The organism is Mesorhizobium sp. M2E.F.Ca.ET.219.01.1.1 (genome assembly GCF_004016445.2).
GTDB lineage: Bacteria > Pseudomonadota > Alphaproteobacteria > Rhizobiales > Rhizobiaceae > Mesorhizobium.
In genome coordinates this window covers 249,579-476,480 of the sequence record NZ_SADT02000003.1, presented here as the reverse complement: position 1 = coordinate 476,480, position 226,902 = coordinate 249,579, and the positions used below count along the sequence as shown (strand labels likewise).

The window sequence follows — 226,902 nt, the reverse complement described above, 5'->3', positions numbered from 1 at the left end:
AGCACGGTCTTGTTCGGATTGAGCAGTTTTGCCGTCTCGGCCATGAAATGAACGCCGGCAACCACGATGATGTCGGCGTCGACCGTCACCGCCTTGTGGGCCAACGCCAGGCTGTCGCCGACGATGTCTGCCACGCAATGAAAAATTTCGGGCGTCTGGTAATTGTGCGCCAGCACCACCGCATTGCGCTCACGCTTCAGCGCTAAGATGGCTTCAATATCGCCGGCGAACGCGAGCCATTCAACGGGTGGGATCACCCGCCGGACACGCTCATACAGGGACGCAGCCATAGGTAACGCCCCAGTCATTGGCGCCTCGATTATATTCGGTTTGACAATAAGGGAATATATCTACCTTGACTATAAGTATGTCAAGCCCGCGCCAGCGGTAATTTTGTCCCGGCGATAGCCCTGTCGTCGAGGACGGCATGCCGGAAGCGATAAAGCTTCGCCGGTCGGCCGCCCGTGTCGAGGGAGGTCTCCCCGGTCTCCTCAACAAGTTCCTGCTGCTCGACCAATCTCCGGAAGTTCGGCTTGTTGATCAGCCTGCCAGCCAAAGCTTCCACGGTTCGCTGCAGTTGCAGCAGCGTGAAGGAAGGCCGCATAAGCTCGAACACGACCGGCCGGTATTTGATCTTCGAACGCAGCCGCGCGATCCCGGTTGCCAGAATACGACGGTGGTCAGCGACCATTGGTTTGCCAGCCGCGGCCGCAATCGCGTCCCTGCCGCCACCGGCCTCCTCAATCAGACCAGCTTCATAGAGCAACTCGTAGCGTTGGAGCGTGAGTTCCTCGTTCCAATGGCGGTCGTCGAAGCCGAAGGCTATCGCAGCGCGCTGCCGGCGCTCGCGTTGAGTGGTCGGCTCGCTGGCGCCGCCGGCCCACTCAATCAGGCGGGGCCGCAATCTATCGAGCAGCACAGGCGGCGTGCCGAAGCGGTGGTCCTCCCAGGGAAAATATTCGTACCAACTTTGCCAGCCGCACGCGGCCGAGTTCGTTGCCTGTTCCTTCCTGGTCAATGCGAGATAGCTGATTGAGATGACGCGCTGGTGGCGCTCAGTGCCGATGCGATCGCGATCGGCGAAGGTGTAGAGTTGCTCGATGTATCCAAGTGCATGGCCGGTCTGCTGCTCCACCCACCCCCTCAAACCCGACTGCAGTGATCGATGCTCAAGGGCAAAAGGTCCAGAAGGGAGGGTGTCCGCATGACCGACTGTGAGGACACAGGGCTCACTGTCGTTTACGGCGACCACGACGGCAGTCAGGTCCACTTTGGCTTCGTCAGCTTTGACGGCGGCTTTGCCTTTCTTGGTTCTTCTTGTCTGAGGATCCATGTTTGCGAAAGCGGGTTGGCCCAACGGAGCGCCTTAATCGATTGAATGTAACCTTGGAAGCCAGCACGTCAACACCAGAGTACTCAAGCGCTGTTTTTAGCTCTTCGCAGTCGCACAAAAATATGCCAAACGCGACACCCGCTGTTGGTAACGTAAGGGAAGGGGCCTCGGTTGAGCGCGGCTGGTGAGATAAAAGGGATGACTCCTCCAGATATTCGATCGCGAAAAGGCCAGACGCCACTTGTATGCTTGACGGCCTACACCACGCCGGTCGCGAGGCTGCTCGATCGCCACTGCGACATCGTTCTTGTCGGCGACAGCGTCGGCATGGTGCTGCACGGCCTGTCGTCGACGCTGGGGGTCACGCTCGACATGATGATCATGCACGGACAGGCCGTTCGCCGCGGCCTTGAACACGCGCTGATGGTCGTCGACCTGCCCTTCGGTTCCTACGAGGAAAGCCCAGAGCACGCTTTCGGCAACGCTGCGCGCGTGATGGGTGAGACCGGTTGTTCAGCGGTAAAGATCGAGGGCGGCGAGACCATCTCGGAAACCATCCGCTTCCTTACCGCGCGCGGCGTACCTGTCATGGCCCATGTGGGCCTGACGCCGCAGGCGGTAAACACGTTTGGAGGCTATCGTGTGCAGGGCCGGGGAGCCGATGCAGAGCGGATCAGGCGCGACGCCAGGGCGGTAACCGAAGCGGGCGCCTTCTCCTTGGTGCTGGAAAAGATACCGGAGCAGCTTGCACGGCAGATAACCGCCGATATCGACATACCCACAATCGGCATCGGTGCCTCGCCAGCTTGCGACGGCCAGATTCTGGTGAGCCACGATATGCTCGGGCTCTTCACCTCATTTCGGCCGAAGTTCGTCAAACGCTATGCCGAGCTCGGTGAGCAGGCTGAGGCGGCAATCGCCGCTTACGCCACCGATGTGCGGAACCGGCACTTTCCGGCGGTCGAACATCTCTATGTCAACGCCTTGAAGGCCGGTGACTTCACATGAGCGTGCCGATCGCTCGAACCGTGAGCGAGCTGCGCGGCGTCGTTGCGCAATGGCGTCGCTCGGGTGCCACGATCGGTATTGTGCCGACCATGGGAGCCTTGCACGACGGGCATCTGAGCCTCGTGCGGAAGGCGCTCGAAAGGGCCGAGCGGGTGATCGTGACGCTGTTCGTAAACCCCAAGCAGTTCAACAGCCCCGCCGACCTGATTGCCTACCCTCGGACGGAAAGCGACGATGCTGCCAAGCTCGCTCTGCTGGGCACGCATCTGCTCTATGTGCCGGACACAGAGGAAATGTACCAGGTGGGCTTCGCCACGGCCGTTTCAGTGTCCGGCATCAGCGAATGCCTTTGCGGCGCATTCCGGCCCGGCCATTTCAATGGCGTGGCGACGGTCGTGGCCAAGCTCTTCCTGCAGGCCGGCGCTGACTTCGCCTTTTTTGGCGAAAAGGATTTTCAGCAACTTCAGCTTGTCAGGCGCTTGGTCCGGGATCTCGACATTCCGATCACTATTGTGCCCTGTCCGACAGTCCGCGAAGCCGATGGTCTTGCGCTATCGTCGCGTAACGTGCGGCTCTCCCCAGCCCAACGCGCCATTGCCCCAAAACTAGCATCGGTCCTGCTCGATACGGCCGAGCGGCTTGCACGCGGCTCCCCCATCCTGCCTACGCTTGATGAAGCGCGTGCAGCAATTCTGGCTGCCGGCTATCGCGAGCTCGAATACCTGGAGCTGCGCGGAGAAACAGACCTGCAATCGTTAGCAAGCCTTGACCGACCGGCACGCTTGCTTGCTGCGGCTTGGCTTGGCGACACGCGGCTCATCGATAACGTCGCAATATCACCCATCGGTAGTTGGTCAGGTGGGCGGAGCTCTCTCCAATCGGAAGCAGCACAGCAATTGCGGTGATGACGGCGGCGCGTCGTATGCCCTGCAGGGACAGGCCATCATTTAGAACCACGTCTCCGTCGGCTTCCAGCAACCTCCGCGAGGTACGCTAAGCGCAGATGCATCGCGTATTTGAAACCTTGGTCGAGCAACTCTCTGCAAGCGTCGATGCCGTCGATCTCCATGAGGCAATGGCGTCCGCCGCAGCCGGGTTCGACTTTCCGCTCTTCGCTTATTTCACCTACCCATCCGCTTCCGGCGACAGGCCGCGATTGATCTCGAATTATCCATCATCATGGACATCACATTACCTGCAACAGCGCTACCACAGCGTGGATCCCGTGATCCTGCGGGGACTGCGGGGCTGGGATACCTTCGACTGGGGTGTGGACCGCGATCACCGTTATTTGCCGACCTCTCAGCAGGAAGTCCTGGAAAAAGCAGCTGAGTTCGGCATTCGCGGCGGACTGACCATGTCGATGCATGATCATCGCGGCCGGTTCGCCGCACTGACCTTCGCCTCCAACGAGGCGCATCCGCCATTTCTGAGGTCGCTGACGCGCTACGAAAAAGCAATGCAACTGGTTGCGATCAACGTTCATATCCATGCCCGGCGCAGGCTCGCCGAAGATTGCGTGGTAGATGGCATAACGCTCACCCGGCGGGAGTTCGAGTGCCTGAAATGGGCGGCGTGCGGCAAGTCGGCCTGGGATATCAGCCAGATTCTCGGTGTCTCGAAACGCACCGTGACCTTCCATCAGGAAAACGCCAAGGCGAAGCTTGGCGTGCGAACCATCAACCAGGCCGTAGTGCGGATGGCTGCTCGGGCGAGATCCTGATCCTCTCCAAGTCTAGCTGTAAAGGTCTACAGGCTGCATTCATGACGGCTTTGCCCTTCGATTGCGTGGACACATCCCGCACGGAGACGACAATGATGCAGCTGATAACACCCGACTGCTACGCCGAGTTTGCGAGCGAACTCAAGGAAATGCACGGACTTAGGTATCGGGTTTTCAAGAAGCGGCTCGATTGGGAAGTGCAGACCGAAGGCGAAATGGAAACGGACCCGTTTGACAGCCTGAACCCCGTCTACCTGCTTCTCAAGGGGTCCGATTGGCGAACTTGCGGCTGCGTCCGCCTTTTGCCGACCACCGGACCGACAATGTTGCGCGATACGTTTCCGACGCTGCTGGATGAGATGGTGGTCCCTGCGAGTGCCGATATCTGGGAGAGTAGTCGTTTCGCGCTCGATCTCCCTGCGACAGCGCCGAAGGCAGCTGGCGGCCTGGCCCAAGCAACCTACGAGCTCTTCGCGGGGATCATCGAATTCGGCTTGGCCAACAATCTCTCCGGGATCGTAACGGTGACAGATACGCGCATCGAAAGGATCCTTCGTCTCGCCACCTGGCCGTTGTCACGTATCGGACAGCCCAAGCAGGTCGGCAACACCGAGGCAGTCGCCGGCTTCCTCGATATTTCCTACGCCAGTCTCTTGCGCATCCGCTGGAGGGGACGCCTCAACGGGCCGGTGTTGTGGCAACCAGTTCTCATCCAATCGGCATAGCGCCTGCGGATGCTCAGCCGTGACTTGAGTTAAGTCTGCTCACGGCCGCCACCGCCGCCGTGAGGGTGAGCGGACCCGCCCCCACGAGCTTTCGACTGTTCCGGTCGATTGGCTCGCGCGGCCGGACTTTGGATTTCCGTAGGCGCAACCCGCAGTCCAGCGTGAGCACGCCAAAATGGCGCCCCTCCGCTTCGTCCAAAGAAGCCAACGTGGCTTCTGAGGTCGTCTTAGAATATTGGACCGGCCGCCGTGAGCGATCGCAACCTCAAACCTTTGCCGGTATGCCGGTTTGGCCGGACCGTCGGCCAGTCGGAGCAGTCCCCTGATAAGGACCCGAGCTGACGCGCGGTCCAACAGCGCCCGAGCCTATGCTTTGTGCATTACCGTTCGGTTGGCCATGTCGTCCAAGACCGCATGAAGAAGGCTTCCAACCTCCTGCGCAGCGAGCTCTGGCGCAATTCCTACATCGGACAATTGAATGAGCATTTTCTTGGCAGCACAGCGCCAGAACGCACTCGCCGCCTCGCCGTTCTTGGTCTCGAGGGCCTGGGCGATACTTTCGACCAATATACGTCGCCGATGCAGCGGAAATACGCAAATGTTTGATTCATGCATCAATCACCTCACAGATTCAGTTCCACAAAGAAAAACACCGGCGTCTTCAAAAGAGCCCCGCTAGCGCGGTGACGGTTCGCGGCGACATGACGAGTTCCACTTCCCCATCGACAAGCTATTGGGAGATGAGCCGCCGGACCGCATATCCGGGACCGCACATAAGGTGAACCACCATTGCTCATCCGGCTGCATTTTCCTGGGCCGTTCGACGAGGCGTTCCAGCCGAATTGACGTCCAATGACTTGATCTCTGAAAGGGCAGGGCGGTACGAATCACCCGATTGTTCCGCTGCTTACATTCCTGCGAGCTTGTGTATGAACGATTAAAGCGTGCCCGAGCCGTTCTTGGTGGCCGCCGCAGAAGGGAATCATGTCATCCGCTGCCTATCGTAGGCGGCGCGACTTCTAGCATGACTGCACTGCCCCGACAGGGCTTTGCAATCGCGCGTTTCGAAGCCTATGCTTTGGCATCGGCCGGCATTTACTTCGGTGCAGCCGACAGTAAGACGTACGCGCTCTTGCCCCGTTGGAAGAGAGCCTTGCCCGATCCCTCTTTCGCGACCAGGTGCTGAAGCCCTCACCCCGCAGGACTTCGCGCTTTTGCGACCATCGCTGCATCACGTCGAACCGGGCATCAAGGACCAGTTGGAGGTCGCGCATCAGCCGATCAAGAACGTATATTTTCCCGAGAGGGGCATCGCGTCGGTGGTCGCCACCATGACCGGCGGGCGGCAAGGTGAAGTCGGCATTGTCGGCTATGACGGGATGAAAGGAATTGCCGTCATTCTCGGAAAGGAAAGCACTACCTGGCGCCTGCCGGTTGAAAACCTTCGCCCTGCGATTAGCCCGTCGCTTCGCACCTCAGTGCTGGATTATGCCCACGCGTTCCTCGTCCAATCATGCCGGACGGCACTGGTCAATGGCCACTCCAAGATCGAAGAACGGCTGGCCCGCTGGCAGCTGATGGTCCACGACCGTGCGGAAGGAGATAAGATCCTCCCGACGCATGAATTTCTGGCGACCATGCTCGCGCCCACCGCCCGGGGTCACCACGGCCCTGCAAATGCTTGAGTATCGAGGACTGGTGCACGCCAAGCGCGGCGAGATCACGATCATCGACCGTGCCGGATTGATAAAGCTCACACATGGCGCTTATGACAAGGAGGAGCAGCGTTATTTCGGCCTGGCCGCTGCCTGAAGCATGTCGGTTGAAACGGGTTCAGCCGACGTCTCCTTGCCCCTCACCAGGTCGCCCAAAAGCATCAGCGGTTTTGAACGAATCGCAGCTATTGTCCGCAATCGGACATAGGCTTGAAGGCGGTCGAATTCGTGCCATAAGTCGGGTTGGTCAGGGTTCAGGGAGGAATTCGTCATGACCAATTCGTTTCACACCGTCACCGTCGAAAAAGCCGCAGAAGCCTATGTCCTTTCCAGGGGAAGGGTCCGCTTTCTCTCCATGGCGCAGGCGATCCGCGCCATCCGAACACTAATGCCGGCATGCAAGGCCACCGACCGCGAGTTGGAGGAACTGTTGGCGGCCGCTTCCTTCGTTCATGGCGTGCCCGTCGCCTTCGACACAAAAACAGCCGATGGTGTAGAACCACGGCTGCATTCCTAAGAGGGCATGCCGCGCCATGCAGACTGTCAGAGGGCATTCGTCAGATGGTAGTCCGCTAACTTAACTGCAGAGTCTAAAGGACGTGTTCCAGCATTGCGAACTCACCGATCGCTTTGTTGCCAAAGCTGCCAGCAAGCGATCGCCTCATCCAGCCGTTTGCACCATCTCATCACAGACATCATCGCGATGCTACCTGTCCAGCATATGTCCAGCATTTCGCAAGGCGGCCAGAAGGAGCCTCGCATAGCCTGTGACATCGATCTGGGCCTGCATCGAAAGGGGCATGCTGGTCCAGTTCTCCAACGGTGCAATGAAAGGTGAGAAGGTGCCATTGACTAGGCAACAACAGCTAACAAGGCCCTCTCGGTCCAATGCCACCACACCGATCTTGTCGCCTGGATATCCAATGGCTGCGACTCGCTGGACCTCCAGGTCACCGTCCACCCGCACGTCAAAAAGAAGGCTACCACGGCTCCTCGTGGCTATCTCAGCCGCCTTCTCATCAAAGCTTGAAGAGAGCAAGCGGACGCTTTCCACCGCCATCTGGAAAATCACCAAATCCAGTTCATTCACGGCCATATGGGCATTTCCGCGCAACGGGTGGTGATTGCAATGACACATACTGCTTGTTCACAGATGTCGGTCACGAACGATCATTCGTCGGGTTCCGGTTCCGACCAACGGTGTCGCCACCTGATCGTGCTGCGGTTCGAACCTTCCGAACGCGAGCCGAGCGCGCTATGAGGTTGGAGTCTAGGTCTCGGACCCTGCCTCGCGGCCTTCTCATCTTTGGCAGACCCGTTGCAACGCCGCCGCGATGGCGCAAACGCCAGATGACGCTGATCCATCGCTTGATCGTGAACTGAGCTTCTGAACACCATTGGGACAGCAGGGTGGAAGGGCTTGACCAACGCTGCCCCCGTTTTCCAAGAGGACCCGTCCTCGATTGAATCTTTCGAGCCCCGTGCGGCGCGCAGCCAAATGATGACGATCTGGACTCAGCTCGCAGACCGCAAGGCAAAGAGGGAACCTTCCAGGCAGCCAAGCTGCTCGACGCAAAGAGCGGCCTTTGGAGTTCCCAAGAATCGACCCTTCCATAGTTGCGACAGGCAACCACTGCACGAGTGTGGGAGAGCGAATCGCAAGCATTGCGTGAGGTCCTGCGCGTTTTCCCCTCTTTGCTATTTGGCACATCGTTTGCGCCGAAGTGGGCGCAGCGTTCGACCGGAGCACTGCATGGGAGAGGGAGGAGCCCCACCCCGATCCGGTCAAGGAGAGAGACGGTGTTGGTTCCAAGAGTTCCCCGCGCGATCGCAGCGCCCCGCAAGCGCCATTTTGCCCGGACCTACGTGCAGGTACTTGCCGCCATAATCCTGGGTGCCGCAATCGGCTATTTCCATTTGGAGACCGGCCACAGCCTGAAGCCGCTCGGCGATGCCTTCGTCGATGTCGTCAAGATAATCACCGTACCTGTCATCTTCCTGACAATGGCGACCGGCATTGCCGGCATGAGCGATCTGCAGAAGGTCGGCCGAGTTGCCGCCAAGGCGATGGTCTATTTTCTCACCTTTTCGACGCTCGCTTTTGTTGTCGGGCTGATTGTCGCGAATATCGTTCAGCCTGGCGCCGGCCTCAACATCGATCCGGCCTCGCTCGATGTCCAAGCCGTTAAGGGCTATGTGGCCACGGCTCACGAGCAGTCCGTGACCAGCTTCCTGATGAACATCATCCCGTCAACGATTGCCAATGCCTTCGCGGAAGGCGACATCCTGCAAGTCTTGTTCCTCTCGGTCCTGTTCGGCGCGGTCTGCCGCTACAACGGCCGCTCGCTCTTCTCTCTCGTCCGATACATCAAGGACGAGCTGCTGCTCGCAATGTCCTCCTCAGAGGCCGCGCTGGCCTCGCTCATGGAGAAGATGGAAAGGGCCGGCGCCACGCATTCGGTCGTGGGTCTCATTCCATTCAATCTGGACGGCACGAATATGATGCTCGCCGCCCTTTTCATCGCCCAAGCGACGAAAACTGATCTCCCGATCGGCTGCCGGATCCTCATGCTGTTTGTCGCATTGTTCCCTTCGAACGGAACAACCCGCATTACCGGTGCAGGCCTCGTCACAATGGCTGCAACGCTCTTTCTTGTTCCGGCCGCACCGGTCACCTCCGTGGGGCTTATTCTTGGCGTCGATCAGCTTATGTCCGAATGCCACGCGCTGACGGTTTTTCTCCGCAGCGTAGCGGCAACGCTGGCTGTCACCCGGTCCGGGGCGAGCGGGATAAACGACGATTCGGGGAGCGCCTCACTAGCGGACCGTTCAGCGCTCCGGCGGTGGACGGTCAAGTCGCCCGGCGTGGTGAACACAATTCCCCGTGCGAACGACGCTCAGCTATTGGGGTGGACCCGATGGCGCAAAGCCGTATTTGAGAAACCGCCAGATCGCACCGGCACCTGTGCGCCTGTAGCAACTGCGGGGCACGATCAAAACTGACCCATTTTACACCAAAAAGGCGGCCGTTGCTGCCACGCCGTCCATGGATTGGAGACTCATGTCTAAGCCGACTGCCATCACTGTCGCAGCTCTTCTTTTACTCCTCGCCTTGCTGGCGAGCCAATATAGCGCGAACCTGCACCGGCAGGCGTGGTCGACCGACAGGCAAAAGTGGAGCGGCGCATTCGACAACGATCTCCTTCGCCAATCGCCGGCAACCCGCAAGGCGATGCCGTTCTGGTCATATTCAATGACTACCACAACTGTCCGCATTGCAGACTGGCTGATATCAACTACCAAAAAGCCTTCAAGCATGAACCCAATCTGAAGCTTGTGATCAAACAGTTCCCGGTCCTGGGACCGGATTCCCAATTCCCAGCCTTCGCCGCACTCGCCTCGAGAAAACAGGGAAAGTTCGACGAATTCCACCGCGCCCTTATGATTTCCCCCAGTTGAAGGGTCACTCTCAAGATCGCAGCGCGTGTAGGCCTTGACGTTGAGCAGCTCAAGCGGGAATGCAAGATCCGGCCATCGCAGATGAAATGCGCGGTCCGCGCACTCGCGAAAGGTCTGCACTTAGACGGTACGCCCGCGTTGGTGGTCGGCGATATAGTGGTCGCCGACCTTGTGGACATGGCCAGCTTGCAACGCTTGCATCGCCGATGCGCGCTCAAAGCGTGCTGGCTCTCGTGCGGGGCAGCATCTGTAGACCGGCCACGCTGTTGTTGCCGGAGCGTGCCGTTTGTGGCAGCTGGCTTTGCTGTCGCTCCTCGTAATCTTGTTGCGGTCATCCAGCTGCCGTGGGCGCCAACAACAATCCTGAGCGCCCGCGCCTGAAGTCGCTGGCCGGGTGCTCGTGAACCGAGCCCGCTTTTCTTCGGCAAGCTCAGGCGGTCTTGGCCCTGCGGCATCGCCCCCTGGCGCGGGGCAGCCTTCGGCTGCTGACGGTCGCCGGCCTGTCGGCCGGCGTCTTTCTATTGTGGCCTTCCCCCTGGCGCAGGGTGGGCAGCACTCCCTTCTAGGCCCGCCGCGGCGTCCCGCAACCCTTCGCTTGTCGCTTTCGGGTCCTCCACTCCGTTCCGGTCCTGCTGATGCAGTCCGCCTCCGACGGCGGGCCTTTCCGGTCGCTTTTGCCGCCCACCCCGCTTCCGGGGAGGGCGCGCGATTGTAGAGCGGAGGACATCACGATGCGTGCAAACAACAAACGTTGCGGCAGCCGACAGGCTGGCGCAGACAGTGGCGGGCGCACCGGCGCCAGCCTTTATCAGGAAATCACCGACCGCATCATTGCCGAACTGGAGCGCGGCACCGTGCCATGGGTCAAGCCGTGGGGCAGGGCAAGGACAGGCCTCGGCCTGCCGCGGAATGCGGCCACCCAGCGCCGATATTCCGGCATCAATATCCTGATCCTGTGGGGCGCGGTCATCGAGCGCGGTTTCCCCAGCCAGAACTGGCTCACCTTCCGGCAGGCGCTTTCGCTTGGCGGCAATGTCAGGAAGGGCGAGCACGGCACCACCATCGTTCACGCTGACCGCTTTGTTCCCAAGAACGAAAAGCAACGCGCCGACACCGATGGCGACGAACCGCAGGCGGTGCCCTTCCTGAAGCGCTTCACCGTCTTCGATGTCGCGCAGTGCGATAATCTGCCCGAACATCTTTACGCCGCCGGCGAGCCTCTGCCTGAGCGCGAGATGGTCCCGCAGGCCGAGGCGCTCATTCATGCAACCGGCGCTGATTTTCGCATCGGCGGCGAGCGCGCCTTCTACATGCCCGGCAGCGACACCATACAGGTGCCGCCGCAGCCGGCTTTCTTCCACCAGATCGACTATTACCGGACCTGCTTTCACGAGCTTGGACACTGGACCGGCCACCCGAGGCGACTCGCGCGCGACCTGTCCGGCTCCTTCGGGTCCAACACCTATGCGCGCGAGGAACTGGTCGCCGAAATCGCATCAGCCTTCATCTGCAGCAGTCTCGGCATCGAGCCGAGCGTGCGCCATGCCGACTACATCGGCTCATGGCTGACGGTTTTGCGCGAGGACAACCGCGCCATCTTCCGCGCCGCAAGCCATGCCTCGAAAGCCGCCGATTTCCTGCTTGGCCGCAATGTCGATGTCGAAGGCGAGGCACATGCCGAAACCGCCTATGGGAGCGCGCAATCCTCACACGCGACCGCCTTGCGCCTCTGATGACGCAAAGCCGCGCGCAACCAACTCGACAGTTCTTTTGAGGTTGCCCTAACGCCGATGGCCGGCGTTGGCGTCGATCGTTCATCGGACCGAGGTTCGCAAAAAAAGAGGGCGGCATTGATGCCGCCCTCTCGTTGCGAAAGCTGCCAGAGCTGGATTAGAAATCCATGCCGCCCATGCCGCCCATGCCGCCGCCGCCCATGCCGCCAGGCATGCCGCCGCCAGCCGACTCCTTCTTCGGAGCCTCCGCGATCATGGCTTCGGTGGTGACCAGCAGGCCGGCGACCGAGGCCGCGTCCTGAAGAGCCGTACGGACAACCTTGACCGGATCGACGATACCCATGGCGATCATGTCGCCATACTCGCCGGTCTGGGCGTTGTAGCCGAAGGTCGCGCCCTTGTTCTCAAGGATCTTGCCGGCAACGATCGATGCTTCCGCACCGGCGTTGGCCGCGATCTGGCGGGCCGGAGCCTGAAGCGCACGACGCACGATGTTGATGCCGGCGGCCTGGTCGGCATTGACGCCGGTGGCCTTGATGTTGGCCGAAGCGCGCAGCAGCGCGACGCCACCACCAGCAACGATGCCTTCTTCGACGGCCGCGCGGGTCGCGTTGAGGGCGTCATCGACGCGGTCCTTCTTTTCCTTGACTTCGACTTCCGTCGCACCGCCGACGCGGATCACCGCAACGCCGCCGGCGAGCTTCGCCAGACGTTCCTGCAGCTTCTCCTTGTCGTAGTCCGAAGTGGTCTCTTCGATCTGCTGCTTGATCTGGGCAACGCGGCCCTGGATCTCGGCCTTCTTGCCGGCGCCGTCGACGATGGTGGTGTTCTCCTTGGAGATCGACACCTTCTTGGCGCGGCCGAGCATGTTGAGGCCGACGTTCTCGAGCTTGATGCCGAGGTCTTCCGAGATGACCTGGCCACCGGTGAGGATGGCGATGTCTTCCAGCATGGCCTTGCGGCGATCACCGAAGCCCGGCGCCTTGACGGCGGCGATCTTCAGGCCGCCACGCAGCTTGTTGACGACCAGCGTGGCCAGAGCCTCGCCTTCGACGTCTTCCGAGATGATGAGCAGCGGCTTCGAGGTCTGCACGACGGCTTCGAGAACCGGCAGCATGGCCTGGAGGTTGGACAGCTTCTTCTCGTGCAGGAGGATGTAGACGTCCTCGAGCTCGGCAACCATCTTGTCGGCGTTGGTGACGAAGTAGGGCGAGAGGTAGCCGCGGTCGAACTGCATGCCTTCGACGACTTCGAGTTCGGTCTCGGCGGTCTTGGCTTCCTCAACCGTGATGACGCCTTCGTTGCCGACCTTCTGCATCGCTTCGGCGATCATCTTGCCGACCGAAGCATCGCCGTTGCCGGCGATGGTGCCGACCTGGGCAACCTCTTCGGAGGTCTTGATCTTCTTGGCGTTCTTGATCAGGGTCGCAACGACGTCGGTTACCGCGAGGTCGATGCCGCGCTTCAGGTCCATCGGGTTCATGCCGGCGGCAACGGCCTTGTGGCCTTCCTGGACGATCGACTGCGCCAGAACGGTCGCGGTCGTGGTGCCGTCGCCAGCGATGTCGTTGGTCTTCGAAGCAACTTCGCGGACCATCTGCGCGCCCATGTTTTCGAACTTGTCCTCAAGCTCGATTTCCTTGGCGACGGTGACGCCGTCCTTGGTGATGCGCGGGGCGCCGAACGACTTGTCGATGACCACGTTGCGGCCCTTGGGGCCGAGCGTGACCTTCACCGCGTCAGCGAGGATGTTGACACCGCGCAGCATGCGCTCGCGGGCATCGCGGGAGAATTTTACGTCTTTGGCAGCCATTTTTAGCTCCTGGCAGGGGCTTCAATCGAGCCCGGGAATTCAGTTGACGAAAGGGCCTGATATGAGCCGATGATGCCCATGATGTCGGATTCCTTCATGATCAGAAGGTCTTCGCCATTGAGCTTGACTTCCGTGCCCGACCACTTGCTGAACAGGATGCGGTCGCCGGCCTTGACGTCCAGCGGGACCAGCTTGCCAGCTTCGTCACGAGCGCCGAAGCCGACAGCGATGATCTCGCCTTCCTGCGGCTTTTCCTTTGCCGTGTCGGGGATGATGATCCCGCCAGCGGTCTTGGATTCGGATTCGACCCGGCGAACGACCACGCGGTCATGCAGCGGGCGGAACTTCGACTTTGCCATTTTCGGATTTTTCCCTGGTGCGCTGTTGAGGGGTTTTTGTTAGCACTCGCGATGGACGAGTGCTAACGCGATAGTGAGGTAGGCTGTAAGCGGGCACTCGTCAAGACGGACGAGGGCAGGCGAGGAGCTCTGGCCCCCTCCCCGGTGGAACCCAACGCATACGCGGCATCCGCGTTGATGGCTGCGAGCCCCACATTTCCATTGAATTCGGCGTCATGACGCCAACTTGCTCGCGCCGCTTCCAAGTCGTCAGTCGTGCTGCCGTCAGCACGAACATAGGGCTGCGCTTCACTTCCCGTCGAAGCCGCGGCAAGCAGCGTCGCCGTCAGCACGCTCCTTTGCAGATGCTTGCCAAAGGTGGACAGTGAGCGCACCTGCGCCGGGCTGTTGGTGCGAACGTAAGACGTCATTGACAACTCCTTTTTGCAAGTCGAGCCCCTTCTCCACCTTCGGCCGCCGTCGACGCGAAGAAGTCCGCATCGCGTTGAAGACGAGCTGCGAAAAAGAGAAAGATGTGTTTGATGGCTGCGGCCCCAACGGTGCCTTCAGATTTGAGATCACTTCCGCCGCGAGCGGCTGAAGCTCCTCGCAACGTCAAATCGAATCTGCTGCCAAGCCTCCAGGAAAGGAGAGCATTGCTCATCTCGCGCTTGTGCATGCAGTCAACCTTCGATCCGTGTTGCCACATCAAGAGCAAATGCCGTGCCAAAGCTCACTGGGAAGTGAACGCATGGCTCTCCCTGAAAACCTCACAAATCCAGCATGGTCAATTGTGCGGAACCCGACATGCGTCTTCTGCCACTGTCAGCTTTCGGACAGGCATGACGCGTTTCGCGCCGACCACCGGTCGATCGGTTTTGGGGCCGGTCTGTTCGCCTCATAAGAGCGCGTTACATTGCGTAGCGGTTTCCCGAGCGCCGCCACATGACACTGGACCTGCAGGTAGCACCGGCTTCTCATCCAGCCTTACTTTGGCCCCCTCGCGTATCAAATTCCCGCTGGCGAGCCCTGCTTTCATAGATCGCACCATGCCGGATGTCTGCTCTGGCGCCCGACCCGCTGGCACGATCTCGATCCGGCATAAGGGCGCAGCATCTTTGCAGGCCGTTTCATCCCGGCGTCCTGCTTGGCTGACAGACCGCACTTGGCGAGCGGTCTCCATGCTCTCTCCAAGGACCATCCCTGCGGCTGGCTTGTCGACCTATGGGCGGGTCCGGCCGCCCGAAACCCTCGCGCCATCAGCTTTTTTCCCCGCCGCCTGCGGCGGCTTCCTCGCGCCGCTTCGCTCACAAAAAAGCTGCCCGCTCGGGTCCTTCACTGTCGCTGCGGCCCTGTCGGATTCAGGCGGTCCTGACGCGCCCATTACGGTGCGCCATCGCAGGGGATGGTCCCCGGCGAAACCACAAAAGGAGACTTCGAAATGACCGCGATCGGTTACGTCAACAAGCAGGAAAACGGCGCCTACAAGGGCCAGTTCAAGACGCTCAGCGTCCGCGCCGACATCGATATCGTCCCCAACCAGGCCAAGAGCGCCGATAACCATCCCGACTTCCGGGTGCTTACGCAAGGGGTCGAAGTCGGCGCTGGCTGGATCCGCACCGGCGAGACTTCCGGCAAGGATTATGTGAGCCTGTCGATTGCAGCGCCGGAGTTCGGACCGCGCAAGCTCTACGCCAATCTCGGCCGAGCCGCCGGCCAGGACGATCACGACACCTACGCCATCATCTGGAACCCGGCCGACTGACCGGCCGAGATAAGAGCCTCGCGCCGCAGCCCCGGCGCGGGGCTCATTCCCAGGAGTTCCACCCAAACCCCGTCCGCCCTAAAGGGCGGCGAAAACTCTCCCCCGACTCTTCGCCCGTCCCCGAGACGATCTCCCTCGCCCATCCTCGCCCTCGCTTGTCCGAAGCGAAACGAGGATCATCATGGACGACGAAAACGAACGCGCGGCCCGCGCGAAAAAGGGCAGCCCGTTTCTCAGCACAGCCCAAGCCGCCTTCTATATCGGGCTCTCCCAGCGCACGCTCGAAAAGATGCGGCTCAAGGGCGGCGGCCCGAAATTCCGCAAGCACGGCCGCTATGTCCGCTATCACATCGACGAACTCGACCATTGGTCGAAAGGACACCCGCAGCACTCCATCGCCGGCGATGGCAAGGCCGGTTCCGGCCAGGGCGGCACGGGAGGCCGTTCATGAGGCGGCGCCCTTCCATCCATCTGATCGGCAGCCGCCTGAGGCGTGTTCGAGCCCGTAAGACGGTCGCCTTGGCCGCGGCCGGTCTCGGTCTTTTGGGCTTCACGGCGCTGGGAAAGCCCGCCCCTTGGCTGGTCTGGAACGCCTCGGCCAGCGCGCCGATCGGCCTTTACCGCATCGCTGCGGGAGCGCTGGCGCGTGGCGATCTCGTGCTCGTGCGCCCGCCTGAATACGCGGCGTATCTCGCCGCCGAGCGCAGCTATCTGCCTCGCAATGTGCCGCTGGCAAAACGTCTTGCAGCGCTGCCGGACGATAATGTCTGCGCCTTCAATGACGCCATCATCATCGGCGGCGACATCGTCGCGCGCCGGCTCAAAATCGACGCCGAAGGCCGACCTTTGCCATGGTGGAACGGCTGCCGAGCGCTCGGGGATAACGAGGTTTTCCTGCTCGGCAGCGACAAAAACCGCTCCTTCGACAGCCGCTATTTCGGGCCTGTTCCCACTCAAAATGTCATCGGGAGGCTCGTACCACTATGGACCGAGTGACCCTCCTCTTGTTGGGCATGATCGCCATTGCGCCATGCGCCTGTTCCGCCTCGACCGGCGCTGAGCCGGTCGCCATCTCCCAAAGTCCGCAGCTGCGAAAGTGGCAGACGTTGGTATCGGAAGCAAGCCGGCGCTTCCATATTCCCCAAGCCTGGATCTATGCCGTCATGGCTGCCGAAAGCGGCGGCAAGACAATGCGCGGCGGCCGCCCCATCACCTCCCCCGCTGGCGCCATGGGCCTCATGCAGGTGATGCCCGGCACCTATGAAGAGATGCGGGTCGAACACGGCCTTGGGCCTAACCCCCACGATCCGCGCGACAATATCCTGGCCGGCACGGCCTATCTCAGTGCCATGTATGACCGCTTCGGATTTCCTGGCCTGTTTGGCGCCTACAATGCCGGTCCCGAGCGCTACGACGAGCATTTGAAGCGTGGCAAACCGCTGCCAGAAGAGACCGTCGAGTACCTCGACCAACTCAAGGCGGCCGGAGTTTCGGCGGCCGACATCGAGGCGTTCGAAAGCCAATCTGTCGCTCCAAAGGCGCAAATCGCTCCTCTCGGACGGTCGCTGTTCTTCATTCATGACGGTGTTCACTCAGGCGTGCGAAACGGCGATCTCTTCGTGCCGCTCGGCAAGGACGGCGCGCAGCCGAAGGAGCCGGTGCGTTAGCCATGGCGGACGGGGGCGCGTCTGGCGGGGCTGGGCGCGGAAGGCAAGATAAAGGTACCGCCTCCAGGAGGCGGTTAAATCTTTGTCTGCACATCGTTTTTCCGGGAGGCTGCCGCCGGTGCCAAGAGGGTTTGACGTGTAAGTGTCTGATTTTGCTTGATATGTCTGGGAGGCTCGCATTAAGGATGACGAGTTCAGGCCGAAGCTCGGCAAAATCGGGTCGCGCGGCTCGAAGGCCGGCAAACGCTATGCCGGCCAGGTTCGTGCGGCGATCAACCGGGCTGGCGGCCGGCCGCAACGCGGTGGTCGCTTCACAGGAAGCCGGACAGGGCGCGGCGGGGCGGCCGCCGCACTGCTGAAATCGCGCGACCGGTATGCCGCCTTCCGCCAGCGCCGGGTGATCGTCAAGGCGCGGGTCGTCAAGCTCGCCGGCAAGGGCGCGGACGGGGCGCGTGCCCATCTACGCTATCTTCAGCGCGACGGGGTCACCCGCGAAGGTGAACCTGGCGAGCTCTACGGCGCCGACAGCGGCCGCGTCGACGGCAAGGCGTTCATCGATCGCGCGGACGGCGACCGCCATCAGTTCCGCTTCATCGTCGCTGCCGAAGACGGCATCGAGTACGACGACCTCAAGGCGCTGACGCGGCGGCTCATGGCGCAGATGCAGGAAGACCTCGGCACGAAGCTCGACTGGGTCGCGGTCGATCATTTCAACACCGGCCACCCGCACAGCCACATCATCGTCCGTGGCAGGGACGACCGTGGCGAGAACCTGGTCATCGCGCGCGAATATATCTCATCTGGCATCCGCGAGCGGGCGGCCGAGCTGGTCAGCCTCGATCTCGGTCCGCGAACCGACCGCGAGATTGAGCTTCGCCTGCGCCGGGAAATGGAGCAGGAACGCTTCACCAGCATCGACCGTCGGCTGCTCAGCATGCGTGATGATGACGGCCTGGTCTCGCCGGGCGGTCCCGACGCCATTCGCCAGACGCTGCACCAGGGACGGCTGCGCAAGCTCGAGCGGATGGGTCTGGCCGCGGAGGTCGGCGCTGGCTCCTGGCGCCTCGACGATGAGCTCGAAGCCACGCTGCGCCGCACCGGCGAACGCGGCGACATCATCAAGACCATGCACCGCGAACTGACCGGCAAGGGGCTTGCCCGCAGGGCCGCCGACTGGGTGATCCACGATCGATCCGGCGAGCCCGTCCAGTCTCTCGTCGGTCGCGTTGTCGCGCGTGGACTGGCCGACGAGATCAATGACCGCCATTACATGATCGTCGACGCCGTCGACGGTAAGAGCCATTGGATCAACATCGGTAGAGGCGAGGCGATGGAAACGATGCCTAATGGCTGCATCGTGCGTGTCGCGCCAAGGAACACCGAGCCGAGGCAGGTCGATCGTACCATCGCCGAAATCGCCGCCGCGCATGGCGGCCGTTACGACGTCGATATGCACCTGAAGCATGACCCATCCGCCACCGAGAGCTTTGCGCGAACGCATGTGCGGCGGCTGGAGGCGATCCGCCGCGCGACCGGCGGCGTCGAGCGAGAGCCGAACGGCACCTGGCTCATCGCGCCGGACCATCTCGATCGCGTCGCGAATTATGAGGGCCAGCGGGCCAGGGCCGAGCCTGTCGTTGCCGACAAGCTCTCCTCAATGGCGCTGGAGCGACAGGTCAGCTTCAACGGCGCCACCTGGCTCGACCGGGAGCTGGTTGCCGATAGACCCGAGCCTTTGCACGGATCCGGCTTCGGCCGCGACGTGAGAGAGGCGCAAGCTCGCCGGCGGCAGTGGCTGATCGCGCAAGGCCTCGCGCATAAAGAACAGGATGGGATCGTCTATCGAGCCAACATGCTTTCGATCCTGCGCCAGCGAGAACTGAACCGTGTTGCTGGCCAACTGTCGGAGGAACTTGGCCTGCCCTATGCCGAAGCGCGATCCGGAGGACGAGTAGAGGGTACGCTCCGCCGCTCCGTCGAGCTTGCCAGCGGAAAATATGCCGTCGTTGAAAAGTCGCGCGAGTTCACGCTGGTGCCATGGCGGCCGGTGCTTGAGCGCCATGTGGGCAAGGAGGTCTCCGGTGTCGTAAGTGGGGAGGGGATTTCATGGACCGTCGGCCGGCAAAGGAGCGGACCTGGTGTTTCGTGAGATGGTGTACAGCTTTTTAGCCAGCGGCGCGGGCAGCCATGCGAGCCCGCGTAGACCTTATGGCCGCACGCCCGCAATCGGTCGCATGGACCTGCCAGGCGGGGCGGCTTTGGAGCGTTCGGACCCGACACGCTGCGTGAGTGGCCAGACTTCGAGCGCTCGAAGATGCGGACTGTTGTCTGCTGGCCGGCGTTATTCCGGCTGGCCTATGACCGCGGCGCAACAGTTCACCGCTGAAGTTGCCACGGGCGAACATCGACAAGAGAAAAAACACCATTGCGCGATACAAATCGCCGTTGAAAGCGTTTAGGTTGCATGCGCTTCGCCAAGTAAACGGATACCCCAGAAGAGAGCCATGACCACGGCCCGCCATATCGTGACGCTGCTTAAAAGCCACATTGCCGGCGACGAGGATCGTTTCCTCTCTATCGCGATGCAGCTTGCTGCGCATGAGGCACGTCAAGGCCATGGTAAGCTTGCTCAGGAGCTCAAGGATCTGGTCGACGCAGCCAAGAGCAGGGACGCCCGGATTGTCAAGAGCAGTCGGCCGGTTCCCCTTTTTCAGCCAAAGGGCGAGCTCGCAGGGCTCCTGCATGTGCGCTATCCGGACCTGCGACTGACCGACATGATTTTGCCGGACAGTCTGCGCTCGCGCCTGCACCGCGTGCTGGGAGAGCAGCGCCAACAAGCAAGCTTGCGCGAGCACGGGCTTGTTCCCCGTCGCAAACTGCTTCTGGTCGGCCCGCCAGGATCAGGCAAGACGATGACCGCATCGGCATTGGCCGGGGAGCTTCATCTGCCCCTTTTCACGATCGTCCTCGATGGTTTGATCACCAAGTTCATGGGAGAGACTGCCGGAAAGCTGCGGCTTGTTTTTGATGCAATGCAGGCGACGCGGGGCGTCTACTTCTTTGACGAATTCGATGCCATCGGCGCGCGTCGAGGCGAACGCCAGGATGTTGGCGAGATTCGGCGCGTGCTGAATTCGTTTCTGCAGTTTCTCGAGCAAGACGACAGCCACAGCCTGATTATTGCGGCAACAAATCATCCCGAGCTGCTCGACAGAGCTTTGTTCCGCCGTTTCGACGATGTCATCGAATACGCCGTGCCCGATCGGCCGATTATAGAGGCGCTGCTTCGGGCTCGACTCGACCGCTTCGACACCAGAGGGCTTGCCTGGAACGAGGCGATCTCTCAGGCAGAGAGACTGTCGCAGGCCGAGATCACGCGCGCGGCCGACGACGCTGCAAAAACCATCATATTGCGGGGGGGGAAGCGGATCACCTCGGAAGCGCTCATCGACGCTCTGAAGGAACGCCGGCAGGCGTCGCTGTTTGAGTAGCGACAGCACAGATCATAATGGCAGACGATTTTCCGCGCGACCGCGCCCATATCCACCTTCGCAACAACGGCATTCGGGAAGCCTATCGGCGGCCCAACCAACTTATACATGCACCGCCGCTGCCGGCGCGTGATCGGGCGTCGCATGCTGCGGCCTTGACGCAATCCATCGAACAAGCGGTCGAAAGTGCACGCCAGCAGATTGCGGCGCGTGACCCCCAGCTGTCGGTCGGCACGCCTGGCTTTTACCTCGCGATCGATCTGCCCATGTCCGGACGGGCGGCCCTCGACCAGTTGGCCGATCGTCGCCAGCACATGGAGCTGGTCGCCGTCCATGAGCCAACTCAACCCGGTGCTCCCATCACAGCGTCGGTGTTCCTGCCGCAAAGCGCGCAAGCCTATTATTTGCGGAAAGTCGAGGCGTATCGAGACGTTGATACTGACCGCGGCAGACCGCGCAACGAGCCGCTCGTCTCCCGCATGGAGACAGTCAGGCTGGCGACTGCACGATCGTTGTTTACCGACCACGACGACCTCTTCCCCCAGGCCGCTGACGAGCAGGTGTGGTGGGAAGTCTGGCTGCGCGACGGTCGCCGCGAGAACTTCGAGCACATTGCCGAAGCCCTGAACATCACTTTGCGCACGCATGCGGTTAGGTTTCCGGAGCGGGTGGTCATGCTGGCCCTCGCCAGCACGGCAATGCTCGACCGCATGATTGCGCACAGCGATGTCGTCGCCGAGCTGCGGCGCGCGAAGGATACGCCGTCCTTCTTCCTGGGCCTTGGCGGCGCGGAGCAAAGGGACTGGAGCGACGAGCTTCTCGGGCGCGTCAGACCGCCTCAATCCGATATTGCGGTCTGCATTCTCGACAGCGGCGTGCGTCGCACCCACCCGTTGATCGAACCCGCACTTGCCGTTTAAGACTGGCACACCGTCAAACCGGCATGGGGCAGCGACGACACACCTGCGTGGAGCGGCCACGGGACGCGAATGGCAGGTGTCGGCCTGTACGGTGATCTGGTCCCGCTCCTGGTCGGAGGCGATCCAGTTCCATTGCCCTTTCGGCTGGAGAGTGTTCGTATCCTTCCGCCAGAAGACGAGGCAAACGATCCAGAACTCTATGGCGCGATCACCGCGGAAGCGATCGCCCGCGCCGAGGTGCAGGCGCCGGAGCGCCGCCGCGCGATCGCAATGGCTGTGACAAGCGCCAGTCCGGCGCGTGGAAGGCCCACATCGTGGTCTGCCGCTATCGACCAACTCTGTTTCGAAGAGGAACAGCGACGCTTGATCGTTCTCTCTGCCGGCAACATCGGCGATGACCTCATGCCGGCCGAGCATTTGACGCGCAACGATCTGGAAGCAGTCGATGATCCTTCTCAGGCCTGGAATGCGCTGACGGTCGGCGCTTTCACAGAAAAGGTCGATATCATTGACACCGACTTTTCGGGCTACGCTCCGATCGCGCCGGTCGGCGAGCTCTCGCCGCGCAGTCGCACTTCGGTCGTTTGGGACAGGCAGTGGCCGGTGAAGCCCGAGGTCGTCTTCGAAGGCGGCAATCTCGCCCATGACGGTGTGTTGCCCGGCGAGCCGATCGACGATCTGCAGATATTGACCACTTTCTGTCGACCCGAACTGCGCCACTTCACCACCCTCGGAGATACGAGCGCGGCAACGGCCCATGCCGCACGGATGGCGGGACTAATTCTATCAGCGCGCCCCGAGCTGTGGCCTGAATCGGTTCGCGCCCTGATCGTCCACTCGGCCGAATGGACTCCGGCGATGCGCGCACGCATCGATGCGTGCAACGGAGCGAAGGGCGAGATCCAGGCGCTCGTGCGGCGCTATGGTTACGGCGTGCCAGATCTTGGGCGCGCGCTTCTGTCAACGGTGAACGACCTCACGCTTATCGTTGAAGATGAGCTTCAGCCTTTCCAGCGCGAGGGCGGCGCGGCTGCCAAAACGCGTGACATGAAGCTGCATCGCCTGCCTTGGCCGAAGGAGCAGCTCGCGGCGCTCGGCGCTGCCCAGGTCGAGCTCCGCGTCACGCTGTCCTATTTCATCGAACCCAACCCCGGTGAACGCGGATGGACCCGCCGGCATCGTTACGCGTCCCATGGTCTTCGGTTCAGAGTAAAGTCAGCGACCGAGACAGTCGACGAATTCCGAGCCCGCATCAATCAGGCCGCTCGGGACGAGGAGGAAGGGGCGCCTGCTGGAGGCGGAGAAGAGTGGCTGCTCGGCACCTTCCGCGATCGCGGCTCGTTGCACGCCGATTTCTGGTCGGGCAGCGCCGCCGATCTCGCCGAGCGTGACGCGATCGGCGTGTTCCCGGTCGGGGGCTGGTGGAAGGAGAAGCCTTACCTGGAACGCGTCGACGCTCTGGCTCGGTACGCCCTGATTGTGACGATTCGGGCGCCTGGGGTCGATGTTGACATCTTCACACCCGTCGAAGCAGCCCTGACTGTCGAGACGTCGGTCGAGACCTGATGCAGCACTGTCCAAACCGGCCAACAACGGAGGTTTGACCAGCCTCTGGTGCCATGGCGGCTGGTGCTGGATCATCACGTCGGCACGGGATCATGCGCGGAGGACGATAGGCCGGCAAAGGAGCGGGCCAAGCGTGTCATAATGGCGCCCATGGTCACGCCCACAAGCCGCGCCCCCTGCGTCTACGGAGAGGTGCGCGTCTGCTTAGGCGGCCGAGACATCGCTTACCTGATCAACGCGCTCCGTATTTGCGCCTGTAAGCGGCAATGAAATCGTCGTCGCTACAGATGCAGCGGCCGCTGGAGTCCTTGGCCTTCGGATCGTGCAAGTGAGAGCCAAGGGGGCGCAGAAGATTCACCCGAGTGCTCGTCGTCGGGCTCATGGGAAACCCCGCACTATGCTTGACCAAATCCGCGGCAAGCATAATCCCGGCAAGCACCGACTGAAAGGCCATCGGAACCACAGTTCGAACGCGGCGACTTCCTTCGCTAAGCTGGAACACCAGACCGCCGCAGATAGCCTGCTGATAAAAGGAGCGCAGGGGCTGGCCGACAAACGGGGCTAGCGGTTCAAACGGCACAGCCATCGCTGTAGCCACGCGAACTACAAAGTCGTTGGGAACTCCGGCATTTGTCTGCAGGAGCGTTTTCACCTGCTCGTGTGCTTCCGGTATTCCGAGTTCCTCGGCAATCAGCTGGTGCTCGTCCTTGGATTTTCCGGATGGCAGGTACATGCAACAAAGGCAAGCCTGGCCGTCATCGAAACCATGCCGGGAGATACCGAGATCGTGCTCCTGCATCCAAGCGTTTGCGATCCATCGCGGCAGTGCACCTTGGACAGCCAGACGGTCGGCGGCGGTGTCAAGCGCCACACCCACTTGGTCTAAGACCCAATTGCCCCGGCGCGCAACATATTCTGCCCACGTCAGAGGGTGCGCCTCGACCTCAAGGCCAGTCGATCTAAGGGCGGTGGCTGCAAGAACCGCCTTGGACATACCAATCTCCGCCTGGCCGGCCAATGCGTAGCGCTGCAGGTTTGAGAGTTCGATCGCTTCGTGATCGATTACATGCAGACGACCCTTGAGATCGGGTTGTCTCGCTAGCGCCCAAAGCGAGCCATGGCCTATCGCACCGAGCCCAACGAGGTGGGTTTCGCCAAGGTCGACTGGGAAGTCGATCGGGCCAGCCTCCCCGGCTTTGGTCTTGTCGTAGCTGCATAGCGAGAGGTCGATGGTTTCGTCCAACTCGGCGCCGGTCAACTGGGCGGCGAAGATAGTTCGAAAGACGTTGGCGGCGCCGAAGCAACTGGCGGCGCCAGCTCCAAAAGGCAGCAGACTTGGGCCAGAGCCCACCGGGTCCGTACGCGACAGCTTTGCCGCCCAACCGTCCGATCCCACGAAAAAGATCGGGCACCGGAGTGATGGGCGCGTTACCCCTGCAACGACGCAGACGGTGGCAGACTTGCCGGAACGCCGGATGCCGACTTTTGGATTGATCGACTTTGCCAAGCGCTCCAGCGCTTGGGCTTGAGAGCTCGCCGCGCTGTCCAGCGGGAGTATCGCCAGAACCGGGTAGAGCCTAGCGAGCAATCTCACCGCAAGATCTAGTGTCGCCTGGCCTTCGGCGCAGGAAGCGGCCTGATGGTCGAAGGCGACTGCCACGACCTGCTTTTCAAGAGCTGCTTTGAAGTCTCCCAGATGAAAATCGGCCAGGACCTGAGATGCCGCCGTGGCGGCACGATCGATGAAGTTAGCGAATGCCATTGTTCAACTCGATATCATGATCATTCGCGACAGTGCCGCGGGAGGGAGCGCATTCCATTTGGCCTTTTCGTCAAGCCGATAGGCGGCGACCCGAGCAAAATCGAAAGGCTCGCGGGCGAAATTCGGCACTACCAGCGACAGACACCCAACCGTGGTAGCAACCGCATAAGCGTCGTCCGTCGTCGAATGGTAGGCGCGGCCCGGATGGCTGTGAATCTGGGCCAAGAGTTTCAGGCCGCTTTTGTAGAGCCAGACATTGAGCCGGTGCAGTTCTTCGGCCGCAACGATCACGCAAACGCCATCGTTTGTCCGAATGTGACGCTGCGCCGGGATAACCGTCTCTGTTACGGCAAAGTGCCGGTCTTGCTGAACGCCGACCCAGAGCGCCATCCCCTCATTGCCTTCGCGACCAACTGAGCGCAGATGCCCATGCGTGGTCGAGATGCAGCCGCGCGGGAGAGTCACGATCGTTACATCTCTCAAACCAGTCATTCTTGTATCGCCTGAGGGGATACCACCATTCCTACGATTGCCGGTGGGAGTTGAATCTGCAACTGCTCTATAGGAATGATTCCGTACTTGATGATCTTGTCCAGGATGAAGGCCAAACAGCCTTCGCCAGAACCCCGATGAAGTAGCCATGGATCACCTGAATGGGCTGGATTGTCGTGGTATTCCCGGACGCCCGCCATGCACAGGAATGGTTCGTCCTCGGGACTGTTGGCCTGGATGAAGTCCGTCAGCGGCACGGCGTTCTGCTGGATGAGAGCTCCTATCATCTCCGGCGGCGTTCCGGGCAGCGGCGGACGTCTAAGCATTTTCAGGTATAGATCTTTCCGGGCAATCGGATGACGCGTAAACGGATCGACGAAGACCACGGACGGTGGTCTTAAGTCGTAGTCGGTGAAGTCGACCTCGCTCGCTGCGCTGATCACCCGTGGTTTTAACTTGAGGCTTGCGAAAATGAAGAAAGCGCGCGGAAAGGTCGCCTCGATCAAGAAGCAGCCCTGAGCCCGATAGACATCAGCATATGGCCGGAACCGGCCGATCTCCCGATCAAACTTCGCTCGGGAGACCTCCGGATCCACACTTTGGGGTTTAGGCACCTGCGACGCCCGCCTTCAGGCTGAGGAACAGGGTCACAGTATTCGGGAAACCGAAATCGCCAAGCTTCTTGTCGACGTCGAGCAAGTTGCCGGCCTCATCCTTCAATTCCCAATTCTCGGCTGGTTGGGCGACATTCTGCGTGTTCTCAAGGGCTTTGGTACGAATGACGTGAAGCGGCTGGTTGGGATTGGCTTCGACCTGCGTGGGCTGGCCGTTCACCACCATCGTGATCTCGATCTTGCCCGGCCCGCCGCCGTGATTATCGCCCTTACCCGAATCCTTCGACATTGTCCTACTCCTGTGGCTTGCCAACCGTCCCACGCCCTGGCGCCCACCTGCGAGTGAGACCGGCGGTCTTCAATCGTTCACCCGGCGCCACGGCCGCGAGTACGCGAAAGACAGGGGATAAGCTACCGAATCGGTGCTTGCCTTCTTTTATGGGTGACTTGAGCCGCAAGTAAATGGTCTCAAATTGCTCCTCACAACTATAATCGATTATAGCAATGCGAAAATATTGGCGACACGCCTATTCATCTGCTCTCTCACTCGCCTGCTCCGTGCTTGGCAAGGGGAGCTTTGACTGCGTCACGCGTCCCCCAATCCTGCAACGCATTCACCCGAGCCTGCGCGACACCAGCGCCCGCACCGGCCGTGATCCGCAGAACGAAACGCTGATCGTGGCGTTCTATCGCGAACTGGCGCTGCTGTTCTGGCTAGACGATTGCAACGACGTTGGCCTGATCGCGCCGGAGCAGCTCGCCGCCGTGGAGCAGGCGCTGGGGCACGGCGTACCGTGCGTTCTCTCCGGATTCGAGGGCTGCGCTCAGCTGCGCGCTTCGCTGGTGCTGGATCGGCGAACGGCGCCGGCCACGGTGGCCGCTGGCTGGGAGTACATCCATTTCGAACACTGCGCACTGCCCGAGTTGGACCTGACGCAGATCGACCTGCGCGCCTCGCTGCTGGGCAAGGCTATGCGCGCGCCGCTGCTGATCAGCTCTATGGCCGGCGGCATGCCACGGGCCGAGGCCATCAACCGGCATTTGAGCGAGGCAGCGCAAGCCTTGCGGATCGCCATGTGCGGTTCGCAGCGTGTGAGCCTGCAATCCCGTAACTCCCAGGGGCTAACGCGCGCGCTGCGCCGCCTGGCGCCAGACATTCCCTTGCTGGCCAATATCGGCGCCGCGCAACTGCGGGAGGCCGACGGCCTGGACCTGGCGCGTCGCGCGGTGGACGCGCTGGAGGCCGATGGGCTCATCGTCCATCTCAATCCGCTGCAGGAAGCGGTACAGCCGGGAGGGCGACCGCGACTGGCGCGGCGTCCTGGCGCTGATCGCTGGCGCCGCGCGCATCGTGGGCGTGCCGATCGTGGCCAAGGAAGTGGGGGCGGCCTGTCCGCCTCGGTGGCCTGTGCGCTCGTCGAGGCGGGCGTGGCGGTAATCGATGTCGCCGGCGCCGGCGGCACCAGTTGGGCCGCAGTGGAGGGCGAGCGCGCCCGCAATGCCGCCGACCGTGCAGTGGCGATGTCATTCGCCAATTGGGGGATTCCCACCCTGACCAGCGTGCAGGCGGTGCGTCGGGCGCTGCCAACGGTGAAGCTGATCGCGTCGGGCGGGATCCGCGATGGCGTCGACGTGGCCAAGGCCATCCGCCTGGGCGCGGACATCGCCGGGCAGGCGGCCAGCGTGCTGGGCGCGGCGACAGTGTCCACCGAGGCCGTTGTCGCGCATTTCGAGATCGTCATCCGCCAGTTGTTGGGTCACCATCAAACCAATTTGACGCCCCGGGACAATATCGTCCGGCATTGTCCGGTGTGCGACGATGTTGGGGATGCGACATAGGCGGATTGCCGTGTATTAAACCGCTTTTCCTTTGGCACGCATATTGCGCCCTATCGGTAAACCTCGTCATGGGCCGGCGGCAATCGCTCGGAGATTGTCGAAATAGCACAATCTGCCGGGGTGACATCCGGCCCGACTAGAGCAGGACCTTTCAGATGATGCAGAAAAGCAAGCGGCCATACTCGCGGGGAAATAGTCGCGTCAGGGCTGCATGGACGCTCTTTCCTGGTTGTTTCGGCGACGGACGCCAACTCTTCAATCGGCACCCGAACCAGTGCCTGGATGTCCAAGGAGCGCCCCTGTTGCGCGTGCCTGGCTGCACCCGCGTGCTGGCTCTCCTCCAAGGCGACGCTCGGCGCTGCTGCAGACCGGCGACGAGAACCCAACTTCAAAATTAGCATTCCGAAAACCGAAAGAAGTGAACAGGTATGTCCAGGATCGGCGCTTTGACGCGCGCGGCATGGCGATCGGCAACTCAGACGCTGGCCAAGGGTTCGAAAAGTTTACACCCGACGCTAGCGCCGGCCGATTTCAAGCGCGCACTTACGATCAACGATCGATATGGCGGGCTCACTGTCAATGTCCCCAAAATGCCTTTCTGGCTGACCGGGGGTGAAGCCTTCGTCTACCGCCGGACTAGCCACGGCGAGCAGCAGTTCATGCAGGTCGATGCTGCCACGGGTTTCAAGCGGCCCGCTTTCGATCAGGCGCGTCTGGCGGCAGCGCTAAACAAGGTGAGCCATGAGAGCTATCAAGCCGGCAATCTTCCGTTCGACCGTTTCGAACTGAGTGAGGATGGTCGCAGGCTCGACTTCCAGATTGAAGACACCCGGTGGAGCTGCGACCTTGCAAGCTATGACTGTACCAGCACCACATTCGATGCAAGGAAAGGGGACCGTAGGGAGCTCAGCCACCGCTACACGCCGCCAGCGGAGAACAACCCCGACAAGAGCAACGCGTCGCCCGACGGCAAATGGATCGCCTATATCAAGAACTGCAACGTTTTCCTGCGCAGCGAGGACGGATTGCAGGATGTTCCTCTGAGCCGGGACGGAGCCGAAGGCAATTGCTACGTCTTTTCGACGCTGAGCTGGTCGCCGGACTCGCGCCACCTCGCCGCTTACCTTGTTCGCCCCGGCTATAGGCGAGAGGTCCGCTACCTCAATTCATCGACGGACCAGTTGGAGCGGGAATATTCAACAATATTCTATCCCAGGCCGGGCGATGTCCTTCCGCTGCCCCAACCAGTCCTGTTCGACATTGCCGGCCGGCGCCAGATCGTGATTGACGGTGCCCTCTTCTCGAACGTCTTCGAACTTTCCCCTCTCCGGTGGTGGGCGGACAGCCGCGGCTTCACTTTCGAATATAACCAGCGCGGGCATCAGCTCTATCGCTTGGTCGAGGTAGACGCCGCCTCGGGCCGCGGGCGCTCCCTGATCGATGAGACCAGCGAGACATTCGTGGATTATTTGCCGCTGGGGCATGGCCAGGAGGATGCCGGAAAAATCTTCCGTTACGATGTCGATGACGGGAAGGAGATCATCTGGGCATCAGAGCGCGACGGGTATGAGCATTTGTATCTTTTCAACGGCCGGACAGGCGCGCTCGAAAACCAGATCACCCGAGGTGAGTGGGTCGTCCGGAGGGTCAACCATGTCGATCCGGTGAAGCGTCAGATCTGGTTCGAGGCGAGCGGGATGAACTCGCAGGAGGACCCCTATTGGGTCCATGCTTACCGCATCGGCTTTGACGGCAAGGGACTGACTGCACTGACGCCCGAACCGGCCAACCACCATATCGAGTTCTCGCCTGACAGGCGCTATTATGTCGATCTCTGGTCACGCATCGATCTGCCCCCGCGCATGGCACTCTACCGCGCCAGCGACAATGCCAAGCTCCAGCAGATCGAGACGGCCGACATTTCCGAGCTCGTCGCCGCAGGCTGGCAGCCGCCGCTCAGTTTCCATTCCAAGGGGCGCGACGGCAAAACTGACATCTGGGGTGTGCTCCACCTGCCAGCCAACTTCGACCCGACGAAGAAATACCCGGTTGTGGAGAATATCTATGCTGGACCCCACGGCTCCTTCGTCCCAAAATCCTTCTCGCGGTGGACAGAGCCGCTCACGCAGCTGGGCTTCGTCGTTGCTCAGATCGACGGCATGGGCACCAACAACCGCTCCCGCGCCTTCCATGATGTTGCTTGGAAGAATCTGAAGGACGCAGGATTTCCCGATCGCATTCTGTGGCACAAGGCGGCGGCCGCGCAATATCCATGGTACGACATATCCAACGTCGGCATTTTTGGCGCATCCGCCGGCGGCCAGAGTGCAGTCAGCGCGCTGCTCTTTCACCCCGATTTCTACAAGGTCGCCGTCGCCAAAAACGGCTGCTTCGACAACAGGATAGACAAGACCTGGTGGAATGAACTGTGGATGGGGTGGCCGGTCGGCATTGAATATTCGCAATCCTCCGCCGTTGACAATGCTCACAGGCTGCAGGGCAAGCTGATGATCGCGGTCGGCGAAATGGATGATAATGTCGATCCGTTTTGCTCGTTCCAGCTTGCCGATCGACTCATCAAGGCAGGAAAAGATTTTGACATTGTCTACGTTCCTGGTGCCAATCACCATACTCTAGGCACCTACACCGAGCGCAAACTCCTAGACTTCTTCGTTCGCAACATTCTCGGTCAGACCCCGCCCGACTGGAACAGCAAACCGATCGAGCTGGAGTAGCTTGTGGCTCTTGCAATTGTTAGCTCGCCTTATCGGCTGTAATCAGGGCGAGGCGCGAGCAAATCTGCACCGAAGGACGATCGTGGAGTCTAGGACTTGCGCTGCGTATTGAGGATAGGCTCGCCGCGACGTTGGTCTGAGCAAACTGCTTGATAGGCACGCCTGCAGACCGCGTGTGTGCGATTGCAAGATCCCCTATCAGCCTGGTGTGAAGCGTTCAGGGGAAAAGCCGCACCCAACGCCGCTTCCGCTCGCCGTAACGCTACGGCGGTGCGACCCACCCGATCCGCTCGACGAGCATAGGAACACATAGGTCCCCGAACGGACGATTACCTTGGCAATAGAAGACCCTCGTCGGTCATCGCCGCTGTGGGTGGCAGCCCGTCGGTCTGGAGCTGCCACGATTCTCATCCTCGCGTCACATATGAGCTGAAGCTTTCCGGATCGGGTATCCAATCGGCATCCAGTTGCTCGGCGATATGGTTGAATTCTACCTCAGGACAAGAGTGAGTAGAGCAGCCCCGCTACGAAAATCCTATCCTGGTTCGTTTGACGCATCGACTATTCAGATTGATTGGCGTGATACCCGGCGCGGCCGCAACACGCTAGGCCGTCAACCGCTGAGCAGAAAACCAGCCTTCGCCTTCCGCGGCGGCGGACCTCGTCAGCCTTTCGAAAGCTTGCCTGAGTAGGTTGCTCATGTGATCTGTGGAAGTGAGGCTAGCGTGCACCCGTACAAACTGGACATTCATCGTAGCAGCTTGGCTGCAGGTGCAGCACGCCGTACCGCACGAGCAAGCGGACAAGCCGGCCAAGCCGGTTTTGAGCAGCACTTGGGCGAATTGCAGGCGGCGGATGAGTTGATGAGTGCACCAGGCGAGGATGTCCTCGTCAATGGCTCGCATGGCAAAGGTGAGTTGAGACCAACGAAGAGGCAGAGGATCCAAAGCAATCTGCAGCATGCTGTCACTGAGCGGCAACCAGGTCAGGTTGGTGACTCAGGCGCTCGCGCGATGATGCAACTCCCTGCCCATCAGGTGGGTACATCGGAACGGGAGGCGCAGCTCGCGATGCAGGGGGATGAGCACGAATACACCCCAGCGCCGCATCTCGATGGGTCGATGCCCTCGACAGTGCAGCCGGATCGTCCAATTGTGGCCCCCGACGGTGCCGACAAGCGTCCTGTTTATTCCAACGATGCCACCGCCATCGAAGGGCTGAAGTCTGCACTCCTTGCGGGTAAAGCCAGGCCGGACACGGTCACTCGCAGCGCAAATTCTCTTTTCGGCTTTAGTCGTTGGCTCTTTCAAAACAAAAAGCCAGGGTTTGCTGCTCGGCTTTACCATCCGTCGCTGAGCCAGGATCTCGAGGAGTACGAGAGTAGGGGTGGTTCCTCCACAGTGGCTGGCGCACTGCGTCAACTGATGAAGCCGATAGGCGGAGCCGCCCCGATTGTGGGTCGCGCTGTCCTGAACCCCCATCCTGACGACGCCGCGCTCACTAGACATTTCAGATCCGCGAGCGGCTACGCAACTGCTCTTAACCATTTCAGTCATTACCTACGTCAAAATGACAAGCTCGGGATTGCGGGCCGGATTTACGATGAATCGCTGGATAAAGATGTTGAGAGCTACAAGGCCGCCTCCTCTACTCGTGGAGCTCCGATCGAATCTGCACTGGTTTATATCCGCAAGCACCCGCCGCGCGTTATACTCGGGAGTCATCTGGAAAACGCGGTCAGCATGGAGGCTCGTCCCCGTGGCGACGCTGCTCAGCATACCGCACCACAGCAGGGATTCGATTGGCCAGAGGAGCTCCTGCCGGTAGGTTATAAGGAGGGCACCGATCTACCATTGTCTCTCGCCCCAACCGCGCACCAACACCAAGCACCCGACTTTGGAGAGGCCGTCCCTCACTTGAACTGGCGCCACGGCGACCAGGGCGCCCCGGAGGGGCTGGTAGCTGCACGGGACAGGAGCAGCCCGCTGCCAAGCGAGGCGGTGCCACATAAATCTGGACGGGGACTCGCTACGCAGCCCAGATTGTGGGCGGAGAAATCCGCCTCGCCAGAGCTCTTTCGACGGCGGGCGGAGCAGGCTCTGCCGGCGTCCGCCAGAGGTGTGGAGACATCCTCCGCGGTTGATGAAGCCGCCGCTCGCCAAGCTTTGGCTTGGTTGCAGCAGGAGATGGAGGGGATCGAACCGATGCAGGATCCTCATAAGGTGGCTACACCGGAATCTGAGGCGCAGCTCGTCAGGCAGAGGGATGAACACGAATCCACCCCAGCACCGCATCCCGGAGGTGGTGGTTCGATGTCCTCGACAGTGCAGCCGGATCGTCCAATTGTAGTCCCCAACGGTTCCGACAAGCGTCCTGTCTATTCCAACGATGCGACCGCTATCGAAGGGCTGAGGGCAGCATTCCACGCGGGTAAGGCCAGCGCGAACACGGTCACTTTCAATGTAAATTCTCTTTTCGGCTTTAGTCGGTGGCTCCTTCAAAACAACAAGCCAGGGTTTGCTGCTCGGCTTTACCATTCGTCGCTGGATCAGGATCTCAAGGAGTACGAGAGTACGGGTGGTTCCTCCACCGTGGCTGGCGCACTGCGTTACCTCAAGAAGTCGACAAGCGGAGCCCCGATTATGGGTCGCCCTCTCGTGATCCCCTATCCTGACGATGCCGAGCTCATTAGAGATTACAGAGCCGCTTCGACCAAGGAGTACCTGGCAGCGCCTGCGACCGGACGGAATCCAGATACCGTGGGCGGCTATACAAATTTTCTTAGACATTTTAGCCAGTATCTGCGTCAAAATAACAAGCCTGGGATTGCCGCTCGGATTCACGACAAATCGCTGGATAAAGATGTTGAGAGCTTCAAGGCTGTCTCCTATGGTAATAGACTAAGTATCGGTTCTGCATTGGCTCACCTCCGGGATATCCTGCCGCGCATTGTGCTCGGGCGCGAAACTGTCCTTGCTGCTCATCCGGCAGACGCAGTCACCAGGCGCGTTGGGGCCGCTGCTGAAGCTGGGCCAGCGGCACCGGCAAGAGCTCCCCAACCCGCCTCGCCAGCAACCGCTAAGCTGCCAGGCACCTACCGCGGCCTTCCACTGGTTGATGTGACCACACTGACGACCAGTTCCTCTGGGGCTCAGATCGGGGCGCTCGATCCGACAGCCCCGTCCAACGTTGCAACGGGGCGGGTGCTCGGCGCCGCCGAATGGCTGAGCGACGCCCATGTCCAGAGAGATTACAATTTGCTGGAGCGGCAACTGCAGGGGATCAATCCGGCGCTCGCTGCCCGGACTCGGCTGGTGGATCCTTCCGTATCCCATCTACTGCGACACACGTCGCCGCAAGACGCTCGAGGCATATTGCAGTCCATCTATAATCAAAACAACGCCACAGCCGACTTCCTGTTCTTGCCAGTGAATAATGGCACGGCTACTAGCCCCGGCACCCATTGGTCGCTGCTGCTCGTTGATCGCCGCGACCCCGAAAGGCGGTTCGCCTATCACTACGACTCCCTCCAGCGAGAGGGATATAACGACGTGCCTGCAAAACAGCTCGCAGGACTGCTGAATGCTACCTTGGCGCCAGCCCCCATGGCCAGACAGACGAACCATTATGATTGCGGCGTATTTGTCCTGGAGGGCACGTGGGCGCTGGTTGAACGATTGGTGAAAGGGCAGCGGCCAGACCACGAGCCGCTGCCCCTCGACAACCTCGTTGCCGATCGGCAGGCGCTGCAAGACCGGCTAAGGAGGCGCTTGCCGCACGAGGAAGAGCCGCGGCAGCTGCTGGAGGATGAACCCGCCTCCCCACCGATGATGGCATTCGAGCCAGGGGAACTGCGGCAACTGTTGGAAGACGAGCCTGACTCCCCACCAATGATGGCGTTCGAGTCAGGGGAACTGCGGCAACTGTTGGAAGACGAGCCTGCCTCCCCACCAATGATGGCGTTCGAGTCAGGGGAACTGCGGCAACTGTTGGAGGACGAGCCTGCCTCCCCACCAATGATGGCGTTCGAGCCAGGGGAACTGCGGCAGCTGTTGGAGGATGAACCCGCTTCCCCACCGATGATGGCGTTCGAGCCAGGGGAACTGCGGCAGCTGTTGGAGGATGAACCCGCTTCCCCACCGATGATGGCGTTCGAGCCAGGGGAACTGCGGCAACTGTTGGAAGACGAGCCTGCCTCCCCACCAATGATGGCGTTCGAGCCAGGGGAACTGCGGCAACTGTTGAATGATGAGCCTGCCTCCACTTGGGCACAAATCAATTCGACCCCACATGCGCGAGCGGACGGTGTTCATCAGCCAGCCCAGGCGCCCTGGCTCCCTGAACGCAGAAGATAACTTTGCGGAGGAGCGGTCACGCAACTGTCGGCGGCGCCGGGCCTCAGGGTGAATGGAGAGGATGGTGTCGCGTGAAGGCGCAACACGCGTGCTGACCGACCTGCATAGTAGGAAGTCGTTCATTGCTCCCAAATCGTATGTGAGGAACATTCCTGTCCCGGCTGCACCGCGCGATGCTAGGTCGCGTTGTTCAGCGGGCCAAGCCGATGACACCTACGAAGCTACTGATCGGGCAGATCGCCGTTGTGTGCGCAATTGTCATTATCGGCGTATGGACGGCAACCCAATGGTGCGCTCAAATGCTGACCTACCAGACGCCTCTCGGCGCACCATGGTTTCTCTTCGCCGGCTGGCCAATCTACAAGCCGTGGAAGCTGTTTGAATGGTGGTTCCACTTCGATGCTTATGCGCCGGAGGTCTTCGACAAAGCCGGTACGCTTGCAGGCGCCAGCGGATTCCTGGGCTGTGCCGCCGCAATCGCAGGCTCGCTTTTGCGCGCGCGACAGCGCGGGTCGGTTACGACCTATGGGTCTTCACGGTGGGCCACGACTCATGAGGTCGAGACGGCAGGGTTGTTACGGCCGGCGGGCGTTTTCCTCGGTAGGCTGAACGATCGCTATCTGCGCCATGACGGCCCGGAGCACGTCATGGCATTTGCGCCGACGCGTTCGGGCAAGGGCGTGGGGCTGGTTGTTCCAACGCTACTTTCCTGGACCGGGTCTGCCATCATTCATGATATAAAAGGCGAAAATTGGCAGTTGACCTCCGGCTGGCGGTCGAAATTCTCGTACTGCCTTCTGTTCAATCCGACCGACCCGAGATCGGCACGCTACAACCCGCTGCTGGAGGTGCGCAAAGGCCCAGATGAGATCCGGGACGTTCAAAACATCGCCGACATCCTCGTCGATCCCGAGGGCGCGCTGGAGCGACGGAATCACTGGGAGAAGACCAGCCATTCACTCCTAGTTGGCGCCATTTTGCACGTGCTCTACGCTGAAGAGGACAAGACGCTAGCCCGCGTCGCCACCTTCCTGTCGGACCCGCAACGCTCGTTTGCCGCAACGCTACGGCGGATGATGACGACAAACCATCTCGGGACGGGGCATAACCCTCAGGTCCATCCCGTAGTGGCCTCGGCGGCTCGCGAACTCCTGAACAAGTCGGAAAACGAGCGCTCAGGCGTCCTCTCGACCGCCATGTCCTTTCTTGGGCTTTATCGTGATCCAACGGTCGCGGCGGCCACTTCGTCCTGCGACTGGCGCATCGCTGACCTAGTGGATGGAGAGCGACCGCTGTCGCTCTATCTGGTCGTGCCGCCTTCGGATATCTCGCGCACCAAGCCTTTGGTGCGACTGATCTTGAACCAGATCGGCAGGCGGTTGACGGAGCGTCTGGAGGGGGACCCGAAGAAGAGCCGTAAGCATCAGCTGCTCATGATGCTGGACGAGTTTCCGGCGCTCGGTCGCCTCGACTTCTTCGAAACGGCGCTCGCCTTCATGGCAGGTTATGGCATTCGCTCCTATCTGATCGCACAATCTTTGAACCAGGTTTCAAAGGCCTATGGCGAGAACAATGCTATTCTCGACAATTGCCACGTGCGAATTGCCTTTTCCTCCAATGACGAACGCACGGCCAAGCGCATCTCGGATGCCCTCGGCACCGCAACCGAACTTAGGTCGATGCGCAACTATGCGGGCCATCGGCTTGCGCCCTGGCTTTCACATGTCATGGTGAGCCGCCAGGAAACCGCGCGCCCGCTCCTGACGCCAGGCGAGGTGATGCAATTGCCGCCGTCAGACGAATTGGTCCTGGTTTCTGGGTTGCCGCCGATCCGCGCCAAGAAGCTGCGCTATTATCAGGATCAGAATTTCACAGATCGGGTGCTGCCTGCGCCGGTGCTGCACGACGGACCCTATGCGGACTGCCCTGCATCACGCCCGGACGGCTGGACTGGACAAGTGTGCAGCGTCGATAGCCGACTTGCTGCGGACGAGGAAAGCGCCGACGCGCCAGTTGAAGACGAGGGAGGCGTTCAGCAGCAACGCCATCCAAGCCTGCCCGAAGAAGACGTTGTTGTCTCTCAAGAGCCCGATCAGGCCGATCTGTACAAGCCCGCAGACGATGACAGCGAAGCGCTCGCGGACAAGCGTGTCATGGATCGGATTTCCACTGCGGCCCGCGCCTACGGTATCAACGAGGGCAGGGGCGACGATGTCATTCCCGGCTTCTGAAGTCCGCTGAGTTGCAGAGCGCACCTCAGCGTAGATAACGGCCATAAGCAATTTTGAGCGTCTGGCCGATGCTTCTCCCGTCGCCGGCGCAACGCCGGGCCGTCGGAACGAGCCGCATGAAGCCGCACCGCATTCGCCATCAGTTTCTGCTTGAGCCGGAGCTCAGCGAGAAACTGGACAACCTCAGTCGCGATCCGTCAACGACCAAATCAGCGATCGTGGCGAAGGCGATCGAGGCGTTCATCGAGCGGCGTGGCGAGAGCGAGTTCGATCGGCGCTACGGCGTAAGGCTTGACCGGCTCTCCCGCGATCTTGCCCACGTCAGGCGCGATTCCGAGGTGATCCTGGAGAGCCTGGCGCTCTTCATCCGCTTTTCGATCACCCTTCACGCCCACACGCCGGTCCCGGATCGGGCAACGCAGGCTATTGCCCAAGAGCGTTTCGAGAAATTCGTTGAGAAGGTCGGCCGCCAGATCGCTTCCGGCAAAAAGTCGCTTAGCAAAGACAATGGTGGGGGAGGGGAAGGATGAGCTCTCATCCCGAGGCCGACCACCGGCGGCGTGTCATGCTGCGCACCGCCATGGGTCCGGCAATCACCGAAGCCCTGGCCGATCCGTCCGTCATCGAGGTGATGGTCAATCCCGACGGCGCGCTGCGACTCGACCGGTTAGGCGAAGGTCGGGTCGATACCGACGTTCACATGCACCCGTCCGAGGCAGAACGTATCATCCGCCTGGTTGCTTCGCACATGCGCGCCGAGGCGCACGCCGACAACCCGATCGTCAGTGCCGAATTGCCGTCTGGCGAACGCTTCGAAGGCCTGCTGCCACCTGTGGTGTTGGCGCCATGTTTTGCCATCCGCAAGCCCGCCGCGAAAGTCTACACCCTGGCCGACTATGTTGCCGAACGCATCATGCTGCCGCTGCAGGCCGATGCGCTGAAAAAGGCCGTCCGCGAGCGGCGCAACATGCTGATCGCCGGCGGCACTTCCTCGGGGAAGACAACACTCGCCAACGCTCTGCTGGCTGAAGTCGCCGAATGCGACGATCGGGTGATCCTGATCGAGGACACACGCGAACTGCAGTGCGCGGCCAGGGACTGCGTTGCCCTGAGAACAAGGCGGGGCTCGGTCACCCTTGCCGATCTCGTGCGCTCGACGCTGAGGCTCAGGCCGGACCGCATCATCGTGGGCGAGGTGAGGGGCGCGGAAGCGCTCGACATGCTGAAGGCATGGAACACCGGGCACCCAGGCGGCATCGCTACCGTACACGCCAATTCCGCGCGCTCGGCTCTCTATCGCATTGAGCAACTCGCCCAGGAAGCGGTGGTCACCGTTCCCCGCCGGCTCATCGCTGAGGCGATAGATCTGATCGTCTTCATAGCGGGACGCGGCTCGTCGCGCCACATCGACGCAATCGCCGAGGTCACCGGTCTCGACGGCAGCGGCGATTACGCCGTTGCCCCGCTCACGCTTTCGCAACTCCAGCAGCTTTGAAAGGCCTTCCTCATGCGCAAGAAGCTTCGCTTTCTTTCGTCCACAGCGCTCGCGTTTCTTAACACGGCCCCGGTTTATGCCGCCGGCTCCGGCATGCCGTGGGAGCAGCCGCTGCAGCAGATCCTGGAGTCCGTGCAGGGACCGGTCGCCAAGATCGTTGCGGTGATCATCATTATCACCACCGGCCTGACGCTTGCCTTCGGCGACACCGCCGGTGGTTTTCGGCGCCTGATTCAGATCGTCTTCGGTCTGTCAATCGCCTTCGCGGCATCGAGCTTCTTCCTCTCCTTCTTCTCCTTCGGTGGTGGGGCGCTCGTCTGATGGCCGCCGGGGAGCAGCATATCGAGGGCTTCGCAGTACCGGTCCACCGGGCGCTGACCGAGCCGATCCTGCTCGGCGGGGCTCCGCGCGCGGTGGCGATCCTCAACGGTACAGTGGCCGCGGCCATTGGCTTCGGCTTGCAGCAATGGATTGCTGGTCTGGTGCTTTGGATCGCAGGCCACTCGTTAGCGGTGTTTGCCGCAAGACGCGATCCGGACTTCGCCAGCGTGCTTGTGCGCCACCTACGTCTGAAGGGGTGGCTTGCATGCTGAACCTTTCGGAATATCGAAGCAAAGCCGACCGGCTTGCCGACCATCTACCCTGGGCTGCCTTGGTGGCGCCCGGCATCGTGCTCAACAAGGACGGCAGCTTTCAGCGGACGTTGCGGTTCCGCGGCCCGGATCTCGAAAGTGCGACGGAGGCTGAACTCGTCGGCATTTGCGCCCGGGCGAACAATGCTCTCAGACGCCTTGGCTCTGGCTGGGCATTGTTCTTTGAGGCCGAGCGCACAGAAGCGCTGGGCTATCCGAACTCGCATTTTCCTGACGCCGCGTCGTGGCTGGTCGACGAAGAACGCCGCGCTGCTTTCGAGGGGAAGGTAGCGCACTACGAGAGCCGCTATCATCTGACCTTGGTGTTTATGCCACCGCCGGACGCCCAGGCGCGCGCAGAAAGCGCGCTCGTCGACTCTCATTATTCCCGAGGAGAAAGAGACTGGCGCCAGGATCTGGCGAGGTTCCGTGACGAGACCAACCGCGTGCTCGATCTCTTCTCGGGTTTCATGTCCGAAGTACGCGTCCTCGATGATGCTCAGACGTTGACCTACCTCCACGGCACGATTTCGCCTCGTCGCCATCCTATCATGGCCCCGGAAACGCCGATATATCTGGATGCAATCCTGGTCGATGCGCCGCTTACCGGTGGCCTGGAGCCGATGCTGGGTGAGCAGCATCTTCGCACACTGACCATCCTCGGCTTTCCGAACCTCACCCGGCCCGGAATCCTCGATACCCTCAATCATCAGGATTTCGCCTATCGCTGGATGACGCGCTTCATTCCGCTCGAGAAAACGGAAGCCACGAAGACGCTGACGCGATTGCGCCGGCAGTGGTTTGCCAAGCGCAAATCGATCGTGGCAATCCTACGCGAGGTCATTACCAACGAGCCGGTCCCGCTTGTCGATAACGATGCCGACAACAAGGCGCTCGATGCCGACGAAGCCCTTCAGGCATTGGGCGGTGATCATGTGAGTTTCGGCTATCTCACCACCACCGTGACGGTGTGGGGCGAGGATCGCCAAGCCGCTGCAGAGAAGCTTCGCGCGGTCGAGCGCATCATCAATGGGCTCGGCTTCACCACGATCCGAGAAGGCGTCAATGCGGTCGAGGCTTGGCTCGGCTCATTGCCTGGCCATGTCTACGCTAACGTTCGCCAACCGCTCGTTCATACATTGAACCTTGCCCATCTCATGCCGCTGTCGTCGGTTTGGGCCGGTCCTGCGACAAACGAGCATCTCGCGAAAGTCACCCAAACCGAAGCGCCACCGCTTTTCGTTGCCGAGACCAGTGGGTCGACACCGTTTCGGCTTTCCACCCACGTCGAAGATGTCGGCCACATGCTGGTTGTTGGTCCGACCGGCGCCGGCAAGTCGGTTCTGCTTGCTCTGATTGCTCTGCAGTTCAGGCGCTATGCCGGCGCCCAGGTTTATGTCTTCGACAAAGGCAATTCGGCCCGTGCTGCAACACTTGCCATGGGTGGAGAACACCACGCGCTAGGAGCGGACGGTTCCCTTGCCTTTCAGCCACTGCGCAGCATCAACGACCAGGCTAGCCGAAGCTGGGCGGCCGAATGGATCGCCAGCCTTGTTGCCCACGAGAACGTCACCGTCACGCCGGAGGTGAAGGAGGCTATTTGGTCAGCGCTGGCCAGCCTTGCCACCGCGCCGGCGCAGGAACGCACACTGACCGGTCTTTCGGTCCTGCTTCAATCCAATGCGCTGAAGACCGCATTGATGCCCTACACGCTCGACGGTCCCTTCGGCCGCCTGCTCGATGCCGATCATGATGGGCTGGCCTTGTCGGATGTGCAGTGTTTCGAGACCGAGGAGTTAATGCACAGCCAAGGCGCTTTGCTGCCGGTGCTTACCTATCTGTTCCAGCGACTTGAGGAACGGTTCGACGGACGGCCCACGCTGATCATGCTCGACGAGGCGTGGGTCTATCTCGACAATCCGCTGTTCGCCGCCCGCATCCGCGAATGGCTGAAGGTGCTGCGAAAGAAGAACGTGTCGGTTGTCTTCGCTACGCAGTCGCTGGCTGATATCGCGGGCTCTGGCATAGCGCCGGCAATCATCGAAAGCTGCCCGCAGCGCATTTTCCTTCCCAATGATCGTGCCGTGGAACCCCAGGCGCGCACAGCCTACGAGCGCTTCGGTTTAAGCGAGCGGCAGATCGAATTGATCGCCCGCGCCACGCCGAAGCGTCAGTATTATCTGCAATCGCGCCGCGGCAACCGTCTGTTCGAGCTCGAGCTTGGCCCCATCGCTCTTGCGCTTTGCGGTGCTTCCGATCCGGCCACGCAGACTCTGATCGACAGGATCATGTCCGAAGACGGGCAAGGCAGCTTTGCCTCGCAGTTCCTGATCGCGCGCGGCCTCGATTGGGCCGGCGAACTTCTCAAGCAATTCCCTCAACCAGACAAGGAGCAATTCTCATGATGCGGCGACGCCTTCTCTCCGGCCTGATCACCGTTTCCCTGATCGCCAAGCCTATGGCCGACTATGTGCAGCCCGCGTACGCCCTTATCGTGTTCGATCCGTCCAATTATGCGCAGAACGTGCTGACGGCCGCGCGCGCATTGGAGCAGATCAACAACCAAATCCAGTCGCTGCAGAATCAGGCGACCATGCTGCAGAACATGGCGCGCAATCTTCAGCGTCTGGATTTCTCTTCCGTTGGCCAACTCACCGGTTCGCTCCATCGCATCGACGGCTTGATGGACCAGGCGAGTGGCCTCAGCTTTGATCTGGGCAAGCTTCAAGACCAGTGGCGCAGCCAATATCCGGAAAGCTACGACGCCACGATCAAAGTCAGCGATGTGGCGAGTGCTGCGCGGGAGCGTTGGCAAACCGCCATGCAGGCGTTCCGCCAGACCATGGGTGTCCAGTCGCAAATCGTCGAGAACGTCCGCGCCGACGGCGATCTGCTCGCCGATCTCGTCAACCGCAGCCAAGGGGCGGCCGGTGCGCTTCAGGCAAGCCAGGCCACCAACCAGCTGATGGCGCTTTCGACAAAACAGCAGATGCAGATCCAGACGCTGCTCGCAACGCAGTTTCGAGCTGAGGCCGAGGATGCCGCCCGCAAGGCCCAGTCAGACGAAGCCGCCCGCGAGATGACGAAGCGGTTCTTGGGTACCGGCTCGGCTTATCCCGGCAATTAATCACGAGTTCATCACGACGAGAAAGGCAGCGGCATGAACGACCTTGGCGTCATCGATCGCTTCATGGAGACCTTCATCCGCTACATCGACAGCGGGTTCGGTCTGCTATCGGGCGACCTCGCCTTCCTCACTACCATTCTGATCGGCATTGACATCACACTTGCCGGCCTGGCGTGGGCGCTCGGCGACGAAACCAGCGTTCTCGGCCGGCTTGTCCGCAAGGTGCTCTATGTTGGCGTCTTCGCCTTCATTCTGAACAATTTCAAGAACCTCGCCGATATCGTTTATCGTTCTTTTGCCGGTCTCGGGATTAAGGCGTCGGCCGGCAATCTGTCGGCAGACAATCTCTTGCGCCCGGGCCGCATTGCCGCGACCGGTTTCGAAGGTGCTTGGCCAATGCTTGACCAAGCCAGTCAGCTCCTGGGCTTCCCGGAAATCTTCGGCAACGCACTGACCATCTTCGTGCTGCTGATGGCCTGGTTCCTGGTTATCATCGCCTTCTTCATCCTTTCCATCCAGCTTTTCATCACCATCCTAGAGTTCAAGCTCACCACGCTGGCAGGTTTTGTTTTGGTTCCATTCGCACTTTGGAACCGTTCAGCGTTCCTGGCCGAACGCGTGCTCGGCCATGTTATCTCGTCAGGCATCAAGGTGATGGTGCTCGCCGTCATTGTCGGTATCGGCTCCACGCTCTTCGGGGAGTTCGCTTCCGCATTGCAAGGCAAGGAGCCGGATCTTGCCGGTGCCATGTCCCAGGTACTGGGCGCACTGGCACTGCTTGGCCTTGGCATTTTTGGGCCGGGGATCGCGTCGGGTCTTGTCTCAGGCGCACCGCAGCTTGGGGCGGGCGCCGCCCTCGGCACGACCGCGGCGGCAGCGGGTGTATCACTCGTTGCTGGAGGCACAGCATTTGCTGGCGCGCGTATGGCAACCAGCGGCGGTCTCGCCGCCATCCGAGCCGGCACAACAATGGGATCGGCTGCTTCCACGTCATGGCAGATCGGGCGCGCAACCTCGCCCGACGCTGGCCTCTCCGGTGTGGCTGCTGGAATGCATGGTGTAACCAGTGCAGCTGGCGGCGCCGCTATACGCATAGCGCGATCCGCCACTGCAAGTGTTGGGCGCAACGCCGATGCCGGGCGCGATGCCGCGTGGACCGCGACCGGCGGCGCGCCGACAGCGTCAATGACCGAACGCTCTGCCGGTTCGGCCACTGTTTCGGCGCCGACGTGGGCAAGGCGCCTACGTTCTGAACAGACCGCCCGGGCAAATCGCCACGCTGCCATGCAAGCTGTCCGAGACGGAGACCGGCCGGGAGGCAGCGCCAACCCCTCTCTCAACGACAAGGATGACTAGATGCTCTTCAAGCGACCCGTGCACCGTTACGGCAAAACACCCGAACCGGTCACGCCGTATCAAAAAGCCGCCCAACTGTGGGACGAGCGCATCGGCTCATCTCGACTGCAGGCCAGGAACTGGCGGATCATGGCCCTTGGCTGCCTGGCCTTGGCGACCGGGCTTTCCGGCGGACTCGTATGGCAGTCGATGCAAAGCCGTGTCGTGCCTTATGTCGTCGAGGTCGATGGCTTCGGCGAGACGCGCGCCGTCGCGCCGGCGGTCCGGAATTATGAGCCCTCGGATGCTCAGATCGCCTGGCATCTCGGCCGCTTCATCCAGAATGTCCGTTCCGTTTCCACCGATCCGGTTTTGGTTCGGCAGAACTGGTTGGCAGCGTACGACTTTGCTAGCGATCGCGCAGCGCTCTTCCTCAACGAATACGCCAAGGCGAACGACCCCTTCGGTCAGATCGGAACGCGCAGTGTTTCGGTACAGGTCACCAGCGTGGTCAGAGCCTCCGAAAGTTCATTCCAGGTCAAATGGACCGAGCAGGTGTTTGAGCGCGGAAGCCTTGCCAGCACGATGCGCTGGACTGCGATCCTCACGATCGTGATCCGCTCGCCAAGCAATACGGATCAGCTGCGCAAGAATCCGCTCGGCGTCTTCATCAATGCCATTGACTGGTCACGCGAGCTCGACAGCGCCGTCCCAGCCCCCCTTTCTCCGACGGAGTCCACCAATGAAAGGTAAAATGTCACCGATTCGTGCCGTGCTGATCCTATCGGTGTCGGCAGCGGTCGTTTCCGCTTGTGCATCGAAGAAGGTGCCGCCGCCTGAGATTTCCTATGACGCTGCCGACTTCAAACCGGCCGCGATCGAAAAAGCGCCGGAGAGGCCGATTAGAATTGTCGAGGTGCCAAAACCACTGCCGCTGCCTGGCCAAATGCAGCCCGAGCCCGGCAAGGCCGAGGACAAGCGCCCTCCTGAAGAACGCGTCGCTGATGCCAACAAAGCCGCGACCCAGCAACCCACCAAGTACGGGTATGTTAATGCAGTGCAAGTCTACCCCTTCACCGATGGCGCGCTTTATCAACTCTATGCCGCGCCGGAGCGCGTGACCGACATCGCTCTGCAGCCGGGCGAGAAACTAACCGCCGTGTCGGCTGGCGACACCGTGCGCTGGGTCATTGGCGATACCGCAAGCGGCACCGGTGACAATCAGCGCACCCATGTTCTGGTAAAACCCTTCGCGCCGGGTCTTGCCACCAATGTCGTCATTACGACGGACCGGCGGACCTATCATTTGCAGCTTCAAAGCACCGAGAAGACCGCAATGGCGGCAATCTCCTGGACCTACAGCCAAGACCAGATCATCGCGCTTCGCCAGCGCAATGCTCAAGCCGAGGCAGTTACACCGGTCGCGTCGAACATCGCGCTCGAAAACCTTCGCTTTCGCTACTCAATCAGTGGCGACACACCGCCCTGGAGACCGACGCGAGCCTTCGACGACGGCAGCAAGGTCTATATTGAGTTCCCTCGTCGCATAGATCAGGGCGAGGCGCCACCACTCTTCATCGTCGGCGCAGATGGGAGCAGCGAGCTCGTCAACTATCGCGTGCGCGGCAACTATTACATCGTCGATCGGCTCTTCGCCGCGGCCGAACTTCGCCTCGGCACCAAGCGGCAGCAGGTGATCCGCATCAGCAGGATTGACGGCAGGCAACCGCAACGGCGGATCTCGCTCTTTCGCGGCAGCCGGCGAGGTGAGGGCTCATGATCGAAAATTCCCGCTCTGGCATCCCGCCGAAACTGGATCCCGAGGAACTGCAGCTTCGGGCCTCTCCCCGCCGCGTGGTGCGGTTCAGGCGCGGTGTGATCATCGCTATCGCAGCGCTCGGATCCGGCGCTGTCTTCGGCGTTACCATGATCGCCCTCCAGGGGCCGGCCCTTCGCATCAGGGATCAGGCGGAAGATCTCTACAACACTGAGCGCAAACCAACCGCCGAGGGACTCGATACGCTTCCCCATGACTATTCCGGCATGAAGCCAAAGCCTCCCGTCCTTGGGCTACCTTTGCCGGGCGACCTCGGCCGCCCCATCCTCGAGCGGCAGCGCCAGCTCGGCATCGTGCCGGGCCAAGACATCTCGGCCGAGGAGCAGCGTCTAGCGCAGCAGGCGATCGAAGCGCGTGAATCGCGGGTGCTTTTCCGCGTCGAAAATCGAGCTCAACAGACAGATGTCGGAGAGAGCGTGCAAACTGCTCAGCATCCATTTGAGGCGCTTCCCCAATCCGAAGCAGGACGCGCGTCAGCCTCGGTGGCGGCGGCGGAAGGCGACCAGAACAATCAGCAGCGAAAGCTTGATTTTCTCAGCCAGCGGAGCACTGGCGGGATCTACAATCCGCATGCGCTTCAGACGCCGATCTCGCCATATCAACTGATGGCTGGCAGCGTGATTGCCGCCAGCCTGATCACCGGCATCAATTCCGATTTGCCGGGCCTTGTCGTCGCGCAAGTCACCGAAAATGTGCACGACACGGTCACGGGCAACATATTGCTGATTCCGCAGGGCTCACGTCTTATCGGCGTCTACGACAGCGTCGTCGCGTTCGGGCAAAAGCGAGCGCTGCTGGTCTGGCAGCGCATTCTGCTGCCCGACGGCTCGTCGGCCGAAATCGACAATCTGCCCGCGAGCGACACCGCCGGCTACGCAGGGCTGGAAGACAAAGTCGATTTCCACACTTGGCAGATGATCAAGGGAGTGGCGCTTGCCACATTGCTCGGTGTCGGCACAGAATTCAGCCTCGGCGAAAACGAGAGCGATCTGGTCAAGGCGATCCGGGAATCAGCCCAGCAGAACGCCAGTCGAGCCGGCCAGCGCATCACCGAAAAAAACCTCAATATCCAGCCCACCATCGTCGTCCGCCCAGGTTGGCCACTGCGCGTCATCGTGCACAAGGACATCGTGCTGCGGCCATACGCCAGTTGAGCAGGAGTTATCATGGCTGACCTGAAACTTGGAAAACTTCCGGACCGAACAGCTTCGAAGATCACCATTACCGTCAGCGCGGAGCTGAGCCAAACACTCAAGGAGTATGCTGCACTTTACCGTCAGACCTATGGTCAGTCTGAAACCGTGGCAGAACTCATCCCTTTCATGCTGGCGGCGTTTCTGGAAGGCGACCGAGCCTTTGCCAGGGCCAGAAAAGAACGTCTGCCGACGGAGCTTGCCGGAAAATCGTGACTCCTCCGCTAGGGCAGCTGGAACATTGCCTAGCTGTCGCGACCTACCTGCTCCTCGCGAAGCATAGGATCAAACCCCTTGGAATGTAGGTATGCGCAAGAGAGGATGTGGAAGGAGATACCGCGCAACAGCCTAAGTTTGCATTTTCGATTTGATGCGGTAGTCGCCTATGAGCGGTCAAAACGAACGCAGCTGGTTCGCCGATCGACCAAACGGCGAGCGCACTGTGCTTTGCTCAGACCGCCACCGAGTGCCTCGCCGTTCCCCCTTTGAAATATGTATCGAACTTGGCCGCGATGGTTCGAATGAAGGGGCGACTTTCAGTCCGTACGAGGAAACTGTCACCATCGAATTCAAGCGCTCGGGCAGGATCGTGGAGTGCGATGGACCTCGAGCGATGAAGGAGCTGCTCGCCGGCTTTGCCGAACCGCTCCACCAGATCGACTGCCGAGAAGGCAAAATCACACATCAGCCGCTCGATGATCCAGCCACGGACGCGATCGTCGTCGGAAAGGGCAACGCCGCGGACGGCAGCCAACCCGCCATCCGCAACCATGCGCCCGTACCCGGCAGTCGAAGCCATGTTTTGCACGTAGCCTTGGCGAAAACGACCGATGGACGAAGGGCCAAGTCCGATCAGTGTCGGGCAGCGATCCTCAGTGTAGCCCTGAAAATTGCGATGCAAAACCCCTGCGCGGGCCGCTATGGCCAGCGCATCGTCGGGCTTCGCGAAATGATCGAGTCCTATTGCCTCATATCCCTTGGCGACAATTGCCCGCGCCGCGAGTTGAGATTGGGCGAAACGCTCAGTGGGACTCGGCAGCCATGCCTCGTCGATCATCGTCTGATGCTTCTTGAACCAGGGCACATGTGCGTAGCCGAACAGGGCCATCCGGTCTGGCTCCAAGGTCAGTGCCTGCGCCACCGTGGAACAGATCGTCTCGCGTGTCTGATTCGGGAGCCCGTAGAGCAGGTCCAGATTGACCGATTCGACGCCCCGCGAACGAACCCCGTCGACGACTGCCTTGGTCTGCAAAAAACTCTGCTCACGATTAATTGCTTTTTGCACTTGCGGATCGAAATCCTGCACGCCGAGGCTCGCCCGGGTTACGCCGATTTGAGCAAGTGCATCAAGGCGCGCCTTGTCCATGTCGTTGGTTTCGATTTCGATGCTGACCGTAGCATCCGGGAGAAAGTCGAAGCTGTCCCGCAAGGCCGCTCCAAGAGCAACCATATCATCGGGCCTCAGAATAGTTGGCGAACCGCCACCGAAGTGGATTGCACGGACATGTGCCTTGCCGCTCAGCAGACCGGCAATCGTGACGATTTCGGCATTCAGCGAGCGCAGATAAGCGGCCACCGGCTCATATTGGTGCGTCTGCTTGGTGTGGCAGGCGCAGAACCAGCAGAGCTTGTCGCAGTAAGGAATGTGCAGGTACAGCGAGATTTCGTCGCCGCTTTCCAGCGTCTCCAACCAGCCACGGTAAATGGCAGCATCGATCCCCGAATGGAAATGCGGCGCCGTCGGATAGCTGGTGTAGCGTGGGACGTTCTCGCTGAGTTTGACAGCTATTTCCGATTGCATCTCGCGTTCACCGTGTTGCCCGCCGGAACACTGCACGCATCGCTGAAGCAGACCCTGATCTCGATCAGCCGCGCTCATGGACAAACCGCCGCAGGATTTCTCTACCCTGGATGGGTATCCTGCCGGCAGTTAGGATCGGGTAAGGCGAACGCATGACCTTTCGGCAAGACATTCATAGTTCCGGCATTCCTGTTCTTTGCTTCCCTTGCGAGGCACGGCGTCGCGGTGTCTGCGGTGCGCTCGATCCAGACAATTTGGTTGGGCTCGCCAAGACTTGCTCGCGTCGCCGGATCGAGTCAGGAATGGAGTTGACCGGCGAGGCACAGAACGTCGACAGCTACTCCAACGTGCTTTCAGGCGTTGTAAAGCTATCAAAGAGCCTGTCGGATGGGCGCCAGCAGATCGTCGGTCTCCAGTTTGCACCGGATTTTCTGGGACGTCCTTTCAAGGTGGAAAGCTCGATCAATGCGGAAGCGGCAACAGCAGTCACGCTGTGTTCGTTTCCGCGAGCGGCCGTCGAACGGATGATGAAGGCGTCACGGGAATTCGAGCATCGCCTGCTCAAACAGACGCTGAATGAACTCGATGAGGCGCGCGAGTGGATGGTGACGCTGGGGCGCAAGACAGCTCCGGAAAAGGTAGCGACTTTTCTCCTCATGATGGCCCGGAATATCGATTCCAGTCTCGATGCGGCTTCCGGGTCGGCGTCCTTCGATCTGCCGCTGACGCGTGTCGAAATGTCTGATTTCCTTGGAATCACCAACGAGACCGTGAGCCGCCAACTGACGCGATTGCGGGCTGACGGGGTGATTCGGATTGAGAACGCACGCCATGTGACGGTGGACAGCATAAGCCGTCTGGAGAAGCGCTGTGGCGGCGGACGCGAGCGGCCCTAAGCGGCGAGGCCATGTCGCATGACTCCGGGGCGGGCCGTGTTTGCCTTTTAATGCGATGTTGCCGCGCCTTCGACGAAGCGGCGTCACGGTCGAGACAAACAGCTTTCGGGCTTTGATAGGAACGTGACCAATCGCCAGGTGTGTTTCGGCACATACCGGCGAAGCATGGTCCTTAATCTGCCACGGCTCGGCGGAACGATCGCGTTCGTTTCCAATGGGATCCGAACAACGTTTGGCAGGGCATCGGCAATAGCATCCAACGCGCGCAGGGCCTCAGCTTTCGCCTCAGCGATCGCGTCTGCGCCCGCCCAACCCAGGGAACGCCTTCCATGAGGGGGGTGAGCCCGCGCTGCGTTCCTCGTTCATTCGCCACCTGCTGATTGCGCCGCCGACACAAAATCTTGCGGCCTGACATAGATCAGGGCGAGGGGGCGGCGGCTGCGCGATTAGTGCGCTGCGGATTTGGCATCCACCAGATTCGAGATCGGGATCTGCAATGAAATTCGGCACAGAGATCGTCCTTCTAAGCGTGTTCGCTTTTGCGGCCCTGGTGGCCGCCGGCTTCGGCGTGGATGAACCTTTCCGCCGACACATGTGGGTGTTGTTCTTCGCAGTGGCTGGTTTCACTGCGATCCTGTTGCGCAACACGGAGTTCAAGCCAGCAGCTCCGATTGACCCATCCGCTTACATGGATGGTCCGATCCGCTACGGCGCGATCGCCACCGTGTTCTGGGGTGTCGTCGGCATGCTGGTCGGCGTGGTGATCGCGCTGCAGCTCGCCTACCCCGATCTCAACATCCAGCCCTGGTTCAATTTCGGTCGTTTGCGGCCGTTGCACACATCCGGTGTCGTCTTCGCCTTCGGCGGCAACGCGCTGCTTTGCACGTCTCTGTATGTCGTGCAGCGCACCTGCCGCGCCCGCCTCTTCGGCCGTGATCTGGCCTGGTTCGTCTTCTGGGGCTACCAGCTGTTCATCGTCATGGCCGCGACCGGCTACCTGCTCGGCATCACCGAGGGCCGCGAGTACGCCGAACCCGAATGGTATGTGGATGTCTGGCTGACCATCGTCTGGGTCGCCTACCTCATTCTGTTCCTTGGCACGATCCTGAAGCGCAAGGAACCGCATATCTACGTGGCCAACTGGTTCTACCTGTCGTTCATCGTCACCATCGCGATGCTGCATGTGGTCAACAACCTGTCCATACCAGTCTCGTTCCTGGGCTCCAAGAGCTACTCCGCCTTTTCAGGGGTCCAGGACGCCTTGACGCAATGGTGGTACGGCCACAACGCGGTCGGCTTCTTTCTCACCGCCGGCTTCCTCGGCATGATGTATTATTTCGTGCCCAAGCAGGCGAACCGGCCAGTCTATTCGTACCGGCTGTCGATCGTCCATTTCTGGGCGATCATCTTTCTCTACATCTGGGCCGGGCCGCATCACCTGCACTACACCGCCTTGCCCGATTGGGCGCAGACGCTCGGCATGGTGTTCTCGATCATGCTGTGGATGCCGTCCTGGGGCGGCATGATCAACGGCCTGATGACGCTGTCCGGCGCCTGGGACAAGCTGCGCACCGATCCGATCATACGCATGATGGTGATGGCCGTCGCCTTCTATGGCATGTCGACCTTCGAAGGCCCCATCATGGCGATCCGGGCGGTCAATTCGCTGTCGCATTATACCGACTGGACGATCGGCCACGTCCATTCGGGCGCGCTCGGCTGGGTTGGCATGATCTCGTTCGGCGCAATCTACTACATGGTGCCGAAGCTCTGGAACCGGCAACGGCTCTACTCGTTGCGGCTGGTCACCTGGCATTTCTGGCTGGCGACACTTGGTATCGTTGTCTACGCCGCGGTGATGTGGGTATCCGGCGTCATGCAGGGCCTGATGTGGCGCGAATACGACGAGCAGGGCTTCCTGGTCTACTCCTTCGCCGAGACCGTCGCCGCCATGCACCCCTACTATGTCATGCGCGCCATCGGTGGGGCCATGTACCTCTCCGGCGCGCTGATCATGGCCTGGAACATCACCAGGACCATCCTCGGCCACCAGCGCGAGGAGGAGCCGATGCCGAGCCCCGTCGCCATCCGACCTGCGCGATCAGGAGCCAGGTAATGGGCTTGATGGACAAACACGCAATCATCGAGAAGAACGCCACGCTTCTTCTCGTTGGCTCGCTGCTCGTGGTGACGGTCGGCGGCATCGTCGAGATCGCGCCTCTCTTCTATCTCGACAATACGATCGAGAAGGTGGAAGGCATGCGCCCCTATTCGCCGCTCGAACTTGTCGGGCGCAACATCTATATGCGCGAGGGCTGCTACCTCTGTCATAGCCAGATGATCAGGCCGTTCCGCGACGAAGTTGAGCGCTATGGCCACTACAGCCTAGCTGCCGAGTCCATGTACGATCACCCCTTCCAGTGGGGATCGAAGCGCACCGGGCCGGATCTCGCCAGAGTTGGCGACCGCTACTCGAATGCATGGCATGTCGCGCATCTTACCGACCCGCGCTCGGTGGTGCCGGAATCGATCATGCCGAGCTATGGGTTCCTGAAAGACACGCCGATCGACGTGAAGGATTTCTCAACGCATCTGGTCGCCAACAGGCTTGTAGCCGTCCCTTACACCGATGACATGATCGTCCACGCCAATGCGGATCTGGCGGCGCAGGCCGATCCCAATGCCGACACATCAGGCCTTGAGGCGCGTTACCCAAAAGCCAAGATCGGCGACTTCGACGGCAACCCGCAACAGGTCACCGAAATGGATGCCCTGCTCGCCTACCTGCAGATGCTTGGCACACTGGTCGACTTCAAAAATTACGACGAAGCCGCCGGCTACCGCTGAGGAGAACGCTGATGACCTACAATTTGATGCGGGCGTTTGCCGACAGCTGGGGCCTGGTTGCGATGGCGCTGTTCTTCGTGGGGTGCATCGCCTTTGCCCTACGCCCCGGCAGCCGAAGGCTGGCCGACGAAGCGGCCCGCATTCCGCTCGAGGACGAGTGATCATGAGCGACGAGCATATCGATGAAATCTCTGGCGTCTCGACCACCGGCCACGAATGGGATGGCATCCGGGAGCTGAACAACCCGCTTCCCAGATGGTGGGTTATCACCTTTTACGTCACCATTGTCTGGGCGATAGGCTACACCATCGCCTATCCAGCATGGCCTCTGTTGCACTCGGCGACGAAGGGTGTGCTCGGCTATTCCAGCCGCAACGAGGTCAGGAACGAGCTGACTGCGGCTGAGGCCGCCAAGGGCAAATATATCTCGGCGGTGGAGTCCAAGAGCGTCTCGGAGATCTCCGCGGACGACGGCCTGCGCGAATTCGCAATCGCCGCCGGTGGCGCCGCTTTCAAGGTCAATTGCGTACAATGTCACGGCTCCGGCGCCCAAGGTTCCAAGGGCTTTCCCAATCTCAACGACGACGACTGGCTATGGGGCGGCAAGGCCGAGCAGATCCAGCAGACGATTACGCACGGCATCCGCTTCGCATCCGATCCGGACACGCGCCTGTCGGAAATGCCGGCCTTCGGCGACATCATTACCGCCGACCAGATCGCACAAGTCAGCGCCTACGTGGCCAGCCTTTCCGGCAAGGTCCGCGATGCAAGTCTGATCCAACCCGGCGCCAAGGTCTTTGCCGAGAACTGCGTCGCCTGTCACGGCGACAATGCAAAAGGCAACAGGGAATTCGGCGCCCCCGACCTGACCGATGCGATCTGGCTCTATGGATCCGGTGAGACAGCCATCGCCGCACAGGTCCGTGCGCCAAAACAGGGCGTCATGCCGGCCTGGGTTGGCCGTCTCGGCGAGATCAAGGTCAAGGAACTTGCAGTTTATGTCCATTCGCTTGGCGGCGGAGAATAGGAATGGAAGTCCTATTCTTCGGTCCCCCCTGCCAAGCGGACGAGGCCCGGCGTGAGCCGGGCCTCGACACCATCCCTAATGCGATCTGCACAACCCGGCAAGGCTATCCTACCGCGAGGCTTTACGACAGGTGCCCCTGACATTGGCTGGGAAAGTGGAGTTGCACATGCGTGATAAGACGCAGTTGACACGGCTCGAAACAGAAACTGTCAATTCCGCCAAAACCCGCAAGCCGCTTTATGCCGCGCGTCAAAAGATCTTTCCGAAGCGCGCCTCGGGCAACTTTCGTCGCTTCAAATGGCTGGTGATGACGATCACACTTGGCATCTACTACCTGGCTGCGTGGCTGCCTTGGGCTCGCGGTCCATTTGCCCCGGACCAGGCAGTCCTGCTCGATCTCGCGAACCGGCGCTTCTACTTCTTCTTCATCGAGATATGGCCCCAGGAATTCTTCTATGTGGCCGGCCTCCTGGTCATGGCGGGCGTCGGTCTTTTCCTGATCACCTCGACTGTCGGCCGTGCCTGGTGCGGCTATGCATGCCCTCAGACGGTGTGGGTCGATCTGTTCCTCGTCGTCGAACGTGCGATCGAGGGGGACCGCAACGCCCGCATGAAACTTGACGCAGGTCCCTGGACCGCGCGCAAGCTCATGCTGCGTGTGTCCAAGCACACCATCTGGCTGGTCATAGGGGCGGCGACTGGCGGCGCCTGGATCTTCTACTTTGCCGATGCACCGACGCTGCTCGGCGAGCTCTTCACCGGCACTGCGGCGCCCGTCGCCTACATCACTGTCGCCGTCCTGACGGCTACCACCTACACGTTCGGCGGTCTGATGCGCGAACAGGTCTGCACCTATATGTGCCCGTGGCCCCGCATCCAGGCGGCCATGCTCGATGAAAATTCCCTCACTGTCACCTACAATGACTGGCGCGGCGAACCGCGTTCGCGCCACGCCAAGAAGGTGCTGGCCGCAGGCCAGCCCGTGGGCGACTGCGTCGACTGCAATGCCTGTGTCGCGGTCTGCCCGATGGGGATAGACATTCGCGACGGCCAGCAGCTCGAATGCATCACTTGCGCGCTCTGCATCGACGCCTGTGACGGCGTCATGGACAAGCTCGGCAAGGAGCGTGGGCTGATCGCCTATGCGACGCTCTCCGACTACAACGCCAACATGATGCTGGCGACTGCAGGCGGGTCCAGCTCAGTCAATCCATCGCTGATCAGGACCGCTGATGGCCTGTTCTCCGACAAGGTGGCGCATTTTCACATCCGCAAGATCTTTCGGCCGCGCACCTACGTCTACATGGGCTTGTGGTCGCTGATCGGCCTCGGCCTGCTCTATTCGCTGCTGACGCGCGATCGGCTCGAACTGAACGTATTGCATGATCGCAATCCCCAGTTCGTCACGCTGACCGACGGATCCATCCGCAATGGCTATACCGTCAAGCTGCTCAACATGATCCCCGAGCCGAGGACGATCGTCGTAACCATGCAGGGCCTTGAAGGCGCTGACATGGTCGTCGTCGGCGACGACATCCCCGCAGGCCGTTCCTTCGCCATTCCGGTCGAACCCGACCGCCTGAAAATGCTGAGGGTCTTCGTTCGCCAGCCGGCGGACCAGATCCGCGCTCCGGCACAGACCTTCAAGTTCCGCGTCGAGGACAGAGCCAGCTTTGAGTCGAACGAGTACACCGCCACCTTCAACGCGCCGGAGCCCCTCAGATGACTGCCAATGTACAAAAGCCTCGTGAATTCACCGGCAGGCACATGCTGGTCATCATCCTGGCCTTTTTCGGCGTGGTCATCGCAGTCAATCTGACCATGGCAACGCTCGCCAGCACAAGCTGGACTGGCCTCGTCGTCGAAAACACCTATGTGGCGAGCCAGCAATTCAACAAGAAGGCCGAGGAAGGACGGGCGCAGGCAGCACTTGGCTGGACCGGCAAGCTGACCATCGCATGGGGCGAAGTTCGCTATGGCCTCGCCGACGTCGCCGGCAAGCCGGTTCCCTTGCACGGCGTCAAGGTGCTGTTTCGCCATCCCGCGTACGAGAAGGAGGACAAGTCGGTCACCCTCGCACCCGCCTCGGGCCAGGAATTCGCAGCCCAGCACATGCCGAAGGACGGCGTCTGGATTGTCGAAGTCGACGCCGACGCCGGTCTGGACAAACCGTATCGCGACGTCCGCCGGATCATGATTTCCAATGGAGCGCTGCAATGAGTTGTTGTGCACCGGGCGCCGAAATGGCGCTTGATCTGGTCAACACCGGATCGGTCCTGCCGTCCAGCCAGGAGATCAGGCTGGCGAGCCGATCGCTTGGCGATGATCTTCACCAGACCGATCTTTCAGTACCGACGGTTCATTGCGCAGGCTGCATCCAGACGATCGAGACGGCGCTGGGAAAGCTCGATCGCGTCGAGAGCGCCCGCGTCAACCTGTCGACGAAACGGGTCTCTGTCCGGTGGCGTGGTGACGAGGTCCCACCGTTCGTCGTCGCGCTTGGGCGGCTAGGCTACCAGGCGCATCTCTTCCCTTCCGAGGTCGGCGACAAGGACAGGACGTTATCGGATTTGATCCGCGCGGTCGCGGTTGCCGGCTTTGCGGCGGGCAACATCATGCTGCTTTCGGTCTCGGTCTGGTCCGGCGCCGAAGGTGCTACCCGCGACCTGTTTCACTGGGTCTCGGCGCTGATCGCCATTCCTGCCCTCGCCTTCGCCGGCGGCATCTTCTTCCGTTCGGCCTGGAATGCTTTGCGCCATGGCCGCATGAATATGGACGTGCCGATCGCGGTCGGTGTTTCGCTCGCCTACGCCATGAGCCTCTACGAGACGATCAACCATGGCGATCACGCCTATTTTGACGCGTCGGTATCGCTGCTGTTCTTCCTGTTGATCGGCCGCACGTTGGATCACGTGATGCGCGAACGTGCCCGGACCGCTGTGAAAGGCCTGTCCCAGTTGGCCGCACATGGCGCCATGGTGCTGCGCAGCGACGGCGCGCGCGACTATTTGCCGGTCGGCGAGATCGAACCAGGCATGCGGTTGTTGATCGCAGCCGGTGAGAGGATCCCCGTCGACGGCAAGATCATCCAGGGAACGTCGGATCTCGACTGCTCGCTGGCCTCAGGCGAAAGCACGCCGAAAAACGTGGCGCCGGGCGAAGCAGTTCAGGCCGGCGTGCTCAATCTTACCGGCCCGCTGACGATTGAGGCGACAGCCGCCGCGAAGGATTCGTTTCTGGCGGAAATGGTTCGTCTTATGGAAGCCGCAGAGGGCGGCCGCGCGCATTATCGCCGGATCGCCGATCGCGTTTCAGCGCTCTATGCCCCGGTGGTTCATCTCACAGCCTTCGCGACGTTCCTTGGCTGGATGGCGGTGACCGGCGACTGGCACCGGGCGATAACCATCGCCATTGCCGTTCTGATCATCACCTGCCCGTGCGCGCTCGGCCTCGCCGTACCGATCGTTCAGGTGGTCGCCGCGCGGCGCCTGTTTGAGAACGGCATCATGGTAAAGGACGGTTCTGCCATGGAGCGCCTGGCGACGATTGATACAGCGGTGTTCGACAAGACCGGAACGCTCACGCTCGGCCAGCCCCGGCTGGTCAATGCATCGTCGATCGATCCGGCCATGCTGGCAGTCGCGGGAGACATGGCTACGCATTCCCGCCATCCTTTTTCAAAGGCCATAGCCGGTTTTGCCCATCCCGGCGGGCAGTACAAATTTGATGCCGTCACCGAGCATCCAGGGTTTGGAATCGAAGCCACTGGAGCCGGAAGCACCTGGCGGCTAGGCCGACGCGGATGGGCTGGATGGAGAGCCCGGACCGGTGGTGAAGGCAAACATGGCGGAACCGTGCTGACAAAAGACGGGTTCATTGTCGCGACCTTCGATTTTGAGGACGCGCTGCGCGCAGACGCCAAGGCGGCGATCGGGCAATTGAGCCATGCCGGGGTGTCAGTGGAAATGCTGTCGGGCGATACTGCGGGTGCCTGCGGTGAAGTCGCAGAAATGCTGGGTGTCAAGGACTTCGTTCCGTGCCTGCTGCCATCCGGCAAGGTCGAGCGCATCGAGACCCTGGCGAAAGACGGACACAAGGTTCTGATGGTTGGCGACGGCCTCAACGACACGCCGGCGCTCAGCGCGGCGCATGTCTCGATCGCTCCAGCTACCGCCGCCGACATTGGCCGCAATGCCGCCGACTTCGTATTCCTGCGCGAAAGCCTTCTGGCAGTGCCTCTCGCGCTGGACGTCTCGCGCAAGGCGGGACACCTGATCCGCCAGAACATCGCGATTGCGATCGTCTACAATGCGGTGGCAGTACCAATCGCCATCCTCGGGCACGCCACGCCTTTGTTAGCGGCGATTGCCATGTCTGCCTCATCGGTGCTTGTTATTGGAAACGCATTGCGCTTGCACGGCTTCGGGGCGAATGCGACGCTGCAAGTTATTCAAAAAGTCGGACGCTCCGCAGTCAGCTATTCGGCATAATCCTCGTGACGACGTTGCTCTATCTCATACCAGTGGCCCTTTTTCTGGGTGCACTGGGTGTGTCCGGCTTCGTCTGGGCATTGCGAAGCGGTCAATACGAAGATCTCGACGGAGCCGCCGAGCGGATACTAATTGATCGGGACGACAAACCGGAACGCTGATTTCAATCCGCTGTGCATAAGATGCGCGGATCGCGCTCGTCAGTCGAGCCGGCTCGGTCGGGAACAAGCTGTCCATGCTCCATGCTCCATGCTCCATGACCATCTTGACCTAAGCTGCACACTACATTTGTGAAAAGCCTCTGTCGTGCGAAGGACTGCCTCCCATTGCACCCAGTATGAGGCGGCTGATGCCACGAGAGTACCTCGCGTGGCCGGACGAGAGCTTGGCCATGTGCGCACGGGTTCCAAAGTGGAACGTCACGGTCGATCACCTGACCGTGAACCGCCAGTGCCGATTGGTCATGTCTGGCTGATCCAGATCAGGGTCATACTCATCGGTGTGTTCTATTGACCAGTCTTCGACGGAGAAATGCATGACTTACGGAAAGATTGGTCGTCATTATCAGCACCTTCACGGTTCTGGGTTTTCTGTCGTGTGGTCGGCCATGCCTTGTGCTTACGGCGCAGCCATTAGCTGACCGGCGTCGTGTGTATCTCGCTTGCTGGCTGACCATCCGCGTGGCTGCGCGGACACGGGGGCCGATCAACAGCTTTCGCCTTTGATGGGTTGTGTGCGTCGAAAGTGGCCTTCTTTGGGCTGACTTCGTAGAAATGTTCCAGGGCTCGCATCCAGCGCCGAAGATCCTCGTGATGTCAACGTGCTGCGGAGCATCATCGGGGTTGGGACGTGCGTTTTCGAGATCGATCAACCGTCCGAAGTTGATCATTGGTTCGAGTGACGCGCGCTATTTCGACGACTATGTCGCCGCGTGGGCTTTGCTCTATCGGCGACTGAATTGCAAGGACATCGACATCGAAGCCATGCAGCAGGTTCTTGATGAGATATGCGCGGTCGTGGATAAAAGTTTCCGCTACCTTGGCTGGGATGACGAGAGAGAGCGCTACGTTCGATACCCTCGCAAGAGAGCCCGCTTCGACGTCGTGGAGCGTGAGTAGTATGCGCAAGGGTTCCAGGTGGAATGTGGCGATCGATGCGGCGCGGCCGTGGCTGACCAGCGTCGCGAGTGTCTCGCTTGCTGGCGGCGATCTGCGCGGCTGCGCGGCCAAAGGGCGGGATCGGTTAGCCGCATCCACCTCTGAGCGCTTTGAGTGCTTCGTTGCCGATCGATGCGAATCTCCCGGCCCAGCGCCTTTAGGCAATGCGGCGGCCACGGAGCTCATGTCACTCGGCTCAGTTCCACCGTTACACGAGGATAGGCGACCGGATGGCGGCACGCTGATGGGCTCTGACGATAATTTTGACATCGTTGTCGTTGGAGCCGGCCCGGTCGGCCTTTCGTTCGCTGCGTCGCTTGCCCAAAGCGAACTCAAGGTGGCAGTTGTTGAACAGAACACATTCGATAGTCTGGCGAATCCGGCTTTCGATGGTCGCGAAATCGCGCTGACCAACGCTTCGATCAGAACCCTTCGCGAGCTCGGCGCCTGGGATGTCATCCCGGCTTCGGACAAATCAGCACTTCAAGGCGCGCGCGTGCTCAACGGCTCGAGCGCATTCGCTCTTCGTTTCGATCCTCCCAGCAACTCTGGAGAACCGCTGGGGGTTTTGGTTCCAAATTGCCGGATCCGCGAGGCGCTGTTCAAAATCGTCCGCTTGCAGGATCGCGCCCGGCTGTTGTGCGGCCACTCGGTCGTCGATGCAACAAACAGCCAAGAAGGAGCAGTCGTAACGCTCTCTAATGGCGCGCGTTTAACTGCTCGGCTGGTTGTTGCCGCGGATTCGCGTTTGTCCGCCACGCGTGATCTGCTAGGCATCGGCGCCGATATCAACCGGCTTGGCCACTCGATGCTGATTTGCCGAGTGAGGCACGAGCGCGCCCACCACCAGATCGCCATCGAATGGTTCGATCACCATCAGACGATAGCGATGTTGCCCCTCGCGGAGGGCATGTCGTCGCTGCTGCTCACATTGCGCTCAAACGAGGCCTATAGACTGCTTGCCTTCGATGATGATTTGTTCCTGTCGGAGTTGACGAAACGGTGTCGAGGGCGCCTTGGAAAAATGACCTTGGCAAGCAAGCGCCACACCTATCCGCTGGTCACGACCTGGGCGCACAAATTCCGGGCGCCGAGCGCCGCACTCATCGGCGACGCTGCCATCGGCATGCACCCGGTGACCGCTCACGGATTCAACATCGGTCTCAGCAGCCAGAAGCAACTCGCCCGTGGAATCATGACTGCGTGCCGCGACGGCCGCAATGTTGGCGACCCCGACATGCTGCATATATACGAAAGGCGGCTGCGCCTGTCGGCGGCGCCGCTCTACCATGCAACGAACATATTGATTGGACTCTACTCCAGAGACCACCTGGCGGCACGGCTTGCAAGGCATCTGGGGCTTCGCTTTGCCCAACATGTTCCCCTTGTCCGGCATGGGATATCGGCGGAGCTCCAGCGGTGATACTGCACCAGCAGTCGCATTTTTGCGCGTGCTGGGCGAGCGATGGGAGAGAGTGCATGATGCACCGGAGTAATCCTGCTCCCCGACGCTGATCTCCGATTGAAGAATTAACCCGTCCTTCAGGGGGGCTGCATAGGCTGCGGACAAGCAGGAGTAAGCAAGCTGACCCGTCCAGCCTTGGAAAAGAAGATCCGCTGGAGGCGAGAATCCTTCAGGACCAGCTCGCTGATCTGAGGGCAGGCCTTTTCGTCTCAATGCCGATAAGCATTGTGCTGTCCGGGCTGATTTTGACCGTGCAGGCCCTTTCCGGGAACGGTCTTGCTGGCGCGGCCTGGTTTTCGGTCGTTAATGCGATAAATGCCGCCCGCCTTGCACTCGCCCGTCATCAGCTGAAGGAACCCGGAGTCCAGGATGATCTGACACGGGTTTGGCTGCGGCTTCGCTGGTTTGGCAGGCTTGCTCTTCTGGCGGGATTCACCTGGTCATTCCTTGCCATCCTAACGGCTGGATACACGACGTCTCAAGCATCGCTGCATCTAATAATTCTGGCGGGCATTTCAGCTGGCGCGGTCACGTACGGCAGCTCATATGCTGCGGCAGCGATATGCTTCATCACACCGCCACTCCTCATTGCCGCCGCATGTTTGCTGACGAAGGGAGCCCCGGAAAACTACATTCTGGCTTTTGCCGTCCTGCTTTTCGAGGGCGGCCTGGTTCGATCCTCGTTCGTTGGACAAGCGCGCTTCCGTGACGCGAGCCGCCTGAGACATCAAGCCGAGCGGCTTGCCGCGGAAATGGAGCGCAATTCCAGGGAGGACCATCTTACCGCGCTCCTCAACAGGCGGGGCCTCGAACATGCAATCGATCAGTTTGAGAACACCGATGGACCCTTTGTGGCCATGCTGATTGATCTGGACGGGTTCAAATCTGTCAACGGTACCTACGGTCACAGAACGGGTGACGAGCTGCTTGCCAGGATCGCCCGCCGAATAGAGGAAGAAGCACCGGAGGGCTCAACGCTCGCCCGCATCGGTGGGGATGAATTCGTGCTGGTTTTTTCTTCGCGAAAGAATTCTCCTTCTCCCACCAATCTCGCGTCCAATCTCATAGCCAAGCTTGCTCGCCCCTATCCTGGGATCGCATCCGTCCGCATTGGAGCGTCTATAGGAATCTACTTGGCTGAAAACCCCGGACTGACGGAAATGTTGTTGCGGGCCGACATCGCCCTTTACACAGCTAAGCGCCGCGGCAGGAATGAATTTTGTCTGTTCGGTGCCGAGCTAGCCCGGGAACTGCAACGCCGCCAGTCAATCGAACGCGATCTTCATTCGGCGATAACGATGAGAAGCTTGGTCGCTTGGTTTCAGCCAATCGTAAGACTCGAAACTGAAGCGTCGTCGGTTTTGAAGCCTTGCTAAGATGGTCTCACCCGCTTCACGGTCCCATTTCTCCGCCCGAGATCATGACAGCGGCACGCGAAACTGGAATGCTTCAGCTGCTAACTCAAACGGTATTCGCCGACTGTTGCGCTCTTATCGAGGGCTTGGTCAAAGCTGACCGTCGTGATGTTCGTGTGGCGATGAATGTTTCACCGCGCGAGTTGGAAGCTGGCGATATTGACGAGATGATTCTTAATGGTCTGGCGGCAAAAGACCTCCCTGCAACGATGTTCGACATCGAGATTACCGAAGAAGCCCCAGTGGATCCGGACAGAGTGGATGAAAAGCTCGGCCAGCTTTCACATGCTGGCATTTCTATCGCGCTCGAGGACTTCGGCACCGGTTTTTCGACGTTGGCATCGCTCAAGGACAGTCGGATCAGGAAAGTGAAAATAGATCAGGGCTTCATTCGCGGCTTAGCCAAGTCCCGGGAGAATCGGCTGCTTGTCAAAGCGGTGATTGACCTTGGTAGGACGCTCGGGATCGAGGTCATGGCCGAGGGCGTTGAAACAGAGGCAGATCGGCAAACTCTGTACAAGCTTGGCTGCAGAACCGCGCAGGGCTTCCTGTTCTCTAAGGCAGTGCCTCTCCATTTGGCACTTGATTCGGTAGTAAAAGAGCACGCGAAGGAGTTGTGACCGGCCTCTCCGTCCGTGCTGCTCGCGGAACTTTCATGTGGGGTGGACCTGACGCGCGAAAGCCGTTTCGGACGGTAGAGTTATTACGGGGGCGAAACTGAGCACGTGGTTTGGATAGCAGCAATCCGGTCCACCGGCGCACATGCAGCGGCTTCATACAAGCGTTCAAGTTGCGAGATGAGCTTGAGTGAACGACGTCGGAGAATTGCGTCCCTTGGACGCTGGTTTCGCGGTTCCCGTAGGATTCGATTACGGGAAGCGTTCTTGGCTGCTTCTCGGCTCAGCGCTCATCTGGATGAACAACGTACCCGCGGTCAAGGTTTTCGCGACCTCAACCCAGTCACCATCCCGCAACAGCAGCGGTCGGGTCCTGATCAAGCGCTCAGCCTCAGCACAGGTGCTGGAGCAACGGTAGAGCGCGGAAAACGTGTATCGGAATGCGCTGGCTCACCATAGGAAGCTGCCACGGCATGTCGAATGTCCCCAGGGGGCGGGACCGTTCCCTTGCATTTGTCTCGATGACGGGCTCTCAAAGCTAAAGCCAAGAGAGCTTTATAAAAATCGCACCCGATCGGCTGCGCAACGACGACCAGCTGAGGCCCGATCGGGTGCTAAGGTCGTGCCAAAAAAGGCGCGTCACTGTCGCATTTCTAGCCGGCTTGCGATCGGACGTCATCTCTTGGCGATCGTTGCCCCTTCTCTCAAATGCGCTTAGCGGCGCCGACGGCGAATAGCGCAAGCTTTTCCACCCGTTTCTACTCCACTACCGAGACTCGTCACCAACCTCCTTTTATTCGCTTCCATATGGCCCATCCTGTCTCCAATCGAGGAGGAGCGCGAACATGGGCCAAGCCGTAGAACGTCTCAGTCTCGGGAATTCTTCTGCTCGCCAAACTGCCGTTGTCACCGGCACCATATTTGGCAGGGTGACAGTGAACGACAAGATATCAGGCGTTCTTGTCTGGGCTGAACTATGCTTGCAAGCCATAACCCAAAAATCGCCGATCCCTTTGAATTCGAGCCGGATGAATGGGTGTTTCAAAATTTTTGGCGGTTTTAGGCAGAACCCTCCGATGGCCCGCGTACCGGTCAAGCTTCGTGAGCACTTTAGGTTCGTCGATCAGGCATAGGTTTGTATCCCATGCCACATGCTGGCCGTTTGCCTAGTTCGGAAGCCCTCGAGAGGCGTTGCTCGTCTTGGTATGGCGTCGCCCCTTTTTCCGATCCATCGGCCACGGAGCTAGAATGCTGTCTAGCTGTTGCCGCCTACTTGGTCATCCGGCATGGAGATGCCTATATACCGACCTTCGAAAGGCTGGAATACGAGGTCGAACAAATGCGGCGGAAGCTCGGAAATCGCGAGCGAGCGCAGCGCGTGCTGGCCACGCTCAACCTAAATGGCTCGGACAGCTGGAGCCGTGAGGTTGGTTCTCAAGGCCTGGATGGCGCCGCAATCACATTCGCCCGGGCGGGGTAAAAGCGATTTTTTGAAGCCACTCGCGCTTTTGCGCTAACGAAGGTCCCGCGCCGTATTTGGGCCGGATCCATTTGTGGCCCATCAGAGAAGCAATTACCTTCTCCGGCGCCTCAACTGCCGTCAGCCGGTCCTCGAAAGTGTGTCGCAGGCTATAAAGACTATGCTCGGAAGTCGGCAGAAGTTCCTTGCTGGCGAGCACCTTGTTGACGAGCGCTGAAAGTGACGCGGCCTTGTCGCGATAACGAGGAAAGCCGTCCGGATGGAGCTTGATGGCTGCAAGTGCGCCGCCAACCAAGGGAATGTCACGGGCTGAATGACCGGTCTTCAAGCGACGGCCATTGGGGCGCACCCGCACATGCGGGATTTCTTGATCGAGGTGGATTGTTTCGGTGGTGAGGTTTGCCGCTTCAGAAAGCCTGAGTCCGGTATCGGCAATCACATAGATTAGATGGCGGGCTTCGTCATTGAGTCCGTCGAGCGCGCCTTCAGCGAGTATCTTCTCCTGAATGAACTCCGCTGTGAACGCAGCGCGTTGCCCGGGGACGGCGCCGGAAAGACGCAGGTTTCGAAAAACCGGCTCCAGCTTGAGCTGGTGAGTCAGATCGACGACGCGCAGCATTTTCGAAACATGGCCGATGTCCTTGTTGGCCGTACCGATATCAAGTCCATCCTCAACGATCCGCTTTTGCCACCACTCGCGGAACGCGATTGCGTCGTCCCGAGTGAGGCTTGCGATCTCCTTGTCGCCAATGACTCCAACCAGATTGGCAACTGCGCGCTTTTTGGGGTTACGCCATTTCTTGATTTGGTTAGGCGACATGGTCAGCAAGTTCTGTTGCTCGATCGTCTCGAATTCCTTGATAAGACCGCTCAGGCGGACCGCTGGCCGCTTCTCCCCACCCATGACGGCCGAGACGTCCTGCGCGTCCTCGATCGATTTTTTGTCGAGGAGCAGCTTGATACGGGCCATGAGTTCGTCGAGCGGCCCCGCTGCTAGTTCCTCGTTAGAGCGATAGGCCAATCCAAATGACCGCGCGCGCTTCCTCGCGGCTTCGAAACGCAGCCCCGCCTCGGCGGATTGGCCTTCCCGCAGTCTACGCCAATACGCCTCCAGCCCCGCGCCGAGGCTTTGCACTGCATCTCGCGCCCGTACACCGCGGGGATCGTCAGCCACGGCGACGCCCGTGGAAATGCGTACTAGGCAGCGGCGATCAAACGCCGCGAATTCCTTCGGCACCCTGCGGACGAGATACCAGATGCCTTCACGTTTATGCGGCTTTGGCGCTGCGGAACGTCGCATTATCTTTCTCTAATGTTACACAGTTTGTTACACAGTCTAAGATAAGTTTCGCTTCGCGCTGGTCAAGCGCAACAAGGAAGCTTTTGAAAGGAAACGATTATTATGGAAGCTAAATGGCGGAGAGGGAGGGATTCGAACCCCCGATACCCTTGCGAGTATGCCGCATTTCGAGTGCGGTGCATTCGACCACTCTGCCACCTCTCCGCGAGGTCATGGTCGGCCGTTGCCGGCGCGGCGCACTAGATAACGGGTGGCTGCCGGAGATACAAGGCCCTATTCGAGCGAATTCCAGCTTCCTCGAATAGCGGCGGCGACGGGCCGGACCGATATTTGCCGGCAAGGCTGCTCGGGTCTCTTCAGAGACAGGGCCGTTTGCCTTGACTCCAGCGCAACCTTCGGTTAGGGACAGCCCGCATTCGGCGTGGAGGCTCTTCCGCGCCGCTTGTTTTTTGAACCCGCAGACTGACAAAAAGACGGCCGAACCGCCCGAGGCGGTTCATCGAGGCCGACCGAACAGCGAAAGGCAAAAAATGTTCGCAGTCATCAAAACGGGCGGCAAGCAGTATCGCGTCGCCGCCAACGATCTCCTGAAGATCGAGAAGCTCGAAGCCAAGGTCGGCGATATCGTCGAGATCGGCAATGTGCTCGCGCATGGCGAGGGCGAGAATGTCACCTTCGGCGCGCCGTTCGTCGATGGCGCTCTGGTCACGGCGGAGGTCGTCGAGCAGGGCAAGAACCGCACCGTCATCGCTTTCAAGAAGCGCCGCCGCCAGAATTCGCGCCGCAAGATCGGCCACCGCCAGCTTCTGACCACCGTCCGGATCGCCGAGATCCTGCTGGGTGGCGCCAAGCCGTCGAAGAAGGCCGCCGCGAAGTCGGAAGCCAAGGCAGAGGCCAAGGCTGAAGTCGCCGCCGAGGCGAAGGCCGAGTCCGCTCCGAAGGAGCCGAAGGCCAAGAAGGAAGCCAAGGCTGAGGCCGCTGCCGGCGAAGAGGCGAAGGCCGCGCCGCTGTTCAAGGCGCCGAAGGGCGAGCCGGACGACCTGACCGTGATCAAGGGCATCGGCCCGGTCGCGGCGAAGGACCTCGCCGAGCAGGGCATCGTCACCTTCGCGCAGCTCGCCAAGCTCAGCGACAAGGATGTCGCCAAGATCGACGAGCACATGCCGTTCAGCGCCGACCAGATCAAGGACTGGCGCGAGCAGGCCAAGGAACTGGCGAAGAAGTAATTTTTCCGGCGACGATCGTCGCCGGTACGGGACTTGAAACGGAACGCGAACGCGTTCATAAGACCATTCAAGCGCCTCAGGGCGCATCGGAGTTAATCAAATGGCACACAAGAAAGCTGGCGGTTCGTCGCGCAATGGTCGCGATTCGCACTCCAAGCGTCTGGGCGTGAAGAAGTTCGGCGGCGAAGCCGTCGTCGCCGGCAACATCATCATTCGTCAGCGCGGCACGCAATGGCATCCGGGCACCAATGTTGGCATGGGCACGGACCACACCCTTTTTGCGCTCGAAGCCGGCGCAGTCACCTTCAACAAGAAAGCCAACGGCCGAACCTACGTATCGGTGAACCCGATTACCAAAGCAGCGGAGTAGCCGGTTCCGCACCATAACACCGGCGCCCATCTCGGGAACCGGTGTCTGGCCAGGCCAGGAAAAGGATCAGGAGAGATGGGCTCGCCCTCTCTCCTTTTTCATTTTTTCTTGCCCTGGAGGACTAAAATGGTTGCCGAAGCGGAAGATACCGAAGACGAAAGTTACGCGATCGATTGCCCGGCGCTGGCCACCGAGCGGCTGGTCATGCGCGCCCCGCGCGAGAGCGATCTCGAGCAACTCGTCACGCTTGCCGACAACCGACATGTCGCCGAAATGCTGGCCCGCATGCCGCACCCCTACGGCGAGACCGAGGGCCGCACCTTCCTTGCCATGGCGGCGTCGCGGCGCGCCGGCATCGTCTATGCCCTGACGCTCAAGGACAGCGGCACCTTCGTCGGCTGCGCCGGGCTCAACACGACCGATCGCGGGCTGGAGCTCGGCTACTGGATCGGCGAGCCTTTCTGGAAGCGCGGCTACGCGACGGAGGCCGCGCATGCGCTGGTCGACCTCGCCTTCCAGCGGACCTCGATCCAGGTGCTGCATGCCTCGACCCGGGTGATCAATCCGGCCTCGCGGCGGGTCATCCACAAATGCGGCTTCCAGTATGCCGGCCAGGGCATGTTGAACTCGATCGTCGCCGGCCAGGTGCCTGTCGAGCGTTACCGCTTGGATCGCAAGACGTGGAACAGTCTTCGCAACTGGATCCACTATTGATCGGTGCTTCGGAAGGTTGAGCGGCGCGCCCTCACCCGGATTGCCAGCCGAATTGCGAAGAGCAATTCGGGGCAATCCGACCTCTCCCCAAGGGGAGAGGAGCAGGTAAGCGCCGGCGGCAACCTCTTCTCCCCTCGGGGAGAAGGTGGCCGCGAAGCGGCCGGGTGAGGGGGAGTCCGGAGCTCAACTCAGCTCGGCCCAGAGCGGCAGATGATCCGACCCGACCGCTTGGCGGTCGGACCACAGGCGCTTCAGCGATCTGGCGAGCGAGGCGCTGGTGAAAATGTAGTCGATGCATTTGTGGCGGCTCTTGTCGGCCGGGCGGTCGGGGTCGACCCAGGTGATGAGGTCGGCAACCGCCAGACGCTGGGCGACGTCGACGGCGAGATCGGCGGTCAGCGGCATGCCGAACTCATGATCCGGACGGCCGGCAAGCTCGACATATTCGGGCGAGCCCGGCAGCATGTTGAAGTCGCCCATGACGATGAAGGCTTCCGGGTAGGGCAGGTCCGGCAGACCGATCTCGGGGATGCCCGACAGGCCGCCGCCTTCCAGCGCATAGTTCAGGAGGCGCTGGCGCAGGAAACGGATCTGGCCCTGGCGCTCGACCGGGCTGCGGTGGTCGAGATGGGTGGAATAGAAGCGGATGAAGCCGAGCGGCGTCTCGATCAGCGCCTCCAGCGCGCCGCGCTGGAAGTTCATGGTCTCGAGGCTGCGGCTGCGCGGCAGAAGGAGATTGCGCGACAGATGGATGGGCGTCTTCGACAGCACCATGTTGCCGAGCTGGAAGGAGGTCGAGACGGCGCGGCCGTTCTCCAGCCGCGAGCCGATATTGACCTCGAAATTGCTGCCATAGGCGGCAAAATAGTCGGGCAGCGCCTCGCCGATCTCGGCCACCATGTCACGACCGCCGTTGCGCGGATTGTTGCGGGTCACTTCCTGCAGCGCGACGACATCGGCGCCGCGTACCGCGTCGGCGATACGGCCGACATCGTATTTGCCGTCGAGGCCGATGCCGTATTGGATGTTGTAGGTGACGATCTTCATTTCCGCGCCCCTCCAATCACGTCCCCGCAACAGTGCTACCGCGTCCCCGGCTAAAGGGCATCCGGCGCTTTAGTCGCAAATCGGCCTCGCGCTGTGCCGCACCTTGGTTTAGAGCAATCCCGCAAGCGCAATAGCAGAAACTCGAAACGATGAAATTCCTCGACCAGGCCAAAGTTTATATCCGCTCCGGCGACGGCGGCGCCGGATCGGTGTCGTTCCGGCGTGAGAAATTCATCGAGTTCGGCGGCCCGGACGGCGGCGACGGCGGCCGCGGCGGCGATGTCTGGGCGGAAGCGGTCGACGGACTGAACACGCTGATCGACTATCGCTACCAGCAGCATTTCAAGGCCAAGACCGGCATGCATGGCATGGGCCGCAACATGACCGGAGCTAAAGGCGCCGACATTACGCTGAAAGTGCCCGCCGGCACGCAGATCTTCGCCGAGGACAATGAGACGCTGATCTGCGACCTGACCGTGGTCGGCCAGCGCTTCCTGCTTGCCAAGGGCGGCAATGGCGGCTTCGGCAACCAGCATTTCAAGACCTCGACCAACCAGGCGCCACGCCGCGCCAATCCCGGCCTGCCTGGCGAGGAGCTCAGCATCTGGCTGAGATTGAAGCTGATCGCGGATGCCGGCCTGGTCGGCATGCCCAATGCTGGCAAATCGACCTTCCTTGCCGCAGTCACCGCCGCCAAGCCGAAGATCGCCGATTATCCGTTCACGACGCTCTATCCCGGCCTTGGCGTCGCCCGCATCGACGGCCGTGAATTCGTGCTCGCCGACATTCCCGGCCTGATCGAGGGCGCGCATGAGGGCGTTGGCATCGGCGACCGCTTCCTCGGCCATGTCGAGCGCACGCGCGTGCTGCTGCATCTGGTCTCGGCGCAGGAGGAAAACCCGGGCAAGGCCTACAAGACGGTGCGCGCCGAGCTCGAAGCCTACGGCCATGGTCTGGCGGAGAAAGCCGAGATCGTCGCGCTCAGCCAGGTCGACATCCTCGACCCGGACGCCCGCAAGAAGAAGACGGCCTCGCTGAAGCGTGCCGCCGGTCGCGCGCCGATGCTTGTCTCGGCCGTCACCGGCGAAGGCGTCGAGGCGGTGCTGCGGGCTCTGATGGCGGTGGTCTCAGAGGCGCGCGACGCCGTGCCCGCTCCTGTCGAGACGCGCTGGCAGCAATGACCATGAAGTCGCTCAAATCCTACAAGCGCATCACGGTGAAGATCGGCTCGGCGCTGCTCGTCGACCGGACGACGGGCTTGAAGCGCGATTGGCTGGCCGCGCTTGCCGACGACATCGCGGTGCTGGCCAGTGCCGGCGCGGAAGTGCTGGTCGTGTCGTCCGGCGCCATCGCGCTCGGCCGCACCATTCTCGGTCTCGGCAAGCGCGCGCTGAAGCTCGAGGAGAGCCAGGCGGCGGCAGCCGTCGGCCAGATCGCGCTTGCCGGCGCCTGGTCGGACGCGCTCGGCAAGGACGGGCTGAAGTCCGGCCAGATCCTTTTGACCCTCGGCGACACCGAGGAACGTCGCCGCTACCTCAACGCGCGCGCGACGATCTCGACGCTGCTCAAGATGAAGGCGGTGCCGGTCATCAACGAGAACGACACGGTGGCGACCTCGGAAATCCGCTATGGCGACAATGACCGGCTGGCGGCGCGGGTGGCGACGATGATGGGCGCTGATCTGCTGGTGCTGCTTTCCGACATTGACGGGCTCTACACCGCGCCGCCGGCGAAGGACCCGCAGGCAAAGTTCATTCCGGTGGTCGATCGCATCACGCCCGACATCGAGGCGATGGCGGGCGCCGCCGCATCCGAGCTGTCGCGCGGCGGCATGCGGACAAAGCTCGACGCCGGCAAGATCGCCAATGCCGCCGGCACGGCGATGATCATCACCTCGGGCACCAGGCTCTCTCCGCTGATGGCGATCGAGCGCAGCGAGCGCGCGACCTTCTTCAAGCCGAGCGCCAATCCGGTGAAGGGCTACAAGACCTGGATCGCCGGGCAGCTCGAGCCGGCCGGCCGGCTCACGGTCGATGCCGGCGCCATAGGCGCGCTGAAATCGGGCAAGTCGCTGCTGCCGGCCGGCGTGAAGCTGGTCAGCGGGAATTTCTCGCGCGGCGACACGGTGGCGATCCTGTCGCCCGAAGGCCGCGAGATCGCGCGCGGGCTGGTTGCGTATGACGCCGCCGATGCCGTAAGGATCGCGGGTCTGAAGACGGCCGAGATCGAAAATGTGCTCGGCTACGAGGCGCGTTCGGCGATGATCCATCGCGACGACCTTGTGGTAAGCGTCGCCGGCGACCACGTATTGGCCGACGACTAAGGCTTGACCGACGACGAGGCGGAGGATGACCATGCTGAAGCTGCATGAAAAATCCAGCGAAGACACGGTGGCGCTGATGGCCGATATCGGCCGCCGCGCACGCGCCTCCGCCCGACAGTTGGCTATCGCCTCCACCAAGGCCAAGAATGCCGCGCTTGTCGCCATGGCCGACGCGATCCTGCGCAACGAGCAGGCGATTCTCGACGCCAATGCCATCGACATGTCGAATGGCGAGGAGGCCGGCCTGTCCGGTTCCTTCATGGACCGGCTGAAGCTTAACGCCTTGCGCATCAAGGCGATGGCCGACGGCATTCGCGAGATTGCCGCGCTCAAGGATCCGGTCGGCGACGTCATCGCCCAATGGGACCGGCCGAACGGGCTGCATATCGAGCGCGTGCGCACGCCGCTCGGTGTCATCGGCGTCATCTATGAGAGTCGCCCGAATGTGACGGCGGATGCCGGCGCGCTCTGTCTCAAGGCCGGCAATCCGGTGATCCTGCGCGGCGGCTCGGATTCGCTCAATTCTTCCTCGGCGATCCATGCCTGCATGGTCGAAGGGCTGAAGGCTGCCGGCCTGCCGCAGGATGCCATTCAATTGGTGCCGACCACCGATCGCGCCGCCGTCGGGGAGATGCTCAAAGGCTTAAGCGGCAATCTCGATGTCATCATCCCGCGCGGCGGCAAAAGCCTGGTCGGGCGCGTGCAGACCGAGGCGCGGGTGCCGGTCTTCGCGCATCTCGAAGGCATCTGCCATCTCTATATCGACCGTTCGGCCGATCTCGACATGGCGGTGAAGATCGCGGTCAACGCCAAGATGCGGCGCACCGGCGTTTGCGGCGCCGCCGAGACGCTGCTGGTCGACCGCGCTGTGGCCGCCACGCATCTGGTGCCGATCCTGGAAGCGCTGCGCGCCGCCGGCTGCGAGATCCATGCCGACCAAGAGGTGCTTAAGGCTTTCTCCGAAGCCAGCCCGGCGACCGACGCCGACTGGGTGACGGAATATCTCGATGCCATCATCGCGGTGAAACTGGTCGACGGCGTCGCCGGCGCAATCGAGCATATCGAGACCTTCTCGTCGCACCACACTGAGGCGATCATCGCCGAGGACGCCCAAGCGGTCGAAAAATTCTTCAACGAGATCGACTCGGCGATCCTGCTGCACAACGCCTCGACACAGTTCGCCGATGGTGGCGAGTTCGGCATGGGCGCCGAGATCGGCATCGCCACCGGCAAGATGCATGCGCGCGGGCCGGTCGGCGTCGAGCAGCTCACTTCGTTCAAATACCGCGTGCGCGGCTCGGGGCAGGTGAGGCCTTGATGTCGCTTGCCTTAAGGGGCTGAAGCTTGCGCCCAGGCCCCCCTCTCTGGCCTGCCGGCCATCTCTCCCTCAAGGGGAGAGATTGGATGTCGCCTTGGCTTTCGCCAATCGCTGACGTTGAAGATTGGGCGCCGTCGGCGCAACTGCTGATCTCCCCCCTTGAGGGGGAGATGCCCGGCAGGGCAGAGAGGGGGGGCTAGCACCATGCTTTCCCTTTCTGAACCACCGGTTCCTTCGCGCTATCTCCGCATGCCCCACGCCGCGAGGGGCCTGACCGTCGGGCTCTTCGGAGGCTCATTCAATCCGCCGCATGCCGGACATGCGTTGGTCGCCGAGATCGCGCTGAGGCGTCTGGCGCTCGACCAGCTGTGGTGGATGGTGACGCCGGGCAATCCGCTGAAAAGCGCGCGCGAACTCGCGCCGCTTGCCGAGCGCATTGAGCTGTCCGAAAAGATCGCCAGGAATCCCAGGATCAAGGTCACGGCCTTCGAAGCGGCGCAGCATGTGCGCTATACCGCCGACACCCTGGCCCTGGTCAAGGCGCGCAACCCGGGCGTCGATTTCGTCTGGATCATGGGCGCGGACTCCTTGCGCGACTTCCACCGCTGGCAGCGCTGGCGCGAGATCGTGCTGACCTTCCCGATCGCGGTCATCGATCGTCCGGGCGCGACGCTCTCCTTCCTGTCGTCGGTGGTCGCCAAGACCTTCGACTATGCCCGCATCGACGAGGGCGACGCGCCGCTGCTTGCCCGCATGCAGGCGCCGGCCTGGACCTTCATCCACGGGCCGCGTTCGTCGCTGTCGTCCACGGCGATCCGCAAGGCCGCGAAGGGCTGAGCGCCCTCCTTCCCCACAAGGGGGAAGGGAAGGCCTGTGATGTCGCTTTTGCGGCGGCCTTTTGCTCTCCGGTAAGCGATGTTGACAAGCGATGCTGGAGAAAAACCCCACCACGACCGATGCCGTCCGCGCCGAACAACCGGCGCCGCTGATCGCCATTGCCAGCGTTATCGTGTCGATGGCGCTGATCGCGATCGGCAATGGGCTGATGTTCGCCTATATCCCGGTGCGGCTCGGCGCCGACGGGTTCGACCCGACCTGGGCGGGTCTGATCGTCACCGGGCTTTCGGCCGGCGGACTGGCCGGCTGCATCCTGACCGGGCCGCTGGTCCGGCGCGTCGGCCACGCCCGCGCCTTCATGGTGCTCTCGGCGCTGATCGCGCTTTCCAACGCGGCGATTGGCGCCGGGCCGATCCCGCTTCTGTGGATCGCCGCGCGGGCGCTTTACGGCTTTGCCATCTGCGGGCTGTTCATCGTCGCGCAGAGCTGGCTGAACGATGCCTTGCCCAATTCGATCCGCGGCCGGGTGATGGCGGTGTTCTACGTCGCCTATATCGCTGGGCTGGGCGTGGGTTACGCGACGCTCGCGGCCGTCGACATCCACACGGCCGCAGCGTCGCTGATCGGCATCACCTTCACCGCGCTCTCCATCCTGCCGGTCGGCATGACCAGGCTTGCGCAGCCGCCGGCGCCGCAGGCCGCGTCGGTCGCGCTGCGCCGCGCCTGGCGAATCTCGCCGGTCGGCGTCGCCGGCATGCTCGCCGTTGGCGGCCTGTCGATGATCGTTTCCGGCTTCGCGCCGATCCACGCCACCGCCAAGGGCTACAGCCAGGCCGACGTGGCGCTGCTGTTGTCGGCGATGCCGGTCGGCACGCTGATCCTGCAGATTCCGCTCGGCTGGATTTCCGACCGCACCGACCGGCGCTACGTGCTGGCGGGCGCGGCGGCGCTGGCGGTCGTCGCCAGCACCTTGGCCATCGTCTTCGACGGCGGCGCGCTGATGGCGCTGGTGGTGATCTATCTGATCTGGGACGGAGCGTCGGAATCGATTTACGCGCTCTCCAGCGCGCATGCCGCCGACCGCGCCGCCAAGGACGAGCTTCTGGCGCTGTCGAGCTCGATGCTCTTTGCCTGGTCGCTGGCCGGCTTCATCGTGCCCGGCATCGTCACGGCGCTTTCCGCCGTCTTCGGCACCGCCACCTTCATCTATGTCGGGATCGCGATCGCATCGGCCTTCTGCCTGTTCGTGCTGTGGCGCGTGACGGCGGGCCGGCCGACACCCGCGGCCACAAGCGGCAGTTTCGCGCCGATGTCGGCGCAGACGCCGCTGCCGGTTGAGCTTGCCTTCGCCCCGGACGAGAAGCCCCGGCAGGATTGAGGGGGCTACTGCTTGCGCGCTTCCGGCGCCGGCACTTCCGGCGGCGGCAGCGGGATCGAGATGCCTTCGCTGTCGAAGGCCTGCTTGGCGCGCTTGGTCATGTCGATCTGGGTCGAGAAATAGTCGGCGGCCGATGTCCAGTAGCGCAAGGTGAGCGAAACGGTCGCGTCGCCGAGACTAGCGATGAAGGCGATCGGAGGCGGTTCGCGCCGGATGCGCCTTTCGGCGCCGGCGATGGCAAGCAGCGTCTTCTGCCCGCGGTCGATATCGTTCCAGGAGCCGATGCTCAAGGTCACGTCGGTGCGGCGCACGCCGTTGCGGGTGAAATTGCGCACCGGCTGGTTCCACAGCGTCGAGTTGGGCGCCAATATGTAGACGCCTTCGGCGGTGCGCAGCTTGGTGGCGAAGAGGCCGATCTCCTCGATCGTGCCCGCGATCGCGCCGACCTCGACATTCTCACCGATGCGGAAGGGCCTCAGCGCCAGAAGCATGATGCCGGCGGCGATGTTCTGCAGCGTGCCCTGCAATGCCAGCCCGATGGCGAGGCCGGCAGCGCCGATCGCGGCGATGATGGAGGCCGTCTGCACGCCGAACTGGCCAAGCACCATGATGGTGACGAGGATCAGGATGGCGTAGCGCACGACCTGCGAGAAGAAATGCCGCAAGGTCTCGTCGAAGCCGTGGATGTGGCCGAGGCCGGCATAGATCGAGCGTTCGGCAAGCCCGGCGACCAGATAGCCGACAACCAAAAGGATCACGGCGCCGATGGCCGAGAAGGAATAGGAAACGATCAAGGTGCTGAGCTGGGCGAGCCCGGCCTGGATGGTGATGAGGGCGCTTTGCGGATCGGTGGGCATGGCGGGGATCCCGTTGGTCGGTGCGCCGATAACCCATGCGTCCGGGATCAGTTCCCCCTTTTCAGACACTCCTAAAACAGCGATCCGGACCGAGGCGCGGCCCAGGCGAAAGAGGCCGTCGTCTTGAAACTGCAACGGAACTCTGCCTATCTAAGTGGTGTCACCTGATTTGCAGGGTGATTTGGTTGTTCTTGTTGGGAAAGGAAACACACTGAGAACAGCACTGCGGAAGAAGGCTGATATCATGCCTTCGCCGGCCGGGATCAGCGGCAACGCCGCCGCGACCCTCGCCTTCGACACAGTCCTTGCCAGTCTGGAAGACTCCAAGGCCGAAAACATCGTCTCAATCGACATCCAGGGAAAATCGAGCCTCGGCGACTATATGGTCATCGCCTCGGGCCGATCGCACCGTCATGTCTCGGCTGTCGCCGATCATCTCCTCAAGGCGCTGAAAGATGCCGGTCTCGGCAATGCGCGCGTCGAGGGGCTGGCCAGCGCCGACTGGGTCCTGATCGATTCGGGCGACATCATCGTCCATGTCTTCCGCCCCGAAGTCCGCGAATTCTACAATCTCGAAAAGATGTGGCAGGCGCCGGACCTCGAGGAAGAGACCTTGCACTGAGCCTTGATCCGCGTGCCGTGAACCATCACGGTATGCGCTGAAACAAGCTCGCCGGGGCGAGGATGAAGATCACCGTTCATGCCGTGGGCCGGATGAAGACCGGCCCCGAGAGAGAACTCGCCGACCGCTATTTCGAGCGCTTTTCGAAGAGCGGGCCCGCGGTCGGGCTGGAATTTGCCGGCATCGTCGAGGTCCCCGAAAGCCGCGGACAGAGCGCCGACGAGCGCCGCCGCGAGGAAGCCCAGAAGCTGCAGGCCCAGTTGCAGGCCGGAACCGTTCTCATCCTGCTCGACGAACGCGGCAAGTCTGTCTCCTCGGAGGATCTGGCCGCGCGTATCGGCCAGTTGCGTGATGGCGGTCGCAAGGCGCTGGTCGTCGCCATCGGCGGCGCCGACGGCCATGACAAGGCCTTGCGCGATCAGGCCGACCTGGTGCTGTCCTTCGGCGCGCTGACCTGGCCGCACCAGCTGGTGCGGGTGATGCTGGGCGAGCAGCTTTATCGGGTCGCGACCATCCTGGCGGGTCATCCCTATCATCGCTCGTGAATGGCGCTTGCCATCTCCAAAAGCTGGGGATTGCTTATCCCGGCTCGGATTTTCGCCTCAAAGGCTGAACATCACTGCTGGAGTAGGGCGTTTCTAACATGGTTGATGGTTCGTTAACGAAGCGGCGGATAGGTTAGAGGCCTGATGTCTGAAGGCTGGTACCCGATCATGCGCACATGGCGCAGCCGCTGTGGCTTGACCCTTGTCGCCGCCGCGATCGCGCTCGGTCCGGTCCGGGCGGCCGAGAACACGCTCGACATGGCGCCCGATCCTGATCAGAGCCGGGCCGAGTACGAGCAGGTTTCCAAGGAAATCACGCTCTCGTCGGAAAGGCTGGCCAAGCTTGCCGCCGATATCGCCTCGGTGCGCAAGGATTATGCCTCGATCACCGCCGCGCTCATCCAGTCGGCGATGACCGAGCAGAAGCTCGGCCAGGACATCGAGGACATCGGCGCCAAGCTCGAAGGGCTGAAGGACGAGGAACAGAAGCTGCGCGCCTCGCTCATGGCGCGGCGCGACGTGCTGGCCGAGGTGCTCGGCGCGCTGCAGCGCATGGGGCTCAATCCGCCGCCGGCGATCCTGGTCAAGCCCGAGGACGCGCTGTCGTCGGTCCGCAGTGCCATCCTGCTCGGCGCCGTGGTGCCGGAACTGCGCCAGCAGACCGACCGGCTGATGGCCGATCTCAAGGAGCAGACAAGGGTGACGGCCTCGATCGAGGCCGAACGGGCCCGACTCACCACCGCCGTCACTGACCAGACGGCGGAGAAGAAGCGGCTCACAATGCTGCTCGAGGCCAAGAAAAAGCTGCAGGCCGACACCCAGACAGCGATCGCGGCCGAGCAGCGGCACTCGCAGGAATTGGCGGCGAAGGCGAGCAGCCTCAAGGACCTGATCGCCTCGCTCGAAGCCGACAAGGCGCGCAAGGCGCAGGACCAGGTCAAGGCAGGCGAGCGGAAGGCGACCGACAGCGACACGACGGCCTCGACGACCGAGCTTGCCGCGTTGCCGGTGCCGGAGGCCAACCGCCTCACGGGGTCGGCGCCGTTTTCGGCATTGCAAGGCCAGATCGCGCTGCCGGTCATCGGCAAGATCAAGCGGCGTTTCGGCACCGACGACGGCAATGGCGCGGCGATGCAGGGCGACATGGTTGCGACACAATCGGGGGCCATCGTCACCGCGCCGGTGGATGGAAACGTGCTTTATGCGGGGCCGTTTCGCTCCTATGGTCAACTCTTGATCCTCAATGCGGGCGATGGGTATCATGTCGTCCTGGCGGGGATGAGCAGAATCAGCGTCGCGACGGGACAGTCGGTGCTCGCGGGAGAGCCGATCGGCGCGATGGGAGAGGCCCGGGTGGCAAGCACCTCGGCCTCGCGGAATGAAAATTCGACGTCGGAACTCTATGTCGAGTTCCGCAAGGATGGAAAACCCGTCGATCCTGCCCCATGGTGGGCGGACCGATTCTCTGGAAGGACGTGAAATGATGCGGAAACTGTCGCTTCTGTTTGCCGGCGCGCTGATGGGCGCATCGGCAATGAGCCTGGTCTATGGCACACCGGGCTCGGCGGCGAACGCTGCGGGTTCGGAAACCTACAAGCAGCTGGCGATCTTCGGCGACATCTTCGAGCGCGTGCGCGCGAACTATGTGACGCCGCCGGACGACAAGTCACTGGTCGAGAACGCCATCAACGGCATGCTGGCCTCGCTTGACCCGCATTCCTCCTACATGAATGCCGAGCAGGCGCAGGACATGCGCGTGCAGACCAAGGGCGAGTTCGGCGGCCTCGGCATCGAGGTCACCATGGAAAACGACCTCGTCAAGGTGATCACGCCGATCGACGACACGCCGGCCGCCAAGGCGGGCGTGCTCGCCGGCGACTACATCGCCAAGATCGACGGCGAGGAGGTTCGCGGCCTCACCCTCAACGACGCGGTCGAGAAGATGCGCGGCCCGGTCAACACGCCGATCAAGCTCACCATCCTGCGCCAGGGTGCCGACAAGCCGATCGAACTGACGGTGGTGCGCGATATCATCAAGGTCAAGGCGGTGAAGTACCGGGTCGAGAACGACATCGGCTACATGAAGATCACCTCCTTCACCGAAAAGACCTATGACGATCTCGAGAACGCCATCGAGAACATCGAGAAGCAGGTGCCGAACGACAAGCTGAAGGGCTATGTGCTCGATCTGCGCCTCAATCCGGGCGGCCTGCTCGACCAGGCGGTGAGCGTCTCGGATGCCTTCCTCAAGCGCGGCGAGATCGTCTCGACGCGCGGCCGCGATCCGAAGGACGTCACTCGCTTCGACGCCAAGCCGAAGCAGGTCGACGACATCAACGGCAAGCCGATGATCGTGCTGGTCAATGGCGGTTCGGCGAGCGCCTCGGAAATCGTCGCCGGCGCGCTGCAGGATCTGCGCCGCGTCACGGTGGTCGGCACGCAGTCCTTCGGCAAGGGCTCGGTGCAGACCATCATCCCGCTCGGCGAGAATGGCGCGCTCAGGCTAACGACGGCGCTCTATTACACGCCGTCGGGCAAATCGATCCAGGGCAAGGGCATCACGCCCGACATCAAGGTCGACCAGCCGCTGCCGCCGGATCTGCAGGGCCGCGATCTGACCCGCGGCGAATCCGACCTCAAGGGCCACATCAAGGGCGCCGACGAGAGCTCCACCGGCTCGGGTTCGGCCGCCTATGTCCCGCCGGATCCGAAGGACGATTTACAGCTGATCTATGCCGAGCAGCTGCTGCGCGGCCAGAAGACCGACCCGGCCTTCCCGCCGAACCCGGACAAGGCCGTGCTGAACCAGTAAGGCCGTCGCGGCCGGAGGCAAGGCTCTGGCCGGCTGAGCGAAGCAATGCAATGCTGCCGGGACCGCGAGGTTCCGGCAGTTTGATTCGGGGACTGCGGTTGGGGCGCCACGCGTCTGGGGTATCGCGCCTGCGATTGTGAAGTTTACGCGAAATGTCACGAGAACGTGACATTCACCCAGGTGGGCGTGCTTCCGGGGAACTTAACTTGGCAGACATCGGCAAGGACATCGAACGCCCGCTCGGACAGACGCTTCGGCCTCAGCGCAAAGCCTCGCGCGGCATTAGCGGCGGTGCACTTGCCGCGATAGCCGCCGTGCTCGGTGTGATCGGCGTTTCCGGCGCGATCGCGCTGCGCGAGAAGCCGTTCCGTAAACCGCAAGAGGTGGCGGTTTCGACGCCGAAGGTCGTCGCTGCTCCCGCCACACCCGCGCCGGCGCCAGCACCTGCCCCGGTTGCGGCCGCGACGCCGCAGGCCAGCACGCCGATGAAGAGCGGCGGGCCGCAGATCATCCATGTCCAGACCGAGGAGGGCAACGGCCCGCCGAAGGCAGCGATCGTCATCCGCGATCCGTCGACGCTCGGCCAGAACCTCAAGGTCGCGCACATCCCGGACAGGGCGCTGATCGAGGGCAGCGAGACCGGCCCGCTGCCGATGCGCTCGGCCGATGGCAGGCGGCCCTTCGACGTCTATGCGCGGCCGTGGTCGGGCGCGCGCGGCGCGCGGGTGGCGATCGTCATCGGCGGCCTCGCGGTCTCGCAGACCGGCACGCAGGCCGCCATCGCCAAGCTGCCGGCCGAAGTGACGCTGGCCTTCGCGCCGCAAGGCAACAGCATCGGCCGCTGGATGCAGGCGGCGAGGCAGAGCGGGCATGAGATCGTCATGCAGGTGCCGCTCGAGCCGTTCGATTATCCGAACGTCAATCCCGGCCGCAACACGCTGACGGTCTCGGCCAGCCCGGACGAGAACCTGAAGAGCCTGCACTGGGCGCTGTCCAGGACCACGAACTATACCGGAGTCATGAACTATATGGGCGCGCGCTTCTCGGCCGACGCCTCGGCGATGGAACCGTTCATGGCCGAGCTCGGCAAGCGCGGCCTTGCCTATGTCGATGACGGCTCATCCTCGCGCAGCGTGGCGCCCGACCTGGCGCTGAAGGACGGCGTGCCGTTCGTCGCCGGCGACACAGCGATCGACGCGGTGCAGGACCGCGGCGAGATCCTGAAGAAGCTGGACAGCCTGGAAGCGACGGCGCGGGCCAAGGGCTCAGCGGTCGGCATCGGTTCGGCCTTCGACATCACCGTCGACACAGTGACATCCTGGATCGCCGAGGCGAAGAAGCGCGGCATCGAGATCGTGCCGATCTCGGCGGTGGCCATCGATCCGCAAAAGGGCTAACGCTGCTCTTCTCGCCGCAGTCAATCCTCGAGACCGCTGGAACGCTGACCCATGGCCAAGACGATCGATCCCGAAACGCTGCCTTACCGTCCCTGCGTCGGGCTGATGATCCTCAACAGGGCCGGCCTGGTCTGGGTCGGGCACCGCATCGCCGAGCCGGACAGCGAGTTTGCCGGCACCACGCAGCTTTGGCAGATGCCGCAGGGCGGCATCGACAAGGGCGAGGAGCCGGTCGAGGCCGCGGGCCGCGAGCTCTACGAGGAAACCGGCATGCGCAGCGTGTCGCTGCTTGCCGAGGCGCCGCATTGGATCAACTACGATCTGCCGCCGCATCTGGTCGGCGTCGCCTTCAAGGGCCGCTATCGCGGCCAGACGCAGAAATGGTTCGCCTACCGTTTCGAGGGCGACGAAAGCGAGATCGCGATCAATCCGCCGCCCGGCGGCCACACGGCCGAATTCGACGAATGGGCCTGGCGGCCGATGCGGGAGCTGCCCGAGCTGATCGTGCCGTTCAAGCGCAAGGTCTATGAGCAGGTGGTTGCAGCATTCCAGCACCTAGCGAGATGAGTCTGCCGATATTCAGGTGAGTCCGGCCTGTAAATGGCGGCTTGCTGCGCTTCCGGTGCTCACGTACGAAAAGTACGCTCCGCTCCGGTTCTCGGAACCCGTCATTTTCGACTCGGCCTGACCTGAATCTCGACAGACTCAGGGCAGTTGCTGCATCGACGACAGAATTCTATTGATTGTTGATGTAATGATGGGGGTCGCCATGGACGACACCAGCCGCGCTTTGATCGGATCCGCCGCCGGCAACCAGCCGGTGAGCGAGGCGGCCGCCGGCGCGATCCTGACCATCGATCTCGGTGCCATCCGGGAAAACTATCGCCGGCTGAAGGCGCGGCTGGGCGGCGTGCGCTGCGCCGGCGTGCTCAAGGCCGACGGCTATGGGCTTGGCGCCGTCCAAGTGGCCTCGGCGCTGGCGAAAGAGGACTGCGACATCTTCTTCATCGCGCTGCTCGGCGAGGGCATCGCGCTGCGCAAGGCGATCGGGCCCGGACCTGACATCTTCGTGCTGAACGGACTGCCGCCGGGTTCGGAGCCGGAAGCTCTGGCGGCCGGACTTTGCCCGGTCATCAACAGCGTCATGCAGCTGAAGGCCTGGCGCCAGGCCGCGCAGGGCGCAGGCCGGAGCCTGCCTGCCGCCATCCAGGTCGACAGCGGCATGGCCCGGCTCGGCATGGCGCCCGCGGACGTCGAGGCGGTAGCGGGCGAGGCCGGCGCCTTCGATGGCATCGACATCCGGTTCGTGATGAGCCATCTCGCCCGCGCCGACGAGCCGCTTCAGCCGGCAAACGAGAAGCAGCGGCGCGAATTCGAACGGCTGCGCAAGATGCTGCCCGCGGCACCCGCCTCCTTGGCCAATTCGTCCGGCATCTTTCTCGGGCCGGCCTACCACTACGATCTCGCCCGTCCCGGAGCCGCGCTTTATGGCATCAACCCGACGCCCCGCGAACCCAATCCGATGCTGCCGGTCGTAGCGCTGCAGGCCAAGGTGGCGCAGACTCGGCGGGTCGGCGCCGGCACAGGCATCGGCTATGGCCACACCCACCAAGCGGACGGGACGCTCGATCTCGCGACCATCTCGCTGGGCTATGCCGACGGCTGGCACCGGCGCGCCGCTTCGGCCGCCTGGTTCGAGGGCGTGCGTTTGCCCTTTGTTGGGCGCGTTTCGATGGATTCGATCATCATCGACATTTCGGCGCTTCCGGCAGGGCGGCTCGGTGAAGGCGATCTCGTCGAACTGATCGGTCCCTCGCAAAGCGTCGACGACGCGGCCGGCCACGCCGGCACCATCGGCTACGAGATATTGACCAGCCTCGGCGCGCGCTTTCACCGCCGCTACGTCGGCGCCTGACCACGCCTCTTGGCGCGCGCCGCAAAATCCGGCACACAGATGAAACAGCCAAAGCGCCTCGGCGTGCCCGGCCTTTGAGGGAGATAGAATGAAAGTCATCGTGCTGGGCGGCGGCGTGATCGGGGTCACCACCGCCTACTTCCTCACCGAGGCTGGTCATGAGGTGACCGTTTACGACCGCCAGCCGGGGCCGGCGCTCGAAACCAGCTTTGCCAATGCCGGCGAAGTGTCGCCGGGCTATGCCTCGCCCTGGGCCGGGCCAGGCGTTCCGATCAAAGCCGTCAAATGGCTGTTGATGAGATACGGCCCGCTGGTGGTGCGGCCGGCTTTCGACCTGAATATGTGGACCTGGCTCCTCAAGATGCTGCGCAACTGCACGGCCGAGCGCTATGCGCTCAACAAGTCGCGCATGGTGCCGCTGGCCGAATACAGCCGCGACACGCTGAAGGCGCTGCGCGAAGCGACCGGCATCACCTATGACGAACGGACCAAAGGCACGCTGCAGCTCTTCCGCAAGCAGAAGCAGCTCGACGGTACCGGCGGCGACGTCGAGGTGTTGAAGAAATACGGCGTGCCCTATGAGATCCTCGACCGGGACGGCTGTATCGCGGCCGAGCCGGCGCTGGCGGCGGTGCGTGAAAAGTTCGTCGGCGGCCTCAGGCTTCCGGGCGACGAGACCGGCGACTGCAAGATGTTCACCGACAGGCTCGCCGAGCTCTGCGTGGGGCGCGGCGTCACCTTCGAATACGGCTCGACCGTTCGGCGCGTCGTGAGGAACCGCAATCGCCTCACCAATATCCTCACCGATAGCGGATGGAAATCCGCGGACGCCTTCGTGATGGCGATGGGCAGCTATTCGGCGCAATTCATGCGCGAGCTGGGACGGCCGATTCCGGTCTATCCGGTGAAAGGCTATTCGATCACCGTGCCGATCAGCGACGCCGGGGCCGCGCCGATGTCGACCGTCATGGACGAGACCTACAAGGTGGCGATCACCAGGCTTGGCGACCGCATCCGCGTCGGCGGCACGGCGGAGATTTCAGGCTATGATCTTCGCCTGCATGAATCGCGCCGCCGCACGCTCGAACACTCGGTCGGCGATCTTTTCCCGGGAAGCGGCGATCTCAAGGCGGCGAGCTTTTGGTGCGGCCTGCGGCCGATGACGCCGGACGGACCGCCCCTGATCGGGCAAAGCGAGGTCGCCAATCTCTACCTCAACACCGGCCATGGCACGCTCGGCTGGACCATGGCCTGCGGCTCGGCGAAGGTGCTGGCCGACATCATGTCCAACCGGGTGCCCGACGTGAATGCGCGCGACCTCAGCCCGGAGCGCTATCTGAAGCCGATCTAAGTGCGCTGATATTCAGGTGAGGCCGAGCTGCGAATGGCGATCCTGCTCAAGTCGAGCGGTGGCGTTCAAAACGCCTGCCGGACCCAGCTGTCGCTGAACAGCAGCCGGTAGGCCCAGCCGATCGTGACATTGGTGGCGACCGGGCGCGAATGGGCGAGGTAATCGTCATAGACCGGCTTCATGCGGCGGTAGAAAGCCGGATCGAGCACCACCATGCCGTTTTCCGAGTCATGGAAGAAGCTGCGGTTGTTGAGGTTGACCGATGAGATGGCGACCAGCCTCTCGTCGATCATCATGATCTTGGAATGCAGCACGACGTCCGGCGCCTTGAACTCGCGGATGTTGATGCGGTCGCCATATTTCTCGACGAACAGCTTGTTGAGCGCGGTGAGGAACCGGCCGCCGATGTCGCCCTTGAGGTCGATACGGCCGACCACGTCGATCTTCACGCCCCTGGCCAGCGCCCGGTCGAAGGCGCGGGCGATAGCGGGCGTCAGGTTGAGATAGGGATTGACGATCTCGATGCGATGCTCGGCGGTGTCGATCAGTTCAACGAAATAGGCTTCGAGCGCGTGCCCGTCCTCATAGGGTACGGAAATGAAATGCTGCGCCACGCCGTGCGGGGCAGCTACGGAACGAACCGGAATGGAAAACGGCCGCGACAGATTGGTGTCGGCGTCGCGCAGCCAGATGGTCGACAGATGCGCGGCCAGCGTCTCGACGGTCGCCTGGTCGGCAATCTCGATGTCGAAGTCGCTCCAGTTGGAATAGTAGTTCAGCGAGAAGCCGTCGGTCTTGCCGTATTGCTCGAGGTCCGGATAGCGGGTCAGGTCGACCGGTCGGTGGAACAGAAAGCCGTCATGGATGTTGCGGCCGCCGATGATGACGCGCGAGCGTCCAGGCTCTTCGGCCAGTGTCGCCAGCATCTTGACGTGATGGGTCTTGTGCAGCTGCGATATCTGCTCGTCGAACGGCGCACCGTGATCGGCCTGCCAGCGATATTCCTGCAATTCGACATTGGGGAATTCCGAGGCCAGCCGGTGCAGCATGGCGTCGTCCTTCTCGCGCTCCAGCACGTCGGTCACCAGGATGCGCACCTTGGTGCCAAGTGCGGCGTGATGGCGGATCAGCCGCTCCATCACGCGGCCGGAGAAATCCGCCTTGAATTCCAGCGACGACAGGTAGATCAGCCTGAGTTTCGGGGCGTTGGAGAAATCGAGCGGCAGCTCGGGGTCGGCTTTGTCGAGGGCGCTGTCCGGCAGCCTCCTGCCGAGCAGGGCCTCGACCTTGGCGTTGAAGCCGTCGCGCGACTTGCGCAGCAGGGTCGCGCTCCTGAGCGGCAGCGCGCAGGTCTGCGACAGCCAGCGGCTCGCATAAAAGACGCGGTCGAGTTCCTCCATCCCCGCTGGATCGGGCACCGGGCAGCGATCGTAGCGGCTGTCCAGCGCCGTAATCCAGGGATCGGCGGTCTCCTCGCGCAGCAAGGTCAACGGCGCGCCGGCCGGCGCCAGGGTGGAGCCGACGCGCAGATCGCAGCGGGTCAGCGCCTGGTCCGGAAACAGGCTGACGGAGGTTTCGGCGACCGGCAAGCTCAAATGGAATGGCGAGGCCGCGGCGACGGTGATGGATCGACCCGACGCGCGGATCGCGAGCGGGCCGTTGCAGGTGCCGGCGATGTCGACAGGCTGTTGGCCAGCCTGGCGCAGCACGATTTCGACCGAGCGTGCCTGCAGGCCGGAGAAGCTGAAGGTCTTGGGCGCCGAGGGCCGCGCGGCGGCATCGAGATAAAGCGTCTGCCGCGACATGCGCCAGCGGCCGGTGAACCGGCCTTCGCCTGGCTTGCCCGGCGTCGGCGCAAGTTCTGTGTCGTCGAGCGGTCGGGCCAACCGTTGCAGCGCTGGATAGGTCGCATGGAAGGCGCTGTTCTGGACATCGCGCCAGTCGCGGCCGAAGCGGCCGGTGCCGTTGGCGCGGTCGAGCGAATCGAGGCGGCTCTGGGCGAGCAGCGCTTGGAATTCTCTCTCGTAGGCGCTGTTGCCGTCGCTGGCGAAGTAATGCGCCATGGCGATCCCGGCGCCGGTGCTGTCCGCCGAGACCGGCGGGCGGCCGCAGGCGTCGTCGCGCGGAAAGAAGGCGCAGGCCGAATGCCCAGGCATGCCGGCGCAGCCGGCCAGCGCCGTCAGCGCCAGTCCAAGCAATGCCTTGGCGACGGCAGGCTTGACGCTCATCCCGTTGCCCCGTTCATGGCTTTGAGCTGAGCGGGGTCGCGCGGCGGCAGGAAGCCTTGCGGAAAGATCCTGCAGACGGGAAACGCGAAGGTGGCGATCAGCAATTCCGCCTCGTTGCGCATCTTGCGCGGCGCCGTCCTGTCGTCGCGGATCTTCCTGGCGGAGGCCACGAGCGCGCCGTCGCAGTCGCAATGATTGTGCCTAGCAATGTAGCAGGCATCATGGACCCGGCAGGCGGCGTCGAGGCGGTCGACCGGCTTTGCCGACAGATCGCCGGTGCGCGTGCCCGGGCCGCAATAATTGCCGATGACGAAAGGCGAGGGCCGCGACATGGCGTAGAGTACCGGCTTCGGCAGCTCCGCCTCTGGAACCTTCGCCCAGGGATTGGCGCAGTCCGACAGAAAAAGCAGCGGCAGAATGGCAAGAACGGCTCGCATTTTCCCGCCGGCGTTCCGAAGATTGTCCCTCAGAGCGTTTCACCGTTTCACGGCGAACCGCTCTATCTCTTTGTTCTGACGCAATTCCTAGATTGCTCTGGCGCCCCATCATGACATGGCTAGGCGCGCTGGTGCCACAGTGGCTGAATTTGTGGCGGAGGCAAGGCGGCAAGGACCAACTGCCTGTGATAAGGTCGGCGGCAGCGAGGGGACTTTGGAATGCGTCTTTTTCTTTTGGCGGCGGCCGCGTATCTCACCTGCGCCTCGGCTGCACTTGCCGCGGACAAGACCGTTCACGATAGGGAGCACGGCTTTTCGCTGACCTATCCCGAGGAGTGGGCGAGCGAAACCGCCTTTGACAATACCATCCGGCTCAAGGTCAAATCCGGCGAAAAAGGCCTGACCTGCAGGGTGTCGCAAAATGCCTACGATCCGACCGCTCCGGACAATCCGCCTGATGTCAGGGCGTTCATGGAGAAAGACTGGCAGATGAGCAACTGGCAGACCACGGTCGGCGTCGCTTATCGATCGGCCAGCTTCAGCCAGGACAGGCTGGCGCATTTCCCGGACGGCTATCCGGTGCGGATCGCCGACATGGATTTCCACTATGCCGATGAGAACGTCAGTTTCTACGGCCATTCCCGCATCGCGCTGACGCTGCGCAGCTCGCATTACGGCTTTATCGATTGCGGGGTCTCGGCCGACAGCGCCGACGAGGCGGCGCGCAAATGGGCGCCGTTTGCGGATCAGGCCGACAAGATCGTGAGCTCGTTCGTGCTCGACGCGGATTAGGCAAGATTTTCACCGTCCATTTCCATGAAATCAGCGCAGACGCTGGCGATTGGCGGAGGCCTCTCCAACCTCGTCATTCCAGGGCGGAGCAGCCGCGAAGCGGCGTCGCGGAGACCCTGGAATCCATTCCGTGACCGTGACCGTGGAATGCAGCGGAGCAGAATTCTGCACCGCAGCAGCGCTCGAAAGTCGCGGAATGGATCCTCGGGTCTGCGCGCGTCGCTACGCTCCTTGCTCCGCCCGTGGATGACGAGGCCAGACCGTTTCGGCCAATCTCCTAGGCATGCCGCCCGCCAGCACGAACAGAGTCGATCGGCGAAAATCCTTGTGCTGGAAACTGGGTAGGTTCGCTTAAGCGGCCATTAGATCGTGTTCTAGACGAACAAGCCCTTCTCCCGCTCCACCGCCTTGGTGATGAAATTGGCGACGAGCTGGACTCGGCGCAGCGGCCGCACCGATTCATGATAGACCAGCCAGTAGGCGCGGCGGATCGGCGCGACGATGTCGACGGGCACCAGCTCCGGCATCGAACGGGCGACGAAAGTGTGCAGGATGCCGATGCCGGCGCCGGAACGCACCGCTTCGGCCTGGCCGAGCGCCGAGGAGATGGCGAAGCTGGTGCGCCATTCGGGGCTGAACTCGGCGGCATAGTCGAGCGAGGGGCTGACGATGAGGTCCGGCACATAGCCGATCAGCGTGTGCCGGGCGAGTTCCGCTGGCGTTTGGGGCAGGCCGTTGGCCTCGGCATAGGCGCGCGACGCGAACAGCCCCAGCGTGTAGTCGACCAGCTTGCCCGCCACCAGCCGACCTTCGGTCGGCCGCTCGACGGTGATCGCGATATCGGCCTCGCGGCGCGACAGCGAGAAGGAGCGCGGCACCGGCACCAGCTGTATGGTGAGCTCGCGGTGCAAAGCGGTCAGTTCGCCCAGCCGCTTTGCCAGGAAAGCGACGCCGAAGCCGTCGGGCGCGCCGATGCGCACCGTGCCGGACACGTCGTCGCCTTCGCCGGCAATGGTCGAACGCGCGGCGATCATGTCGCCTTCCATGCGCTCGGCTATGTCGAGGAAGCGCTCGCCAGCCGGCGTCAGCTCGCTGCCGGTGGTCAGGCGGCGGAAGAGCTTTGTGCGCAACGCCTCCTCGAGCGCGGCGATGCGGCGCGAAACGGTAGCGTGGTTGAGCTCCAGACGTTTGGCGGCACCCAGGATCTGGCCGGCGCGCGCCACGGCGAGAAAGATGCGGACGTCATCCCAGTTCATGGGGGTGGTCCTTGTGATAACGATCAAGGCCGCGTTCTGTCGCGCCCCCCTCTGTCCTGCCGGACATCTCCCCCACAGGGGGGGAGATCAGATGTCGCGCCGGCTTTCGCCAATCACCAGCGTTGCAGGAGGTGGTGCCGGCGGCAAAGCTGCTAATCTCCCCCCAAGTGGGGGAGATGTCCGGCAGGACAGAGGGGGGCGCGAAGGAACTCAATCTGTGGTCTTTGGGCGGATATCTTTGCGGTGCTGCCATTTGCGACAATTAATGCACACTCCGCCGTCGCTGTCTATTTTCCGCACAACGGTTGCGATCTTCCTCGCGTTGCCATCGCCGCCGCAAAGGCGGACAATGCGCCATCACCAAACAAGGGAGAGAAACGATGATCGAATACGGTCATTTCATCGGCGGCAAGCGTGTCGCCGGCACCAGCGGCCGCAAGCAGGATGTGATGCAGCCGATGGACGGCTCCGTGCGCGGCACCGTGGCGCTGGCCTCGCAGGCGGAATTGCGCGCCGCGGTCGAGAACGCCAAGGCGGCGCAGCCGAAATGGGCCGCCACCAACCCGCAGCGCCGCGTGCGCGTGCTGATGAAGTTTCTCGAACTGGCCCAGCGCGACTATGACGAACTGGCCGACATCCTGGCGCGCGAGCATGGCAAGACCATCGCCGATGCCAAGGGCGACATCCAGCGCGGCCTCGAAGTGGTCGAGGTCTGTATCGGCGCGCCGCATATGATGAAGGGCGAGTTCACCGACGGCGCCGGCCCCGGCATCGACGTCTATTCGATGCGCCAGCCGCTCGGCGTCGTCGCCGGCATCACCCCGTTCAACTTCCCGGCCATGATCCCGCTGTGGAAGATCGCGCCGGCCATCGCCTGCGGCAACGCCTTCATCCTGAAGCCGTCCGAACGCGACCCAGGCGTGCCGCTGCGTATCGCCGAGCTCTTCATCGAGGCCGGCCTGCCCGAGGGCATCCTCAACGTCGTCAACGGCGACAAGGAAGTGGTCGACGCCATCCTCGACGATCCGGACATCAAGGCGATCGGCTTCGTCGGCTCGACGCCGATCGCCCACTACATCTATTCGCGCGGCACCGCCTCGGGCAAGCGCGTGCAGTGCTTCGGCGGCGCCAAGAACCACATGATCATCATGCCCGACGCCGACATGGACCAGACGGTCGATGCGCTGATCGGCGCCGGCTACGGCTCGGCCGGCGAGCGCTGCATGGCGATCTCGGTGGCGGTCCCGGTCGGCAACGACACCGCCAACCGGCTGATGGAAAAGCTGGTGCCGCGCGTGGAAAGCCTGAAGGTCGGCCCGTCGACGGATTCTTCCGCCGACTTCGGTCCGCTGGTGACGGCACAGGCGCTGGAGCGCGTGAAGGGTTACGTCGATATCGGCGTCAAGGAAGGCGCCAAGCTCGTCGTCGACGGCCGCGGCTTCAAGATGCAGGGCTATGAGAACGGCTACTATATGGGCGGCTGCCTGTTCGACAACGTCACCGCCGACATGCGCATCTACAAGGAAGAAATCTTCGGGCCGGTGCTCTCGGTGGTGCGTGCGCCGCGCTACGAGGATGCCATCAAGCTCGCCAATGACCACGAGATGGGCAACGGCGTCGCCATCTTCACTCGCGACGGCGACGCAGCCCGTGACTTCGCCTCGCGCGTTCAGGTCGGCATGGTCGGCGTCAACGTGCCGATCCCGGTTCCGATCGCCTACTACACCTTCGGCGGCTGGAAGGCGTCGTCCTTCGGCGACCTCAACCAGCACGGCCCGGACGCGTTCCGCTTCTACACCAAGACCAAGACGGTTACCTCGCGCTGGCCGTCCGGCATCAAGGACGGCGCCGAGTTCGTCATCCCGACGATGAACTAGCCGGACGGTTTTCTTGTTTGCGCGTCCTCGCCTTCGGCTGCGGGCGCGCGGGCGGGCGTCAAGGACGGCGCGGAATTCGTCATCCCGACGATGAACTAGCCGGACGGTTTTCTAAGAGACTTAGAGGAAGCGCGGTGCAAACCGCGCTTCTTTTTTGTGCAGCTTCGACCTCTCGCTTTTTCGGCCCCGTGTCCAACCCAGGTGCCTGATTCCAAGAACGGGACGTCGAGAGCGTATCCGCACCTCCTAAAATTCCATCGCCGTGTGATGGAACCAACAGACCGGTATCCGTCTTAGCCTGTATTCCTGCCATGCGTGCAGGCAATCAAACAGCGCCGGTGGCAGCCGGGGTACTCGTCTGGCGCGAGGAGGTGTCAGGTGACACGATTTGTTGTGGCGGCAATGTTAGCGACGGCGGCGATCACCCTTGGAGCCGCCCCGGCAAGCGCGGCGGCGCAATGCGCGGCGCGCGCCGACATCATCAAGGCGCTGGGCGACAAATTCCACGAAACCGAGGCCGGGCGCGGGCTGATCAATCCGAACGTCGTGCTTGAGATCTTCGTCTCGGATCAGGGCAGCTGGACAGTGCTGGCCTCGGATACCAAGGGCCAGAGCTGCGTGCTCTCCGTCGGCGAGGGATGGGACAGCCCGACGATCACCGCGTCGCTGCCGGGGACCTAGCGAAGGCTCCCCCGCAGCGAGGTCTGATGGCAAGACGCCGTTCAGACCGTCGGGATCGTGCCGCCGTCGATGACGTATTCGGCGCCATGGATTGCCGATGCGCGATCCGAAACCAGAAAGGCGACCAACTCGGCGATCTCTTGCGGCCATGCCGGCCGGCCGATGGGGATGCCGCCAAGCGCATCCATGATGCTCTGACGCGCGGCTTCCTCGTCCGACCCAGCATGAGCGGCCAAACGCTTGACCATGGCTTCCGATGCCGTGGTGTGAATCCAGCCTGGCGCTACGGCGTTGACGCGGATGCCTTTGGGGCCGAGTTCCTTGGATAGTGCCTTGCTGTAGGTCGAGAGCGCAGCCTTTGCCGCCGCATAGGCGATGGTGGATTCGTGCAAGGGCAGGCGGCGCTGGATCGACGAAATGTGAACGATCGCGCCCGATCCCCGCTTGATCATCTCGGGAACAAGCAATCGGTCGAGCCTTACCGCCGCAAGCAGATTGAGGTTGAGTTCATCCTGCCAGATCCGGTCGGACAGCGCCGCAAATCCGCCGCCCGGGCTTTTCGAACCGCCGACGCTGTGAATGACGATGTCGATGCCGCCAAGTCCGTCGATAGTGGCGGCGGCGACCTTTGCCGCGCCGTCGAGAGTGGCGACGTCAGCTTGCACGAAGAGTTCCGCCGGTGATCCGGCGTCGGGCGAACGGGCGGTCGTCGCGACCCTTGCACCTGCCGCGGCAAGCCGGCGAACGATAGCTTCGCCTGCGCCCTTGGTGCCGCCGGTCACCAGCACGCGCTTGCCCCGGAGGTCATCGGTGGCGAGTGTCTGCCGGATGGTCATAGGCCAATCTCCAGTTTCGCGATCCGGTCGCCGCCCAGCGTGAAATTGTAGTGGAGCGTTATCGGACTGCCGGGGAAATCTCCGGAGACGATACCGGCGATCCGCCATGCGTTGGCTGTGACACTGGCCTCCTTCACCTCGACTTTCGCGTGATATTTGTCGGTCGTGCTTTGCATCCAAAGACGGATCGCTTCGGTTCCGCGATGGGTCTCGCCTTCGTCCTTGACGATGGCGTCCAGCGTGAAAGGCGCGAGCATCGCGCCGATGTCGTGGCGGTTGCTAGCGACGAAGTAATCTGCCAGCGGCGGAGGAAGGGTCACAGTCACGGTTTGTCTCCGATTGGATGCGGCCCGTCCGTGGGAGGGGGGCGGCTGTTGTCGGCCGCTAAGATGAGGTATGCTGTGGAAATGACAAGAACCGACGAAAAAGTAAGGTACTTACCCGAAAGTAAGCCTGAGGCTCTGACGCCTTCATCCGCGGCGATCGGCGTCGAGAACGTGCTGCGCATTCTTGAAGGTCGGTGGAAGCTGGTGATCCTGTTTCATCTGTTCGGCGGCAAGGTGCTGCGCTTCTCCGACCTCGAGCGGGCCATTCCCGCGATCTCGCAAAAGATGCTGATCCAGCAACTCAGGCAGATGGAAGCCGACGGCATCGTCCGCCGCATCGTCCATCACCAGGTGCCGCCGAAGGTCGAATACTGTCTGACCGACTGGGGTCAGGCACTGTGCCCGGCTCTCGATGCCCTGTTGAAGTGGGCGGCTCGGAAGGAGGCTGCCGAAGGCTGACCGATCGCCTCACCGCGACTTGGCCGCGGTGACACTAAGGGGTTGTCGGCGGCGATGGCCAGCGGTTCGTGGAGCGCTTGTTTACGGTGCGACGCTTCACCATATCGAATCCAGGGAGTGATGATCTCCCCAGGACAGACCGGAAACCAGAAGGAGTGACGTGATGAAGACGTCGAATCCGGCCTGGAGCCTTCCGGCACACTGAGGCGGCCGTATGTGCCTCCCTTGCCGGAATGCGAAGGCGAAGGAGGTGCCCCATGGCACGCGAATTTTCGTTTCGATGGGTCAAGCTTGCAACCGTTGGCGCCCTGATGGCGCTGCCGGCTGTTCCGGCGTGGGCGCAAGTCATCTGCGGCCACCATGACTATCTGGTCGCGAGGCTGGCGGAAGCATTCGAGGAGAAGCGGCTGGGCTATGGCGTGGCCGGCCAAGCCGCCATCTTCGAGGTGTTCGTCTCGGCAAGCGGAACCTGGACCATCCTGATGACCGACGTCAAAGGCCAGAGCTGCATCCTGGCCGCCGGCGAGGGGTGGGAGGATACGCTGGCGACCGCGGTCGGGCAGCCGGGCGGCTGACCTCGAGCAGGTACTGCCCTGCTCAACGCGTGGCGGCCACCTCGGCGTGGGAGCGCAGCAGCGCCATCAGTTTCTTGGCGTCCTTGGCGGCGCCTTCCTCGTCGCCGTCGAGGACCGAGCGGATCAGCGCGACATGGTGCTCGGCCGATTCGGCGAGGCCGGTGTCGGCCTTGTAGCGGAACCAGAAGCGGCGGCTGTGGCTCTGCAAGGGGGCGGCCACACGCGCCGCGAAGGGGTTGTCGGCGGCGATGGCCAGCGCTTCGTCGAGCGCCTTGTCGGCCTGGATGAAGGCAAGCACGTTGCCCGAGATCACCGCCTTCTGCATCGCCAGAGCCGCCTCGTGAAACAGGTCTGCGGCCTCGCGTGTGACGAAGCGGGCGGCCGAGCGGGCGAGCACGACCTCGATGCCGCGCCGCGCATCCAGCACCCGCAGCCAGTCGCCGGCGTGAAGCGGCGCGACCGCGATGCCGGCGCGGGGCCTGATGTCGAGAAGCCCTTCCCAGGCCAGCCGCTGGATTGCCTCGCGCACCGGGGTGCGTCCGAGACCCAGGCGATCGATCAGCGCGCCTTCCGTGACGAAGCTCGACGGCGCCAGCTCGAGCGTGACGATCATGTGCTCCAGCGCGCGGTAGGCCTTGGTTGCGGCCGGCTCGAAAGGGGCGTTCGCCTCAGCGGATATCAGCGGGGAGATCAACGGCAGGCTCCTGATATATTTTTCATATATCATAACGGATTCAGCGTTGACACGCCAATTCTTAATAGATATACGACTGATATATCAGCGGAGAAACAGATCATGTGGATCGGAGTTTTCCCAGCCGTCACGACCAAATTCACCGCCGACGACGGCCTCGACCATGCCGAGATGGAGCGCTGCTACGGGCTGCAGATGGACGCCGGCTGCGACGGCATCATCGTCTGCGGTTCGCTGGGCGAAGGCCCCATGTTGTCGCCTGACGAGAAGATAGAGGTGCTGAAGACGGCGCGGAAAGTGGCTGGCAAGAAGCCGGTGCTTTTGTCCGTCAATGAGCCCGGCACCCGCGAGGCGGCGAGCATCGCGCGCCGCGCCGCCAAGGAAGGCGCCGACGGCCTGATGGTGGTGCCGAGCCCGATCTACCACACCGACCGGCAAGAGACGGTCGCCGCCCTTCGCGCGGTGGCCGAGGCGGGCGACCTGCCGGTGATGATCTACTCCAACCGGCTCGCCTATCGCGTCGACGTCACCGTCGACCTGATGGAGGAGCTGGCGTCGGACAAGCGCTTCGTCGCCATCAAGGAATCCTCCGACGACATCCGCCGCTCGACCGAGATCATCAACCGGCTCGGCGACCGCTATGACCTCTTCACCGGCGTCGACAATCTCGCCTTCGAGGCGCTGTCGGTGGGCGCCATCGGCTGGGTCGCCGGCCTGGTCACCGCTTTCCCGCGCGAGACCGTCGCGATCTACCAGCTGATGAGAGAGGGCCGTCGCGAAGAAGCGCTGGCGATCTACCGCTGGTTCCGGCCCTTGCTCGACCTCGATGTCTCGACCTATCTGGTCCAAAACATCAAGCTTGCCGAAGTGCTGGCGATTGGTACCAATGACCGCGTGCGCATGCCGCGCCAACCGCTGTCGGGCGAACGCCGCAAGGCGGTCGAGAAGGTTGTGCGGGATGCGCTGGCGGTGCGGCCGACGCTGCCGTCGCTCCAGACGTCTCCTCGATCGACGGACAGGCTGGTGGCGGCCGAATAAGGGACAGCCTTCACGTGCAGGAAAATTCGGAGGACGGGCGCCGCCCCTCATCCGCCCTTCGGGCACCTTCTCGCCGTGAACGGGGAGAAGGAGAAGACATCGCCATTGTCGGTGGCGGCATCATCGGCATCTGCGCCGCGGCCCTCCTGTCCGAGGCGGGGCGCAGCGTCACCGTCTTCGACCGTACCGGCATCTGTGAGGAGACGAGCTCCGGCAATGCCGCCGCCTTCGCCTTCTCCGACGTGCTGCCGCTGGCGCATAAGGGGATGATCCGGCAATTGCCGAAATGGCTCGCCGATCCGCTCGGGCCGTTGGCCATTCCGCCGGCCTATCTGCCGAAGCTCCTGCCCTGGCTGATCCGCTTCTGGCGGGCGGGCGCGGCGAAGCATTACGAAGCGAGCCTGGCGGCGCAGGTGGGCATAATGAGGCTCGCCGAAGCCGAATGGATGGGGTTGCTCGACCGCTCCGGCACGCGGCCGATGCTGCGCGAGGACGGCTCGCTGGAATTCTATGAGAGCGAGGCGGAGTTCCGCGCCTCGCTGCCCGGCTGGGCCGAGCGCCAGCGTTTCGGCATCGGCTTCCGCCATGTCGAAGGCGAGGAGATGGCCGCGCTCCAGCCAGGTCTTTCGCCGCGCTTCGTCAAGGGCACCTTCGTGCCGGGCTGGAAGACGGTCGCCGATCCGAAGCTGCTCGGCAAGGCGGTCTGGGCCTATGCGGAAAAGCTTGGCGCCCGTTTCGAGCATGCGCGGGTCGAACGCGTAGAGGCAGGTGCGAACGGCGCCACGATCGTGCTGGCCAATGGCACCAGGCGAAAGGCAGGGAAGCTTGTGATTGCCGGCGGCGCCTGGTCGCATCTCCTGGCAAAGAATCTCGGCGACCGCATCCCGCTCGAAACCGAGCGCGGCTACAACACGACGCTGCCGGCGTCGGCCTTCGATGTGAAGCGGCAGCTGATCTTTTCCGGACACGGCTTCGTCATCACGCCGCTGCAAACAGGCCTGCGCGTCGGCGGCGCCGTCGAGCTCGGCGGCATCGAGCGGCCGCCCAATTTCGCCCGTTCCAAAGCGATGCTGGAGAAAGCAAAACGTTTCCTCCCCGGGCTCGATCCGTCGGGCGGCCGCGAGTGGATGGGTTACCGCCCGTCGCTGCCGGACTCGCTGCCGGTGATCGGCGCGGCGCGCGCGCCGAACGTCTACTATGCTTTCGGCCACGGCCATCTCGGCCTGACCCAGTCGGCGGCGACCGGCAGCTTGATCCGCGATCTCGTTCTCGGGCAGACTCCGCCGCTCGATCTCACCCCTTTCCGCCCAGGGCGTTTCTGAAAAGAGAGTATGATGGCCAAAAAAACCTTCACCTGCATCGACGGCCACACCTGCGGCAATCCGGTGCGTCTTGTCGCCGGCGGCGGGCCCTTGCTCGAGGGCTCGACGATGATGGAGCGGCGGGCGCATTTTTTGGCCGAATATGACTGGATCCGCACCGGGCTGATGTTCGAGCCGCGCGGCCATGACGTGATGTCGGGCTCGATCCTCTATCCGCCGACGCGCGAGGACTGCGACATCGCCATCCTGTTCATCGAGACGTCGGGCTGCCTGCCGATGTGCGGCCACGGCACGATCGGCACGGTCACTTTTGCCATCGAGCATGGGCTGGTGAAGCCGAAGACGCCGGGCGTGCTCAGGCTCGACACGCCGGCCGGCCTGGTCATCGCCGAATACAAACAGGTCGGTGAATATGTCGAGGAGGTGCGCATCACCAACGTGCCCTCCTTCCTCTATGCCGCAGGCCTGACCGTCGAATGCCCGGTGCTCGGCGAGATCAGCGTCGACGTCGCCTATGGCGGCAATTTCTACGCCATCGTCGAGCCGCAGAAGAACTATCAGGACATGGCCGATTACACGGCCGGCGACCTCATCGCCTGGAGTCCAGTCGTGCGGCAGCGCCTCAACGAGAAATATTCCTTCGTGCATCCGGAGAATCCCGGCATCAACCGGCTCTCGCACATGCTGTGGACGGGCAAGCCGAGGAACGCGGAGGCCGATGCGCGCAACGCCGTGTTCTACGGCGACAAGGCGATCGATCGCTCGCCCTGCGGCACCGGCACCTCGGCGCGGATGGCGCAGCTCCACGCCAAGGGCAAGCTCAAGGTGGGCGACAGCTTCGTGCATGAATCGATCATCGGCTCGCTGTTCAAGGGCAGGGTCGAAAAAGAGGTTTCCGTTGCCGGCAAGCCGGCGATCATTCCCTCGATCGGCGGCTGGGCACGGATGACAGGGTTGAACACCATCTTCATCGACGACCGCGATCCGTTCGCGCACGGCTTCATCGTGACGTGATCGTCAGCGGGAATATCCTGCCGCCTCGCGGTCAGGCCTCGGTTTTGATCGAAACCTGATCGCGGAACCATTCGGCGAACTTGGACTCGGCAGACGAGGGTTGCGCCGACATCGTCAGGAAATAACCCTTGTCGTCGTCGGTCGAAATATCGGAGAGGACGACGAGGTCGCCGCGCCTGAGCTCCTCGCGAAACACCTCGACCGGGCACAATGCCACGCCGTGGCCGGCAATGACCGCCGTCGCCAGTATGTTGAAATCGGCAAAAACCGGGCCGCTGCCGACATCGCGCCCTTCGATCCTGGCCTTGGAAAACCATTCCTGCCAGCCCTGGCGTGTCTCGTCATGCAACAGGTCGGCTGCCCCGATGGCCGCCACCGTTTCCAGCCGCCCCTTGCGCGCGAGGTAGTGCGGGCTGCAGGCAGGCCGGCTTATGCGGGAAAACAGCTTGAGGCTCGTGACATGCGGCGAGGGATCGGCGCCGAGCGTGATCAGGATGTCGTTGTCGTCTTCGAGCCGGTCTTCGGCCTTGGCGTAGGCTACACGGATCGCGATCTCGGGATGGCGCGCGGTGAAATCCGACAGGCGCGGCACCAGCCAGCGGCTGGCGATGGAGGGAATGCAACCCACCGACAGCGATGCCTGGGCGGCGTTTCTGCGAATGCGGCGGCAGGTCGCGCTCAGCTCCGTCAGCGCCGCGCTGGCGGACGCCTGCAGGATCAGCCCGGCCTCGGTCAGGCGCACCTTTCGGGCGTCGCGATGAAACAATGCGACGCCAAGCCATTCCTCCAAGCGCCTGATCTGGTGGCTGATGGCAGGGTGGGTGACATGCAGTTCCTCGCCGGCCGCGGAGAAACTGAGATGGCGAGCGGTCGCCTCAAAGGCCCGGATCGCATTCAGTGGCAGATAGTCCATCTGTAAAATTCTCTAACAGAAAAAGCCAAAATCCGTCATTTGAAGCACGATTCGACTTGAGTCATTGATCTTAGCCAGCGGCACAAAATCTAACTGGGCGAGACCAAAAAGTCGATGCCTGCCGCCGAATTCGACGCGCGCTGCCGCTTCTCAAACCTCATCTCATGGAAAGACAACGATGTTCACCAGACAATTGGCCGATGTAGAAAAAACTGACTTCTTCGTCGATTGGGGCAATGGCACCAGCCATCGGCTGCTGACGAGCCAAGACGGCATGGGCTTCACCATATGTCACACGGTGGTGCGCGCCGGCAGCGAATCGCGACTGCAGTACCGGCGGCACCTGGAGGCCTGCTACTGCATCTCCGGCAGCGGCGAGGTCGAGGACATGAGCGGCACCGTTCATCGCGTCGAGCCGGGCACGGTCTACGTGCTCGATGCCCATGACGACCATTTCCTGCGCGCCGACAGCGCCGGCGACATGGTGCTGGTGAGCGTCTTCAATCCGCCGCTCAAAGGCACCGAAAAGCACAGTCTCAATGGAGAAGGAGGCTCTGCTTACTGAGACCTCGCTTCAAGGTTTTCCGATGTGGCGTGGCGCCCTCGGCCAAAGGGCGCCGCACCGTCACATGCTCGTCACAGATGACGGAATCCTGACCTAACGGAAGGCGCGGTGGCAGGAAACCGGGCGCTTCGGTTGGCGCAAGGATTCTTCTCATCAACTTATTTTGACGCCGATTTCTTCGACGGGAGGCCCATCATGAGGTTGAATCGTCAAAGACATTGCGTTGTGCCAATGCTAGGGTCCGCGATAGTCCAGGGGTCGGGTGTGAAAAAACGGGCAATCGGACGGCGTGCTTCCAAACCACGCAGAGCGATTGAAAAATCACGTTGCAATCCGGGCTCGAAACTTTACGACTAGGGGAAATACGAAAAGGAGTGCGATCCGGAAACGGGCGACATTCCAGGGGAGCCGCATAAATATGCAGTACTTCGTCCAGCAGCTTATCAATGGGCTGACGCTGGGATCTATCTATGGGCTGATCGCGATCGGCTACACGATGGTCTACGGCATCATCGGCATGATCAATTTCGCCCATGGCGACATTTTCATGGTCGGCGCCTTCACCGCCCTCATCGTCTTTCTGATCCTCGGCGCGCTGTTCTATTCGGTGCCGATCGTGGTGGCGCTTCTGATCATGATGATCGTGGCGATGCTTCTGACCAGCCTCTACAACTGGACGATCGAGAAGGTGGCCTACCGGCCGCTGCGCGGTTCGTTCCGGCTGGCGCCGCTGATCACCGCCATCGGCATGTCGATCGCGCTGTCCAACTTCGTGCAGGTCACCCAGGGTCCGCGCAACAAGCCGATCCCGCCGCTGGTCAGCCAGGTTTACACGATCGACGGCATCAGCATCTCGCTGAAGCAGATCATCATCGTGATCGTCACCATCATACTGCTGGCAGTCTTCTGGTACCTCGTCAATCGAACGGCGCTCGGCCGCGCCCAGCGCGCCTGCGAGCAGGATCGCAAGATGGCGGCGCTGCTCGGCATCGATGTCGACCGCACCATCTCCATCACCTTCATCATGGGCGCGGCCCTTGCCGCCGTCGCGGGCACGCTATTCCTGATGTATTACGGCGTCGTGGTGTTCTCGGACGGCTTCGTGCCGGGCGTGAAAGCCTTTACGGCGGCCGTGCTCGGCGGCATCGGCTCGCTTCCCGGCGCGGTGCTCGGCGGGCTGTTGATCGGCTTCATCGAGAGCATGTGGTCGGCCTATTTCTCGATCGACTACAAGGACGTCGCCGCCTTCTCGATCCTGGCGATCGTGCTCATCTTCCTGCCCTCCGGCATCCTGGGCCGGCCTGAAGTCGAAAAGGTCTGATCCTCATGGCCGCTACTGTGTCCCCGGAGCGCGACGTCGTCGCCCCTCCCATCCAGCGCGCTTTTCGCGAAGGGCTCTATGCTGGCGCCATCGCGCTTGGCCTGTTCGTTCTGTTTATCGGCCTCAGGACCGACCAGAACATCAGCAACGAACTGATCCTGGTGCAGCGCTGGCTGCTGCTTGCCCTGGTGGTTATCGCAACCGCCGTCGGCCGCTTCCTCTACGTCGGCTACGCGCAGCCGGCGATGGAGCGGGCCAAGGCCGAAAAGGCCAAGGCGCCAGCGGTCGTGGCGGAACCTGGTTTCGTGCGCCGGAACTTCAACAAGATCGGCATCGTCGTGTTGCTGCTTTATCCGATCGCGATGGTGCTCGCTTTCGGCTTCCAGGGTTCGCTTAAATGGGTCGACAATTTCGGCATCCAGATCTTGATCTATGTGATGCTGGCCTGGGGCTTGAACATCGTTGTCGGCCTCGCCGGCCTGCTCGATCTCGGCTACGTCGCCTTCTATGCCGTCGGCGCCTATGCCTATGCGCTGCTCGGCACGCATTTCGGGCTGTCATTCTGGATCCTGCTGCCAGCCGCCGGCTGCATGGCCGCCTTCTGGGGCGTCATGCTCGGTTTCCCGGTGCTCAGGTTGCGCGGCGACTATCTGGCGATCGTGACGTTGGCGTTCGGGGAGATCATAAGGCTGGTGATCATCAACTGGCGCGAAGTAACCAACGGCTCGGCCGGCATTTCCGGCATTCCGAAAGTCTCATTCTTCGGGCTGATGTCGTTCAACGTGTCTGACCCGAATTACATCGCCAAGGTGCTGCACATCGCCCAGTCGGGCGCCTACTACAAGATCTTCCTCTATTATCTGATCCTGGCGCTTTGCTTCCTCACCGCCTTCGTCACCATCAGGCTTCGCCGCCTGCCGGTGGGCCGCGCTTGGGAGGCGCTGCGCGAGGATGAAATCGCCTGCCGCTCGCTCGGCATCAACACCACCACCACAAAGCTGACGGCCTTTGCCACCGGCGCCATGTTCGGCGGCTTTGCCGGCTCGTTCTTTGCCGCCCGGCAAGGCTTCGTCAGTCCTGAATCCTTCGTCTTCCTGGAATCGGCGATCATCCTCGCCATCGTCGTGCTCGGCGGTATGGGTTCGCTGGGCGGCATCGCGGTAGCGGCACTGGTGATGATCGGCGGCACCGAGATCCTGCGCGAGCTCGGCTTCCTCAAGGTCGTGTTCGGCCCCGACTTCACGCCGGAGCTTTACCGCATGCTTTTGTTCGGCATGGCCATGGTCATCGTCATGCTGTGGAAGCCGCGCGGCTTCGTCGGCAGTCGAGAACCGACAGCCTTCCTCAAGGAGCGAAGAGCGGTCTCAGGGTCCTTCACCAAGGAGGGCCACGGCTGATGAACACGACTCCTTCTTCGAGCGACTTCATCCTGCAGGTCGAGCATCTGTCGATGAAGTTCGGCGGCCTGGTCGCCATCGGCGACCTGTCGTTCCAGGCCAGGCGCGGCGAGATCACCGCGCTGATCGGCCCGAACGGCGCCGGCAAGACAACGGTGTTCAACTGCATCACCGGCTTCTACAAGCCTACCGAGGGCATGATCACGCTCAACAAACGTGACGGCTCGACCTACCTCTTGGAGCGCCTGCCCAATCACGAGATCCCGGCACGCGCCAACGTCGCTCGCACCTTCCAGAACATCCGCCTGTTCTCGGGCATGACGCTGCTCGAAAACCTGCTGGTGGCCCAGCACAACAAGCTGATGAAGGCCTCGGGCTACACCTTCCTTGGCCTGTTCGGCTTTCCGAGCTATCGCCAGGCCTCGGCCGAATCGATCGAGCTGGCCAGGCATTGGCTGGAAAAGGCCGATCTCGTCGACCGCGCCGACGACCCGGCGGGCGACCTGCCCTATGGCGCGCAGCGACGTCTGGAGATCGCGCGCGCCATGTGCACCGGTCCCGAGCTTCTGTGCCTCGACGAGCCGGCCGCCGGTCTCAATCCGAGAGAGTCGGCGGCGCTCAACGAACTCTTGATGGACATCAAAAACAGCACGTCGATCCTGCTGATCGAGCACGACATGTCGGTGGTCATGCAGATCTCCGACCATGTCGTCGTGCTCGAATACGGCCGCAAGATCTCCGACGGCAGTCCGCAGACGGTCCGCACCGACCCGCGCGTCATCGCCGCCTATCTCGGCGTCGACGACGAGGAAGTGCAGGAAGTGCTCGTCGAAGTCGGCGACGAGGATGTCATCGAGCAGCTCGATACGGGCCCTGACTCAGCGCATGGCCCTGGCAATTCCGCTTCGATGATGGCGGGACCGGTTTCCGATACGTTCGAACACGCTGACGAGGGCGAACGGGTCACGGTGTCGAAGGGCGCTTCGAAAGCGGCGCAGGTCGATGCGCGCGCCGCGTCAATCGCCAGAAAGCCCCAACCGGCAGCCAAACCGGCCGCGAAATCCAGCACTGCGAAAGCGGCGCCGAAGAAGCCGGCCGCCAAGGAAACAGCGGCCAAGCCCACAGCGGGCAAGCCTGGAGGGCGCAAATAATGGCCGGCACAACGCTGCTCGATATCAAGGGCGTCGAGACCTATTACGGCAACATCCGGGCGCTCAATGGCGTCAACGTGCAGGTCAACCAGGGTGAGATCGTGGCGCTGATTGGCGCCAACGGCGCCGGCAAGTCGACATTGATGATGACCATTTTTGGAGCTCCGCGCGCTCGCGCGGGCACCATCACCTTCGCCGGCACCGATATCACCCAGATGCCGACACATGAGATCGCCCGCCTGCGCGTTGCCCAGTCGCCGGAAGGACGCCGCATTTTTCCGCGCATGACGGTGATGGAAAACCTGCAGATGGGCGCCAGCCTCGATAACCTCAAGCATTACGACGAGGACGTCGAGAAGGTGTTCGCACTGTTCCCGCGACTGAAGGAACGCATCGGCCAACGCGGCGGCACGCTATCGGGCGGCGAACAGCAGATGCTGTCGATCGGCCGCGCGCTGATGGCGCGGCCGAAGCTTCTATTGCTCGACGAGCCGTCGCTGGGTCTCGCACCGTTGATCGTCAAGCAGATCTTCGACGCCATCCGCGAATTGAATAAGTCGCAAGGGTTGACCGTGTTCCTGGTCGAGCAGAACGCCTTTGGCGCGCTCAAGCTCGCCACGCGCGGCTATGTCATGGTCAACGGCAATGTGACGATGAGCGGCACCGGCAAGGAACTGCTCGCCAATCCGGAAGTGCGCGCCGCCTATCTCGAAGGCGGACATCACTAAGAGGAGTCTTCACCATGGGCATTATCTACGAAGAAGCCTCGATCTGGCAGTTCCTGTTCGTCACCTGCCTGCTTGGCGGCTGGGCGGCGTGGATGACCGGCAAGGCCGCCGCTCAGACCTGGAGCAGCCACGTTCAGCTGTTCTTCTATATGCTCGGTCTCGGCATAGGCATCCGGTTCATCCATCACGCGCTGTTCGACGGCACGATGTTCTCACTGCATTACTATCTCGTCGACACCATCGTGCTGATGATCCTTGGCTTCCTGGGCTATCAATACACGCGCACCAACCAAATGGTCACACAGTATAACTGGCTCTACGAAAGAGCTTCCTTGTTAAGCTGGAAGCCGAAAGGTTGACGTTCACCATTACGCCGCTTCAGGGACGAATCGGCGTGACAAGTGCCTGAAAATCGGCATTCTATGCTTTCTGCGATAAGGGTGGGCATCGCATGAAAGTATCATCCACGCCCACTCCGTAAATGGGAGCGTTTCAATGAAAAAATCACTCTTGTCCGCCGTTGCGCTGACCGCGTTCATCGCGTTCAGCGGCAGCGCGTGGGCCGCTGACATCCTGCTCGGCGTCGCCGGTCCGATCACCGGCCCGAACGCCGCCTTCGGCGCACAGCTGCAGAAGGGCGCCGAGCAGGCGGTCGCCGACATCAACGCGGCGGGTGGCGTCAATGGCCAGCAGCTCAAGATCGAGATCGGTGACGACGTCTCCGATCCCAAGCAGGGCATCTCGGTCGCCAACAAGTTCGTCGCCGACGGCGTCAAGTTCGTCGACGGCCACTTCAATTCGGGCGTGACCATTCCGGCTTCGGAAGTCTATGCCGAAAACGGCATCCTCGTCATGACTCCGTCGGCAACCAATCCGAAGCTTACCGAGCGCGGCCTGTGGAACACGTTCCGCACCTGCGGTCGCGACGACCAGCAGGGCAAGGTGGCCGGCGACTACATCGCCAAGAACTTCAAGGACGCCAAGATCGCCATCGTCCACGACAAGACGCCTTATGGGCAGGGTCTTGCCGACGAGACCAAGAAGAACCTCAATGCCAACGGCATCAAGGAAGTGATGTATGAAGGCATCAATGTCGGCGACAAGGACTTCTCGGCCCTCATCGCCAAGATGAAGGAAAACAATGTCAACCTGATCTACTGGGGTGGCCTGCACACCGAAGCCGGCCTGATCATCCGTCAGACGGCCGACCAGGGCTTGAAGGCGCCGATGTTCTCGGGCGATGGCATCGTTTCCAACGAACTGGCCTCGATCGCGGGCGACGCGGTTGCCGGCACGCTCAACACCTTCGCTCCGGATCCGCGCAAGAATCCGGACGCCAAGGAAGTCGTGGAGAAGTTCCGCGCCGCCGGCTTCGAGCCGGAAGCCTACACGCTCTACTCCTATGCCGCCGTGCAGATCATCGCCCAGGCCATCGCCAAGGTCGGTTCGGCCGACGATGCGCAGAAGGTTGCCGAAGTGATCAAGTCCGGCGGTCCGTGGAAGACGGTTATTGGCGAGATCGGCTACGACGCCAAGGGCGACATCACCCGTCCCGACTACGTCATCTACGAATGGAAGAAGGGTGACGACGGCAAGTACAGCTACTTCGAGAAATAAGCCGGCAAATAGAAGCCGACTTGCAATGGATGCCCGGCCCTTGCGCCGGGCATCTTCGTTTGCGCGGCCGCGGCCGGCCGGAAACTCCACCCGGCGGCTCGGAACGCGCTCTGGCCGCCCACGGCGGACCGGCGGAGGGGCGGTAACGACGCGTCTGCCGCAAACAAGCGAGTTAAATCGTTTTAGCTGTCGCGCAAATTTGTTTGCGCTGCAGCATTTTCACGCTAATCATTCGCCATTCACCTCCTTTACGCTGCTGGAGCCCTGTCCTTGGCAATCACGAAGATCCTCGTCGCCAACCGGTCCGAAATCGCCATCCGCGTGTTCCGCGCGGCCAATGAGCTCGGTCTCAAAACCGTGGCGATCTGGGCGGAGGAGGACAAATATTCGCTGCACCGCTTCAAGGCCGACGAGAGCTACCAGGTCGGGCGCGGGCCGCATCTTGCCAAGGACATGGGCCCGATCGAGAGCTACCTGTCGATCGAGGAGGTGATCCGGGTCGCCAGGCTGTCGGGCGCCGACGCCATCCATCCTGGCTACGGCCTGCTGTCGGAAAGCCCGGAATTCGCCGAGGCCTGTGCGGCGGCCGGCATCACCTTCATCGGGCCGAAGCCGGAAACGATGCGCCGGCTGGGCAACAAGGTCGCCGCGCGCAACCTCGCGATCGAGGTCGGCGTGCCGGTCGTGCCGGCAACCGATCCGCTGCCGGACGACATGGACGAGGTCAAGAAGCTCGCCGCTCAGATCGGCTATCCGGTGATGCTGAAGGCCTCATGGGGCGGCGGCGGCCGCGGCATGCGCGCCATCCGCGCCGAGGCCGATCTCGCGCGCGAGGTGATGGAAGGCAAGCGCGAGGCCAAGGCCGCCTTCGGCAAGGACGAGGTCTATCTCGAAAAGCTGATCGAGCGGGCTCGCCATGTCGAGGTCCAGGTGCTGGGCGACACCCACGGCAATGCGGTGCATCTGTTCGAGCGCGACTGCTCGATCCAGCGCCGCAACCAGAAGGTCGTGGAACGCGCGCCGGCGCCTTATTTGAGCGAAGAGCTGCGCCAAGAGCTCTGCGGCTATGCGCTCAAGATCGCGCGCGAGACCAGCTATATCGGCGCCGGCACGGTCGAATTCCTGCAGGATGCCGACACCGGCAAGTTCTACTTCATCGAGGTCAATCCCCGCATCCAGGTCGAGCACACCGTCACCGAGCAGGTGACCGGCATCGACATCGTCAAGGCGCAGATCCACATCCTCGACGACTTTGCCATCGGCACCAAGCAATCCGGCGTGCCGGCGCAGAAGGATATTCGGCTCAACGGCCACGCGCTGCAGTGCCGCATCACCACCGAGGATCCGGAGCACAATTTCATCCCGGATTACGGCCGCATCACCGCCTATCGCGAGGCGGCCGGCTTCGGCATCCGGCTCGACGGCGGCACCGCCTATTCGGGCGCGGTCATCACCCGCTTCTACGATCCGCTGCTGGAAAAGGTGACGGCCTGGGCGCCGACGCCGGGCGAAGCGATCTCGCGCATGAACCGGGCGCTGCGCGAGTTCCGCATCCGGGGTGTGGCCACCAACCTCACCTTCCTTGAAGCGATTATCAACCACCCGCGCTTCGCCGACAATTCCTACACGACCAAGTTCATCGACACGACGCCGGAACTGTTCGAGCAGGTGAAGCGGCAGGACCGTGCCACCAAGCTGCTCACCTATCTGGCCGATGTCAGCGTCAACGGCCATCCCGAAACGCGCGGCCGGCCGGTGCCGAAGGCCAATGCGGCCGCGCCGGTGGTGCCCTATCTCAACGGCCATATCCCGGACGGCAGCAAGCAGAGGCTCGATGCGCTCGGCCCGGAGAAATTCGCGGCCTGGATGCGGGAGCAGCGCCAGGTGCTGGTCACCGACACGACGATGCGCGACGGCCACCAGTCGCTGCTCGCCACGCGCATGCGCACCTATGACATCGTCGGCATCGCCGGGACCTACGCGCGCGCCCTGCCGCAGCTCTTGTCGCTGGAATGCTGGGGCGGCGCGACCTTCGACGTCGCCATGCGCTTCCTTACCGAGGATCCGTGGGAGAGGCTGAGCAAGGTGCGCGAGGCGGCGCCAAACCTTCTGCTGCAGATGCTTTTGCGCGGGGCCAACGGCGTCGGCTACACCAACTATCCCGACAATGTCGTGCAGCATTTCGTCAAGCAGGCAGCGAGCGGCGGCGTCGACCTGTTCCGCGTCTTCGACTGCCTGAACTGGGTCGAGAACATGCGCGTCGCCATGGACGCGGTCGGGGCCGAAGGCAAGCTGGTCGAAGCGGCGATATGCTACACCGGCGACATCCTCGATCCGGCGCGCGCCAAATACGACCTCAAATATTATGTCGGGCTGGCCAAGGAGTTGGAAGCGGCCGGCGCGCATATCATCGCCGTCAAGGACATGGCCGGGCTGCTGAAGCCCGCCGCGGCCCGCGTCCTGTTCAAGGCGCTGCGCGAAGCGACCGACCTGCCGATCCATTTCCACACGCATGACACGTCGGGCCTCTCGGCGGCGACGGTGCTGGCGGCGGTGGAGAGCGGCGCGGACGCCATCGACGCGGCAATGGATTCCTTCTCCGGCAACACCTCGCAGCCCTGCCTCGGCTCCATCGTCGAGGCGCTGAAGGGCACTGAGCGCGATCCCGGCCTCGACCCGCAGTGGATCCGCCACATCTCCTTCTACTGGGAGGCGGTGCGCAACCAGTACGCCGCCTTCGAGAGCGATCTGAAGGGACCGGCCTCGGAAGTCTATCTGCACGAGATGCCGGGCGGCCAGTTCACCAACCTCAAGGAACAGGCCCGCTCGCTTGGCCTCGAGACGCGCTGGCACGAGGTCGCGCAGGCCTATCACGACGTCAACCTGATGTTCGGCGACATCGTCAAGGTGACGCCGTCGTCCAAGGTGGTCGGCGACATGGCGCTGATGATGGTGAGCCAGGACCTCACCGTCGCGGATGTCGAGAACCCGGCCAAGGACATCGCCTTCCCGGATTCGGTCGTGTCGATGCTGCGCGGCGATCTGGGCCAGTCGCCAGGCGGCTGGCCGGCGGCGCTGCAGAAGAAGGCGCTGAAGGGCGAGAAGCCGATCACAGTTAGGCCCGGCTCGCTGTTGAAGCCCGCCGACCTCAAGGCAAGCCGCAAGGACATCGAGACGAAACTCGAGCGCAAGCTCTCGGAGTATGAGTTCGCTTCCTGGCTGATGTATCCGAAGGTGTTCACCGATTTCGCCGCCGCGCAGGAGACCTACGGACCGGTGAGCGTGCTGCCGACTCCGACCTATTTCTACGGCATGAAGTCGGAAGACGAGATCTTCCTCGACATCGAGAAGGGCAAGACCCTGGTCGTTCGCTGCCAGGCTTTCGGCGACGTCGACGACAAGGGCATGGTCACCGTGTTCTTCGAGCTCAACGGCCAGCCGCGCCGCATCAAGGTGCCGGACCGGGCGCATGGCGCTTCCGCCGCCAAGGCGCGCCGCAAGGCCGAGCCCGGCAATGAGGGGCATGTGGGCGCGCCGATGCCGGGCGTGGTGTCGGCGCTTGCCGTCGCGCCTGGACAGGCGGTCAAGGCGGGCGATGTGCTCTTGTCGATCGAAGCGATGAAGATGGAAACCGCGCTGCACGCCGAACGCGACGGCGAGATCGCCGAGGTGCTGGTCAAGGCCGGCGACCAGATCGACGCGAAGGATCTCTTGATCGCATTTAAATGACGATCGGCTCGCGATCCCTGATGGGTGGCTGACAGCAGCCGTCCACAGGCACTCGACAAGTGTCTTGACCCGCAGCGTCCGCTCGGGCATCGAACCCGCTCCAATTTGCCGCCAGAGTCGCGGCACTTAAGACGCGGAGAGAAAAATGGCCGACGAAATCACCGAGACCAGCCAGACTGTAGCCGCCGGCCAGCTGCGCACCATCATCGAGCGCATCGAGCGGCTCGAGGAAGAGAAGAAGACGATCTCCGACGACATCAAGGATGTCTATGCCGAAGCCAAGGGCACCGGCTTCGACACCAAGGCGATCCGCACCATCGTGCGGCTGCGCAAGAAGGACCAGGCGGAGCGCCAGGAAGAGGAGTCCATCCTCGATCTCTACAAGGCCGCTCTCGGCATGGTCTGAGCCGCGTGGCCGGAGGCCGGCCATGAACGAGTTCGACTTCGGCGGCCGCCGCGCCTCGGAGTTCCGCCATCGCGGTTTCTGGGCGCTGTTCGCCGAACGGCATCCGGAAGAAAGGCCAAGGATGGCGCGGCGCGGACCGTGGTTCTGGCAGCGCGGGTTGCCGGATTTCGCCTTGGTCCTTTCGATGTATGTCGCGCCGGCGCAGAACCATGTCGGCGTGTTCTTCGGCCGCAATGAAAAGTTCGGCGCAACGGACTCATGGTCTCGCCTGAAGCCGTTCCAGCCGGCGATCGAGGCGAGGCTGAAGCTCAAGCCGGAGCAGAGCGCGCAAGGTCTCGGCATCAATTCACTTTGGCATGTGAACTGCTATGCCGAGGACAACTGGCCGGCCATGACCGACTGGCTGGTGAGGGAATGCTCACGCTTCGAAGAAGCGGTGACCGAAGTGCTGGGGCGGAGATAGGTCGCCGGGGATGACGGACTTTTTCCGTGCCCGCTGGAGAGGCGAAGCGCCGCTCGACCGGCTGTTCTGGCGCGACATGCTGCTGGTCGGCACGGCAATCAACATCGCCTCGTCGGCGCTAGCGCTCGTGCTGCTCGGGCTGAAGCTGCCGCTCTGGCTGGTGCTGACGGTGCATTTCCTCCCCGTTCCCTTCAACATCTTCCTGACGGTCGCCGTCTGGCGGACGGCGGAGAAGGCCGGCGGCTTCAAGGCGCAGCTGATGATGCTGGGTTCCGCGCTCTGGTTGATCGCGACGGCTGTCGGTTGAGAGGCTTTTCTATTGAGCAATTCCCGACGGAAAACCGCCTCACACTTTTCTTGGAATTGCTCGACATGAAAAAGGGCGGCCGAAGCCGCCCTTTGCGAAGTCATGATCCGAGACAGGTCAGGCCGACGGCTCGAAGCGCAACGCCACGCCGTTGATGCAATAGCGCAGGCCGGTCGGGGGCGGGCCGTCCTCGAAGACATGGCCAAGATGGCTGCCGCAGCGCGAGCAATGGCATTCGGTGCGGACCATGCCGTAGCTGCGGTCGACGGTGGTCTCGATCGAGCCCGGCACCGGATCGTTGAAGCTCGGCCAGCCGGTGCCGCTCTCGAACTTGAGCTTGGATTCGAACAGCGGCTGGTCGCAGCCGACGCAATGGAAGGTGCCGGCGCGCTTCTCATAGAGCAGGGCGCAGCTGCCGGGGCGCTCGGTGCCGTGGTTGCGCATGACGGCATATTGCTCCGGCGTCAGCCGGGCGCGCCACTCGGCATCGGTGCGGGTGACGGGATAGGCGTGGGTGTCCATGAAATCTCCTCGGCCTTGGCGGCTCGTTGTTGCTTGCAACGGGTATTCGCCGAAACATAGGCCTTTGTTACAAGCGCTGCCAGCGAAAGCGAGCTAATGCTTGCGCGACAACTGCCTTGTCGCTGCCTCCAGCCCGGCCAATGTCAGCGGGAACATGCGACCACCGAAGATCTCGCCGATCATGGCGATCGAATGCGTGTAGCGCCAGTTCTTCTCGGCTTCCGGATTGAGCCAAATCGCATTCGGCCATTGCTGCAAGAGCCGCGTGAGCCACACGCTGCCGGCCTCCGGATTCCAATGCTCGACCGAGCCACCCGGATGCGCAATCTCGTAAGGGCTCATCGAGGCGTCGCCGACGACGATCACCTTATAGTCCGGCCCGTATTTGTGGATGAGGTCGAAGGTCGGGATCGTCTCGGCCAGTCGGCGGCGATTGTCCTTCCAGACGCGCTCGTAGAGGCAGTTGTGGAAGTAGAAATATTCGAGCTGGCGGAACTCGGCGCGCGCGGCGGAAAACAATTCCTCGACGCCGCGGATGTGGTCGTCCATCGAGCCGCCGACATCGAAAAACATCAGGAGCTTCACGGCGTTGCGCCGCTCGGGCCTGGTCTTGACGTCGAGATAGCCGTGCTCGGCGGTGGCGTGGATGGTGCCGGGCAGGTCGAACTCCTCCTCGGCGCCCTCGCGCACCCAGCGGCGCAACCGCTTCAGCGCCACCTTGATGTTGCGGGTGCCGAGCTCGACGGTATCGTCGAAATTCCTGAATTCGCGCTTGTCCCAAACCTTCACCGCGCGGCGATGCCGGCTCTCGTGCTGGCCGATGCGCACGCCTTCGGGGTTGTAACCATAGGCGCCGAAGGGCGAGGTGCCGCCGGTGCCGATCCATTTCGAGCCGCCCTGGTGGCGGCCTTTCTGTTCATCGAGCCGCTGCTTCAAGGTTTCCATCAGCTTGTCGAAGCCGCCCAAAGCCTCGACCAGTTTTTTCTCCTCGTCGGTCAGGTGCTTTTCGGCCAAACGGCGCAGCCATTCCTCCGGGATGTTGGCGACATCGACGGCGTCGGGACCGCCAAGCGCCTCGACGCCCTTGAAGACATGCGCAAACACCTGGTCGAAACGGTCGATATGGCGCTCGTCCTTCACCAGGGCCGAGCGGGCCAGATAGTAGAAAGCCTCGACGTCATAGTCGACGAGCCCGGCTTCCAGCCCCTCCAGCAGCGACAGATATTCCCTGAGCGAAACGGGAACCCGCGCGGCCTTCAGTTCGAGGAAGAAGGGGATGAACATCAGTCCCTTATAGCAAATCGTACTCGATGAAGCCTGTCCGCCGCGCCACATGGTCGTAAAGCCGGCGCGCGGTGGCGTTGGTCTCGTGCGTCATCCAGTAGACGTTCTTGACGCCGATCTTGCCGGCCTCGTCCTGCACAGCCTTGATCAGCGCCGCGCCAACGCCTTTGCCGCGCACGTCCGGGTCGGCGAACAGGTCCTGCAAATAGCAGTTGTTGACCAGCGACCAGCCGGAGCGGTGGTAGAGGTAGTGGGTGAGGCCGACCGCCTTGCCGTCGAGCGTTGCGATGAAACCCTTCGGCTCGAACTCGCCATCCGTGAACAGGCGCTTCCAGGTGATCGCGTAGACCTCTTCCGGGAGCTTCGTCTCGTAGAAGGTCAGATAGTCGGTCCATAGCCGCCGCCAGTCGGGGTGGTCGGACTGCACCAGCGGACGGATTTTGATTTCGGACATTTTCTCCTCCAACATTTTGGGCCGAAGCTCCGGCAGCAGCTGTTCCCCGGCAACGGTCCACAGAAGGGGAAAGCGCTATTGCTGGCGGCTTATTGCCGCCTGGCCATGAAGGCCAGCCGCTCGAACAGGTGCACGTCCTGCTCGTTCTTCAACAGCGCGCCGTGCAGCTTCGGCAGCATGTTCTTAGGGTCGGCGCGCAGGTCTTCGGGCGCGATATCGTCGGCGACCAGCAGGCGGATCCAGTCGAGAGCCTCGGAGGTCGAGGGCTTCTTTTTCAGCCCCGGCACCTCGCGGATCTCGTAGAACTGGGTGAGCGCCGCCCGCACCAGATTCTGCTTGATGCCGGGGTAATGCACCTCGACGATGCGGTGCAGCGTGTCGATGTCGGGGAAGCGGATATAGTGGAAGAAGCAGCGGCGCAGGAAGGCGTCCGGCAGTTCCTTCTCGTTGTTCGAGGTGATGATGACGATCGGCCGGAATTCAGCGCGGATCGTTTCGCCGGTCTCGTAGACGAAGAACTCCATCCGGTCGAGCTCCTGCAGGAGGTCGTTGGGGAACTCGATGTCGGCCTTGTCGATCTCGTCGATCAAAAGCACGACCTTCTTTTGCGCCGCGAAGGCGTCCCACAGCTTGCCGCGCTTGATGTAGTTGGCGATGTCGTTGAAGCGCTCGTCGCCGAGCTGGCTGTCGCGCAGCCGCGAGACGGCGTCATATTCGTAGAGGCCCTGCTGCGCCTTGGTGGTCGACTTGACGTTCCACTCGATGAAGTCCAGCCCGAGCGCCGACGCCACCTGGCGGGCGAGCTCGGTCTTGCCGGTGCCGGGCTCGCCCTTGACCAGCAAGGGCCGCTCCAGCGCGATCGCGGCGTTGACCGCGACCATCAGATCCTTGTCGGCGACATAAGCCGCTGTGCCTTCGAAACGCATTTCTTCTCCTGGCTATTTTGCGGCGACCGTAAGGAGCCATGCGCATGCGCGCAAGCTTCGAAGCCAAAGTGGTCCGCCTTGGCGATAGCCGACCAAGCAAATAACGCTCAAACGCCCATCCGTTTCTCTGGCGCTCGGCCACCCACCGGCCTATATTCGCCCTCGGCGGTCTGCGCTTCCCGGCAGGAGAAACTTATCCCCGGGGCCTTATCGATCCTTAGGGAGCTGTCCCTGGGAAGACCCGTGGGTTTTCTCACACGGCGCCCACCTACTTTGTAGGCACCCGGGATCGACCTCTCCACCGGTTGTGTGGATCGTCGCTCTCCCGATTTTGGGAGACATGCGCTAGAAAACGTCGTTCCTGTAACGCCGTCCAATCCCGGCCTTTTCTAGCGTCCGCACATGTCACCTTCCAAAGACCTGAAAAAACAGCTTCGCAAGGAAGCGCTGGCGCGCCGCGATGCGCTGGACGAATTCTGGCGCGTCGAAATCGCTCTCGAAATGGCCGAGACGGCGAAGGAGAAAATCGACTTCAAGCCCGGCCGGATCGTCTCCGGCTTCTGGCCGATGCGCTCGGAGGTCGATGTGCGGCCGCTGATGTTCGCGCTGCGCGAGAAGGGCGCCAGGCTTTGCCTGCCGGCGATCCTCGACAAGACCACGATCGTCTTCCGCGAGCTGGTGCGCGGCGCGCCGATGGTCGAGATGGGCTTCGGCACGGTAGGCCCGCATGAAGAGGCGGAAGTGCTCGACCCGACGCTGATGCTGGTGCCGCTCGCCGCCTTCGACGGCCGCGGCCACCGCATCGGCTACGGCGCCGGCTATTATGACCGGGCGATCGCCAGGTTGGCCGAAAAGGGCATCGCGCCAAGGTTGATCGGCATCGCCTTCGATTGCCAGGAAGTCGAGCGGGTGCCGGAAGAGAACCATGACGTCATCATTCCGGAAATACTGACCGAAAGCGGGTTGCGCCGCTTCGATATCGCTTAAAATATCGCCATCCGCTTAACGCGTTTCAAAGAACCGTCGGGTGATATTCCTGCAATCTAGTCCGAGCCGACGGGGGTCGCGGTGTTTATCTTCGCACGTTACTTGCTGATGCCTTTCGCCCTGATCGCCGCGGTGCTGTTTGCGATGGGAGCCCACATCATCGGCACGAGCTTGCATCACCAAGCTGTTTGGCTACGCACCGTCGCCACCGTGACGGATGTCAGCCCCTACAGCGAAACGCGGGCGAACGGTCTCACCACGGACGGCATCAATGTCGCCGTGAGCTATGTCGCCAACGACGCGCCGATGACATGGTCCGGCAAGGGCAAGGACATCGGTCTCTACAAGGCGGCCAAGGGCGACAGGATAGAATTTTACTACGACCCCGCCGATCCATCGAGCCTCGACACCGCCGCCATGAAAGGCTGGCGCGGCGGGCTGCTCCTGCTTGCCGTCACCGGCGGGTTCGCCCTGTTCTATGTCTGGTTCTTCTGGTTGCGAGGACGCAAAACGCCGCCCATGGCGCCATCGACCGTTCGCGTTGGCGGCGCTGGCGCGGGGCCAGCCGATCAGCAACGCAGCCCTTTCGGCCGGCGTTAAGGACCTCGGTGCCGCTTGCCTAGCGTCCACAGCTCTGGATAGAAGTGGCTATGAGACTCCTCTTCCTAGGCGACATGGTTGGCAAAACAGGGCGCACGGCGGTCTGGGAACAGCTGCCGGGGCTGATTTCCGACTTCAGGCTCGATTTCGTCATCGTCAATGGCGAGAACGCCGCCGGCGGCTTCGGCATCACCGAAGAAATCTTTCGCGAGACGCTCGCGGCGGGCGCGGATGTCGTCACTACGGGCAACCATGTCTGGGACCAGCGCGACGCGCTGATCTTCGCGCCGCGCGAGGAGCGCTTCCTGCGGCCCTCCAATTTTCCCAAGGGCACGCCGGGGCGCGGCTCTGGCGTCTATATCGCCCGCAATGGCGCGAGGGTGCTGGTCGCCAACATCATGGGGCGCGTCTTCATGCACCCCGAGCTCGACGACCCGTTCCAGGCCGGCGAGCGCGAACTCGCCGCCTGTCCGCTCGGCGAGCAGGCCGATGCGGCGATCGTCGATTTCCATGCCGAGGCGACGTCGGAGAAGATGTGCTTCGCGCATTTCGTCGACGGCCGCGCCAGCCTGGTGGTCGGCACGCATACGCATCAGCCGACCGCCGACCATCAGATCCTCAATGGCGGCACCGCCTATATCTCGGATGCCGGCATGTGCGGCGACTATGATTCGTCGCTCGGCATGGACAAGGAAGAGCCGCTTAACCGGTTTCTTTCCAAGGTGCCGAAAGGCCGCTTCGAGGCGGCGACTGGACCGGCGACATTGTGCGGCGTCGGCGTCGATATTTCCGACCGCACCGGACTTACCGAAAAAATCGCGCCGTTTCGTCGCGGGCCGCGGCTCGAAGAAACGGCGCCGTCTTTCTGGTCCTGACATTGATATAGGCGAGGTCAGTGCCTAACTGGCGACGAAACTGCTCTAGATCGTAGAGGGGACGACCTCCATGCAGCTTGTCGAATTCCTGGCGCCGCACTTTGCTTTTGTTTCGGACCCTACCGCCTGGGTTGCGCTTTTGACACTTGTGGTGCTCGAGATCGTGCTCGGCATCGACAATCTGATCTTCATCTCGATCCTGACCAACAAGCTGCCGGAAGCGCAGCGCGCCCGCGCGCGCCGGCTGGGCATCTCGGCGGCGCTGGTCATGCGCCTCATCCTGCTCGCCACGATCTCGATCATCGTGCAATTGACGACGCCGGTGTTCGCCGCCTTCGGCCACGGCTTTTCCTGGCGCGACCTGATCCTGATCGCCGGCGGCCTGTTCCTAGTCTGGAAGGCGACCAAGGAAATCCATCACACGGTCGACCCGGAGGATCATCAGGACACGATGGTGGGTACGCTTCAGCTGAGCCTTGCCGGCGCCATCTTCCAGATCCTGCTGCTCGACCTCGTCTTCTCGATCGATTCCATTATCACCGCCGTCGGCATGACCGATGAGATCGCCATCATGTATGTCGCCGTGATCGTGGCGGTGAGCGTGATGATGCTGGCGGCGACGCCGCTCGCCAATTTCATCGCCAGGAATCCCTCCATCGTCATGCTGGCGCTGGGCTTCCTGCTGATGATCGGCATGACGCTGATCGCCGACGGCATGGGCTATCACGTGCCCAAGGGCTACATCTACGCGGCCATGGGCTTTTCGGCGTTGGTCGAAGGCCTCAACATGCTGGCACGCAATCGCAAGAAGCAGGGGTCGGGCGGCGGGCACTAAGGCCGCAGAGCGGCGGCCTCTATCCGGCCGAAATGCCCTTCGGGTGACGGTCGCCGACCAGGCCTAGCGTCAGGCCCTGTTCCAGCCACGCCTTGGCGCCGGCCAGCACCAGCGAGAAGCCGCCGGTCGAATCGACCGCCTGCTTGACCTGCTCGTCGCCCGAGCCGACGAAGCCGAAGTTGCGGACTTCGAGGAAGGTCGCATCGCCAGTCATATCAGTGAAGGTCCAGACGACGGTGGTCGGCGGGTCGTTCCACCGCATGACGATCTTTTCGCGGGGGACGATCTCGCTGACCTCGACCCTGGTCGAGACGCCATACACGCGCCACTCCCACTCGACCGGCTTGCCTTCATCCAGTCGGCCGCTGGAGTGCGTGAACCAGAATTTCGTGGTGACCGCCGGATCGACGATCGCCTCGAAGACTTCGGCCACCGGCCGGCGGATCAGCATGGCGGTTTCGGCAGTTGGAGCTTGCTTGAGTTCCACGGTTCTCCTCCACGGATTGTTTCACGGCAGATTAATCTGCCAGGAGACACCGAAGCGGTCGTTGAACCAGGCGAAGCGGCGGCTGAAGCCGTAATTGCCGGTCGGCATCAGGAAGCCGCCGTCTTTGGACAGAACGCCGACGATGCGCTCCAGTTCCTGCTCTGACGAACAGTCGACGAAGAAGGAGAAGGACGGGGTGAAGGTGAAGGCGTGGTGCACTGGGCTGTTGTAGATCCTGACCTCGACGCCGCCGATCAGAGCGCGTGCCAGCTTGAGCGATCCTTCCGCTCCGTCCTCGCCCGAGCCGTAGCGCGTGATGTCGAGAACCTCGCTATCGGGAATGGTCCCGCAATAGAGGGCCATGGCCTCCTCGGCCTTTCCCTCGAACATCAGGAATGGCGTTGCTTTCGTCGTCGGGCGACCTCCTCCTGCCGAATATCGGGACTCGAATGTCGGGCTCAGATGTTGGTTTCGTTGGCCGGCTCGCCGCGCAGCTCGCTGCGATAGTAGCCGTCGCGCAAATTGATGCCGTATTCGAGATAGGCCTTCATGCAGGCCAGCATCTGCGACCAGCCTTCGCAATTGAGGTAGGATTTCTTCAGGCCGACCTCGCCCTCGTGCCAGCCCTGCTCGGCGATGGTGACGAAGGTGCCGCCGTCCTCCAGCGGCTCGAAATTCATCTCGATGCGGGTCTTGTAGGCCGGCTTGCCCTCGGCGTCGGTCGCGTCCCAGCGCAGCACGATACGCTTGTCCTTCGTCACTTCGTCGACCTCGACCGGCACTGCCTTCCACCAGGTGACGGTGGTGCCCGCCACAAGCGGAGCCGAAGCGCCGCCGATGGTGGTGAAGTAGCCACTGAGCTTCGTCGGATTGACCACCGCGTCGAAGACTTCGGCGACCGGCTTGCCGATGCGCCCAGAAATCCTGAATCCAAGGGACATATCCACAGCTCCTTCCTTGCCGCTCTAAACGATATGTTATAGAAATATAACATGTCAAGTCAAACCACGGACGATCATGTTTTCAAGGCCTTGGCGCATCCGCGCCGGCGCGAATTGCTGGATCGCCTGAAGGATCAGCCGCAGACCACGGGCGCGCTCTGCGAGGCTTTCCCGGACATGGACCGCTGTACGGTGATGATGCATCTGAAGGTGCTCGAGGAGGCGGGCCTGGTGGTGGCCAAGCGCGAGGGACGCGAGCGCTGGAACCACCTCAACGCGCTGCCGATCAGGCAGATCCACGACCGCTGGATCAACCAGTATGCCGGCCACGCGATCAGCATTCTCGACAAGCTGAGGTCCGACCTCGAGGGGTGAGTTGTGCCGCGAGGCCGGCGCCCCGAGCCAGCCATAACGCCGCGTCTGGACGAATTGAGCCGATTTATCTATAAGCCGGCCATTCCGACAGAGAGCGCCGTGTGCCTTCGCAGGCATGCCTGGAGCGTTCTGAAAATTTGAATTCGAGCATTTGCGGATGGCGAGGTGATCTCATTTCGCTCCGCAATGCTCTAGCCGAACACGACAGGGGTGCCATGGCTGGCCATTCGCAATTTAAGAACATCATGCACCGCAAGGGCCGCCAGGACGCGGTGCGGTCGAAAATGTTTTCCAAGCTGGCGCGCGAAATCACCGTCGCCGCCAAGACCGGCACGCCCGACCCGGCGATGAATCCGCGCCTGCGCCTTGCGGTGCAGAACGCCAAGGCCGTGTCGATGCCGAAGGACAACATCCAGCGCGCCATCAACAAGGCTTCCGCCGGCGACGGCGAGAACTACGAGGCTGTGCGTTACGAGGGCTATGGCCCGGGCGGCGTGGCGCTGATCGTCGAGGCGCTGACCGACAACCGCAACCGCTCGGCCTCCAATGTGCGCGCCGCCTTCACCAAGGCCGGCGGGGCGCTCGGCGAAACCGGCTCGGTGTCCTTCATGTGGAACCGCGTCGGCGAAATCTACTACCCGGCTTCCGTCGGTGACGCCGACAAGGTGATGGAAGCCGCGATCGAGGCCGGCGCCGACGATGTCGAGTCCGATGAGGAAGGCCACACCATCTATTGCAGCTTCGAAAATCTAGGCGAAGTGTCGAAGTCCCTCGAAGCTGCGCTTGGCGAGGCTGAATCTGTCAAGCCGATCTGGCAGCCGCAGAACAATGTCCCGGTCGACGAAGAGCGGGCGCAGTCGCTGATGAAGCTGGTCGCGACCCTCGAGGACGATGACGACGTGCAGAGCGTCTACGCCAATTTCGAGGTCGACGACGAAACGATGGCCAAGCTCAGCGCGGCCTGACCCGCCTCGCGGTCCGATATGAGCGAGAAGCCGCTGCCCATCATCCGCATCACCTACTGCACGCAGTGCCAGTGGCTGCTGCGTGCCGGCTGGATGGCGCAGGAGCTGCTTTCGACCTTTGGCACCGAGCTCGGTGAAGTCACGCTGGTGCCGGGCACCGGCGGCATTTTTACGATCTCCTGCAACGAGGTGCTTGTGTGGGATCGTAAACGTGACGGCGGCTTCCCGGATGCGGCGAAGCTGAAGCAGCTGGTCCGCGACGTCATCGATCCGGAGCGAGATCTGGGGCACTCCGACCGCAAAGGTCATAAATCGAAAGACCCCGCCTAAGCTGCACCGATATTCAGGTGAGGCCGGCCTGCAAATGGAGGCTTCTGCGCTTCCGTCTCGGCCTGACCTGAATCTCGGCACAGCTTGCCAAGCGTGCTTCAGATCAGTGCCATGATTAAGCAGGCCATTGCCACGATGGCGGTAATGGTGCGGACGTGGTTCCACATCACCCATTGGCTCAGATGGTTCGCCCACACCGCGGCGCCGTTGGCGCTCTGCGGATCGACGGCGGCTAAAGCGTCGTTAAGCGGAACGTTGAAAACCATGGTCACGAGCGGATTGCCGACGAAATAGATCACGGCGCCGGCAAGCAGCCAGTACGAGCCGGACTGGCTCCAGCCGAAGAAAACGGCGGCAATCAACACCAGGCAGATGAGGCCGGTGCCGAACAGCGCCGTCATGAAGGTCGGCGTGATCACCGTGACGTTGATCGAATTCATCGCCGCGATGCCGCTTGGGACAGGCAGCCGGGCAAGTGCTGCCATGACGAAATTGGAAAAAGCGAAAAACACGCCCCCGACCACGCCGGAGCCGATCGCGGCGATGAAGGTGAGGGTGGGAAGAAGTTTCATCATCTCAGTTGCTCCAGATGCCGGGTTTCGTCAAAACATGAGTAATCCTCACATTTGCAAAACGTGATAAACCCTCGTATTTTGCGAGTCAAGCCGGTTTTCGAAAATGCGTCCGGAGAGAGCCATGGATGAAAAAGTCACCGCCAAGCCGGGCCAGGCCGCTATCGCTTTGCCGCGCCGGTCGCCGAGCCAGCAGCGCAGTCGCGAACGGGTCGAGCGGATGCTTGCCGCCGCCTCGGCGCTGATTGCCGAGCAGGGCAGCGATGCCATGCGCATGGGTGAGGTGGCGGAGCGCGCTGGGGTTTCGATCGGCTCGCTCTACCAGTTCTTTCCGGACAAGCGGGCGATCGTCTGGGCGCTGGCCGAGCGCTACACGGCGGAAAGCCAGGCCTGTATTTCGGCGGCGCTGAAGGACGTCGGTGATGCCGAAGGCTTCAAAAGCGCGTTTTCAGAGCTGGTCGACATCTATTACCAGCTGTTCCTGGCCGAGCCGGTGATACGCGACGTCTGGTCGGGCACGCAGGCGGACAAGGCGCTGCGCGAGCTGGAGCTCGGCGACAGCCGCGCCAATGCGGAATTTTTGGTCGCGGTGCTGAAGCGGCTGAGGCCGGATGCCGATCCGGTCGAGCTGGAGACGACGGCCTTCCTCGTCTGGCAGATGGGCGAGGCGGCCGTGCGGCTGGCAATCTCGGTCGATCGCGAAGAGGGCGACAGGCTGGTTGAGGCCTACAAGCGCATGGCGCTGAGGGAATTGGTGGGCGGGTAGGGGCGATTTCCGCAGCATCGCAAGGCTTGGGTTCCTCGCCCCCGCCAAGGCGGGGGAGAGGTGGCCGCGAAGCGGACGGAGAGGGGGCCTTCGTAGGGTACTCCCCTCTCCGTCTCGGCTTCGCCGAGCCACCTCTCCCCACTTCGTGGGGCGAGGAACCTTGAACTTTCAAGCGCTGGCGCTGCCCCTCATCCGCCCTTCGGGCACCGGCCCTTCGCTGTCGCTTCGGGCGTTCGTCGTTCGAAAAGCCAAGCAATTGGCTTTTCGTCCGCTGCGCGGACCACTCCTCACCCCCGTTGAACGGGGAGAAGGAAGAAACTTGGCAACGAAAAAACCCGCCTCGAAGGCGGGTTTTTCGAATCCTGCTGATGTATCCGGCTTAGAGGCCGAAACCCTCGAAGCGCTTCTTGAACTTCGACAGGCGGCCGCCGCGGTCGAGCAGGGTCTGCTGACCACCGGTCCAGGCCGGGTGCGTGGTCGGGTCGATGTCGAGGTTCATCGTGTCGCCTTCCTTTCCCCAGGTCGAACGGGTCAGGTACTCGGTGCCGTCGGTCATGACGACCTTGATGGTGTGGTAGTCGGGATGGATAGAGGCCTTCATTGTCTTATGTCCTGGCTTGCCGGCGCCGGTGACGGGCCAAAGGCCTGCGTCGATGCGCCCCTTTTTAAAACTCGAAGCCGCAGCTAATGAAAAGCCACGGCTTCTAAAACGGTCGGCGAGCCTATACATCAGCCGGAATTGAATCACAAGGCCGCGGCAAGCGCATATTGAAGCGCGGTATTGGCAAGCGGCCAGAGGAAATGCTCATGGCGGATATCGGTGCCAGTGGAGACCAGCGTAGGCGCTCGGTCCGGCCGCTGAGGAACCTTTTCCCCTATATCACGCGCTACCGGAAACTGGCGGTCGGCGCGATCCTGTCACTAATCGTGGCCGCGGTGACCACGCTTGCGTTGCCGATGGCCGTGCGGCGTATGATCGACCATGGTTTCCAGGCATCCGGTTCAACCTTCATCGCCGAATATTTTGCAGCGCTGGTGGCGATGGCGGCCTTGCTCGCGGCGGCCTCGGCCAGCCGCTACTATTTCGTCATCACGCTCGGCGAGCGGGTCGTGGCCGACATCCGCCGCGACGTTTTTTCCCATGTCACGACACTGTCGCCGGCATTCTTCGATCGCGCGCACTCGGGCGAGATCGTGTCGCGGCTCGCCGCCGACACGACGCAGGTGAAGTCGGCGGTCGGCGCCACCGCCTCGGTCGCGCTGCGCAACCTCATCCTCGGCCTCGGCGCTGTGGCGATGATGGTCGTCACCAGCCCGAAACTTTCCGCCCTGGTGATCGCGGCCATTCCGTTGATCGTGCTGCCGCTGGTCGCTTTCGGCCGCTCCGTGCGGCGCAAGTCTCGGCAGGCGCAGGATACGCTCGCCCAAGCCACCGCCTATGCCAGCGAGCAGATCGGCGCGGTGCGCACGCTGCAGGCCTTCACCAATGAGAAGCTGGTAACCAGCCGCTTCTCAAGCGCTGTCGACGCCGCCTTCGAGGCGGCGCGGGCCTCGGTATTCGCGCGCTCCTTCCTCACCTTCTTCGCCATCTTCATGATCTTTTCCTCGGTGGTGGCGGTGCTGTGGTTCGGCTCGCGTGACGTGCTGGCCGGCACGCTGTCGCCGGGCACGCTCAGCCAGTTCCTGCTCTATTCTGTGTTCGCCGCCGGCGCGCTCGGGGCGCTGTCGGAAGTGTGGAGCGAGCTGTCGCAGACGGCGGGCGCCGCCGAACGGCTGACGGAGATCCTGGCCGAGACGCCAACGATCCAACGGCCGGTCGATCCTCAGCCGCTGCCGGCCACGGCCAAGGGCGCGATCAGCTTCGACGACGTCTCCTTCTCCTATCCGGCGCGGCCGGACCGCGCCGCCGTGCATGGGCTGAGCTTCCAGGTGAAGCCCGGCGAGACGGTGGCGATCGTCGGGCCTTCGGGCGCCGGCAAAAGCACCGTCTTCTCGCTGATCCTGCGCTTCTACGATCCCGAGACCGGCCGCATCGTCATCGACGGGGTCGACCTGCGCGAGGCCGATCCGGCCGCCATCCGTGAGCGCATCGCGATCGTGCCGCAGGACGTCACCATCTTCGCGGCAAGCGTGCGCGACAATATCGGCTTCGGCCGGCAGGGCGCCGGCGAGGCCGAGATCGAGGCAGCGGCCAAGGCAGCGCTTGCCGATGAATTCATCGCCAGGCTCGACAAGGGCTATGACAGCCAGGTCGGCGAGCGCGGCGTGACGCTGTCGGGCGGCCAGCGCCAGCGCATCGCGATCGCCCGCGCCATCCTGCGCGACGCGCCGATCCTTTTGCTCGACGAAGCGACCTCGGCGCTCGACGCCGAGAGCGAGACGCTGGTGCAGACCGCACTCGAAAGGCTGATGCGCGGCCGCACCACCATCGTCATCGCGCACCGGCTGGCGACCGTGCTCAAGGCCGACCGCATCCTCGTCATGGAAGGCGGACGCATCGTCGAGGAAGGCACGCATCAGAGCCTGGTCGCCAAGGGCGGCATTTACGCGAGGCTCGCCAAGCTGCAGTTCGAGACGGGCGCCGGCGCCTTCAAGGGCGCGGCGGAGTAGCCCCGCCGCATCCTGTTGGTCTTTAACCGCTGCGCGTCAGTTCCCGTAGCGCTTGCGCAGATGCTCGGTGAAATAGGCTGCGTTCAGCTTCTCGCCGGTGGCGCGCTTGAGCAGCTCCGGTGTCGACCAGCGCGAGCCCTGCGACCAGATTTTTGCGCGACGCCACTCGTTGATGGCGCTGAAATCGCCCTTGGCGAGGTCCTCGTCAGCGGAGGGATGCTCCCTTGTCAGCGCCGCCCATTGCTGCGCCGCCATCATGGCGCCCAGCGTGTAGGAGGGGAAATAGCCGAAGGCAGCGCCCGGCCAATGCACGTCCTGCATCGGCCCGTCGGCCGGGTTGTCGATGGTCGACAGCCCGAGATAGTCGCGCATCTTGGCATCCCATGCCTCGGGCAGGTCGGCGACCTCCAGCCTGCCGGACACCAGTTCCTGCTCGAGCTCGTAGCGCAGAATGACGTGCAGCGGGTAGGTGACCTCGTCGGCATCGACACGGATCAGGCCGCGCTCGACATGGTGGACATGCGGCAGGATGGCGTCGAGCGACCAGGCTTCGCCGAGATGTCTTTCGACCACCGGCAGCGCCCAGCGCCAGAAGGCCGGGTTGCGGCCGATCTGCTTTTCGACGAACAGGCTCTGGCTCTCATGCACAGCCATGCCGCGCGCCTTGCCGAGCGGCCAGTGCGACCAGGCTTTGGGCAGGTTCTGCTCGTAGAGCGCATGGCCGGTCTCGTGCAGCACGCCCATCAGCGCCGACAGGAAATCGGTGGTCTTGTAGCGGGTGGTGATGCGCACGTCGGTCGGCACGCCGCCGCAGAAGGGATGGTGCGACACCGAGAGCGAGCCATGGGTGAGGTCGAAGCCGACCGCCGCCATCATGGCAAGGCCGAGCTCGCGCTGCTTGTCGATGGCGTAGCTGCCCGACAACGCCTTCAATGGGTGCTTCGCCAGCCGTGCATCCTGCACGGCCAGCGCATGCGGCAGGAAATCCTTCAGGAAGGCCTTCAGCTCGGCAAACACCGGCGTGATGTCGGCGGCGCGGTTGCCGGGATCATACTGCTCCATCAGCGCGTCATAGCGGGCGAGGCCGAGCGCATCGGCGCGTAGCGCCGCTTCCTCGCGCACCAGCGCCACGACGCCTTCCAGCGCCGGCAGGAAGCCCGCCCAGTCGTTCCTCGCGCGCAAGCTCCGCCAGAGCTGCTCGGAACGCATGCGCGCCACCGTCTGGCGCTCGACGAATTCGGCCGGCAGGCAGGTGAGGTTGGTGTATTGCCGGCGAAGTTCCCTCACGGCCGCCTGCTGCTCTTCGCTGAGCGGCTCGGCTTCAGCGGCGGCGATCCAATCTCCGATCTCCGGCGCGGTCGCCTGGCGATGCAGCATCCCGGCAAGCGAGGACATCGCCTCGGCGCGCTTCTCGCCGCCGCCGACGGCCATATGCGTTGCCTCATCGGCACCGAGGATGGCCAGCGCGTGTTCCAGCGCTTCGAGCTTGTGGCCGAGTTCGTCGAGTTTCTGGAAGGACATGGATGGATCCCAGCTTCAATTTGGCTGGCGCGAAAAGATACCAAGGCATCGCGCTTGGCAACCCTGCCCGGTTGGGATGGGATCAGCCATCTTGCCTTGTGACATGACTGCGTGATCAATGCCGGGAACAAATCGCTGGAGGGGACGATGATCGGCAATATACTGGTCGGGCTGGTGGCGCTGATCCATTGCTATATCGTCTATCTGGAGATGGTGCTTTGGGACACGCCGCGCGGCCGCAAGGCGTTCGGCCTGACACCGGAATTCGCCAGCGCTTCGAAGGTGCTTGCCGCCAATCAAGGGCTTTATAACGGCTTCCTCGCCGCCGGGCTGTTCTGGGGCCTCTATCTCGGCGGCGCCGGCTTCCAGGTGAAGATGTTCTTCCTGCTCTGCGTCGCGATAGCCGGCCTCTACGGCGCGGCGACCGTCGGCCGGAAGATCCTCTACATCCAGACGGTGCCGGCGGTGCTTGCCATCCTCGCTCTCTGGTTCGGCCTGTAATCGGACACCGATCGAAAAAGGACGCCCTCGGGGCCAGGTCCCGCGAGCGCCAGGTGGTCCCATTCGTTCCTCCGAAGACGTCAGCCGTTCGGATAGTTTCCGCCGTCCGAGCCGTCGCCCATCATGAAACCGCTGCCGGTGTCGTTCATCAGTCTCTGGTCGACATTGTCGAGGCGGCGCAGCAGCTCATGATATTGCGCGGCGGGGATGCGGCCGTGATCCGAAGCCGCGACATGCTCGGCGGCCTGGCTGATGCGCGCGGCGCGCATATGCAGTTGCCGCGCTTCCGCGGCCGAGATGTTGTTTGCTTCGCGGGCGTCCGTGATGCCCTGGTTCACACCCTGGATTTGCTCGATCAGGCTGGTCACGCGCGGGCCGGTGAAATCGGTTGGATCGCTCGCGTCGAGCGCCCCCTTGTGATGCCCGGCCGCGTGGGCGCCGGCGAGCGGGGCGGCGATCAGAGTCGCGGCGAGGGTTGCAGTCTTGAGTGATGTTGAAGCGCGCATGGCGGCGCATCCTCCTGCCACGGAAGGCAGCGGTCGTGCCGCCAGCGTTCCGACGTTCCAGGCCGTCCGGTTCCGTCGCGTCGCGATGGGAGGCATCGCCGGCGGTTCCCGGCCCTACGCGGCAAACTAGGTGCGTCGATTGCCGATGTGTAATTAAAAAAAGATAATCTTTTCAGGCCTTGCCGCCGGAACTTGGTGCTCTAAGTATTCAGCCGGCGAACAACTTCCCGTGACTTGGCGTGATGATAGTTCACCGTTCGGTGAGCTTCAGTTCAATGCGGCGGTTCTTGCTGCGCGCCTCGTCGGTATCGGCCGGGTCGAGCGGCTGGAACTCGCCGAAACCGGCGGCGACCAAGCGGTTGGCCGGCACGCCGTTCTCGATCAGGAACTTCACCACCGAGGTGGCGCGCGCGGTCGACAATTCCCAATTGTCGCGGTAGCGGCCGGTGCCCGACAGCGGCTTGTTGTCGGTATGGCCGTCGACGCGCAGCACCCAGCTGATCTCCGGCGGGATTTCCTTCTGCAATTCGATGATGGCGTCGGCGAGCTTCTTCATCTCGACCTTGCCGGCGTCGTTGATCTCGTCGGAACCGGTCGGGAACAGCACTTCCGACTGGAAGACGAAACGGTCGCCGACGATACGGATGTTCTCGCGATCGGCGAGGATCTCGCGCAACCGGCCAAAGAAGTCGGAACGGTAGCGGTTGAGTTCCTGGACGCGCTGCGCAAGTGCTACATTCAGGCGGCGGCCGAGATCAGCGATCTTGGTGTTGGAGTCGCGGTCGCGCTGCTCGGAAACGTTGAGCGCGTCTTCCAGCGCGCCGATCTGCTTGCGCAGTGCTGCGATCTGCTGGTTGAGGATCTCGACCTGGCTCAGCGCCTGCTGGCTGATCTGGCGCTGGTTGCTGAGCTCGCCGGAAAGCTGGTCGGCCCGCCTGTTGGCCGCATCGCCGGCGCCGGCGCCTTGGTCCAGCAATTGCTGCAGACGACTCTTTTCCGTTTCCGCCGCCGACAGCGAGGCCTGCAGGTTGGCGAGCGTATCTTCCTTGTCCTGGCTGTTCGAGCGCTCCAGCGCGAGCAGTTGGGTCAGCTCGTTGATCTGCGAATTGAGGCGGTTGAGCACGGTGTCCTTGCCGGAAATCTCCCGGCTGAGCAGGAACTGCGCCAGCACGAACACCGTCAGCAGGAACATGATCGCCAGAAGCAGCGTCGACAGCGCGTCGACGAAGCCCGGCCAGTAGTCGATGCGGCGGTCGGCGCGCCGTCTTGCCAGCGCCACGTCAGTGGACCCCTTGCTTCTTCAGCGCGTCGGCGATCTTTTCCAGCGTGTTGCGCATGGCTTTCTGCTCGTCGGACTGGGCCTCGACCCAGTCGCGCATGATCTGCTGCTCGGAGCGCATGTTCTTCACCAGGCCCGAGATGCCGTCGGCAAGATTGGCCATGGCAGTGGCGACGCGCGGATTGGAGCCGCCGCCATTCTCCTGCAGGCTCCGCAGCCGCTCAGACAGGAGTCGGATGTCCTCGGAGGATTCGGTCTTGGCCGTGTCCGAGACGACGATGTCCGACGACAGGTCGGTGACCGAGGACAGCCAGTTCTCAAGCTCGGTGTAGAAACGGGTCTGGGCGCGGCCGGCCTGCAGGTCGAGGAAGCCGAGCACCAGCGAGCCGGAAAGGCCGAACAGCGAGGACGAAAATGCGGTGCCCATGCCGGCGAGCGGCGCCGACAGGCCTTGCTTCAGCGCATCCAAGACAGCCGCGGCATCGCCGGTGCCGGGGTCCAGCGCCTCGATCGTCTCGCGGATCGAGGCGATGGTGTTGAGCAGGCCCCAGAAGGTGCCGAGCAGGCCGAGGAACACAAGCAGGCCGACCAGATAGCGCGAGGTGTCGCGGCTTTCGTCGAGGCGGGTGGCGATGGAATCGAGCATCGTGCGCATCGAGGAGGTCGAGAACGCCATCGAGGACGAACGGCCGATCATCGCCTTCATCGGCGCCAGCAGGACGGGCTCGGTGGTCTCGGAGCCGGCGCGGAAGGAATTAACCCAGCGCACCTCGCGAAACAGCCGCCCGACCTGCGTGAAGGCAAGCAGGATGCCGACCGCCAGCACGCCGACGATCAATCCGTTGAGGCCGGGATTGCTGGAGAAGGCGGTAGAGATCTGGCGGGTGAGGATGGCGGCGATGAAAGCGACGATGATCAGGAAGATCATCATGGTGAGCAGGAACACCTGCGGGCTCGACAGCTTGTGCGGATCGTAGATCAGGACGTCCGATCGCCTGCCGAAGGATCTTAGAAAAGCCATCCGTGCCCCGTTTCCGATGCCACCGCCGCAGAATTGCCGCGACTCTAAACGGAATTGTGACCAAATTGAATGGCGCTTTGCAATATCGCCTATGCCTGCCTGTTCTGGCGCAATTCCGAACGAAAACCGCTACACACTTTTCCTGGAATTGCTCCAGGGCTTAGAACCGGTTGACGACCAGGCAGTCGACCATGGCGGCGAGATGCAGGCCGGCGCCGGTGACGACGAAGCCGTGCCAGACCGCATTGTGGAAGCGCAGGCCCTTCCAGGCGAAGAAGATGACGCCGCAGGAATAAACGATGCCGCCGGCGACAAGCAGCGCGATCGAGGCGGTCGGCAGCGTCTCGACCAGCGGTCCGGCCAGCACGACGCCGCTCCAGCCGATGGCCAGGTAGAAGACGATGGCCAGCCGGTCGTAGCGGCCGGGCAGGAACATCTTGATGGCGATGCCTGCCAACGCGGCGCCCCACACGACGATGATCATGGGCACGGCGAGCGCCGATGTGTGAAGCTGGGCGAGGAAGGGCGTGTAGGTGGCGGCGATCAGCAGATAGATCGCGGCGTGATCGAAGCGGCGCAGGATCCATTTCGCCGGCCACGAGACCGGCCAAAGGTTGTAGGCCAGCGATACCGAGAGCACGGTGAGCAGCGACACGACATAGAAGACGGCGGCGACATATTCGCCCGGGCCGGAATGGAAAGCGGCCAGCGCCAGGAAGGCCGAACCGGCGGCGATCGCCAGCACGATGCCGACAGCGTGGACGATGCCATCGGCGATCATCTCGGCGCGCGAATAGTGCCAGCGCCCCACAAAGGGGATCTCAAGCCTCGTATCTGCGCGCGCGTCGTTCATGAATGATCCTGCAGACCCTAATCTGGGCGGTCGCGGACCAGTATTTCAAGCTTCCGTTGCGGTTTTGCGACTGCGCCGCCGCGCGTCCTTTCGACGCTGCAGCACTTTAATTTGCGCACGAGCCTTTCCGAGAATCGATTCCGACTTTCGGACTAAGGGCGTCAGCGCGACTTGCCGGTCAACGAGGAGCCAGCGGCTTCTTCACGGTCTTGAGCAGCGCGCGCTGGATGAGCTCGTTGCCGGCAACGACCTCGCCATTGTCCAGCATGTCCTGCGCGCCATCCATGTCGGAGACGAAGCCGCCGGCTTCGCGCACCAGAAGGATGCCGGCGGCGATATCCCAGGACGACAGGCCGGTTTCCCAGAAACCGTCCATGCGTCCGGCCGCGACATAGGCGAGATCGAGCGCGGCGGAGCCCAGGCGACGCACGCCCGAGACTTCCGCCATGACGTTGCGCAGCTCGATCAGGAAATTGCCGTGCTGGCCGCGGCCGAGATGCGGCACGCCGCAGCCGATTACCGCGTCGGTCAGCTTGGAGCGCCCGGCAACGCGCAGCCGGCGGTCGTTCATGAAGGCGCCGCCGCCGCGCTCGGCCGTGTAGAGCTCGTCCATCGCCGGATTGTAGACGACGCCGGCAACGACCTGGCCCTGGCGCTCGAGCGCGATCGACACCGAGAAGAGCGGGATGCCGTGCAGGAAGTTGGTGGTGCCGTCGAGCGGATCGACGAGCCAGCGGTGCTGGGCGTCCTCGCCTTCGACGGCGCCGCGCTCCTCCATCAGGAAGGCATAGCCCGGCCGCGCCTTGGAGAGCTCAGCAAAGACGATCTCTTCGGCCTTGCGGTCAGCCTGGCTGACATAGTCGCCCGGTCCCTTCATCGAGACCTGCAGGTTCTGCACCTCGCCGAAGTCGCGCGACAGCGAGCGGCCGGCCTTCATCGCGGCCTGGACCATGACGTTGAGGAGAGCGGAACGCGCCATTTTTTCTTCCTGGCTTTTTCTTCCTACGGGCCGGCGCTTAGTCCGCGCGGCGCATATAGGTGATTTCGTTGGTGTCGACGATGATGCGCTCCCCGGCCGAGATGAAGGGCGGCACCAGAACGCGGATGCCGTTTTCCAGAACGGCCGGCTTGTAAGAGGAAGCGGCCGTCTGGCCGCGCACCACCGGATCGGCCTCGGTGACGGTCAGCGTCACCTGGTCGGGCAGCGAGATGCCGATCGGCCGCTCTTCATAGAGCTGCACCGTAACCATCATGCCGTCCTGCAGGAAAGCGGCGCGCTCGCCGACGAAGTCCTTGGCCAGTTCGAGCTGCTCGTAGCTTTCGGTGTCCATGAAGACCAGCGCGTCGCCCTGCTCGTAAAGGAAGGAGAAGTCCTTGAGGTCGAGCCTTATTTGCTCGACGGTTTCGGCCGAGCGGAAGCGCTCGTTGAGCTTGGTGCCGTTGATCAGGTTCTTCAACTCGACCTGGTTGTAGGCGCCGCCCTTGCCGGGCTTGACGGTGTTGGTCTTGACCGCCACCCACAGCCCGCCATCGTGCTCGATGACATAGCCGGGACGGATTTCATTGCCACTGATCTTGGCCATGTTGAACTGATCCGGAATGAGATTTTCTGGCGCGGTCGCGCTTCGGCGCCTCCAAGACCACAAATTGCACATAGTGGCAAGGGCGGGGGGCCCAAGCGATCGCCGCGGCGACGCGCTTCAAGGCAGGCGATTTGCCTTTTGCAGCGCCTGCTTGGTCTGGTCGTCGTCGAGGCCCTGCAGGAAATCGTCCATCTGCGGGTCGATCAGCCCGGCGCGGCGGGCGACGATGTACCAGGCGCCGGCGAGGATCAGGTCGGGGTCCGTGCCGATGCCGCCCATATAGAGCTTGGCGAGGCGGTTCTGGGCGGCGACATTGCCGCCTTGCGCCGCCCGCTTCATCCAGGCAAAGCCGGATTTCAGGTCACGCTCGCCACCGCGCCCCTCGATCATCCAGGCGGCGAGATCGATCTGCGCCGTGTCGTAGTTCTGCCGCGCGGCTTGCGCCAGGAGGATACGCGCCTGGCCGTCGTCATGCGGCTTGCCGCCGGCGCCATTGGCATAGAGCTGCGCCATCGCATATTGCGCGTCGGCAAGGCCGGTGGCGGCCGCGCGTTCATAGTAGACAGCTGCTTTGGCAAGCCCGGCATCGCCGGGATCCTGCTGGACAAGCAACTGGGCGAAGTTGAACTGCGCAAGCCGGTTGCCGGCCTCGGCCGAGGCCTGCATCAGCGCGAAGGCTCCCTTTTCGTCCTTCTTCACATAGCGGCCGTCGAGCAGCATCAGCGCGTATTGGAACTGCGCCTCCGGCACACCCTGTTCGGCGGCCAGCCCATACCATTTTGCGGCCTCGGCCGGATTGAGCGGCACGCCCAGCCCGCGCGACAGGATTTCGGCCACCAGCGTCTCGGCCGCCGGATCGCCGTTCTTGGCGCGCTCCACGGCAAGATTGTAGGCGGTCTTGTAGAGGCCGCGCTGGAAGGCGCCATAGGCGGCGTCCGGCTGCTTGGCGCCGAAACGGTCGGGATTGACGGTGTCGGCTGATGGCGGCGTCATGGTGGCAGGCTGCGGCAAGGTGTTCTGGATCGGCTTGTCGATATGCGGATCGCCGCCGAACCTGCTCGCAGCCGGGGCGCCGGTGTCCGGCGTGGCTGTGTCCGGTTTACCCGTGCCCGTCGTGCCCGCTTCCGGCTTGGTCGCATCCGGCTTGGCTGCGTCGGGCGCGCCCTTGTCCGGCGCATTCGTCTCCGGCCGGGGCTGGGGCAGAGGCACGGTTTGGGCCGCGCTCGCCGTTTCGCCCGGCCAGCAAGCCGGAGCCAGCAACCCGGCCAGGACGGCCAGAGGAAGCACACGCAGGCGCATGTCAGTCCTCGAAACGCGGCGCGGTTTCATCGAGCAGCGCGTTGGCGGCGGCGATCGCCGCCGCGGGATCGCGCCCATCGGCGAAGACGGCACTGGACAGGGCCACGAACTCGGCTCCGGTCGCGGCCACCGTCTCGACGGAAGCAAGCTCGGAGCCGCCCATGACGATGCAGGGGATCGAGATCATCTCCGCCCACCATTCGCCGAGGGCAAGGTTGCGGTGATGCGGCTCCGGCTTGTTGTCGTAGCCGAAGCGGCCGAAGAACATGTAGTCGGGCCGTTCCTCGCCGAGTTCCAGCGCCTCGTCGCGCGTCTTGGCGCCGCCGGCGCCGATCATCATCTTGCCGGCCAGGCGCTCGATCGTCTCGGCAAGCTCCCGCGGCTTTGCCTCGACATGGATGCCGTCGGCCTGGACGCGGCCCGCGATGCGGCTGTCGCCGGCGATGATCACGGCGATGCCGGCGCCTTGAGCGATCGGCACGATCCGTTCGGCGAAGGCCTGGAAGGAGGCGTCGTCCATGCCGTTGTCGGGCAGGATCAGCGAAGCGATGTCGCCGCCCTCGAAGGCCGCGCAGATATGCTCGGCCGGTACGAGCGGCGGCACGATCAGCACGATGCGGCAGCGATTGGGCGGGGTTAAATCGTTCATTGGCCTTCGATCCCGGTTTCGCCTATGCCGGGCGAAGATGGTTGCATTGCGGCATAGAGCAAAGCGCAGGGTTTGAACAGGCTGGGCCGCGCAGCGGCGCGGATCGGTTTCAACGCCTGCTGTCGTGTCTCGTCTTCATGACAAGGTCAAACACGCGCCGCGGATCCTGGATTCCGATAAATTGCGGGACCGGGTCAAGAGCCGGAAACCATCCGGTCATCCTTGGATAGCCGGAGAGCGGATAGCCCGACGCAGCCGCTCCGAAACGCAAAGTGCCTCTCGTCGCGGTTTCCCCCGTCAGTTGAACATCGGGAATGCGGTCGAGGTCGATCGACGTGAAATTGGCGGATGGAGCCTGGCGCATAATGAGGACGCGCTGGTTCGTGACGGCGTAGTGTATCCGCCGTCTCAACCATGCATCGAATACAAACCTGCCGAAAACGAAAAAGAGCCCGATACAGACGAACATCGCGCCCCAGGCGTCGAAGAACAACGGCGCGCCCTGTTTTGTCGCCATATAAGTCCAGAAAATCGCGAAGCCGCACCAAAGCAGGCTGAATGGTATCAGGAAGATATCGCGACCTGAGAAAAGCAGACCTTGTGCGGGGATTCCGCTCCACAAAATGCGCTCATGCGGCAACAGCCGACCTTGAAGAAGCTGATTTTCCACGCCGCCCCACCACTTTGCACGGCTCATTTCATCGCATAAGTGATGCGGACAGAGAAGGGCGGACATGGTGTAGAACATTCGCAACCGGCCGGATTTCTTCGAAGGCGATAGTTGCCTCGGTCGCCCGGAGGGTGCCAGCCACATCGGTGGGAAACTGGGATAGATCGGCGAGGGGTGCCAGCGGTGAACCGCTCCATCCCTTTGTCTCTACGCAATTCCGGACGGAAAACCGCTCACCCTTTTCCTGGAATCGCTCTAAATTGACCCGTCCGGCAGGCTGAAGACGGCGCACGGTCTGACAATTCCGCGCAATTGGTGTTCGCCCAGCGGGACCAGGGGCGTCGAGGTTTCCGCCGCGACAGCGCCGGAGATCAGGACGCTCCGTCCAAGCGGCCGGCACAGGCCTTCTAGCCTGCTGACAAGGTTCACGGCCGGGCCGATCGCGGTGAAATCCAGACGGTCGGCTGTGCCGACATTGCCCCACACCATGTCGCCGATGTGGAGCGCCATGCCGAACTGCAGTTCGGGCATGCCCTGTCCGGCGCGGACCTGATTGAGCTGCGCCATTCCCGCCCGCGCCGCACCGATCGCGCGCAACGCTGCCTCGCAAGCCTCTGAAGCCGAGCGCTCGCCGACAGGAAAGACCGCCAGCACGCCGTCACCGATGAATTTCAGCACCTCGCCGCCAAAGGCGTGAACGGCGCCGGCGATGCGGTCGAAGCTGGCGTTGAGCGCCGCCACGACCTGCTCGGCGTCCGTCTCTTCCGACAGGGCGGTAAAGTCGCGCAAATCGCTGTAGAACAGGACCGCGCGGATTGTCTCGCCAACCTCGCGCCGCGAACGGCCGGCCAACACCTGCGCCGCGCTGCGTTGCCCGAGATAGGCCTGAAGCAGGGCCGACAGCGTCGACCTGGCGGCGAGAGCGGCAAGCGGCGCGACGGCGAAGCGCGCCACCTGGTCCAGTGTTTTCGATTCGTGCTCCGCGAGGGGGCGTGCCGCGGCCCAGTTCAGTTTTGGATTCCCCGATTGCGCATCCTCGCGCTCGGGGCCAACCGTGTAATCGTGCACGACACCGGTTCCCAGTTCCGCCAGCCATTCGCGTCCGAGATCGCCCTCTCCGGTTCCAGGCATCATGCCGGCGCCAAAACCCAGCGCCTCCATGACGACGCCTGTCTCGGCCCGCCACAGCCAGGCGCGGCGCGTTATGATCGGATGCGGCGCGGCGAGCGTCAGGGCTCCACCGGCGAGCGGCAACCCGTCGTCGACCAGCCGCGCGCCGAGCGTGGCCAGAAAATCATCCGGCTGGACGGCGCCGCCGGCGCTGTCGACCAGCCAGGCGAGAGTTGACGAAAGCCGCATCGATACAATCATGCTTCGGCGTTCCGTCGTTGTCACCAGCGCGAATCGACCCAACGAGATTTTAGTTGAACGGCAGGGCGATTTGGCTTCGAATCGAGAGCGCTGACCCGGCACGACCTGTCAGGCGAGGCGTGTTGGCGCGCAAACCCGGGAGGTTTCGATGGCTGAACCCTTGATCGTTCGTCGCGAGGTACAGATCGCGGCGCCGCCGGCGACGGTCTTCGCCTTCCTGACAGATCCGGACAAGATTGTGCGCTGGATGGGGACGGAGGCAACGGCAGAACCCAACCCCGGCGGTCTCTATTTGCTGAATTTGGGAGGAAGAGCCACGGCTCGCGGCCAATTCACCGAGGTCATACCCGTCCACCGCCTTGCCTACAGCTTCGGCTGGGAGGGCAACGACCGGACGCCGCCCGGTTCGAGCCTTGTCGAAATCGATCTGGTCGAAGAGCCGGGTGGGACGCGGGTCAAGCTCACCCATAGCGGCCTCGCCGACCGAGAGATTTGCGACAGCCACGAGAAGGGCTGGACGCACTATCTGGGTCGGCTCGCAATCACCGCCGCCGGTGGCGACCCGGGACCGGACAAGATGTAGGGCAGCGGCGCAATTGCCGACAGTCAGCGGCCGATCGCTAGTGCGTTTCACCGTTTCACGGAAACGGCGAAACGCGCTATCTCGTTGTTTTTACGCAATTCCGGACGGAAGGCTACGGCGAAGGCGCCGAGCCTAACCGCTCACACTTTTCCTGGAATTGCTCTAGAGTTCGAGCTTGTAGCCGATATGGCTGGCCTTGAAACCGAGGCGCTCATAGAAGCGGTGCGCGTCCAGCCGGCTCTTGTTGGTCGTCAGTTGCACGACCCGGCAGCCGCGCTCGCGGCATTTGTCGATCGCCCATTCCAACAGGCGCTGTCCCAGCCCCTCGCCGCGCCGGCTCGACGCGACGCGCACGGCCTCGATCTGGCCGCGCCACGCGCCGCGCTGCGATAGGCCGGCGAGAAAGGTGATCTGGAGCGTGCCGATGACGTCATCGCCATCGGTCATCACCGCGAGCAACTGGTTCGGATCGCCGTCTATCGCCGCGAAGGCGTCCAAATAGGCTTGCGACAATGGCAGGGTCGCGTCTTCGCGGGCCCGGCCCAGCGCATCGTCCGCAAGCATCGCGACGATGGCCGCAACGTCCGCTTCGATCGCCCGGCGAATGCTGATGGCGTTCATTTCCACACCTCGAAATATCGGGCCGACCGACTGCGGACCTTGGCGGAGCGGCCGGTCGCCTATATTGGCCGCAATAGCGGATGCCGGCATTAATGACTATCCGGGCGGCGCTGTTGTGCGCTATGGCTGGGTTTCCCGCCTTCTCCAACCTTTTCTTACCGATGTCAGGCCTGCTCAGCGATCCGTGGTTTTATGCCGCCGCCATTCCGGCGGTGATCCTAGTCGGCCTGTCGAAAGGCGGCTTCGGCGGCGCAGTCGGCTTCGTCGGCGTGCCGTTGATGGCGCTGACCATCCCGCCGGTTCAGGCGGCGGCCATCCTGCTGCCGATCCTGTGCCTGATGGACATCGTTTCGGTGTGGACATGGTGGGGCGTCTATGACCGCAAGATGCTGGTCGATATGATGCCCGGCGCCGTCATCGGCATCGGTCTCGGTTGGCTGACCGCGGCCCTGGTGACCGAGGAGATGGTGCGGCTGATCGTCGGCGCCGTCGCGCTGGTCTTCGTGCTGCGCTGGATCTACCTGCAGTTCCGCCACGGCGCCGGTCATGCGGCTGAGCCGAACCGCATTGCCGCCGCCTTCTGGGGCACCGTCGCCGGCTTCACCAGCTTCGTCGCCCATGTCGGCGGTCCGCCCTTCCAGGTCTATGCGCTGCCGATCCGGCTCGACCCGAAAGTGCTGTCGGGGACGGCGGCGATCTTCTTTGCCGCCACCAATGCGCTGAAGCTCATCCCCTATTTCGCGCTCGGCCAGTTCGACACCACCAACCTCACGGCCTCGGCGGTGCTGATGCCCTTGGCGCCGCTCTCCACCATCGCCGGCGCCTGGCTGGTGCGCCGCATGCGGCCGGAAATCTTCTATCCGTTCACCTACGCCACCGTCGCAGTGGTCGCCGTCAAGCTGCTGTGGGACGGCTTGATGTAGAAGCTAAGCGGCCATTCGGCCGCCTCGCTCCAAAAATCGCGACGCTCAGGCGGCGCTCGGCGCCATCTGGCGACCGCCGCCGAAGCCGAGCGCGGCGCCTAGTGCAACCACCATCGCCATGCCGGCCAGAATGCCGATGTCGTGCAGAGTCGGCTTCAGCACCATGTCGGCGATGATCACCAGCATCACCGCATAATCGAGACGCGCCCATTTCATCATGCGCTGGCCGATGGCAAGGACGGCGGGAGTGATGCCCTGCTCGGCGACCATGGCGCCCATGCGCTCGCCGGTCGGCTTGAAGACCAGCATGCCGATCGAGAAGGTCGTGGCATAGCCGACGAGGCCGATGACAATCCACAGTTCGGTGAAGCCGACCCAGAAGCCGCACATGACGAGACCGAAAATCAGCGTCAGCATCGACATCGGCGCGAAGAACTTGCTGCCGAGCTGGCCGGTGGCGCGCATCGCCTGCAGCTTGTCCTCGATGTTGCCGGCGCGCTCGGCCAGCACGCCGAGCAGGAACAGCACGAAGCCGCCGCCGACCCACAAAATAGCCGAAACGACGTGAAGGAATTTGACGATCGAATACCAATCCATGGTTTGCTCCCGGATGTGCTTGTTGATTTGCGCCGACGCGGGTTTGCGTAGCGCTTGAGAGGAGCGGCCTTTTGCGTGGCGCGTGTTTCGGAACGATGCCGCGGCAGCGGCCGCCATGTTTCGAAGCCGCGAGAGGTGTTCGGAAAATCCGGCTTTTGGTCGATCTCGACAGGGAGGCCGCTGTCCTGTTCCGGCACAGGAAAGCGCGTTCGCTTAAAAAATCGCCGCCGCGTTAAGGCTTCGTTAAGCTTTACAGGCGTTTACTATCCGCATCCAGTTTTGCTGGATTCTTACCGAGTGGTTGGAGCCACTTTGTTTGACGCCTCCCTGTTAAACTCCTGAGAGCCGCCTTATCCGCGGCTCTTTTTTTGTCCGCGCAAGGCAGGCCGTTGCCTTCCGCCGGCGGATAGCTGGAACGCGGCCGGCGTTAACCGTTTGTTAAACATGCGCTTGCCTTCATGAGCGTCGAAGCGCATTTTCAAGCCTCAGTCATTTAAGGGTGCGGGCCATGTCGGCAAGGATTGCCGAATCGGCTTGCGGCAGTGCAGGGGCGTATCGATGAACGAGCCTTCGAAGGGCAGCGCGAAAACCATCAAACTGGCGGAGCGCCGGGTTTTCTCCCAATCCTTCAAGCCGCTCTATCAGGAAGGCATGGGGCTGGTCGAACAGGCCGCCGAATATCTCGATGGCAAGGGCAGGCTCGAGGCCAAGAAATTGTCGCGCACGGCCGCGACCCTCTATGCGGCCGAGTCGATGCGGCTGACCACAAGGCTGATGCAGGTCGCTTCCTGGCTTCTGCTGCAGCGCGCGGCGAATTCCGGCGAGATGACGCGCGACCAGGTCGCCTCGGAGAAATCCAAAGTGCGGCTCGATACCGCGTCGGCGCATGACGAGGCGCTCGGCTGGAACGAGCTGCCGAAGGAATTCCTCGATCTGGTGACGCGCTCGCTGCGCCTGCAGGCGCTGGTGCGGCGCATGGACGAGGAAATCTATGGCGGCGTGGTCGCCGAGACGCACGCCCCCAGCCGGCGGGCCAATCCGGTTTCCGACCAGATCAGCCTTTTGAACACGGCGTTCGCGCGCGGCTGACACCGCAACAAACGCGGCGGTAGCGACGCGCGAACGGGCACCGGCATATTCTTGATCGGATCGCGATTTGGTGAGCCGTTTTGGCCGCAAGTCGAACGTCTGCGATTCCGAGCGCTCTTCAATATTGCGGCGGCCGTCATCGTATTTGAAGGCCATGCCGGCCTTCCCGAAAACGATCACCCTTGCCTGGAAGCGACGGGACCCTAGTTGCAGCCGCTCGCCGCAGCCGGGTCGACCCGAGCCGGATTTGCAAAAAATCACCGTCACTGTGACCAAAGCAGATTGCGAGGCTTGATCCCGTGCATTCGCCATTGGACCGCATTCCAGTATCGATCATCATCCCCAACTACAACTACGAACAGTTTCTCGGACGCGCCATCGACAGCGCCCTCGAACAGGACCACCGCAATGTCGAGGTCGTGGTCGTCGACGACGCTTCGACCGACGCGTCGGTGGCCGTCATCGAATCCTACGGCGACAAGATCCGTCCGTGCCTCAGGCGCAGGAATGGCGGGCATGCGGCTGCGTTCAACACCGGGTTCGAGGCGAGCACCGGGAAGATCATTCTTTTCCTCGACGCCGACGATTATCTCTATCCGAACGCCGTCTCCGAGGTCCTGGACGAGTGGGACGCGGATGTCGTCCAGGCGCAATTCCGACTGCATCTCGTTGATGAGGACCAGCAGATCAAGGATGTCTTTCCCCCTCCGGAACAGCCGTTCGATTCGGGCGACGTCGTGCCGGAATTGTTGCGCAAGGGGCGCTACCATACGACGGTGACAAGCGGGTTGGCGTTCGACCGCGAGGCGCTGGAACCGATAATGCCCATGCCTGAAAGCGATTTCCGGCAAGGCGCCGATGGCTATCTCGCGACACTCGCGCCGCTTCACGGAGAGGTGAAATCCATCGACACCTGCCTTGGCGCCTACCGCATCCACGGTTCCAACCATTCGGTCTTTGCCGAAAAGCTTGCCGAGCGGGCGCGCTGGCGCATGCAGCATGACTTCCGGCGCCTCGAAGCCTTGTCCGGCCGGGCGGCCGAGATCGGCTTGACCGTACCGCCGGATGCAGGCCTTCGCGATCCGGTTCATCTGGAAGAGCGGCTGGCTTCGCTCTGCGTCGACGAGCCCCAGCATCCGGTTGCGACCGACTCCCGGCTGGGGCTGGCAAGAGCGGGCGCCGCCGCCAGCCTGGAAATGAACGCATCCTGGCGGCGGCGGGCTGCCCTTGCGGCCTGGTTCCTTTGCATCGGAATCCTGCCGCGGCGCATGGGCAATGCGGTCCTGGCATGGAAGCTGGTCGCGTCGTCCAGGCCGGCAGTTCTCACGCGGCTGTCGAAAACCATCCGTCGCGTGACGAATTAGGTTCTGGGCATGCCGGCCGCGAGCGCCGGCTCAATGGGATTTCTGGATGCGATCCCAGGATCGTGATCGTTTCCGGTTTGTTCACATTTCGCTGGCATCGCTTGCCGCCGAGGTTAAACTTGGCGCATGGGGGAAGCGATTCGCATCATCGGCATCGATCCGGGCCTGAGGCGCACCGGATGGGGCATCATCGATAGCCTCGGCAATTCGCTGCGCTTCGTCGCGTCCGGCACCGTGCGCTCGGATGACAAGGCGCCGCTAGCGACGCGGCTCTGCCAACTGCATGACGGGCTGGCCGAGGTGCTGCACCAGGCCATGCCGCATGAGGCGGCGGTCGAGCAGACCTTCGTCAACAAGGATGCGACGGCGACGCTGAAGCTGGGCCAGGCGCGCGGCATCGCCATGCTGGTGCCGGCGCGCGCCGGGCTGGTCGTCGCCGAATACGCACCCAATGCGGTCAAGAAGGCGGTGATCGGCGTCGGCCACGGCGAGAAGAAGCAGATCCATATGATGGTCAAGGTGCTGATGCCGAAGGCGGTCTTCGATACCGACGACGCCGCCGACGCTTTGGCCATCGCCATCTGCCATGCGCATCACCGCCCGAGCGTCGCCTATCGGATGGCGATTGCGGGGTGAGGGGAAAATCATGATCGGCAAGCTGAAGGGCACGCTGGACGAGATCGACGAGGATAGCTGCGTCATCGACGTGCATGGCGTCGGCTATGTCGCCCATTGCTCGGCCCGCACGCTGGCATCACTGCCATCACCCGGGGAGGCAGTGGTGCTTTTCATCGAGACCTATGTGCGCGAGGACATGATCCGGCTCTACGGCTTCCAGACAGGGCTGGAGCGCGAGTGGTTCCGTCTCTTGATGAACAATGTGCAGGGCGTCGGCGCCAAGGTGGCGTTGGCGGTGCTGTCGACGCTGGCGCCGGCCGACCTCGCCAACGCGATCGCGCTGCGCGACATCGCCATGGTTTCCCGTGCCCCTGGCGTCGGCAAGAAGGTGGCCGAGCGCATCGTCACCGAATTGCGCACCAAGGCGCCGGCCTATGCGGGCGCGGCCACCGGCACGATCGGCCTCAAGCAGGAGCTCGGCGAAGGGGTGGCCGCAGCACCGATCACGGATGCGGTCTCGGCGCTGGTCAATCTCGGCTATTCGCGCGACATCGCGGCGAACGCGGTTGCGGCTGCGCTGAAATCGGCCGGCGAGGGAGCGGATGCCTCGAAGTTGATCCGCTTCGGCCTGAAGGAACTGGCGCGGTGAGGCAGCGCTTGTTCCGCCATCGGTCCTATGCAAGGAAGGCGGCATGAGTCTTTCGCCCCGCCTCATTGCCCCCGACAAGCGCGGCGAGGATGCCGACCAGACGCTGCGGCCGCAGTCGCTCGACGAGTTTGTCGGCCAGGCGGCGGTGCGCGCCAATCTCAAGGTCTTCGTCGATGCCGCCAAGAGCCGCGGCGAGGCGCTCGACCATGTGCTGTTCGTCGGCCCTCCGGGGCTGGGCAAGACGACGCTGGCGCAGATCATGGCGCGCGAGCTCGGCGTCAATTTCCGTTCGACCTCCGGTCCGGTCATCGCCAAGGCCGGCGATCTAGCGGCGCTGCTCACCAATCTCGAGGAGCGCGACGTCCTCTTCATCGACGAGATCCACCGCCTCAATCCGGCGGTCGAGGAAATCCTCTATCCGGCGATGGAGGATTTCCAGCTCGACCTGATCATCGGCGAGGGACCGGCGGCGCGCTCGGTCAAGATCGACCTCGCCCGCTTCACCCTGGTCGCGGCGACGACAAGGCTCGGGCTTCTCACCAATCCGCTGCGCGACCGCTTCGGCATTCCGGTGCGGCTCAATTTCTACACGGTCGAGGAGCTGGAACAGATCGTGCGCCGCGGCGCCCGCATTCTCTCGATGCCGCTCGGCGACGACGGCGCGGTCGAGATCGCGCGCCGCGCGCGCGGCACGCCGCGCATCGCCGGCCGGCTGTTGCGCCGCGTGCGCGACTTCGCCAGCGTCGCGGGCGCCGCGCATGTCGACAGGAAGATCGCCGACGAGGCGCTCACCAGGCTGGAAGTCGACGCGCTCGGCCTCGACGCGCTCGACCGCCGCTATTTGTCGATGATCGCGCGTAATTTCGGCGGCGGGCCGGTCGGCATCGAGACGATCGCGGCCGGGCTCTCCGAGCCGCGCGACGCGATCGAGGACATCATCGAGCCCTATCTCATCCAGCAGGGTTTCATCCAGCGCACGCCGCGCGGTCGGGTGCTGACCGCCAATGCCTGGCGCCATCTCGGTTTCGACCCGCCGAAAGACATCGCCCAGCAGCAGATCAGCCTGTTCCAGGAAGAGTAACGCAGATTTGTTCGCCGCTCGGCCAAGCAAGGGGCCGATCTGCGCAGAATCTGCGCGGCTTGGCCCAGCTCAGGGCGCAATTGCCGCCTTTAAGGCAGCTTCCTGGTAAAAACCCGAGGGGCTTGGGTCGTTCCATGATCACCAGACGCGGTTTCCTGCGCCTAGTCGGCGGCTCGGCCTTCGCCATGGTGTCGCTCGGCGCCTATGCGGTCGGCATCGAGCCGATGCTGCTGACGCATGTGAAGCGCTATGCGCTGACACCGCCGCATTGGCCGACCGGCCTCAAGCTGCGGGTCGTGGCGCTGGCCGACATCCATGCCTGCCGTCCATGGATGACGCCGGAGCGGATCGCAGCGCTCGCCGAGCAGACCAATGCACTGCAGCCGGACGTCATCGTCATGCTTGGCGACTACCCCGCAGGAACCCGGATGGTTACAGGCTGGGTGAAGGCATCGGAGTGGGCGCCGGCGCTCTCCGGGCTCAAGGCGCCGCTCGGCGTGTTCTCCATCCTCGGCAATCACGACTGGTGGGAGGATCGCTCCGCTCAAGCCGCCGGGGCAGGCCCGACCATTTCACGCAAGGCGCTGGAGGCCGTTGGCATTCCGGTGCTGGAAAACGACGTCGTGCGCCTGGAAAAGGACGGGCAGGGTTTTTGGATCGCCGGGATGGCCGACCAGATTGCGCTTTTGCCGAACAAGGCCAAGGGCCGCAGGGGGCTCACCGGTCTCGACGATCTTCCCGGCACGCTGACCAAGGTCGGCGACACTGCGCCCATCATCCTGCTTGCGCATGAGCCGGACATTTTTCCAAAGGTGCCGCGGCGAGTCTCGCTGACGCTGTCCGGGCACACTCATGGCGGCCAGGTGCGGCTGTTCGGCTATTCACCGGTCGTGCCTTCCGCCTATGGCAACCGCTACGCCTATGGCCATGTCGTCGAGAACGACCGCAACCTGATCGTGTCGGGCGGTCTCGGCTTCAGCATCGCCCCGATCCGTTTCGGGGTGCGGCCGGAGATATTGCAGATCGATCTGGGCTGAACCTTCCATCAGCTGGCGCGGATGGGGGTGCCGTCGGCTTCGTACCCGGTGATGCCAGGCTCCCACCACAGCACCGGATTGTTTCGGAAGCTGGCGCGATCTTCCATCCTGTCCACAAGCGCGCCGATTTTCGGATGCGCGGCGAGCCGGGTATCCAGGTCCAGGGGCCGGTTGGCGATGAAGCGAAGGTGGCAGGTCAGAAAAATGTCGTGGACCGACACGACCTTGCCGAAAAGTCCCTCGCCGTCGCGGTCGATCCGCTCTTCCAGCCACCCGATCAGATGGGCAATGCGTTCGGCGCAGCGCGTCAGATGCGAATTGCCGTGATGCCTCACTCCGGACCATCGCATCTGGCTGATCGTCGTCGCGGCGGTGCCGAGCGTCTGGATCGAGGCAAAGAGCAGCCGGTCCTGCCATTCCGATCCCGCCCGCCACATCGATGGCGCCAGAGCCGGATCATCCCCGGCTCGCTGCGGATAGGTGGCAAGCAGATACTCGGCGATCACGCCGCTATCCCACAGCGTCAGGTCGCCATCACGCAACGTCGGAACCTGAAGCGCCGGCGTCCATTCGGCGCGGGACGCGGCGGATGGCGTTGTGGTTTCCTCCAGCCGCTCGTAGTCGAGGCCGATTTCGTCGAGCACGACGCGAACGCCGCGCGCGAAAGGTGATCCGGTCGTGTAAAGCAGCGAGCGCATAGCCCAATCCCCCGATGCCAGCGCGGAATTGGTAGCATCGCTGGTACTAACGCGGAAGTTGGCGGATTACATCCATCACGTCGGGCTCCGCCCTCTCGCCGTCGAAGGCATCGACGATGCCGAAGGCGCCGCCATAGCTCCACACCGACCAGGAAAAGCCATGCGCCTCGGCGCGGGCGATCATGTCGCGCACATAGGCGGCGCGGTACGCGGCCGGCATGACGAAGCCGTTGCCGTATTCCTTGCGGATCATGCCGAACTCACCAAGCGTGATATCCTGCGGCTTGATGCCGTTGGCCTTCGCCCAGGCGTCGACCGTCCTGAACGGCGCATCCATGACGGCGGCCAGCTTTTCGGGACTGTCCATCGTCGCCACCTGCTCGTCGAGATAGGCGAGCAGGCCGCTCCGCCGCGCCCAGGGCGCCTCGGCCCTTATCCGGTCGCGGATCGTGTCCAGCGTCATGTCCAATTGCGCCTTCGGAACGGCTGTCAACGGATAGGGCAGGCCGGTGACGTATTGGATGAAATCGCCGGCCCAGGTCGCGCCCTGGTGTGTCAGAAGGAACGGATCGTAGGAATGGAAGGCCCAGAGGATGTTGTCGTCCGGGATCGCCTTCGGGTCGACTTTTGCCAGGGAGGCCGCATTCGAATAGCAGCCGCCGGTCAGGATCAGCGTGAGCCTGGTGGCGGAAGCTCGCGCGGCCGCGAACAGCTCTTTCTGGCGGTCGGGCCAAAGATTGGTGCCGTTCGCGTCGCAATCGACGATCGGCTCGTTCATCAATTCGAGCGCGACCTGGCCGGGGTCTTCCTTGGCCAGCGTCCGCGCCATCTTTCGCACCAGCTCGGCATAGGCATCGAAGACCGCCGGATCGCGCATGACCTCGCTCATGCCGATCTTGCGGTTGCCGCCTGCGGGGATCAGATGCAGATCGACGACCACCTTCAGGCCGGCGCGGTTGATCATGCGCGCCGAGTCGAGCACGCTGGCATAGAGGTTGTCGCGAAAGGCCGCGGTCCCGTCCGACAGAAAGGGCGCGGGATCGACCGGCATGCGCAGGAAATCGAGACCGGCATCCTTGAGCGCCTTGAGGTCGTCCTCCTTGAGGAATTTGCGCCACTCCGGATAGGGCAGGATCGCCTGGCGGTCGCCCCATTTGTCCTCGGTGGGCCAGGTGACCCACTGGTCGAGATTGAGGCCGCGTTTCATCGAGAACGTCGCCGCGCCGGCTGGAAGCGCAAGCACGGCGAGCGCACAAAGCGCCGCCATCAAGGTCTTGATCATCGTGCCCAACAGTGCCATCCCGTTCCCGCGCGACAAACACCTGCCTCTATGGGCCAGAAAAGGAAAGCGCGATGGACGATCATGGTGAATCGGCGGCGCTCTGCGCCGGGCTTTCCGGCGCGCTGACGGATTTCGGCCACCGGCTGATGGCGAGGGTCTACTATGCCGACACCGATTTCTCCGGCGTCGTCTATCATGCGCGCTATCTCGAGTTCCTCGAACGCGGCCGCTCCGACTATCTGAGGCTGACCGGCGTCCACCACACCGAACTTCTCGACGGCAAGCATGGCGAGCGCATCGTCTGGGTGGTGCGGCGCATGGAAATCGACTTTCGCTCGCCGGCCCGCATGGACGACATCCTGACCATCGACACCCGCACCGACGAGATTTCCGGCGCCCGCATCTTCATGGGGCAGCAGCTGAAGCGCGGCGGCGATGTGCTGGTCGAGGCGAAAGTCGAGGCCGCGATCGTCGGCGAAAGCGGCAGACCCAAACGCTTCCCTAGAGAATGGATAGCGGCCTTCACGCAGAAAACGACGGGCTAATCCGCGGCGCTTGCCGAATTCAGCAGGCGTATTTTCCAGACGCTTCTCGACGAGCTCTGCCGATGGCCAAGCGCGGCAATGCGCCGCGCCTGACATCCTAACCCATCCTTAACCATAACGGTTCATGAAGGAATCGGCGAAGATTGGCGCAATTCGTGCGCCTTCCTTTCACCAATATTTGCCTCGAAAAGGCCGCGAAACGGTGCATTCGGGGCGTGTCCCGCAAGCTTCACGCTTCGCGCGATCGGACCAAAGGGATGCCCATGGGCCAGCCGCCAGCGATGCCCGGAAAATCTTAAGGACTTAAGTGATGGAAAATATCGCACTCGCCGATCCGGCAGCGCATTTATCGATCTGGGCTCTGTTCATGCAGGCCGGCTGGGTGGTCAAGCTGGTCATGATCGGCCTGCTCTGCGCCTCGATCTGGACCTGGGCGATCATCATCGACAAGCTGGTCGCCTACGGCCGCATGCGTATGGCGCTCAACCGCTTCGAGCAGGTGTTCTGGTCGGGGCAGTCGCTGGAAGACCTCTACCGCACGCTCGCCGATCGCAAGACCACCGGCATGGGCGCGATCTTCGTCGCCGCCATGCGCGAGTGGAAGAAAAGCTTTGAAAAGGGCGCGAAATCGGCGCTGGCGCTGCAGACCCGCATCGACAAGGCGATGGACCTGGCGCTGACGCGCGAGATGGAGAAATTGGAGGGACGCCTGGGCTTCCTCGCCACCACCGGCTCGGCGGCGCCCTTCATCGGCCTGTTCGGCACCGTCATCGGCATCATGACGTCGTTCCAGGCGATCGCCGCCTCGAAGAACACCAGCCTGTCGGTGGTGGCGCCCGGTATCGCCGAGGCGCTGCTCGCCACCGCCATCGGCCTGCTCGCGGCCATCCCGGCTGTCATCGCTTACAACAAGCTGTCATCGGACGCGAACAAGATCGGCATGCGCATGGAAGGGTTCGCGGACGAGTTCTCCGCCATACTCTCGCGCCAAATCGATGAAAAAGTAGCGCAGAAAGCCTGAGGAACGATCATGGGGATGTCTGCTGCAGGGGCAAGCGGTTCAGGGCGAGGCGGACGCGGCCACAGGCGGCGCGGCCGCCACCACGCGCTTATGTCGGAAATCAACGTCACGCCGATGGTCGACGTGATGCTGGTGCTGTTGATCATCTTCATGGTCGCGGCGCCGCTGCTCACCGTCGGGGTTCCGATCGATCTGCCGGACACGCAGGCCAAGGCGATGAATGTCGATACGCAGCCGATCACCGTCTCGATCGACGCCACCGGCAAGATTTTCCTGCAGGAAACCGAAATCCCGATCGAGGAACTTGTGGCCAAGCTGCAGGCGATTTCGAAGACCGGCTATGATGAGCGCATCTTTATCCGCGGCGACAAGTCGACCGACTACGGAACGGCGATGAAGGTCATGGCTCGCATCTCAGCGGCCGGCTACAAGAATATCGGCCTGGTCTCATTGCAGGAACAGGACCAGTAACACGACGATGCGGACCGGCCTCACCTCATCGGTCATCTTGCATGCGGTAGCGCTGGCATTCGGGCTGTTCACGCTGTCGTCGCCGCCGGCCATGCCGACCTCCGACGTGGAGTCGGTGGCGGTGGACATCGTGCCGATGGAAGCCATCGCGCAGACGCTGCAGGGCGACAAGAAGTCGGTCATGCATGATAAACCGGCGCCGGTTCCGACGAAGCGACCGGATGTCGTTCCTGATGCCCAGAAGGTCGGCGAGAACACCGTCGACACCGACAAGGCGGTGACCGACGAAGCCAAGCCGAAGCCGGTCGAGAAGACGGCGGCGCCGCCGCCCGCGCCGACGCCGACCGAGAAGCCTGCCGTCGAGGACGTGCCGAAGCCGCAGGAGAAGCCGAAGCCGACGCCTGCAACGGAAGTCGCGCCGACACCAACGCCGAAGGAAGAGGTCAAGCCCGAGCCGGTCAAGCAGACGGAGCCCAAGCCGACACCGACCAAGCAACCGGCGCCGACACCGCCGAAGGACACGACCGCCGCCATCCCGAAGGAAGAGGTGAAGCCGGACGCCGTCGCCGAGGCGATCGATCAGCAGCAGCCGACCGAGGAAGCCAAGCTGCCGGATTCCGCGCCGGCGCCGGAAGCACGGCCGAAGCCGCAGCCGGCCCAGGCCGAGAGCGCCAAGGCGCCGGACCGCAAGGACGCGGAAAAGCCGGTGAAGGAAGCATCTTCCAAGAAGAAATCGGACGAGAAGCAGTTCAACGCCGACGAGATAACCGCTCTGCTCGATAAGCAGAAGCCGTCCGGCGGCGGCGCCAAGCGCTCGACCCAGCAGGCTTCGCTGGGCGGCGAGAAGGATCAGGGCCAGAAGCTCTCCAAGTCGGAGCAAGGGGCGTTGGAGGATCAGCTCGGGAGTTGCTGGACCCTTCCGGTTGGACTCGAGGGTTCTGAAAACTTCACCGTGGTCATCCGTTTCAACCTGAATGCCTCCGGCAAGCTCGAGGGCCGCCCGACCGTCGAGAAGTCCAGCGGCAACCCCCAGTTCGACGCCAGCGCGGTTCGCGCCGTGCAGAAATGCGATGTCGCGGGTCTGCAGGTTCCCGCCGGAAAGCAGGACATCTGGTCTGACATTCGCGTCAACTTCGATCCGAGAGCGATGCTTGGCCTGTAGCCGGAGCATCCAAAAGAAATCAGCAAGAGAAGCGAGAAGACATGAAATCCATCCTCAAGCCGCTCCTGATGGTCGCCGCAATGGCGCTGGGCATAAGTTCGGTCGCCACCTTGCCCGCCTGGGCAACTCTTGAGCTGAACGTCAACAAAGGCAATGTCGAGCCGATGCCCATCGCCATCCCCGACTTCCAGGGGGGGCTTGGCCCGCAGATATCGGAGATCGTAACGGCCGACTTGAAACGGTCGGGGCTGTTCGCGCCGATCGACAAGGCCGCCTTTGTCGAAAAGATCACCAACCCGGATGCCTCGCCGCGTTTCGAGGACTGGAAGGTCATCAACGCGCAGGCTCTGGTGACCGGCAGCGTGAGCAAGGAAGCGGACGGCCGCATCCGGGCGCAGTACCGTCTGTGGGATATCTTCGGCAATCAGCAGATGGCCGGTGAGCAGTTCTTCGCCAACGACGCCAATCAGCGCCGTGTAGCGCATATCATCGCCGATGCGATCTATGAGAAGATCACCGGCGAAAAGGGCTATTTCGATACACGCGTTGTCTTCGTCGACGAATCCGGCGCCAAGAACGCGCGCAAGAAGCGGCTCGCCATCATGGACCAGGACGGCGCCAATGTGCGCTACCTGTCGGACGGCCGCGCGATCGTGCTGACGCCGCGCTTCTCGCCGAACCGGCAGGAAATCACCTACATGTCCTATGAGAGCGGGCAGCCGAAGGTCTACCTGCTGCAGATCGAGACCGGGCAGCGCGAGCTGGTCGGCAATTTCCCGGGCATGACGTTTGCGCCGCGCTTCTCGCCCGACGGCCAGAAGGTGATCATGAGCCTGCTGCGCGACGACGGCAATTCCAACATCTTCGCCATGGACCTGAGAAGCCGCTCGACCACGCGGCTCACCGATTCGACCGCTATCGACACCTCGCCGTCCTATTCGCCGGACGGTTCGCAGGTCGTCTTCACCTCCGACCGCGGCGGCGGCAGCGGGCGCTCGCAGATCTACGTCATGGGCGGGGACGGCTCGAACCCGCACCGCATCTCCTTCGGCGACGGCGTCTATTCGACCCCGGTCTGGTCGCCGCGGGGCGATCTCATCGCCTTCACCAAGCAGAGCGGCGGCGAATTCCAGATCGGCGTCATGAAGACCGACGGCTCGGGTGAGCGCATCCTGTCCTCAGGCTTCCAGCAGGAGGGTCCGACCTGGGCGCCGAACGGCCGCGTCTTGATGTTCTTCCGCGACTCGGGCGGCGGACCGAAGCTGGTCTCGGTCGACCTCACCGGCCGCAACGAGCAGCCGATCCCGACCGCGAACTATGCTTCGGATCCGGCTTGGTCGCCGTTGTTGGAGTGAGGGGCGGGGAACTGAGGAATTGAAGAACTGAAGAATTGAGGAAATGAAGAAGCGGAGAAGGGCTCAAATCCCCGCTTTTCATGTCTTGGTCGCGTTTTGGCCGCATTTCCGCCTACGGTCCGCGCCCATTGTCGATCTTGGTAAATGCGTGGATGCGTAACGGCCGAGGACGGCGGCTCGAAACCAAAAATTAACCGTGTTTCTTGAATGCCGGTTAACCCAAACGTGGTTACTGGGTGATCAACGAAATCACTCGAATGCGAAGGAGAGGCGGCATGGGCCGTATCGCAGCACTTACCCGAAACCCGGCCATGATCGCGCTGGTGGCGGCTCTCGCCATCACCGGTTGCGCCTCGAAGAAGACTCCGAACAGCGCGGCCGATCTCGGCCTCAACGGCGCCGGCGCCGCCACGCCGGGTTCGGCGCAAGACTTCACCGTCAACATCGGCGACCGCATCTTCTTCGACACCGACTCCTCGTCGATCCGCGCCGACGCGCAGACCACGCTGGCGCGCCAGGCGCAGTGGCTCAACCAGTATCGCCAGTACGCCATCGTCATTGAAGGCCATGCCGACGAGCGCGGCACGCGTGAGTACAATCTGGCACTGGGCGCCCGCCGCGCCGCCGCCACCCGCGACTTCCTGGTCTCCAAGGGCGTCTCCGCCAGCCGCCTGAAGACCATCTCCTACGGCAAGGAGCGTCCGGTCGCGGTCTGCGACGACATCTCCTGCTGGTCGCAGAACCGCCGCGCCGTCACCACGCTGTCGGGCGCCGGTTCCTAAGGGCTTATCGCCGCGACGTCGGTCCGGCGCACCGAGGGCGGCAAAAATACAACATCCCGGACATGAAAGGCGGCCTCAGGGCCGCCTTTTTCATTTGCAACACCCCGAAACAAAATTTGGCCGAAGTCTCGCGTCCTGCTATGAGCGCGAGGGCGCTCCTCCCCCTGTTCTGATTTGGAAAGGCGCATCAGGCCAACACCCACCGCGAGAGACAGAATGCATTTTAGAACGGTCCTGAGCGGCACGCTTGCGCTGCTGCTCATATCAAGCCTCCCAAGCCTCGCCGCGTCGGCCGACGGCGCCGGACAGGCGTCAGGCAGCGGCTTTACCTTCCATCTGCCGACGCTCGGCATCTTCGGCGACAAGAAGAAGCCTGAACAGGCGCAGATCGCGCAGGATAGCGGCGGCGGCGTGACCGGTCTGGAAGACCAGCTGCGCCAGCTGAACGGCAAGATCGAGGAGATGAATTTCCAGATCCTGCAGATGCAGGAACAGATCCGAAAGCAGCAGGAAGACAATGAGTTCCGCTTCCAGCAGCTCGAGGGCGGTGCGCAAGGCGGCGCCAAGCCGACCGGGCAGAAGAAATCGGACGCCGCGCCTCAGGACGGAACCGGCGGCAACACTAACCTCGGCGATGCCGGCACCGGGGATTCCGGCACCGGCGACGCCGGAACCGGCAACAGCGTCGCCCAGGCTCCGGTGACGCAGGCGCCGGCCGATACCGGCGGGCAAAATGGCGGCGGCAAGACGGTCGGCGACGTCATCGTGGAGTCGCAGACCGGCGATCCCGGCAAGCTGATCACCGGCGCGCCGCCGAAGAATTTCGGCACCATCACCGTCGACAAGAACGGCAATGTGGTCAATGCCGAGTCCGACCCGCAGGCCAACGCACCGGCGCAGGCTCCCTCGGCTACGGCAAGCGCTCCTTCCGCCGAAACGCCTGCCAAGAAGAACAAGGCCGGCGACACACAAGTCGCGGCCCTGCCGTCGACCAACGATCCGGACGAGCTCTACCGCAATTCCTACCAGTTCATCCTGTCGGGGGACTATCCGACGGCCGAACAGGGTTTTCGCGACCATATCTCCCGCTTCCCCAAGGACGCGAAGGCTGCGGACGCGCATTACTGGCTGGGCGAGTCGCTGCTCGGTCAGCAGAAATACCGCGACGCGGCCGAGATCTTCCTCGCCGCCAGCAAGGACTACCCGAAGGCCAAGAAGGCGCCCGACATGCTGCTCAAGCTCGGCGTTTCGCTGGTCGGCCTGAAGCAGAACGACGTCGCCTGCGCCACCTTCAACGAGATCGGCAAGCGCTATCCCGATGTTTCCGTCACGCTCAAGGAACGCATCAAGCAGGAAAAGGCTCTGGCGGCGTGCTGACGCCCGATACCAAGCCTGACCTTTCAACCAGACTTTTCACCGACCTGGACTTTTCGACCGGCGCCGTTGCGGCCGTGTCCGGCGGCAGCGACTCGACTGCCCTTCTTCTCCTTCTCAAAGATCACCTCGACCGCACCGTATCGGGCGCCAAACTGCTCGCGGTGACGATCGATCACGGCTTAAGGCCGGACTCGGCCGTCGAGGCGCGGCTGGTTGCCAGCTTCTGCGCCGGGCGCGGCATCGCGCATCGCATTCTTGCCTGGCACGGCGACAAGCCCGCGACCGGCCTGCCGGCGGCCGCGCGCGAGGCGCGCTACAGGCTGCTTGCCGAAGCAGCCGATGCCGAAGGCATCAAGCTGATCCTGACCGGCCACACCGCGGACGATCAGGCCGAGACGGTGCTGATGCGGCAGGCGCGCGAGGATGACGGCCGCGGCCTTGCCGGCATGGCGCCCGCAACGCTCTTCGACTGGCGCACCTGGATCGTCCGGCCGCTGCTCGGCACAAGGCGCGCGGCGCTGCGCGACATGCTGCGGCATCGCGACATCGGCTGGATCGAGGACCCGACCAATGTGGATGTCCGCTTCGAGCGGCCGCGCATCCGCGCGGCGCTCGCGCAGGGCGAGGGCGAACGGTGCGTCGCCGAGGCGCTGGCGCGGTCGGCCCAGGCGGCTCGTGAGCGCCACGACATCGGTCGCCGCGCCGCCAGGCTCATCGACGCATTCGCCAGCAGACCGGTTCCGGGCCTCATCCGCCTCGATCGCGATTTCGCTGGGCATAAGGACGGCCAAGCGGCCATTTACGCGCTGCGCATCCTGCTGGCCACGGTTGGCGGCATGTCGTTCCTAGTAGACGAGGCGCGTTGCGCCGCATTGCTTGCCCGCCTGCGCTCCGCGCCGCTTTGCGCCACATTGTCGCGGACGGTGGTCGACGCGCGCCGGTTCGGCATCTTCCTTCGCCGCGAGAACCGCAACCTGCCCGCCGCCGCTCCACCGGTAGACAACCAGCTTTGGGACAACCGACGCCGCGTCACCTTGGGTGGGCGCATCACTTTGAAAGACCAACCGGGCGGTTTGGTGATCGCGCCGCTTGGGGCTGCGGCTGCCGGGCGAGCGCCCCCGATCGAGGATATCCCACCAAGCCTGTCGCGCGCAGCGCTAGCCGCGGAGCCATCGCTGTGGTCCGGCGGCGAACAGCTTGATTTTGCTGGCGGCAATGCCGGCCCGCAACCGGTGTCTGTCGTTCCGGCGGTTGCCCCTTTTGCACGCTTCCTGCCGTCCTTCGACCTTGAGCCGGCTGCCGCCGTCGCGGCGCTTGTCTGCGCACCGCCGTTGCCGGCGTCGCCATTTCGCGGCCATGATGGTGGGAGAGGGTGGGCGAAAGCTTAACCGATACATGCTGTTCTGCTTGGCAAGGGGTGACGCTCTCCCTATGTTAGGCCAAGCTTCTCAATCATCGCGGGCCCGCAGGCGGGCCCCAACGGGACAATAGATGAATCCGAATTATCGCAACCTCGCGCTCTGGGCGATCATAGCGGTCCTGCTCATCGCCCTGTTCAATCTGTTCCAGACGCCCCAGACGCGCGGTGCGACGACGGATATCCCCTATTCACAGTTCCTGCAGGACGTCGCCTCCGGCCGGGTCAAGAGCGTGACCATCGCCGGCGCCCGCGTCTTCGGCAACTACACGGACAACGCCAACGGCTTCCAGACCTATTCGCCCGGCGATCCGTCGCTGGTCTCCAGGCTGCAGGACAAGAACGTCACCATCACCGCCAAGCCTGAGACCGACGGCTCCAATTCGCTGTTCGGCTACCTGATCTCGTGGCTGCCGATGATCCTGATCCTCGGCGTGTGGATATTCTTCATGCGCCAGATGCAGTCCGGCTCCGGAAGAGCGATGGGCTTCGGCAAGTCGAAGGCCAAGCTGCTCACCGAGGCGCATGGCCGCGTCACCTTCCAGGATGTCGCCGGCGTCGACGAGGCCAAGGAAGACCTCGAAGAGATCGTCGAGTTCCTGCGCGATCCGCAGAAGTTCCAGCGCCTGGGCGGCAAGATCCCGCGCGGCGTGCTCTTGGTCGGCCCGCCCGGCACCGGCAAGACGCTGCTCGCCCGCTCGGTCGCCGGCGAGGCCAACGTGCCGTTCTTCACCATTTCCGGCTCGGAGTTCGTCGAGATGTTCGTCGGCGTCGGCGCAAGCCGCGTCCGCGACATGTTCGACCAGGCCAAGAAGAACGCGCCCTGCATCATCTTCATCGACGAAATCGACGCGGTCGGCCGCCATCGTGGCGCCGGCCTCGGCGGCGGCAATGACGAGCGAGAGCAGACGCTGAACCAGCTGCTGGTCGAGATGGACGGCTTCGAGTCCAACGAGTCGATCATCCTGATCGCAGCCACCAACCGGCCCGACGTGCTCGATCCGGCGCTGCTGAGGCCCGGCCGTTTCGACCGCCAGGTGGTGGTGCCGAATCCCGACATCGTCGGCCGCGAGAAGATCCTCAAGGTGCATGTGCGCAACGTGCCGCTGGCGCCCAATGTCGACCTCAAGGTCATCGCGCGCGGCACGCCCGGCTTCTCCGGCGCCGACCTGATGAACCTCGTCAACGAATCCGCGCTGATGGCGGCGCGCCGCAACAAGCGGCTCGTCACCATGGCCGAGTTCGAGGACGCCAAGGACAAGATCATGATGGGCGCCGAGCGCCGCTCGTCGGCGATGACGCAAGCCGAGAAGGAGCTGACCGCCTATCACGAGGCGGGCCACGCCATCCTGGCGCTCAACGTGCCGACGGCTGATCCGCTGCACAAGGCGACAATCATCCCGCGCGGCCGCGCGCTCGGCATGGTCATGCAGCTGCCGGAAGGCGACCGCTATTCGATGAGCTACAAGTACATGATCTCGCGGCTCGCGATCATGATGGGCGGTCGCGTCGCCGAGGAGTTCAAGTTCGGCAAGGAGAACATCACCTCCGGCGCCTCCTCCGACATCGAACAGGCGACCAAGCTGGCGCGCGCCATGGTCACGCGCTGGGGCTTCTCCGACAAGCTCGGCCATGTCGCCTATGGCGACAACCAGGAAGAGGTCTTCCTCGGACACTCGGTGGCCCGCACGCAAAACATCTCCGAAGAGACGGCGCAGATCATCGATGCCGAAGTGCGGCGGCTGATCGACGATGCCTATTCGACCGCCAAGTCCATCCTGACCAAGAAGAAGAAGGAATGGATCGCGCTCGCCGAGGGGCTGCTCGAATACGAGACGCTGTCGGGCGAAGAGATCAAGCAGCTGATCGCGGGCAACAAGCCGGCCCGCGACCTCGGCGACGACACCCCGCCCAGCCGTGGTTCGGCGGTGCCGAAGGCCGGCACCGGCGGCCGCCGCAAGAAGGGCCCTGAGCCCGAAGGCGGCATGGAACCGCAGCCGTCAAGCTGAGGTTGGTGCGCGAAAGACCGATCGAGAAACGCCGCGGCTTGGTCCGCGGCGTTTTTGTTTGGGATTTGGAGACAAGAAGGCTTCCCTCGCCGGGGCGCCAGATATCGCCTAACAGCAGATCCTCGGACACGCCCGAGTATGATGGAAAAACAGTGAGCCGCTTTATCCGCCGTATTCGATTTTTTTAAGATTCAGCTTTCAGCCGCGCATTGCAGAGGCTGTAGTAGCCGCCGCCCTTCTGGATCCAGCGAAGGCCGTTCAACGTACCTGCCTCCTTGTTGTCGTGATAACCCTGCAGGCAGGTTTTCATCCGGGCCTTCGCGGGCTTTTCGGTCTTGAACTCGGCGGCGAGGGTGGTCGGGAATGTCACGCCCGCCGGCGCTACAGTGGGGGCGACCGCCGCGCTGGTGTCCTTTTCTGCTGGCTCCGCGGTTTTAACCGAATCCGAGCTGACACTCTCCGCGGCGGACGTCGCGCATTTCTCCTTGCGGAAAGCGGCCCAGTCCATGCCGTTCAGAGTGCCGCCTTCCTTGGCTGCCCGATAAGTCTCGCCGCATTCCTTCATCGTCAGTGCGCTCGCAGGCGAGGCGCTCCAAGCGACCAGTGCCGTCACAACCAACGCCGCCAATTTCAAACTGAACATTGAGACCCTCCTGATTGATAACAAGTTGACGTCTTTTTGTATACTGTTTGTTCTCTATATGTTCAACCGGAATCTTTGCGACTACGGACAAGCCTGGCGGTGGGCAGTGTGGGCGAACCGATGATGACGACAGTCCTGCTGCAGATGCGAGCTAGGCTGCGGGCGTCTTCGCGCGCAATAAAAAGCCCGCGCATGTTGCGATGCGCGGGCCTTTTCTCTTCGAATAATTAGGCGATCAGCTCTTCAGCTTGGCATTGCACAGGCTGTAGAAGCCGCCGCCCTTCTGGATCCACTTCAGGCCGTTCAGCGTGTTGGCGTCCTTGTTGGCATAGTACTGCTCGAGGCAGGTATGCATGCGGCCCTTTCCCGGATTTTCGGTGGCGAATTTCGGCGAAATCGCCTTCGGGAAGCTCACGCCCTTCGGCGCGGCGACCGTCGGCTTCGCCGGCTCGCTGGTGTAGGTGGCTTCCGTCGGAGCCGGCACGGTGTCGTCTTCAGCAGCGCTGGCGCCGCATTCGGCTTTGCGGAAGTCGTTCCACTTCATGCCGTTCAGCTTGTTGGCGGTCTTCGCGGCTTGGTACTTGGTGCCGCATTCCGCCATGGTCAGGCCCTTACCGCCGTCGGCAGCTGCGGTCGAGGTCTTGGTCGTCTTGGCGGGCTTGGTCTCAGTGGCGGGCGCGGCGGCAGCCGCGGCGGTTGCGCCAGGGCCGCACTCGGCCTTGCGGAAATCGTTCCACTTCATGCCGTTCAGCGTGCCGGCGGATTTTGCAGCCTGGTACTTGGCGCTGCATTCCTTGGAGCTCAGCCCCTTGGCGGCTTCGTCGGAAGTGGCGGCGGCCGCCTTCGTCTTCTTCGCAGGCTTGGTCTCGGCGGCCTTCGTATCGGTCGCAGCCTTGGTATCCGTCGCCGGCTTGGCGTCGGTCGCGGCCGAAGCATCGCTGCCGCATTGCGCCTTGCGGAACTGGTTCCAGGTCTGGCCGGCGAGCGTTCCCGCGTCCTTGGCCGCGTTATACTTGGTGCTGCATTCGGCCATGGTCAGCGCGTTGGCCGGCGCAGCCAGGAACAAGGTCGCGACGGCGATACCCGTCAAAGCTGCAAGTCTATGAATCAGCATGGCGTTTTCTCCCTTGATGCCGCCAATAAGTGTCCCTATGCCAAATCAATAGCTCTCAATGTCCGGTTGCGCCAGATGCTTCCGGCGCGGTACCCGTCACAAAGTGTGTTGCTCCTGATAAGGTGATGAATTGCTTGCGGGTTCCCCGCCAGCCAAGGTTTGCCGGTGGGTAGGGCGCCGAAAAGCTCGCGTAGGCAGGTGTAGCGCCGCCAAGTCAAAGGTGGTGATAGGCTGTCGAATCACTTGCGCTGACCGCGACAATGTTTTTCTAAGGATTGGTAATATACAATCACGAAATTTGATGATCGGATGCGGCCCAATTGTGGCAATACGGGCCCGCTGAAAAACCGACGGGGACTGTAAGGACATGGCAGGTCAGTATTTCGGCACGGACGGTATTCGCGGACGCGCCAACAAATTTCCGATGACGGCCGAGGTCGCCATGCGCGTCGGCATGGCCGCCGGGCTGTCGTTCCAGCGCGGCAATCATCGTCACCGCGTCGTGCTCGGCAAGGACACGCGGCTTTCCGGCTACATGATCGAGAACGCCATGGTTGCCGGCCTGTGCGCCGCCGGCATGGACGTGTTCCTGCTCGGCCCGATACCGACACCCGCCGTCGCCATGCTGGTGCGCTCGCTGCGCGCCGATATCGGCGTGATGATCTCGGCGTCGCACAATCCCTACTACGACAACGGCATCAAGCTGTTCGGGCCCGACGGCTACAAGCTCTCCGATGAGATCGAGGAGCGCATCGAAGGCATGCTCGACAAGGACATCGAGCTGGCGCTCGCCGATTCCGACGGGCTCGGCCGCGCCAAGCGCGTCGACGGCGTGCATGACCGCTATATCGAATTCGCAAAGCGCACGCTGCCGCGCTCGATGTCGCTCTCGGGCCTGAGGATCGTCGTCGATTGCGCGAATGGCGCGTCCTACAAGGTGGCGCCCGAGGCGCTGTGGGAGCTCGGCGCCGAGGTGGTGGCGATCAATGTCGAGCCAAATGGCTTCAACATCAACAAGGAGTGCGGCTCGACCCATCCGGCTGGCCTGCAGAAGAAGGTGCACGAGGTGCGCGCCGACATCGGCATCGCGCTCGACGGCGACGCCGACCGCGTCGTCATCGTCGACGAGAACGGAGCGATCGTCGACGGCGATCAGATCATGGCGCTGATCGCCGAATCCTGGCACCAGAGCGGAAGGCTGGCCGGCGGTGGCGTCGTTTCCACGGTGATGTCCAATCTCGGCCTGGAGCGCTTCCTCGGCGACATGAAGCTGCAGCTGCATCGCACCAAGGTCGGCGACCGCTATGTGGTCGAGCACATGCGCGCGCACGGCCTGAATGTCGGCGGCGAGCAGTCGGGCCACATCGTGCTTTCCGATTTCTCGACCACGGGCGACGGTCTGGTCTCGGCCTTGCAGGTGCTCGCCTGCATCAAGCGGCAGAACCGCCCGGTCAGCGAATTGTCGAAGAAATTCGAGCCGGTGCCGCAACTTCTGAAGAATGTCCGCATCTCCGGTGGCAAGCCACTGGAGGAAGCTCCGGTCAAGGCGGCGATCGAAGACGGGCGCAACCGGCTCGGCAAGTCCGGCCGCCTTGTCATCCGGCCATCCGGCACCGAGCCGCTGATCCGTGTCATGGCCGAGGGCGACGATCCGCAACTGGTCGAGGCGGTCGTCAACGACATCGTCGGCATCCTCCAGGAAACGCGCAGCGCCGCCTGAACCCGGTCGCGCAGTTCCTCAGAATTCGCAAGCCCGCCGCCCGGCGGGCTTTTTCGTGCGCCCGCAGAGATCCCGGACAACGGCCTACCATCTAAAATTGTATAGATTCGTGGTTAATCGGTACGGTTAAACGGCTTTTAACCTTTGCAATTCATTATCCACACCCGAGGTCAATCACTTCGGGCGGGTGTCGTCCCGAGGCTTCTTAGGGGTGACAGCATGTTCAATTCAGCAAGAATGGCTTTGTTTGCCGCGCTGCTCGCGGGAGTGGCCGGACCGGCGCTCGCCGCCGACCTCGCGGAGCCGCCTCCGGTCGAGGAAGCGCCGCCGCCGGTTGTCGAGGCTCAACCGGTCGATCTCGGCGGCTGGTACATCCGCGGCGATATCGACTACCACTGGTCGAATTTGGATAGCATCGATTACATCACCTACGGCCCACCGCCCGGCACCAACGATTTCGATTTCGGCGACCTAAAGGGCGGGTTCTCGCTCGGCGCCGGCGTCGGCTACAAGATCAACGATTACTTGCGCACGGATCTGACTGCCGACTACTGGTTCAAGTCGGACTTCAACGGCCAGACCTCGGATCTGACCACGACATCGACCGAAGAGTCGAGCATGAGCGCTCTGCTTCTGCTTGCCAATGCCTATGTGGATATCGGCACGTGGAACGGCATCACGCCTTATGTCGGCGCTGGCATCGGTGGTGCGCATGTCAAGTGGGACACGGTCCATGACCCGAACACCACCGAAACCAACCCCGGGTCGTCCAACTGGCGCTTCGCCTACGCGCTTATGGCCGGCGCTTCCTACTGCCTCACGGACAAGGTCATCCTCGATGCCGGCTACCGCTTCACTCACATCGAGGGTGGGCGCATGTTCGAATTTGATACGACCAGCTCCGGACCGGGCTTCGACCACGGCATCAACACGCATGAAGTGCGCGGCGGTCTGCGCTATCAGTTCGGCGGCAATAACGGCTGCGCCGCGCCGGTGGTCGCCTATCAGCCTGAGCCGGAACCGATCTATACCAAGTAGAACTGGCGCATCCGACAGTTCGACCGCCCGGCATCAGCCGGGCGGTTTTCGTTTGTGCGCGGCGGGTGAAACCTCATCGAAATCAATTCGGTAACTCCCTGTTATCCTTAACCGCCACTTAACCACTATGGTTAACAATGGCTCCTTGAAACGGCGCCCGTATTCGTGGCTGGCGCCAATCTCGGGAGCCGGGGACCATGAAATCCAGATCGCGTATCGCGTCAGCGCTTGCCGCAACCATCCTGTTGCCGATGACGCCGGCGCTCGCGGCCGACTACGATCCGCCGATCTATGTCGACCAGGCGCCGGACTACCAGCCGGTCGAGGTCGGCTCGGGCTGGTATCTGCGCGGGGACGTCGCCTATCTGCCGCAGAAGACCTTCGACAACGGGGATTTCACCTTCCCGTCAACGATCAACAACGAAAGCTTCAGCGAGGGCGAGGATGCGTATTTCGCGAGCATCGGCTTCGGCTATCATTTCAACGACTACCTTCGTGCCGATCTCAACCTGGGCTATCTGCCCGGCAATCACGTCAGCGACAGCTATGACGATTCAGGGGTCGCACCGGCGGGAACGGCGATCCTTGGCTCGGGAAATGTGAAGAACTACGCGTTCTCCGGTATCCTCAATGGTTATGTCGATCTGGGCACCTATGTCGGGGTCACGCCCTATGTCGGCGCCGGCATTGGTTTGGTTCGCACGACGAGCAAGCTTTCGGCCTCATACACAGACAGCGCCGACTCCACCAACGATTTCGTCCTGAGCAGCAACAAGACCCAATACTCGCTCGCCTATACGCTCAATGCGGGCCTTGCATACCAGGTAAGCAAGAACCTCCTGGTCGATCTCGGCTACCAGTATTTCTCCGCCCCCAATGCGGAATATGTGGCCGCCGAGAGCCTGACCTCCTATCCCACCCGTAAGGGGATCAGCAATCATCAGGTCAAGCTCGGCCTGCGCTACGACCTCTGGTAAAGCGAAGCGGGTTACGAAATGCCACGGCGGGCCAACGGCTCGCCGTTTTCATTTCGGGGCCGCGCACCCTGGTCATAGGGAATATCCCGACAACGACAAAAACTTTGCTCTTGACGCCGAAAGCCTGAAAGCATATCGCCGTCCGTGGGCCACCCCTCCCCAACGAGGGGCCACTATCTGGAAGGATAGACCACGATGACGACGCTTACCAAGCCCGGACTCCGTCCGGCAAATCCCAATTTCTCCTCAGGTCCCTGCGCAAAACGCCCCGGCTGGTCGGTCGAGGCGCTCTCGAAGGCCGCGCTCGGGCGCTCCCATCGCGCCAAGATCGGCAAGAGCAAGCTCGAACAGGCGATCGAGCTGACGCGCGACATCCTCAAGGTTCCCGCGAGCTATCGCATCGGCATCGTGCCGGCGTCCGACACCGGCGCGGTCGAGATGGCGCTGTGGTCGCTGCTCGGCGAGCGCGGCGTCGACATGGTCGCCTGGGAGAGCTTCGGCTCCGGCTGGGTAACGGATGTGGTCAAGCAGCTCAAGCTCGCCGATGTGCGCAGGTTCGAGGCCGGCTACGGCAAGCTGCCAGACCTGGCGCAAGTCGATTTCGACCGCGACGTCGTCTTCACCTGGAACGGCACCACCTCCGGCGTGCGCGTGCCGAATGGCGATTTCATTCCCGCGAACCGCAAGGGCTTGACCATTTGCGACGCGACCTCGGCAGCCTTCGCGCAAAGGCTCGATTTTGAGAAACTCGATGTCGTCACCTTCTCCTGGCAGAAGGTGTTGGGCGGCGAGGGCGCGCACGGCATGCTGATCCTGTCACCCCGCGCCGTCGAGCGGCTGGAGACCTACAAGCCGGCCTGGCCGCTGCCGAAGATCTTCCGCCTGACCTCGGGCGGCAAGCTGATCGAGGGCATCTTCAAGGGCGAGACCATCAACACGCCGTCGATGCTGTGCGTCGAGGATTATCTCGATGCGCTTCACTGGGCGAAGTCGATCGGCGGCCTGGAGGCGCTCATTGCCCGCGCCGACGCCAACGCCGCGGTGCTCGACCGGTTCGTTGGCAAGTCGCCTTGGCTCGGCCATCTGGCCGTCGATCCGGCAACGCGCTCGAACACGTCCGTGTGCCTGTCCTTCACCGATCCGGATGTTGCGGCGCTCGATGCCGACGGTCAGGCGGCTTTCGCCAAGGGCCTCGTCTCGGCGCTCGACAAGGAAGGCGTCGCCTACGACATCGGCTCCTATCGCGACGCGCCGCCCGGGCTGCGCATCTGGTGCGGCGCCACCGTCGAGACCGCCGATCTCGAAGCGCTGCTGCCATGGCTCGACTGGGCCTTTGCCGCGCAGAAGGCGTCACTGAAAGCAGCGGCCTGAAATCCGTGGCGGCCTGCGGGCCGCCACCATTTCCCGACACATCCAATTCCCTTCAAGGAGGCCGTGATGGCGCCCCGCGTTCTCGTTTCGGATAAACTTTCAACCACCGCCGTACAGATATTCAAGGATCGCGGCATCGAGGTCGACTACCTGCCCGATCTCGGCAAGGACAAGGAAAAGCTGCTCGAAGTCATCGATCAGTATGACGGCCTCGCCATCCGCTCGGCGACCAAGGTCACCGAGAAGCTGATCAATGCGGCAACCAGGCTCAAGGTCGTCGGCCGCGCCGGCATCGGCGTCGACAATGTTGATATCCCCGCCGCCAGCCGCAAGGGCATCATCGTGATGAACACGCCCTTCGGCAATTCGATCACCACGGCCGAGCATGCTGTGGCGATGATCTTCGCGCTGGCGCGGCAGATCCCAGAAGCCAATGCCTCGACCCATGCGGGAAAATGGGAAAAGAACCGCTTCATGGGCATCGAGATCACCAGCAAGACGCTGGGCGTGATCGGCTGCGGCAATATCGGCTCGATCGTCGCCACGCGCGGCGTCGGATTGAAGATGCATGTGATTGCCTTCGATCCGTTTCTGTCGGACAGCCGCGCCGAGGAACTCGGCGTCCAGAAGGTCGAGCTCGACGAGCTCTTCGCCCGCGCCGACTTCATCACGCTGCACACACCGCTGACCGAGAAGACGCGTAACATCATCGACGGGGCTGCGATCGCCAAGATGAAGGACGGCGTGCGCATCATCAATTGCGCGCGTGGCGGCCTGGTCGTCGAGGCGGACCTGGTCGCGGCGCTGAAGAGCGGCAAGGTGGCTGGCGCCGGCATCGACGTGTTCGAGGTCGAGCCGGCGGAAAACAACCCGCTGTTCGGCATGGACAATGTCGTGGCGACACCGCATCTCGGCGCCTCGACCACGGAAGCGCAGGAGAATGTCGCGCTGCAGGTCGCCGAGCAGATGAGCGACTATCTTATCAAGGGCGCCGTCTCCAACGCCATCAACATGCCTTCGATCACTGCCGAGGAAGCGCCGAGGCTCAAGCCCTTCGTCAAGCTCGCCGAGGTGCTTGGCGCCTTCGTCGGCCAAGTCACCGAGGATCCGATCAAGGAGGTCGAGATCCTGTTCGACGGCTCGACGGCGACGATGAACACGCGCGCGCTGGTGAGCGCCGCCCTTGCCGGCCTGATCCGGCCGCAGGTCTCCGACGTCAACATGGTGTCGGCGCCGATCATGGTGAAGGAGCGCGGCATCATCGTCGCCGAGGTCAAGCGCGACAAGTCGGGCGTGTTCGACGGCTACATCAAGCTGACGGTCAAGACCGAGCACATGACGCGTTCGATCGCCGGCACCTGCTTCTCCGACGGCAAGCCGCGCTTCATCCAGATCAAAGGCATCAATCTCGACGCCGAGGTCGGCCAGCACATGCTCTACACGACCAATGCGGATGCGCCCGGCATCATCGGCCTGCTCGGCACGGTGTGCGGCGAGAACGGCGTCAACATCGCCAACTTCCAGCTCGGCCGCAACCGGCCGGGCGGCGACGCGATCGCGCTGCTTTATCTCGACGCGCCGTTCCCGGAAAAAGTGCTCGATCAGCTGCGGGCGCACCAATCGATCGACTCGGCCAAGCCGCTGCATTTCGACGTCGGCGCCGAGTGAAGGCCTGATATGAAAAACGCCCCGCCGGCACGAGCCGTCGGGGCGTGGATGAGACAGCCGTCACGGACGGTTGGTCGGCGCGTGATCGAGAACAATCATCCCGCCTGCAGCGCTGTTCTACTGCCGCTGTATTCGGCGAGCGCAATGCCGCCCAGCACCAAGGCGAGTGCGAAGGCCTGATAGGGCTGAAACTGCTCGCCGACGATAAGCACCGAAAGCAGCGTGCCGAAGATCGGCACAAGGTTGATGAACAGGCCGGCGCGGTTGGCGCCGATCAGCTCGTTGCCCTTGATGTAGAGGACCTGCGAGACGACCGAGGCGCCAAGCGCCGTGTAGAGCGTGAGCGCCCATCCATACGCGTCCGGCATGATGGCGCGGCCGGCCGCGATCTCCCAGGTGACGAAGGGCAGGGAGATCAACAGCGCGGCGATCGACAGCGCCAGCATGAAACTCTGCCAGCGGATTGCAGGCTTGAGGCGCAGGCCCACCGAATAGAGGCTGTAGCAAAGCACCGCGACAAGCATGATGGCGTCGCCGAAGTTGAGGTTTAGCTTCAAGAGCTGGCCGAGGTCGCCATGGCTGGCGGTCAGCGCGACGCCGACGATGGTGAGCACGACCCCGACGATCTGCAGGGGCTGCACGCGCAGCCTGAACAGCATGAAATTGGCAAGGATGATGACGATCGGGATGGCGGCCTGCTCGATCGAGACGTTGATGGCGGTCGTGTAGTTGAGCGCCGTGTAGAAGATGACGTTGAAGATGGTGAAGCCGCACGCGCCGAGGCCGGCAAGCAGTTTCCAGTGGCTGCGCACTTCCAGCCAGTCCTCGCGCAGTGTCCGCCAGCCGACGGGCAGCAGGATGAGCACAGCCATGACCCAGCGCAGGAACACCAGGGTCATCGGCGAGACATGGCCGACGGCAAGCTTGCCTGCCACCGAATTGCCGCCCCACAACAACATGGTCGACAGGAGGAACAGATAGGCGGCTCTGTGCATGAAATATCCGGCCCTGCATGGATGTTCGCGGGTTCCGGCCGGCCTAGAATGGCGGCGGCGGCAAGTAAATGATGCGAAAGCCGGAATTTGTTATGCCTGATCGGGACGAGGCTTCGCCGGGATCGTCATCCCGATCCAACTCCTGGAGCACGATCGGGTTCCGAAAGCCGGCTTCCGCTTTCAAATCATGTTCCAGGGATGGTTTCGGCGGCAAAGAAAGGGTCGCGCGGGCCGGCGCTTGACGCTATAGAGGCCTGTCGTTTCAGGCCGCCCGCGCGGCATTTCAAGGGAAAAGAACATGGCCAATGTGGTGGTCGTCGGCTCGCAGTGGGGCGACGAAGGCAAGGGCAAGATCGTCGACTGGCTGTCGGAACGGGCCGACGTGGTCGTGCGCTTCCAGGGCGGCCACAATGCCGGCCATACGCTGGTCGTCGACGGCAAGGTCTACAAGCTGTCGCTGCTGCCCTCGGGCGTGGTCAGGCAGGGCAAGCTCTCGATCATCGGCAATGGCGTGGTGTTCGATCCGCATGCCTTCGTGGCCGAAGCCAAGAAGCTCAAGGACCAGGGCGTGGAGGTCACGCCGGAGCGCCTGAAAATAGCCGAAAACACCGCGCTTATCCTGTCGCTGCACCGGGAGCTGGACGGATTCCGCGAAGACGCCGCCTCGAATTCCGGAACCAAGATTGGCACGACCCGCCGCGGCATCGGCCCCGCCTATGAGGACAAGGTGGGACGGCGGGCGGTGCGGGTGATGGATCTGGCGGATTTGGAAACGCTCCCCTTGAAGGTTGACAGGCTGCTGACGCACCACAACGCGCTGCGCCGCGGGCTCGGCCATCCGGAAGCGACGCATGAGGCGATCATGCAGGAGCTCACCTCGGTGGCCGGCGAGATCCTGCCTTACATGGACCGCGTCTGGAAAGTGCTCGACGACAAGCGTCGCGCCGGCGAGCGCATCCTGTTCGAGGGCGCGCAGGGCACGCTGCTCGACATCGACCACGGCACCTATCCCTTCGTCACCTCGTCCAACACCGTGGCCGGGCAGGCTGCCGCCGGTTCCGGCGTCGGTCCCGGCGTGATCGGCTATGTGCTCGGCATCACCAAGGCCTACACGACCCGCGTCGGCGAGGGGCCGTTCCCGACCGAGCAGAAGAACGAGATCGGCGAGTTTTTGGGCACGCGGGGCCACGAGTTCGGTGTCGTCACGGGACGCAAGCGGCGCTGCGGCTGGTTCGACGCCGTGCTGGTGCGCCAGGCCGTCGCCGTCAACGGCATCAAGGGCATCGCGCTCACCAAGCTCGACGTGCTCGACGGGCTGGACGAGATCAAGGTTTGCACCGGCTATCGCCTCGACGGCGAGACGATCGATTACCTGCCGGCCAGCCAGGGCGCGCAGGCGCGGGTCGAGCCCATCTACGAGACGCTCGAAGGCTGGAAGGGGACCACGGCCGGCGCCAGGAGCTGGAATGATTTGCCGGCGCAAGCCGTCAAGTATGTCCGCTATATCGAGGAGCTAATCGGGGCTCCGGTGGCGCTGCTTTCCACCAGCCCGGAACGGGACGACACGATACTTGTGACCGATCCGTTTCAAGACTAGTTTCACAGCCCTTCCCGGCGCTATGGCTGATTTGCGGCCGGCGGGAAAAGAATGCAGGTCACCTGACGTATGGCAGATTTCGTTAGTGTTCTGAAAAAGCAGCTCGAGAAGAAGGGGGATCCTTCGTTCGAGGTGCGCAAGCAGATATACGACGGTGCCCGCGCGGTGCTGGCGAAGAAGCTCGCCGAGTATTCCCCGCCGCTTGCGCCCGATGTCGTCAGCAAACAGAAGCGCTCGCTGGAAGACGCCATTTCCAGCGTCGAGCGCGATTACGCCAAGCGCCCTCCAGCCGAGGATCCGCTGGCGGAGCTGGAACATATTTTCTCCTCCATCGACCGCAACAAGAACCAGCCGAGCCATGCCCGCCAGCCGGCGGCGCCCGCGCCGGCCAAGCCGGATCCGTTCAAATCCGAGCCGTTCAAGCCGGCGCCGACGCCCGCCAGGACTGAACCGAGCTGGCAAAGCACGCCTAAGGCCGAGCCGGCGCCGCAAAGCCCCGCCAAGGCCGAGCCGTCCTCGCAGAGCGGAGCTAGGACGGAACCGAGCTGGCAGGCCGCGCCAAAGGCGGAGCCTGCCTGGCAGAAAGCGCCGCCACCACCGATGCCGTCGCCGCGCGAGGACGATGTCGGCCTCGCGGGCATGGACGCGGCCGATGCCGACGACGGCAGCGACGTCTTTGCCAATGACGAGCAGCCGGCGGCCGATACTTTCCAACGGCTGCGGCCTCAGCCGCAGCGCAAGCGCGGCTATGGCGGCCTGATCGCCGCCGTCATCGCGCTTTTGGTGCTGGCCGGCGGCGGCTATGGGGTCTGGCTGAACAAGAACGCATTCAGCTCGCTCTTCGGCCTTGGCGGCAGCGGCAACAAGACGGTCTCGACCGAGCCGCTGGTCAAGCCCGCTCCAGCCAAGCCTGCGACCGAGACGGCGGCAGCGCCAGCCCCGGCCCCGGCCGCTACCGGCGAGTCCGCCGACACGACCAAGTTCACGCAGCGCCTGACGCCCGAGGGCAAGGAGACCGATCCTGGCCCCGCCGGCGGGCAGGCGACGATCGGCGAAGGCGAATCCGTCGCGGCGCTGACCTCGCGGCCGCCGGCCGCGCCGGCAACGGCGCCAGCGACGACCCCGCCTGCTGCGGCCACGCAAACGCCCGGGGCGCCTGCCGCGGGAACTACGCCGGCGGCGCCGGCGACCGGCGCGGCCAATCCGACGCCGCCGGCGGCTGGAACCACACCGCCAACCGCTGATGCGGCAACGACGCCCCCTGCGGTCGGTGCCGCGCCGCCCGCCGCCGGAGCAACGCCGCCGGCCGCGGGCACGACGCCGCCCGCGCCGGCGACGGCCGAGGCGACCGTGCCGGTCGGGCAGAAGGCGATCTTCTATGAGGAGCGCACCAGCACCCAGCAGGGCACGGCCGAGCCCGGCAGCATCGTGTGGTCGCTGGTGCAGGAATCGCCGGGCGGCGACCTGCCGCCGGAACCGGCGATCCGTGCCGAGGCGACGATCCCGGGCAAGAATATCCAGTTGCGCATGACGATCCGGCGCAACACCGACCAGACGCTGCCGGCCAGCCACATCATCGAGATGATCTTCCTGACGCCGGAAGGGTTTGACGGCGGCGGTGTCGACAACATCCTGCGCATCGCCATGAAGAGCTCCGAGCAGGATGCCGGCAGCCCGCTGATCGGCATCCCGGCCAAGATCGCCGACGGCTTCTTCCTCGTTGCGCTCAACGACACCAAGGCCGACGAGGACGCCAACCTGTCGCTGCTTCGGGGACAGTCCTGGATCGACGTGCCGGTGGTCTACAAGACCGGACGCCGCGCGCTGCTGACCATGGAAAAGGGCATCCCCGGCGAGAAGGTCTTCGACGAGGCGCTGAAGGCCTGGGCGGCGAAGACGTCGGGATGAGGAGCAATTCGAGGAAAAGTGTGAGCGGTTTTCCGTCCGGGATTGCTTAAAAACAGGCGCCTTAAAAGCCTTGAAAGAGCATATCGAGCGCCGCGACGATGTCGTCGTGGTGGCTCATAAGATTGGTTCGATTTTCGCCGAGTTCGGTCGCGGCCACCGTCGCGATGAGGTGAGTGGCCATCACCAGCTTCCGGCCGTTGATCTCAAAGACCGGATGCAGCTTGCGCATTGGCGAAGGCGCCGAGGTCAGTGGCAGAAGCGGAACGACCACCCGCGTCTTGAAGTGGTCGAGCAGGTCGGATTGAACGTCGAGCAGATAGCCGCCTTCGATGCCGCTGGCGAAGACGTCATAGCGCGCCATCAGAATTGCCGATGCTCGGCGAGCGGGATGCCGTGCTTATCGATATAGTCATTCCAGGCGTCCATCGTCGCGCGGTTCTCAAGCTTCCATAGCCGCGTTTTTTCCGCAGCAACCGCTTCCGCTATACCGGCCTCAGCCGCCCGCGATACATTAACGTTCAGCCCCTTGGCTTCCGCCATGAGGTGAGAATCGATCGACAGATTAGCTGGCTGGCGATTTGCGTTCGTCGCGATCTTGCGCATGACATCACCTCGACATGCGCATACTTTATGCGCATCAACTCGTTCGCGCAATGAGGACGTTACCCCTCCATCTCCTCCCTCAGCATCTCCAGCTCCAGCCACTCCTCCTCGAGCGCGGCGAGCGTAGTGCGCTCCTTGTCGAGCGCGGCGATGGTCTTCTGGAACGAGACAGGATCGCGTTCATAGAAGGCGGGGTCGGCGATGTTGTTCTCCAGCCTGGCTATCGAGGCCGTCACCGCTTCGATCTTCTTCGGCAGGGAATCCAGCGCGAACTTCTGCTTGAAAGAGAGCTTTTTCGCCGGGCCTTTCGGCGCGGCCTGTTCGGCTCTCGGCGAAACCTCGGCGGCCTCGGCCTTCGACCTTGCCTTGCGGTCTTCCAGCTTCGAGCCGCCGCGCTGCGCCAGCATGTCGGAATAGCCGCCGGCATATTCGATCCAGCGCCCGCTGCCCTCCGGCGCGATCACGCTGGTGACGGTGCGGTCGAGGAAGTCGCGATCGTGGCTGACCAGGATTACCGTTCCGGCAAAGCCCGCGACCAGTTCCTGCAGCAGCTCCAGCGTCTCCATGTCGAGATCGTTGGTCGGCTCGTCGAGCACGAGAAGGTTCGCCGGCCGCGCCAGCACGCGGGCCAGCAGAAGGCGCGCGCGCTCGCCGCCGGAAAGCTCGCGCACCGGCGTGCGCGCCTGCTCCGGCTTGAACAGGAAATCCTTCATATAGGAGACGACGTGGCGCTGCTCGCCATTGACCAGCAGGTTCTCGCCGCGGCCGTCGGTCAGGTAATGCGCCAGTGTCTCGGCCGGGTCGACGGCCTCGCGCTTCTGATCGAGTGTCGCGATCTCCAGGTTGACGCCGAGACGCACCGTCCCGGCATCCGGCGCGAGCTCGCCGGTCAGCATCTTCAGCAATGTCGTCTTGCCGGCGCCGTTCGGCCCGACCAGGCCGACGCGGTCGCCGCGCTGGATGCGGGTCGAGAAGCCCTTGACCACGGTGAGGTCGCCAAAGCTCTTGTCGATGCCTTTGGCCTCGATCACCAGCTTGCCGGATTCGGCCGCATCGCTCGCCACCATGGTGGCGGTGCCTTCCGCACCGCGGTGGCTGCGGAAGCGCTGGCGCATCGTCTGCAATTCGCCGAGGCGGCGCATGTTGCGCTTGCGCCTCGCGGTCACGCCGTAGCGAAGCCAATGCTCCTCGCGCACGATCTGGCGGCCGAGCTTGTGCTGCTCGCGCTCTTCCTCTTCCAGCACCCGGTCGCGCCATTCCTCGAAATGGGCAAAGCCCTTGTCCAGCCGCCGCGTCTGGCCGCGATCGAGCCAGACGGTGGCGCGGGTGACGCGCTCGAGAAAGCGCCGGTCGTGGGAAATCAGGATCACCGCTGAAGAGGTGCGGGCAAGCTCTTCTTCCAGCCATTCGATCACGGAAAGGTCGAGATGGTTGGTCGGCTCGTCGAGCAGAAGGATGTCGGGTTCGGGCGCCATGACGCGGGCAAGGGCGGCGCGGCGCGCCTCGCCGCCGGAAAGGTCGCTCGGCCGTTCCTCGCCGGTGAGGCCGAGATGCTCCATCAGATAGGTGGCGCGGTGCGGATCGTCGGCCGGGCCGAGGCCGGCCTCGAGATAGGCGCGCACGGTGGCGAAGCCGTCCATATCCGGCATCTGCGGCAGATAGCGCACGGTCGCCGAGGGTTGGCGGAACACTTCGCCGTCCTGCGGCTCGATCATGCCGGCGGCGATCTTGAGCAGGGTTGACTTGCCCGAGCCGTTGCGTCCGACCAGCGCGATCTTCTCGCCGGCGGACGCGCTGAGCGCCGCGCCATCGAGCAGCGGGGTACCGCCGAAGGTCAGTTTAATGCCGTCGAGGTTGAGAAGTGGCGGCGCCATGTCTGGAATGTCAGCTTTCGGGAAGAGGATAGGGGTGGGCCAGAAGCAGCGCCCGGCCGCGCTCCAGCGCGATGCCGAGCCGCCCTTTGACCTCGTTTGATATAGTGAGCGAGGAGCCGAACGCCACCTCGACGCTGTCGAGCGGCCATTTGGCGCCAGTGACCGTCAGACCCGACAGATCGGAGAAGCCGAGCACCGAAAACAGCGTGCTGTCGTCGTAATCGAAGCTGGCTTCGCCGGGCAGTACCGGAACGCCCTCCTGCGCGCCGCTGGTCAAAAGCACCTGCGTGCCGGCCGCGGCCAGCCGCACGGCCAGCGCCAGATGCAGGAAGGCGTGGTCGGCGCGCTTGCCGCCGAAGGCGCCGGCCAGCACAAGGCTGGTGGCGCCGAGTGCGAGCGCTTCCGCAATGGCGAGCTCGCCATCGGTCATGTCCTTCTCGGCCGGAAATACTTTACGCGGCACGGCGGCCAGGTCTTTCGGCAGGTTCGCCGGCACCGAATCGAAATCGCCGACCCAGAGTTCCGGCAGCAGGCCGAGCAAGCGGGCATGACCGATGCCGGCATCGGCGGCAATGACGCGCGAGCCTTCGATCTGGCGTTCAAGGCGGGGCGTGCGGATAAGCTCGCCGCCAAGCAGGATGGTGAATGTGCCCATGGCCGTCGCCCTTACCAGCCCGCCGAGGGAAACGGAAGCCGGGATACAGCGCGCTTTGGGTGCGAGCTCTACCTCGGAACATTAGCTGCCCGGCAAACTTCCGCTTGCGCGTCGCTCCGGCCGGGCCTATCTGTCGAGGCGCTCTAACGGGGTGCCGGACGTTATCCGGCTGAGAGGCGAAAAGCCAACCCGCTGAACCTGATCCGGTTTGTACCGGCGGAGGGATTAGACGTTTCGGACCATCCGGCGCCTCAATTCCTTGTCACTCGAACGAAGGAGGCGCCGATGCGCGCGATATTGTCCAAGCTTATTCTCGCAGCCGGCCTTGTCTCGCTTCTGGCGGGCGTTGCGCCCGCCGCCGCGAAGGACAAGCTCACCGTCTACACCTATGAAAGCTTCACCGCCGATTGGGGGCCAGGCCCTGCGGTCAAGAAGGAATTCGAGGCCGAATGCGGTTGCGATCTCGAATTCGTCTCGGTGGCCGACGGCGTGGCATTGCTCAACCGCGTCAAGCTCGAAGGCGCCGGCACCAAGGCCGATATCGTACTCGGCCTCGACACCAACCTGACGGCGGATGCCAAGGCGAGCGGCCTGTTCGCGCCGCATGGCGAAGTCTCCGGCATCAACGTGCCAGGCGGCTGGACCGACGACACTTTCGTGCCCTTCGACTATGGCTATTTCGCCGTCGTCTATGACACGCAGAAGCTTAAAGTCCCGCCGAAGAGCCTGAAGGACCTGGTCGAGGGCTCCGGCACGGACAAGATCGTCATCCAGGATCCGCGCACCTCGACGCCCGGCCTCGGCCTGCTCTTGTGGGTGAAGTCGGTCTATGGCGACAAGGCGCCGGAGGCCTGGGCCAAGCTCAAGGCGAAAGTGCTGACGGTAACGCCCGGCTGGAGCGAGGCTTATGGCCTGTTCACCAAGGGCGAGGCGCCGATGGTGCTCTCCTACACCACATCGCCGGCCTATCACATGGTGGCCGAGAACACCGAGCGCTACCAAGCGGCTTCCTTCGAGGAAGGCGAGTACCTGCAGATCGAGGTTGCCGGCATCACCACGACGGGTGAGAAGAACCCGCTGGCGCAAAAGTTCATCGCCTTCATGACCGGACCGAAATTCCAGGACGTCATTCCGGAAACCAACTGGATGTTCCCGGCCGGCAAGACCGACAAGCCGCTCAATCCGGCTTTCGACAAACTGGTCAAGCCGACCAAGACCTTGCTGTTCAGCCCGGAGGAAGTCGCGGCCAACCGCAAGGCGTGGGTGGACGAGTGGCTGGCGGTGATGAGCAAGTAGGCTTCAGGATGGCGCTTGAACACCCCCCTCTGGCCTGCCGGCCATCTCCCCCGCAAGGGGGGAGATCAAGCGCTCGACCACTTTCGCCAATCGCCAACGTTGCAAGACTGGCACGGCGATCGAAGCTGCCAATCTCCCCCCTTGCGGGGGAGATGTCCGGCAGGACAGAGGGGGGTGGGCGGGAACTCGACGCGGATAATGCTTCCGCCCTACCCAAGCCATTCAAGGTGTTTGGCTAGGCGGAATGGCAGCACCCCATCCTAGCGATCCTCGCATTACCGCCGGCGTCATCGCGCTCGCAGCCATTGCGCTGCTCATCGGCGGCGCCTTCGCCGGCCTCGCCTTCGAAGGGGCGCACGACCTCTCAGGCGCTGCCGCGGCCTTCGACGGCTACCTCTTCCGCGTCGCCCGCTTCACGCTCTGGCAGGCGCTGCTGTCGACGCTCTTGTCAGTCGCGCCAGCGCTTCTGGTGGCACGCGCGCTTTCTAGGCACCCAAGCTTCCCCGGTCGCCGCCTGATCCTGCAGCTGTTCACCGTGCCGCTGGCATTGCCGGCCATCGTTGCCGCGCTCGGCATATTGGCGCTCTACGGCCGCGCCGGCTACTTTGCCGACGCTTTCACCAGGCTCGGCGCGGGAGAGTGGCCCGGCATCTACGGCCTCTCCGGCATCCTCGTCGCGCATGTCTTCTTCAACCTGCCTTTGGCGACGCGCCTGTTCCTTGAGGCGCTGGGCACGATTCCCGCCGACCAGTGGCGGCTGGCGAGCCAGCTCGGCATGGGCGCCCGGCCAGCCTTCCGGCTGATCGAATGGCCGGTGCTGCGTGCGGCCTTGCCGGGCGTCGCCGGACTGGTGTTCATGCTCTGCATAACCTCCTTCACCATCGTGCTGACGCTGGGCGGCGGTCCAGCCGCCACGACGCTCGAGGTCGCCATCTATCAGGCGCTGCGTTTCGACTTCGATCCCGCGCGTGCTGTCGTGCTGACGCTGCTGCAGATCGCGCTCACCTTCGTAGTGGTCGCAGCACTCACGCGGCTCGGCGCCAACACGGTCGGCGATGCCAATCTGCCGGTGGCGCCGCGCCGCTACCTTTCGGCGAGCCGGATCGAAAGCGTGCTGAATGCCGGCCTCATCGCGCTCGCCCTGCTGTTCGTCGCCGGACCGATGGTGGCGACGGTGGTTTCGGGCCTTCAGGCCGATCTCGGCCGATTGGCGGGCGAGGAAGCGGTGCGTCGCGCGACGCTCACCAGCGCCGGCCTCGCCTTGTTTGCGGCACTGCTCAGCGTGTCGCTGTCACTGGCATTGATCGCGGCGCGGCGGGCATTGGCTTTGCGTCGGCGTCCCGGCGGCGCCATCTCGCTGCTCGAACATGCCGCCGACACCGGCGCCGGCTTCGTGCTCGTCGTGCCGCCGATCGTGCTTGGCGCCGGCTGGTTCCTGGCGCTGCGCAACATCACCGATGTCTTTGCCATCGCGCCGGTCATGGTCGTCGCCGTCAACGCCCTGATGGCAATGCCCTTCGCCGTCCGGGCCATTCGCCCGGCCTATGACGCGGCGAGCGAACGCCATGAGCGGCTTTGCCTGGCGCTCGGCATATCCGGCTGGACCCGGCTCAGCCTGATCGACTGGCCGTCGCTCAGGCGGCCGCTCGCCACCGGCTTCGCCTTCGCCATGGCACTGTCGCTCGGCGATCTCGGCGTGATCGCGCTGTTCGGCAGCGATTCCGTGCAGACCTTGCCCTATCTTCTGCTCGCCCGGATGGGCAGCTACCGGACCGCGGACGCCGCGGGACTTGCCTTGCTGCTCGGCTTCGTTTGCCTGATGCTGGTCGTTGTCGCCGATTGGCTGGGGCGGGAAGCAAAAGCATGATATCGACGGACAACGGCATCGCAGCAGGGAAGGCGCTGACCGTCACACTCGAAGACGTGTCGTTCAGCTATGGCGAATCTTCCTTCCGCTTCAATGCCGAGTTCGCGGCCGGCAGGATCACCGCGATCATGGGGCCGAGCGGTTCCGGCAAGTCGACACTGCTCAATCTGATAGCCGGCTTCGAATCACCCGTTGCCGGCAAGGTGCTGATCGGCGGCACCGATCTTGGCAACCTGCCGCCCTCGGCGCGACCGGTGTCGATGGTGTTCCAGGAAAACAACCTGTTCGCGCATCTTACGGTCGAGGCCAATGTTGGGCTCGGTCGCTCGCCGTCGCTGAAGCTCGGCGATGCCGATCGTGCCGCCGTCGCCGGGGCGCTTGCGCGGGTTGGCCTGGCCGGCAAGGAAAAGCGGCTGCCGCGCGAGCTCTCCGGCGGGGAGCGGCAGCGCGTGGCGCTGGCGCGGGTGCTGCTGCGCGACCGGCCTGTATTACTGCTCGACGAACCTTTCGCGTCGCTCGGCCCGGCGCTGCGCGAGGACATGCTCGACCTTCTCGTCGGCATCCATGCCGAGCGCAAAATGACGGTGCTCTTCGTCACGCATCAGCCGGAGGATGCGCGGCGCATCGGCCAGGACGTCGCATTTCTCGATGAAGGCGCGATCGCGGCGACTGGCGCGGCCGGCGATTTCTTCGATCGATCTGGACCGGATGCGTTCAGGCGCTATATCGGCGATCGAGGCGGCACCGTTGCCGGATCACAACACATTGCCCGGAAGCGGACATAATTTGCGGCCAAACCGGTAGCGGGTGATCCGGCGTTTGCTTGCCTTGTCCGGGGGAGTGTGGCTAGGTCCGGCCATGCTGGTCCGGCGGGGCCGTGATTTGCCGAAAGATTTCGAAAGGAAGCCGATCTGTCGACCGGCGCTGAGAAAGTGTGGATGAGGCCGCTTGCACGATTTTTCGCGCTGGCAGGCGTGGCCGTGCTGGCAAGTTGCCAGATGTTCACGCCGCCGGACGTGCAGGAGAGCGGCTTCCAGCCTTCCGATAAGCCGATCACCGTCGACAATGTCGTCGCCAACGCCAAGCTCGCCGAGATGGCGAAGGCGCAGCATCCGCGCATTCTCGCCACCTATGGCGGTGAATATTCCGACCCGAAGCTCGAACGCATGGTGGCCAAGGTCGTCGGCAATCTGACGGTGGTGTCGGCCAACCCGACCCAGACCTACCGCATCACAATCCTCAACTCGCCCAACGTCAACGCCTTCGCGCTGCCGGGCGGCTATCTCTATGTGACGCGCGGGCTGCTGGCGCTGGCCAATGATTCCTCCGAGCTTGCCGCCGTCATCGCCCATGAGATGGGCCACGTCACGGCGAATCACGGGCTGCAGCGGCAGCAGCTCGAGGCCGAGGAAGGGTTGGCGACCAAGGTCGTTTCCGATGTGCTCGGCGACAGCCCGACCGCCAAGGCCGCACTGATCCGCGGCAAGCTGAGGCTCGCGCAGTTCTCGCGCAACCAGGAACTGCAGGCCGACGCCATCGGCATCAAGTCGATCGGCGAGGCGGGCTACGATCCTTACGCGGCAGGCCGCTTCCTGCAGTCGATGTCGGCCTATACCGATTTCCGCTCGGTCAGCGGCGCCACCGACGCCAGCCTCGACTTCCTGGCGACGCACCCCAACACGCCGCAGCGCATTGAACTGGCGCAGCGCCTTGCGCGCAATTTCGGCCCCCCCGGCGTCGGCACGCGCGACCGCGACGCATTTCTGGCCGGCATAGACGGCCTGCTTTACGGCGACACACCGGAAGAGGGCTATGTGCGCGGCCAGACCTTCATGCACCCCAATCTCGGTGTCTCCTTCACCGTGCCGGACGGTTTCGTCATTGACAATTCGGCGGCCGCCGTCACCGCGACCGGGCCGGGCGACATCGCCATCCGTTTCGACGGCGTGGCGATCGACAAGTCGGTGTCGCTCACGGACTACATCCGCAGCGGCTGGGTGGCGGGGCTCGAAGACGCCAGCGTGCGCCAGGAGACGATCAACGGCAACGAGGCGGCGATGGCGCATGCCACCGCGCAGGGCTGGCAGTTCGACATCGCGGTGATCCGCGCCGGCGGGCAGGTCTACCGGCTGCTGACGGCCGCGCCCTCGGCCAGCGCGTCGCTGGATCCGGTAGCGCGCTCGGTCAGCGCATCCTTCCGCGTGCTCACACCGGCCGAGAAGGCGGCGCTGAAGCCGCTGCACATCCGCGTCGTCACCGTTCAGGCTGGCCAGACCATGGGCTCGCTCGCCGCGCAGATGGTCGGCGTCGACCGCAAGCTCGATCTGTTCAGGGTGCTCAACGCCATGTCGCCGGGCGCCAGCGTATCGGCCGGCGACAAGGTCAAGATCGTCACCGACAAGTAGCGAATCGCCAATTCCGACCCACCGGGCGAGCCGGCGATTTGAACAATCGCTCGGCTGTTGTCCTTACTGGTGCGGTTCGCCGTTTCGCGGAAACGGCGAACCGCTCTGTCCCTTTGGAATACCGCTCACATTTTTCCTGGAATTGCTCTAGCCGTCACTGACGCTGCCGCCACCATCACCTTTGCTATCACCTTTACCTTCGCCATCTCCTTTACCTTTGCCCTTAGCTTTACTTTCGCCGGTCTTGCCGCCATCCGTGCGAGCGGCGCCGCTATATTGACTGCCGCCACTCCAGGATGCCCGCCCGGTTTCCGTTGGCATCGGCTCGACCTCAGGCACGCTTGGAATTGTCGGCGTGACGGTCTCCGGTTTCGACACGGGCACGCGGACCACCTTTATCTTCGTGATGACCTTCGGCGGAACCTTGCACGCCATAACCACGGGTGCGCTGCGGGCGGGAAGACCGAGGATGCCCATCGAATAGACGTCCTGCCGCTCCATGCTCGCCTTGAGGAAAGCCAGCGCGCGCGCCGGGTCGGCGGGCACGCCATTGCGGCCCTCCTTGAAGATCACCGCAAGCTCCTTCATGGCATCGATGTGCCCCATCGCCGCTGCCTGGAGCAAAAAGTCCAATCCCTTGCCGGTGTCCCGCTGGACGCCGAGGCCGTTGAACAATGCGCGTCCCCAGACGGCCATGGCGTAGGGATCTCCCCTGTCGGACGCTTTCGAATAGAGGTCGTTCGCTTTCGACGTATCGACAGCCGTCCCGGAAGAGGCGATGGAGCCGAGCGCGAACTGGGCGCGGATATGTCCCTTGTCAGAGGCCTCCTGGATGGCCTGCCTGGCTTCGTCGATCCTGCCCGACGCCAGCAGCGCCCGCCCCAGCTCGTAACGGAAGCGCGCAATGTCGGGATAGGACTTCACCGCCGCCTCGCAGGCCTCGACAGCCCCGCCGCCGATCTCATTCGGCAATCGGCCCGGCACGATGCCTTGCAGGTCCAGCGGCTCGCCCGCGGCCTGGTCGCAGGCGTCGACATTCGGCGACAGTTTCATCGTCGTCTGCCTCGCGGCGTTGCCTGCCCGGATCTCGAAGCCGACTTCAATGGGAGCGGTCGAACCGATCTGCGGCTCGTAGCGCAATTTGTCGACCTCGGCAGCGTTCAGACTCGATTGCGGTGAAAGCACGCGATCGGGCAAAGACAGCGTTCCGGTCGCCGGATAGCGCGCAAGCTTGAGGCTGACCGAAGCATCCTTGGCTGGAAAATCCAGCTTGAGCGGAACCGGACCGACGCCGACCGGCACGCCGACGTCGCGATTGCCGATCGCTTCAGCGGCAGCGGCGACCTGGATTCCGCGTTCCGCCACCTGCTGGCCCTGTTCGGTGTCGGGTGGCGGTGGCACGGGTTGCTCCGTACCGCGCATCAGCACGACATCATCGATCAGCGAGGAGCTCTCCCACGGAACCTGCTTGCCGTTGGTCGCCTTGACCACATCGCGGCGCACGGCCGCCATGACCGAGCGTACCTCCTGGTTCGGCGCCAGCGCGCGGCGGGAGAAGGATGACGAGAACGGGCTGAGGGCGCCGGATCCGTCATAGGCGACAGCCCCCGGCTCGGTGGCGAAGGCAATCAGCGTGTTCTGCGAACCTGTTACCTGTGCAAGTCCGCTGCCGTCTGCGACGATCAGCTGGTCGCGCAGCCAATAGTCCTTGCGCGGGAACGGGTTGTTGCGGCAGGCGTCGAGGATGATCATTTGGATCTTCGATTTCGAGCGCAGCTGCCGCAATATGTCGTCGACCTTGATGGCCTGGACCTCCATGTCGGCCGCGTCCTTCAGCGACGCGTCGACCGGGATCAGGAAGTTCTCGCCACCGATCTGGAAGCCGTGGCCGGAATAGTAGACGACCGCCAGATCGGCGCCATCGGCTGCGGCCAGATAGTTGCGGAACCGCTCTTCGAACTGAAGCCTGGTGAGGTCCTTGGCCGCGAAAACCTCGAAGCCGGCCTGCCGGAAAGTGTTCGATATATCATCGGCGTCCTCGTCCGGATTCTTGAGCGCCGGAATCTCTCGGTATTGCGAATTGCCGATCACGAGAGCAACCCTTCGATCGGCATGAGCCTCGAGGGTCGTGAGGCTCACGAGCATCAAGGCCGCAAGAAACACGCAGCATCGCAGCATGGCAAATCCCCCATTCGTAAAGACGTGGAGGCTTCAACAAGGCTGATTGCGCCGCGATTTTATGTCAGGAAATTCACAGTGTTCGCATATTTTACGAAAATAATATCGGCAAAATCTTCAGTGCATGTCTATTCAATAAATTTATAGACTAACATACCAGATTCTGTCTGCTTCTGTCAGGCGGCCTCCGCCAAGAATTCCGGGTTCTGCTTCACCAGCGCCAGCTTCAGCTTTTCCATGGCACGCGCCTCGATCTGGCGGACACGCTCCTTGGAGATGCCGAGCTGTTCGCCAAGCGATTCAAGCGTGGCGCCGTCATCGCTCAGCCTGCGCTCCTCGATGATGCGAAGCTCGCGGGCGTTGAGCGCGCCAAGCGCGCTTTTCAGCCAGAGGGCGCGGCGCTGGACGTCGATTCTTTCACCGACGATCTCGTCGGGCAGCGGGTCTTCGGAGACCAGGAAATCCATCCGCTCGGCAGCGCCGTTTTCGTCGGCAAGCGGTGCGTTGAGCGAGCTGTCTGGGGAGGACAGGCGTGAATCCATCATCGCCACGTCCGCTTCGGGAACGCCGAGCGCCGCCGAGACCTCACGGTAGAGCGTGGCGTTGGAGAGCGGCTCGGCGCCGTTGGCCAGCCGTGCGCGCAAGCGCCTGAGATTGAAGAACAGCGCCTTCTGCGCAGAGCTAGTGCCGCCGCGCACGATCGACCAGTTGCGCAGGATGTAGTCCTGCATCGAGGCGCGGATCCACCAGGTAGCGTAGGTCGAGAAGCGCACTTCGCGCGCGGGCTCGAAACGGGCCGCCGCCTCGAGCAGGCCGACATGGCCCTCCTGGATGAGGTCGCCGAGCGGCAGGCCGTAATGGCGGAATTTCGAGGCCATGGAGATGACCAGTCGCATATGGGCGACGGTGATCCGATGCAGCGCGTGCTGGTCGTTCTCTTCCTTCCAGCGGAGCGCAAGGACATGCTCTTCGTCGCGCTCGAGATAGGGAGCCTTCATTGCCGCCCGGACCAGTGTCCGTCCTGCCGCGTCCTCGATCATGCCGGCTCCTGTTGGCGGTGATTGCGCTTACGACGGTTGAAAAGACGCCGCCGCGCCCTACAACTGCCATGCAACGTGTCAGGCGCATGGATGGTTCCGCCGCCCGAGGGGGCAAATGTTGCCGGCGGGAACATTCCGTTAGCGGGCCCCGAAATGCCGCTTGGCGGATTATCGGGCGATTTTGAGAATCAGATTTCCGGCAAGGCCGATTTTTGAAATCTGGTTCCTTATTTCGCGACCTTCTATCTGTCAGTTTCCGGCTCTCACAATCGGACCGGGCCACCGGTCAAAACGGGATCACAGAAAAATGAAATGGCTTAAATCGCTCCTCATCGCCGGAACGCTGCAGGTTCTGGCGGTCACCGCCGGCCATGCCGGCGCCAATCTCGACCAGATCAAGCAGGCCGGCGTGCTCAAGGTCGGCACTGAAGGCACCTATGCGCCCTTCACCTATCATGACGAATCCAACGCGCTGGTCGGCTTCGATGTCGAGATTGCCAAGGCGATCGGCGAGAAGCTCGGCGTCAAGGTCGAGTTCCTGGAAGGCAAGTGGGACGGTCTGATCGCAGGCCTCGACGCCAACCGCTACGACGCCGTCATCAACGAGGTCGGCATCACCGACGCCCGCAAGGCCAAGTATGATTTCTCCGATCCCTATATCGCCTCGAAGGCGGTGCTGATCGTGCGCGGCGACAACACCGACATCAAGACCTTCGCCGATCTCAAGGGCAAGAAGTCGGCGCAGTCGCTGACCTCGAATTTCGGCAAGCTCGCCGAGAAGAACGGCGCCGAACTGGTCGGCACCGACGGCTTCGACCAGTCGATCCAGCTTCTGCTCACCGGCCGCGCGGACGCCACCATCAACGACAGCCTGTCCTTCCTGGACTTCAAGAAGCACAAACCGGACGCCAACGTGAAGATCGCCGCGCAGGAAGAAAATGCCGACTATTCCGGCGTCATCGTGCGCAAGGGCGATCCGGAACTGGTCGCGGCCATCAACAAGGCGCTGGCCGACATCAAGGCCGACGGCACCTACAAGAAGATCGCCGACAAGTACTTCGGCCAGGACGTCTCGCAGTAAGCCATTGCCGTTTGTTCGAAACCGGCGGGCCGTCTTCGACGACCCGCCATTTTTTCAATGATATCCATCGGGGCCCGTCTTTGACGGCCCGCTCGTTTTTGCAAGATAGTCGTTCCGTACGGGGGAAGGTGCCGCCGTATCTGGGAAGGAGAAGCGCCCCGTGCCGCACTGGCTGCAATTGATGCTGGAGTCGCTGCCGACACTGTTGTGGGCGGCGCTCATCTTCACCGTGCCGCTCACTCTTCTGTCCTTCGCGCTGGGGCTCATCGCCGGACTGGTGACGGCGCTGATCAGGCTGTTCGGCCCGAAGCCGTTGGTCGCGCTGGTGCGCTTCTATGTCTGGATCTTCCGCGGCACGCCGCTGCTCGTTCAATTGTTCCTGATCTTCTACGGCCTGCCGTCGGTCGGCATCCTGCTCGATGCCTTTCCCGCGGCGCTGATCGGCTTCACGCTCAACATCGGCGCCTACACCTCCGAGATCATCCGCGCCGTCATCGGTTCGGTGCCGAAGGGCCAGTGGGAGGCTTCCTACTCGATCGGCATGACCTGGAGCCAGGCGATGCGCCGCACCATCCTGCCGCAGGCGGGTCGCGTCGCGGTGCCGCCGCTCTCCAACACCTTCATCTCGCTGGTCAAGGACACCTCGCTGGCGGCAGCCATCACCGTGCCGGAGATGTTCCAGGCCGCGCAGCGCATCGTCGCCACCACCTACGAGCCGCTGATCCTCTATGTCGAGGCGGCGGCGCTCTATCTCGCATTGAGCTCGGTGCTGTCGGCGCTGCAGGCGCGGCTGGAGGTGCGGCTCAACCGCTATGGCGGCTTCCTGGAGGCCAACGCATGATCGGCCTCACCAATATCGAGAAGCGTTTTGGCGACAATCTTGTGCTGAAGGGCGTCACCGTCAGCATCGACGAAGGCGGCGTGACGGCGCTGGTCGGCCCTTCCGGCGGGGGCAAAAGCACGCTGCTGCGTTGCATCAACCTGCTGGAGATCCCGACGTCCGGTTCCTTGCGCATCGGCGAGGAGACGCTTGCGTTCCATCCGGGCGGCAAGGTGCCGGCGAAAGATATCCAGCGCATCCGCCTGCAGACCGGCATGGTGTTCCAGAACTTCCAGCTTTTCCCGCATCGCACAGCGATCGAGAATGTCATGGAAGGGCTGGTGACAGTGCTGAAATGGCCCGAGCCGAGGGCGCGCGAGCGGGCGATGGCGCTGCTCGAGAAGGTCGGCATGGCGCACAAGGCCGAGGCGTGGCCGGCGACGCTGTCCGGCGGCCAGCAGCAGCGCGTGGCGATCGCCCGCGCGTTGGCGCCGTCGCCGCGCGTGCTGCTCTGCGACGAGCCGACCTCGGCGCTCGATCCGGAGCTGGCGCAGGAAGTGGTCGACGTGCTCGGGCAGCTTGCGCGCGAGGGCACGACCATGGTGATGGCCACGCATGATCTCAGGCTCGCCTCCAAGATCGCTGGGGAGGTCGTCTTCCTCGATGCCGGCGCGATCGTCGAGAAAGGTCCGGCCTCGGTCGTGTTCGACAATCCGGAGCGCGAGCGGACGAAACGCTTCATTGCCTCGCTGCGCCAGGAAGAGGCGCAGAAGGAAGGGGGAGGCGCGTAACCTTCGACAGGCCTTCAGAAACAAAAAACCCGGCGCGAGGCCGGGTTCTTCGTAAACTTAAGGCGAAAAAGCTCAGGCAGCTTCTTCCTGTTCGGATTCTTCGTTGTCGGCCTTGGCGCCGCGCTTCGGACCCTTGTTGAGGTTGACCTCGATGAGGCGAACCGCCTCGGTCTCCGACATGCGGTTCACCGCGGCGATCTCGCGCGCCATACGGTCGAGCGCGGCTTCATAGAGCTGACGCTCGGAGTAGGACTGCTCCGGCTGGTTGTCGGCACGGTAGAGGTCGCGGACGACTTCCGAGATCGAGATCAGGTCGCCGGAATTGATCTTGGCATCATATTCCTGGGCGCGGCGCGACCACATGGTGCGCTTGATGCGGGCGCGGCCCTGCACGACCTTCAGCGCGCGGTCGACATAATCCTCTTCCGACAGCTTGCGCATGCCGATCGATGTCGCCTTGGCGACCGGCACCTTCAGCCGCATCTTGTCCTTCTGGAAATCGATGACGAACAGTTCCAGCTTGTGACCCGCAACTTCCTGCTCGTCGATCGCCACGATCTGGCCGACGCCATGCGCCGGATAGACGATGAACTCGCCGGTCTTGAACCCGTGGCGGGCCGCGGTGGACTTCTTCTGCGGGGTGATCGTTGCCATTACGCCCTGAACTCCTTAGTTGTGCCGCCGGCATCATGCCGGCGCGAACCCATGGGGCCGGCGATAGCCGACCGTTAGCCGTCGCAACAGGATGAACCCACCGGAAAAGCAGGGGACCGGCATATCGCACAAATGCAACCGCCTGCCCCAGATCGCTCTGGTCCGGATTTAAAAGCTCACCTTTCAGTGATTTGGGGCGTTAGCGCCATAAATCGACGTCGTGTCACCGGCATGTTTGGCTTATGTAACACAAAAAGTCGGAAGAATCAAGGTTTTGCCGCGTTCGCTGACGCCAAGCGGCAGCGCTGCCTGTCAAGACAGTATTTGTATCGGCCCCGTTACGCGGCGTCATGCCCGCGCTATAGGCCTCTTTATCAATCACCCTCGCCGGGTTCGGTCGAGAAATATTTCTCGAACTTCCCGGTCTCGCCGTCAAAGGTCTTGGCGTCGGCCGGCGGTTCTTTCTTGGCCGTGATGTTCGGCCATTTCTCGGCGTATTCGGCGTTGATCTGCAACCATTTGTCGAGACCGCCCTCGGTGTCCGGCTTGATCGCGTCCGCCGGGCATTCGGGCTCGCACACGCCGCAGTCGATGCACTCGTCGGGATGGATGACGAGCATGTTCTCGCCCTCGTAGAAGCAGTCGACCGGACAGACCTCGATGCAGTCCATATATTTGCATTTGATGCAATTGTCGGTCACGACATAGGTCATTGCAGGCTCCGGAACGTCCCATTTTGTTGGGCTTTTTGGCTGAGGTAACGCCTTTGCCCGCCGCATGCAAGGGTAGGGATTGCCGGCGGAGCCGGAGGGCCGGAAAGGAATTCCGGCCGGAACAGCGGATCGAGGCCACCGAGCCTGATCGCCGCGCAGGTTTCGCGGAATTGCTCCGGCTACGCACCGGGCCGGTTATGTCTCAATCGTCGCTTAACAGACGGTCGGTCTGGCGGCGCTCGCGTTTGGTCGGGCGGCCGCTGCCGGCCTCGCGCAGTGCCGGAATGGCGTCCGCAACGGCCTCGCCCTTGGGCGTCGGTGCCGGCGACATGTCCTCGTAAAGCAGGCGCGCTTCATCGGCCGGCCCGCGCCGCACGCCGCAATCCATCACTTTCCAGACCAGGATACGGCCCTCGAGCGTGATGGTCAGCACGTCGCCGGGCTTCACCAGATCGGAGGCCTGCGCTGCTTTGTCGCGATTGATGCGGACGCGTCCGGCGACGACGACCTTCGCCGCCAGCGAGCGCGATTTCACCGCGCGCGAGAAGAACAGCCATTTGTCGATGCGCTGGCGGCCTTCTCCAACCATTGCAACCGGCCGAGGTTATTTCTTCAGCTGGTCGCGCAAGGCGGCGAGCTTGGCGAAGGGCGAATCCGGATCGAAGCGCTGCGGGCGCTCTTCGCGCGGCTTGCCCTGGAAGGCCGGCTTGCCGCCCGGCGCGTTGCCCTTGCCGTCCTGCCGGTTGGCCTTCCAGTCGGGCCGGCCGTCGCGGCGGCCCCCTTCGTGGCGATCCGGGCGCTCGCCTTGCGGCCTGCCTTCGCGGCGTTCGCCGCCCTCGCGGCGGTCGCCCGCATCCGGCCTCGGCTTGAATTTCGAGCGGTCGAAGCGCGGCTTGCCGGCGCCGTCGCGGCGAGCCTCATTCGCCGGCTTGTCGCCGGGCTGGCCGCCTCCGGCGCCTGCCTCGCGCGCGGGCTGGCCACCGCGCGGACGATTGTCGCGGCGGTTGTCCTGGCGATGGCGCGGGCGCTGATGGTCGAAACGGGCTTGCCGCCACAGAAGGATCGGTTTTGGCTCTTCGGCCCCGACCGGCCCCTCGCTGGCAGCGGCAGTACCCTCCCCCTCGTGGGGAGGGTCGGCGCGCAGCGCCGGGGCGGTGGGAGCGCCGGCTTCGGTGGTATCGGCACTGCCTGTATCGTCGGCGCCCTCACCCCCACCCGCGTCGCTTCGCGCCGCGACCTCCCCCATCGAGGGGGAGGTAAGCGCGTCGGCGCTTGCGGCCGACTCGGTCGCTGCAGCAATGTCCACCACTGCGGTCTCTTCCACAGCCGGAGCCTCTTCCGCGACCTCGATCGGAACCTCTGCCGGCTCTCCCGCGACAGGCTCCGCCGCCACTTCCGCGACGGCTTCAGCCGGAGCTTCGGCGACGGGTTCTACTGCGGCCGGCTCCGAACCCTCGGGCGATGTCTCGGCAACCGTGTCCGTCGTCGCAACTTCGGCCGCCGCTGCCTGCGCGGCACGCGCCGCTTCTTCCGCCGCCAGCTTGGCTGCGGCCTGCTCACGGACAGCGTCGTCCAGCGCGTCGAGCTTCGCCTTCACTTCGGCGGCCGGCTTCGCCTCGGAGCGATAGCCGAGACCCTTCAGGATCTCTTCCATGTCGTCGGCGGTGGCGCCAAGGATCGACATCATCGGCGGCGTCACCATGAAGGCGTGGCCGTCATAGGCGCCGTCCGGGCGCTGGCCAAGGCCGGGCTTCCAGTTGGTCGCCGGGCGGATGAGGTCGGCAAGCCGCTCGAGGATATCGACGCGCACGGCGCGGCGGCCGAGATTGCGGTAGCCGGCGAGCTTGTAGAAGGTCTTGTCGAAGGCTGGGTCGATGACGACCGAGGTGCGGCCGGAGGCCAGCGCATGCACCACATCGCCGAAGCCCGGCTTGTCCTTGCCGTCGTTCTTCAGCGCCCAGAGCAAGGTCACCAGGCCGGCCGGAGCCGGCTTGATCAGCGCCGGCACGAAGACATGGTAGGCGCCGAAGCGCACGCCGAGCCGGCGCAGCGCGGCGCGGCCTTCCTGATCGAGCGACTTCATCTCCTCGGCGATGTCGCGGCGATTGATCAGGCCGAAATGCTCGACGAGCTGGAAGGCGATGCCGCGCGCGATACCGGTGAGCTGGTCGGCATTCTTCAAATCGACCAGGGGCTTCAGCAGCGACTCGATCTGGAAATTGACGAAACGCTCGGCGCGCGCCGCGACCTTGTCGCGGGCAGAGCCGGTCAGTTGCTCGTCGGCAAGCAGGACCAGGCGCGGCTTCAGCGCCTCGTCACCGCCGACCAGCGTGCCGATCGGCGCGCCGATCCAGCGCAGGACGCCGTCGGAGCCCAGGGCCAGGTCGCCATTGGCGCAGGCGGCAAAGCGTTCCGCGCGCGCGTCGAACTCGGCCGCAAGCGCCTTCTGGGCAGCGGTGCGCACCGCCTTGGCGTCCTCGCCGCCGGCGCTCTGGTCGGCGGTGAAGCGGAACCCCTGCAACTCGCCGACATGATGGCCTTCGACGAGGACGGTTCCGGTTGGGCTGATTTCGGCTTCAGGCATGGTATTTTCTCTAAGGCGCCGCATGAGGACGGAAGTCCTGCGGTCTACGAAGCGTTTCGTCAACCGCTCATGCAGCGCATCCGACAATCTGTCTTCGATTTCGCGCGTCTTTTCCTGCCAGTGTAGCTGATCGGCCAGCCAGCCAGGGCGGTTGGAGACGAAAGTCCAGGTGCGGATCTGCGCGATCCGGTGCGAGAGCGTGTCGATATCGCCTTCCGTCGTGTCGGCGCGCCGCACCTGCTCGGCCATGTAATTCTCATCGACATGGCCATGGCGCGCAAGGTCCATATAGATGGAGGCGATGAGGTCGGCGTGCTGGGCTGGCGCGATCTTGCGGTAGTCGGGGAGCGCGCAGGCTTCCCAGAGCAGCGCGACACGCTCCTTGCCGGTGGCCAAAGCGCGAATGTCGCCGTCCTTCGACAGATGCTCCAGCGCCTGCGCGTCGACAGCCGGCAGCGCGCGGGTCAGCCCCTCGACCGGCGCATTGGTCTCAGTCGAGCGCTTGAGCGCGTCGAGGCTGGAAAAATCGAAATCGGCGGTGCGCCATTGCAGCACCTTCACCGGGTCGAAATCATGCGCCTCGATCTTGGCGACCAGATCCTCGTCGAACGGGTCGACCTGGCCGGTGACGCCGAACGTGCCGTCGCGCAGATGCCGGCCGGCGCGGCCGGCGATCTGGCCGAGCTCGGCGGCGCTGAGGTTGCGGTATTGGTAGCCGTCGAACTTGCGGTTCTGGGCGAAGGCGACATGCTCGAGGTCGAGGTTCAGCCCCATGCCTATGGCGTCGGTCGCGACGAGATAGTCGACGTCGCCGGACTGGAAGATCTCCACCTGCGCGTTGCGGGTGCGGGGACTGAGCGCGCCGAGCACGACGGCCGCACCGCCCTGCTGACGGCGGATCAGCTCGGCGATGGCATAGACCTCGTCGGCCGAGAAAGCGACGATCGCCGTGCGCCGCGGCAGCCGGGTCAGCTTCTTCGACCCGGCATAGGCGAGATGCGACAGGCGCGGCCGGGTCACCACGGAGACGCCCTTCAAGAGCTTCTGCAGGATGCCATGCATGGTGGCCGCGCCCAGCAGCAGCGTCTCCTGGCGGCCGCGCAGATGCAGGATGCGATCGGTGAAGATATGGCCACGCTCGAGGTCCCCGGCGAGCTGCACTTCGTCGATGGCAACGAAGGCGGCGTCGGTCTCGCGCGGCATCGCCTCGACGGTGCAGACCGAATATTTCGCGCCGGCAGGGACGATCTTCTCCTCGCCGGTGATCAGCGCCACCTTGTGGGCGCCGACCTTCTCGCAGACGCGGGCATAGACCTCGCGGGCGAGCAGCCGGAGCGGCAGGCCGATGATGCCGGTCTCATGCGCGACCATGCGCTCGATGGCGAGATGGGTCTTGCCGGTGTTGGTCGGGCCGAGCACGGCCGTCACGTCGCGGCCCGAAAGGATCAGTGGCTGGGAATGTTTCGGCTGGATGTTCATCGGCTCGGAAATAAGGTTTCTGCCGCTTGCAGTCTGGAGCACGGCGGTGCCGCCGCGTGTGACAAGGGACACATAGGGACTTCGGGCGGGAAGAGAAAGCGGAATGTTCCTTCGAGGACAGGCAGGGCCGGTCGGGGCAGCCAAAATCGGTCGTTGTTAACGGCTGGAACGAGTCTGGAACGAATCAGCGACGAATCGCTGACTCGATCTGATTCAGGTTTTGTTCACGGCTATATGTGGATTTTTTGACAGCGAGTCTCACCACATGCTGAATCGGGAAACTGGCCCAATTCATGCCTTGCCTCCGCCGGATCGAGCCGCCGTTAACTTTTGCCGGTGAACGGTCGGGATCGATTCGAGGGCCATCGTCAAGGTTATGAATTTGTTGATTTTTCTTAATCGCTTTTAACGATTTGGGTAACGTTTTCGCTTCCCGCGGTTAACTTTCCGGCCAAAGCCAGAACGAATCGGCGACGAATCGGAGATGCAGGAAGTTTCACGGTTTGTTCACCCCTAGATATGGTGTTGTCCACAGCTTACCCACCGAGGATTCACAGCTTGTGAAGGGGTTGTGCACAGAGCGCGGCCGGGCCGTTAACTTTTGCGTCCCGAATTGAGGCAAGTTGGAGCGAATAGGGAGTAGCGAATAGGGAATAGGGGATAGAAATCTGATAGCCGTCGCGCTGACGCCGCCGTTCTTCCCTATTCGCTACTCCCTATTCGCTACTCCCTATTTGCTACTCGCTAACAGGAGCCGCCATGGCGACAAATGCTGTCAGGCGAAGTACTGGCCGCCATTGGCGGTGATGGTCGAGCCGGTGATGAAGCCGGCCTCGTCGGAAGCCAGGAAGACGACGCAGCGCGCGATCTCTTCCGGCTCGCCGAGGCGGCCGACGGGGATCTGCGGGATGATGCGCTCATTGAGCACCTTCTCGTCGATCGCCTTGACCATGTCGGTGGCGATATAGCCCGGACAGATGACGTTGACGGTGATGCCGGCGCGGGCGCCTTCTTGTGCGAGCGCCTTCGAGAAGCCGATGTCGCCGGCCTTCGACGCCGAATAGTTGACCTGGCCGGCCTGGCCCTTCTGGCCGTTGATCGAGGAAATGGTGATGACGCGGCCGAACTTGCGATCGCGCATGCCGCCCCACAGCGGGTGCGTCATGTTGAAGACGCCGGAGAGGTTGGTATCGATCACTTCCTTCCACTGTGCGGGCGTCATCTTGTGGAACATGGCGTCGCGGGTGATGCCGGCATTGTTGACCAGCACGCCGACCGGACCGAGATCGGCTTCGACCTGCTTGATGCCGGCGGCGCAGGCCTCGTAGTCCGCGACGGACCATTTGTAGACCGGGATGCCGGTCTCGGCCTTGAATTTCTGGGCTGCCTCGTCATTGCCGGCATAATTGGCCGCGACCGAATAGCCGGCGTTCTTCAAGGCGACCGATACCGCAGCACCAATGCCGCGCGATCCGCCGGTGACGATTGCTACTTTGCTCATGTGGTCCTCCCTTTGAAATCGTCTGAGCGAATAGGGAGTAGCGAATAGCGAGTAGGGATTTGATGTCCCGCCGCGCGCGTCGCTTTTTCTTCCCTATTCGCTACTCCCTATTTGCTATTCGCTCACAGCGCTTCCACGCACATGGCGACGCCCATGCCGCCGCCAATGCACAGCGTGGCAAGGCCCTTCCTGGCACTTCTGCGGCGCATCTCGTAAACCAGCGTGTTGAAGATGCGGGCGCCGGACGCGCCGATCGGATGGCCGATGGCGATGGCGCCGCCATTGACGTTGACGATCGAGGGGTCCCAGCCCATGCCCTGGTTGACGGCGCAGGCCTGCGCGGCGAAGGCCTCGTTGGCCTCGACGAGATCGAGGTCCTTGACCGACCAGCCAGCTTTCTCCAGCGCCCGCTTCGAGGCGGGGATAGGTCCGGTGCCCATGATCGCCGGGTCGACGCCGGCGGTCGCCCATGAAGCGATGCGCGCCAGCGGGGTGATGCCGCGGCGGGCGGCCTCGGCCTCGGTCATCAGCAGCGCGCCGGCTGCGCCGTCATTGATTCCAGAGGCGTTGGCGGCGGTGACCGTGCCGTCCTTGTCGAAAGCGGGCTTCAGCTTGGTCATGGCGTCGAGCGTCGCGCCGTGGCGGATATACTCGTCCTGGTCGACGACCGTGTCGCCCTTCCTGCCCTTGATGGTGAAGGCGACGATCTCGTCCTTGAACTTGCCGGCCTTCTGCGCGGCCTCGGCCTTGTTCTGCGAGGCCAGCGCGAACTCGTCCTGGGTTTCGCGGGTGATCTGGAACTGGCGGGCGACGTTCTCGGCGGTGTTGCCCATGTGGTAGCCGTTGAAAGCGTCCCACAGGCCGTCCTTGATCATGGTGTCGATCATCTTGTAGTCGCCCATCTTGACGCCGGCGCGCAGGTGCTCGGCATGCGGCGACAGCGACATCGATTCCTGGCCGCCGGCGATGATCACCTTGGCGTCGCCGGCGGCGATCTGCTGCATGCCGAGCGCGATGGCGCGCAGGCCCGAGCCGCAAACCTGGTTGAGGCCCCAGGCCGTGGTCTCCTTCGGCAGGCCGGCATTGATCGACGCCTGGCGGGCCGGGTTCTGTCCCTGAGCGGCGGTTAGCACCTGGCCGAGGATGACCTCGTCGACTTCCGCGGCCTCGACGCTCGCGCGGGCGAGCAGTTCCTTGATGACCACGGCGCCGAGCTCATGCGCCGGCGTGGCGGCGAAGCTGCCGTTGAAGGAGCCGACCGCGGTGCGGGCGGCGCTGGCGACGACGATTGAATTGGAAGCGGCCATTTTCTTCTCCAGACTTCGAGGTGTCGTATTTTAGGCTATCGTTGAAGACTTTTCTTGCCCGTTCAATGATCTGAGTCAAACCGGAAATGGGCATGGCCGCCATGCGCGGCAAGCAGAGCGCGCGCCAGTCGCGGGAACGTGACGTCGGCCGCGCGGCGGATTTTGCAATGGCTGTGCAGCATTAATTGATGCCGCAGTGCACAAACCACTTGGAATTGTGACGCTTTTGCGCGTATCCTCGATAGAGGGCGCAATCGTTACCGGCCGCTTACTCCTAGAGGTGCCGGTGTCCTGGGGAGGATACGGATGGCCGCAAAAGACGACCCGATCGTCATCAAGAAGTATGCAAACCGCCGGCTCTACAACACCGGCACGAGCACCTATGTGACGCTCGAGGACTTGGCCGAGATGGTCAAGAAGGGCGAGGAGTTCACGGTCCAGGACGCAAAGACCGGCGACGACATCACGCATCCGGTGCTGACGCAGATCATTTTCGAGCTGGAGAACAAGGACGGGCAGAACATGCTGCCGATCCCGTTCCTGCGACAGCTCATCTCCTTCTACGGCGATCAGATGCAGATGATCGTGCCGAGCTTCCTCGAACAGTCGATGATCGCCTTCTCCAAGGAGCAGGAGCGGTTTCGCGAGCAGATGAAGGGCGCCTTCGGCAAGACGCCGATCGACATGATGAAGACGCCGATGAAGGCGCTCGAGGAACAGACGCGCCGCAATGTCGAGATGTTCCAGAACGCCATGCGCATGTTCACGCCGTTCCCGCCCGCCGGCAGCAATGCCGCGGCCCCGGCCGAGCCGCCGAAGAAGGAAGAGAAGTCCGACGATCTGCAGGAACTGAAGGCGCAGATCGCGGCGATGCAGCGCAAGCTCGACACGATGTCTTAGGGTATGCCGATATTCGGGTGAGGCCGGCCTGCGAACGACGGCTGCCTGCGCTTCCGGTGCTCACGTACTTTGAGTACGCTCCGCTCCGGTTCTCGGCAGCCATCGTTCTCGACTCGGCCTGACCCGAATCTCGGCACACCCTGGCGCGACTTGCCGCAAGGCAAAGCACTAAGCGCTTCACCCTTATAGAAGACCCATCCACTAAATCCCGACCGGCCCGTCATAGCGGGCGCGGGGCCGGATCAGCCTGTTGCTGGTCACCTGCTCGATGGCATGCGCCGTCCAGCCGACGCTGCGGCCGAGCGCGAACAGGCGGAAGGGAGCGTCGGCGGGCAGGCGCAGGCTGCGCGTCATCGCCGCAAGCGCAAAGTCGATGTTGGGATGCAGACCGGTCGCGGCGAGGATCGCCTTGCGCAGCCGCGACAGCCCGTCGTCGATCTTGAGGCCGGAGAAGAGGCCCTCGGCGCGCGGGTCGCCTTCCGGATAGAGCGGGTGGCCGAAGGCGGGCAGCGGCCGGTCATGCGCGAGCCAGCGGGCGATCGCCTCGTCGGGACCTAGCCGCTCCGCATCCTCGACCAGCGCGATCGCCGCCGCACCCGCGCCGCCGTGACGCGGGCCGGTGAGCGTCGCGAGGCCAGCGAGCAGGCAGGCGGCGATCGGCGCCCCGGTGGAGGCCGCGACGCGGGCGGCGAAGGTCGAGGCGTTGAGCTCGTGATCGGCCAGCAGCACCAGCACCCTGCGGATAAGGTCGGCGCCGGCCGCCTCAACGGACCAGCCCTGCGCCAGCCTGATGTGGACGGATTCGGAGCCCGGCGTCGCGCCGAGCGCGGTGGCCAGCGCGCTGATGGCGGCGGCGCCGTCCTGCTGCAGCATGGCCGGCCTGCGGCCGAGCGAGGGCCAGCCTTCAGCGGCCAGCGCCGAGAGCCTGGCGAAGGCGGCCGGCGTGCCGCTTTGCCGGGCGGCCGACGACGTCAGCGAGGCGAACGACACCGGACGGTCGGAGGCCCACAGGAGTTCGGCGGTCTCCTCCAGCGTCGCCGTCGCCGAAAGCGCCACCGCGTCCCTGCCGCGATAGATCAGCCGGCCATGCAGCACCGTTGAGATCGACGTGGCGATGGCCGGTTCGCCCCAGGCGATGGCGCTTTCGGCGATCGCCCGCGGGCTCCGTCCGCGGTCGCGGCGCGTGCCAAGTGCTGCGATATCGTCGGCGCGGTACTGGCTGCGGCGCGGGTCGGCGTCGTCCGGCTTCATACCGATACGGCCGCGGCTGACATAGGCATAGAGCGTCTGCGGCCTGACATTCAGGCGCTCCAGCGCCTGCTCCCGAGTCAGCCATTCCGTCATCTGCCGCCTTACATTGATTATCTTGATCAAGATTGATGCGTTGATTGCGCAGCATTAATTGCAATGCGCAAAAGGTCAAGGAGACGATCATGGCGAATGGGCTCGATGATGTTGTGGCGGCCGACACGGTGCTTTCCGATGTCGACGGTGCTGGCGGGCATCTCACCATCCGCGGCCATTCGCTGGCGGAACTGGTCGGCCGCTGGCGCTATACGCAGGTGGTGCGCCTGCTGTTCGACGGCTTCTTCGACGATCTTCCCGGCGATGCTGAACTGGAGAAGGCGATCGGCAACGCGCGGGTCGAGGTATTTGAGCGTGTGAAACCGCTGCTTGCTCAGCTTGCGCCGCTCGATATCTACAGCGGCATGCGGGCCGGCATGGCCGTCCTGCCGGATGGCGATGGGCTTGCCGACGCGCTGCGCCTGATCGCGGCGCCGGCGGTGCTGACGCCGGCCCTGCTGCGGATTGGCCGGGGCGAGACGCCGATCGCTCCCAACGCAAAAGCCGATCACGCCGGCGATATGCTGCGGATGCTCGCCGGTACCGCTTCGCCCGCGCTTGCCAAGGCGTTGGACAGCTATCTGGTGACGGTCTGCGACCACGGGCTCAATGCCTCGACCTTCGCCACCCGCGTGGTGGCCTCGACACAGGCCGGGCTGACCTCGGCGATCCTGGCCGGGCTCGGCGCGCTGAAGGGCCCGCTGCATGGCGGTGCGCCGGGGCCGGTGATCGAGATGCTGGACGCCATCGAGGCGAGTGGCGACGCCACCGCATGGCTCGGTAATGAGATCGCGCATGGCGAGCGCATCATGGGTTTCGGCCATCGCATCTACCGCGTGCGCGATCCGCGCGCCGACGCGCTGAAGGCGGTGGTGCGGCAGCTTGGTTCCCGCAACGAGACCGGCAGCCGGCTGGCTTTCGCCGAGACGGTGGAACAGGCCGCGCTCGATGTGCTCAGGATCGCCAAGCCGCAGCGCTCCATCCAGACCAATGTCGAGTTCTACACCGCGCTTCTGCTCGAAGCGGTCGGCTTCCCGAAAGAGGCTTTCTCCAACGTCTTCGCCGCCGGCCGCGTCGCCGGCTGGGTCGCGCATGCGCGCGAGCAGCAGGCGACCGGACGGCTGATCCGCCCGCAATCGCGTTATGTAGGGCCGGTGCCGGATCTTGTGGCCTAGGTGCGTCGATATTCAGGTGAGGCCGGCCTGCAAATGGCGGCTTCCTGCGCTTCCGGTGCTCACGTACGCAAAGTACGCTCCGCTCCGGTTCTCGGAAACCACCATTTTCGACTCGGCCTGACCTGAATCTCGACACACCTCAGGGCGGCGCTTTTTGTCTGGAGCCTGGTGACAAAGATTTCATGTGTCCTTGTGTTTCGGGGTGCCTATATGCTGCACTGCAACATAATTTCGCTTTGATGCTGTCCGATGGCAGATCCAGCGAGGCGCTCGGCATATCAAGGACAACGCCATGGCGAAGAACGGCAAGGCGGAGGAAAAGAAGAAGATCAACATCGCGCTCCAGGGCGGCGGCTCGCATGGCGCCTTCTCCTGGGGCGTCCTCGATCGCCTGCTGGAGGATGGGCGGCTGGAGATCGCGGCGGTGTCCGGCACCAGCGCCGGGGCCATGAACGCGGTGGCGCTGGCTGACGGTTTTGTCCGGGGCGGCGTGGAAGGCGCGCGAAAAAAGCTCGACGATTTCTGGCGGGCGGTGGCCTCAAAGGGCCGTTTCAGCCCGGTACAGCGCATGCCGTGGGACATCGCATGGGGCAACTGGTCGATCGAGAACACGCCGGGCTATCTCTTCTTCGACACGATGTCGCGAGTGTTCTCGCCCTATGTCGCCAATCCGCTCGGCCTCAACCCGCTGCGCGATGTGGTGGCGAAGGAGATCGACTTCGGCAATGTGCGCGCCTGCAAGTCGATGGAGCTGTTCGTCTCGGCGACCAATGTCGAGACCGGGCAGCTGCGCGTCTTCTCCGACGGCGAAATCGACCTCGACACGGTGATGGCCTCGGCCTGCCTGCCGCAATTGTTCCGTGCGGTCGAGATCAAGGGCGTTCCCTATTGGGATGGCGGTTATGGCGGCAATCCGGCGCTCTTTCCCTTCTTCAAGGCGGCGGCTACCGAGGATGTGCTCCTGGTGCAGATCAATCCCGTGGTGCGCGAAGGCACGCCGAAAAGCGCCAACGAGATCCAGAACCGCATCGACGAGATCACCTTCAATGCCGGGCTGCTGCGCGAATTCCGCTCGATCGCCTTCGTCAAGGAGCTGATCGCGGCCGGACGCCTGCCGCATGGCGAATATCGTGACATCCGCATGCACCGCATCGACGCCGACGAGGCGTTCAAGGACCTTTCGGCGTCGTCCAAGGTCAATGCCGAATGGGCTTTCATTGCCTATCTGCGCGACCTTGGCCGCAGTGCTGCCAGCGACTGGCTGGAAGAGAATTACGATGCCGTCGGCCAGCGGGCGACGCTCGATCTCTCGGGCGAGCTCGATGACGGCTTCAAGCCGTTGCGCGGCCCGGCACCAGGGCGCCGCGTCAAGGAATTCCTCGCCGCGCGCATCAAGCCGGAATCGGCGCGACGGCGGGCTTAAGGTCTTCCTACCTGTCAGCAAGTCCGTCCTGGCTGTCAGCATCTTCCCCAACGGAACCGGCGGAGCGCTGGATCATGCCTGCGGCGCGATGTAGTCTTACCTGAACGTAAAGGGGAGGTTGCGATGCTGCAGACCAGGCAGAACGCGCTCGGAGTCCGGTTTGAAGCGCAGTGCAGGGCCTTCGAGAAGGAGCCCTTCCCGACACTGGACATGCGCAAGGACCGGCTGAACCGTCTTCTGGCGCTCACCGAAAAACATGAGGCCGAGATCTGTGCGGCGATCGACAGCGATTTTTCCGCCCGCTCGGCGCAGGAGACGCGACTTGCCGAATTGTTCGTCGTGCGCGCCGGCATCAGGCATGCGCTGTCGCATCTGAGCGCCTGGATGCGCGAGCGGCGCGTCGCCACCAGCCTGCCGTTCATGCCCGGCCGCAACCGCCTCTTGCCGCAGCCGCTCGGCGTCGTCGGCATCGTCTCGCCGTGGAACTATCCGTTCCAACTCGCCGTTGCGCCGGCGACTGCGGCGCTCGCTGCCGGCAACCGCGTCATGATCAAGCCGTCCGAGCTGACGCCGAAGTTTTCGGATCTGCTTGCCGGCCTGGTCGAAAAATATTTCGCCGCCGATGAGGTCAGCGTGATGGTCGGCGACGCGGATGTCGGCAAGGCATTCGTGTCGCTGCCGTTCGACCATCTCCTGTTCACCGGCTCGACCGCCGTCGGCCGCCAGGTTGCGCTGGCCGCTGCCGCCAATCTGACGCCGGTGACGCTCGAGCTTGGCGGCAAGTCGCCGGCTATCTTCGATCCCTCCTGCGACCTCGATGCGGCGGTCGCCAGCGTCGCCTATGGCAAGCTGCTCAATGCCGGACAGACCTGCATCGCGCCGGACTATCTGATGGTGCCGCAAGGCCAAGGCGCGGCGATCGCGGCCAAGTTTTCGGCCGCCATGGCCAAGCTCTATCCGCGGCTTGGCGACAATCCCGACTATACGGCGATCGTCAGCGAGCGGCATCACCGGCGGCTGAGCGACATGGTCGCGGAAGCGCGCGACAGCGGCGCCGACATCATCGAGGTCAACCCGGCCAACGAGACGCTCGGCGTCAGCGACCGCAAGATGGCGCCGGTGCTGGTGCGCAATGCCGGCGACAATCTGCGGCTGATGCGCGAGGAGATCTTCGGGCCGGTGCTGCCGATCGTCGAATATGGCACGGTCGACGAGGCCATCGACCATGTGAACCGGGGCGAGCGTCCGCTGGCGCTCTACTGGTTCGGCAGCGACAGCGCCAACCGCCAAAAGGTGATGCGCGAGACGGTCGCCGGCGGCGTCACGATCAACGACTGCATGCTGCATCTGGTGCAGGAGCGGCAGCCCTTCGGCGGGGTCGGCGAGAGCGGCACCGGAGCCTATCACGGCGAATGGGGGTTCCGCACCTTCAGCAAGGAAAAGCCGATCTTCATCCAGTCGAAGCTCAGCGCGGGCAGCCTGCTGCGCCCGCCCTACGGCAGGACATTCGAGCGGATCTTCCGGTTGCTCAACCTCATCACTTGACAGCCTCAACCGGAGCATAGCGGGAGTTTGACCGCGCTCCAACCGGGCGGTTGTCGCCGGCGATGAACGATTTTTCGCATCATGCTGACGGCTGCTGCCAGTAACGTTGGGGAAACCTGCCGGCGCGCCGGCAAAGCGCCAGCCGGCGGGCAGAACAGCCCGCTTTTGTCGAGGCACAGCGTTCCATCCCGCAATGTTCTTGCAACTTTTCCGACTATATTGCGCCGCAACTTTCAGGTAGAAGCGCGCGTCCGCCGATCACGGCAAATTGAACTAGGCCCCGCGCACACCCATATCGGCCGCGCGCCCCAGTCGGAAGCGCCGACCTCGCCAGGTCCTGCAACGGAAAAATGACGATGCCGAAAATCAGGTTTCACAAGCTTGCGGCCATAGCTGTGCTCATCGGTTTCGCGGCCTGGATGGGGACGGGCGAGTTTTCCTCCGTCGGCAGCGCCGCCGACAAATCGGTTGGCACCGGCAAGTCGGTCACCACCGACAAGCAGGCCGGCGCCGGCCAGCCGGAGGCCGCCAACGCGAAGACAGCCGAAGCCGAGCCGAAGGCAGCGCCTCGCACCGTCGCAGTGGTCACGCCGCCGCGCAAGACCTTCGCGCGGGCGATACGGATCTCGGGTCTCACCGAGGCCGACAAGCGCGCGGTTCTTGCAACGCGCGTCAACGGCGTCATCGACAAGCTGCCGGTCAAGCAGGGCGACCACGTCAAGACGGGCGATCTGGTGCTGATGCTTGCTGCCGAAGAGAAAATCTCGATGGTCGACAACGCGAAGCAGCTTGTGGTGCAGCGCAAGGCCGAGCTCGATGCCGCCGAGCGGCTGGCCAAGACCGGCAATCTGCCGAAGCTGCAGCTCGACACCGCCCGCTCCAACCTGACCCAGGCGCAATCGCAGCTCGAAACCGCGCAGGCCGAGCTCGACCGCAACGAGGTCAAGGCGCCGTTCGACGGTGTCATCGACCGGATTCCGGTGGAGCTCGGCAGTTCGGTGATGCAGGGCGGCGAGGTGGCGACGGTCCTTAAGCTCGATCCGGTGATCGCGCGCGGCGAGATCAGCGAGCGCGACCTGCGCTATGTCAAGATTGGCGACGAGGCCGATGTGCGCCTGGTCAACGACCAGAAGGTCACCGGCACGGTACGCTATATCAGCCGCGACGCCTCGGCGCAGACCCGGACCTTCCGCGTCGAAGTGGCGATCCCCAATGGCGACGGCTCCATCCCCGCCGGCATGACGGCCGAGATCACGCTCAGCGCCGAGCCGACCAATGCAGTCATGCTGCCGCGCTCGGTGGTGACGCTTGGCGACAAGGGCGATCTCGGCATTCGCGCCGTCGGCAAGGACAACAAGGTGGCGTTCTTCCCGATCGATCTGGTCGACGACACGCCGCGCGGCCTGGTGCTGGGCGGCATTCCGGAAGATGCGCGTATCATCGTCGCCGGCCAGGAGCTGGTGAAGGAGGGCGACTTGGTGAAGCCCGTCGAAGCCGACCAGGCGACCATCAACAAGCTGATCGGCGAAGCCACCGCCGGCACGCAGTAAAGCACGACGCATCCGTCGCCGGACCAATCCGCGACGGCAGTTCGCAGCCTTGGAAGCATAACAGGCCGAAGTCATGGATATCGTCAGACTCGCCATCAACAACGCCCGCCTCACGATTTCGGCGCTGCTGTTCCTGCTCGTCGCCGGCTGGGTCGCCTATCAGTCGACGCCGAAGGAAGCGGAGCCCGACGTTCCTACCCCTTACGTTTACATAAATGTCGCCTATCAAGGCATTGCGCCCGAAGACGCTGAAAGGCTTCTGCTTAGGCCACTGGAGGCAAAGCTCAAGAGTCTCAAAGGGTTAAAGGAGATGAAGTCATCCGCCTATCAGGGCGGCGCCTTTGTCTTTCTTGAGTTTCTGCCGTCTATAAAAGTCGACACCGCGGTGACTGATACACGTTCGAAGGTTCAGGACGCGAAGGCTGACTTGCCTCAGGCGGCAGAAGAACCGGTTGTTACCGAGGTCAACATTTCCGAGTTTCCCGTCCTGGTCGTGACGCTGTCCGGCGATGTGCCCGAGCGTGTGCTGACATCCGCCGCGCGCGAATTGCGCGACCGCATCGAGGAAGTGCCGGGCGTTCTTGAGGGCACCATACAGGGCGCGCGCGACGATTTGGTCGAGGTGGTCGTCGATCCGGTGAAGCTTTCCTCCTACGGGCTGCAGCTCGACCAGGTCATCCAGGGCGTCGCTTCGTCGAACAGCCTGGTGGCGGCCGGCAATCTCGAAGGGTCGGAAGGCAAATACGCGGTCAAGGTGCCGTCGCTGATCGAGACGCCCGAGGATGTCGCCAACCTGCCGGTCGTCGCCACGCCGAACGCCGTGGTCCAGGCCAAGGACATCGCCACCATACGCTCGACCTTCAAGGACGCCGAGACGGTCACCCGGCTCGACGGCAAGCCGGCGATCGCGATCGAGGTGAAGAAGCGCATCGGCGCCAATCTCATCGACACGCTGACCCATGTCAGGGAGGTGTCGGACAATTTCATCAAGACGATGCCGGAGGGCATGCACGTCACCTACACGCAGGACAAGTCGGTCTTCGTCAACCAACTGCTGGGCGACCTGCAGAACCATGTGATGATCGCCGTCATCCTGGTGTTCATCGTCATCCTCTACGCGCTGTCGGGACGCGCCTCGCTGCTCATCGGGCTTGCCATCCCGTCATCGTTCCTTATGGGCATCCTGCTGCTCGCCATGATGGGCTACACGATCAACATGATCGTGCTGTTCAGCCTGATCCTGGCCGTCGGCATGCTGGTGGACGACGCCATCATCGTCACCGAATTCGCGGAACGGCGCATGAGCGAGGGCATGCCGAAGGCGGATGCCTTCGCTCTGGCCGCCAGGCGCATGGCCGGCCCGGTGATCGCGGCGACGATGACGCGCATCGCCGCCTTCTCGCCGCTCTTGTTCTGGCCCGGCATCATCGGCGACTTTATGAAGTACATGCCGATCACGCTGATCGTGACGCTGTCGGCCTCGATGCTTTACGCGTTGGTTTTCGCGCCGACGCTGGGCGCGATCTTCGCCAAGGCACCGGAGCATCACGAGGAGGGCAATCGCGACGGCTGGTATATGGCCGTGGTCAAGCAGGCGGTGCGCTTCCCGATCACCGTCATCCTGCTCACCGTCGGCCTGCTGGTCGGCGTCGGCTTCGCCTATTCGAAATATGGCGCCGGCGTCGAGTTCTTCCCCAGCGTCGAACCGGATTACGGCCTGCTCTATGTCCATGCCCGCGGCAATCTTTCGCTGGCCGAAATGGACGCCGCGACGAAGACCGCGGAGAACCGGCTGCTCGGCTGGCCCGGCGTGAAATCGGTCTACACGCGCGTCGGCAAGACGCAAGGCGGCGGCCAGGACATTCCCGAGGACGTGGTCGGCGTCATCCAGTACGAGTTCGTCGACTGGCGCGAGCGCAAATCCGCCAACCAGATCCTCGACGATCTGCGCGGCGTGATGGCGGGCATTCCCGGCGTCGATGTCGAAGTGCGCGTGCCGGAAGCCGGCCCGCCGACCGGCAAGCCGATCCAGATCCGGCTGTCGGCCGCCGATCCGGCCGGGCTCGACGACAAGGCGCGCGCGGTCGCGGCGCGGATCGCCAAGATCCCCAACGTCATCGACATTTCGGACGGCCTGCCGCCGCCCGGCGTCGATTGGGCGCTCGAGGTCGACCGCGCCAAGGCGGCGCAATACGGCATCAGCCCGACTTCCGTCGGCACGGTGGTGCAGCTGGTCACCAACGGCCTCAAGCTTTCTGAATACCGGCCGGCCGGCGCCGACGACGCTGTCGACATCCGGCTGCGCCTGCCCGAGGACAGGCGCACGCTGTCGACGCTCGACGAGCTTCGCGTGCAGACCTCGCAAGGGTCGGTGCCGATCTCCAACTTCGTCGTGCGCAAGCCTGAGCCGACCGTCGGCATCCTGAACCGCATCGACGGCGCGCGAACCGTGGTCGTGCAGGCCAATGTCAGTGCCGGCGCGCAGGTCGCGGCGGTGCAGGAACAGGTCACCAACGCCGTCGCCGACATGGATCTCGGCAGCGGCATACGCTGGAAGCTCGCCGGCTCCAACGAGGACAGCGCGGAGGCCAGCGCCTTCCTCGGCAAGGCCTTTGGCGCGGCGATCTTTCTCATCTTCCTGGTGCTCTTGGCGCAGTTCAACAAGTTCACCAGCGTGTGGCTTGTCTTGTCCTGCGTGGTCATGGCGACGATCGGCGTGTTCCTCGGATTGCTTTTGACAGGCGAGGCCTTCGGCATCGTCATGTCGGGCATCGGCGTCATCGCGCTCGCCGGCGTGGTGGTGAACAACAACATCGTGCTCATCGACACCTATGACCGGTTGCGCGAGGAAGGCTGGGACAAGATGGACGCGGTGCTGCAGACCTGCCGCGAGCGCGCCCGTCCGGTGGTGCTGACGGCGGTGTCGGCCATCCTCGGCGTGCTGCCGATCGCCTTCGGCCTCGGCCTGGAAATCTTCCATCACGAGACGACGATCAACGCGCCGTCGACGCAATGGTGGATATCGCTGTCCTCGGCGATCGTCTTCGGCCTGTCCTTCGCCACGCTGCTGACGTTGGTGGTGACGCCGTCGATGCTTATGGTGTTCACCCGCGCCAAGGTGAAGCCCGGCCAGCGGCGCAACTGGTTTGGCCGCCTGTTCCGGCGCGGCAAGGGCGAGGTCTCGACCGACGCGCCCGCCAGCGAGACCGGCGTCGAGCCGGCGGAGGCCTTTCCGAAAGCCGCGGAATAGAGCTTTTCCAGGTAGGCAGTGCAAGAAGCCGTCCGGAACAACCGGGCGGCTTTTTGCATTGTTCCCTCGAAGTTCAACCAGACGGCGAGGATTTTTCATGACGATCGGTACAATTCTCGTAATAATCCTGATCCTGATCCTGATCGGCGCCGTGCCGGCCTGGCCGCATTCGCGCTCCTGGGGCTACGGCCCTTCCGGCATCGTCGGTGTCATTTTGGTCGTGTTGCTGATCCTGCTGCTGATGGGCAGAATCTGACCTTCAATGAATTGCGGCCGGGCTTTGAAACCCGGCCGTTTCATCTTTCGTTGGAGCTTTTGATCAAGCAGCCAGGCGCGAGGGCTGCACGGCGATGCCGATATCCTGCAAGGCCTCCTTCACCGCCTGGTCGAGCGGGGTATGCGGGATTTCGCCAATGACTTCTTCCAGCCGCGTCGAGACCAGCCGGTGCGGTTCGAAGCGCAGATAGGACATCGACACGATCTCGCGCCACATGGCGACGAATGGGCTGCCGGCGCGCAGCACCCACCAGGGCATGAAGGAGAGCTTCAGCTTGCGGCCGAGCGCCTTCTCGGCCGCCGCCTTCATGTCGACGTCGGTGATGGCATGACCCGGGAAGTTGATGGCTTCGAAGGAGCCCGTTTTGTCGAAGTTCTTCGCCAGGCCGACGAAGGCCACGGCGAAGTCCGGCAGATAGGCCCATTCATGCGTCAGGTCGGCTGGGCCAGGTGCAGTATAGACACCCTTGGCGATCTTGGCCGCGACGACGAGGTCGAACCAGGAGCCCGAGCCGGTGCCGCCGAAGAAGTCGCCGGCCCTGAGAATGATGGTGCGCACCCGGCCGGCTTCTGCCTCGCGGCGGAACAGCGCTTCCATGGCGCAGCGGATGCGGCCCTTCTCGGTGGTCGGATGGAACGGCGTTGCTTCCGTGATCACCCGCGGCATCGGCGAGCCGTAATTGTAGACCGTGCCCGGAAATAGATGCAGGGCGCCGTTTTCGCGGCAAGCGGCCATGACGTTCTCGGCCATCGGCATGCACTTGCCCCAGTCGGTGTAGATCGGGTTCAGGCCGTTGAAGACGATGTCGACGCCTTGTGTGGCGCGGATCAGGGATTGGCGGTCCAGCGCGTCGCCGGCAACGGCGGTGGCGCCCTTCAGTTCGGGCGGCACCTTGCCGGTGCGGGTGACGGCGCGGACGTCGAAGCCGGCATCGATGAAGGCCTTGCCGACCACGCGGCCGAGCCGGCCATTAGCGCCGAGGATTGCGATCTTGGTCATTTGTTCTCTCCGTTGCTTGCGTTTGCCCGGCTAATGTGAGGCGTTCACAAACGAATTGAAATTGACTGAAATCGGCATTCTGTTATTCAAGAATGAATGAAAGAATTCGACTGGAACCTGATCAGAAGTTTTGTGGCGGTCGCCGAAACCGGTAGTCTTTCGGGAGCGGCGCGCAGGCTCGCAGCCAGCCAGCCGACGCTTGGCCGCCATATCGCCGAACTGGAAGCGGCGCTGGGTGTCACGCTGTTCCGGCGCGGGCGGCGAGGCTATGAGCTGACGGAAGCTGGCAGCACGCTTTACGAGCGCGGGCGGGCGGTCAGCGAGCAGGCCAATGCGTTCTCGCTTTTGGCGCTAGGCTCGGTCGAAGCGATCGAGGGAACGGTGCGCATCGCGGCTAGCGAGGTGGTCGCCGCCTTCGTTCTGCCGGACATGATGGCGCGGCTCGGTGAAGAGGAGCCCGGTATCGAGGTCGAGATCGTCGCCTCGAACCAGGTCGAGAACCTTTTGCGTCGCGACGCCGACATCGCTATCCGCATGGTCAGGCCGGCGCAGAATGAGCTGGTGGCGCGTAAGGTCACCGACATTGCGCTCTGCGTATGCGCGGCAAGCTCCTATCTCGATCGGCGCGGCCGCCCAAAAACACCCGCCGACCTTGCCGACCACGTCTTGGTCGGTTTCGACCGCAGCGACGAGATCATTCGCGGCTTCAGCGCCTTCGGCACTCCGGTAACCCGCAACCATTTCCGTTTCCGGACCGACAACCAGATCGTGCTGTGGGAAGCGGTGCGGACCGGCAACGGCATCGGCCTCGGCCAGGAGCCGCTGGCCGACCGCGATCCGGACCTGGAAAAGCTTTTGCCCGATGTACCCCTGCCGGTTCTGCCCGTGTGGCTCGCCATGCATCGCGACGTGCGCACCAGCATGCGCATCCGCCGCGTGGCGGATTTCCTGCATGAGGAGCTGAAGCGCTATTCGGCGGGCACCGGTTCGGGAGCGAATTCAGCCCGGTGAGCAAGCCCTGCCATCAACAGCACGATGACCAGCAGCCCGGACAGCGCGACGAAGATCGGGCCGAAGCTCGAATGCTCGGCGACGAAGCCGATCGCCGACGGCGCCACCAATATGCCGGAATAGCCCATGGTGGTGACGACGCTCATGCCGGTGCCGGATGACATGCCTTCCTGGTTGCCGCCGGCCGAGAACAGGATCGGCACCATGTTGGCGATGCCGAAGCCGCAGAAGGCGAAGGCGGCGATGGCGAGGTAGGGCGAGGGCGACAGGCCGGCGACCAGCATGCCGGCAGCGGCGACCAGCGCCGAGCCGCGCAGCGTCGCCACGGCGCCGAAGCGGTTGCGCACGCCGTCGCCCAGGAAGCGCATCAGCGCCATGACGCCGGAGAAGGCGGCATAGGCGAGGCCGGCGACCGCGAGGTCGGCGCCCAGTTCCTGATGCAGGAACAGCGCCGCCCAGTCGAGCACCGCGCCTTCCGAGATCATCGTGAGTAGCGCCATCAGTCCGACCAGGTAGACGGCCGTGTGCCGCGGCAGCGTAAATTTCTGATGTTCGACGGCCTGCGGCTTGTCATCGGCGACGAGATAGCGAATGGCGAAGGCAATGACGGCAAAGGCGATCACCGTCACCGCGACGGCATGGGGAAGATAGCCGTAGTTCTGGATCGAATAGCCGCCGAGCGCGCCGCCGGCGAAGCCGCCAAGGCTCCAGAAGCCATGCGAGGACGACATGATCGCCCGGGAAAGCCTTCTTTCCACCACCACGGCATTCGAGTTCATGGCGACATCCATGCCGCCGATCGAGCCGCCGAAGATGAGCATGGCAATGGCCGCCAGCGGCACATTGGGCGCCAGCGCCACGATCAGCAGGCCGAAGCTGCCGCATATGCCGAACCAGCGCGTTACGCTGCGCGAGCCATGCCTGGAGATGAGATGGCCGCACCAGGTCATGGCGATGACCGCGCCGACGCCGAACAGAAGGATCAGCAGGCCGAGCGTGAATTTGGTGATGTCGAGCCGGGTCAGGAAGACCGGGATCTGCGGTGCCCAGCTGCCGGTCAAGAAACCATTGGCAAGGAAAATGCCGGCGACGGCCCAGCGGCCGCGCGTCGCGGCCTGCATCGTAGTTTGCACGCTCATGGTCTGAAATCTGCCATGCAAAGGGGTTTTGCGCGGCAAATTAGATCGATTCAATTCGTAGTCAAGGACCGCGTCGAGGAAGTGCTTGGACCAGGTGCGTGCGAATGAAAAGTCGCTCGGTAGGGATCCTTCGCCAGCGTTCGCCCTTATGCCCTCGCCGTTGGCTCAATGATCCTTCGGGCGCTTGGCCTCGAACTCTGCCTTCTTGGCTTCTGAAGCCTCGGTCTGGTTGAGCGCCTGCCATTCGGCATGGGGCATGCCGTAGATGATCTCGCGCGATTCATCTTTCGACAGCGCCACACCCTCGGCCTCGGCAGTTTCGCGATACCAGTTGGACAGGCAGTTGCGGCAGAAGCCGGCGAGGTTCATCAGGTCGATGTTCTGGACATCGCCGCGTTCGCGCAGATGCGCCACCAGGCGGCGGAAAACGGCTGCCTCGAAGTCGCGCTTCTGGTCGTCGCTGAGTTCGGTCATTGGGAAAACTCCCGGCCTGTCGGCCTTCTCACGCCGGCCCGGTGCGCGAGCCGAACATTTTCACCTGGTGTATATCGGCACGGCGGTCGATGGCGTCAACGATCGGCGCCAGCCGCTCGGCCCAGGCAAGCGCCCCTGCACGGTCGGCGATCAGGTCCTGGCGGATTTCGATGAGCGCATGGGCGTAGCCGTTGACGATGGCGTGGCGGAACATGGTGTCGCCGCGCAGCGCGCCGTCATAGGGCTCGTTATCTCCGACGATGAGGGCCTTGTCCTTTGCCAACATGTCGATCAGCGGCCGCGCCACACGGTCGTCGCGGTCCCACAGCACGCCGACATGCCAGGGGCGGACGAAACCCTGCATCACCGGCGTGAAGGAATGGACGGAGAAGATGAACGGCGCCTTGCCCGAGGCGTGGACGACGGAGGCGATCATCGCGCCGACAGCGTCGTGATAGGGTCTGTAGAAACGATCGAGCCGCCTCTCGCGTTCTTCAGGGGCGATCGGATAGTTTCCCGGCACCACGGTGCCGTCATAGAGCTGACGGATCATGGTCGGGTCGTCCTCGCCCCGGTTGGGGTCGATCAACAGCCGCGAGAAGCCGGCCAGCACCGCCGGCGCGTCGAGCGCCGCCGCGAGCTCGCGCGTCACCGTTTCGACGCCGATGTCGTAGGCGATGTGACGGTCGAATTCGGCCGCCGGCAAACCGAGACTGCCATACTCCTCCGGCAGGTCGCGGCGGGCGTGGTCGGCGAGAAGCACGACGCCTTTCTTGCGGTCGCCCTCGACAATGTCGAACGGCGTGAAAACTGTGGATCGGGTCATCGGCTGAAAAGGGGATGGCGGCTGCGATGTGGTATCGTCATTCCACGAAGAGGACGCTGGCGCAATGCCGTTGTTTGGCCAAGGTTTCCGCAAAAAATCCCCGGCGGTGGGAGAATCTGCGCGACGGGCCCTTCTAAATCGATTGGAATTGAACAAAACGGCACGTTGACATGCGACCGGAGTTTGCTGAAAAGGGGCTTCGAGAGATGCAAATGTGGTTCGCAAGGGGATCTGCGATGGGTTTTGCCGGCCGGCTGCGTGAGCGCCTGGCCCTGCCGTTGCTGATCGTCTGCGCGGGATTTTTCGCGATAGCCGCGGCCTCGCCGGCCCGGGCCGACTTCCGCGTTTGCAACGCAACGCAAAATCTGGTGGGCGTCGGCATCGGCTATCGCGCCAAGGCCGGCTGGATCACCGAGGGCTGGTGGCACATCGAAGGATCGACCTGCAAGACGCTGATCGAGGGTCCGCTGTCATCAAGGTTTTATTATCTTTATGCAGAAGACGCCGAGCGCGGCGGGCGCTGGGACGGCCCGATTAACATGTGCGTCGCCGAAAAAGAGTTCAAGATCGCCGGCGTGAATGATTGCGTCGCCCGGGGCTTCCAACGCGCCGGATTTCAGGAATATGACACGGGCGAGCAGGCCAGCTGGATGGTCCAGCTGACCGACGAGCCCGCAACGGGAGGCGCGCCAGCGACCCCCGCTCCGGGAACAAACACTCAATGAGACGCAACCGCAAGGTCAAGATCCTCGCCACCATCGGTCCGGCTTCCTCCTCCGAGGAAATGCTGAAGAAGCTCTTCGAAGCGGGCGCCGATGTCTTCCGCATCAATATGAGCCATACCGATCACGAGCTGATGCGCACGCTGGTCGGCCGCATCCGCGCCGTCGAGGCCACCGTCGGCCGGCCGATCGGCATCCTCGCCGACCTGCAGGGTCCGAAGCTCAGGGTGGGCAAGTTCGCCAACGGCAAGGAAGCGCTGACTGTCGGCCAGACCTTCACGCTCGACGACAATCCGGAACCCGGCACGTCGAAGCGCGTGTACCTGCCGCATCCCGAAATCCTGAGCTCGGTCGAGGCCGGTCACAGACTTTTGATCGACGATGGCAAGCTGGAGCTGAAGGCGGTGAAGGCCGACGGCAAGTCGATCGCCTGCACCGTCGTTGCCGGTAGCGGAATCTCCGACAAGAAGGGCGTCAGCCTGCCCGACACCGACCTGCCGGTCGGCGCGCTGACCGACAAGGACCGCGCCGATCTCGACGCGGTGCTTGCCACCGGCGTCGATTGGGTGGCGCTGTCCTTCGTGCAGCGGCCGGAGGACCTGGCCGAGGCGCGCAAGATCGCGCGCGGCCGCGCGCTGATCATGGCCAAGATCGAGAAGCCGCAGGCCGTTGCCCGGCTCCCTGAGATCATCGAGCTGTCCGATGCGCTGATGGTCGCCCGCGGCGATCTCGGCGTCGAGATGCCGATCGAAGCCGTGCCCGGCATCCAGAAGCAGATCACACGCGCGGCGCGCCGCGCCGGCAAGCCGGTGGTGATCGCGACACAGATGCTGGAATCGATGATCACCGCGCCCGTGCCCACCCGCGCCGAGGTTTCCGACGTGTCCATCGCCGTCTTCGAAGGCGCCGACGCGATCATGCTTTCGGCCGAATCCGCGGCCGGCGCCTATCCGGTCGAGGCGGTCGGCATGATGAACCGCATCGCCACCAAGGTCGAAACCGACCCGACCTATGCCGGCATCATCAACGCGCAGCGTTCGGAACCCGAGGCGACCGGGGCCGACGCCATTTCGCTGGCGGCCCGCGAGATCGCCGAGACGCTGAAATTGTCGGCGATCATCTCCTATACCGCGTCGGGAACGACCGGGCTGCGCGCCGCGCGCGAGCGCCCGCAGGTGCCGATCGTGGCGCTGTCGCCGATCCTCAACACGGCGCGCCGCCTGTCTCTGCTGTGGGGCACGCATTGCGTGGTTTCGGAGGATGCGACCGATCTCGACGACATGGTCGACCGGGCCTGCCGCATCGCGCTGGAAGAAGGTTTCGGCAAGCCTGGCGACCGCGTGATCATCACGGCCGGTGTGCCGCTCAGGACACCTGGATCGACCAATATGCTGCGCATTGCGTATATCGGGTCGGACACGCATTAGCTATGCCGATATTCAGGTGAGGCCGGTCTGCAAGTAGCGGCTTCCTGCGCTTCCGGTGCTCACGTACTTTTAAGTACGCTCCGCTCGGGTTCTCGAAAGCCACTACTTTCGACTCGGCCTGACCTGAATCTCGACATAGCTAACCGTCTCCGCCGTGGAATTCAGGAGCTAATTCCCGAAATTTCAACCCGGCGCGAGCTCGGCGTCGGGCACTTTGATGTCCGGGCATTTTCCGTCGTTATGGGCATCACCGGCGATACGGCCTTCCACGGTCCTTGCCATTGCCTGCAAGTCGATCGGCGTGCCGGCCACCTTCTCGATCGCGCCGACCACGAGATCGGGTGCGATCCAGTCCGGCTTATGGCCGAGATTGCGGACCCAAACCAGTTCGGCGCCGGGAATGTCGCGCTCGAGGCCGACAGAGTGGATCGTCGCGTAGACCACCTTGTCGCGGTCGCCCGAGATGACGACGGTCGGCGCCTTGATTTCCCGGTAAGCGGGCGAGGCGGCCCGGACATAGTCATAGAGCTGGGCGACGTCGCGGGCGTTGGCGCGGAAGGCAGACGGTCGCAGCACCAGCGGGATCGAAGCTCTGCCGATGTAATCGTCCGGCGGGTTGTTGGGCGAGAAGACGCAAGCTGTCGCATCGCTGATCCGCAACATACCGGCCGGATAGGCGAGCGTTTCGGAAAACAGCCAGCCGACCACCGGCATGGCGGTGAGCTTGTAGTACCAGGCGGTCGCGCCGCCCGGCCACGGATGCGTGGCCGGTGACACGAAGACGAGACCGGCTGTTCTTTCTGGATGCTGGCGGGCGAAAGCCGTGGTGATCGCGCCGCCGAAGGAATGCGCGACGACAATGGCCTTTTCAATGCCGAGGCGGTCCATCAGCCCGGCGATCGTGTCGGCTTGCTTGGCAAGCGTATCATTGTCGCCGCGTTCCGACCAGCCGAGGCCTGGGCGGTCGAGGAACAGCATCTCGGCGCGGCCCTCGAGCAACGGCTGCAGCGGCAACATCTGGTCCTTCAGGTTGGCGCTGGCGCCATGGATGAAGACGACCGGCGGCAGGTCGGCGCCGGCGGGCGCCGGGATATGGGCATAATGGATGCGCGCGCCATTGATCTCGGCGAACTCGCCGGCCGGCGGGCTGCGTCGCTCGATCAGCCAGACGCCGGCGCGGGTGACGCCGGCCAGGGCAAAGAGGAGCGCGATGAAGAAGAGGAGCGCGGCGCCGATGAGGTTCATGCGGTGAGATACGAGGGCAGGTCACAATCTGGTTCAGCGGTCTGGCGATCTTGACAGGTTGAGGCCGCGTTGGTCAGCCGGAATCTGTCGTGCTGCCGTGGTCTGCGCGAGCCGGCGGTTTCTGCCAATCAGCAACGCATGCCATCCGGCAACGGAAGCGGCCCGTCAAAACTCCCGTGCCGGGTTAGTTCAGATTGATGTCACGGCTTGCCGACCGCATGGACACCGAGAAGCCGGCCAGCACGTCGAACAGCGCGATGATCATCAGCGTGAAGAAGACGGAGTGCGCCGCGCCCTTCACCAGCAGGAACTCGACGAGAAAAGCGATGAAGACCAGCGTCGACAGAAGGTGATCCAGGATCGAGGCATTGGTCGTGCGCACCGATTTCGAGATCTCGATGAAGAGAAAGATCAACCCGATCAGCACCATCAGGTCGCCGAGCGTCATCGAGAACACGCCGCCCGACATCATGCGGAAGGAGAACATCTCGGTCATCCAGGGATCGTCGCCGCCGCCGAACAATCCAAGCAGGCCGAGATTGTAGAGGACGAAAGGCACGATCAGCAGCGGGACGGCACCGAACATCTGGGCGACTCCAATGAGGGCACCCCCTCTTGTAAAATCCGCGGCAAGCGCGCCGTCAAGGTTTTTCGCCGCGGCGGTGAACACGCTGTAAGACCTAATGAAATAACGATGTCAGCCGGTTGCTTAGAGCAATTCCAGGAAAAGTGTGAGCGGTTTACCGTCCGGAATTGCGTCAGAACAAGGAGATAGAGCGGTTCGCCGTTTCCGTGAAACGGTGAACCGCCCTAGCCATCGGCAGGCGAGCGATCAATTCCGGACGCCGCCGGCGACAAACAAAAAAGACCGGCCAAAGGCCGGTCTTTTGAACGTCAGAAATCCTGGAAGCTTCTCAGCTTTCCTTCGGCTCCAGCACCTGGCGGCCGCGATACATGCCGGTCTTCAGGTCGATGTGGTGCGGGCGGCGCATTTCGCCGGAATTCTTGTCCTCGACATAGGTCGGGGCCTTGAGGGCGTCGGCCGAGCGGCGCATGCCGCGCTTCGACGGAGAGGTTTTTCTTTTTGGAACGGCCATGGATATGCTCCACTACATGGTCAAAATGCCCCGGCAACCCTCGCGAAAGGGCCGCATCGAGGCCATAATCTGAGAAAGTCGGGTGCCTATACACGCCTTGCGCCGTTTTGGCCAGCGTTACCCGCGAATTTTTTTGAGCGGCGCCGCTTCGGTTGGATCAGGATGCCGTTTCGTCGACACGCCGTCTTGGTCCAGGTCTTCGTTGGAGCGTGATCTTTTCCGAAAACCGGTTCCCACTTTTCGGGATCACGCCCTAATCGAGGCATCCCACATAGGCGCCGGATCTGCTTGCGCGGCGCTCGATCAAGCTCGCAAGACGCCTCAGTCCCGGCCCCGGCTTGGCCGGGTTGCGCGCGATCGGGTTGGGCAGGCTGACGGCCAGCAGCGCCGCCTGCCTGCGCGACAACTGCTTGGCAGAGATGCCGAAATGATGCCGCGCGGCGGCCTCGATGCCGTAGATCCCCGGCCCCCATTCGGCGATGTTGAGATAGATCTCCATGATGCGCCGCTTCGACATCACCGCGTCGAAATAGACGGCCAACGGCAGCTCGACGACCTTGCGCACGCTGCCAAGCGGCCGCGACCACAGGAAAAGGTTCTTCACCGTCTGCATGGTGATGGTGGAGGCGCCGCGCGTCGCCTCGCCGGCCAGCGCGTCATCGACCACGCCGCGCAATTCGCCGAGATCGACGCCGCGATGGAAGCAGAACTGCCCGTCCTCCGACATGATCACCGAATGCGCCAGCACCGGCGCCACGTCATCGATCGACACCCAGCGCCGGTCGTAGCCGGAGAATGTCGCGAGGTCCTTCAGCATCAGCGTCGAGACGGGGTGCACGAAGGACGGCAGGTACAGGAAAGTGAGCACGACCGGGATGGCCGCCAGCACGAGCGCGACGACCAGGCAGCGCCGGCCGATGCGCCTCAGACTGGCGCGGCTCAGGCGCCGCGACCGCGCCATGTCCAGCCCCTCGCTTCCATCTTCGACGATCGGTTCCGTCAAGCCGTCCCACCCGTGCCTCGCCCCCTCCGGCATAAAGGCGCGCGCCTGCTTGCGCAATGTCTGAGTGTCGGCTACCGGTCCCGCCCATGAGCAAAGACGACCAGATCGCCTTCGAAACCACGCTTTTGATGCGCGCTGCCGCCGTCGAGACCGAGCTGCGCCGGATTCTCGACGGACGTCCGCTCACCAGTGAGATCGCGCGGCCCGAGCGCCTGATCGCGGCCATGCGGCATGGCGTGCTCAATGGCGGCAAGCGGCTGCGCCCTTTTTTGGTCATGGAAAGTGCCGCGCTGTTTTCGGCCGACAACGACGCCGCGCTGCGCGTCGCCGCGGCGCTGGAATGCGTGCATTGCTATTCGCTGATCCATGACGATCTGCCGGCCATGGACGACGACGATCTGCGGCGTGGCCAGCCGACGGTGCACAAGGCCTTCGACGAGGCGACAGCGATCCTCGCCGGCGACGCGCTGCTGACCTTGGCCTTCGACATCATCGCCGACGAGGCGACGGCCTTGCCTGCCGACCGCAAGGTGGCGCTCGTGCTGGCGCTCTCGCGCGCGGCCGGCGCCGGCGGCATGGTCGGCGGCCAGATGCTCGATCTCGACGCCGAGCGCAAACGGCCGGACGGGGCCGGCATCATCACGCTGCAGGCGATGAAGACCGGCGCGCTGATCCGCTTCGCCTGCGAGGCCGGCGCGATCGTCGCCGGCGCGCCGCCAGCGGACCGCGAGCGGCTGGCCGAATTCGGCTCGGCGATCGGCCTTGCCTTCCAGCTCGCCGACGACCTGCTCGACCTCACCGCCGATGCCAAGCAGATGGGCAAGGCGACCAACAAGGACGCCGCCGCCGGCAAGGCGACGCTCGCTTCGCTGCACGGCCCCGACTGGGCGCGCGGCCAGTTGCACGGCCTGATCGACCAGGCGCATGCGCTGCTCGAGCCTTATGGAGAGCAGGCGGAGTTGCTCAAGGAAGCCGCGACTTTCGTGGCGACGCGCAATAACTGACGGCGTGGGTATTAGCCGAGCCGAACCGGCTTCACAGTTTTGCTTTGGCGAAAATGCCCGACGCCCATTCCAGGAACATACGCAGACGCGGCGCGAGCTGGCGGTTCTGCGGATAGAGCGCCGAGAGCGGCGTCGGCGTCGGTGGAAAATCCCCCAGAACCTCGACCAGCGTCCCGTCCGTGAGGTCCTTTTCCAGCCGGTAGCGTGGCGCTTGCAGAAGCCCGAGACCGAGGCGCGCCAGCGCGACGGCGGTGTCGGAATTATTCACACGCACCCGGCCGGGCAACGTGACCTGACGCACCGTTGAGCCGATCGTGAACTCCAGCGGCAGGACCTCGCCCGTGCGCGAGGAGACGAACCCGACGGCCTGATGACCGTCCAGCGCTTCCGGTGAGGCCGGCATCCCATGCCGCTTCAGATAGCTCGGGCTGGCGCAGGTGATCTCGCCGATCATCGCCAGCCGCCGCATGATCATGCCACTGTCCTGCGGTTCACCGGCGCGAATGACGCAGTCGACGCCTTCGCGCACCAGGTCGACCAGCCGGTCGCCCTGGCCGATATGCAGATCGATGCCGGGATAGCGTTCGAGGAAGGCCGGGAGTTCCGGCAAAAGGAAGCGCTGCGTGATCAGCGGATGCGCATCGATGCGCAATAGACCGCGCGGCTCGGCGCTGCGGAACCCGGCCTCGGCATCCTCCACCTCGCCAAGGATCGACAGGCAGCGCTCGTAGTAGGCCTGCCCGTCGAGCGTCGTGGCGACATGGCGCGTGGTGCGGTCCAGCAGCCTTGTCCCCAGATGCTCCTCCAGTTGCTGGATCGCTTCGGTCGCGGTCGAGCGCGGCAGGCCGAGATCGGCTGCGGCCGCGGTGAAATTGCGCCGCTCCACCACGCGGACGAACAGCCGCATCCTGTCCAATCGATCCATGGGTGATTGTTCGCTCCATCCGAATACTGCTGTCAATAGCCGACCGATTATCCGGAAGGGCGAGGGATCTATATCCGCTTCACAACAAACGAACGGAGACCGATCATGCACAAGACAAGAACCGCGATCGTGACAGGCGCATCGAGAGGCATCGGCGCCGCGATCGCCAAGCGGCTCGCCCGGGACGAGATCGCCGTCATCGTCAATTATGCGCGCGGCAAGGACGCGGCCGGCGAGGTCGTCTCGGCCATCGAGGCCGCCGGCGGCACTGCTCTCGCGGTGCAGGCCGACGTCGGCGAACTGAGCGGCATGGCCACGTTGTTCGACGCCGCCGAAAAGGCCTTTGGCAAGGCCGACATCCTCGTCAACAATGCCGGCATGATGCGGCTGTCGCCCATCGCCGACACCGACGACGCTGCATTCGAACGCCAGCTCGCTATCAATCTCGGCGGCACGTTCCGCGGCATGCGCGAAGCTGCAAGGCGATTGAACGATGGCGGCCGCATCATCAATTTTTCTTCAAGTGTCGTGGGTTTCTACCAGCCGGCCTACGGCGTCTATGCCGCGACCAAGGCGGGCGTCGAAGCGATGACGCATATCCTTGCCAAGGAGCTCGGCCCGCGCCGCATCACGGTCAACGCCGTCGCGCCCGGCCCGGTCGACACCGAACTCTTCACCGACGGCAAGAGCGCCGCGCAGATCGAGGCGATCACCAGGCTCATTCCGCTCGGCCGCCTCGGCCAGCCCGACGATATCGCCGGGCTCGTCGCCTTCCTTGCCGGCCCGGACAGCCAATGGGTCAACGGCCAGATCATCCGCGCCAATGGCGGCGCGATCTAAAGGTAGAGCTATCATGCAGCAGACAATTCTCATCACCGGCGCATCGAGCGGTTTTGGCGCTACGACCGCGAAGGCGCTCGCCCGGGCCGGTCACCGGGTCTATGCCTCGATGCGCGATCCGCAAGCGCGTGGAGGCGCCGCCGCGGCCGAGATCGAAAGACTGGCCCGCGACGAGAACCTGGCGATCTGCGCCATTGCGCTGGACGTGCTGTCCGAACCGTCGATCGAGGCGGCGGTCAAAACCATCCTCGCAGAAGCCGGTCGGATCGACGTCGTCGTCCACAATGCCGGCCACATGGTCTTCGGACCGGCCGAAGCCTTCACGCCGGAGCAATTGGCTGCGCTCTACGACGTCAATGTGTTGGGCACCCAGCGCGTCAACCGTGCGGTGCTTCCGCATATGCGCTCGCTCGGCCGCGCACTGATGATATGGGTCGGATCGAGCAGCACGCGCGGCGGCACGCCGCCCTTCCTCGCACCATATTTCGCCGCCAAGGCGGGCATGGATGCGCTGGCACAGAGCTACGCGCTGGAGCTTGCCCGTTTCGGGATCGAGACGAGCATCGTCGTGCCGGGCGCCTTCACCAAGGGCACCGAGCATTTCGCTCATTCCGGGAAGCCCGCCGACACCGGGCGCGCTGTCGCCTATTGGTCAGGCCCTTACGCGGGCGCGGATGAGCAGGCGCTCAAGGGTCTTGCCGGCCTGGAGCCCGCCGACGCCGACCCCTCAAAGGTCGCGCAGGCCATCGTCGATCTGGTGGCGATGCCGCATGGCCGCCGGCCGTTCCGCGTCCATATCGACCCGTCCGACGACGGGGCTGCCATCGTTAACGGCGTCGCCGACCGCGTCCGCGCTCAGCTTCTGGAGCGCATCGGCCTTGCCGACCTCCTTCGTCCAAAGCCCTGAAACCCAACCCGAAAGGAACCGATAAATGCCCTTTGCCAACTTCAAGATGCCCGAAGCCGCTCTCACGAAGGCGCAGAAAGAGGACCTGGTCCACAAGACCACGCAGATGTTCGTCGACTTTTTCGGCGAAGCTGTGCGTCCCACCACGATGGTGCTGATCGAGGAGGTTCCCGATGGGGGCTATGGCCGCGCCGACGAGGTCTTCGTCATCCCCGACGCCTACCGGGCCAAGAAATAAGGTCTGAATTGACCAAAAGCGGGCCGCTTGCAGAGCGGCCCGCCCGACTTGATCCGTGAGCGCAGGGGAATCTCGCCCACCAACGAAATCTTAATGTAAATCAAGCGTAATCCCGACCATTAAAATTGTGCGTATGTGTTGGGGTTGCGCATGCCGGAATATTCTTCCTTCCTCCGGTCGATCCGGATCCGCTACATTTCGGGACTGCTTGTCTTCGCGCTGGCCTCGGCCGCCGTGATGTTCGCCCTCAACCGTGTGAATTCGTACCGCCACGAGGTCGATGCCCTCAGCGGCAATTTCGTCATCTTCGCCCGCGACCTGCGCAACGCCACCAATTTCGCCGAGACGACCGGCACCGCCTGGCGCAGCGAGACGCGGGATGCGCTGACCGCCGCCGCGCGCGGGCATTCCGAGCGGCTGACGGGCGAGATCGAGATCCTGAACGCACAGCTTGCCGCGATCAGGCCGCGCCTGTCCAGGAACACCACCAACGCGCTGGATACCGCTTCGGTGAACAACGACCTGTTCTGGTCGGCGCGCGACATGGTGCGCAACTTCAATCTGATGTCGACCGCCCAGAAGGTCGATGAATGGAGCTACCGCGAAATCCGCAATCAGAACGACCTGTTCGCCCAGCCGATGCTGGTCAAGGTGCGCACCGCGCTCGACGAGGAGCGTCGCCTCGCCGACGCTTCCAACGACCGGCTGCTGCTGTGGGCGAGCGGGTTGCTGTTTGCCGTGCTTGGCATCGCCGCGGTTCTGATCTTCCGGCCGATGGAGAACGCGATCCGGCGCGCCTTCGCCGAGAGCGCCGCGTCGCTGTTCAAGGCCGAGGCCGCCGACCGCGCCAAGTCGGAATTCCTGGCCAATATGAGCCATGAGATCCGCACGCCGATGAACGGCGTGCTCGGCATGGCCGAGCTGCTGGCCAAGACGGAGCTTACGCCGCGCCAGAAGACCTTCACCGACGTCATCGTCAAATCCGGCAACGCGCTGCTCACCATCATCAACGACATCCTCGATTTCTCGAAGATCAATGCCGGCCAGCTCACCCTCGACCCCGCTCCCTTCCGCCTGGCCGAAGCGGTCGAGGATGTAGCGACGCTGGTCTCGGCGCGCGTTGCCGAAAAGAACCTCGAGCTCATCGTGCGCGTCGATCCGCGCCTGCCGGCCTTCGTCGTCGGCGATGCCGGGCGCTTCCGCCAGATCGTCACCAATTTGCTCGGCAACGCCGTGAAGTTCACCGAAAAGGGCCATGTGCTGGTCGATGTCGGCGGCGACGTCGTCGACGGCGTGGTCCAGCTCAAGGTCCGCGTCGAGGATACCGGCATCGGCATTCCGGCCGAAAAGCTGCAAAGCGTGTTCGAGAAGTTCGCCCAGGTCGACGGCTCCTCGACCCGCCGCCACGAAGGCACCGGGCTTGGCCTTGCGATCGGTGCCCGGCTTGTCGACCTGATGGGCGGCAAGATCGGCGTCGAAAGCGAGATCGGCCGCGGCTCCGTCTTCTGGTTCGCCGTGCCGCTGCCCGCGCACAACCAGGAGGCGGCCGACAAGCTGGTGCCGGTCGACGTCACGGGCGCCCGGGTGCTGGTCATCGACGACAACCCGGTCAACCGGGAGATCCTGCTGGAGCAGCTCAGAAGCTGGAGCTTCGACTGCGCGGCCGCCGAAAGCGGCGCCGTCGGCCTTGCCTTCCTCGACCGCGCCTGCCAGCTCGGCGCCACTGTCGATTGCATCATCCTCGACTACCAGATGCCCGGCATGAACGGCGCAGATGTCGCCAAGGCGATCGCCTCGGACAGCCGTCTTTCGTCCATCCCGGTCGTGCTGCTCACCTCGGTCGACCAGGTCGATTTCGGCAGGATGGTGATCGATTTCGGCATCGTCGCGCATCTCACCAAGCCGGCGCGTTCGGCGGTGCTGCTGGGCACGGTGATCTCCGCCATCCAGAAGGCGCGCACGCAGGGCGCCAAGGCCCATTTCGTGCGCGAGCCGGTCGCGGCGCAGGCGCCGCCGCCGGCCTTCACCGTCATCCGCGGCCCGGCGGTGCCCGTGCCGGCGGCACTGGAATCGACCGCGGCGCCGAGCGGTCCGATCGATATCCTGATCGCCGAGGACAATGACGTGAACCAGCTGGTCTTCGGCCAGATCCTCAACGGTTTCGGGCTGAGCTACCGCATCGCCGGCAACGGCCGCACGGCAGTTGAGATGTACCGCGCGCTGCGCCCCCGCCTGGTGCTGATGGACGTCTCGATGCCGGAGATGAACGGCTATGAGGCGACCCGCGCCATTCGTGCCATCGAAGCGCAGAGCGGCGACCGCACGCCGATCATCGGCGTCACCGCGCACGCGCTCAAGGGCGACCGCGAAAAATGCATCGAGGCCGGCATGGACGATTATCTGCCCAAGCCCGTCTCGCCCGATCGCCTCGGCGCCAAGATCGGCGCCTGGCTCAGCGAGACGGTGACGGCGAAGACGGCGTAGGGGCGGCAGGTAACGTTTGGCGGCCATTGACCGCCGAGTTCCTTCGCGCCCCCCTCTGCCCTGCCGGGCATCTCCCCCACTTGGGGGGAGATTGGCAGCTGCGGCGCCGGCACTCTTTCTGCAACGTTGCTGATTGGCGAAAGCCGGCGCGACATCTGATCTTCCCCCAAGTGGGGGAGATGCCCGGCAGGGCAGATGGGGGCGCTGTCCCGCCAGCGTTTCTAGATATCCTGTTGCAGACAACCTACCGGTTGCGCATCACCACGCAGGCGCCGCCGACGCTTTGCAGCTTGTCGCAGATGCCGTTGGCCTCGCCGCGCGAGTCGGCGCCGATCCTGACCGCGTAGATGCCGCGCCGGCCGATCGGCGTGCGTACCCGGCTCACCACCGGATCATGGTTGGCAAGCAGCGCCGGGAACCGGCTTTTGACCCTCAGCCATTGGCCGATCGCCGCCGAGCGACGGAAGTTGCCGGCCACCTGTACGCCCCACGGCTTGACGTTGATCGAGGCCATGGCGACGGTCTGCGACATGATCACCGGCAGCCTGCGGCAGGCGACCGCGAAGCTCATCTTGGGGTCGAGCGGCTGGACGGTGCCGGCATAGGATTTGTCCGAAAACTTGTCGACCGGTTCGCCCATGATGTCGAAGACATAGCTTTCCGTCTCCATCGGCAGGAAGCCGCCGGAATCCAGCCAACGCGACACACGGTTCTCGCCGGCATTATAGGCCGCCGCCGCGAGGCCGAGATTGCCGTAGCCTGCCTTCATCTCGGCGAGATATTTCGCCGAGGCGGGAAGCGCCTGCTCGATGTCGAAGGAATTGGCCAGGCCGCGCATCTTGGCGGTGCCGGGCATGAATTGCGCGATGCCTTCGGCGCCGACCGGGCTCACCGCGTTCGGATCAAAACGGCTTTCCTTCCAGATCAGCCTGGCGAAGAAATCCTTGGGCAGGCCATTCTGCTGGGCCTGGGCTTCGATCAGATCGCAGACACGGTTGATCAACCGTTTGGCAGCCGATTTCGACTGCGGCGGGTCGGCGGACGCGCCCGCTACCCAACTCAAGCTGCAAAGCAAGGCCAGGGCCACCGTGAGGAAACGGTGCATCGGCCTACTCGGCCGCGGCTTTGCCGTGTCCGTAGCGCTGCTCGATATAGTCGGCGACCATCTTCTCGAAATCCTGCGCGATCGAAGGACCGCGCAGCGTCGCCGCCTTCTTGCCGTCGATGAAGACAGGCGCCGTCGGCGTCTCGCCGGTGCCCGGCAAGGATATGCCGATATCGGCATGCTTGGATTCGCCGGGACCGTTGACGATGCAGCCCATCACGGCGACCTTGAGGTTCTCGACGCCGGGATATTTCTCGCGCCAGACCGGCATGTTCTTGCGAATATCGGCCTGGATGCTCTGGGCGAGTTCCTGGAACACGGTCGACGTCGTGCGGCCGCAGCCGGGGCAGGCCGCGACGATTGGCACGAACTGGCGGAAGCCCATGGTCTGCAGCAGTTCCTGCGACACCTGCACTTCGCGCGTGCGGTCGCCATTCGGTTCCGGTGTCAGCGAGATGCGGATCGTATCGCCGATGCCCTGCTGCAACAGGATGCCCATCGCCGCGGAAGAGGCGACAATGCCCTTGGTGCCCATGCCGGCTTCGGTGAGACCGAGATGCAGCGCATGGTCGGAGCGGGTGGCAAGCTCGGTATAGACGGCGATCAAATCCTGCACGCCGCTGACCTTGGCCGACAGGATGATCTTGTCGCGGCCAAGCCCGATCTCTTCCGCCATCTCGGCCGACAGGATCGCCGACTGGACGATCGCCTCGCGCGTGACTTCCTGCGCGGTTAGCGGCGAGCCCTGAGCCTGGTTCTGGTCCATCAGCCGGGTCAGCAGCTCCTGGTCGAGCGAGCCCCAGTTGACGCCGATGCGCACTGGCTTGTCATGCTTGATCGCCATTTCGACGATCGCCGCGAACTGGCGGTCCTTTTTCTCCTTGAAGCCGACATTGCCGGGATTGATGCGGTATTTCGCCAGCACCTCGGCGCAGGCAGGATGATCGGCGAGGAGCTTGTGGCCGATATAATGGAAGTCGCCGACCAGCGGCACGTCGATGCCGAGCCGCAACAGCCTTTCATGGATGCGCGGGACCGCCGCGGCGCTTTCGTCGCGGTCGACCGTGATGCGCACGATTTCCGAGCCGGCGCGGTGCAGCGCCGCGACCTGGGCGACCGTCTGGTCGACATCGGCCGTGTCGGTGTTGGTCATCGACTGCACGACGACCGGCGCACCACCGCCGACGATCACACCGCCGACCGACACGCCGACCGACCTGCGCCGCGGGAAGGGAGAGGAAAAATATCCGGTCATGCCGGCCGCCTTCATCTGAAAGTCCCGGGCATGAGGTGGCGGAGCAAAGATGGCTTGTCAATGGCAAGCGGCAGGCAAGGCCGGCAAATCGACCGCCCGCGATCAGCGGCCGCAGGGCTCATGCAAAAGCCTTGGGCCGCAAGATCTACGCAAAAATGATCAGATGATTCAGTTAAAGACAACCGGGCCGGTGGCATTTCTTGCCACCGGTAGGTTGGCACCGCGGCGGGAGCGGTGATGCTGCCTTAAAAGATGCTCAGTGCGAGGTCGGTTTCCCTTTCAGCTTTTCAATCTCGTCCTTGATTGCCAGCTTGCGTCGCTTGAGATTCACGATTTCGAGGTCGTCCACCGAAGGATGGTTCATGGCGTCGATAAGCTCACGCTCGATATCACCGTGTTTCCGCTGCAACTCATCAAGATGGGATGCAAGAGACATGATTGGTTCTCCCTTTCATGGTTTCCTCGATTGCAGCCGTCGCAGGCACGTCCACCGCAGGTTGAGACTGTGACGGCACCATGACACTTTGCCACCAACCGATCTCGATGTCGAATGACACGTGGTAGCATTCCACGACAAAGTGAAATGTGATAAGGGCTGCGCGCCGGTCACAGACAGAAACCCGACCGGCCCCGCCCAGACAGCCCGATTGGGCGACGCATACGCTAAACGGTAGATAATGTCCGAACAGGAACAGGCTGAAATACGCCTCGAATATTCCCGGCTCAAACAGGAACACGCCGATTTCGACGCCGCCATCAACGCGATGATCGCCACCGGTTGTGACCCGCTTCAGATCCAGCGCATGAAGAAGAAGAAGCTGATGCTGAAGGACCGGCTGTCGGCGCTGGAAGACCGCATTATTCCGGACATCATCGCCTAAGCGTGTCGATATTCATGTGAGGCCGGCCTGCAAATGGCGGCCTCCTGCGCTTCCGGTGCTCGCGCACCTCAAGTACGCTCCGCTCCGGTTATCGGAAGCCACCATTTTCGACTCAGCCTGACCTGAATCTCAACACTCCTTGGATCGATAACCGGCTCAATGCCGTTACGAGATCGAAAGCCGGGCGGCGCGCTCGCGCAGCAGCGCGACCAGTTCGCCAGTCCGCGCCTCCGACGTGTCGATCGGCACCACAAGACACATCGTCGCCTCGACCTTGCCGGGCGCCGAGAACACGGGCGCTGCCAGGCATTTGGTGTAGGCGTCGACAAGGCCCGACGTGACGCAATAGCCGGTGACGCGTGCCCTGGCGATGTCGTCGATGAAGTCATCGAGCTCGATCCTGCGGCCGTCCGGCAGCACGAGATCGTCTTCCGTGACCATCGCTTCGATCCGGCTGCGATCAAAGCCGGCCAGCAGCAGCCGGCCGGACGCTGTCCATGGCAGCGGGATCTGCAGGCCGGTGGCCGAGCTAATGCGGAAGGGCCTGGTTCCCGGGCTGGAATGGATGATTGTGTAGCGACCGCTCTGCAGCATGCAGAGTTCCGACGTCTCGCCGGTCTCCCGCGACAGCGTGTCGACCTCCTGGCGGCCGCGCCTGAGCAGGTCGTTGCCGCGCATATAAGCCATCCCGTAGAGATAGAGCTTCTTGCCGAAATAGACGCGATTGCCGTCGCCGGCCATTTCCAGGAGCCCGGCTTCGACCAGCTCGCGCACCAGCGTGTAGGTGGTAGAGCGTGGCGCGCCCAGCCCCTTGGCCAGCTCGCCGATGCCGATGGCGCGCTGGTTGGCGTGCAGGAATTCCAGGATGTTCAAAACCCTGTTGAGGCCCTTTTCGCGCGAGCCGGCCGGCCGCTCCTCCTGCGGGGCTTCCACCGCCCGGCCCCTCATCGTTTCACCATCTTGCATTGTCGATTCCTGATGCTAGTATCTGTCTTGTACAGGATACACACGTCTCTTGTAAGAGACAATCGCTGATTGCGATGCGTATTTCTGCTGCATTGGGGAACACACCATCAAAGGAGGTCGCCGTGAACGACACATCCGGCAGACGTGATTTTCTGAAACTGGGAATGGCGGGGCTGGCCACCGCCGGCGCGCTCACCGCCATCAGCGCCGAGAAGGCCGCCGCGCAAGCCGCGTCCGACAGCGTGCTGCGCACCGCGCTCGACCGCGGCAAGCTGATCGTCGGCACCGGCAGCACCAACGCGCCGTGGCATTTCGAGAACGACGCCGGCGAATTGGTCGGCATGGACATCACCATGGGCCGCATCCTCGCCAAGGGCCTCTTCGACGACCCGACTAAGGTCGAGTTCGTAACCCAGGACCCGGCGCAGCGCATCCCCAACGTGACAACCAACAAGGTCGACATCACCATCCAGTTCATGACCATGACCGCGCAGCGCTCGCAGCTGATCCATTTCTCGCGGCCCTACTATGTCGAGGGCGTGGCGCTGCTGACGCTGCCCGGCTCCGAAAACAAGACCTTCGACAAGCTCCTCGCCAACGGCGCCAACACCCGCATCTCGATCCTGCAGAATGTCGATGCCGAAAGCTCGGTGCATTTCGCTTTGCCGCAGGCTCAGGTGCTGCAGATCGACACCCAGGCGAACGTGCTGCAAGCGCTGGAATCCAAGCGAGCCGACGCCGCGGCCGTCGATCTGTCGACCGTGCGCTGGCTCGCCTCGCGCAACCCGGACAAATATTTCGACGCCGGCAAGAGCTGGTACTCGATGCTCTACGGCGCCGCCGTCCGGCAAGGCGACCTCGATTGGCTGACCTTCGTCAACCAGACCTTCACCATCGCCATGTTCGGCCACGAGACGGCGCTCTACGATGCCGCCTTCAAGGAATATTTCGGCCAGGAGCCGCCGCCGCGCCATCCAGGCTTCCCGGTCATCTGACCGAGCCTACGCCAAACCGGCGGAGGAGCGACAGGCGCTCTTCCGCCTGTTCTCCTCGACACGGGCCATCCGGGTGACGAATCCTTGAGCAATTTTCAGGAAAAGTGTGAAGCGGTTTTCCGTTCGAAATTGCGCCAAAACAAGAGATTGTTCGTCACCGCGGGCCATTGAGACGGACGCATGGGCTACACGCTCAATTTCAACCTGATCTGGCGGCATTTCGACAAGCTGTGGGGCGGCTTGCTGCTCAGCCTCGAGCTCGCCGTGATCTCGATCGCCATCGGCATCGTCATCGGGCTGGTGCTGGCGGTCTGGTACGTCTCGGCCGGGCGTGTCGTGCGCACGATCATCGCGGCTTATGTCGAATTCATCCGCAACGTCCCGCTGATCCTGCTGGTCTATCTCGTCTTCTACGGTGTGCCGACCGTCATAGACCTCGCCTACAGCGCGCCCACCTCTTTTGTGGTGACGCTGTCGGTCTATAGTGGCGCCTATCTGGTCGAGGTGTTCCGCTCCGGCCTGGAGGCCGTGCCCCGCGGCCAGCTTGATGCCGGCAAGGCGATCGGCCTGACCCCCTGGCAGCGCCTGGTCCACGTACGCCTGCCGACGATGCTGCGCATCACGCTGCCGGCGCTGTCCAACACCTTCATCTCGCTGTTCAAGGACACCTCGATCGCTTCGGTTATCTCCGTGCCCGAGCTGACCTATGGCGCCCAGTGGATCAACTTCAACACATTCCGCATCGTCGAGGTCTACCTGGTGACAACGGCGATGTATCTGGTGACCGGCTATGCGCTGCTGTTCGCGCTCAGGCTGGTCGAACGCCGGTTCAGGGCGGCGCGCTGAGATGCTGAGCCAGATCCTCTACGCCCTGCCGTTCCTTGCCGAAGGATTCGCTGTGACCTTGTGGGTCTCGCTGCTGGTCGTGGTCCTGTCTTTGATTGCGGGCGTCCTGCTGGGCGTCGGCCTCGTCTATGGGCCGGCGCCGCTGCGTTGGGCGGTGCGCATTTTCTCGGACACCATCCGCGGCATCCCGATCCTGGTGCTGATGTTCTTCGTCTATTACGGCCTGCCGGCGGTCGGACTGCATCTGCAGTCCTTCTGGGCGGCGGTGCTGGCACTCACGCTGTTCAAGATGGCGCAGGTCGTCGAATATGTGCGCGGCGCGGTCGCCTCGATACCGAAAGGCCAGTCGGAAGCGGCGATGGCGATCGGCCTGACCTTCCGCCAGCGCCTCACCTCTGTCATCTTCCCGCAGGCCTTCCGCCGCTTCCTGCCGCCCTGGATCAACGGTGTCACCGATGCCGTCAAGGGCAGCGCGCTGGTTTCGCTGCTCGGCATCACCGACCTGATGCAGGCGGTCAACCAGGTCATCGGCCGCACTTATGAGGCGATGCCGCTCTATATCCTCGGCGCCCTGATCTATTTCGCCGTCAACTACGCGCTTTCCTACGCCAGCCGCAGGCTGGAACGGCGCTTCGCCTTCATCCGGGACTAACGCCATGGCTACCAGCTCCAACAACAGCCCAGCGCTTCTCGAGATCGCCGAGGTCTCGAAATCCTTCGGTCCGGTCGCGGTGCTGCGCTCGGTCAGCCTGCAGGTTGCCAAGGGCGAGGTGGTCACCATCATCGGCCCGTCCGGCAGCGGCAAGACCACGCTTTTGCGCTGCGTCAACTTCCTCGAAAGCTATGACTCGGGCTCGATCCGCATTGACGGCAAGGAAGTCGGATACCGTGACGCCGGGACGCGCCAGCGCCGCAGCGAGCGCGATTTGGCCGCCATGCGCGCCGAAACCGGCATGGTGTTTCAGAGCTTCAACCTCTTCCCGCATCTGACCGCCGCCGGCAACATCATGCTCGGCCTCACAAAGGTTCGCGGCAAGGGCAGTGCCGAGGCCCGCGCCATCGCCGAGCACTGGCTGGCTCGCGTCGGCCTCGCCCACAAGGCCGACAGCCTGCCGGCGGAGCTTTCCGGCGGCCAGCAGCAGCGCGTCGGTATTGCCCGCGCCGTCGCCATGGAACCGAAAATCCTGCTGCTCGACGAGATCACGTCGGCGCTCGACCCCGAGCTCGTGGGCGAGGTGCTGGCCGTGGTGAAAAGCCTTGCCGAGGACGGCATGACCATGGTGATGGTGACGCATGAAATGGCCTTCGCCCGCGACGCCTCCAGCCGCATCGTCTTCATGGCCGATGGCGGCGTCTCGGCCGTTGGGCCGCCGAAGGAAGTCCTTGCCGCGGAGACCACCAATGAGCGGCTGCGCACCTTCCTGGCGCGTTTCCGCGCCTCGCATTTCTGAAAGCGGATGGCTTT

Annotated in this window: 214 protein-coding genes, 1 tRNA gene, 1 other RNA gene, 4 pseudogenes and 1 riboswitch (1 of these 221 cut by a window edge); of the genes and pseudogenes, 143 read left to right on the top strand and 77 right to left on the bottom strand. The window is 63.2% G+C overall.

Going from position 1 to position 226,902, the window contains the following annotated elements:
- Together nadA and EN862_RS19575 are read right to left on the bottom strand one after the other, a co-directional pair.
- Positions 1-308 carry the beginning of a quinolinate synthase NadA gene (gene nadA / locus EN862_RS19580; protein WP_126063925.1) on the bottom strand. It extends 667 nt beyond the left edge of the window, so 308 of the gene's 975 nt are visible here — the first part of the coding sequence; the start codon lies at positions 306-308; its stop codon lies beyond the left edge, outside the window.
- Positions 309-370: 62 nt separating this feature from the next.
- Positions 371-1,333, bottom strand: a complete 963-nt coding sequence (locus tag EN862_RS19575; RefSeq protein ID WP_126063926.1) for a hypothetical protein — start codon at positions 1,331-1,333, stop codon at positions 371-373.
- A 171-nt stretch (positions 1,334-1,504) separates the two neighbouring features.
- Between EN862_RS19575 and panB the strand changes: the two genes are divergently transcribed.
- From panB to EN862_RS19555, 4 genes are all read left to right on the top strand, one after another.
- Positions 1,505-2,341 carry a 3-methyl-2-oxobutanoate hydroxymethyltransferase gene (panB, locus tag EN862_RS19570; protein WP_126063927.1) on the top strand — a complete coding sequence of 279 codons (837 nt, stop codon included), beginning with the start codon at positions 1,505-1,507 and terminating at the stop codon, positions 2,339-2,341.
- Positions 2,338-3,246 (top strand): pantoate--beta-alanine ligase, encoded by a 909-nt coding sequence (gene panC / locus EN862_RS19565; RefSeq protein WP_024505565.1) that lies wholly within the window; start codon positions 2,338-2,340, stop codon positions 3,244-3,246. Before panB ends, panC begins: the two co-directional genes overlap by 4 nt.
- 98 nt (positions 3,247-3,344) lie before the next feature.
- The gene (locus EN862_RS19560) at positions 3,345-4,064 is read left to right on the top strand and encodes a LuxR family transcriptional regulator (RefSeq protein WP_126057768.1); all 720 of its coding nucleotides are present in this window, start codon (positions 3,345-3,347) and stop codon (positions 4,062-4,064) included.
- Positions 4,065-4,156: 92 nt separating this feature from the next.
- Positions 4,157-4,789: an acyl-homoserine-lactone synthase gene (locus EN862_RS19555; protein ID WP_126057769.1), complete on the top strand. Its 633-nt coding sequence runs from the start codon at positions 4,157-4,159 to the stop codon at positions 4,787-4,789.
- 366 nt (positions 4,790-5,155) lie between these two features.
- On the opposite strand, the gene EN862_RS36880 is transcribed toward EN862_RS19555, so the two are convergent.
- Positions 5,156-5,404 (bottom strand): DUF6074 family protein, encoded by a 249-nt coding sequence (locus EN862_RS36880; RefSeq protein WP_063169245.1) that lies wholly within the window; start codon positions 5,402-5,404, stop codon positions 5,156-5,158.
- 599 nt (positions 5,405-6,003) lie between these two features.
- On the opposite strand from EN862_RS36880, the gene EN862_RS19545 reads away from it, so the two are divergent.
- The 3 genes from EN862_RS19545 to EN862_RS19540 all read left to right on the top strand — a co-directional run bounded on the left by EN862_RS19545 (position 6,004) and on the right by EN862_RS19540 (position 7,021).
- The gene (locus EN862_RS19545; RefSeq protein WP_245454734.1) at positions 6,004-6,474 is read left to right on the top strand and encodes a hypothetical protein; all 471 of its coding nucleotides are present in this window, start codon (positions 6,004-6,006) and stop codon (positions 6,472-6,474) included.
- Positions 6,467-6,601, top strand: a complete 135-nt coding sequence (locus EN862_RS37410; protein WP_256754986.1) for a hypothetical protein — start codon at positions 6,467-6,469, stop codon at positions 6,599-6,601. Before EN862_RS19545 ends, EN862_RS37410 begins: the two co-directional genes overlap by 8 nt.
- Before the next feature lie 174 nt (positions 6,602-6,775).
- On the top strand, positions 6,776-7,021 hold the full coding sequence (locus tag EN862_RS19540; RefSeq protein WP_063169243.1) for a hypothetical protein: 246 nt from the start codon (positions 6,776-6,778) through the stop codon (positions 7,019-7,021).
- A 189-nt stretch (positions 7,022-7,210) separates the two neighbouring features.
- On the opposite strand, the gene EN862_RS19535 is transcribed toward EN862_RS19540, so the two are convergent.
- Complete coding sequence (locus EN862_RS19535; RefSeq protein ID WP_024505560.1) at positions 7,211-7,600, bottom strand: hypothetical protein; 390 nt, start codon at positions 7,598-7,600, stop codon at positions 7,211-7,213.
- 707 nt (positions 7,601-8,307) lie between these two features.
- Here EN862_RS19535 and EN862_RS19530 point away from each other — a divergent pair.
- Positions 8,308-9,507: a cation:dicarboxylase symporter family transporter gene (locus EN862_RS19530; protein WP_306462679.1), complete on the top strand. Its 1,200-nt coding sequence runs from the start codon at positions 8,308-8,310 to the stop codon at positions 9,505-9,507.
- 6 nt (positions 9,508-9,513) lie between these two features.
- On the opposite strand, the gene EN862_RS36875 is transcribed toward EN862_RS19530, so the two are convergent.
- Complete coding sequence (locus tag EN862_RS36875) at positions 9,514-10,083, bottom strand: hypothetical protein (protein WP_245454735.1); 570 nt, start codon at positions 10,081-10,083, stop codon at positions 9,514-9,516.
- Positions 10,084-10,694: 611 nt separating this feature from the next.
- Here EN862_RS36875 and EN862_RS19520 point away from each other — a divergent pair.
- On the top strand, positions 10,695-11,696 hold the full coding sequence (locus EN862_RS19520; protein WP_126059319.1) for a zincin-like metallopeptidase domain-containing protein: 1,002 nt from the start codon (positions 10,695-10,697) through the stop codon (positions 11,694-11,696).
- A gap of 157 nt (positions 11,697-11,853) precedes the next feature.
- Here EN862_RS19520 and groL read toward each other — a convergent pair whose 3' ends face one another.
- The 3 genes and pseudogenes from groL to EN862_RS19505 form a co-directional block, all read right to left on the bottom strand.
- Positions 11,854-13,509, bottom strand: coding sequence for a chaperonin GroEL (groL, locus tag EN862_RS19515; RefSeq protein ID WP_126057772.1), 1,656 nt, complete (start codon positions 13,507-13,509; stop codon positions 11,854-11,856).
- A 65-nt stretch (positions 13,510-13,574) separates the two neighbouring features.
- Positions 13,575-13,868 (bottom strand): annotated as a pseudogene (groES, locus tag EN862_RS19510) (co-chaperone GroES); the annotation flags it as partial.
- A 62-nt stretch (positions 13,869-13,930) separates the two neighbouring features.
- Positions 13,931-14,278 (bottom strand): hypothetical protein, encoded by a 348-nt coding sequence (locus EN862_RS19505; RefSeq protein WP_063169239.1) that lies wholly within the window; start codon positions 14,276-14,278, stop codon positions 13,931-13,933.
- Positions 14,279-15,288: 1,010 nt separating this feature from the next.
- Here EN862_RS19505 and EN862_RS19500 point away from each other — a divergent pair.
- From EN862_RS19500 to EN862_RS19470, 7 genes and pseudogenes are all read left to right on the top strand, one after another.
- Positions 15,289-15,612, top strand: a complete 324-nt coding sequence (locus tag EN862_RS19500) for a DUF736 domain-containing protein (protein WP_024505644.1) — start codon at positions 15,289-15,291, stop codon at positions 15,610-15,612.
- 181 nt (positions 15,613-15,793) lie between these two features.
- The gene (locus tag EN862_RS19495) at positions 15,794-16,063 is read left to right on the top strand and encodes a helix-turn-helix domain-containing protein (protein ID WP_024505645.1); all 270 of its coding nucleotides are present in this window, start codon (positions 15,794-15,796) and stop codon (positions 16,061-16,063) included.
- Entirely contained in the window at positions 16,060-16,608 is a 549-nt protein-coding gene (locus EN862_RS19490; protein WP_024505646.1) for a S26 family signal peptidase, read from the top strand. The genes EN862_RS19495 and EN862_RS19490 overlap by 4 nt, the downstream gene beginning before the upstream one ends.
- Positions 16,596-17,279 carry a lytic transglycosylase domain-containing protein gene (locus EN862_RS19485; protein WP_024505647.1) on the top strand — a complete coding sequence of 228 codons (684 nt, stop codon included), beginning with the start codon at positions 16,596-16,598 and terminating at the stop codon, positions 17,277-17,279. Before EN862_RS19490 ends, EN862_RS19485 begins: the two co-directional genes overlap by 13 nt.
- 178 nt (positions 17,280-17,457) lie before the next feature.
- The gene (rlxS, locus tag EN862_RS19480) at positions 17,458-19,428 is read left to right on the top strand and encodes a relaxase/mobilization nuclease RlxS (protein ID WP_024505648.1); all 1,971 of its coding nucleotides are present in this window, start codon (positions 17,458-17,460) and stop codon (positions 19,426-19,428) included.
- A 355-nt stretch (positions 19,429-19,783) separates the two neighbouring features.
- Complete coding sequence (locus EN862_RS19475) at positions 19,784-20,770, top strand: ATP-binding protein (protein WP_126057775.1); 987 nt, start codon at positions 19,784-19,786, stop codon at positions 20,768-20,770.
- A gap of 17 nt (positions 20,771-20,787) precedes the next feature.
- Positions 20,788-23,256, top strand: a pseudogene (locus EN862_RS19470) (S8 family peptidase).
- A gap of 232 nt (positions 23,257-23,488) precedes the next feature.
- Here EN862_RS19470 and EN862_RS19465 read toward each other — a convergent pair.
- From EN862_RS19465 to EN862_RS19450, 4 genes are read right to left on the bottom strand one after another with little or no spacing between them, the layout of a single operon-like run.
- Positions 23,489-25,018, bottom strand: a complete 1,530-nt coding sequence (locus EN862_RS19465) for an E2 ligase fold family C protein (RefSeq protein WP_126057776.1) — start codon at positions 25,016-25,018, stop codon at positions 23,489-23,491.
- A gap of 3 nt (positions 25,019-25,021) precedes the next feature.
- Positions 25,022-25,510: a Mov34/MPN/PAD-1 family protein gene (locus tag EN862_RS19460; protein WP_126057777.1), complete on the bottom strand. Its 489-nt coding sequence runs from the start codon at positions 25,508-25,510 to the stop codon at positions 25,022-25,024.
- Positions 25,507-26,124: a putative metal-binding protein gene (locus EN862_RS19455; RefSeq protein ID WP_126057778.1), complete on the bottom strand. Its 618-nt coding sequence runs from the start codon at positions 26,122-26,124 to the stop codon at positions 25,507-25,509. Before EN862_RS19455 ends, EN862_RS19460 begins: the two co-directional genes overlap by 4 nt.
- Positions 26,117-26,413 carry a DUF2604 domain-containing protein gene (locus EN862_RS19450; protein ID WP_126057779.1) on the bottom strand — a complete coding sequence of 99 codons (297 nt, stop codon included), beginning with the start codon at positions 26,411-26,413 and terminating at the stop codon, positions 26,117-26,119. Before EN862_RS19450 ends, EN862_RS19455 begins: the two co-directional genes overlap by 8 nt.
- Positions 26,414-26,724: 311 nt before the next feature.
- Between EN862_RS19450 and EN862_RS36595 the strand changes: the two are divergent.
- The 16 genes and pseudogenes from EN862_RS36595 to EN862_RS19375 all read left to right on the top strand — a co-directional run.
- Positions 26,725-26,964: pseudogene (locus EN862_RS36595) on the top strand (hypothetical protein); the annotation flags it as partial.
- Positions 26,953-27,876: pseudogene (fni, locus tag EN862_RS19445) on the top strand (type 2 isopentenyl-diphosphate Delta-isomerase); the annotation flags it as partial. The pseudogenes EN862_RS36595 and fni, both read left to right, overlap by 12 nt.
- 515 nt (positions 27,877-28,391) lie before the next feature.
- On the top strand, positions 28,392-30,698 hold the full coding sequence (locus tag EN862_RS19440) for a S9 family peptidase (RefSeq protein WP_126080685.1): 2,307 nt from the start codon (positions 28,392-28,394) through the stop codon (positions 30,696-30,698).
- Between the two features lie 833 nt (positions 30,699-31,531).
- Positions 31,532-35,053: a Ulp1 family isopeptidase gene (locus tag EN862_RS19435; RefSeq protein ID WP_245454737.1), complete on the top strand. Its 3,522-nt coding sequence runs from the start codon at positions 31,532-31,534 to the stop codon at positions 35,051-35,053.
- Between the two features lie 206 nt (positions 35,054-35,259).
- The gene (locus tag EN862_RS19430) at positions 35,260-37,284 is read left to right on the top strand and encodes a conjugal transfer protein TraG (protein WP_024502848.1); all 2,025 of its coding nucleotides are present in this window, start codon (positions 35,260-35,262) and stop codon (positions 37,282-37,284) included.
- Positions 37,285-37,400: 116 nt separating this feature from the next.
- Positions 37,401-37,814, top strand: a complete 414-nt coding sequence (locus EN862_RS19425) for a CopG family transcriptional regulator (RefSeq protein ID WP_095488561.1) — start codon at positions 37,401-37,403, stop codon at positions 37,812-37,814.
- Positions 37,811-38,779, top strand: coding sequence for a P-type conjugative transfer ATPase TrbB (gene trbB / locus EN862_RS19420; RefSeq protein WP_127394955.1), 969 nt, complete (start codon positions 37,811-37,813; stop codon positions 38,777-38,779). The genes EN862_RS19425 and trbB overlap by 4 nt, the downstream gene beginning before the upstream one ends.
- 12 nt (positions 38,780-38,791) lie before the next feature.
- Positions 38,792-39,100: a TrbC/VirB2 family protein gene (locus tag EN862_RS19415; RefSeq protein WP_126057781.1), complete on the top strand. Its 309-nt coding sequence runs from the start codon at positions 38,792-38,794 to the stop codon at positions 39,098-39,100.
- Positions 39,100-39,372 (top strand): VirB3 family type IV secretion system protein, encoded by a 273-nt coding sequence (locus EN862_RS19410; RefSeq protein WP_024502852.1) that lies wholly within the window; start codon positions 39,100-39,102, stop codon positions 39,370-39,372. The genes EN862_RS19415 and EN862_RS19410 overlap by 1 nt, the downstream gene beginning before the upstream one ends.
- Positions 39,366-41,816, top strand: coding sequence for a conjugal transfer protein TrbE (trbE, locus tag EN862_RS19405; RefSeq protein WP_126057782.1), 2,451 nt, complete (start codon positions 39,366-39,368; stop codon positions 41,814-41,816). The genes EN862_RS19410 and trbE overlap by 7 nt, the downstream gene beginning before the upstream one ends.
- Entirely contained in the window at positions 41,813-42,538 is a 726-nt protein-coding gene (trbJ, locus tag EN862_RS19400; RefSeq protein ID WP_024502854.1) for a P-type conjugative transfer protein TrbJ, read from the top strand. Before trbE ends, trbJ begins: the two co-directional genes overlap by 4 nt.
- A gap of 33 nt (positions 42,539-42,571) precedes the next feature.
- Positions 42,572-43,894 (top strand): P-type conjugative transfer protein TrbL, encoded by a 1,323-nt coding sequence (trbL, locus tag EN862_RS19395; RefSeq protein WP_126057783.1) that lies wholly within the window; start codon positions 42,572-42,574, stop codon positions 43,892-43,894.
- The gene (gene trbF, locus EN862_RS19390) at positions 43,895-44,626 is read left to right on the top strand and encodes a conjugal transfer protein TrbF (RefSeq protein ID WP_126063930.1); all 732 of its coding nucleotides are present in this window, start codon (positions 43,895-43,897) and stop codon (positions 44,624-44,626) included. It abuts the gene before it with no gap.
- 1 nt (position 44,627) lies between these two features.
- Positions 44,628-45,653: a P-type conjugative transfer protein TrbG gene (trbG, locus tag EN862_RS19385; RefSeq protein WP_127232321.1), complete on the top strand. Its 1,026-nt coding sequence runs from the start codon at positions 44,628-44,630 to the stop codon at positions 45,651-45,653.
- The gene (locus EN862_RS19380) at positions 45,650-46,864 is read left to right on the top strand and encodes a TrbI/VirB10 family protein (protein WP_126057785.1); all 1,215 of its coding nucleotides are present in this window, start codon (positions 45,650-45,652) and stop codon (positions 46,862-46,864) included. Before trbG ends, EN862_RS19380 begins: the two co-directional genes overlap by 4 nt.
- A 12-nt stretch (positions 46,865-46,876) precedes the next feature.
- On the top strand, positions 46,877-47,119 hold the full coding sequence (locus tag EN862_RS19375) for a DUF2274 domain-containing protein (protein WP_126057786.1): 243 nt from the start codon (positions 46,877-46,879) through the stop codon (positions 47,117-47,119).
- A gap of 235 nt (positions 47,120-47,354) precedes the next feature.
- Here the strand turns inward: EN862_RS19375 and hemN are convergent, their stop codons facing one another.
- Positions 47,355-48,704, bottom strand: coding sequence for an oxygen-independent coproporphyrinogen III oxidase (gene hemN / locus EN862_RS19370; protein WP_126059321.1), 1,350 nt, complete (start codon positions 48,702-48,704; stop codon positions 47,355-47,357).
- Between the two features lie 152 nt (positions 48,705-48,856).
- Between hemN and EN862_RS19365 the strand changes: the two genes are divergently transcribed.
- The 14 genes from EN862_RS19365 (at position 48,857) to EN862_RS36590 (ending at position 63,751) form a co-directional block, all read left to right on the top strand.
- Positions 48,857-49,600 carry a Crp/Fnr family transcriptional regulator gene (locus EN862_RS19365; protein ID WP_126057787.1) on the top strand — a complete coding sequence of 248 codons (744 nt, stop codon included), beginning with the start codon at positions 48,857-48,859 and terminating at the stop codon, positions 49,598-49,600.
- Positions 49,601-50,096: 496 nt separating this feature from the next.
- Positions 50,097-51,716 (top strand): cytochrome-c oxidase, cbb3-type subunit I, encoded by a 1,620-nt coding sequence (gene ccoN / locus EN862_RS19360; RefSeq protein WP_126057788.1) that lies wholly within the window; start codon positions 50,097-50,099, stop codon positions 51,714-51,716.
- Positions 51,716-52,447: a cytochrome-c oxidase, cbb3-type subunit II gene (ccoO, locus tag EN862_RS19355; RefSeq protein WP_126057789.1), complete on the top strand. Its 732-nt coding sequence runs from the start codon at positions 51,716-51,718 to the stop codon at positions 52,445-52,447. Before ccoN ends, ccoO begins: the two co-directional genes overlap by 1 nt.
- 11 nt (positions 52,448-52,458) lie before the next feature.
- Entirely contained in the window at positions 52,459-52,608 is a 150-nt protein-coding gene (locus tag EN862_RS19350) for a cbb3-type cytochrome c oxidase subunit 3 (RefSeq protein ID WP_024502864.1), read from the top strand.
- A gap of 2 nt (positions 52,609-52,610) precedes the next feature.
- Positions 52,611-53,474, top strand: a complete 864-nt coding sequence (gene ccoP / locus EN862_RS19345; protein ID WP_126057790.1) for a cytochrome-c oxidase, cbb3-type subunit III — start codon at positions 52,611-52,613, stop codon at positions 53,472-53,474.
- Between the two features lie 166 nt (positions 53,475-53,640).
- On the top strand, positions 53,641-55,200 hold the full coding sequence (ccoG, locus tag EN862_RS19340) for a cytochrome c oxidase accessory protein CcoG (protein WP_126057791.1): 1,560 nt from the start codon (positions 53,641-53,643) through the stop codon (positions 55,198-55,200).
- Positions 55,197-55,694 carry a FixH family protein gene (locus tag EN862_RS19335; protein ID WP_126057792.1) on the top strand — a complete coding sequence of 166 codons (498 nt, stop codon included), beginning with the start codon at positions 55,197-55,199 and terminating at the stop codon, positions 55,692-55,694. The genes ccoG and EN862_RS19335 overlap by 4 nt, the downstream gene beginning before the upstream one ends.
- Complete coding sequence (locus EN862_RS19330; RefSeq protein WP_126059322.1) at positions 55,691-57,964, top strand: cation-translocating P-type ATPase; 2,274 nt, start codon at positions 55,691-55,693, stop codon at positions 57,962-57,964. Before EN862_RS19335 ends, EN862_RS19330 begins: the two co-directional genes overlap by 4 nt.
- Before the next feature lie 5 nt (positions 57,965-57,969).
- Positions 57,970-58,125, top strand: coding sequence for a cbb3-type cytochrome oxidase assembly protein CcoS (gene ccoS / locus EN862_RS19325; RefSeq protein WP_081714250.1), 156 nt, complete (start codon positions 57,970-57,972; stop codon positions 58,123-58,125).
- A gap of 681 nt (positions 58,126-58,806) precedes the next feature.
- A complete protein-coding gene (locus tag EN862_RS19320; RefSeq protein ID WP_126063931.1) occupies positions 58,807-59,082 on the top strand; it encodes a hypothetical protein in 276 nt (91 codons plus the stop codon).
- Between the two features lie 280 nt (positions 59,083-59,362).
- The gene (gene ubiM / locus EN862_RS19315) at positions 59,363-60,544 is read left to right on the top strand and encodes a 5-demethoxyubiquinol-8 5-hydroxylase UbiM (protein ID WP_185928959.1); all 1,182 of its coding nucleotides are present in this window, start codon (positions 59,363-59,365) and stop codon (positions 60,542-60,544) included.
- A gap of 254 nt (positions 60,545-60,798) precedes the next feature.
- The gene (locus EN862_RS36870) at positions 60,799-61,962 is read left to right on the top strand and encodes a GGDEF domain-containing protein (protein WP_245455339.1); all 1,164 of its coding nucleotides are present in this window, start codon (positions 60,799-60,801) and stop codon (positions 61,960-61,962) included.
- Positions 61,956-62,621, top strand: a complete 666-nt coding sequence (locus tag EN862_RS36865) for an EAL domain-containing protein (protein WP_245454739.1) — start codon at positions 61,956-61,958, stop codon at positions 62,619-62,621. Before EN862_RS36870 ends, EN862_RS36865 begins: the two co-directional genes overlap by 7 nt.
- A gap of 842 nt (positions 62,622-63,463) precedes the next feature.
- Positions 63,464-63,751 (top strand): hypothetical protein, encoded by a 288-nt coding sequence (locus tag EN862_RS36590; protein ID WP_127421407.1) that lies wholly within the window; start codon positions 63,464-63,466, stop codon positions 63,749-63,751.
- A 324-nt stretch (positions 63,752-64,075) separates the two neighbouring features.
- Here the strand turns inward: EN862_RS36590 and EN862_RS19300 are convergent, their stop codons facing one another.
- Positions 64,076-65,398: an integrase gene (locus EN862_RS19300; protein ID WP_126057794.1), complete on the bottom strand. Its 1,323-nt coding sequence runs from the start codon at positions 65,396-65,398 to the stop codon at positions 64,076-64,078.
- 114 nt (positions 65,399-65,512) lie between these two features.
- A tRNA-Ser gene (locus tag EN862_RS19295) sits at positions 65,513-65,602 on the bottom strand.
- A gap of 326 nt (positions 65,603-65,928) precedes the next feature.
- Between EN862_RS19295 and EN862_RS19290 the strand changes: the two genes are divergently transcribed.
- From EN862_RS19290 to EN862_RS19280, 3 genes are all read left to right on the top strand, one after another.
- Positions 65,929-66,624, top strand: coding sequence for a 50S ribosomal protein L21 (locus tag EN862_RS19290; RefSeq protein WP_127865507.1), 696 nt, complete (start codon positions 65,929-65,931; stop codon positions 66,622-66,624).
- 100 nt (positions 66,625-66,724) lie between these two features.
- Entirely contained in the window at positions 66,725-66,994 is a 270-nt protein-coding gene (rpmA, locus tag EN862_RS19285; protein WP_040991608.1) for a 50S ribosomal protein L27, read from the top strand.
- A 126-nt stretch (positions 66,995-67,120) separates the two neighbouring features.
- Complete coding sequence (locus EN862_RS19280) at positions 67,121-67,708, top strand: GNAT family protein (protein WP_127865508.1); 588 nt, start codon at positions 67,121-67,123, stop codon at positions 67,706-67,708.
- Between the two features lie 183 nt (positions 67,709-67,891).
- Here EN862_RS19280 and EN862_RS19275 read toward each other — a convergent pair whose 3' ends face one another.
- A complete protein-coding gene (locus EN862_RS19275) occupies positions 67,892-68,755 on the bottom strand; it encodes an endonuclease/exonuclease/phosphatase family protein (protein WP_127865509.1) in 864 nt (287 codons plus the stop codon).
- Positions 68,756-68,904: 149 nt separating this feature from the next.
- Here EN862_RS19275 and obgE point away from each other — a divergent pair, with 149 nt between their 5' ends.
- The 5 genes from obgE (at position 68,905) to EN862_RS19245 (ending at position 74,611) form a co-directional block, all read left to right on the top strand.
- Positions 68,905-69,936, top strand: coding sequence for a GTPase ObgE (gene obgE, locus EN862_RS19270; RefSeq protein ID WP_127865510.1), 1,032 nt, complete (start codon positions 68,905-68,907; stop codon positions 69,934-69,936).
- 2 nt (positions 69,937-69,938) lie between these two features.
- Positions 69,939-71,078: a glutamate 5-kinase gene (proB, locus tag EN862_RS19265; protein ID WP_127865511.1), complete on the top strand. Its 1,140-nt coding sequence runs from the start codon at positions 69,939-69,941 to the stop codon at positions 71,076-71,078.
- 31 nt (positions 71,079-71,109) lie between these two features.
- Positions 71,110-72,396 carry a glutamate-5-semialdehyde dehydrogenase gene (locus tag EN862_RS19260; RefSeq protein WP_127865836.1) on the top strand — a complete coding sequence of 429 codons (1,287 nt, stop codon included), beginning with the start codon at positions 71,110-71,112 and terminating at the stop codon, positions 72,394-72,396.
- A 249-nt stretch (positions 72,397-72,645) separates the two neighbouring features.
- A complete protein-coding gene (locus EN862_RS19250) occupies positions 72,646-73,233 on the top strand; it encodes a nicotinate-nucleotide adenylyltransferase (RefSeq protein WP_127302842.1) in 588 nt (195 codons plus the stop codon).
- Positions 73,234-73,324: 91 nt separating this feature from the next.
- Positions 73,325-74,611 carry an MFS transporter gene (locus EN862_RS19245; RefSeq protein WP_127865513.1) on the top strand — a complete coding sequence of 429 codons (1,287 nt, stop codon included), beginning with the start codon at positions 73,325-73,327 and terminating at the stop codon, positions 74,609-74,611.
- Positions 74,612-74,616: 5 nt separating this feature from the next.
- Here the strand turns inward: EN862_RS19245 and EN862_RS19240 are convergent, their stop codons facing one another.
- Positions 74,617-75,468, bottom strand: coding sequence for a mechanosensitive ion channel domain-containing protein (locus tag EN862_RS19240; RefSeq protein ID WP_127865514.1), 852 nt, complete (start codon positions 75,466-75,468; stop codon positions 74,617-74,619).
- 244 nt (positions 75,469-75,712) lie between these two features.
- On the opposite strand from EN862_RS19240, the gene rsfS reads away from it, so the two are divergent.
- The 8 genes from rsfS to EN862_RS19200 all read left to right on the top strand — a co-directional run bounded on the left by rsfS (position 75,713) and on the right by EN862_RS19200 (position 84,110).
- Positions 75,713-76,090, top strand: coding sequence for a ribosome silencing factor (rsfS, locus tag EN862_RS19235; RefSeq protein WP_127865515.1), 378 nt, complete (start codon positions 75,713-75,715; stop codon positions 76,088-76,090).
- Positions 76,091-76,152: 62 nt separating this feature from the next.
- Positions 76,153-76,635, top strand: coding sequence for a 23S rRNA (pseudouridine(1915)-N(3))-methyltransferase RlmH (gene rlmH, locus EN862_RS19230; RefSeq protein ID WP_127865516.1), 483 nt, complete (start codon positions 76,153-76,155; stop codon positions 76,633-76,635).
- A 144-nt stretch (positions 76,636-76,779) separates the two neighbouring features.
- Positions 76,780-78,114 (top strand): murein hydrolase activator EnvC, encoded by a 1,335-nt coding sequence (locus tag EN862_RS19225; protein WP_127865517.1) that lies wholly within the window; start codon positions 76,780-76,782, stop codon positions 78,112-78,114.
- A 1-nt stretch (position 78,115) separates the two neighbouring features.
- Positions 78,116-79,447, top strand: a complete 1,332-nt coding sequence (locus EN862_RS19220; RefSeq protein WP_189401841.1) for a S41 family peptidase — start codon at positions 78,116-78,118, stop codon at positions 79,445-79,447.
- Between the two features lie 206 nt (positions 79,448-79,653).
- Positions 79,654-80,844, top strand: a complete 1,191-nt coding sequence (locus EN862_RS19215) for a divergent polysaccharide deacetylase family protein (RefSeq protein ID WP_127865518.1) — start codon at positions 79,654-79,656, stop codon at positions 80,842-80,844.
- 51 nt (positions 80,845-80,895) lie between these two features.
- Complete coding sequence (locus EN862_RS19210) at positions 80,896-81,411, top strand: RNA pyrophosphohydrolase (RefSeq protein WP_127865519.1); 516 nt, start codon at positions 80,896-80,898, stop codon at positions 81,409-81,411.
- Between the two features lie 202 nt (positions 81,412-81,613).
- Positions 81,614-82,759: an alanine racemase gene (gene alr, locus EN862_RS19205; protein WP_127865520.1), complete on the top strand. Its 1,146-nt coding sequence runs from the start codon at positions 81,614-81,616 to the stop codon at positions 82,757-82,759.
- A gap of 88 nt (positions 82,760-82,847) precedes the next feature.
- The gene (locus EN862_RS19200) at positions 82,848-84,110 is read left to right on the top strand and encodes a D-amino acid dehydrogenase (protein WP_127865521.1); all 1,263 of its coding nucleotides are present in this window, start codon (positions 82,848-82,850) and stop codon (positions 84,108-84,110) included.
- 65 nt (positions 84,111-84,175) lie between these two features.
- Here the strand turns inward: EN862_RS19200 and EN862_RS19195 are convergent, their stop codons facing one another.
- Complete coding sequence (locus tag EN862_RS19195; protein WP_127865522.1) at positions 84,176-86,338, bottom strand: phosphatidylserine/phosphatidylglycerophosphate/cardiolipin synthase family protein; 2,163 nt, start codon at positions 86,336-86,338, stop codon at positions 84,176-84,178.
- A complete protein-coding gene (locus EN862_RS19190; protein WP_127865523.1) occupies positions 86,335-86,775 on the bottom strand; it encodes a hypothetical protein in 441 nt (146 codons plus the stop codon). The genes EN862_RS19195 and EN862_RS19190 overlap by 4 nt, the downstream gene beginning before the upstream one ends.
- Before the next feature lie 219 nt (positions 86,776-86,994).
- On the opposite strand from EN862_RS19190, the gene EN862_RS19185 reads away from it, so the two are divergent.
- Positions 86,995-87,567: a hypothetical protein gene (locus EN862_RS19185; RefSeq protein ID WP_127865524.1), complete on the top strand. Its 573-nt coding sequence runs from the start codon at positions 86,995-86,997 to the stop codon at positions 87,565-87,567.
- A 374-nt stretch (positions 87,568-87,941) separates the two neighbouring features.
- Here EN862_RS19185 and EN862_RS19180 read toward each other — a convergent pair whose 3' ends face one another.
- Positions 87,942-88,823 carry a LysR family transcriptional regulator gene (locus EN862_RS19180; protein WP_127865525.1) on the bottom strand — a complete coding sequence of 294 codons (882 nt, stop codon included), beginning with the start codon at positions 88,821-88,823 and terminating at the stop codon, positions 87,942-87,944.
- Positions 88,824-89,203: 380 nt separating this feature from the next.
- Here EN862_RS19180 and EN862_RS19170 point away from each other — a divergent pair, with 380 nt between their 5' ends.
- On the top strand, positions 89,204-90,700 hold the full coding sequence (locus EN862_RS19170; protein ID WP_127865526.1) for a CoA-acylating methylmalonate-semialdehyde dehydrogenase: 1,497 nt from the start codon (positions 89,204-89,206) through the stop codon (positions 90,698-90,700).
- A 378-nt stretch (positions 90,701-91,078) separates the two neighbouring features.
- Entirely contained in the window at positions 91,079-91,381 is a 303-nt protein-coding gene (locus tag EN862_RS19165; protein ID WP_095816627.1) for a hypothetical protein, read from the top strand.
- A 41-nt stretch (positions 91,382-91,422) separates the two neighbouring features.
- Here EN862_RS19165 and EN862_RS19160 read toward each other — a convergent pair whose 3' ends face one another.
- Positions 91,423-92,217 (bottom strand): SDR family oxidoreductase, encoded by a 795-nt coding sequence (locus EN862_RS19160; RefSeq protein WP_127865527.1) that lies wholly within the window; start codon positions 92,215-92,217, stop codon positions 91,423-91,425.
- Positions 92,214-92,543, bottom strand: coding sequence for a nuclear transport factor 2 family protein (locus EN862_RS19155; RefSeq protein ID WP_127865528.1), 330 nt, complete (start codon positions 92,541-92,543; stop codon positions 92,214-92,216). Before EN862_RS19155 ends, EN862_RS19160 begins: the two co-directional genes overlap by 4 nt.
- A gap of 81 nt (positions 92,544-92,624) precedes the next feature.
- On the opposite strand from EN862_RS19155, the gene EN862_RS19150 reads away from it, so the two are divergent.
- On the top strand, positions 92,625-93,002 hold the full coding sequence (locus EN862_RS19150; RefSeq protein WP_127865529.1) for a winged helix-turn-helix transcriptional regulator: 378 nt from the start codon (positions 92,625-92,627) through the stop codon (positions 93,000-93,002).
- A 257-nt stretch (positions 93,003-93,259) separates the two neighbouring features.
- Positions 93,260-93,577: a hypothetical protein gene (locus tag EN862_RS19145; protein ID WP_127865530.1), complete on the top strand. Its 318-nt coding sequence runs from the start codon at positions 93,260-93,262 to the stop codon at positions 93,575-93,577.
- Between the two features lie 22 nt (positions 93,578-93,599).
- Here the strand turns inward: EN862_RS19145 and EN862_RS19140 are convergent, their stop codons facing one another.
- Positions 93,600-94,304 carry a GntR family transcriptional regulator gene (locus EN862_RS19140; protein ID WP_245519644.1) on the bottom strand — a complete coding sequence of 235 codons (705 nt, stop codon included), beginning with the start codon at positions 94,302-94,304 and terminating at the stop codon, positions 93,600-93,602.
- Between the two features lie 69 nt (positions 94,305-94,373).
- Between EN862_RS19140 and EN862_RS19135 the strand changes: the two genes are divergently transcribed.
- Genes EN862_RS19135 through EN862_RS19125 form a run of 3 tightly spaced genes read left to right on the top strand, consistent with a single transcriptional unit; the run spans position 94,374 to position 97,645 of the window.
- A complete protein-coding gene (locus tag EN862_RS19135; RefSeq protein WP_127865531.1) occupies positions 94,374-95,309 on the top strand; it encodes a dihydrodipicolinate synthase family protein in 936 nt (311 codons plus the stop codon).
- Between the two features lie 14 nt (positions 95,310-95,323).
- Positions 95,324-96,631 carry an FAD-binding oxidoreductase gene (locus EN862_RS19130; protein WP_127865532.1) on the top strand — a complete coding sequence of 436 codons (1,308 nt, stop codon included), beginning with the start codon at positions 95,324-95,326 and terminating at the stop codon, positions 96,629-96,631.
- Positions 96,632-96,643: 12 nt separating this feature from the next.
- Positions 96,644-97,645 carry a 4-hydroxyproline epimerase gene (locus tag EN862_RS19125; RefSeq protein WP_127865840.1) on the top strand — a complete coding sequence of 334 codons (1,002 nt, stop codon included), beginning with the start codon at positions 96,644-96,646 and terminating at the stop codon, positions 97,643-97,645.
- Between the two features lie 31 nt (positions 97,646-97,676).
- Here EN862_RS19125 and EN862_RS19120 read toward each other — a convergent pair whose 3' ends face one another.
- A complete protein-coding gene (locus EN862_RS19120) occupies positions 97,677-98,558 on the bottom strand; it encodes a LysR substrate-binding domain-containing protein (protein ID WP_127865533.1) in 882 nt (293 codons plus the stop codon).
- 178 nt (positions 98,559-98,736) lie between these two features.
- Between EN862_RS19120 and EN862_RS19115 the strand changes: the two genes are divergently transcribed.
- From EN862_RS19115 to EN862_RS19065, 11 genes are all read left to right on the top strand, one after another.
- Positions 98,737-99,123, top strand: coding sequence for an ectoine synthase (locus EN862_RS19115; RefSeq protein ID WP_127865534.1), 387 nt, complete (start codon positions 98,737-98,739; stop codon positions 99,121-99,123).
- A gap of 418 nt (positions 99,124-99,541) precedes the next feature.
- Positions 99,542-100,444, top strand: a complete 903-nt coding sequence (locus EN862_RS19110; RefSeq protein WP_127865535.1) for a branched-chain amino acid ABC transporter permease LivH — start codon at positions 99,542-99,544, stop codon at positions 100,442-100,444.
- A gap of 5 nt (positions 100,445-100,449) precedes the next feature.
- Entirely contained in the window at positions 100,450-101,841 is a 1,392-nt protein-coding gene (gene livM, locus EN862_RS19105; RefSeq protein WP_127865536.1) for a high-affinity branched-chain amino acid ABC transporter permease LivM, read from the top strand.
- Positions 101,841-102,992: an ABC transporter ATP-binding protein gene (locus EN862_RS19100; protein WP_127865537.1), complete on the top strand. Its 1,152-nt coding sequence runs from the start codon at positions 101,841-101,843 to the stop codon at positions 102,990-102,992. The genes livM and EN862_RS19100 overlap by 1 nt, the downstream gene beginning before the upstream one ends.
- Positions 102,992-103,720: an ABC transporter ATP-binding protein gene (locus EN862_RS19095; protein WP_127865538.1), complete on the top strand. Its 729-nt coding sequence runs from the start codon at positions 102,992-102,994 to the stop codon at positions 103,718-103,720. Before EN862_RS19100 ends, EN862_RS19095 begins: the two co-directional genes overlap by 1 nt.
- A 14-nt stretch (positions 103,721-103,734) precedes the next feature.
- Positions 103,735-104,079: a DUF6867 family protein gene (locus tag EN862_RS19090; RefSeq protein WP_127865539.1), complete on the top strand. Its 345-nt coding sequence runs from the start codon at positions 103,735-103,737 to the stop codon at positions 104,077-104,079.
- Between the two features lie 136 nt (positions 104,080-104,215).
- The gene (locus tag EN862_RS19085; RefSeq protein WP_127865540.1) at positions 104,216-105,337 is read left to right on the top strand and encodes a branched-chain amino acid ABC transporter substrate-binding protein; all 1,122 of its coding nucleotides are present in this window, start codon (positions 104,216-104,218) and stop codon (positions 105,335-105,337) included.
- Between the two features lie 270 nt (positions 105,338-105,607).
- Positions 105,608-109,066, top strand: a complete 3,459-nt coding sequence (gene pyc / locus EN862_RS19080) for a pyruvate carboxylase (protein ID WP_127865541.1) — start codon at positions 105,608-105,610, stop codon at positions 109,064-109,066.
- Positions 109,067-109,211: 145 nt separating this feature from the next.
- Positions 109,212-109,472 carry a DUF2312 domain-containing protein gene (locus tag EN862_RS19075; protein WP_040991643.1) on the top strand — a complete coding sequence of 87 codons (261 nt, stop codon included), beginning with the start codon at positions 109,212-109,214 and terminating at the stop codon, positions 109,470-109,472.
- A gap of 22 nt (positions 109,473-109,494) precedes the next feature.
- Positions 109,495-109,935 (top strand): hypothetical protein, encoded by a 441-nt coding sequence (locus EN862_RS19070; protein WP_127865542.1) that lies wholly within the window; start codon positions 109,495-109,497, stop codon positions 109,933-109,935.
- Positions 109,936-109,945: 10 nt separating this feature from the next.
- The gene (locus EN862_RS19065) at positions 109,946-110,242 is read left to right on the top strand and encodes a hypothetical protein (protein WP_127865543.1); all 297 of its coding nucleotides are present in this window, start codon (positions 109,946-109,948) and stop codon (positions 110,240-110,242) included.
- Positions 110,243-110,359: 117 nt separating this feature from the next.
- Here EN862_RS19065 and msrB read toward each other — a convergent pair whose 3' ends face one another.
- The 4 genes from msrB to EN862_RS19045 form a co-directional block, all read right to left on the bottom strand.
- The gene (msrB, locus tag EN862_RS19060; RefSeq protein WP_127865544.1) at positions 110,360-110,764 is read right to left on the bottom strand and encodes a peptide-methionine (R)-S-oxide reductase MsrB; all 405 of its coding nucleotides are present in this window, start codon (positions 110,762-110,764) and stop codon (positions 110,360-110,362) included.
- A 93-nt stretch (positions 110,765-110,857) separates the two neighbouring features.
- Entirely contained in the window at positions 110,858-112,048 is a 1,191-nt protein-coding gene (locus EN862_RS19055) for a VWA domain-containing protein (RefSeq protein WP_127865545.1), read from the bottom strand.
- Between the two features lie 7 nt (positions 112,049-112,055).
- Positions 112,056-112,502 carry a GNAT family N-acetyltransferase gene (locus EN862_RS19050; RefSeq protein ID WP_127865546.1) on the bottom strand — a complete coding sequence of 149 codons (447 nt, stop codon included), beginning with the start codon at positions 112,500-112,502 and terminating at the stop codon, positions 112,056-112,058.
- 89 nt (positions 112,503-112,591) lie between these two features.
- On the bottom strand, positions 112,592-113,428 hold the full coding sequence (locus tag EN862_RS19045; RefSeq protein ID WP_127865547.1) for a MoxR family ATPase: 837 nt from the start codon (positions 113,426-113,428) through the stop codon (positions 112,592-112,594).
- Between the two features lie 164 nt (positions 113,429-113,592).
- On the opposite strand from EN862_RS19045, the gene ssrS reads away from it, so the two are divergent.
- The 5 genes from ssrS to EN862_RS19020 all read left to right on the top strand — a co-directional run bounded on the left by ssrS (position 113,593) and on the right by EN862_RS19020 (position 116,725).
- Positions 113,593-113,748: non-coding RNA, 6S RNA (ssrS, locus tag EN862_RS19040), on the top strand.
- 82 nt (positions 113,749-113,830) lie between these two features.
- The gene (locus EN862_RS19035) at positions 113,831-114,415 is read left to right on the top strand and encodes a 5-formyltetrahydrofolate cyclo-ligase (protein ID WP_127865548.1); all 585 of its coding nucleotides are present in this window, start codon (positions 113,831-113,833) and stop codon (positions 114,413-114,415) included.
- Between the two features lie 81 nt (positions 114,416-114,496).
- On the top strand, positions 114,497-115,015 hold the full coding sequence (locus EN862_RS19030) for a DUF3592 domain-containing protein (protein ID WP_127865549.1): 519 nt from the start codon (positions 114,497-114,499) through the stop codon (positions 115,013-115,015).
- Between the two features lie 50 nt (positions 115,016-115,065).
- Positions 115,066-115,890: a YmdB family metallophosphoesterase gene (locus EN862_RS19025; RefSeq protein ID WP_127865550.1), complete on the top strand. Its 825-nt coding sequence runs from the start codon at positions 115,066-115,068 to the stop codon at positions 115,888-115,890.
- Between the two features lie 70 nt (positions 115,891-115,960).
- Positions 115,961-116,725 carry a TerC family protein gene (locus EN862_RS19020; RefSeq protein ID WP_127865551.1) on the top strand — a complete coding sequence of 255 codons (765 nt, stop codon included), beginning with the start codon at positions 115,961-115,963 and terminating at the stop codon, positions 116,723-116,725.
- A 19-nt stretch (positions 116,726-116,744) separates the two neighbouring features.
- Here EN862_RS19020 and EN862_RS19015 read toward each other — a convergent pair whose 3' ends face one another.
- From EN862_RS19015 to EN862_RS19005, 3 genes are read right to left on the bottom strand one after another with little or no spacing between them, the layout of a single operon-like run.
- Complete coding sequence (locus EN862_RS19015) at positions 116,745-117,212, bottom strand: SRPBCC family protein (protein ID WP_127865552.1); 468 nt, start codon at positions 117,210-117,212, stop codon at positions 116,745-116,747.
- 21 nt (positions 117,213-117,233) lie between these two features.
- The gene (locus tag EN862_RS19010) at positions 117,234-117,674 is read right to left on the bottom strand and encodes a VOC family protein (RefSeq protein WP_281035857.1); all 441 of its coding nucleotides are present in this window, start codon (positions 117,672-117,674) and stop codon (positions 117,234-117,236) included.
- Complete coding sequence (locus EN862_RS19005) at positions 117,671-118,153, bottom strand: SRPBCC domain-containing protein (RefSeq protein ID WP_127865554.1); 483 nt, start codon at positions 118,151-118,153, stop codon at positions 117,671-117,673. Before EN862_RS19005 ends, EN862_RS19010 begins: the two co-directional genes overlap by 4 nt.
- A gap of 51 nt (positions 118,154-118,204) precedes the next feature.
- On the opposite strand from EN862_RS19005, the gene EN862_RS19000 reads away from it, so the two are divergent.
- The 3 genes from EN862_RS19000 to EN862_RS18990 all read left to right on the top strand — a co-directional run bounded on the left by EN862_RS19000 (position 118,205) and on the right by EN862_RS18990 (position 119,823).
- Positions 118,205-118,528: a helix-turn-helix domain-containing protein gene (locus EN862_RS19000; RefSeq protein ID WP_127865555.1), complete on the top strand. Its 324-nt coding sequence runs from the start codon at positions 118,205-118,207 to the stop codon at positions 118,526-118,528.
- Positions 118,529-118,743: 215 nt separating this feature from the next.
- The gene (locus tag EN862_RS18995; protein WP_127865556.1) at positions 118,744-119,493 is read left to right on the top strand and encodes a YebC/PmpR family DNA-binding transcriptional regulator; all 750 of its coding nucleotides are present in this window, start codon (positions 118,744-118,746) and stop codon (positions 119,491-119,493) included.
- An 18-nt stretch (positions 119,494-119,511) separates the two neighbouring features.
- Positions 119,512-119,823: a SelT/SelW/SelH family protein gene (locus tag EN862_RS18990; protein ID WP_127865557.1), complete on the top strand. Its 312-nt coding sequence runs from the start codon at positions 119,512-119,514 to the stop codon at positions 119,821-119,823.
- Between the two features lie 98 nt (positions 119,824-119,921).
- Here EN862_RS18990 and EN862_RS18985 read toward each other — a convergent pair whose 3' ends face one another.
- Complete coding sequence (locus EN862_RS18985; protein WP_127865558.1) at positions 119,922-120,398, bottom strand: DUF1772 domain-containing protein; 477 nt, start codon at positions 120,396-120,398, stop codon at positions 119,922-119,924.
- Positions 120,399-120,519: 121 nt separating this feature from the next.
- Between EN862_RS18985 and EN862_RS18980 the strand changes: the two genes are divergently transcribed.
- Positions 120,520-121,161 carry a TetR/AcrR family transcriptional regulator gene (locus EN862_RS18980; protein ID WP_127865559.1) on the top strand — a complete coding sequence of 214 codons (642 nt, stop codon included), beginning with the start codon at positions 120,520-120,522 and terminating at the stop codon, positions 121,159-121,161.
- Positions 121,162-121,540: 379 nt separating this feature from the next.
- Here EN862_RS18980 and rpmE read toward each other — a convergent pair whose 3' ends face one another.
- Positions 121,541-121,762: a 50S ribosomal protein L31 gene (gene rpmE / locus EN862_RS18975; RefSeq protein WP_095816661.1), complete on the bottom strand. Its 222-nt coding sequence runs from the start codon at positions 121,760-121,762 to the stop codon at positions 121,541-121,543.
- Positions 121,763-121,968: 206 nt separating this feature from the next.
- On the opposite strand from rpmE, the gene EN862_RS18970 reads away from it, so the two are divergent.
- A complete protein-coding gene (locus EN862_RS18970; protein WP_127865560.1) occupies positions 121,969-123,771 on the top strand; it encodes an ABC transporter transmembrane domain-containing protein in 1,803 nt (600 codons plus the stop codon).
- A gap of 36 nt (positions 123,772-123,807) precedes the next feature.
- Here the strand turns inward: EN862_RS18970 and EN862_RS18965 are convergent, their stop codons facing one another.
- On the bottom strand, positions 123,808-125,292 hold the full coding sequence (locus EN862_RS18965) for a carboxypeptidase M32 (protein WP_127865561.1): 1,485 nt from the start codon (positions 125,290-125,292) through the stop codon (positions 123,808-123,810).
- Between the two features lie 147 nt (positions 125,293-125,439).
- Here EN862_RS18965 and EN862_RS18960 point away from each other — a divergent pair, with 147 nt between their 5' ends.
- Complete coding sequence (locus EN862_RS18960) at positions 125,440-125,793, top strand: DUF1304 domain-containing protein (RefSeq protein WP_127865562.1); 354 nt, start codon at positions 125,440-125,442, stop codon at positions 125,791-125,793.
- An 80-nt stretch (positions 125,794-125,873) separates the two neighbouring features.
- Here the strand turns inward: EN862_RS18960 and EN862_RS18955 are convergent, their stop codons facing one another.
- From EN862_RS18955 to EN862_RS18910, 10 genes are all read right to left on the bottom strand, one after another.
- On the bottom strand, positions 125,874-126,299 hold the full coding sequence (locus tag EN862_RS18955) for a hypothetical protein (protein WP_127865563.1): 426 nt from the start codon (positions 126,297-126,299) through the stop codon (positions 125,874-125,876).
- A gap of 250 nt (positions 126,300-126,549) precedes the next feature.
- The gene (locus EN862_RS18950) at positions 126,550-127,578 is read right to left on the bottom strand and encodes a peptidoglycan -binding protein (protein ID WP_127865564.1); all 1,029 of its coding nucleotides are present in this window, start codon (positions 127,576-127,578) and stop codon (positions 126,550-126,552) included.
- Position 127,579: 1 nt separating this feature from the next.
- Complete coding sequence (locus tag EN862_RS18945) at positions 127,580-128,599, bottom strand: MotA/TolQ/ExbB proton channel family protein (protein ID WP_127865565.1); 1,020 nt, start codon at positions 128,597-128,599, stop codon at positions 127,580-127,582.
- 160 nt (positions 128,600-128,759) lie between these two features.
- Positions 128,760-129,452, bottom strand: a complete 693-nt coding sequence (locus EN862_RS18940) for a hemolysin III family protein (protein ID WP_127865566.1) — start codon at positions 129,450-129,452, stop codon at positions 128,760-128,762.
- A gap of 178 nt (positions 129,453-129,630) precedes the next feature.
- The gene (locus EN862_RS18935) at positions 129,631-130,431 is read right to left on the bottom strand and encodes an inositol monophosphatase family protein (protein WP_127865567.1); all 801 of its coding nucleotides are present in this window, start codon (positions 130,429-130,431) and stop codon (positions 129,631-129,633) included.
- Between the two features lie 37 nt (positions 130,432-130,468).
- Positions 130,469-131,035 carry an elongation factor P gene (gene efp, locus EN862_RS18930; RefSeq protein ID WP_042645720.1) on the bottom strand — a complete coding sequence of 189 codons (567 nt, stop codon included), beginning with the start codon at positions 131,033-131,035 and terminating at the stop codon, positions 130,469-130,471.
- A gap of 117 nt (positions 131,036-131,152) precedes the next feature.
- The gene (locus EN862_RS18925; RefSeq protein WP_245519643.1) at positions 131,153-132,334 is read right to left on the bottom strand and encodes a tetratricopeptide repeat protein; all 1,182 of its coding nucleotides are present in this window, start codon (positions 132,332-132,334) and stop codon (positions 131,153-131,155) included.
- 1 nt (position 132,335) lies between these two features.
- Positions 132,336-132,983 (bottom strand): thiamine phosphate synthase, encoded by a 648-nt coding sequence (locus tag EN862_RS18920; RefSeq protein WP_127865568.1) that lies wholly within the window; start codon positions 132,981-132,983, stop codon positions 132,336-132,338.
- Positions 132,984-133,092: 109 nt separating this feature from the next.
- Positions 133,093-133,731 carry a PH domain-containing protein gene (locus EN862_RS18915; RefSeq protein WP_127865569.1) on the bottom strand — a complete coding sequence of 213 codons (639 nt, stop codon included), beginning with the start codon at positions 133,729-133,731 and terminating at the stop codon, positions 133,093-133,095.
- A gap of 177 nt (positions 133,732-133,908) precedes the next feature.
- Positions 133,909-135,012, bottom strand: a complete 1,104-nt coding sequence (locus tag EN862_RS18910; RefSeq protein WP_127865842.1) for an adenylate/guanylate cyclase domain-containing protein — start codon at positions 135,010-135,012, stop codon at positions 133,909-133,911.
- Between the two features lie 160 nt (positions 135,013-135,172).
- Between EN862_RS18910 and EN862_RS18905 the strand changes: the two genes are divergently transcribed.
- Positions 135,173-135,607, top strand: a complete 435-nt coding sequence (locus EN862_RS18905) for an SRPBCC domain-containing protein (RefSeq protein WP_127865570.1) — start codon at positions 135,173-135,175, stop codon at positions 135,605-135,607.
- 162 nt (positions 135,608-135,769) lie between these two features.
- Here EN862_RS18905 and EN862_RS18900 read toward each other — a convergent pair whose 3' ends face one another.
- Positions 135,770-136,228: a GNAT family N-acetyltransferase gene (locus EN862_RS18900; RefSeq protein WP_127865571.1), complete on the bottom strand. Its 459-nt coding sequence runs from the start codon at positions 136,226-136,228 to the stop codon at positions 135,770-135,772.
- A gap of 161 nt (positions 136,229-136,389) precedes the next feature.
- Here EN862_RS18900 and EN862_RS18895 point away from each other — a divergent pair, with 161 nt between their 5' ends.
- Positions 136,390-137,151 carry a sulfite exporter TauE/SafE family protein gene (locus EN862_RS18895; RefSeq protein WP_127865843.1) on the top strand — a complete coding sequence of 254 codons (762 nt, stop codon included), beginning with the start codon at positions 136,390-136,392 and terminating at the stop codon, positions 137,149-137,151.
- 45 nt (positions 137,152-137,196) lie between these two features.
- Here EN862_RS18895 and EN862_RS18890 read toward each other — a convergent pair whose 3' ends face one another.
- Positions 137,197-137,748, bottom strand: a complete 552-nt coding sequence (locus EN862_RS18890; protein WP_127865572.1) for a DUF2269 family protein — start codon at positions 137,746-137,748, stop codon at positions 137,197-137,199.
- Positions 137,749-138,306: 558 nt separating this feature from the next.
- Here EN862_RS18890 and EN862_RS18885 point away from each other — a divergent pair.
- The 6 genes from EN862_RS18885 to EN862_RS18860 all read left to right on the top strand — a co-directional run bounded on the left by EN862_RS18885 (position 138,307) and on the right by EN862_RS18860 (position 143,586).
- Positions 138,307-138,837: a DUF1465 family protein gene (locus EN862_RS18885; RefSeq protein ID WP_042645727.1), complete on the top strand. Its 531-nt coding sequence runs from the start codon at positions 138,307-138,309 to the stop codon at positions 138,835-138,837.
- A 299-nt stretch (positions 138,838-139,136) separates the two neighbouring features.
- On the top strand, positions 139,137-140,201 hold the full coding sequence (locus tag EN862_RS18880) for a glycosyltransferase family 2 protein (protein WP_127865573.1): 1,065 nt from the start codon (positions 139,137-139,139) through the stop codon (positions 140,199-140,201).
- A 126-nt stretch (positions 140,202-140,327) separates the two neighbouring features.
- A complete protein-coding gene (ruvC, locus tag EN862_RS18875) occupies positions 140,328-140,837 on the top strand; it encodes a crossover junction endodeoxyribonuclease RuvC (protein WP_127865574.1) in 510 nt (169 codons plus the stop codon).
- 10 nt (positions 140,838-140,847) lie between these two features.
- On the top strand, positions 140,848-141,468 hold the full coding sequence (gene ruvA, locus EN862_RS18870; RefSeq protein WP_127865575.1) for a Holliday junction branch migration protein RuvA: 621 nt from the start codon (positions 140,848-140,850) through the stop codon (positions 141,466-141,468).
- Positions 141,469-141,511: 43 nt separating this feature from the next.
- A complete protein-coding gene (gene ruvB, locus EN862_RS18865; RefSeq protein WP_127865576.1) occupies positions 141,512-142,549 on the top strand; it encodes a Holliday junction branch migration DNA helicase RuvB in 1,038 nt (345 codons plus the stop codon).
- A gap of 134 nt (positions 142,550-142,683) precedes the next feature.
- The gene (locus tag EN862_RS18860; RefSeq protein WP_127865577.1) at positions 142,684-143,586 is read left to right on the top strand and encodes a metallophosphoesterase; all 903 of its coding nucleotides are present in this window, start codon (positions 142,684-142,686) and stop codon (positions 143,584-143,586) included.
- An 8-nt stretch (positions 143,587-143,594) separates the two neighbouring features.
- Here the strand turns inward: EN862_RS18860 and EN862_RS18855 are convergent, their stop codons facing one another.
- Both EN862_RS18855 and EN862_RS18850 read right to left on the bottom strand, forming a co-directional pair.
- On the bottom strand, positions 143,595-144,284 hold the full coding sequence (locus EN862_RS18855; RefSeq protein ID WP_127865578.1) for a glutathione S-transferase family protein: 690 nt from the start codon (positions 144,282-144,284) through the stop codon (positions 143,595-143,597).
- Between the two features lie 46 nt (positions 144,285-144,330).
- Positions 144,331-145,584, bottom strand: coding sequence for a cellulase family glycosylhydrolase (locus tag EN862_RS18850; protein WP_127865579.1), 1,254 nt, complete (start codon positions 145,582-145,584; stop codon positions 144,331-144,333).
- A 53-nt stretch (positions 145,585-145,637) separates the two neighbouring features.
- Between EN862_RS18850 and ybgC the strand changes: the two genes are divergently transcribed.
- From ybgC to ftsH, 9 genes are all read left to right on the top strand, one after another.
- Positions 145,638-146,111 carry a tol-pal system-associated acyl-CoA thioesterase gene (gene ybgC, locus EN862_RS18845; RefSeq protein WP_127865580.1) on the top strand — a complete coding sequence of 158 codons (474 nt, stop codon included), beginning with the start codon at positions 145,638-145,640 and terminating at the stop codon, positions 146,109-146,111.
- A 310-nt stretch (positions 146,112-146,421) separates the two neighbouring features.
- On the top strand, positions 146,422-147,132 hold the full coding sequence (gene tolQ, locus EN862_RS18840) for a protein TolQ (RefSeq protein WP_127865581.1): 711 nt from the start codon (positions 146,422-146,424) through the stop codon (positions 147,130-147,132).
- 15 nt (positions 147,133-147,147) lie between these two features.
- A complete protein-coding gene (tolR, locus tag EN862_RS18835) occupies positions 147,148-147,603 on the top strand; it encodes a protein TolR (protein WP_112101581.1) in 456 nt (151 codons plus the stop codon).
- Between the two features lie 7 nt (positions 147,604-147,610).
- Entirely contained in the window at positions 147,611-148,765 is a 1,155-nt protein-coding gene (locus EN862_RS18830; RefSeq protein ID WP_127865582.1) for a cell envelope integrity protein TolA, read from the top strand.
- A gap of 41 nt (positions 148,766-148,806) precedes the next feature.
- Positions 148,807-150,120, top strand: coding sequence for a Tol-Pal system beta propeller repeat protein TolB (gene tolB / locus EN862_RS18825; RefSeq protein ID WP_127865583.1), 1,314 nt, complete (start codon positions 148,807-148,809; stop codon positions 150,118-150,120).
- Between the two features lie 275 nt (positions 150,121-150,395).
- Positions 150,396-150,902, top strand: coding sequence for a peptidoglycan-associated lipoprotein Pal (gene pal / locus EN862_RS18820; protein WP_042645746.1), 507 nt, complete (start codon positions 150,396-150,398; stop codon positions 150,900-150,902).
- 216 nt (positions 150,903-151,118) lie between these two features.
- On the top strand, positions 151,119-152,279 hold the full coding sequence (ybgF, locus tag EN862_RS18815; RefSeq protein ID WP_127865584.1) for a tol-pal system protein YbgF: 1,161 nt from the start codon (positions 151,119-151,121) through the stop codon (positions 152,277-152,279).
- Positions 152,273-153,667, top strand: a complete 1,395-nt coding sequence (tilS, locus tag EN862_RS18810) for a tRNA lysidine(34) synthetase TilS (protein ID WP_127865585.1) — start codon at positions 152,273-152,275, stop codon at positions 153,665-153,667. Before ybgF ends, tilS begins: the two co-directional genes overlap by 7 nt.
- Positions 153,668-153,770: 103 nt before the next feature.
- Positions 153,771-155,705, top strand: coding sequence for an ATP-dependent zinc metalloprotease FtsH (gene ftsH / locus EN862_RS18805; protein WP_127865586.1), 1,935 nt, complete (start codon positions 153,771-153,773; stop codon positions 155,703-155,705).
- Positions 155,706-155,889: 184 nt separating this feature from the next.
- Here the strand turns inward: ftsH and EN862_RS18800 are convergent, their stop codons facing one another.
- Together EN862_RS18800 and EN862_RS18795 are read right to left on the bottom strand one after the other, a co-directional pair.
- Positions 155,890-156,348, bottom strand: coding sequence for a hypothetical protein (locus tag EN862_RS18800; protein ID WP_127865587.1), 459 nt, complete (start codon positions 156,346-156,348; stop codon positions 155,890-155,892).
- Positions 156,349-156,583: 235 nt separating this feature from the next.
- Positions 156,584-157,462 carry a hypothetical protein gene (locus EN862_RS18795; protein ID WP_127865588.1) on the bottom strand — a complete coding sequence of 293 codons (879 nt, stop codon included), beginning with the start codon at positions 157,460-157,462 and terminating at the stop codon, positions 156,584-156,586.
- 367 nt (positions 157,463-157,829) lie between these two features.
- Here EN862_RS18795 and glmM point away from each other — a divergent pair, with 367 nt between their 5' ends.
- From glmM to serA, 5 genes are all read left to right on the top strand, one after another.
- On the top strand, positions 157,830-159,182 hold the full coding sequence (gene glmM, locus EN862_RS18790) for a phosphoglucosamine mutase (protein ID WP_127865589.1): 1,353 nt from the start codon (positions 157,830-157,832) through the stop codon (positions 159,180-159,182).
- Positions 159,183-159,401: 219 nt separating this feature from the next.
- Positions 159,402-160,220: an outer membrane protein gene (locus EN862_RS18785; protein ID WP_127865590.1), complete on the top strand. Its 819-nt coding sequence runs from the start codon at positions 159,402-159,404 to the stop codon at positions 160,218-160,220.
- Between the two features lie 197 nt (positions 160,221-160,417).
- Positions 160,418-161,197 (top strand): outer membrane protein, encoded by a 780-nt coding sequence (locus tag EN862_RS18780; RefSeq protein ID WP_127865591.1) that lies wholly within the window; start codon positions 160,418-160,420, stop codon positions 161,195-161,197.
- A 195-nt stretch (positions 161,198-161,392) separates the two neighbouring features.
- Positions 161,393-162,568: a phosphoserine transaminase gene (locus EN862_RS18775; RefSeq protein ID WP_127865592.1), complete on the top strand. Its 1,176-nt coding sequence runs from the start codon at positions 161,393-161,395 to the stop codon at positions 162,566-162,568.
- A 66-nt stretch (positions 162,569-162,634) separates the two neighbouring features.
- Positions 162,635-164,236: a phosphoglycerate dehydrogenase gene (serA, locus tag EN862_RS18770; protein WP_127865593.1), complete on the top strand. Its 1,602-nt coding sequence runs from the start codon at positions 162,635-162,637 to the stop codon at positions 164,234-164,236.
- 95 nt (positions 164,237-164,331) lie between these two features.
- Here serA and EN862_RS18765 read toward each other — a convergent pair whose 3' ends face one another.
- Positions 164,332-165,231 (bottom strand): DMT family transporter, encoded by a 900-nt coding sequence (locus EN862_RS18765; protein ID WP_127865594.1) that lies wholly within the window; start codon positions 165,229-165,231, stop codon positions 164,332-164,334.
- Between the two features lie 298 nt (positions 165,232-165,529).
- On the opposite strand from EN862_RS18765, the gene EN862_RS18760 reads away from it, so the two are divergent.
- Both EN862_RS18760 and EN862_RS18755 read left to right on the top strand, forming a co-directional pair.
- On the top strand, positions 165,530-166,828 hold the full coding sequence (locus tag EN862_RS18760) for an adenylosuccinate synthase (protein WP_126080764.1): 1,299 nt from the start codon (positions 165,530-165,532) through the stop codon (positions 166,826-166,828).
- 69 nt (positions 166,829-166,897) lie between these two features.
- Complete coding sequence (locus EN862_RS18755; protein WP_127865595.1) at positions 166,898-168,736, top strand: hypothetical protein; 1,839 nt, start codon at positions 166,898-166,900, stop codon at positions 168,734-168,736.
- Between the two features lie 61 nt (positions 168,737-168,797).
- Here EN862_RS18755 and EN862_RS18750 read toward each other — a convergent pair whose 3' ends face one another.
- From EN862_RS18750 to EN862_RS18735, 4 genes are read right to left on the bottom strand one after another with little or no spacing between them, the layout of a single operon-like run.
- A complete protein-coding gene (locus tag EN862_RS18750; protein ID WP_127865596.1) occupies positions 168,798-169,097 on the bottom strand; it encodes a CcdB family protein in 300 nt (99 codons plus the stop codon).
- Positions 169,097-169,339: a type II toxin-antitoxin system CcdA family antitoxin gene (locus tag EN862_RS18745; protein WP_127865597.1), complete on the bottom strand. Its 243-nt coding sequence runs from the start codon at positions 169,337-169,339 to the stop codon at positions 169,097-169,099. The genes EN862_RS18750 and EN862_RS18745 overlap by 1 nt, the downstream gene beginning before the upstream one ends.
- 59 nt (positions 169,340-169,398) lie before the next feature.
- Positions 169,399-171,213: an ABC-F family ATP-binding cassette domain-containing protein gene (locus EN862_RS18740; RefSeq protein ID WP_127865598.1), complete on the bottom strand. Its 1,815-nt coding sequence runs from the start codon at positions 171,211-171,213 to the stop codon at positions 169,399-169,401.
- 10 nt (positions 171,214-171,223) lie between these two features.
- The gene (locus EN862_RS18735) at positions 171,224-171,868 is read right to left on the bottom strand and encodes a thiamine diphosphokinase (protein ID WP_127865599.1); all 645 of its coding nucleotides are present in this window, start codon (positions 171,866-171,868) and stop codon (positions 171,224-171,226) included.
- A 137-nt stretch (positions 171,869-172,005) separates the two neighbouring features.
- A riboswitch (TPP riboswitch) is annotated at positions 172,006-172,110 on the top strand.
- Between the two features lie 43 nt (positions 172,111-172,153).
- Between EN862_RS18735 and thiB the strand changes: the two genes are divergently transcribed.
- From thiB to EN862_RS18710, 4 genes are all read left to right on the top strand, one after another.
- Positions 172,154-173,164 carry a thiamine ABC transporter substrate binding subunit gene (gene thiB, locus EN862_RS18730; RefSeq protein WP_127865600.1) on the top strand — a complete coding sequence of 337 codons (1,011 nt, stop codon included), beginning with the start codon at positions 172,154-172,156 and terminating at the stop codon, positions 173,162-173,164.
- A 244-nt stretch (positions 173,165-173,408) separates the two neighbouring features.
- On the top strand, positions 173,409-175,031 hold the full coding sequence (thiP, locus tag EN862_RS18720) for a thiamine/thiamine pyrophosphate ABC transporter permease (RefSeq protein WP_127865601.1): 1,623 nt from the start codon (positions 173,409-173,411) through the stop codon (positions 175,029-175,031).
- Positions 175,028-175,816 (top strand): thiamine ABC transporter ATP-binding protein, encoded by a 789-nt coding sequence (gene thiQ / locus EN862_RS18715; RefSeq protein ID WP_127865602.1) that lies wholly within the window; start codon positions 175,028-175,030, stop codon positions 175,814-175,816. The genes thiP and thiQ overlap by 4 nt, the downstream gene beginning before the upstream one ends.
- A gap of 153 nt (positions 175,817-175,969) precedes the next feature.
- On the top strand, positions 175,970-177,436 hold the full coding sequence (locus EN862_RS18710) for a M48 family metalloprotease (protein ID WP_127865603.1): 1,467 nt from the start codon (positions 175,970-175,972) through the stop codon (positions 177,434-177,436).
- A 147-nt stretch (positions 177,437-177,583) separates the two neighbouring features.
- On the opposite strand, the gene EN862_RS18705 is transcribed toward EN862_RS18710, so the two are convergent.
- Positions 177,584-179,581, bottom strand: a complete 1,998-nt coding sequence (locus tag EN862_RS18705; protein WP_281035856.1) for a caspase family protein — start codon at positions 179,579-179,581, stop codon at positions 177,584-177,586.
- 209 nt (positions 179,582-179,790) lie between these two features.
- Complete coding sequence (locus EN862_RS18700) at positions 179,791-180,654, bottom strand: RNA polymerase factor sigma-32 (RefSeq protein ID WP_126064022.1); 864 nt, start codon at positions 180,652-180,654, stop codon at positions 179,791-179,793.
- A gap of 307 nt (positions 180,655-180,961) precedes the next feature.
- On the opposite strand from EN862_RS18700, the gene EN862_RS18695 reads away from it, so the two are divergent.
- From EN862_RS18695 to EN862_RS18685, 3 genes are all read left to right on the top strand, one after another.
- The gene (locus EN862_RS18695) at positions 180,962-181,735 is read left to right on the top strand and encodes an amino acid ABC transporter substrate-binding protein (RefSeq protein WP_042647758.1); all 774 of its coding nucleotides are present in this window, start codon (positions 180,962-180,964) and stop codon (positions 181,733-181,735) included.
- A 160-nt stretch (positions 181,736-181,895) separates the two neighbouring features.
- Positions 181,896-182,576 (top strand): ABC transporter permease subunit, encoded by a 681-nt coding sequence (locus EN862_RS18690; RefSeq protein ID WP_027166691.1) that lies wholly within the window; start codon positions 181,896-181,898, stop codon positions 182,574-182,576.
- Positions 182,573-183,346 (top strand): amino acid ABC transporter ATP-binding protein, encoded by a 774-nt coding sequence (locus EN862_RS18685; RefSeq protein ID WP_127865605.1) that lies wholly within the window; start codon positions 182,573-182,575, stop codon positions 183,344-183,346. Before EN862_RS18690 ends, EN862_RS18685 begins: the two co-directional genes overlap by 4 nt.
- A 72-nt stretch (positions 183,347-183,418) precedes the next feature.
- Here EN862_RS18685 and EN862_RS18680 read toward each other — a convergent pair whose 3' ends face one another.
- The 6 genes from EN862_RS18680 to EN862_RS18655 all read right to left on the bottom strand — a co-directional run bounded on the left by EN862_RS18680 (position 183,419) and on the right by EN862_RS18655 (position 191,584).
- A complete protein-coding gene (locus EN862_RS18680) occupies positions 183,419-184,000 on the bottom strand; it encodes a CarD family transcriptional regulator (protein WP_095816705.1) in 582 nt (193 codons plus the stop codon).
- Positions 184,001-184,374: 374 nt separating this feature from the next.
- Positions 184,375-184,713: a ferredoxin FdxA gene (gene fdxA / locus EN862_RS18675; RefSeq protein WP_127865606.1), complete on the bottom strand. Its 339-nt coding sequence runs from the start codon at positions 184,711-184,713 to the stop codon at positions 184,375-184,377.
- Between the two features lie 202 nt (positions 184,714-184,915).
- Positions 184,916-185,302 (bottom strand): RNA-binding S4 domain-containing protein, encoded by a 387-nt coding sequence (locus tag EN862_RS18670; RefSeq protein WP_127865607.1) that lies wholly within the window; start codon positions 185,300-185,302, stop codon positions 184,916-184,918.
- A gap of 15 nt (positions 185,303-185,317) precedes the next feature.
- On the bottom strand, positions 185,318-188,776 hold the full coding sequence (locus EN862_RS18665) for a helicase-related protein (protein WP_127865844.1): 3,459 nt from the start codon (positions 188,774-188,776) through the stop codon (positions 185,318-185,320).
- A 775-nt stretch (positions 188,777-189,551) separates the two neighbouring features.
- On the bottom strand, positions 189,552-190,277 hold the full coding sequence (gene phbB, locus EN862_RS18660) for an acetoacetyl-CoA reductase (protein WP_127865608.1): 726 nt from the start codon (positions 190,275-190,277) through the stop codon (positions 189,552-189,554).
- 122 nt (positions 190,278-190,399) lie between these two features.
- On the bottom strand, positions 190,400-191,584 hold the full coding sequence (locus EN862_RS18655; RefSeq protein ID WP_127865609.1) for an acetyl-CoA C-acetyltransferase: 1,185 nt from the start codon (positions 191,582-191,584) through the stop codon (positions 190,400-190,402).
- 306 nt (positions 191,585-191,890) lie between these two features.
- Between EN862_RS18655 and phaR the strand changes: the two genes are divergently transcribed.
- A complete protein-coding gene (gene phaR / locus EN862_RS18650) occupies positions 191,891-192,484 on the top strand; it encodes a polyhydroxyalkanoate synthesis repressor PhaR (RefSeq protein ID WP_112129655.1) in 594 nt (197 codons plus the stop codon).
- Positions 192,485-192,685: 201 nt separating this feature from the next.
- Here phaR and EN862_RS18645 read toward each other — a convergent pair whose 3' ends face one another.
- On the bottom strand, positions 192,686-193,828 hold the full coding sequence (locus EN862_RS18645) for a citrate synthase (protein ID WP_127865610.1): 1,143 nt from the start codon (positions 193,826-193,828) through the stop codon (positions 192,686-192,688).
- Positions 193,829-193,917: 89 nt separating this feature from the next.
- On the opposite strand from EN862_RS18645, the gene EN862_RS18640 reads away from it, so the two are divergent.
- From EN862_RS18640 to EN862_RS18615, 6 genes are all read left to right on the top strand, one after another.
- Positions 193,918-195,003, top strand: coding sequence for a citrate synthase/methylcitrate synthase (locus EN862_RS18640; protein WP_127865611.1), 1,086 nt, complete (start codon positions 193,918-193,920; stop codon positions 195,001-195,003).
- Between the two features lie 292 nt (positions 195,004-195,295).
- Positions 195,296-196,426, top strand: coding sequence for a patatin-like phospholipase family protein (locus EN862_RS18635; protein ID WP_127865612.1), 1,131 nt, complete (start codon positions 195,296-195,298; stop codon positions 196,424-196,426).
- 123 nt (positions 196,427-196,549) lie between these two features.
- Positions 196,550-197,971 (top strand): coniferyl aldehyde dehydrogenase, encoded by a 1,422-nt coding sequence (locus tag EN862_RS18630; RefSeq protein WP_127865613.1) that lies wholly within the window; start codon positions 196,550-196,552, stop codon positions 197,969-197,971.
- Between the two features lie 356 nt (positions 197,972-198,327).
- Positions 198,328-199,521 (top strand): efflux RND transporter periplasmic adaptor subunit, encoded by a 1,194-nt coding sequence (locus EN862_RS18625; RefSeq protein ID WP_127865614.1) that lies wholly within the window; start codon positions 198,328-198,330, stop codon positions 199,519-199,521.
- Between the two features lie 73 nt (positions 199,522-199,594).
- On the top strand, positions 199,595-202,771 hold the full coding sequence (locus EN862_RS18620) for an efflux RND transporter permease subunit (protein ID WP_127865615.1): 3,177 nt from the start codon (positions 199,595-199,597) through the stop codon (positions 202,769-202,771).
- Positions 202,772-202,868: 97 nt separating this feature from the next.
- Positions 202,869-203,027 carry a DUF3309 family protein gene (locus EN862_RS18615; RefSeq protein WP_040991775.1) on the top strand — a complete coding sequence of 53 codons (159 nt, stop codon included), beginning with the start codon at positions 202,869-202,871 and terminating at the stop codon, positions 203,025-203,027.
- 63 nt (positions 203,028-203,090) lie between these two features.
- On the opposite strand, the gene EN862_RS18610 is transcribed toward EN862_RS18615, so the two are convergent.
- On the bottom strand, positions 203,091-204,047 hold the full coding sequence (locus tag EN862_RS18610; protein WP_127865616.1) for an SDR family oxidoreductase: 957 nt from the start codon (positions 204,045-204,047) through the stop codon (positions 203,091-203,093).
- A gap of 96 nt (positions 204,048-204,143) precedes the next feature.
- Here EN862_RS18610 and EN862_RS18605 point away from each other — a divergent pair, with 96 nt between their 5' ends.
- Entirely contained in the window at positions 204,144-205,058 is a 915-nt protein-coding gene (locus EN862_RS18605; RefSeq protein ID WP_127865617.1) for a LysR family transcriptional regulator, read from the top strand.
- On the opposite strand, the gene EN862_RS18600 is transcribed toward EN862_RS18605, so the two are convergent.
- From EN862_RS18600 to EN862_RS18590, 3 genes are all read right to left on the bottom strand, one after another.
- Positions 205,016-206,197, bottom strand: coding sequence for an MFS transporter (locus EN862_RS18600; RefSeq protein ID WP_127865618.1), 1,182 nt, complete (start codon positions 206,195-206,197; stop codon positions 205,016-205,018). The two genes, EN862_RS18605 and EN862_RS18600, sit on opposite strands and share 43 nt — an antisense overlap.
- A gap of 165 nt (positions 206,198-206,362) precedes the next feature.
- A complete protein-coding gene (locus tag EN862_RS18595; RefSeq protein WP_127865619.1) occupies positions 206,363-206,671 on the bottom strand; it encodes a DUF1244 domain-containing protein in 309 nt (102 codons plus the stop codon).
- 28 nt (positions 206,672-206,699) lie between these two features.
- Entirely contained in the window at positions 206,700-207,497 is a 798-nt protein-coding gene (locus EN862_RS18590; protein ID WP_127865620.1) for an N-formylglutamate amidohydrolase, read from the bottom strand.
- 170 nt (positions 207,498-207,667) lie between these two features.
- On the opposite strand from EN862_RS18590, the gene EN862_RS18585 reads away from it, so the two are divergent.
- On the top strand, positions 207,668-208,222 hold the full coding sequence (locus EN862_RS18585; protein WP_189401837.1) for a DUF1036 domain-containing protein: 555 nt from the start codon (positions 207,668-207,670) through the stop codon (positions 208,220-208,222).
- Positions 208,219-209,646 carry a pyruvate kinase gene (pyk, locus tag EN862_RS18580; protein WP_127865622.1) on the top strand — a complete coding sequence of 476 codons (1,428 nt, stop codon included), beginning with the start codon at positions 208,219-208,221 and terminating at the stop codon, positions 209,644-209,646. The genes EN862_RS18585 and pyk overlap by 4 nt, the downstream gene beginning before the upstream one ends.
- 183 nt (positions 209,647-209,829) lie before the next feature.
- Here the strand turns inward: pyk and EN862_RS18575 are convergent, their stop codons facing one another.
- The 4 genes from EN862_RS18575 to EN862_RS18560 all read right to left on the bottom strand — a co-directional run bounded on the left by EN862_RS18575 (position 209,830) and on the right by EN862_RS18560 (position 212,949).
- The gene (locus EN862_RS18575; RefSeq protein ID WP_127865623.1) at positions 209,830-210,891 is read right to left on the bottom strand and encodes an alpha/beta hydrolase; all 1,062 of its coding nucleotides are present in this window, start codon (positions 210,889-210,891) and stop codon (positions 209,830-209,832) included.
- A 184-nt stretch (positions 210,892-211,075) separates the two neighbouring features.
- Positions 211,076-211,477 carry a hypothetical protein gene (locus EN862_RS18570; protein WP_040985222.1) on the bottom strand — a complete coding sequence of 134 codons (402 nt, stop codon included), beginning with the start codon at positions 211,475-211,477 and terminating at the stop codon, positions 211,076-211,078.
- Positions 211,478-211,805: 328 nt separating this feature from the next.
- The gene (gene rpmF / locus EN862_RS18565) at positions 211,806-211,988 is read right to left on the bottom strand and encodes a 50S ribosomal protein L32 (RefSeq protein WP_006203806.1); all 183 of its coding nucleotides are present in this window, start codon (positions 211,986-211,988) and stop codon (positions 211,806-211,808) included.
- A gap of 253 nt (positions 211,989-212,241) precedes the next feature.
- Entirely contained in the window at positions 212,242-212,949 is a 708-nt protein-coding gene (locus EN862_RS18560; RefSeq protein WP_189401852.1) for a transglycosylase domain-containing protein, read from the bottom strand.
- 170 nt (positions 212,950-213,119) lie between these two features.
- On the opposite strand from EN862_RS18560, the gene EN862_RS18555 reads away from it, so the two are divergent.
- The gene (locus tag EN862_RS18555) at positions 213,120-213,995 is read left to right on the top strand and encodes a polyprenyl synthetase family protein (protein WP_245519648.1); all 876 of its coding nucleotides are present in this window, start codon (positions 213,120-213,122) and stop codon (positions 213,993-213,995) included.
- Positions 213,996-214,026: 31 nt separating this feature from the next.
- On the opposite strand, the gene EN862_RS18550 is transcribed toward EN862_RS18555, so the two are convergent.
- Positions 214,027-214,920 carry a LysR family transcriptional regulator gene (locus EN862_RS18550; RefSeq protein ID WP_127865626.1) on the bottom strand — a complete coding sequence of 298 codons (894 nt, stop codon included), beginning with the start codon at positions 214,918-214,920 and terminating at the stop codon, positions 214,027-214,029.
- 105 nt (positions 214,921-215,025) lie between these two features.
- Between EN862_RS18550 and EN862_RS18545 the strand changes: the two genes are divergently transcribed.
- The 4 genes from EN862_RS18545 to EN862_RS18530 all read left to right on the top strand — a co-directional run bounded on the left by EN862_RS18545 (position 215,026) and on the right by EN862_RS18530 (position 219,389).
- Positions 215,026-215,760 carry an SDR family oxidoreductase gene (locus EN862_RS18545; protein ID WP_189401835.1) on the top strand — a complete coding sequence of 245 codons (735 nt, stop codon included), beginning with the start codon at positions 215,026-215,028 and terminating at the stop codon, positions 215,758-215,760.
- A gap of 10 nt (positions 215,761-215,770) precedes the next feature.
- Complete coding sequence (locus EN862_RS18540; protein ID WP_127865845.1) at positions 215,771-216,667, top strand: SDR family oxidoreductase; 897 nt, start codon at positions 215,771-215,773, stop codon at positions 216,665-216,667.
- Between the two features lie 25 nt (positions 216,668-216,692).
- Entirely contained in the window at positions 216,693-216,905 is a 213-nt protein-coding gene (locus EN862_RS18535) for a 4-oxalocrotonate tautomerase family protein (protein WP_127865628.1), read from the top strand.
- Between the two features lie 150 nt (positions 216,906-217,055).
- Positions 217,056-219,389, top strand: a complete 2,334-nt coding sequence (locus EN862_RS18530) for a response regulator (RefSeq protein WP_127865629.1) — start codon at positions 217,056-217,058, stop codon at positions 219,387-219,389.
- Positions 219,390-219,633: 244 nt separating this feature from the next.
- Here EN862_RS18530 and EN862_RS18520 read toward each other — a convergent pair whose 3' ends face one another.
- From EN862_RS18520 to EN862_RS18510, 3 genes are all read right to left on the bottom strand, one after another.
- Positions 219,634-220,494: a lytic transglycosylase domain-containing protein gene (locus tag EN862_RS18520; RefSeq protein WP_127865630.1), complete on the bottom strand. Its 861-nt coding sequence runs from the start codon at positions 220,492-220,494 to the stop codon at positions 219,634-219,636.
- A gap of 4 nt (positions 220,495-220,498) precedes the next feature.
- The gene (ispG, locus tag EN862_RS18515; protein ID WP_127865631.1) at positions 220,499-221,749 is read right to left on the bottom strand and encodes a flavodoxin-dependent (E)-4-hydroxy-3-methylbut-2-enyl-diphosphate synthase; all 1,251 of its coding nucleotides are present in this window, start codon (positions 221,747-221,749) and stop codon (positions 220,499-220,501) included.
- A gap of 256 nt (positions 221,750-222,005) precedes the next feature.
- Positions 222,006-222,185 (bottom strand): YdcH family protein, encoded by a 180-nt coding sequence (locus EN862_RS18510; RefSeq protein WP_095816731.1) that lies wholly within the window; start codon positions 222,183-222,185, stop codon positions 222,006-222,008.
- A 241-nt stretch (positions 222,186-222,426) separates the two neighbouring features.
- Here EN862_RS18510 and EN862_RS18505 point away from each other — a divergent pair, with 241 nt between their 5' ends.
- The gene (locus EN862_RS18505) at positions 222,427-222,630 is read left to right on the top strand and encodes a DUF465 domain-containing protein (RefSeq protein ID WP_040985243.1); all 204 of its coding nucleotides are present in this window, start codon (positions 222,427-222,429) and stop codon (positions 222,628-222,630) included.
- 165 nt (positions 222,631-222,795) lie between these two features.
- On the opposite strand, the gene EN862_RS18500 is transcribed toward EN862_RS18505, so the two are convergent.
- The gene (locus EN862_RS18500; protein ID WP_127865632.1) at positions 222,796-223,596 is read right to left on the bottom strand and encodes an IclR family transcriptional regulator; all 801 of its coding nucleotides are present in this window, start codon (positions 223,594-223,596) and stop codon (positions 222,796-222,798) included.
- 164 nt (positions 223,597-223,760) lie between these two features.
- On the opposite strand from EN862_RS18500, the gene EN862_RS18495 reads away from it, so the two are divergent.
- From EN862_RS18495 to EN862_RS18480, 4 genes are all read left to right on the top strand, one after another.
- Positions 223,761-224,591 carry a transporter substrate-binding domain-containing protein gene (locus EN862_RS18495; RefSeq protein WP_189341575.1) on the top strand — a complete coding sequence of 277 codons (831 nt, stop codon included), beginning with the start codon at positions 223,761-223,763 and terminating at the stop codon, positions 224,589-224,591.
- A 180-nt stretch (positions 224,592-224,771) separates the two neighbouring features.
- On the top strand, positions 224,772-225,437 hold the full coding sequence (locus EN862_RS18490) for an amino acid ABC transporter permease (RefSeq protein WP_095816734.1): 666 nt from the start codon (positions 224,772-224,774) through the stop codon (positions 225,435-225,437).
- Between the two features lies 1 nt (position 225,438).
- On the top strand, positions 225,439-226,089 hold the full coding sequence (locus EN862_RS18485) for an amino acid ABC transporter permease (RefSeq protein WP_127865633.1): 651 nt from the start codon (positions 225,439-225,441) through the stop codon (positions 226,087-226,089).
- 4 nt (positions 226,090-226,093) lie between these two features.
- Positions 226,094-226,888, top strand: coding sequence for an amino acid ABC transporter ATP-binding protein (locus EN862_RS18480; RefSeq protein WP_127865634.1), 795 nt, complete (start codon positions 226,094-226,096; stop codon positions 226,886-226,888).
- Positions 226,889-226,902 lie beyond the last annotated feature (14 nt).

Excerpts from the sequence above, each read along its gene's own strand:
- EN862_RS18995 (WP_127865556.1), top strand. The coding sequence starts at position 118,744 with ATGGCTGGCCATTCGCAATTTAAGAACATCATGCACCGCAAGGGCCGC.
- EN862_RS18620 (WP_127865615.1), top strand. The coding sequence starts at position 199,595 with ATGGATATCGTCAGACTCGCCATCAACAACGCCCGCCTCACGATTTCG.
- EN862_RS18740 (WP_127865598.1), bottom strand. The coding sequence starts at position 171,213 with ATGGCGCCGCCACTTCTCAACCTCGACGGCATTAAACTGACCTTCGGC.
- thiQ (WP_127865602.1), top strand. The coding sequence starts at position 175,028 with ATGATATCGACGGACAACGGCATCGCAGCAGGGAAGGCGCTGACCGTC.
- EN862_RS18970 (WP_127865560.1), top strand. The coding sequence starts at position 121,969 with ATGGCGGATATCGGTGCCAGTGGAGACCAGCGTAGGCGCTCGGTCCGG.
- EN862_RS18965 (WP_127865561.1), bottom strand. The coding sequence starts at position 125,292 with ATGTCCTTCCAGAAACTCGACGAACTCGGCCACAAGCTCGAAGCGCTG.
- EN862_RS19220 (WP_189401841.1), top strand. The coding sequence starts at position 78,116 with ATGATGCGGAAACTGTCGCTTCTGTTTGCCGGCGCGCTGATGGGCGCA.
- EN862_RS19000 (WP_127865555.1), top strand. The coding sequence starts at position 118,205 with ATGTCAAGTCAAACCACGGACGATCATGTTTTCAAGGCCTTGGCGCAT.
- EN862_RS19460 (WP_126057777.1), bottom strand. The coding sequence starts at position 25,510 with ATGACTGGTTTGAGAGATGTAACGATCGTGACTCTCCCGCGCGGCTGC.
- panC (WP_024505565.1), top strand. The coding sequence starts at position 2,338 with ATGAGCGTGCCGATCGCTCGAACCGTGAGCGAGCTGCGCGGCGTCGTT.
- EN862_RS18610 (WP_127865616.1), bottom strand. The coding sequence starts at position 204,047 with ATGACCAAGATCGCAATCCTCGGCGCTAATGGCCGGCTCGGCCGCGTG.
- EN862_RS19095 (WP_127865538.1), top strand. The coding sequence starts at position 102,992 with ATGGCCGGCACAACGCTGCTCGATATCAAGGGCGTCGAGACCTATTAC.
- EN862_RS19250 (WP_127302842.1), top strand. The coding sequence starts at position 72,646 with ATGCCCCACGCCGCGAGGGGCCTGACCGTCGGGCTCTTCGGAGGCTCA.
- EN862_RS18655 (WP_127865609.1), bottom strand. The coding sequence starts at position 191,584 with ATGGCCGCTTCCAATTCAATCGTCGTCGCCAGCGCCGCCCGCACCGCG.
- EN862_RS19020 (WP_127865551.1), top strand. The coding sequence starts at position 115,961 with ATGCAGCTTGTCGAATTCCTGGCGCCGCACTTTGCTTTTGTTTCGGAC.
- alr (WP_127865520.1), top strand. The coding sequence starts at position 81,614 with ATGGACGACACCAGCCGCGCTTTGATCGGATCCGCCGCCGGCAACCAG.
- EN862_RS18555 (WP_245519648.1), top strand. The coding sequence starts at position 213,120 with ATGCGCGCTGCCGCCGTCGAGACCGAGCTGCGCCGGATTCTCGACGGA.
- EN862_RS18595 (WP_127865619.1), bottom strand. The coding sequence starts at position 206,671 with ATGACCGAACTCAGCGACGACCAGAAGCGCGACTTCGAGGCAGCCGTT.
- phbB (WP_127865608.1), bottom strand. The coding sequence starts at position 190,277 with ATGAGCAAAGTAGCAATCGTCACCGGCGGATCGCGCGGCATTGGTGCT.
- ispG (WP_127865631.1), bottom strand. The coding sequence starts at position 221,749 with ATGACCGGATATTTTTCCTCTCCCTTCCCGCGGCGCAGGTCGGTCGGC.
- EN862_RS19555 (WP_126057769.1), top strand. The coding sequence starts at position 4,157 with ATGATGCAGCTGATAACACCCGACTGCTACGCCGAGTTTGCGAGCGAA.
- EN862_RS18935 (WP_127865567.1), bottom strand. The coding sequence starts at position 130,431 with ATGGCGCGTTCCGCTCTCCTCAACGTCATGGTCCAGGCCGCGATGAAG.
- EN862_RS18625 (WP_127865614.1), top strand. The coding sequence starts at position 198,328 with ATGCCGAAAATCAGGTTTCACAAGCTTGCGGCCATAGCTGTGCTCATC.
- EN862_RS19540 (WP_063169243.1), top strand. The coding sequence starts at position 6,776 with ATGACCAATTCGTTTCACACCGTCACCGTCGAAAAAGCCGCAGAAGCC.
- EN862_RS19125 (WP_127865840.1), top strand. The coding sequence starts at position 96,644 with ATGGCCAAAAAAACCTTCACCTGCATCGACGGCCACACCTGCGGCAAT.
- EN862_RS18575 (WP_127865623.1), bottom strand. The coding sequence starts at position 210,891 with ATGAACCTCATCGGCGCCGCGCTCCTCTTCTTCATCGCGCTCCTCTTT.
- EN862_RS19025 (WP_127865550.1), top strand. The coding sequence starts at position 115,066 with ATGAGACTCCTCTTCCTAGGCGACATGGTTGGCAAAACAGGGCGCACG.
- glmM (WP_127865589.1), top strand. The coding sequence starts at position 157,830 with ATGGCAGGTCAGTATTTCGGCACGGACGGTATTCGCGGACGCGCCAAC.
- obgE (WP_127865510.1), top strand. The coding sequence starts at position 68,905 with ATGAAATTCCTCGACCAGGCCAAAGTTTATATCCGCTCCGGCGACGGC.
- EN862_RS19120 (WP_127865533.1), bottom strand. The coding sequence starts at position 98,558 with ATGGACTATCTGCCACTGAATGCGATCCGGGCCTTTGAGGCGACCGCT.
- efp (WP_042645720.1), bottom strand. The coding sequence starts at position 131,035 with ATGGCCAAGATCAGTGGCAATGAAATCCGTCCCGGCTATGTCATCGAG.
- EN862_RS19330 (WP_126059322.1), top strand. The coding sequence starts at position 55,691 with ATGAGTTGTTGTGCACCGGGCGCCGAAATGGCGCTTGATCTGGTCAAC.
- EN862_RS19210 (WP_127865519.1), top strand. The coding sequence starts at position 80,896 with ATGGCCAAGACGATCGATCCCGAAACGCTGCCTTACCGTCCCTGCGTC.
- EN862_RS18645 (WP_127865610.1), bottom strand. The coding sequence starts at position 193,828 with ATGACGGAATGGCTGACTCGGGAGCAGGCGCTGGAGCGCCTGAATGTC.
- EN862_RS18955 (WP_127865563.1), bottom strand. The coding sequence starts at position 126,299 with ATGCGCGCTTCAACATCACTCAAGACTGCAACCCTCGCCGCGACTCTG.
- EN862_RS19075 (WP_040991643.1), top strand. The coding sequence starts at position 109,212 with ATGGCCGACGAAATCACCGAGACCAGCCAGACTGTAGCCGCCGGCCAG.
- livM (WP_127865536.1), top strand. The coding sequence starts at position 100,450 with ATGGCCGCTACTGTGTCCCCGGAGCGCGACGTCGTCGCCCCTCCCATC.
- EN862_RS18980 (WP_127865559.1), top strand. The coding sequence starts at position 120,520 with ATGGATGAAAAAGTCACCGCCAAGCCGGGCCAGGCCGCTATCGCTTTG.
- EN862_RS19240 (WP_127865514.1), bottom strand. The coding sequence starts at position 75,468 with ATGCCCACCGATCCGCAAAGCGCCCTCATCACCATCCAGGCCGGGCTC.
- EN862_RS18760 (WP_126080764.1), top strand. The coding sequence starts at position 165,530 with ATGGCCAATGTGGTGGTCGTCGGCTCGCAGTGGGGCGACGAAGGCAAG.
- EN862_RS18830 (WP_127865582.1), top strand. The coding sequence starts at position 147,611 with ATGCGGACCGGCCTCACCTCATCGGTCATCTTGCATGCGGTAGCGCTG.
- EN862_RS19280 (WP_127865508.1), top strand. The coding sequence starts at position 67,121 with ATGGTTGCCGAAGCGGAAGATACCGAAGACGAAAGTTACGCGATCGAT.
- ybgF (WP_127865584.1), top strand. The coding sequence starts at position 151,119 with ATGCATTTTAGAACGGTCCTGAGCGGCACGCTTGCGCTGCTGCTCATA.
- msrB (WP_127865544.1), bottom strand. The coding sequence starts at position 110,764 with ATGGACACCCACGCCTATCCCGTCACCCGCACCGATGCCGAGTGGCGC.
- EN862_RS18685 (WP_127865605.1), top strand. The coding sequence starts at position 182,573 with ATGATCGGCCTCACCAATATCGAGAAGCGTTTTGGCGACAATCTTGTG.
- trbF (WP_126063930.1), top strand. The coding sequence starts at position 43,895 with ATGCTCTTCAAGCGACCCGTGCACCGTTACGGCAAAACACCCGAACCG.
- EN862_RS19180 (WP_127865525.1), bottom strand. The coding sequence starts at position 88,823 with ATGAACTGGGATGACGTCCGCATCTTTCTCGCCGTGGCGCGCGCCGGC.
- EN862_RS37410 (WP_256754986.1), top strand. The coding sequence starts at position 6,467 with ATGCTTGAGTATCGAGGACTGGTGCACGCCAAGCGCGGCGAGATCACG.
- ruvB (WP_127865576.1), top strand. The coding sequence starts at position 141,512 with ATGAGTCTTTCGCCCCGCCTCATTGCCCCCGACAAGCGCGGCGAGGAT.
- EN862_RS18860 (WP_127865577.1), top strand. The coding sequence starts at position 142,684 with ATGATCACCAGACGCGGTTTCCTGCGCCTAGTCGGCGGCTCGGCCTTC.
- ccoO (WP_126057789.1), top strand. The coding sequence starts at position 51,716 with ATGGGCTTGATGGACAAACACGCAATCATCGAGAAGAACGCCACGCTT.
- EN862_RS18480 (WP_127865634.1), top strand. The coding sequence starts at position 226,094 with ATGGCTACCAGCTCCAACAACAGCCCAGCGCTTCTCGAGATCGCCGAG.
- ccoN (WP_126057788.1), top strand. The coding sequence starts at position 50,097 with ATGAAATTCGGCACAGAGATCGTCCTTCTAAGCGTGTTCGCTTTTGCG.
- groL (WP_126057772.1), bottom strand. The coding sequence starts at position 13,509 with ATGGCTGCCAAAGACGTAAAATTCTCCCGCGATGCCCGCGAGCGCATG.
- EN862_RS18670 (WP_127865607.1), bottom strand. The coding sequence starts at position 185,302 with ATGGTTGGAGAAGGCCGCCAGCGCATCGACAAATGGCTGTTCTTCTCG.
- EN862_RS18990 (WP_127865557.1), top strand. The coding sequence starts at position 119,512 with ATGAGCGAGAAGCCGCTGCCCATCATCCGCATCACCTACTGCACGCAG.
- EN862_RS18535 (WP_127865628.1), top strand. The coding sequence starts at position 216,693 with ATGCCCTTTGCCAACTTCAAGATGCCCGAAGCCGCTCTCACGAAGGCG.
- rpmF (WP_006203806.1), bottom strand. The coding sequence starts at position 211,988 with ATGGCCGTTCCAAAAAGAAAAACCTCTCCGTCGAAGCGCGGCATGCGC.
- EN862_RS18925 (WP_245519643.1), bottom strand. The coding sequence starts at position 132,334 with ATGCGCCTGCGTGTGCTTCCTCTGGCCGTCCTGGCCGGGTTGCTGGCT.
- EN862_RS19535 (WP_024505560.1), bottom strand. The coding sequence starts at position 7,600 with ATGGCCGTGAATGAACTGGATTTGGTGATTTTCCAGATGGCGGTGGAA.
- EN862_RS19425 (WP_095488561.1), top strand. The coding sequence starts at position 37,401 with ATGAAGCCGCACCGCATTCGCCATCAGTTTCTGCTTGAGCCGGAGCTC.
- EN862_RS18665 (WP_127865844.1), bottom strand. The coding sequence starts at position 188,776 with ATGAACATCCAGCCGAAACATTCCCAGCCACTGATCCTTTCGGGCCGC.
- EN862_RS18705 (WP_281035856.1), bottom strand. The coding sequence starts at position 179,581 with ATGCTCGTGAGCCTCACGACCCTCGAGGCTCATGCCGATCGAAGGGTT.
- EN862_RS18630 (WP_127865613.1), top strand. The coding sequence starts at position 196,550 with ATGCTGCAGACCAGGCAGAACGCGCTCGGAGTCCGGTTTGAAGCGCAG.
- EN862_RS18775 (WP_127865592.1), top strand. The coding sequence starts at position 161,393 with ATGACGACGCTTACCAAGCCCGGACTCCGTCCGGCAAATCCCAATTTC.
- EN862_RS18510 (WP_095816731.1), bottom strand. The coding sequence starts at position 222,185 with ATGTCTCTTGCATCCCATCTTGATGAGTTGCAGCGGAAACACGGTGAT.
- EN862_RS19495 (WP_024505645.1), top strand. The coding sequence starts at position 15,794 with ATGGACGACGAAAACGAACGCGCGGCCCGCGCGAAAAAGGGCAGCCCG.
- ccoG (WP_126057791.1), top strand. The coding sequence starts at position 53,641 with ATGCGTGATAAGACGCAGTTGACACGGCTCGAAACAGAAACTGTCAAT.
- EN862_RS18915 (WP_127865569.1), bottom strand. The coding sequence starts at position 133,731 with ATGTTCTACACCATGTCCGCCCTTCTCTGTCCGCATCACTTATGCGAT.
- fdxA (WP_127865606.1), bottom strand. The coding sequence starts at position 184,713 with ATGACCTATGTCGTGACCGACAATTGCATCAAATGCAAATATATGGAC.
- EN862_RS19045 (WP_127865547.1), bottom strand. The coding sequence starts at position 113,428 with ATGCGTTTCGAAGGCACAGCGGCTTATGTCGCCGACAAGGATCTGATG.
- rpmE (WP_095816661.1), bottom strand. The coding sequence starts at position 121,762 with ATGAAGGCCTCTATCCATCCCGACTACCACACCATCAAGGTCGTCATG.
- EN862_RS18785 (WP_127865590.1), top strand. The coding sequence starts at position 159,402 with ATGTTCAATTCAGCAAGAATGGCTTTGTTTGCCGCGCTGCTCGCGGGA.
- EN862_RS19380 (WP_126057785.1), top strand. The coding sequence starts at position 45,650 with ATGATCGAAAATTCCCGCTCTGGCATCCCGCCGAAACTGGATCCCGAG.
- EN862_RS18500 (WP_127865632.1), bottom strand. The coding sequence starts at position 223,596 with ATGCAAGATGGTGAAACGATGAGGGGCCGGGCGGTGGAAGCCCCGCAG.
- EN862_RS19160 (WP_127865527.1), bottom strand. The coding sequence starts at position 92,217 with ATGACCATCCGGCAGACACTCGCCACCGATGACCTCCGGGGCAAGCGC.
- rlmH (WP_127865516.1), top strand. The coding sequence starts at position 76,153 with ATGAAGATCACCGTTCATGCCGTGGGCCGGATGAAGACCGGCCCCGAG.
- EN862_RS19440 (WP_126080685.1), top strand. The coding sequence starts at position 28,392 with ATGTCCAGGATCGGCGCTTTGACGCGCGCGGCATGGCGATCGGCAACT.
- EN862_RS18695 (WP_042647758.1), top strand. The coding sequence starts at position 180,962 with ATGAAATGGCTTAAATCGCTCCTCATCGCCGGAACGCTGCAGGTTCTG.
- EN862_RS18605 (WP_127865617.1), top strand. The coding sequence starts at position 204,144 with ATGAAAGAATTCGACTGGAACCTGATCAGAAGTTTTGTGGCGGTCGCC.
- EN862_RS19145 (WP_127865530.1), top strand. The coding sequence starts at position 93,260 with ATGGCACGCGAATTTTCGTTTCGATGGGTCAAGCTTGCAACCGTTGGC.
- EN862_RS19225 (WP_127865517.1), top strand. The coding sequence starts at position 76,780 with ATGTCTGAAGGCTGGTACCCGATCATGCGCACATGGCGCAGCCGCTGT.
- phaR (WP_112129655.1), top strand. The coding sequence starts at position 191,891 with ATGGCCGCAAAAGACGACCCGATCGTCATCAAGAAGTATGCAAACCGC.
- EN862_RS19575 (WP_126063926.1), bottom strand. The coding sequence starts at position 1,333 with ATGGATCCTCAGACAAGAAGAACCAAGAAAGGCAAAGCCGCCGTCAAA.
- EN862_RS18765 (WP_127865594.1), bottom strand. The coding sequence starts at position 165,231 with ATGCACAGAGCCGCCTATCTGTTCCTCCTGTCGACCATGTTGTTGTGG.
- EN862_RS18795 (WP_127865588.1), bottom strand. The coding sequence starts at position 157,462 with ATGCTGATTCATAGACTTGCAGCTTTGACGGGTATCGCCGTCGCGACC.
- EN862_RS18530 (WP_127865629.1), top strand. The coding sequence starts at position 217,056 with ATGCCGGAATATTCTTCCTTCCTCCGGTCGATCCGGATCCGCTACATT.
- EN862_RS19115 (WP_127865534.1), top strand. The coding sequence starts at position 98,737 with ATGTTCACCAGACAATTGGCCGATGTAGAAAAAACTGACTTCTTCGTC.
- EN862_RS19450 (WP_126057779.1), bottom strand. The coding sequence starts at position 26,413 with ATGTCGAAGGATTCGGGTAAGGGCGATAATCACGGCGGCGGGCCGGGC.
- EN862_RS19365 (WP_126057787.1), top strand. The coding sequence starts at position 48,857 with ATGACCTTTCGGCAAGACATTCATAGTTCCGGCATTCCTGTTCTTTGC.
- EN862_RS19505 (WP_063169239.1), bottom strand. The coding sequence starts at position 14,278 with ATGACGTCTTACGTTCGCACCAACAGCCCGGCGCAGGTGCGCTCACTG.
- EN862_RS19085 (WP_127865540.1), top strand. The coding sequence starts at position 104,216 with ATGAAAAAATCACTCTTGTCCGCCGTTGCGCTGACCGCGTTCATCGCG.
- ruvC (WP_127865574.1), top strand. The coding sequence starts at position 140,328 with ATGGGGGAAGCGATTCGCATCATCGGCATCGATCCGGGCCTGAGGCGC.
- EN862_RS19245 (WP_127865513.1), top strand. The coding sequence starts at position 73,325 with ATGCTGGAGAAAAACCCCACCACGACCGATGCCGTCCGCGCCGAACAA.
- EN862_RS19290 (WP_127865507.1), top strand. The coding sequence starts at position 65,929 with ATGTTCGCAGTCATCAAAACGGGCGGCAAGCAGTATCGCGTCGCCGCC.
- EN862_RS19475 (WP_126057775.1), top strand. The coding sequence starts at position 19,784 with ATGACCACGGCCCGCCATATCGTGACGCTGCTTAAAAGCCACATTGCC.
- EN862_RS19195 (WP_127865522.1), bottom strand. The coding sequence starts at position 86,338 with ATGAGCGTCAAGCCTGCCGTCGCCAAGGCATTGCTTGGACTGGCGCTG.
- trbE (WP_126057782.1), top strand. The coding sequence starts at position 39,366 with ATGCTGAACCTTTCGGAATATCGAAGCAAAGCCGACCGGCTTGCCGAC.
- rpmA (WP_040991608.1), top strand. The coding sequence starts at position 66,725 with ATGGCACACAAGAAAGCTGGCGGTTCGTCGCGCAATGGTCGCGATTCG.
- EN862_RS36590 (WP_127421407.1), top strand. The coding sequence starts at position 63,464 with ATGGGCCAAGCCGTAGAACGTCTCAGTCTCGGGAATTCTTCTGCTCGC.
- ybgC (WP_127865580.1), top strand. The coding sequence starts at position 145,638 with ATGGACGATCATGGTGAATCGGCGGCGCTCTGCGCCGGGCTTTCCGGC.
- EN862_RS18940 (WP_127865566.1), bottom strand. The coding sequence starts at position 129,452 with ATGAACGACGCGCGCGCAGATACGAGGCTTGAGATCCCCTTTGTGGGG.
- EN862_RS19135 (WP_127865531.1), top strand. The coding sequence starts at position 94,374 with ATGTGGATCGGAGTTTTCCCAGCCGTCACGACCAAATTCACCGCCGAC.
- EN862_RS19560 (WP_126057768.1), top strand. The coding sequence starts at position 3,345 with ATGCATCGCGTATTTGAAACCTTGGTCGAGCAACTCTCTGCAAGCGTC.
- EN862_RS19335 (WP_126057792.1), top strand. The coding sequence starts at position 55,197 with ATGACTGCCAATGTACAAAAGCCTCGTGAATTCACCGGCAGGCACATG.
- EN862_RS18890 (WP_127865572.1), bottom strand. The coding sequence starts at position 137,748 with ATGGATTGGTATTCGATCGTCAAATTCCTTCACGTCGTTTCGGCTATT.
- EN862_RS18490 (WP_095816734.1), top strand. The coding sequence starts at position 224,772 with ATGGGCTACACGCTCAATTTCAACCTGATCTGGCGGCATTTCGACAAG.
- rsfS (WP_127865515.1), top strand. The coding sequence starts at position 75,713 with ATGCCTTCGCCGGCCGGGATCAGCGGCAACGCCGCCGCGACCCTCGCC.
- thiB (WP_127865600.1), top strand. The coding sequence starts at position 172,154 with ATGCGCGCGATATTGTCCAAGCTTATTCTCGCAGCCGGCCTTGTCTCG.
- pal (WP_042645746.1), top strand. The coding sequence starts at position 150,396 with ATGGGCCGTATCGCAGCACTTACCCGAAACCCGGCCATGATCGCGCTG.
- EN862_RS18800 (WP_127865587.1), bottom strand. The coding sequence starts at position 156,348 with ATGTTCAGTTTGAAATTGGCGGCGTTGGTTGTGACGGCACTGGTCGCT.
- EN862_RS18640 (WP_127865611.1), top strand. The coding sequence starts at position 193,918 with ATGGCGAATGGGCTCGATGATGTTGTGGCGGCCGACACGGTGCTTTCC.
- EN862_RS18570 (WP_040985222.1), bottom strand. The coding sequence starts at position 211,477 with ATGTTCGGTGCCGTCCCGCTGCTGATCGTGCCTTTCGTCCTCTACAAT.
- EN862_RS18680 (WP_095816705.1), bottom strand. The coding sequence starts at position 184,000 with ATGGCAACGATCACCCCGCAGAAGAAGTCCACCGCGGCCCGCCACGGG.
- EN862_RS18945 (WP_127865565.1), bottom strand. The coding sequence starts at position 128,599 with ATGGCTTTTCTAAGATCCTTCGGCAGGCGATCGGACGTCCTGATCTAC.
- EN862_RS36870 (WP_245455339.1), top strand. The coding sequence starts at position 60,799 with ATGCCGATAAGCATTGTGCTGTCCGGGCTGATTTTGACCGTGCAGGCC.
- ccoP (WP_126057790.1), top strand. The coding sequence starts at position 52,611 with ATGAGCGACGAGCATATCGATGAAATCTCTGGCGTCTCGACCACCGGC.
- EN862_RS18505 (WP_040985243.1), top strand. The coding sequence starts at position 222,427 with ATGTCCGAACAGGAACAGGCTGAAATACGCCTCGAATATTCCCGGCTC.
- EN862_RS19375 (WP_126057786.1), top strand. The coding sequence starts at position 46,877 with ATGGCTGACCTGAAACTTGGAAAACTTCCGGACCGAACAGCTTCGAAG.
- hemN (WP_126059321.1), bottom strand. The coding sequence starts at position 48,704 with ATGCAATCGGAAATAGCTGTCAAACTCAGCGAGAACGTCCCACGCTAC.
- EN862_RS18900 (WP_127865571.1), bottom strand. The coding sequence starts at position 136,228 with ATGAACGCCATCAGCATTCGCCGGGCGATCGAAGCGGACGTTGCGGCC.
- EN862_RS18585 (WP_189401837.1), top strand. The coding sequence starts at position 207,668 with ATGCGACCGGAGTTTGCTGAAAAGGGGCTTCGAGAGATGCAAATGTGG.
- EN862_RS18615 (WP_040991775.1), top strand. The coding sequence starts at position 202,869 with ATGACGATCGGTACAATTCTCGTAATAATCCTGATCCTGATCCTGATC.
- tolB (WP_127865583.1), top strand. The coding sequence starts at position 148,807 with ATGAAATCCATCCTCAAGCCGCTCCTGATGGTCGCCGCAATGGCGCTG.
- EN862_RS18885 (WP_042645727.1), top strand. The coding sequence starts at position 138,307 with ATGAACGAGCCTTCGAAGGGCAGCGCGAAAACCATCAAACTGGCGGAG.
- EN862_RS19485 (WP_024505647.1), top strand. The coding sequence starts at position 16,596 with ATGGACCGAGTGACCCTCCTCTTGTTGGGCATGATCGCCATTGCGCCA.
- EN862_RS18710 (WP_127865603.1), top strand. The coding sequence starts at position 175,970 with ATGAGGCCGCTTGCACGATTTTTCGCGCTGGCAGGCGTGGCCGTGCTG.
- EN862_RS18545 (WP_189401835.1), top strand. The coding sequence starts at position 215,026 with ATGCACAAGACAAGAACCGCGATCGTGACAGGCGCATCGAGAGGCATC.
- EN862_RS18850 (WP_127865579.1), bottom strand. The coding sequence starts at position 145,584 with ATGGCACTGTTGGGCACGATGATCAAGACCTTGATGGCGGCGCTTTGT.
- EN862_RS18855 (WP_127865578.1), bottom strand. The coding sequence starts at position 144,284 with ATGCGCTCGCTGCTTTACACGACCGGATCACCTTTCGCGCGCGGCGTT.
- EN862_RS18780 (WP_127865591.1), top strand. The coding sequence starts at position 160,418 with ATGAAATCCAGATCGCGTATCGCGTCAGCGCTTGCCGCAACCATCCTG.
- EN862_RS19150 (WP_127865529.1), top strand. The coding sequence starts at position 92,625 with ATGACAAGAACCGACGAAAAAGTAAGGTACTTACCCGAAAGTAAGCCT.
- EN862_RS19065 (WP_127865543.1), top strand. The coding sequence starts at position 109,946 with ATGACGGACTTTTTCCGTGCCCGCTGGAGAGGCGAAGCGCCGCTCGAC.
- EN862_RS18550 (WP_127865626.1), bottom strand. The coding sequence starts at position 214,920 with ATGGATCGATTGGACAGGATGCGGCTGTTCGTCCGCGTGGTGGAGCGG.
- EN862_RS19260 (WP_127865836.1), top strand. The coding sequence starts at position 71,110 with ATGCTGAAGCTGCATGAAAAATCCAGCGAAGACACGGTGGCGCTGATG.
- EN862_RS19110 (WP_127865535.1), top strand. The coding sequence starts at position 99,542 with ATGCAGTACTTCGTCCAGCAGCTTATCAATGGGCTGACGCTGGGATCT.
- ruvA (WP_127865575.1), top strand. The coding sequence starts at position 140,848 with ATGATCGGCAAGCTGAAGGGCACGCTGGACGAGATCGACGAGGATAGC.
- EN862_RS18560 (WP_189401852.1), bottom strand. The coding sequence starts at position 212,949 with ATGGCGCGGTCGCGGCGCCTGAGCCGCGCCAGTCTGAGGCGCATCGGC.
- serA (WP_127865593.1), top strand. The coding sequence starts at position 162,635 with ATGGCGCCCCGCGTTCTCGTTTCGGATAAACTTTCAACCACCGCCGTA.
- EN862_RS18910 (WP_127865842.1), bottom strand. The coding sequence starts at position 135,012 with ATGCGGCTTTCGTCAACTCTCGCCTGGCTGGTCGACAGCGCCGGCGGC.
- EN862_RS18905 (WP_127865570.1), top strand. The coding sequence starts at position 135,173 with ATGGCTGAACCCTTGATCGTTCGTCGCGAGGTACAGATCGCGGCGCCG.
- EN862_RS18755 (WP_127865595.1), top strand. The coding sequence starts at position 166,898 with ATGGCAGATTTCGTTAGTGTTCTGAAAAAGCAGCTCGAGAAGAAGGGG.
- EN862_RS19350 (WP_024502864.1), top strand. The coding sequence starts at position 52,459 with ATGACCTACAATTTGATGCGGGCGTTTGCCGACAGCTGGGGCCTGGTT.
- EN862_RS19430 (WP_024502848.1), top strand. The coding sequence starts at position 35,260 with ATGACACCTACGAAGCTACTGATCGGGCAGATCGCCGTTGTGTGCGCA.
- EN862_RS19070 (WP_127865542.1), top strand. The coding sequence starts at position 109,495 with ATGAACGAGTTCGACTTCGGCGGCCGCCGCGCCTCGGAGTTCCGCCAT.
- EN862_RS19005 (WP_127865554.1), bottom strand. The coding sequence starts at position 118,153 with ATGTCCCTTGGATTCAGGATTTCTGGGCGCATCGGCAAGCCGGTCGCC.
- EN862_RS18520 (WP_127865630.1), bottom strand. The coding sequence starts at position 220,494 with ATGCACCGTTTCCTCACGGTGGCCCTGGCCTTGCTTTGCAGCTTGAGT.
- EN862_RS18920 (WP_127865568.1), bottom strand. The coding sequence starts at position 132,983 with ATGAACGATTTAACCCCGCCCAATCGCTGCCGCATCGTGCTGATCGTG.
- tolR (WP_112101581.1), top strand. The coding sequence starts at position 147,148 with ATGTCTGCTGCAGGGGCAAGCGGTTCAGGGCGAGGCGGACGCGGCCAC.
- EN862_RS19490 (WP_024505646.1), top strand. The coding sequence starts at position 16,060 with ATGAGGCGGCGCCCTTCCATCCATCTGATCGGCAGCCGCCTGAGGCGT.
- EN862_RS19275 (WP_127865509.1), bottom strand. The coding sequence starts at position 68,755 with ATGAAGATCGTCACCTACAACATCCAATACGGCATCGGCCTCGACGGC.
- EN862_RS19090 (WP_127865539.1), top strand. The coding sequence starts at position 103,735 with ATGGGCATTATCTACGAAGAAGCCTCGATCTGGCAGTTCCTGTTCGTC.
- EN862_RS19410 (WP_024502852.1), top strand. The coding sequence starts at position 39,100 with ATGGCCGCCGGGGAGCAGCATATCGAGGGCTTCGCAGTACCGGTCCAC.
- EN862_RS19140 (WP_245519644.1), bottom strand. The coding sequence starts at position 94,304 with ATGATATATGAAAAATATATCAGGAGCCTGCCGTTGATCTCCCCGCTG.
- EN862_RS18895 (WP_127865843.1), top strand. The coding sequence starts at position 136,390 with ATGTCAGGCCTGCTCAGCGATCCGTGGTTTTATGCCGCCGCCATTCCG.
- EN862_RS19415 (WP_126057781.1), top strand. The coding sequence starts at position 38,792 with ATGCGCAAGAAGCTTCGCTTTCTTTCGTCCACAGCGCTCGCGTTTCTT.
- EN862_RS19500 (WP_024505644.1), top strand. The coding sequence starts at position 15,289 with ATGACCGCGATCGGTTACGTCAACAAGCAGGAAAACGGCGCCTACAAG.
- EN862_RS18635 (WP_127865612.1), top strand. The coding sequence starts at position 195,296 with ATGGCGAAGAACGGCAAGGCGGAGGAAAAGAAGAAGATCAACATCGCG.
- EN862_RS19300 (WP_126057794.1), bottom strand. The coding sequence starts at position 65,398 with ATGCGACGTTCCGCAGCGCCAAAGCCGCATAAACGTGAAGGCATCTGG.
- EN862_RS19200 (WP_127865521.1), top strand. The coding sequence starts at position 82,848 with ATGAAAGTCATCGTGCTGGGCGGCGGCGTGATCGGGGTCACCACCGCC.
- EN862_RS18590 (WP_127865620.1), bottom strand. The coding sequence starts at position 207,497 with ATGACCCGATCCACAGTTTTCACGCCGTTCGACATTGTCGAGGGCGAC.
- pyk (WP_127865622.1), top strand. The coding sequence starts at position 208,219 with ATGAGACGCAACCGCAAGGTCAAGATCCTCGCCACCATCGGTCCGGCT.
- EN862_RS36880 (WP_063169245.1), bottom strand. The coding sequence starts at position 5,404 with ATGCATGAATCAAACATTTGCGTATTTCCGCTGCATCGGCGACGTATA.
- EN862_RS18750 (WP_127865596.1), bottom strand. The coding sequence starts at position 169,097 with ATGGCGCGCTATGACGTCTTCGCCAGCGGCATCGAAGGCGGCTATCTG.
- EN862_RS18495 (WP_189341575.1), top strand. The coding sequence starts at position 223,761 with ATGGCGGGGCTGGCCACCGCCGGCGCGCTCACCGCCATCAGCGCCGAG.
- EN862_RS19055 (WP_127865545.1), bottom strand. The coding sequence starts at position 112,048 with ATGTTCATCCCCTTCTTCCTCGAACTGAAGGCCGCGCGGGTTCCCGTT.
- trbB (WP_127394955.1), top strand. The coding sequence starts at position 37,811 with ATGAGCTCTCATCCCGAGGCCGACCACCGGCGGCGTGTCATGCTGCGC.
- EN862_RS18600 (WP_127865618.1), bottom strand. The coding sequence starts at position 206,197 with ATGAGCGTGCAAACTACGATGCAGGCCGCGACGCGCGGCCGCTGGGCC.
- EN862_RS19190 (WP_127865523.1), bottom strand. The coding sequence starts at position 86,775 with ATGCGAGCCGTTCTTGCCATTCTGCCGCTGCTTTTTCTGTCGGACTGC.
- tolQ (WP_127865581.1), top strand. The coding sequence starts at position 146,422 with ATGGAAAATATCGCACTCGCCGATCCGGCAGCGCATTTATCGATCTGG.
- EN862_RS19465 (WP_126057776.1), bottom strand. The coding sequence starts at position 25,018 with ATGGCATTCGCTAACTTCATCGATCGTGCCGCCACGGCGGCATCTCAG.
- EN862_RS18735 (WP_127865599.1), bottom strand. The coding sequence starts at position 171,868 with ATGGGCACATTCACCATCCTGCTTGGCGGCGAGCTTATCCGCACGCCC.
- trbJ (WP_024502854.1), top strand. The coding sequence starts at position 41,813 with ATGATGCGGCGACGCCTTCTCTCCGGCCTGATCACCGTTTCCCTGATC.
- thiP (WP_127865601.1), top strand. The coding sequence starts at position 173,409 with ATGGCAGCACCCCATCCTAGCGATCCTCGCATTACCGCCGGCGTCATC.
- EN862_RS18700 (WP_126064022.1), bottom strand. The coding sequence starts at position 180,654 with ATGATCGAGGACGCGGCAGGACGGACACTGGTCCGGGCGGCAATGAAG.
- ftsH (WP_127865586.1), top strand. The coding sequence starts at position 153,771 with ATGAATCCGAATTATCGCAACCTCGCGCTCTGGGCGATCATAGCGGTC.
- EN862_RS18485 (WP_127865633.1), top strand. The coding sequence starts at position 225,439 with ATGCTGAGCCAGATCCTCTACGCCCTGCCGTTCCTTGCCGAAGGATTC.
- trbL (WP_126057783.1), top strand. The coding sequence starts at position 42,572 with ATGAACGACCTTGGCGTCATCGATCGCTTCATGGAGACCTTCATCCGC.
- proB (WP_127865511.1), top strand. The coding sequence starts at position 69,939 with ATGAAGTCGCTCAAATCCTACAAGCGCATCACGGTGAAGATCGGCTCG.
- EN862_RS19035 (WP_127865548.1), top strand. The coding sequence starts at position 113,831 with ATGTCACCTTCCAAAGACCTGAAAAAACAGCTTCGCAAGGAAGCGCTG.
- EN862_RS18960 (WP_127865562.1), top strand. The coding sequence starts at position 125,440 with ATGATCGGCAATATACTGGTCGGGCTGGTGGCGCTGATCCATTGCTAT.
- EN862_RS19185 (WP_127865524.1), top strand. The coding sequence starts at position 86,995 with ATGCGTCTTTTTCTTTTGGCGGCGGCCGCGTATCTCACCTGCGCCTCG.
- EN862_RS19050 (WP_127865546.1), bottom strand. The coding sequence starts at position 112,502 with ATGTCCGAAATCAAAATCCGTCCGCTGGTGCAGTCCGACCACCCCGAC.
- EN862_RS19520 (WP_126059319.1), top strand. The coding sequence starts at position 10,695 with ATGCGTGCAAACAACAAACGTTGCGGCAGCCGACAGGCTGGCGCAGAC.
- trbG (WP_127232321.1), top strand. The coding sequence starts at position 44,628 with ATGTCACCGATTCGTGCCGTGCTGATCCTATCGGTGTCGGCAGCGGTC.
- EN862_RS18985 (WP_127865558.1), bottom strand. The coding sequence starts at position 120,398 with ATGATGAAACTTCTTCCCACCCTCACCTTCATCGCCGCGATCGGCTCC.
- EN862_RS18745 (WP_127865597.1), bottom strand. The coding sequence starts at position 169,339 with ATGCGCAAGATCGCGACGAACGCAAATCGCCAGCCAGCTAATCTGTCG.
- EN862_RS19170 (WP_127865526.1), top strand. The coding sequence starts at position 89,204 with ATGATCGAATACGGTCATTTCATCGGCGGCAAGCGTGTCGCCGGCACC.
- EN862_RS19100 (WP_127865537.1), top strand. The coding sequence starts at position 101,841 with ATGAACACGACTCCTTCTTCGAGCGACTTCATCCTGCAGGTCGAGCAT.